This is a genomic window from Rhodocyclus tenuis (assembly GCF_014197755.1).
Lineage (GTDB): Bacteria > Pseudomonadota > Gammaproteobacteria > Burkholderiales > Rhodocyclaceae > Rhodocyclus > Rhodocyclus tenuis.
This window is the reverse complement of the sequence record NZ_JACIGE010000005.1, coordinates 54,563-279,408: the sequence shown is the minus strand read 5'-3', so window position 1 is coordinate 279,408 and position 224,846 is coordinate 54,563. Positions and strand designations below refer to the sequence as shown.

Genomic DNA, 224,846 nt, shown 5'->3' with positions numbered 1-224,846 from the left:
GTCCCCTCGAAATGATCAAGATGGTGCAGGATCTCCGGCGCCACACTGTTGAGCAGGAAGGCAAGCAGAAACAGGCCGAGGATTTTGGCGTAATTGATCATATAACTTTTTGATTATATTTCGTTTTTCTGCACGACGGGCAGCCTTGCCGAAACAGTTGGGCAAAGCTAGGTCCGGCCAGCGGCAATGCTACCGCCAGGCACGGCCGACGAAGCGGACGACCAGTCAGACGACGCTGCGGATGGCGGGCGATTGTACGCACCCCGCTGGCGATCCGGAAGGTGGCCCGGTGCGACGGGCGCCGGTCGACCTCGCTATCCGGCAGCGAATAGCTGCGCTTGCCTTGCAGCCGTGACCCGAAGTTCTACAATGGAAAATATTCCCTTCAGCTTCGAGGTATTCGTCCCATGCGCCATTGATGCCGCCGTCAGCATGACGGCCAGTCTCCACCCCCCAAGAGTCGGGGGAGTTCCTGGCATCCCTGGAGTAAGGCATGACGAATCCGCTTCTCGCGCTGGCTGGCGTGTCCTTTGTTCTGCCCTCCGGCAGAACGCTTTTCTCGAATCTCGACGTACAGTTCGACCAGCGGCACGCCGGTCTGGTCGGACGCAACGGCGTCGGCAAGAGCGTGCTCGCGGCGATTCTGGCCGGCAGCCTGCGCGCGTCGACCGGGCGCAGAGTGTGTTCCGGCAGCGTGCATTACCTGCCACAGCAGATCGCGCCTACGGCAGACGCCGGCGTCGCTGATCTGGCAAGTGTGAACGGCGCACTGGCGGCACTTGCACGCATCGAGGCGGGCAGTGCCGCGGCAGAAGACTTTGCTGCCGTTGGCGATCGCTGGGATATCCGCCAGCGTTTTGAATTGGCGCTTGCGCGTAACGGCCTCGCTCATCTTGCGGCAGCGACGCCCGCCGCTCGCTTGAGTGGCGGTGAAGCCAGGCGCGTTGCCCTGATCGGCGCCATGCTCGCGGACGCTGACTTCCTGATTCTCGACGAACCCAGCAACCACCTGGATCGGCCGAACCGGCTGGCGCTGATCGAACAACTGCAGCGCTGGCCGCGCGGACTGCTGGTGATCAGCCACGACCGGCAGCTGCTCGATGGCATGCAACGCATCCTGGAATTATCTTCCCGGGGACTGTTCAGTTATGGCGGCAACCATGCGTTCTATTCCCGCTGCAAAGCACAGGAGCAGCAGAACGCGCTCCAGACGCTCGAACAATGCCGCGACGAATACCGGCGCGAAGAAAAATCGATGCGCGAACAGCGCGAGCGCCAGGAGCAAAGACAGGCCAGAGGCAACAGGGTTGCTCATGTCGCCAATCAGGCCAGCATCCTGTTGGGCGGTCAGAAAGAGCGCAGCGAAAACTCGACCGGCAAGCTGCGCCAGCAGCATGACAGCAAGCGACAGCAACTCGCCCTGCGCGTGCACGAAGCCGCGCAAAGGGTGGACCGCGAAGCACCGATCAAGCTGCACGCGCCGCCGGTCAGCCCGGCAGCACAACGCCGTGTGGCGTACCTGGACGCAGTGGAGCTGCCCTTCGTTGCGGGCGCTACGCACGGCATCAGCCTGATTCTGACTGGTCAGCAGCGGCTCGGTGTGGTCGGCGCCAATGGCTGCGGCAAATCGACGCTGCTCAAATTGCTCGCCGGCCGGCTAGAGCCGCTGGCCGGAAGCCGCCACGTCACGGCCAGGAGCGTCTACCTCGACCAGCGGCTCGACAATCTGGACCTGCAGCGGCCGCTACTGGAACAGATGCTGGCAACCACGCGCGGCGCCAGCGAAGCTCAGTTGCGCATGCGCCTCGCACAACTCGGACTCGATGCGCAGAAGATCATGCTTCCCGCCGGCGTGCTCAGTGGCGGCGAACGCCTGATGGCGACGCTGGCCAGCGCGCTCTATATCGACCCGCCCGCAGAGCTGCTCTTGTTCGACGAGCCGGATAATCACCTCGATCTACCCTCGCTGCAGGCGCTGGCGAGCCAGTTGCGCGAGTACCACGGCGCCCTGGTCGTGGTGTCACACGACCAGGCTTTTCTCGACAGCCTTGGCCTGACGCATCGACTGCTGGCAAGCGGACAGGGCTGGCTGATCGAGTCGTGGTGAATGCAGACATGGCTGCCAAGCGCGGCGGGTGGACAACTGACGCTAGGGCCGCTCGAGAATGCGCGCGCCCGCCCCCTTCGTTCCGAGCACGTCGCCCGGATTGCGCAGCGGACACTCCTCCAGCGACAGGCAGCCGCAGCCGATGCACTGGTTCAGCTCATCGCGCAGCCGGGTCAGCTTGTTGATGCGCTCGTCGAGACCGTCGCGCCAGCCGGACGCCAGCGTTTTCCACTGGCTCGCGGAAAGCTTGCTGCCGGGTGGGAAACGACTCAGCGCGGCGCCGATGTCTTCGAGCGGGATGCCGGTGCGCTGCGCCACCTTGATCACGGCGATATAGCGCAGCACGACCGGCGCGTAGCGGCGCTGGTTGCCTTCGCTGCGCACGCTGCTGATCAGGCCTTTCGACTCGTAGAAGTGGATGGTCGACACCGGCACGCCACTGCGCCGGGCGATGACGCCGATCGGGAGAAGCGGCGTGGCGCCGGTCGAAATTGCTTTGCGCATGCCTATTGACCTCAAGTTAAGTTGAGGTTTTATAGTCTATCCCATCCGACCCGGCCTTAGAGAAGAGACCTTCAGTTTTGGTTCCGGCGAGGAAAACACATCAGGGTGTTTTCGGGAGCAAAGCATGAACGACCCTCTGCAGGAAAAATCGCCGGGAACGGCCGGCGCGTGGCGTCCGCTGCTCGTCGCTGCCGCGCTCCTCGCCCTCATCGCCGGCGCGCTGTGGGCGTGGCGCAGCGCGCACAACAGCGGAAATGGCTATCGCCCGCCCGGCGCCATCGACGTCGTCGTGGTGCCAATGGTCGCCGAATCGGCGCCGGACACGCTGGCTGCGCTGGGCGAGCTGCGCGCGCTGCGGCAGGTAAGCGTCGCCAACGAAATCCCCGGCCGCATCGCCCGCATCGCGTTCACGCCCGGCCAGAGCGTCAAGGCCGGCACCCTCCTCGTCCAGCTCGACGATTCGACCGAACAGGCCAATCTGCTGGCCGCGCAGGCCAGCACGCGCTTCGCGCAGCAGCAGTGGCAACGCGCCAGCGAACTGGCGGATTCGGGCGCCATCGCCCGGGAACTGCTCGAGCAACGCCGCGCCGAGCGCGACCAGAGCGCGGCGCAAGTGCTGCAACTGGAAACGCGCATCCGCAAGATGCACGTCAGGGCGCCTTTCGCCGGCGAACTCGGGCTGCGCCAAGTCGATATCGGTCAGTACCTCAACGCCGGCGACACGCTCGTCACGCTGACCGACCTCGACTCGCTGTACGTGAACTTCGACGTGCCGCAGCAGGCGCTCGACCGTCTGCGCGTCGGCCAGCACGTCGCGGTGCGCAGCGATACGCCGGGTGCCACGCCGCTACCGGCGCGCATCAGCGCGATCGAACCGCAGGTCGGCCGCGACACGCGCAACGCCACGGTGCAGGCAACGCTCGCCAATCCGCAGCGCGCGCTGCGCCCCGGCATGTACGTCACGGTCGCCGTCGAACTGCCGGCCGAGCCCGACGCGCTGCTGATCCCGGCAACGGCAGTGCTCACTTCGGCGATCGGCGACGCCGCCGTCGTCGTGCGCGATCTCGACGCGCAGGAAACCGGCAAGGCCGAAATCGTTCCGCTCACGCTCGGCCGGCGCATCGGCGACCGCGTGCTCGTCAAACAGGGGCTCAAGGCCGGCGATCTCGTCGTCAGCGAAGGCCAGTTGCGCATCCAGCCCGGCGCCGCCGTGCATCGGGTGCAAAAGCCGGCAGCCGATGCTGCTGTCCATGCGGGGAGCGGCCAATGAGCTTCACCGACCTGTTCATCCGCCGGCCGATCCTGTCGCTGACGCTGAGCCTGCTGATCCTGCTCACCGGCATCGCCGCGCTGTTCGCGCTGCCGATGCGCCAGTACCCGAAGATGGAAAGCGCCACCATCGTCGTCAACACGCGCTATCCCGGCGCGACACAGGAGGTGATGCAGGGCTTCGTGACGACGCCGATCGCGCAGGCGATCGCCACCGCCAACGGCATCGAGTACCTGAGTTCGACCTCGACCACCGGCAACAGCCAGATCAAGGCCAAGCTCGTTCTCAACGCCAACGCCGACCGCGCGATGACCGAGATCCTCGCCAAGGTGCAGCAGGTGAAATACCGGCTGCCGGATGGCGCCTACGACCCGGTGATCGAGAAGATCACCGATGGCGTTTCCGCCGTGCAGTATCTGGCCTTCGTCGGCGAGCAGCAGAGCATCGCGCAGATCACCGATTTCGTCTCCCGCGTCGCGCAGCCGCTGATCACCTCGGTGCCGGGAGTCGCTTCGACCGAACTGCACGGCGGCCAGACCTTCGCCATGCGCCTGTGGGTCGATCCGCTCAAGCTGGCGGCGCACGGCCTTGCCGCCAGCGACCTGCTCACCGCGCTGCGCAGCAACAACGTGCAGGCGGCGCCGGGCGCGCTGAAGGGCGCCGAGACGCTGATCCCGATCACCGCCGCCACCGATCTGCGCAGCGTGCAGGCCTTCCGCGACATGGTGATCAAGCGCGCCGACAACAGCGTCGTGCGCCTGTCGGATGTGGCGACGGTCGAACTCGGCGGCCAGAACTACGACAGCAGCTTCCTCAACGACGGCAAGCTTGCCGTCTCGCTGTCGGTAGCGCCAACGCCCGACGGCAATCCGCTGACCATCGTCGCCGGCGTCAACGCGCTGCTGCCCGAGCTGCAACGCGCCGCGCCGCCGGGGTTGCAGGTGGTCAATTCATTCGACACCGCGCGCTTCGTGCACGCGTCGATCGACGAAGTGATCCGCACGCTGCTCGAAGCGATCGTCATCGTCGTGCTGGCGATCTTCCTGTTTCTCGGTTCGCTGCGCGCGGTGCTGATCCCGATCGTCACCATTCCGCTGTCGCTGGTGGGCACGGCGGCACTGATGCTGGTCTGCGGCTTTTCGCTCAACCTGCTGACGCTGCTGGCGATGGTGCTGGCGATCGGGCTGGTCGTCGACGACGCCATCGTCGTCGTCGAGAACATCCATCGCCACATCGAGGACGGGCTGTCGCCGCCGCGCGCGGCGCTGGTCGGCGCGCGCGAGATCGTCACGCCGGTGATCGCCATGACGATCACGCTAGCCGCCGTCTATGCGCCGATCGGCCTGATGGGTGGGCTGACCGGCGCGCTCTTCCGCGAGTTCGCGTTCACGCTGGCCGGTTCGGTGATCGTCTCCGGTCTGATCGCGCTGACGCTCTCGCCGATGATGAGCAGCTACCTGCTCGGCGCACGCGTCGCCGAAGGGCGCTTCGCGCAGCGCGTCGAACAGGCGATGCACGGGCTGGCGCAGGGCTACGGTCGCCTGCTCGAACACACGCTGCACGCGCGCTCGGGCGTGCTGCTGGTCTGCGCCGCGGTGCTGGTCGGCATCGTCGTGCTCTTCCTCGGCGTCAAGCGCGAACTGGCGCCGCGCGAGGACCAGGGCTACGTCTTCATCCAGACCAAGGCGCCGCAGTACGCCAACCTCGCCTATACGGAACGTTTCGCGCAGGACGTGCAAGGCTTTTTCCGCGCGCTGCCCGACTACGCGACGAGCTTCATGGTCAACGGCGCCGGCAGCCAGAACATCGGCTTCGGCGGCGTCGTGCTCAGCCCATGGGCCGAGCGCCGGCAGAGCGCCGATCAGGTGCAGAACACGCTGAACGGCCGCGCGCCGGGAATCACCGGCGTGTCGCTGACGGCTTTCCAGCCGGCGCCCTTGCCGGCGGGCAGCGGCGGTCTGCCGGTGCAGATGGTGCTGCGCGCGCCCGACGATTTCCCAGCGCTCTACCGGACAATGGAAGAGATCAAGAGCGCGGCGAGGAAAAGCGGCCTCTTCGCCTTCGTCGAGAGCGACCTCGCCTTCGACAGCCCGCAGGCGCGGCTGTCGATCAACGCCGCCAAGGCCGGCGAGATGGGCGTGTCGATGAGCGCCATCGCTGACACGCTGGCGACGCTGGTCGGCGAGGCGACGATCAACCGCTTCAACTGGTTCGACCGTTCCTACGACGTCATCGCGCAGGTGCCGCAAGGCAAGCGCCGCGCGCCCGACGACCTGACCGGCTACTACGTGCGCGCGCAGTCGGGAGCACTGGTGCCGCTGGCGACGCTGGTAGACGTGCAGGTCAGGCCGGCGCCGAACCGCCTGCCGCAGTTCAACCAGATGAACGCAGCGACGCTGTCGGGCGTACTGCTGCCCGGTGTCACCATGGGCCAGGCCGTCGACTACCTCGAACAATTGCCGCTGCCGGCCGGCGCGCGCATCGACTGGCTGTCCGACAGCCGCCAGTACGTGCACGAAGGCAATCGTCTGACGCTCTCCTTCGCTTTCGCGCTGGTGGTGATCTTCCTCGTGCTGGCGGCACAGTTCGAGAGCCTGCGCGACCCGCTGGTGATCCTGGTGACGGTGCCGCTGGCAATCTGCGGCGCGCTGACGCCGCTCTGGCTCGGCTACACCACGCTCAACATCTACACGCAGATCGGCCTGGTGACGCTGATCGGGCTGATCTCCAAACACGGCATCCTGATGGTCTCGTTCGCCAACGACATCCAGAAAAACGAGGCACTGCCACCGCTCGAGGCGATCCGCAAGGCCGCCGTGATCCGCATGCGGCCGGTGCTGATGACGACGACGGCGATGATCGTCGGCCTGGTGCCACTGCTCTTCGCCAGTGGCGCCGGCGCCGGCAGCCGTTTCGCAATCGGCATCGTCGTCGTCAGCGGCATGATGATCGGCACCTTGTTCACGCTGTTCGTGCTGCCGACGATCTACAGCCTCTTGGCGCGCGATCACCACGCGCACGCCAACTCGATGCGCGCGCGCGAACTCACCGATATGCCAGCGACCAGCGGGGAACTGCGCCATGTGTAATCGCCGACTCGTTCCGCTGGCCGCATTCGTGCCAACGCTGCTGCTCGGCGCCTGCGCCGTCGGCCCGCACTATGTCGCGCCGCCGCTGCCGGAAACCGCCGCGCAGCCCTTCATCAGCGCCGGTGCTACGGCAAGCGCCGCCCCACTGCCCGCGCGCTGGTGGCGGCTGTACGAAGACCCCGTGCTCGACGCACTGGTGCAACGCGCCTTCGCCGCCAACACCGACCTGCGCGTCGCCACCGCCAACCTCGAACGCGAGCGCGCTGTGCTGTCCGCAGCCGAAGTCGCCCGCCTGCCGTCGACGCAGATCAGCGCCGCGCGCAGCGACGGCGACAACACGTCCTCAACCGGTAACGGCAGCCTGTTGCCGCAGCGGCAATGGACGACGAGCGGTGGCATCGCGGTGGCCTGGGAAGTCGACCTGCCGGGCCGCGTACGGCGTCTGGTCGAAGCGGCGAACGCCGATGTCGAGGCCGTCGCGGCGGCACGCGACGGCGTTCGCGTCGCCGTCGCCGCCGACACCACGCGCCAGTACGTTCTCGCCTGCACGCTCGCCGAATCGCTGGCGGCAGCGCAGGAGTCGATTGCCGTCGCCCGGCAGACGCTCGCGCTGAGCGAACAGCGCGAGCACGCCGGCGCGGCCGCGCGTCTCGAGGTCGAGCGCGCCGCCGTGACACGCGCCAATGCCGAGGCGGCGTTGCCGCCGCTTGAGGCGCGTCGGCGCAACGCGCTGCTGGCGCTGGCGGCGCTGCTCGGCGGCACGCCGGCCGACATTCCGCCGGCCGCGGCGGCCTGCGCCAGGGCGCCGACGCTGGCCGCGCCGATTCCGGCAGGCGACGGTGCCGCGCTGCTGCGTCGCCGACCAGACATCCGCCAGGCCGAACGCCGGCTGGCGGCGGACACGGCGCGCATCGGCGTCGCCACCGCCGACCTCTATCCGCGCATCTCGCTCGCCGGCGCCAGCAGCTATGCGCACACCGCTGGCCAGAGCAGCGACAGCTGGAGCTTCGCCGTCGGCCCACTGCTCGCGTGGAGCTTCCCCAACATCAGCGCCGCGCGGGCACGCATCGGGCAGTCCGAGGCGCAGAGTCGGGCGTCGCTGGCGGCCTTCGACGGCAGCGTGGTGAACGCGCTGCGCGAGGCCGAGCAGGCGCTTTCCAGCCTCGACGCCGAACAGCAACGCCAGACCCGGCTCGCCGAGGCCGAACGGCACGCGCGTAGCGCCTACGCTCTGGCCGAAGCGCGCTATCGCGCCGGCAGCGCCTCGCAGCTCGAACTGCTCGACGCCAGCCGCGAGGAGATCGCTGCCCGCTCGACGCGCCTGGAATCGGCGGTCGCGCTCAACGGCGCGCGCATCGACGTCTTCCGCGCGCTCGGCGGCGGCTGGGAAAGCGACAGCGCAGCCCCCTCAATTCATCCATCGACGCCCTGAAAGACCGCCATGCCGAACGCTGTTTCCCGTTTGCTCAATTTCCTCCGGACCACCCTGCTGCGCCCGTCGGTGCGCTATTCGCTGCTGGCACTGCTTGGCACCGGTTTCATCGCCGGCATCGCCTTCATCGGCGGCACGCATTACACCTTCGAGGCGACGAGTTCGCCGGGATTCTGCGCCGATGCCTGCCACGAAATGGCGACGGTAAGCACGGAGTACAAGCAGAGCGCGCACTACAACAACCGCAGCGGCGTCCGCGCCGACTGCGCCGACTGCCATATCCCCAAGCCGCTCGGACCGAAAGTGGAAAAGAAGCTCCTCTCGGCCAAGGAACTGTGGGGCAAGCTCAGCGGCAGCATCAGCACGCCCGAGAAATTCGCCGCCAAACGCCTCGAACTGGCGCAGCACGAATGGGCGCGCATGAAGGCGACCGACTCGCGCGAATGCCGCAGCTGCCATCAGGTGCAGGGCATGGCGGCCGACAAGCAGACGCCGCGCGCCAGTGCCATGCACGCGATGATCGGTCAGGACGGTCAGACCTGCATCGACTGCCACAAGGGAATCGCCCACCAGCTGCCCGAGAACATTCCCGACGGTGAATGACGCCCACGCCGCTCACCGCCACCCCTTGCCAATCTTGTGAAAGGAAGCCTCATGCAGCCATCGACCCGCCTCGCCCTCGTTCTCCCGCTCGCGCTCGCCTGCAGCGCCGCGTTTGCCGCGCCCGACTGGAGCAAGATTCCGGCGCGCGCGATCACGGTGTTCCACGCCGGTGCAACCTCGTTCGAGTGGATCGGCAGCGAGCACCCCGGCGCCAGCATCGTCAAGGCCGGGCAGCCGTGCATCATCTGTCACGAAACGAAGAAGGGCCTCGACTACACCGCCAAGAAACTGGTGCCGCGCGAACCCGACGCGCAGGCAATGCCGAAAACGGTGAGCTTCCCGGTGAGCGTGCAGGCCGCAGTGGAAAAGGGAACGCTCAACGTGCGCCTGTCGTTCAAACCGCCGGCCGACAGCAAGCCCGGCAGCGACGCCGACAACGAACTCAAGGCGGCGATCATGCTGCTCGACGACAAGGTGCCGCAGGCCAAGCTCGCCGGCTGCTGGACGAGCTGCCACAAGGACATGCGCGGGATGCCCGGCGGCGATGCGAAGAAGGGCAAGTACGTCAGCGCCGGCAGCTTCGAGCTGCTGCAATGGAAGAGCGGCAAGACGCCGGCGGCGCTGCCGGCCGGCGTCAAGGTCGAGAGCGGCAAGGACGGTGACAGGACTACCGTCACCTTCTCGCGCAAGCTCGGCGGCGCCGTCGTCGAGGGGCGCAGCGTTCCCTTCGGCATCGCCATCCACGCCAACCGTGCGGCCGGCCGCATGCACTACGTCTCGCTCGGCTACCGCCTCGGCATCGGCGGCGCGGCGGGTGAGGTGCAGGCGCTGGCTCGCTGAAACCGCAATGCGGGCGCAAGCGCTGTCTGAGCAAAAACCCGCACCGCGCGGTGTGGCGACGAAGCCGAAACGGCGTGGCAAAACTGTCTGCGTGCCCCGGAACCGGGCTCCGGCAGGCAGTTCACGAACAATTTGCCGACCCGCTCCCCGTCGCCACATCCATTGGCTCAGGGCTGCCCGATGGCTTTCAACTGGCTTGGCGGCATGCCGAACTGGCGGCGAAATGCGGCGGCGAAATGACTGGTGTTGGTATAGCCCAGGTCTGTCGCAATCACGCTGATTGGCGCCTGTTCAAGCTGCAGTCTGGTCCGCGCCGCGTGCATGCGTTCCCGCTGGAAGAGCGCGTAAGGACTTGACCCGAACAGACGCCGGAAGCCTCGCGTCAAAGTCGGCTCACTCATCCCCGCCAGTTCGGCCAGTTCGGCCAGGGTCGGCGCATGGCTGAGGTCTGACAGGAGCCGATCGCGTGCGCGCAGCAATCGGGCATCGCTTGAAGCTTGGTCGCGGTTGCCGAACTCCAGGGTCCGCGCCTCAAAAAACAGTCCGATCAGTGTGAGCGCCTGGCCTTGCAGCCAGAGGGAATGGTTGGAGTTCGCCTGCAGCCCGGCGACGAGCGCCCGGTTGAGCCATTTCGCGGTAACCAGCAGTTCAGCGCCGCGATAGCCGGTGGCGACACCGCCGCCGGCGATCAGTCGCTGCATCCCTGGATCAAGCCTCGGCTCCCAGGCAAGCAGGATGTCGGGCCGGACCATGACCGACAGGCTCTCCACGGTCCCCTGCTGGCGATAACGCCCGCAGCGCCCGGGTCCATAGCTGATGTTGCCTGCTCCGGCCTCAATCGCGTAGGCGCGCGGCTCGCCTGCCTCGAAGGCGCAGCTGGCGCCCCCCTGAAGACCGCAGATGAAACTGAAGCTGATGCGATCGCTGTCATCGCGCAAGCATATGTCCAGCGGCTCCTCGAAGTGACCGTGCCAGTGCAGCAGCTCCATGCCGTCTCTCAGCGGCAATTGAAGCACACGACAACACGCGCCCTGCCCCAGCTTCGTCACTGAGGCGTCAGCAACCAGTCGGGATACCGGAATACCGGATCTGATGCGCTGCGGATCACGGTCAGACATGAAGAGGAGGGCTTCCTTGACGTATTCGGGGTGAAACTTGAGCGGCTTCGGGCGGCGATTAATTTGCGAACGATTATCATCTAGAAACACTGTATTGGCAAACCCGGACGCCGACAGGCCCTCCGGGGAATGCCACCCCGATGCTTTCCACAATCAGGAGTCGCCATGCCCAACCGCCCCGATCCCGAAGCCGCCGACACGCAGCCATGTACCACGCGCGGCAATATCCGTCCGCTGGCCGTTTATTGCTTGCTGGCCATGCTCTCGCCTCTGTGCGCCGCGCAGGAGCACGCCCAAGACCACGCGCAAAAGGCTGGCGCAACGCGGCAAGATAGCAAGCTCGATACAGCTGCCGTTACGCCGCTATCGCCCGTCGTCATCACTGAGCGCAGGTCTGAGTTCGTTCCCGGTGAGCAGCCCTTCAGTGTCAGCACGATCGAAGCGGAAGAACTGACGACCCGCCGTCTGGAAAGCGTCGAGCAGGTGTTGCGGTCCACACCGGGCATCAACGTCAATTCCTCAGGCGGAATGCTGGACAACAATGTGTACATCCGTGGCGTCGGTTCGCTTTACCAGAGCAGCAGCGACGATCTCATCCACGGATTGAGCATTGACGGTGTGCAGGTACCGTCGCGCTATCTCTCGCTCGGCACCCTCGATGTCGAGCGCATCGACATCCTGAAGGGGCCGCAGGGAACGCAAACCTCGGCCAGCGGCGCAGCAGGTCTGATCGATGTCCACACCCGGCGCCCCGGTGCGCACACTGAAGCTTCCGTACGTGCCGAACTCGGGCAGCAGGGCAAGAACCTCGAAGAGGCGGCAATCGGCGGCGCGCTGACAGATCGCCTCAGCGGCCGGCTTGCGGTGCGCCACAGCGGCGAGGATATGTGGGTCACCAACAGACGGAACGGCGAGCCGGTGAGCCAGCCGGACGACCTTGCATTCCGCGGCAGTCTGCTGGGCGAGTTGTCGGCGCGGACTTCCTTCGAGTTGAGCGCTTCGCAGCAACGCGTCAAGGAATCGCCCAACCTGCTGGTGCTGCGGCCCTATGGCAGTTCCCCGTCGCAGAATCTTCCGGCGGATACCTATCGGCCGAACAAGCAGACGCTGGGACTCTATTCGCTGCGCTTCAACCACGACTTCGAAAGCAGCCGGTTCAGCGCGACGACGGGTTACACAACGCAGGACTTCACGCGCGTGCTGCCCTATGACCAGGATCTGTTCCAGGCCTTGTTCGGCGCGCCGATGTCTTACGCCCAGACCTACCACGGCCGCGAGCATGTGTTCAGCCAGGACCTGCGCTGGGCCTCGCTTCCGGACATGCCTATGGCGTGGAACTTCGGCCTGTTTTTTTCCGACGGAAAGCGCTCGAACAACACCCTCCATCAGGCGCCTGCCAGCGGCGACGTGTTCGCCCGCAACTATGAAACCCGCCGCTATGCGCTGTATGGCGATGTGAGCTATCCACTGTCGGACAGGCTCAAGCTCAACACCGGACTGCGCCATGAGTGGTCGCGACGTGACTATGACGCCAGCTACAGCAACTCCGGAACGCCGGTGACGGACAAGCGCCGCATGAACGATGCCTACAACACCGGGCGAATCGGCTTGAGCTACGCATGGACCCGGCAAACCACCTTGTACAGCTCGCTGGCGCGTGGCTACAACGCGGCGTCTTTCCAGGACTTTGCCGGACAAATCTCGGACAGTGCCCCGTACAAGGCGGCCAAGGTCAACTCGGCGGAGCTGGGCTTCAAGTCGCAGCTGCCGGATCAGCGTTTAGCGATCAACGGCGCGCTCTTCTACAACGACGTCAAGGACAACCAGACACTGGTCTATGACACGAACACCTTCGTCAGCAGCGTCGAAAACGTGGACACGCGCAGCAAGGGCCTCGAACTGGGAGGCACGTGGCGAGTAGACGACCGCCTGACCGTGAAAGGCGGAGTCACCTACATGGATGCGCGGATTCTCAGCAACCTCGCCACCTCGGTAGGCAGCATCTCCAGCGGCAATCGCATGCCCGATGTCGCCCGGTGGTCCGCTGCGCTGGGCATTCAATACCGTAAGCCGCTCCCCGAATTCTGGGGAATGTCCTCGCCGGTCCTGAATACGCAGGCCGACTACGTTTATGTTGGCAAGCGCTCGGTTGACCCGCAAAACCATTTCGACATGAACAGCTACGGCAAGCTCGATCTGCGCGTTGGCGTACAGCAGGGGGGCACCGAGTTCTATGTCTGGGCTGACAACCTGCTGGACAAGCAGTACGAGCTTTACGGGTACTGGGGCTCGCCGACGGTGACCTATGGTGCGCCCTCACGGGGCCGCCTGGTGGGCCTGGGCTTCCGCCACCAGCTTTAAGGAAGGACTGTCGCATGAGCACCGAGGCAGTGCGCCACAAGATCGCGCCAGCAGCGCCGCTGGAAAAGCGCGTCTGGTGGCTGCTGGGCAGCCTGTACACGACACAGTCGGTGGCGCTGATGTTCTTCATGGGGGCCTTCGTCGCCATCCTGCTTGAACAGGGCGCCGCGATGGAGCGGATCAGCATGATCTATCTGGTGGGTATGGTCTGGCCCCTGAAGTTCCTCTGGTCACCTCTGGTGGACCGCTTTCAGCTCAGCCGGCACGGCCACTACCGGGGCTGGCTGATCCTGATGCAGGCCGGCATGGTGCTGACGCTGCTCGTGCTCGCGACACTCGATGTGGCGCGAGACTTTGACACCATCTATGCGCTTTGCCTGCTGATCGCAGTGCTCTCGGCGACGCAGGACATCGCCGTCGACGGGCTGGCGTGCCGGGTGCTGCCCGAGGCCCAGCGTGGCGTCGGCAATGGGCTGCAGATCAGCGGCGGACTGTTGGGCAACCTGCTTGGCGCAGGCGCCGTACTGATCGTCTATCGCCATGTCGGCTGGGCTGGCAGCATGGGCATCCTGGCTGCCGTGACCAGCGTCTCGCTGCTGCAATTGCTTGCCTACCGGGAACCACGCTGGCCGGTTTCGGAAAGCTCGACGCTGGCCTTCGTGGCGCGGCTATGGACATTCTGGCGACAGCCCGGAGCAAGGCGCTGGCTGGCGCTGGTCCTGCTCTATACCGTGAGCAGCAGCCTCGCCTACGCACTGATCACGCCGATGCTGCTGGCGCAGGGCTCCTCACTGGCGCGTATCGGCTGGGTCGTCAACGTGTTCGGTTCGATCGTCGGCGGCGTGGCGGCGATGCTCAGCGGCTGGTTTATCTACCGCCTGGGTCGGCGGCGGGCCTTGATCTGGGCCGCGATGATCCAGGTTCTGGGCATCGGCGCCATCGCGCTACCGCTGCTGGCAAGCGCAAGCGAAAGCACCCCGGTCGTCGCCGTCGGCCTGTACTTCTTTTGCTACAACCCGGCTGCAGTCGTACTCGCCACGCTGATGATGGACCATGTTTCACCTGACAGTCCGGCCACCGACTATAGCGTCCAGTTCAGCCTCAACCAGTTCTTCGCGCTCGGCATGATCGCCGCCGGCGCGGCACTGCTCGTGCCTTTGGGCCACGCCGGCGTGCTCGTACTCGCCGCCTTGCTGGCGCTGCTTGCCGTCGGGCTGGCCGTGAGCTACCGCGAACCGGCAAAACACCCTGGCAGTGCCGCGCTCAAGCCGACACTGGCGCGAGGTGCTGCATGAAGACAGCAGCGAAGCAAAGCCGGCAGCAGACACCGCTGACGCGGCCGCAGACCTTCCTCGCCCTCGCCTTGCGCGGTGCCCGCCCGCTCGGCTGGGCCTGCGTCGCCGCGGTCGGCTCAGCCGCATTGAGCATTGCGCCATTCTGGTGCCTGTACCTCATCGCACTTGAGCTGTTCGCCGCCAGTCCTGATCTGTCCGAAGTCAGGTATCTGGCGTTCTGGGCGCTGGGACTGCTGGCAATGCGCTGGGCGCTGATGGCGATCAGCCACGTGCTGGCGCACACCGGCGCCTTTGCCGTGCAACACCGGCTGCGGCTCGGCATGGCACAGCGAATGGGAGAGGTAGCACTGTCCTTCTTTGCCGGGCGCGGCTCAGGCAGCCTGCGGCGGACGATGACCGACGACGTGATCAATCTGGAGGGCTTTCTTGCCCACTTGCTGCCCGACGCGGTTGCCTCCGCCACCGTACCGCTGGTCACTCTGGTCCTGCTGTTCGCGCTTGACTGGCGGCTGGCGCTGGCCGCGCTGGTACCGCTGCCGCTGGCATTCGTCGCGCAAACGGTGCTGATGCGCCGCGCCGCTAGGCGCATGCGCGAATGGAGCGAGCTGCAAAAGCGCATCGCCGACCAGATCGGCGAATACGTACGCGGGATCACGGTCATCAAGTCCTTCGGCAGCGATGCACAGTCCTTTGGCGAGCTGTCACTGGCGATACACAAGGCGGTGGCCTGGGTCGAGGACTACGCGCGCGGCAGTTCAGCGGGCTGGGTACTGTTCACCGGCCTGCTCTCGGCCAATCTGGTCATTGTCGCACCGCTCGGTGCCTGGCTGCATGCGGGCGGCACGCTGGACCTGCCGACCTACATCCTGTTCCTGCTGCTTGCGCCGGTGGTGCTGCTGCCGCTGCTGCGACTGACGTTTGCGCTCGGCGAGCAGTTGCAGCGTGTCGAGGCGCTGACACGGATCAACGCGGTGCTCGCCGCCCCGAAGCTTGCGCAGACGGGACACGCCGCTCCTCCGCAAGGACCGCTGGCCATCGAATTCGAGAACGTACGGCATAGTTACGGCGACAAGACATCGCTGCGCGGGGTGAGCTTCAAGGCCGACGCCTGCCGCCTGACCGCGCTGGTCGGCGCCAGCGGCTCGGGAAAAAGCACGCTGATCAAGCTGGTGCCGAGACTGTACGAATACGACGCCGGCAGTGTCCGCGTCGGCGGTCTCGACGTGCGGCAATGGCCGCTGGATGCGCTCCTTGAGCGCATCGGCATCGTCTTCCAGGACGTATTCCTCTTTCATGGATCGGTAGCAGACAACCTGCGTCTGGCACAACCCGACGCCAGCGACGCGCAGCTGGAGGCGGCGGCACGCGCAGCGCGCGCGCACGAGTTCATCATGGCCTTGCCGCAGGGCTATGCCACCCCGCTCGGCGAACGCGGCGCCCGCCTCTCCGGCGGAGAGCGTCAACGCCTGTCGATCGCCCGGGCTCTGCTCAAGGACGCCCCGATCCTGCTGCTCGACGAAGCCACGGCCAGTGTCGATGCCGAGAACGAGGCTCTGATCCAGCAGGCACTCGACGTGCTGTGCCGCGACCGCAGCGTGCTGATGATCGCCCACCGCCTGCACACGGTGATGCACGCCGACCGCATCGTCGTGATGGAAGGTGGACGAATCGTCGGCCAGGGCCGGCACGCGGCACTACTGCGCGACTGCCCCGCTTACCAGCGACTCTGGCACGACCACGAGGCCGCGCGTCACTGGTCACTGGACGTCAGCGAGGCCGTTGCTCTCACGGAAGACCACTCATGATCGGCAATCTCATCTCCGTCGGCCAACGCCTCTCCGGCCGCAACGATCCGCGGCTGGCTTACGGAATCGCGTGCTCAGCGGCCGAAGGCCTGTTCGCCGCCGCACTGTATCCGCTCATCTATCTGCTGTTGCGCGAGGTCGAGGCCGGCGCGGTGACAACGCACAGTGCCGGCCTCTATGCACTGGCGATGTTCGCGTGCGTGATGTTGCGCATTGCTGCCGGCCGTATTGCCATGCCGATGCTGTTTTCCGCCGCCTATGCGTTGATGGGTGAAGCCCGCCTGCGTGTTGCCAATCACCTGCGGCGCCTGCCGATGGGCTGGTTCGCCCGCCAGCGCGGTGGCGATCTGAGCGCGCGCCTGACTTCCGATCTGGAGCTGGTCGAACACCTGTGGTCGCACTTTCTCGGCGTATTCGTCACCGGGCTGACGATGCCCATCTGCCTGATGGCCTTCCTGTTCTGGATTGACGTGCGCATGGCGCTGGCCGCACTGGCAGGCCTGCCCCCGGCGCTGCTGGCCCTGTGGTGGACGCAGCGCGTTGTCGGCCAGCCCGGCGAACGCCTGATCGCCGCCAGCGCATCGGTGCAGTCGGAACTGCTGGAGTACGTGCAAGGCATCGCCGTCATCCGCAGCTTCGGCCGCTTCGGCGACGCCTGGCAGCGGCTGTTGCGCAAGCTCGACGAACAGCATGCGGCACTGGTCGCCGTCGAGTCCAAGCCGACGCCGTGGCTGGTCTCTTACGGCTTCTTGCTCGAAGCCGGCTACGTCGGTCTGGTATTCGCCGGCGTCTGGTGGCTGTCGGCCGGGACTTTGTCGGCTCTGGTACTGGTCAGTTTCATGGTGCTGGTGTTGCCGGTGTATCGGCAACTGTTCGACGTCGGTCAGGCCATGCTGATGCTGCGCTTCTCCCGGCGCGCGATGTCCCGCATCGAGGAACTGCTGACTGAGCCCGTGCTACCGGAGCCGGCGAGTGCATTGCCGCCGCAAGGTCACGACATCGTCGTCGACGCGGTGCACTTCGCTTACGAAGGCGCTGCAGAGGTGGCGCTGCGTAGCGTCAGCTGCACTTTCCCGGCCCGGGGCCTGACGGCAATCGTCGGCCCGAGCGGCGCCGGCAAGACGACCCTGGTCCATCTGATTGCCCGCTTGTGGGACGTACAAGCGGGCGCCATCCGAATTGGCGGCGTAGACGTGCGCGACATCGGCAGCCATCTGCTGCACCGGCATGTGGCAATGGTCTTCCAGGACGTGGTGCTGTTCTCCGGCAGCGTCCGCGACAACCTGCGCATCGGTTGCCCTGACGCCAGCGACGACCAGATCGTCGCCGCCGCACGCCGGGCCTGCGCGCATGACTTCATCGAGGCCTTGCCGCAGGGCTACGACACCGTGCTCGACGAGGGCGGCGCTTCGCTCTCGGGCGGAGAACGTCAGCGCCTGTCGATCGCCCGGGCGCTGCTGCGCGATGCGCCGATACTTCTGCTCGACGAAGCGACGGCCAGCGTCGATCCGTCTGGCGAAGCCGAAATTCAACGCGCGCTGGCCGAACTGGCGCGGGGCCGGACGGTGATTGCCATCGCCCACCGGCTGCACAGCGTGCGCCACGCCGAGCAGATTCTGGTTCTCGATGGCGGGCGCCTCGTCGAACGGGGACGCCATGAAGAACTCGTGCAGCAGGCGGGAGTGTACGCCCGGCTGTGGGAACGGCAGATGCAGGCGCGCAGGTGGACGCTGGCGGCGTCAGGCGCACACTGAGACGCCCGCCAGTCGCAGCGTCAGCGCTGCACACCCAGCTTCTGCAGCAGCGACTCAGCCGGGCAGAAGCCGGTGAAGGCGCTCTGCAGCAGGTTGGCGCCGACGAAGGCAGTGAACCAGAGGAAATAGGCGGAAACGAAAAGCGGGCTCGCCGGTACGCCGAGCGCGAGCGAAATCAGCACGAAGCTGCCGGCCATCGCGCGGATGGCTTTGTCGATGGTCACGAGGTTCTCCTTGCCATGATTACTCCTTGATCAGTTGCCGGCGCAGCGCGGCGTAGTAGAGCACCGGGATGACGACCAGCGTCAGCAGCGTCGACACCAGGATGCCGAAGATCAGGCTGATCGCCAGCCCGTTGAAGATCGGGTCGTCGAGGATGAACAGCGCGCCGAGCATCGCCGCCAGCGCGGTCAGCGCAATCGGCTTGGCGCGCACCGCCGCCGCCTGGACGATCGCCTGCCGCGGCGCGACGCCCGCGTCGATCTGCTGGCGGATGAAGTCGACGAGCAGGATCGAGTTGCGCACGATGATGCCGGCGAGCGCGATCATGCCGATCATCGAGGTGGCGGTGAATTGCGCGCCGAGCAGCGCGTGGCCGGGCATGACGCCGATGATCGTCAGCGGGATCGGCGCCATGATGATCAGCGGCAGCAGGTAGCTGCGGAAGTGCGCGACAACGAGCAGATAGATCAGGATCAGGCCGACGCCGTAGGCCGCGCCCATGTCGCGGAAGGTTTCATAGGTGATCTGCCACTCGCCGTCCCATTTGAGCGTATAGCCGGCAAGCGTGTCCTCGGGCGGCGTGATGAATCGCTCGGCGAGGACGCCGCCGGCCTTTTCGATGCCGTCGAGCGGGTGGCCGACGAGATCGCCGCGCGTCGCGAACATGCCGTAGAGCGGCGAGTCGAGCTTGCCGGCCATGTCGGCGAAGACATAGACCACCGGCAGCAGGTCCTTGTGGAAGATCGCCTTCTCGCGCGGCAATTCGCGCACGTCCACCAGCTCGGACACCGGTACCAGCGCACCTTCGCGCGATCCGGGCAGCAGCGCACCATCTCCGCCGCGCACGCGCAGCTTGAACAGCGAATCGAGCGAACCGCGCTGCGTCGGCGGCAGCATCAGGCGTACCGGCACCTCGAACTTGGAATCGGCGTTATGTACCGGCGTCACGTCCTCGCCAGAGAGACCGATGCGCACGACGTCGACGACGTCGCTCTGCGCCACACCCAGCTGCGCCGCCTTGCCCTGGCGTACCTGCAGCACGGTCTTGTCGGTATCGGCCTGCACCGAATCGTCGATCGAGACGAGGTCGGGCGTCCTCGCAAAAACCTCATGCACGTAGCGCGCGACGGCGATCTGCCCCTGCTGGTCGGGACCGTAGATCTCGGCGACGATCGGCGAGATCACCGGCGGCCCCGGCGGCACTTCGACCACCTTGGCGACGCCGCCGGCGGCGGCGGCAATCGCCTCGATCTTGCTGCGCAGGCCGGCGGCGATCTCGTGGCTCTGCCGCGAGCGGTGTTTCTTGTCGACCAGATTGACCTGCAGGTCGCCGAGTTCGGGCGCGGCACGCAGGTAATACTGGCGCACCAGGCCATTGAAGTTGATCGGCCCGGCGGTGCCGGCGTAGGCCTGATAGTTGAGCACCTCGGGCGAAGCCGCCACCTCGCGGCCGATCTCGCCGAGCACGCGCGCCGTTTCCTCGAGCGGCGTGCCGACCGGCATGTCGACGACCACCTGGAACTCGCTCTTGTTGTCGAAGGGCAGCATCTTCAGCACGACCAGCTGGACGAGCGCCAGCGCCACCGAACCGGCGATCAGCAGGACGATGGCGAGTCCGAGCTTGCTGCGCGCGGCGCCGCCCTTCGCCTCGTCGAGGAAGGGTTCGAGCAGGCGGCGGAAAGTGCGGTCGAGGCGTGCGTCGAGCTTGCCCGGCGCATGTGCGCCGGCAGCGGCGTGTCCCTTGCCCTTGCCGCCGAGCAGGCGCGCCGACAGCCAGGGCGTGACGACGAAGGCCACCGCCAGCGAGATGGCCATGCCAAGCGAGGCGTTGATCGGGATCGGGCTCATGTACGGGCCCATCAGCCCGCCGACGAAGGCCATCGGCAGGAGCGCGGCGATCACCGTCAGCGTCGCCAGGATGGTGGGCCCGCCGACCTCGTCGACGGCACCCGGTATCAGCTCGGCGAGCGGCTTGTCCGGATGCAGTCCGCGCCAGCGGTGGATGTTCTCGATGACGACGATGGCGTCGTCGACGAGGATGCCGATCGAAAAGATCAGCGCGAACAGCGAGATGCGGTTGAGTGTGAAGCCCCAGGCCCACGAGGCGAACAGCGTTGCGGCCAGCGTCAGCGTGACGGCGACGCCGACGATCAGCGCCTCGCGTCGGCCGAGCGCGAAGATGACGAGCAGGACGACGAAAGCGGTGGCGAAGGCGAGCTTGCCGATCAGCTTCTGCGCCTTTTCGCTCGCCGTTTCGCCGTAGTTGCGCGTCACCGTCACTTCGACGCCGTCGGGAATCAGCGTTCCGCGCATGCCTTCGATGCGGCTGATCGCGGCGCGCGTGACGTCGGCGGCGTTGGTGCCGGGTTTCTTCGACAGCTGCAGCGTCACCGCCGGGTGTTCGCCGGGCGGAATGCCTGAAAATGCGCCGCCGGAATCATTGGCCGATTGGCCGCCCTCGCCAGCGGCCGTCGCCGCGCCGGCGCCGCTGCCGATCCAGACGCTGCGCTGCGGCTGATCGGCGCCATCATCGACGCGCGCGACGTCGGCGAGGAACACCGGCTTGCGCGCGCCGGCAGCGCCGCGCACGGCGACCACCAGACGGCGCACGTCGTCAGCCGACTGCAGCGTCGTTCCGGTCTGCACCAGCGTTTCGCGACCGCCGGCGACAAGGCTGCCCGAAGACTGCAAGGCGTTGCCGACTTTCAGCGCGGCGCTGATGTCCTGCGCGGTGACGGCGAAGGCGTTCATGCGCTCGACGTCCATCTCGACGCGAACGACGTGATCGGGTCCGCCGATCGTCGCCACGTCGCGCGCGCCGGGGATGCGCTTCAATTCGATCTCGGCGGCGCGCGCCACCTGTTGCAGATCGAAGGCCGAGCGCGCCGGATCGGCGGTCCACAGCGTCAGCGCCAGGATCGGCACGTCGTCGATTCCCTTCGGCTTGACCACCGGCTCGGCGACGCCGAGGTTAGGCGGCAGCCAGTCGCGGTTCGAATGCACCGTGTCGTAGAGGCGCACCACCGCTTCGCGGTAAGGAACGCCGACCTTGAACTGGACGGTGAGCACCGCGCCGCCCGGGCGCGACACCGAATAGACGTGCTCGACGCCGGACATGCGCGACAGCACCTGCTCGCCCGGTGTGGCGACGAGGTTCTCGACGTCCTTGGCCGACGCACCGGGGAAGGCGACGATGACGTCGGCCATGGTCACGTCGATCTGTGGCTCTTCTTCGCGCGGCGTCACCAGCGCCGCGAAGATGCCGAGCAGCAGCGCCACCAGCGCCAGCAGCGGCGTCATCGGCGAATTCTGGAAGGCGCGCGCGATGCGCCCGGAAATTCCCAGCGAGTGTTCCGGCACGTTTCCCTGCGCGTTTTCCTGCACTTCGTTCATCGCCTCAGCGCCCCGCCGGGGCGGAATTCTTCGCCGTCGCTTTCAGCGCGATCGCCGCCTTGACCGCATCGACGGCGACGACTTCGCCGTCGCGCAGGCCGGCGAGCACTTCGATGCTGCCGTCGGCAAGCGTTTCGCCGAGACGCAGCTGGCGCAGCGCCAGCCGGCTGTCGGCGCCTTCGCCACTCTGCACATAGACTGCCGCCACCTCGCCGCGGCGTACCAGCGCCGAGGCCGGTATGGTCAGCCGGCGTTCGTTGCCGAGAACGAAGCGCACGCGCGCCGCCATTCCCGGAATCACGTTGCGCAGATCGTCGGGCAGGTTGATGCGCACTTCGCTGACGTGCGTCGACGCATCGGCTGTCGGCAGGACGATGAACGAGGGCGCGTCGATGGTGCGCCCGAGCTCAGGGAATTCGATCTGCGCGCCGCGTGCCGCTTTCAGCTGCGGCAACAGGCGCTGCGGCACGCTCGCCGTCACGCGCAGGCCCTGCGGATCGTAGATGAGCAGCAGCGGCGTTCCCGGCGACGCCATTTCGCCGGCTTCGATCAGGCGGCGGGCGACGATGCCGCTGATCGGCGCCGTCACCGCGGCGTGGCCGACGACGACGCCGGCCTGCCCGGCCGCCGCCTCGGCGGCCGCCAGATCGGCACGGGCGCGGTCGAGCGCTGCCTGACTGACGAAGTTGCGCTGGCGCAGGTTCTCGCTGCGTGCGTAGCTGGCGCGCGCGTTGGCCAGTTGCGCCGAAGCGCTGCTCGCCGCCTGCGCCGCTTCGCGTGCGTCGATGCGCAGCAGCAGATCACCCTTCTTCACCACTTGGCCGGCGTCGACGCGCATGTCGACAACGCGGCCGCTGACCTGCGCCGCCAGCGTCGCCTGACGCACGGCCTCGACCGTCGCTTCGGCCGGCAGCGACACGCCGACCGCGTGCGTGGCGACGACCAGCGTCGCCAGCGGCGGCGGACTGCCCGCTTCCGCCGCCCGCGCTGCCGGCAGGCTGCCGCCAAAGATGGTGGCCAGCAGCATGCCCAGCAGCAAGCGGTGCAGGCGACGCGGCGAAGCGGCCTGCGCGCGCGAACTGCCAGCAGCCGGAGCGAACTGCAGCGAGCGAATGGAAGTCGGGGGGAAAGCGGCTGCATTCATAAATATAAGAATATACTTATATGAAAGACGGCACAAGAATCCGGAGCCAGTTTTTGCCACGTCGGCACGCGTGTGCCTGCGACGGGAAAGACCAGTGCGTGGATCAGCCGCGACCGTCGCGCAGCCGCCGCTGCGCTTGTTCGAGGTGCGCGGGCGAGCCGATCAGCACCAGCACGTCGCCGGCGAGCAGGCGCGTCGCCGGATCGGGTTCGTCACCACGCACACCGCCGCGGCGCAAGGCGTCGACGCTGACGCCATGCGCCGCGAGATCGAGTTCGGCGATGGTCTTGCCGACGGCCGGCGACTGCGCCTCGATCACGGTTGCCAGGCGTTCCGGCGTCTGCCGGCGCAGGTCGTCGCGGCCGCGGTCGTTCTCGCCGCGATAGAAGGCGCGCAGCGAGGCGTAGCGTTCGGCGCGCGTCGCGCGCACCTGCTCGATCGCCCGCCCGACCGGAACGCCGAGTTCGGCGAGCGTCTGCGCCGCCAGCATCAGGCTGCCTTCGAGCACTTCCGGCACCACCTCGCTGGCGCCGAGCGCTTTCAGGCGCTCGATCTGGCTGTCGTCCTGCGCGCGCACGATCACCGGCATTCCCGGACGCAGGGCGCGCAAGGTGGCGAGCACATGTTCGGTCGCCGGCGGATCGGCGTAGGTGATGACGACCGCACGGGCGCGCTCGATCCCCGCCGCCATCAGTACTTCGCGCCGGTCGGCGGCGCCGAAGACGACGTTTTCGCCGGCATCCTGCGCCTGGCGGATGCGCTGCGCGTCGATGTCGAGCGCGATGAAGGGAATGTGCTCGTTGTCGAGAAAGCGCGCCAGACTCTGCCCGGTGCGCCCGAAGCCGCAGACGATGACGTGATCGCGGATGTCCATCGTATGCACGGCGATGCTCTGGATCACCTCGGCGCGGTGCGCGAACTCGCTGCCGGACAGGCGCTGGCCGACTTTTGCCGCGCGCGCGATGAGGAAAGGCGCGATGAACATCGACAGCAGCATCGCCGCGATCGTCACCTGGAAAATGTCGTCGGGCAGCAGGCGGCGGTCGCTCGCCAGCTGCAGCAGCACCAGCCCGAACTCGCCGGCCTGCGCCAGTTGCGCCGCCGTGCGCAGGCCGATGTCGAGCGGATTGCGCAGCAGCAGCGTCAGCACCAGCATCAGCCCGCCCTTGGCGCCGATGAAGAGCAGCAGCGCCAGCGCCACCTGCGGCAGGTGCGCGAGCACGAAACCGATGTCGAGCATCATGCCGATGGTGACGAAGAACAGTCCGAGCAGCACGTCGCGGAACGGCCGGATGTCGGCCTCGACCTGATGCCGGTAAGGTGTCTCGGCGATGAGCATGCCGCCGATGAAAGCGCCGAGCGCCAGCGACAGGCCGGCGGCGGCGGTCGCGCACGACAACCCGACGACGATCAGCAGCACGTTGAGCATGAACAGCTCGGACGACTTGCGGCCGGCGACGATGTCGAACCAGCGGCGCATGAAACGGTCGCCGATAACGATCATCAGCACCAGCACCACTACGGTCTGCGCGAAAGCCAGCGTCAGCGTTCCGGCCAGGTCTTCGGGCGCGCGCGCCAGCGCGGCGAGCACGATCAGCAGCGGCGCCACCGCCAGATCCTGGAAGAGCAGCACGGCCATCGTCTGCCGCCCCGGCTGCGAATGCAGTTCGAGGCGCTCGGAGAGCAGCTTGGCAACGATCGCCGTCGACGACATCGCACACGCCGCGCCGATGGCGAAGCCGACGCGCCATTCCTGGCCGTAGAAAAAGACGGTCATCGCCATGGCGCCGACCAGCGTCACCAGCAGTTGCGCCGCACCCAGGCCGAAAACAAGTCGGCGCATCGATTTCAGCCGCGACAGGCTGAATTCGAGGCCGATCGAAAACATCAGGAAAACGACGCCGAACTCGGCGACCGCCGAAACCTGCTCGCTTTTGGCAAAGAAAGCCGCGCCATGTGGGCCGAGCGTAATGCCGACGGCAAGATAGGCGAGCATCGACGGCAGGCGCAGCACGCGCGCCAGCGCCACCGAACCGACTGCGGCGGCAAGAAGAACGAGCAAGGCGGTGAGCGCAGTCGGCATGGAGGGAACCCGGCGCAGCGCGACCGCGATCAGCGCGCTCGCACGCTTTCTGCCAACGGAGAATAAGGGGAACAGCGCAAGGCCGAGGGCACAAGCCATTCCGCAAGCGCCGCGCAGCCAGGCAACGATCGCTGCAGTGTGTCAGGGGAGATCACGCTCGGATGACGGCTCGGCGAAAACATCGGATTTCCCGCGGATTTTGGGCAAATCCTAGCATAGGCGGGGAAAGCCGGGGCCGGCAGAAAAGCCGCCGGCAGCGGCGCCGCAACTTGCCGCCGGCGCTCGCACCAACACCCGGACTGGAAGACGCGCCGCGGCGCGACGCAGACTCGCGCGGTGGACGCGGCACCGCCGCGTCTGCGCTCAGTCGCCGCTGACGATCAGCAGATGCACGCGATACGGCCCGTGCGCGCCGAGAACGATGGTCTGCTCGATGTCGCCGGTGCGCGACGGACCAGAAACGAAATTGACGGCGCGCGGCAGGCTGCCATGCTCGGCGCGCAGCAGCGCGAAAGCGGCTTCCATGTCGGCGACGACGCGCGCAGCGGGGACGACGGCGATATGCGTTTCCGGCAGCAGGCTGGTCGTCGCCGCCGTTTCCGGGCCGGAGAGCAGCATCAGCGTGCCGGTTTCGGCGATGGCGCAGAAGACGCCGGTAATGCCGACGAGATCCTGGCCGGTGGCCGCGCGCGCCGCCACTTCGAGCCCGGCGCCAGCCCAGTCGAGCGCAGCCAGCGACGGCCAGCAGACAGCAGTGCTGCCGAGAGCGCCGTCGGCGAGATAGCGGGCAACGGCCGCCGGCACCTCGTTCGTCGTCGCCAGCGTGTCGATGGTCGAAGACATGCTGCGCGAACGTTCGGCGAAACGTTGCACGAGATCGCCGACCGGTTGCGGACGCGGTCCGCAGTTCGGGCTGGCCAAGCTTGCCGTCAGCGCCTGCCGGCGTGCGGCAACGGTAGCCGGATCGCGGCCGAGCGCGCCGCGCACGCGGCCCAGGATGTCGTCTCTCGCTTCACTCATGGAAAGCTCCGCAAATCAGGTTCAATGATGCCGACCGGCAGTTCGCAGCGCCGGCGCTCAGGCCAGCAGGCTGCGCCCGTGGCGTGCCGCGATCGCGGCAACGCGCTCGCGGAAGCCGGCTTCGCCGACGCAGGCGATGGCGTCGATTCCCGCGGCGCTGCACAGGCCGGCCACCGCCGCCTCGTCGCCATGGACGACGTTGAAGACGCCGCCGGGCAGTCCGGCCTCGGCCAGCACCTCGGCCAGCGCGAACAGCGCCGACGGTTCGTGCGGACTCGGCCTGAACACCAGCGCCGAACCGGCCAGCAAGGCCGGCAGCGCGCGCGCCAGCGGCGCCGCCAGCGGCGACCCACGGCCGGCGACCAGTGCCAGCACGCCAGGTGCAGTCACGGCATCGGTAGCCGCGCTGGCGCCGTACAAAGCGGCAACAGCGGCGGCGATTTCGGCGCTCGCCGTCGCCGCGTCGAAACCACTCTCGGCGCCGATCAGCCCGGCGAAGTGTTCGGCGTAGCCGGCGAGAACCTCGGCAGCCGCGACGCAATGCGCCGCGCGTTCATTGGCCGCGAGCGCCGCCCACGCCGGTTTTGCCTGCAGCGCCGCGTCGGCGGCGGCCTGCGCCTCGCTGGCGCCGGCCAGCGGCGTGCGCCGCAGCACTTCGCCGCTGGCGGCGTCGCGCACCTCGCAAAATTCCTGCACCATCGTCAGATAGGCGTGGCCGCCGATCCAGAGCGGGATGACGAGGGCGTCGTGACTGCCTGACATGCCTTTCCTTTCTCTACTGTACTTGCCTGATGCCGCAGCCAGCGCGGCGACGTCCGAATGTGTGAGGAATGCGCGCGAATTGTATGCGCTCAGCGGCCGCGCTCGGCGGCCCAGCGTTCGCGGAAGGTCTTGCCCTGCGGCGCCGGCAGGTCGCGGCCGGCGGTCCATTGCGGCGCCAGCGCGAAGACGCGGATGCGGTCTTCACCACCGGCCAGCCAGCCGAGGTAGCGCGCGAAGTAACTCGCGGCACGCGCGTACAGCGCTGGCCGCTGCGCCAGCCAGGCCCAGACCTTCAGTCCGAAACGCTCGGAACGCGGCCGCAGCTGGCGCGTCACCTGCCGCTCGCGCAGCGTGCGCAGCAGTTGCGGCAAGGGAATCTTCACCGGACAGACCGAGCCGCACTGATTGCACAGCGTCGACGCCTGCGGCAGGTCGAGCGCGCGCTCGATGCCGGTGAACAGCGGCGTCAGCACCGAGCCCATCGGCCCCGGATAGACCCAGCCGTAGGCATGGCCGCCGATGGTCTGATAGACCGGACAGTGGTTCATGCAGGCGCCGCAGCGGATGCAGCGCAACATGGCGCGGAAGTCGTCTTCAAGCAGGCTGCTGCGGCCGTTGTCGACGAGGATGAAGTACAGATGCTCGGGACCGTCCGGGTCGGCTGCGCCCTTGGTGCCAGTCAGCAGCGAGACGTAGTTGGAGATGGTCTGCCCGGTGGCCGAGCGCGGCAACAAGCGCAGCAGCGTTGCCAGATCCTCGAGCGTCGGCAGGATCTTCTCGATGCCGGTGATGACCACGTGCACGTTCGGCAGCGTCGTCACCATGCGGCCGTTGCCTTCGTTGGTAACCAGCGCGACGCCGCCGGTTTCGGCAATCAGGAAATTGCCGCCGGAGATGCCCATGCCGGCCGAGAGGAAGTGCGCGCGCAGGGCCTCGCGCGCCTCGCGCGTCAGTGCCGGGATGTCGGTCTTGCGCGGCTTGCCGTGTTCGCGCGCGAACAGGTCGGCGACCTCGTCGAGCGTCTTGTGGATCACCGGCGCGATGATGTGCGAGGGCGGCTCGTTGCCGGCGATCTGCAGGATGTATTCGCCAAGATCGGTCTCGACCGGCTGCACGCCGGCAGCGCTGAGCGCGGCGTTGAGATCGGCCTCTTCCGAGAGCATCGACTTCGACTTGATCGCCTTGCTGATGCCGTGGCGGCGCGCGATCTCGATGGTATGCGCGCAGACTTCCTCGCCGTTGCGCGCCCACAGCACCGTCGCGCCACTGGCTTTCGCCTTGGCTTCGAAAATTTCCAGCCACAGGTCGAGGTCGTCGATCACCTTGCTGCGGATCGCCGCGCCGGCGTCGCGCAGCGCGGCGAAAGTCACCGCGTCGTCGCGTCCGGCCGCAGCGGCACAGGCCGCAGCGTCGGCGTCGAACTCGCGCACGGCGGCGGCGCGCATGTCGACGAACTTGCCCTTGGCCTTCTTCAGGTTGGCCTGCAGCTTGACATCGGCCAGACGGTCGCCGACGCGCGCAGCGAAATGCATGGACTGCTGGCGCATCAGTTCGCCCCTCCGGCATGCGGCGCTTCGCCGTCGCCATCGACGCCGGCGAGCACTTCGGCAACGTGCAGCACGCGTGTTTTCAGGTCGCCCTCGCGCCGTAGCCGCCCTTCGATGTTGAGCAGACAACCGAGATCGCCGCCAACCACCGCGTCGGCGCCGCTGGCGCGCAAGTTACCGCACTTGCGCGCGGCAATCGCCGCCGACAATTCGCCGAACTTGACCGAGAAAGCGCCGCCGAAACCGCAGCACTCCTCGGCGCCGGCCATCTCGCGCAGCTCAAGGCCGGGAACCTGCGCCAGCAAGGCACGCGGCTGTTCGCGAATACCGAGTCCGCGCAGGCCGCTACAGGAATCGTGATAGGTGACGCTGCCGGCGAAGCGTCCGGGAACCTTGTCCACGTGCAGCACGTTGACCAGGAAATCGGTCAGCTCGAAAGTGCGCGCCGCCAGCTCCTGCGCGCGCGGCAGCCAGTCGGCCTCGTCGGCAAGCAGCAGCGGATAGGCGTTGCGGATGTGCTCGGCGCACGAGCCCGAGGGCGCGACGACGTAGTCGAAACCGGCGAATTCGCCGATCACCTTCTTCGCCAGTTGCCGCGCCGCCGCACGGTTGCCGGACGAGTAAGCCGGCTGGCCGCAGCAGGTCTGCGTCTCCGGGACGACCAGCTCGCAGCCGGCCTCCTCGAGCAGACGCGCGGTGGCAAAACCGATGCTCGGACGCATCAGGTCGACAAGACAGGTGACGAACAGGGCAACGCGCATGGTGGTAAGCTAGTGCGCCGCACAAAAGCGGCGAAAATTGGAAGCAAAGTGGCGTTTGCGCGGAAACTTCGGGCAAACTGCTGCGAAACGGCCGGTCGGTCAGCGCAGCGGCGGTCGGCACGAACTTGGCGCGGCAGGCGGCACGGAGGCGCTATGGTAGTCCGCCGACCGCAAAAACAAAAGCCGGAACCGGGCGCCGGACAGAAGCCTGGCGCGGCCGCGGACACCGGCGGATCGCGCGCTACAAGAACACTCATTCACGATGCAAGCAGGGAAAGCAGGACAAATGGCAGAGCTGGCAGCGGAAAAATCTTCGATCCAGGTCATCGGACGCATGTCGGACTTACTCGACGCGCTGGCAGCGATGCCAACACCGGCCAGCCTGAAAGCGCTCGCCGCCCGGGCGAAACTGCATCCGTCGACCGCGCATCGCATTCTCGCCGCGCTGGCCAGCGCGCGTCTCGTCGAACGCCACGAGGGCGGCACCTATGCGCTCGGCATCCGTCTGCTCGAACTCGGCGCCGTCGTCAAGGCAAACCTGTCGATTCGCGACGTGGCGCGGCCGTTCATGGAGAAGCTGCATGGGCTCACCGGCGAGGCGATCAATCTCGGCCTGCGCGACGGCGACGAGATCATCTACATCGAGCGCACCTCGGGTGGCCGTTCGCTGGTCCGCGTCGTCTATCTGGTCGGAGGTCGCGCGCCGCTGCATCTGACTTCGCTCGGCAAGCTGTTCCTCGCCGCCGACAGCAGCGAGGAAGTTGCCGACTACGCGCGGCGCACCGGCCTGCCGGGAAAGACGCCGCACTCGCTGACCAGCCTCGCCGCGCTGGAACGCGAACTCGACTGGATCCGCCGGCACGAGGTCGCTTTCGACAACGAAGAAGCCGAAATCGGCCTGCGCTGCGTTGCCGCGGCGATCCGCGACGAAGAGGGGAAAGTGGTGGCCGGGCTGTCGGTATCGGCGCCCTGCGAACGCCACGACGCGCAGTGGGCGCCGCAGATCCGCAGTTGTGCCGCCGAGATTTCGCAGGCGCTCGGCTATCGCCCGGCGCTCAACCGGCGTTAATTCACGGCGAGCACTGGCCCAGCGTGCCTGCCGGGCAGAAGAAAATCAGGCGCGGGTCATCGGACGGCGCGTCGCCGTCGAGCTTTCCATCCAGCGCTTGATGCGGTTGGCGTCGCCGATGCGCGTCAGCTTGCCTGCCGAATCGAGCAGAACGATCACCACCGGCTTGTCGGCAACGCGCGCCTGCATCACCAGGCACTTGCCGGCCTCCTGGATGTAGCCGGTCTTCGACAGATGGATATCCCAGTTATTGCTCTTCACCAGCTGGTTGGTGTTGTTGAAATCGAGCTTGCGGCCGCTGACTTCGACGCTCGAACCCGCCGTCGTCGAAAACTCGCGAATCAGCGGGTAATGCGCAGCGGCTTCGACCATGCGCGACAGATCGCGCGCCGTCGACACGTTCTCGCTGGTCAGCCCGGTCGGATCGGAAAAGTGCGTGTGCGTCATGCCCAGCGCAGCGGCCTTGTGGTTCATCGCCGCGATGAAGGCATGGATTCCGCCCGGATAGTGCCGCGCCAGCGCGTGCGCCGCGCGGTTCTCCGACGACATCAGCGCCAGCAGCAGCGCCGTTTCGCGGTTGAGCGTCACTCCCGGCGCCAACCGCGAACGGCTGCCGCGCAGCGTGTCGACATCCTCGCTGCTGATGGTGATCGTTTCCTGCAGATCGGGAATGCTGTCGAGGACGACCATTGCCGTCATCAGCTTGGTGATCGAAGCGATCGGCGCGACGACGTCGGCGTTCTTCTGGTAAATCGCCGCCCCGTTCTGATCGATGACCAGTGCCGCGCCCGACTGGACGGCAAGCTGCGCAGGCGATTGCGGACGCAGCGTTTCGGCAGGTGCTGCCGAAACCTTGCGCAGGTGCTTGCCGCTTTTGCTCTCGGTCTTGACAGCGACTGGCCGCGGCTTCTTCTTTGTCGCCGCCTGCGCCGTATCGATTGCGACGAGATTGACGCCAAGCAGCGACGCCAGCAAGACGGCCGTCCCGAGCTTGTTCCGCATGCGATTCTCCTGCACTCATAAAACGATAGCGGATTTTACCCGAGTTTCCGAAGGAGAATGATAATTCATAAAAATCAGTCAATTACAAAGCCCACTTTAGATACAGCTTGAATTTCTCCGCGGCCAACGCAAAAGCGCGGACGAGCGCCAGCCTTCCCCCCGGAAAACCGCGCCCGACGATGCGCAAGGAGCAGCGGCAAGGACATGGCCATGCCGGCGATCCGGGGATGAATACCCGATAACTGGTAACGCCAGCGAGCATGTCAATTTGCTAGCATCGCCCAGGAAGCACTGAGCAAGGGGCGACCGAGGCAGCACACCATCGCCGCCACCCCGGAATCCGGTAATGGCAGCGGCCGATGCCGGCGACGAACGCGGCAGCAGATGCGCTTCCGCGCTGGCCGGGCGAGATTCATCACGCCGCCAGCGCAGCAGGGAACAGAAGAAAGCTCGTCGCGCCGCGGCGGCTGCATATCTGGCGAGGCCGAGCAGATCGCGCAGGAGACAAAGCAAGGATGAGCTCACCCGACCCACAGCTGCGAGGCGAAAACCAGCGACTGCGCGCCTGCATCGCCGGCCTTGAGGCCGAGAACGAGCGCCTGCGTCGCCTGTTCAGCAACGACCATGTGGTCATGCTGCAACTCGATCACGGACTGCGCGTCCGCGCGGTCTCGCCGGCAGCCAGCCAACTGTGCGAGCTGCTGCCCGCCGATTGCGCCCGGCCGATCGGCGATTTCTCCGAAGACAGGATCGGCCTCGCTGCCGCCGATGATGCGGCCGAAGTTCTCGCCACGGCGCGAGCGCGCATGCGCGAAATGCGTCTGGCCGACGGCCGCTGGTGGCTGCGCCAGATGTTCGCCTCGCGCGATGCCGCCGGCGCCATCGACGGCATCGTCATCAACTACCTCGACATCAACGACAGCAAGGAAAAGGTCGAGATTGCCGCGGCCGCGCAGCGACGCATGGCCGAGACGCTCGAGGAGCGGGTCGAGGCGCGCACCGCGCAACTGCGCGCGCTGTCGGCCGAGTTGTCGCTGGCCGAAGAGCGCGAGCGGCGCGTACTGGCGACGGATCTGCACGACGACCTGGGCCAGGTCCTCGCTATCGCCAAGATCAAGCTCAGCTCGATGGACGACCACGAAAGGCGCGGCGCCTTGAAGGCGGCGCTCAAGGAAGTCGAGTCGCTGGTCGACCACGCAAACCGCTCGGTGCGTTCGCTGATGATGCAACTCAGTCCGCCGCTGCTGCAGACACTCGGCCTGCCCGCCGCGCTCGAATGGCTGGCCGAGGAGATGGAACGCATCTACGGCATCAGCGTACGCATTGACGACGACGGCCAGCCAAAGCCGCTGGCCGAAGCAGCGCGCACCAGCATCTTCCGCGCCGTGCGCGAACTGCTGATCAACGTCGCCAAGCACTCCGGCGCGCGCCAGGCCGAAGTCAATTGTCTGCGCAGCAACGAGCGCATCACCGTTGCCGTCACCGACCACGGCAGCGGCTTCGACTATCTGGCCGAAATCGCCAAGCCTCTGGGTGAAGCGCGCTTCGGGCTGCTCAGTGTTCGCGAACGCATCGAGTTCCTCGGCGGCGAAATGAATGTCGACAGCACACTGAACGACGGTGCGACGATCACGCTCACCGTACCCGTCACCGATAACCGCGAGGAGTTTGCGCCATGAGCATCCGCGTCATGCTGGTCGACGACCACAAGATCCTGCGCGAAGCACTGCACAGCGTTCTCGAACGCGAAAAAGACATCCAGCTGCTCGAAGACGCCAACGACGGCAGCGAGGCGCAGCGGCTGGCGCGCGCGCTGAAACCCGACGTCGTCGTCATGGACATCGGCCTGCCCAGTGTCTCGGGTATCGAGGTGACGCGCCGGCTGTTGCGCGAGCAGCCGGAAATCCGCGTGCTCGCGCTGTCGACCTTTTCCGACCGGCGCATGGTGCTGCAGATGCTCGACGCCGGCGCCAGCGGCTACATCGTCAAGTCGGCCGGTCGCGACGAACTGCTGCGCGGCATCCGCGCGCTCGCGCAGGGCCGCACCTACCTCTGCCCGGAAGTCTCGGCGGTTGTCGTCGACAGCGTGCGCAGCAAGCGCTGCGACGACAAGCCAGAAGGCGAGCGCCTCGGCCGGCGCGAACGCGAGGTACTGCGCCTGCTCGCCGACGGCAGTACCTCACCCGAAATCGCCGGCACCCTGCACATCGCCACCAGCACGGTCGAGGTACACCGCCGCAACATCATGCGCAAACTCGATCTGCACAGCGTCGCCGAACTGACCAAGTACGCCATCCGCAACGGTCTGACCTCGGCATGAGCATGACCCGGCAGCCGCAGGCGGAATGCCCCGGCGCCGCGCATCCGGCCCCGTCGCCCAGGCCATCGAGGCCTTGCCGCTGCTGCAATGCAGCATCCGGCAGCCGCTCGGCGGCCGCTGCGGGGCCCCTTTTTTATGGGATAATTCTGCCTCTTTCAGTTTGCCGACCCGGTACCTCACGCGCAGAACACGCTTGCCGTCAACGCCGTGCAAATCCCTTCCGCTTCCGCCGGGCCGATTCCAACGCCCGCCGCGACCGACGCCTTTCTCCGACCGGAGCCCGCCGGAACTCTCCGACGCCCCCCGGCCGCGCCTTGCTGTGCGCCGCCCGCGACGATTCCCGCTTTCCGTTCTGTCATTGAGAGTGTATTGCCATGAGTACAGCCGTTCCGCTTAATACCCCGGACTACGTCAAACACGCCGGCCTGATCGCCTGGGTCGCTGAAATTGCCGCCCTGACCCAGCCCGCCCGCGTCGTCTGGGCCGACGGATCGCAGGAAGAATACGACCGCCTGTGCAACGAAATGGTCGAGGCCGGCATGTTCATCCGCCTCAACCCGGAAAAGCGCCCGAACTCCTTCCTCGCCTGGTCCGACCCATCCGATGTCGCCCGCGTTGAAGACCGCACCTTCATCTGCTCCGACAAGAAGGAAGACGCCGGCCCGACCAACAACTGGGAAGAACCGGCAAAGATGCGCGCGACGCTGAACGGCCTGTTCAGCGGCTCGATGCAGGGCCGCACGCTGTACGTGATCCCCTTCTCGATGGGTCCGCTCGGTTCGCCGATCGCGCACATCGGTGTTGAAATCACCGACAGCCCCTACGTCGTCACCAACATGCGCACGATGACCCGCATGGGCCGCGCAGTGTTCGACGTGCTCGGTGCCGACGGCGAGTTCGTTCCCTGCGTGCACTCGGTCGGCGCGCCGCTGGCCGAAGGCCAGAAGGACTCGCGCTGGCCGTGCAACCCGGAAACCAAGTACATCGTGCACTTCCCGAAGACGCGCGAAATCTGGTCCTACGGCTCAGGTTACGGCGGCAACGCGCTGCTCGGCAAGAAGTGCTTCGCGCTGCGCATCGCCTCGACGATGGCGCGCGACGAAGGCTGGCTGGCCGAACACATGCTGATCCTCGGCGTCGAATCGCCCACCGGCGAGAAGACCTACGTCGGCGCCGCCTTCCCGTCGGCCTGCGGCAAGACGAACTTCGCCATGCTGATCCCGCCGAAGACTTTTGAAGGCTGGAAGATCACGACGATCGGCGACGACATCGCCTGGATCAAACCGCAAACCGGCGCCGACGGCGTCACCCGCTTTCACGCGATCAACCCGGAAGCCGGCTTCTTCGGCGTCGCCCCGGGCACCTCCGAGAAGACCAACTTCAACGCCATGGCGACGCTGAAGAAGGACATCATCTTCACCAACGTTGCGCTGACCGACGATGGCGACGTGTGGTGGGAAGGCATGACCAAGGAAGCGCCGGCGCACCTGATCGACTGGCAGGGCAAGGACTGGACGCCGGCGATCGGCAAGGAAACCGGGCGCAAGGCAGCGCACGCCAACTCGCGCTTCACGGCGCCGGCGGCGCAGTGCCCGTCGATCGACCCCGCCTGGGAAAGCCCGCAAGGCGTGCCGATTTCGGCGTTCATGTTCGGCGGCCGGCGCGCGACCACGGCGCCGCTGGTGCAGCAATCGTTCAACTGGGACTTCGGCGTCTATATGGCCGCCACGCTCGGTTCGGAAACGACCGCCGCCGCTTTCGGCGCGCAGGGCGTCGTCCGTCGCGACCCCTTCGCCATGCTGCCCTTCTGTGGCTACAGCATGGGCGACTACTTCGCGCACTGGATCAAGATGGGCCGCGAGGTCGACGAAGCACCCGGCATCTTCGGCGTTAACTGGTTCCGTACCAACGACAAGGGCGAGTTCCTGTGGCCGGGCTTCGGCGACAACATGCGCGTCCTCAAGTGGATCGTCGACCGCGTGCGCGGCCGTGCTGGCGCCCACCAGGGACCGCTCGGCCTGCTGCCGCACTACGCCGACATCGACTGGACCGGTCTCGACATCAGCGAAGAACAGTTCGCCGCGCTGACGAAGATCGACCCGGCCGAATGGACGACCGAACTTGCCGGCCACGCCGAATGGTTCGCCAAGCTCGGTGAAAAGACGCCGCAACAGCTGCGTCTGATCCGCGAGTACTTCGCGCTGGCATTTCCCAAGGCTTAAGTCCGGCGTAACAACGCCCGACTGAAAAGCCGGATCGCGCCACGCCGTCATTGTGACGCCGTGGCGCGATTGCTTTGGGCCTCGCGGCCAGCCTCTGAACTCTTTCTGGCAAGGACAAGCATGCCCCGTTTTCCCGCTCCGCGCGTTGCCGACATCGCGCCTTTCCACGTCATGGAACTGCTGGCGCGCGCACAGGCTCTGGAAGCGTCCGGCCGCGACATCGTGCACCTCGAAGTCGGCGAACCGGATTTCCCGACGCCGGCGCCGATCGTCGCCGCCGCGCAGGCGAGCATCGCCGACGGCCGCGTCTTCTACACGCCGGCGCTCGGCCTGCCGGCGCTGCGCCAGGCGATCGCCGACTTCTACCGCACGCGCCACGGTGTCGAGGTAGGCGCTTCGCGCATCGTCGTCACCGCCGGCGCCTCGGGCGCGCTGCTGCTGGCGCTCGCCTGTCTGGCCAGCCCCGGCGGCGAGTGGCTGCTCACCGACCCCGGCTATCCGTGCAACCGCCATTTCGTGCGCAGCTTCGAGGGCGTGCCGGTGGGCATTCCGGTCGGCGCCGAAAACAGCTTCCAGCCGACGCTCGATGATCTCGCCGCGCACTGGAACGAGCGCAGTGTCGGCGCGCTGCTCGCCACACCGGCCAACCCGACCGGCACACTGATCGAGCCCGAACGGCTCGCCGCCATCGCCGACTTCATCCGTGCGCGGCAGGGCGCGCTGATCGTCGACGAGATCTACCTTGGCCTGACTTTCGACAGCGACGCGCAGACGGCGCTGGCGCTCGGCGACGACCTTTTTGTCGTCAACAGCTTCTCCAAGTATTTCGGCATGACCGGCTGGCGCCTCGGCTGGCTGGTCGTTCCCGAGGCTTTCGTGCGCGCCATCGAGAAGCTGGCGCAAAACCTGTTCATCGCGCCGTCGACGCCGGCGCAACACGCCGCGCTGGCGGCCTTCGCACCGGATACCATTGCACTGCTCGAAGAACGCCGCGCCGAATTCCGCCGCCGCCGCGACTTCATGGCGCCGGCACTGGAAAGCCTCGGTTTCCGCATCACCGCCCGTCCCGACGGCGCCTTCTACCTTTACGCCGACTGCAGCGCGCTGACCGCCGACAGCGAGCGTTTCGCGCACGAACTACTGGAAGAGGCCGGCGTCGCGCTGACGCCGGGGCTCGACTTCGGCAGCCACCGGCCGCAGCAGCACGTACGCATCGCGCTGACCACCTCGGTCGAACGCCTTGGCGAAGCGGTCGAGCGCATCCGCGCCTTCGTCGGCCGCCGCTGAGCGGACGCGGCGCGTCCCCGGCGGTCAGCGCAGCGGCGCGCCGGCAACAACGCCGCAGCCACCTCAGAAACGGCGCGGCGGCTGGCCGGCGACAGCCAGCTGACTCCAGTCGAAATGCGGCCCCGGATCGGTCTTGCGCCCCGGCGCAATGTCGGCGTGGCCGGCCACTGCCGTGATCGGGTAACGCGCGCAGAGCGCGGCGAGCACTCGCCGCAGCGTCGCGTATTGCGCCGCAGTGAAGGGATGCGCGTCGCCGCCTTCGAGCTCGATGCCGACCGAGAAATCGTTGCAGCGCTCGCGCCCGCACCAGCGCGACACACCGGCGTGCCAGGCGCGGCGGCCGGCGGCGACGAACTGGATCGCCTCGCCGTCGCGGCGGATCAGGAAGTGCGCCGAGACGCGCAGCGCGGCGATGCCGGCAAAATAGGGATGCGCGTCAGGATCGAGCGTGTTGGTGAACAGGCGCAGGATGTCGTCGCCGCCGAACTCGTCGGGCGGCAGGCTGATCGCGTGGATCACCGCCAGACACGGCGGCTCGCCCTCCGGCCGCGCGTCGGCGTTCGGTGATTCGACGCGCCGCAGGCCGGCGATCCAGCCTTCCGCGTCGATGCTGAACGTTACGTCGGCCGACACAGCCTCACTGCTCGCGGCTACCGGCCCTTCCACGGCAGCGTCCGCTGCCATGCCATTGGCGACCTTTCCCGCCACGCCCTACTCCTCGATACCCAGTCGCTCGATGCGGTAGCGCAGCGAACGGAAGGTCACACCGAGCAGGCGCGCCGCCGCGGTGCGGTTGAAACCGGTCTTGGCCAGTGCCTCGAGAATCGCCTGCCGCTCGACACGGTCCATGTGCTGATCGAGCGTCTCGCCGCGGCGCCCGCCCTCCACGGCTTCGTCGCAGTGGCCCGTCGGCGCCAGATGCAGATCTTCGGGGCGGATGAGCGCGTCGGCACACAGCGCCGATGCGCGTTCGAGGATGTTCTCGAGCTCGCGCACGTTACCGGGAAACGAGTAAGTCGACAGCGCGTGCAGCGCTTCCGGCGCGACGCGCGGCGGATTACCGTCGCCGATCCGCTCAACCAGCGCCGCGACCAGCAACGGAATGTCCTCGTGCCGTTCGCGCAAGGGCGGCATCTTCAGTTCGATGACGTTGAGACGCCAGTACAGATCCTCGCGAAAAGCGCCCTTATCGACGCAGTCCTTGAGGTTGCGGTGCGTCGCCGAGATGATGCGCACATCGATCGGCTCCTCGACGGTGGCGCCGACGCGGCGCACCTTCTTTTCCTGGATCACGCGCAACAATTTCACCTGCATCAGCAGCGGCAGGTCGGCCACCTCGTCGAGGAACAGGGTGCCGCCGTGCGCGGCGTGGAAGAAGCCTTCGCGGTCGCTGTCGGCGCCGGTGAAGGCACCCTTGCGATAGCCGAAGAACTCGCTCTCCATCAGGTTTTCGGGAATGGCGCCGCAATTGACCGGAACGAATGGCGCCGCGCTACGCGCGCTGTGGCGGTGAATCAGCCGCGCCGCGAGTTCCTTGCCGCTGCCCGATTCGCCCGACACATAAACCGGCGCCTGACTGCGTGCCAGGCGGCCAACCATGTCGCGTACCTGCGTGATCGCCGGCGATTCGCCGAGCAGGTTGCCGCTGCGTGCTGCGGCGTCGAGCGTTTGCCGCGACTGCGGCAGACTCAGCGCCGATTTGACCAGGCCGCGCAGCTGTTCGAGGGCGACCGGTTTGGCCAGGTAGTCGAATGCGCCGGCCTTGAGCGCCGCCACTGCGTTCTCGGTACTGCCGAAAGCGGTGATGACCGCCACCGGCGTTTCCGGGTAGCGCTCGCCGATCAGGCGAACGATCTCGATGCCCTCGCCGTCGGGCAGGCGCATGTCGGTCAGGCATAACTGATAGCGCTCAGCCGCGAGAAAACCCTTCGCCTCGGCGACGGTCCCCGCACAGTCGGCGGTCAGACCCATGCGCAGCAGGGTCAGATCGAGCAACTCACGAATATCGGCCTCGTCATCGACGACCAGCACGCGCGGCAGCTCGCCACGCGGACGGCGCTCGACCCGGTTCACGCTCATGTTTCCGGCCCTCCGCTCAGTCTGAAATGGGCACCCGGCTCAGCGGCAAGCAGCACCAGCCGCGCGCCGTTGGCTTCGGCCAGTTCGCGCGCGATATAGAGGCCGAGTCCGGTGCCGTGGTGATGGGTGGTGAAGAAAGGTTCGAAGATCTGTTCGCGCAGCTCGGCCGGCACGCCTTCGCCGTCGTCGCTGACCAGTATTTCGCCGCAACCTTCAGCAAGGCGGCCCTGCAGGCGCAGGCTGCCGGGCAGGCGCTGCGAGTGACGCAGGGCATTGGCGATCAGGTTCCAGAGTACCTGATGCAGATGCGAACGGTCGAAACTGATCAGCGCGTCGGCATCGACCTCGACCTGCAGAATCGCAGCGTCGATCTTCTCGCTGGCGATGAACTCCTCGGCAAAACGCGGCAGCTCGTCAGCCAGGCGGATCGACTCGCGCTGCGCACGGTCGCGCCGGCCGAGTTCGAGCACTTCCTTGACGATGCGGTCGAGGCGCAAGGTGTTGTCGCGCAGGATGCGCAAGAGCCGATCCTGCATCGCGCCGCGCCGTTCTTCGACGAGCAGTTCGCCGGCGTAGCTGATCGCCGACAACGGGTTGCGGATCTCGTGCGCGATGTTCGCCGTCAACCGCCCGAGCGCCGCGAGTTTGAGTTGCTGCGCCTGCGCCTGCAGTTTGCCCATGTCTTCGAGGAAGACGGCGACGTCGGCGTCCGAACTGCCGGTGGCGGCGAAACGCGCGCGCAACTCCTTGCCGCTGGCGCTCAGGCGCACAGTCAGTGCGTCGGCACTGGCGTCGAGCCGCCAGCGCGCAAAACCGTCGGCCAGCTCGGGCGAGTAATCCGACAGCAGGCTCTCCGGCGCGGCCGAAAGACCGAGCAGGCGCTCGGCGCCCGGGTTGTGCTGCTTGACCCAGCCGTTCTGGCTGACGACGAGGACGCCATCCTGCATTTCCTCGATCACGCGCTGGCTGATCAGCATCTGGTTCTCGAGATCGACGCCGCGCTGATGCGCCAGCTCCTCGTTGGCGCTGACACGTCGTGCCAGCAGCAGCGCCGACAGCGAGACACCGAAAAAGCCGGCGCTGAACAGGCCGGCTTCAAAGAAGGCCGAGGCGGTGAACTCGCTGCCAAGACCGCGCAGGAATTGCGCGAAGAACGCGGCCATGGTCGCCGTCGCCGCGTAGAACAGCACCAGCCGGCCCTGTCCGACCAGCCCGGCGGCGGCGAGGCTGACCAGCAGCAGCGCGGAGAGTCCGCTGCGCAGACCGCCACCGAGATGCATGAGCAGGGTCAGCACGAAGATGTCGGCGAGCACCTGCACGCTCAGTTGCAGGTTGAACTGCTCGCGATAGCGTTCCGCCGTCGCCAGCGAGACGATCGCCGTTAGCAGGTAGGCGCCGGTCAGCAACAGCGCCAGATGGCCGCGCTCGGGCAGCATGAACGAGAACAGGTCCGGCTGCAGCGCAGCCGATGCCAGCAGCAGACCGGCGACGATCAGCCGGTACAGGCAGAAATAGCGGAGCGTCTTCCAGTGCGTTTCGGAACTGCCGCCAGCAGCAAAATCGAGGCCGCTCAGCATACCGCGCTATCCCTGTTCGCGCTCGGCCTCGGCCGCGCGCTGATGCTCGGCGCAGCAGAAATGGCGGGAGCCGAGGCGCAGGCTTTCGCCTTCGGGAATATTCACCCCGCAACGGGCGCAGGCGACCATGCGCTCGGCCTGACGCTGCGCCGGAGCCGGTGGCGCCGGTGGCCGCGGCAAGCGCAGGCGACGCCAGAAATACCAGCCGAGGCAGGCGAGAAAGATCAGCAGAAGGAGTTTGGACATCGCCTGAACGGGGAAGAGCAGAGACGCAGGATAGCAGAACGCAACAGGTGACGGATTACCAGCAGCGGCAAGGGCATCGAGCGCTTGACGAAGGACGGTTGGATACGATTTACTTCGCCACTTTTTCCGCTCTGCCCGACGAGTCTTACACCACCCTTACAGAATTACGCTAAACGCAATCGGTTTCTTCGAATCCGTCATTCCGCCACCCTCTCGCAAGGAATTCCAGCAATGTCTCAAGCATCCCGTGTCCTGAATGCAACGCTGCGCAACAAGATCATGTCGGCCGACGAAGCGGCGGCGCTGATCCCGTCGGGGGTCAATGTCGGCATGAGCGGCTTCACCGGTTCGGGTTATCCGAAACTGGTGCCGGCAGCGCTGGCCCGCCACATCAACAAGCACAATCAGGCGGGCGAGAAGTTCAGGATCGGCGTATGGACCGGCGCCTCGACGGCGCCGGAACTCGACGGCGCGCTGGCCAGCGTCGACGGCGTCGAAATGCGCCTGCCCTACCAGTCCGACCCGACCTGCCGGCGGCGCATCAACGCCGGCGAGATGGAGTACATCGATATCCATCTGTCGCACGTCGCGCAGTTCGTCTGGTTCGGTTTCCTCGGCAAGCTCGACATCGCCGTCGTTGAAGTCGCCGGCATCCGCGAAGACGGCAGCCTGATTCCCTGTTCGTCAATCGGCAACAACAAGACCTGGCTCGACCAGGCCGACAAGATCATCCTCGAGGTCAACTCCTGGCAGAACCCGGAGCTCGAAGGCATGCACGACATCTACTACGGCACGCAACTGCCGCCGAACCGCATGCCGATTCCGATCGTCCGTCCGGGCGACCGCATCGGCGAGCAGTACTTCCGCTGCGATCCGGACAAGGTCATCGCCGTCGTCGAAACGCACTCGCCCGACCGCAACACGCCATTCACGCCGCCCGACAACGACTCGCGCCGCATCGCCGGCCACGTCATCGAATTCCTCGAGCACGAGGTGAAGAAGGGCCGCCTGCCGGCCAACCTGCTGCCGCTGCAGTCGGGCGTCGGCAACATCGCCAACGCGGTGATGGCCGGCCTCAACGACAGCAAGTTCGAACACCTGACCGCCTACACCGAGGTGTTGCAGGACGGCATGCTCGACCTGATCAAGTCGGGCAAGCTCGACTTCGCTTCGGCGACCGCCTTCTCGCTCAGCCCGGACGCGCTCGCCAACCTCAACGCCAACATGCGCCAGTACCGCGACAAGATCCTGCTGCGCCCGCAGGAAATCAGCAATCACCCGGAAGTGATCCGTCGCCTCGGCATCATCTCGATGAACGGCATGATCGAAGCCGACATCTACGGCAACGTCAATTCGACGCACATCATGGGCAGCGCGATCATGAACGGCATCGGCGGCTCGGGCGACTTCGCGCGCAACGCCTACCTTTCGATGTTCGTGACGCCGTCGCAGGCCAAGGGTGGCGCCATTTCGTGCATCGTGCCGATGGTTTCGCACGTCGATCACACCGAGCACGACGTGCAGGTACTGGTCACCGAACAGGGCCTCGCCGACCTGCGCGGACTGTCGCCGAAGCAGCGCGCCAAGGTGGTGATCGAGAACTGTGCGCACCCGGACTTCCGCCCGGCGCTGCGCGAGTACTACGAACGCGCGCTGCACAGCGGCAACGGCCGGCAGACGCCGCACATCCTCGACGAAGCACTGTCCTGGCACAGCCGCTACCAGAAGACCGGCAGCATGCGCTGAGCGCCTGCCGAACGAGAAGCGGCGGGCAAGACCGCCAGACGTTTGCCCGCCACTCTCCTCAGCAAGTCCCGAAAACCGCCCGATGGGCGGTTTTTTCCTGCCTGAACGCCCGGAAAGGCTCAGAGCTGGGACCTGAAGTAGTTGAACGAATGAACAAAGGCGTCGCGCACCTTTTCTACTTCGGCGACCATGCCGCCCCACGACTCCTCGCCACTGGCCTTGAGTTCGTCGAGCTTGGCGAGGGCCTGTCGGTATTGCAGGCGCAGATTGCTCACTTCGGCCTTGTACTTGTCGCGCGCCTCGGCCTTGGCACCGGCAACCTTGCTTTCGAGTTCGTCGATCTTGACGTTCAGATCGTCGAGCTGCAGCTTGATTTTCCTGGTGTATTCGTCGCGGGATTTTGTCATGATCATTGTTCCTTTCATTGAGTAAGCGGCTAGACCCGCTTCAGGTTCGCGCTCAGTGTGCGCTGCAGACACCGTTCCGACCCGACTCGAACAGAAACCAGGTGCGTCGTTCGCTTTCGTCGATCCAGCCTTCGATCAGACTGGCGCTGGCGATGTCGTGGTATTCGGCACACAGCTCGTGCACCTCGCGCAAACGCTCGGCCAGCACCTCGTTGTCGTCGCGCAGTTCGGCCAGCATGTCCTGCGGTTCGACGTAATCGGCATCGTTGTCGAGCACGCGCTGGTTGCGCGCGATATGCCCGATCGAGCGCAGCGTGGTGCCGCCGAGCTTGCGCACGCGCTCGGCAAGCGGATCGGTCATCGCAAAGAGCTGCAGCGCCTGCTCGTCGAACAGCAGGTGATAGTCGCGAAAATGCGGCCCGCTCATGTGCCAGTGGAAGTTCTTGGTTTTCAGATAGAGCGCAAATACATCCGCGAGGATGGCGTTCAGTGCTGCGCCAACATCGCGGGTGGCCCTGACTTTCAGGTCGCTCGGCGTCGCCAGTGGCGACTTGCGCAGCTGCTTCAGATCATGCGTCTTGTCTTCGGCTGATTTCTTCATGCTCTCCATCCTGGTGAGGGTGACGTGAGTCGGCGTAGCGGTCGCTGCGCAAGCTGTCGCGCACTGCTGATGCGGACGATGCGCCGGCCGCAGCGACTGCGTCTGTGCTCTGGCGCACGCAGCGCCCCTCGCCGGGAACAGCGAGGCCGGAATTGCCGGCCTTCTGTGCGCTGCCAGACAGACGTCTGTACGGGCAAACACCGACACTGCGGCGGGCATGAACGCATCGTCATGCCGCGCCCGGACCTGCGGGCTCCGAACCTGAACCCGAAAGGAAGTCAAATGAAAACTGTGCCCATGATTCCGCACCTGCCCCGCGGGCTGGTGCTGGCGTCGTCGCTGCTCGTCGTCCTGGCCGGATGCGCCAGCACGCCGGCGCCCACCCAGCAGATGGCGGTCGCCGAAGCCGCCGTGCAGCACGCCAGTACCAACAGCACCAACGAGAACGCCGCCGCTGAACTGCGCATTGCGGTCGACAAGCTGACCAGCGCCCGGCAGGCGGTACTCAACAACGAATACGAGCGTGCCCAGCAGCTGGCCGAACAGGCCGAAGTCGACGCACAGGTCGCCGAACTGCACGCGCAGTCCGAACGCTCACGCAAGGCGGCGCAGGAATCGCAGGAAGCCGCCCGTGCCCTGCGCGAAGAAATCAATCGCAAGACGCCCCGCTAAGCAGAACTGGAGACTTACATGAACATGCGCTTTTATCGTCCGGTCTATGGGCCGATCGGCCTCATCACTCTTGCTGCCGCCTTGTCGGCGTGCGGCACGGTACCCGACCGCAACTACGCGCTGGACCAGGCGCGTACCCGCTATGTCATGGCGCAGAACGACCCGCAAGTGCTCAAGCTGGCGCCCGGCGAACTGAAACGCGCTGAAGAAACGCTGCGCCTGGCCGAGCAATCGAGCGTCAATGGCGCGCCGCCGGCCACCGTCGACCACCTTGCCTACATGACCAAGCAGCGCGTCACCATCGCGCAGGAAACCGCCTCCAGCCGCTACGCGCAGTCGATCACCGCGGCAGCGGCCGGCGAACGTGATCGCACCCGTCTGGGCATGCGCACGCGTGAAGCCGATCAGGCCAATGCCGACGCCCGCCGCAGCGAAGCGCGCGTTGAACGCAGCGATGCCCGCGCCAACGATCTGGCAGCACAACTGCAGGAGCTGAAGGCCAAAAAGACCGATCGCGGTCTGGTCGTGACGCTTGGCGACGTACTGTTCGACAACGCCAGTTCCAGCCTGACCTCGGCCTCGTCGGGAGACATGGCCAAGCTGGCGGCAGTGTTCAGGCAGAACCCGCTGCTGAAGGCATCGATCGAGGGCTATACCGACAGCGTCGGTAGCGCCAATGCCAACTACGCGCTGTCGGAACGGCGCGCCAACGCGGTGCTGGTGGCGCTGGTCAAGCTTGGCGTCCCGGCCGACCGGCTGAGCACGCAAGCGCACGGCCAGGAAAGCCCGGTCGCCAATAACGCGACCGCGGCCGGACGGCAGTTGAACCGTCGTGTCGAGATCGTTTTTGCGCAGGACGCGCCTGCGCGCTGAGGAGGATCGGCAGACGCCGCGCGTCTGCCGGCCGGCAAGCGGACGAGTGATCGGCACGCCGCATCGCACGTCCGCCTGCCGGCGGCGTAATGCTCCGGGATGGCCCGGAAGCGCCGGCTGGCGCGACCGTCGCACGGCACGCTCCTTGCGCAGGACAGGCAGGAACCACTTTTCTGTCGGTCTTGCGACATGCATGCTCTCCCGCATCTTTCCGCCGCGCATCCCTCTGCCGCCACCCGGCTGCCCCCCGCCCTGCTTGAGCGCTTTGCCCGCCAACGACTGGCGCGCGGCCATCTGCTCAGCACCCCGGGCGCGGCGCACAACCGCATCCTTTATCTGCAGGAAGGGCGCATCCGCGTCTTTGTCGCCAGCGAAGACAAGGAACTGACGCTCGCCTACCTGAGTGCAGGCGAGCTGTTCAGCACGCACACGCGCGCCTACCTGCGCTGCGAAAGCGCGTGCACGCTGCTCTCCATGCCGACCGGCGAGTTCGCGCGCAGCATGGCCAACGAACCGGGAATGCTCGGGCTGGTGATGCCGGTGCTCGGGCGCATCCTCGACAACAGCATCGCGCTGATCGAAGACCTTGCCTTCCGCGACGTCGCCGGACGGCTTGCGCGCTTCATGCTGGTCAGCGCGCGGCAGCAGGGCGTGGCGCTGGCGCCGGGAATGCGCTTCACCCTCGACCTTGCCGCCAGCGAGATCGCGCTGCTGCTCGGCTGCACGCGGCAGACCGTCTCCAGTCTGTTCAAGCGCATGGAGCGCGAAGCGATCATCACGCGCTCGGCGCGGCGCCAGTTCGTCGTGCTGCAGCCTGATCTGCTGCTGCGCTGGCAAGAGGGCGGTGCGGCCGCAGACAGCGCAGAAACTGTCGGCTAGCCGACATCACGCCGCCGCCGGACTGGCTAGGATGGAGTTCTCTCAATCACTGCCATGACCGCCATGACCTGCCCTTGCCGCAACAAGCCCGCCGAAGAGGCGGTAACTGACGCCAAACGCGACCGCTACGTCAGCTTCATCGGCCTCGAGTGCGATGCCAAAGCCGCGACGCTGATGCAGCGCATCCGCGACTACATCGACGATCCGCAGCACAGCAACGTGTTCTGGGAGTACTTCAAGAAGAAGGCTGCCGGCGGCAGCGGCCCGCGTCCGGACCCGCTCTTCCTGATCCACAGCAATCTGAACCAGATCCGCGAGCTGTTCGAAGACAAGGGCGACGAGGACGCGCTGCGCCTGCTCGACAACATTGAAGAGGAATGCTGCTGAACCGGCTTTCGCTGGCGCCTTCTGCCGGCAGTGCGCTTGGCTGCGCCGTCGTCAGCCGCTTCCAGACAGCGATCTCAGCAGACATCGACCCATTCGCCGTCGGTCAGCTCCGCCAGCAGTGCCGGTGACAGGCGCACGGCGCTGTGCGTCGCGCCGGCCGCCGGCAGCACCTCGTCGTAGGCACGCAATGACTGATCGAGGTAGACCGGCAGCGGACTGGCCAGACCGAAGGGACAGACGCCACCCACCGGATGACCGGTCAGCTCGACCACTTCGTCCTGCGCCAGCATCTTGCCCTTGCCGAAGCGCGCCTTGAATTTCTGGTGACTGACGCGCGCATCGCCGCTGGCGACGAGCAGGATCACCCGCCCGTCGGACAGACGGAAAGCCAGCGTCTTGGCAATACGCCCGGGCTCGACGCCATGCGCCGCCGCGGCCAGCGCGACGGTCGCGGTGCTGACGTCGAGCTCGATGATCGGGATGTCGAGATTCCTCTCCCGGAAAAAAGCGCTGACAGATTCAAGACTCATCGATTTCCGCGCCGCAATGGTCAATAAATGGTCGGTTATTGACGTTCAACGCCCGAGTGCGCGCAGATCGAGGCGGCCGTCGAGCAGCGGCGGGCACCAGTAGTAGCCGCCGCTGATCGGACGACTGATGCGGAACATGCCGTCGACGATACCGTCGACGAGCCCGCTCATGCGTGTCAGTTGCGCCTCGAAGGCATCGAGGCTGTGGCCGAAGGCGAGAAAGGCGAGCCCGCAGCTGTCACCCTCGCTCCAAGGCATCGAGCGACGCAGAACGAAGGCTTCCGGTGTGAAGCTCTCCTGCGCCGTGCGCTTGACGTGCGCCGATTCGGGCGCGTCCGCAAGCTCCTCGTTGTCGCTGCGCCGGCGGCCGATGATGTGGTCGCGCTCGCCTTCCGGCAGCTTATCGAAAGCGGCGAGATCGTGTTGCCAGTTCTGCACGGCGGCGAAGCTGCTGCCGGCCAGTCCGGGCGCATCGCCGCTGACCAGTGCGGCAGCGTCGGCGTCTTCGCCGCTCGGGTTCTCGGTGCCATCCTCGTAGCCGGTGAGGTCGTGACCGGTCTGGTACACGAAGGCCTCATTGATCTGCAGCAGACGCAGCGCCGGGGCAAGCGCCGCAGCCAGCTCCCGCGTGCGGTGCAGCAGTTCGCCGCGATCGTCGCCGCGCAACCAGCACCACAGCGCGTACTGGGTCGACGGCACGTCAACGCCGGCACCGGCGAGCGCAGGAAAGATGCGCAATCCGTCGACCTTGCCGCCGAGCGCCTGTACCAGCGAAGCGCCGAAACCGACGACCAGCGCGTCGCCGTCAGCCAGACGCCGCAGCGCGGCCAGCGCGGCATCAAGCCCGGCGGCAGATTCGAGCGTGAAGTAAAGATGCCTCGCCTGACTTGGCAAGGGAGCGAGAATACCGTTCTGGTGCTGGGACATGCGAGGATCCGTCAGTCAAAAAAAGACGGATTCTACCCGGCGCATTGCCGCGTTGTACGCCGTGGCGGCAAGTCGACAACGGAAGCATCGACGGCGCTGGCACCGCACAAATGTGGCCGATGTCGGTGTTCTTCGCCACAAGGAGTGAAAGTAGCTGAAACAGCGAAGAAAACCGACGGCAGAAATGAAAAAACCGCCCGGAAGGCGGTTTGTTCATTGTGTCTTTTGGTCGGGGTGAGAGGATTCGAACCTCCGACTCCTGCGTCCCGAACGCAGTACTCTACCAGGCTGAGCTACACCCCGACGGTGCTTTTTGCGCTAAAAGTTACGCGCAACTGCAAAGGACGGCAATTCTAGCAGCGAATCCTTGTAATGGGAAGCGGGAAGCGAATCAAGTGCGCGAATTGCCAGTTCGGCTTCGGCGTGAGCGGCCTTTTCGGCGTATTCCAGCGCGCCCGTTGCACGAATCGCCGCCATCACTTGCGGGAACGCCTCGCGACCACCGTTTTCGATGGCAGCGCGCACACAGTCCGCCTGCTCGGATGTTCCGTGCTGCATGACGTAGATCAGCGGCAGCGTCGGCTTGCCCTCGGCCAGATCGTCGCCGAGGTGCTTGCCGGTTTCGGCTTCGCTGCCCGAGTAATCGAGAATGTCGTCGACCAGCTGGAAAGCCGTTCCCAGATGCATGCCAAACTTGCCGAGACCGTTTTCGATCTCGGGCGAGGCGCCGCCGATGATGCCGCCCAGGCGGGCGGCGGCGTCGAACAGCTTTGCCGTCTTCGAGCGGATCACGTGCAGGTAGCGTGCCTCGTCGACGTCGCTGTCGTGACAGTTCATCAACTGCATCACCTCGCCTTCGGAGATGATCGTCGTCGCTTCGCACATCACGCTCATCACGCGCATGTCGCCGATATCGACCATCATCTGGAAAGCGCGCGAGTAGAGGAAATCGCCAACGAGAATGCTCGCCGCGTTGCCGAAGGTCGAGTTGGCGGTTTCGCGGCCACGACGGAGTTCCGACTCGTCAACGACATCGTCGTGCAGCAAGGTCGCCGTATGGATGAACTCGATGACGGCCGCCAGCTGATGGTGGCGATCGCCCTGGTAGCCGAGCGCGCCGGCAGCGAGCAGAACGAGCGCCGGACGCATGCGCTTGCCACCGCTCTGGACGATGTACTCGGCGACCTGACGCACGAGGACTACGTCCGAATACAGCCGCGCACGGATGACCGCGTCGACGGCCTGCATGTCCGTCTTGATCAGACTGTATAACTGAGGTTCCAGCTTCACCGGGGGAACGCCTTGGCGAAAAAACGGCAAATCTTAGGCGCCACCGCCGATAGCGTCAAGCTGAAAGACACTCTGCCGGGCCTGCCACCCGGCCGGCTCATTGAGAACGGAGTGCAGGCACGGCCCGCAAATGCAAGGCATGCAGCGCGTCCGCCGGCGGCGGCTTGGCAAAGCGCGGGAAACCTTTGACGCACCGGGAGAAATCCGTATAATGCGCGGTTCGTTTCACTTCGTTTCCGTTCCTTGGAGTCCAACATGTACGCGGTCATAAAAACCGGTGGCAAGCAATATCGCGTTGTCGCTGGCGAAAAATTGAAAATAGAACAGATACCGGCAGAAGTTGGCGCAGAAATCACGATCGACCAGATCCTCATGGTAGGTGAAGGTGAATCGGTGAAGATCGGCGCTCCGCTCGTCGCTGGCGCCACCGTCAAGGCAACCGTCCTCGCGCAGGGCCGCCACGACAAGATCAAGATCTTCAAGATGCGTCGCCGCAAGCACTATCGGAAGAATCAGGGCCATCGCCAGAACTACACCGAGATCCGCATCGACGGCATCGCGGCGTAATCCTTGGCCTGTTAGAGAGGAATCTGAAAAATGGCACACAAAAAAGCAGGCGGCAGTTCGCGTAACGGCCGCGACTCAGAATCGAAGCGCCTTGGCGTAAAGCGCTACGGTGGCCAGCTGGTCGCTGCCGGCAACATCATCGTTCGCCAGCGCGGCACCGAGTTCCACCCGGGTGAAAACGTCGGCATCGGCAAGGACCATACGCTGTTCGCGCTGGTCGAAGGCCGCGTCGCTTTCACCATCAAGGGTGAACGCCGTCGTCGCACGGTCAGCATCGTCCCGGCAGCCTGATCGCCCCTGACGACACCTACCGTCGCCGAAAAGCCCTATCCTCGCGATAGGGCTTTTTAGTTTTCGGCGACGCAAAAACCACGGAGACCGACCCATGAAATTCATTGACGAAGCGAAAATTTTCGTCGCCGCCGGCGATGGCGGCAACGGCATCGCCTCGTTCCGGCGCGAGAAGTATGTGCCGATGGGCGGACCCGACGGTGGCGACGGTGGCCGCGGCGGCAGCGTGTACGCGGTCGCCGACCGCAACATCAACACCCTGGTCGAATATCGCTTCACGCGCAAGCTGCTCGCGCAGCGCGGCGAGAACGGCGGTTCGGCCGACTGTTACGGCAAGGGCGGCGACGATATCGTGCTGCACATGCCGGTCGGCTCGGTGATTACCGACCTGACCACCGGCGAAGTGATCGCCGACCTCGACGTCGACGGCAAGCGCGTCCTCATCGCCAAGGGCGGCAAGGGCGGTCTCGGCAACATCCACTTCAAGTCGAGCGTCAATCGCGCGCCGCGCCAATGCACCAAGGGCGAACCGGGCGAGGAGCGCGACCTGAAGATCGAACTGCGCGTTCTCGCCGACGTCGGTCTGCTCGGCCTGCCCAACGCCGGCAAGAGCACCTTCATCCGCGCCGTTTCGGCGGCCAAGCCGAAAGTCGCCGACTACCCGTTCACCACGCTGCATCCGAATCTCGGCGTCGTCCGCGTCGCTGAGAACAAGAGCTTCGTCATCGCCGACATTCCGGGCCTGATCGAAGGCGCGGCCGACGGTGCCGGCCTCGGCGTGCGCTTCCTCAAGCATCTGGCGCGCACGCGCGTGCTGCTGCACATCGTCGATCTGGCGCCGCCCGATCCCGAAGCTGACCCGGTGCACGACGCAAAGAGCATCGTCGCCGAACTCGAAAAATACAGCCCCGAGCTTGCGACGCGTCCGCGCTGGCTGATCCTCAACAAGATCGACCTGATCCCCGAAGATGAACGCGAAGACCGTATTCGCGCGTTCCGCGAGGCCTACGGCGACACCGAGGCACCGTGCTTCTGCATCAGCGCGATCAGTGGCGATGGTTGCCGGCCGTTGATTTTCGCGCTGCACGAAGCGCTGCAAAAACTCGCACCGCCGGCTGCGCCCGTCGTCGCCAGGACGGATGCCTTCGCCGATGACGACGAAACGGCCGACACTAATCCTCAGGCTGCCAGCGGAGGCGAGGGAGAAGCCGAGGCATGAGCGAGCAACTGACGGCAGCGCGCCGGCTGGTGGTCAAGGTCGGCTCGGCACTGGTCACCAACAACGGCGCCGGACTCGATCTCGGCGCGATCAACGAGTGGGCGCGACAGATCGCCGTATTGCGCGCCGCCGGCCGCGAAGTGGTGCTGGTGTCCTCGGGCGCCATCGCCTGCGGCATGCAGCGTCTGGGTTGGAGCCGCAGGCCGAGCGCCGTGCATGAGCTGCAGGCCGCCGCCGCCGTCGGTCAGATGGGACTGGCGCAGGTCTATGAAAGCGCCTTTGCCGCGCATCAGCTGCAGACGGCGCAGGTGCTGCTGACGCACGAGGATCTGGCCGACCGCAAGCGCTACCTGAACGCGCGCTCGACGCTGACCACGCTGCTCGGCCTCGGCGTGGTGCCGATCATCAACGAGAACGACACGGTGGTCACCGACGAAATCAAGTTCGGCGACAACGATACGCTCGGCGCGCTGGTCGCCAATCTGGTCGAAGCCGACTGCCTGATCATCCTCACCGACCAGCTCGGCCTGTTCACCGCCGACCCGCGCAAGGATGCGTCGGCGACGCTGATCGGCGAAGCCCGCGCCGGCGACGCTGCGCTGGAAACGATGGCCGGTGGCGCCGGTACACAATACGGCCGCGGCGGCATGATCACCAAGGTGCTTGCCGCCAAGCGCGCAGCACGCAGCGGCGCACACACGGTCATCGCCAGCGGCCGTGAAGCCGAAGTGCTGCCGCGTCTGGCGCGCGGCGAGTCGGTCGGCACGCTGCTCGTCGCCGACACGCAACCGCTGACGGCACGCAAGCAATGGCTTGCCGATCACCTGCAACTGGCGGGAAGCCTGACGCTCGACGCCGGCGCGGTCGACGCGCTGCGCGCCGGCAGCAGCCTGTTGCCAGTGGGTGTGAGCCGAGTGGACGGCGATTTCGAGCGCGGCGCCGCCGTCGCCTGCCTCACGCCGGAGGGTCGCGAAATCGCGCGCGGGCTCGCCAACTACAGCAGCAGCGACGCCCGCCGCATCGCCCGTCATGGCAGCCATGAGCTGGAAGCCATCCTTGGCTATGTTGACGAGCCTGAGCTGATCCACCGCGACAATCTGATCCTGCTCGACTGCTAGGCAGGCGGGAAGTCACGCGGGGTTCCGGCTCCCCCGCTGGCTGGTTGGTTGCCTTAGAGCAAGAGCGGATTCTGGGAGACCTACCGGTGGCACTTGCGGCCGGACGGGCGCCGGGCGCTCCTCATGGCTGCACAAATCGTCGCACCCGGCACCCGCCCGGCCGCTTGATGCAGCGTGGGTGCTGATGCTGAAAAGCGGCACCGTGACCCGGGAGTCCTGGTTTTCTCACCGCACACCACAAATTCCAGCCACAAGCTCGTCGGGGCTGGGGCAACGATTTGTGCAGCCATGAGGCGCCCCGGCCCCAACGACACTGTGCGCGCAAGAGCTTAGAGGCGACTCAGCGGCAGCTGAAGCTCGCGCAACCGACGCTAGAAGAAGAGTTCTGCCAGAGCCCGACCCGGCGACGGGTGGCGCATGAAGCCTTCGCCGACGAGGAAGGCATTGACCGCATGGCCGCGCATGCGCTCGAGGTCGGCCTTGCCGAGAATGCCGCTCTCGGTGACCACGATGCGCCCGGCCGGAATCTGCGGCAGCAGATCGATGGTCGTCTGCAGACTCACCTCGAAGGTACGCAGATTGCGGTTGTTGATGCCGAGCAACGGCGTCTTCAGCTGCAGCGCGAGCTCAAGCTCGGCGGCATCGTGCACCTCGACCAGCACGCCCATTCCCAGCTCGCCGGCGATCGCTTCGAAATCGCGCATCGTCGGCAGGTCGAGTTCGGCAGCGATGAGCAGGATCGCGTCGGCGCCCATCGCCCGCGCTTCATAGACCTGATACGCGTCCACAAGGAAATCCTTGCGTAGCGCCGGCAAGGCGCAGGCCGCGCGTGCCGCCTGCAGGTATTCCGGCGCGCCCTGGAAGAACTGGCGGTCGGTGAGCACCGACAGGCAGGCGGCGCCGTTGCGCTCGTAATCGGCGGCAATTTCGGCCGGGTGGAAGTCAGCGCGGATGACGCCCTTCGACGGACTCGCCTTCTTGATTTCGGCGATCACCGCTGGCTGACCGGCGCTGACGCGGCTGCGGATCGCGCCGACGAAATCGCGCGCCGGCGTCCTGCGGGCGGCGTCCTCCGCCGCGGCACGCACGACGCTCAATGGTCTGGCCGCGACCGCGGCGGCAACTTCTTCGCGCTTGACCGCGCAGATGCGTTTGAGGATGTCGCTCATGCCGCAAAACGCCGCGTGCAGGCGACGAAATCGTCGAGCTTCTGCCGCGCCGCGCCGCTGGCGATCAGCTCGAAGGCGCGCTCGACGCCATCGGCAACGCTCGCTGCGACGCCGGTCACGTACAGGCTGGCGCCGGCGTTGAGCGCAACGATGTCGCGTGCCGGCCCCGGCCGGTTTTCGAGTGCGGCCAGCAGCACCTGCTTCGATTCTTCGACGCTGCCGACGCGCAGCACGCGCGGGTCGTGCACGGCAAGATTGAAATGCTCCGGATGCACGGTGTATTCGCTGACGCGCCCGTCCTTCAGCTCGCCAACACAGGTTTCGCCCGAGATCGAAATCTCGTCGAGCCCGTCGCGGCCATGCACGACCAGCGCCCGCTCGCTGCCCAGGCGCTGCAGCACGCGCACGAGGATGCCGACCAGATCGACGTGAAAGACGCCAAGCAGCTGGTTCGGCGCCGTCGCCGGATTGGTCAGCGGGCCGAGGATGTTGAAGATGGTGCGGATGCCGAGTTCGCGGCGCACCGGACCGGCGTGTTTCATCGCGCTGTGGTGGCTCGGAGCGAACATGAAACCGACGCCGACCGCTTGCAGACAATCGCCGACCTGCTCGGGCGTCAGCATGATGTTGGCGCCGAGCGCCTCAAGCACGTCGGCGCTGCCCGACGACGACGACACCGAACGGCCGCCGTGCTTGGCGACGCGCGCACCGCCGGCAGCGGCGACGAACATCGCTGCCGTCGAGATGTTGAAGGTATGCGCACCGTCGCCACCGGTGCCGCAGGTATCGACCAGCCGCGTCGTGTCGGCCACCGGCACCTTGGTCGACAGCTCGCGCATCACCGACGCCGCGGCGGCGATCTCGCCGATGGTTTCCTTCTTCACGCGCAGGCCGATGATGATCGCGGCGATCAGCACCGGCGATACCTCGCCGCTCATGATCTGCCGCATCAGCGACACCATCTCGTCGTGGAAGATTTCGCGGTGTTCGACGACCCGCGTCAGCGCGTCCTGCGGCTTCATGCAGCGTGCTCCTCAAGGAAGTTCTTCAGCAGATCGTGACCGCGCTCGGAGAGGATCGACTCGGGGTGAAACTGCACGCCCTCGACCGCCAGCGTCTTGTGACGCAATCCCATGATCTCGCCGTCTTCGGTCCACGCCGTCACCTCAAGACAATCGGGCAGGCTGGCGCGCTCGACGGCGAGCGAGTGATAGCGTGTGCAGGAGAGCGGATTGGGCAGACCGCGGAAGACGCCGACATCCTTGTGCTGCACCGGCGACACCTTGCCGTGCATCAGCTTCTGCGCATGCACGACGCGGCCGCCGAAAGCCTCGCCGATCGCCTGATGACCGAGACAGACGCCGAGAATCGGGATCTTGCCGGCGAACTCGCGAATCGCCGCCAGCGACACCCCGGCCTGCGCCGGCGCACACGGCCCGGGCGAAATCACCAGATACTCCGGCGCCGCCGCGGCAATGCCGGCCAGGCTGATGGCGTCGTTGCGCACCACCTGCACCTCCTGCCCCAACTCGCCGAAATACTGGACGATGTTGTAGGTAAAGGAGTCATAGTTGTCGATCATCAGCAGCATAATCAGCCTATCATATTGATTATATTATATATTATCGACGCGCTTTGCTGGCTTGACGCGGTCGCTCATGCGCTTTTGCGTTTGCAGCCCATGCCGCCGACACACCGCGGCGGGAGTCCGGCATTATCCGGCCTCGTCATGCGTCGGGCAAGGAAACGGAACGTGATTCCTCAAGGGTTTCGCGCGGGTCAATGACGGCTCGGCTGCCAATGCCATCGCCACTACCGTAGCACCACACTGGTTGGACATGCGGCCGACGGCTCCTTATGCTGGCGCTCCGGAAACCTTAGTGGAGCAGATGCCGTGGAACCGCCAGAGGCGCTTGCAAGACTTCGCCAGCGCGAAAGCGCCGGCGATTGCATGCGCTTCATTTTCTTCTGGGGACATGAAGAGCCTGATGCCGCCTCCGGCGTGACGAGTGCCTGTCTGAGCCCCTGGTACCCGGCACCTTTTGTCATCGGATCGCAGCTCTACGCAACCGCCGAGCACTTCCTCATGGCGCAGAAGGCGCTCCTCTTCGGCGACACGCACTCGTCGCCTGCATCGTCGATGATCCGGACCCGGCAGTTGCGCAGATCCTCGGTCGCAGGGTCGCCAACTTCGAGCAAGCTGTCTGGAAGCGGCAGCGCTACGAAATCGCCGTTCGCGCGTCGGTCGCCAAGTTCCAGCAGAATCCGCTGCTGGCTCGCTATCTCGATGGCACCGCTGAGCACATCCTCGCCCAGGCAACTGCGCTCGAGGCCGCGTGGGGAATCGGCCTGTCGGCCGATCACCCCGATGCGGTCTGGCCATCGCGCTGGCGCGGGTCGAATCTCCTCGGCTTGGCACTGATGCAGGCACGTCAGCTGCTGCGCAGTCAGGCCTGAGTATTCGCCGGGAAACACCGGCAACGCCTTGATCCATCCCGGATATTGGTCGGGCAGGCGCCCGGGAAAACGATTGACAGCCAGAAAGGCATTCTTATAATGCGAACCGCTCGCAACAACAAGTCGTCGCACCGCCTCTTTTCATGGCCGCGACGGAAATCTTGTTGCGACAGTACCGACGCCCGACCCGGCGTCGCATGACAATCCGTTTTCGTACCACGCTTCGCCCGCCAGCCACCGAAGGAACTCCCGAGGAAGCCAGCTTCCGGCGCCACCAGGAGTTCCCATGCCCGTTTGCCACCGACTGCCGGCCGCGCTGCGCCGTCGCCCGCTCGCCCTTGCCCTCGCCGCGCTGTGCGCCACGCCCGTCTACGCGGCTGAGCCCACCACATCCAGCGAAGAAAAAGTCCTCGGCGCCGTCACCGTCAGCGAGGTCGCCGATGCCGGCGACAATACCGAACGCTCGGGCCTGTACACGGCACGCAAGAGCAGTTCCGCCACCGGCCTCAAACTGTCGCTGCGCGAAACGCCGCAGACGGTGTCGGTGATTTCGCGCAGCCAGCTCAGCGACTTCCGTCTAGACAGCGTCAACGACGCGCTCGCCGCCTCGTCGGGAATCAACGTCGAGCGCGTCGAAACCGACCGCACCTACTACACTGCGCGCGGCTTCGACATCACCAACTTCCAGGCCGACGGCATCGGCCAGCCCTTCGCCTACGGCAACGTCAACGGCGACATCGACACCGTGCTCTACGAGCGAATTGAAGCGGTCTATGGCGCCAACGGGCTGATGTCCGGCACCGGCAATCCCTCGGCGACGGTGAACTTCCTGCGCAAGCGGCCGACCAGCCAGTTCGCGGCTGCGGCCAGCGCCAGCATCGGCTCATGGGGCAAGCAGCGCGTCGAGGGCGACATTTCCGGCAGCCTCGTCGAATCCGGTCGTATACGCGGCCGGCTGATCGCTGCACACGAGGACACGGATTCATACCTCGACCGCTACTCCCGCGAAAAGACGGTCTTCGGCGCCATCGTCGACGTCGATCTCGACGATGTCAGCACGCTCAGCATCGGCCACAGCGAACAACGCAACAAGGCCAGGAGCCCGATGTGGGGCGCGCTGCCGATGCTCTACAGCAACGGCCAGCAGACCAATTACGATGTATCGACCAGCACCGCGAGCGACTGGTCGTACTGGAACTCCAGCGTGCGCAACACCTTTGTCGAACTCAACCGCGAACTCTCCGCAGACTGGCGCCTGCGCGCCGTGCTCACGCGCAACGATTACCGCAACGACGGCGCCCTCTTCTATGCCTACGGCACGCCGGACGCGACGACCGGGCTCGGGCTGCTGGCCTATCCCTCGCGCTACGCGATGAGCAACCGGCAGACGCAGGCCGACGTGTCGGCAAGCGGGCGCGTCAAGCTGTTCGGGCGCACGCATGAACTGGCCTTCGGTGCCAGTTCGGCCGAATCGGTGCTCGACGACATCTCACACTACGGCCAGGGCATCGGCACCGCGCTGCCGTCGCTCGACGACTGGAACGGCAGCTACCCGATGCCGAGCTTCGACGCATCGGTCAACGGCAGCCACTTCGTCTACAAGCAGAAGAGCGCGTACGCCGTCGCCCGGCTGAGCCTTGCCGATCCGCTGACGCTCATCGCCGGCGCCAAACTGACACGGGCGCAAAGCAACGGCACTTCCTACGGCGTTGCCCATGACAGCCAGGCCGATGACGTCACGCCCTACGCCGGCATCGTGTACGCGCTGACCTCACAGCTCAGCACCTACGCCAGCTATACCGACATCTTCACGCCGCAATACCAGACCGACCTCGCCGGTAACACGCTGGCGCCGGTCACCGGCAGCAATCGCGAAATCGGTCTCAAGGGCGAGTTTTTCGCGCGCAAGCTGAACGCTTCGCTGGCGCTGTTCCGCAGCGAGCAACGCAATCTCGCCGAGGCCGCCGGCTACGTCGGCGCGCGCCCCTACCACCGTGCCGTCGACGCGCAGTCGGAAGGCGTGCAGATCGACATCGCCGGTCAGGTCACACCACGCCTGCAACTGAGCATCGGCTATACGCAACTGGCGATCGACGACGACGCCGGCAACGCCGTACGCACCTACATGCCGCGCCGCCTGCTGCGCAGCGCGCTGACCTACCGCGTGCCCGGCATCGAGGGACTGAAGGTCGGCGGCAGCCTGCACTGGCAGGACGACATCTCGCGCACGACCAGCGGTGGCGAGATCAGGCAGAAAGCCTACGCCGTCACCAACCTGATGGCCCGCTACGACTTCGACCGGCAGTGGAGCGTCTCGGCCAACCTCAACAACGTCACCAACGAGAAGTACCTCACCAGCCTGTACTGGGATCAGTCCTACTACGCGGCGCCGCGCAACCTGAGCGTGTCGCTCAACTGGAAGTACTGAGCCGGCGATGCGCGCCTGGCTCGTCATCGCGCATCGCTGGTTCGGGCTGTCCTGCGCGCTGTTCCTGACGGTCGCCGGCCTGACCGGCGCCGTCATCGCCTGGGACCACGAACTCGATGCCTGGCTCAACCCGGCCTTCTACCGGACGGGCAGCACGGCGGCGCCGCTGCCGGCGGCTGAACTCGCCGCCCGGCTGGAGCGCGCCGAGCCGGCGCTGCAGATCCGCTACCTGCCGCTCGCCGTGGCGCCGGGCGAGACGCTCACCGTCTTCGTCGAGCCGCGTCCGGAACCGGCGACCGGCGTGCTCGCCGAACTCGGCTACTCGCAGGTAGCGATCGACCCAGCCAGCGGCGAGGTGCTGGCGCGCCGCGAGTGGGGCCGCGCTGCACTCGATCGCAAGCATCTGCTGCCCTTCCTCTACAAGCTGCACTACAGCCTGCACCTGCCCGACGCCTTCGGCCTGCCGCTCGGCACGCTGTTCATGGGCGGCATCGCCATCGTCTGGCTGATCGACACGCTGCTGGCGCTCGTTATCGCCTTTCCCAGCCGGGGCAGCTGGCGGCAGTCCTTCGCCTTCCGCTGGCGCGCTGGCGGCTATCGCCTCAACTTCGACCTGCACCGCTCGGGCGGCGTCTGGCTGTTCCCGCTGCTACTGACTCTGGCGCTCACCTCGGTGTCGATGAACCTGAAGAACGAGGTGATGCGGCCGCTGGTCGCTGCCGTCTCGCCACTGACGCCGTCTCCGGCGACGCTGCGGACCGAACCGCCGGCGCCCGGCGAACGCGTTCTCGCCTTTACCGACATCGTCGACATCGCCGAGCGCGAGGCGCTGGCGCACGGCATCACTGCGCCGCCCGGCGGCGTCTGGCGCGACAGCCTCCATGGCGTGTATGGCGTCGGCTTCTTCGCCGCCGGCGCCAGTCATGGCGACGGCGGGCTCGGCAATCCATGGCTGTACTTCGACGCCCGCGACGGGCGCGTACTCGGCGCCGACGTACCCGGCACTGGTACGGCCGGAGACATCTTCCTGCAGGCGATGTTTCCGCTGCACTCGGGACGCATCGCCGGGCTTGCCGGGCGCATCGTCGTTTCGGCCTGCGGACTGCTGATCGCCGCTCTGTGCGTCACCGGGCTGGTGATCTGGGCGCGCAAGCGGCGGGCCCGCCGACACGCCGAACGCGTGCGCGCGCCACTGACATCAGTGCGGGAATTCAGTACGTGAGCAAGGTGCTGCAACGAACACCCCACCGGCAAGGCCCGGCGCGCAGGCCAGCCTGCGCCGGGCGCCCGCTTTCAGCGCATGCCGGGCATCATGCCTTTCATGCTGCGCATCATCTTGCCGATGCCGCCGCGCGAGAACTGCTTCATCATCTTGCGCGTCTGCTCGAACTGGTTGAGCAGCCGGTTGACCTCCTGCACCTGCACGCCGGCGCCAGTGGCAATACGCCGTTTGCGCGAGGCCTTGATCAGGTCGGGATTGGCGCGCTCGTGCGGCGTCATCGAGTTGATGATGCCTTCGATGCGCAGTATCGACTTGTCGGCGGCACCCGCCGGCATCTGCCCCGCGGCCTTGGCAAACTGCGCCGGCAGCTTGTCGAGCATGCCGCCGACGCCGCCCATCTTGCGCATCTGCACGATCTGCTCGCGAAAGTCGGCAAGGTCGAAATCCTTGCCCGACTTGAGCTTCTTGGCCAGCGCGACGGCCTTTTCCTGGTCGACGCCCTTCTGTGCCTCCTCGATCAGCGACAGCACGTCGCCCATGCCGAGGATGCGCGAAGCCATGCGCTCAGGATGGAAAGGCTCGAGGCCGCCGAGCTTTTCGCCGATACCGGCAAACTTGATCGGCCGGCCGGTAACGTGGCGCACCGACAGTGCCGCGCCGCCGCGCGCGTCGCCGTCGAGCTTGGTCAGCACGACGCCGGTCAGCGGCAAGGCCTCGTTGAAGGCGCGCGCGGTATTGACCGCGTCCTGGCCGAGCATGGCGTCGACGACGAACAGCGTTTCGATCGGTTTCAGCGCCGCGTGCAGTTCGGCGATCTCGCGCATCATCGCTTCGTCGATCGCCAGCCGGCCGGCGGTATCGACGAGCAGCACCTCGTGGTGATGGCGCTTCGCCCAGTCGACCGCACCGCGCGCGATGTCGAGCGGCTTGTCGTCGACCGTCGACGGGAAGAAGTCGACGCCGGCCTGACCGGCAACGGTCTTCAGCTGCGCGATGGCCGCAGGACGATAGACGTCGCAGGAAACGACCAGTACCTTCTTCTTCTGCGTCTCGCGCAAAAGCTTGGCCAGCTTGCCAACGGTGGTCGTCTTGCCGGCGCCCTGCAGACCGGCCATCAGGATGATCGCCGGCGGCTGCGTCGCCAGATTCAGGCCGACGTGCGCTTCGCCCATCAGCCGCGTCAGTTCGCGATGGACGACACCGATCAGCGCCTGCCCCGGCGACAGCGAGCCGACCACTTCCTCGCCGATCGCCTTCTCGCGCACGGCGGCAATGAAGTCCTTGACGACCGGCAGGGCAACGTCCGCCTCAAGCAGCGCCATGCGCACTTCGCGCAGCGCGTCGGCGATATTGTCTTCAGTCAGTCGTGCCTCGCCTCGCAGCGTCTTGACGACACGACCGAGGCGCTGGGAAAGGTTCTCGAGCATTTGGCTTCCGGCTTGGTGTAAACTTGAGCAATGAGCGATATTCTACTGCAACTTCCCTACCCCATCGTCGCGGCACTCCTCTACGCCGCGCTTGGCTACCACTTCTGGAACACGCGCTGGCGCGAAACCGACAAGCCACACATCGCGCTACCGATGCAGACGTGGGAACGCGCGTCGATTTTCGCTGCGTTGCTGGTCCACGGCACCGGTCTTTACCTCGAACTTTTTGGCTATGGCGGCATGCGCTTCTCGTTCAGCCTGGCGCTTTCGTTGATGCTCTGGCTGGCGGTACTGATCCACCTGCTGGAAAGCTTTCATGCGCGCATGGACGGCCTGCAGCCGATGGTGATGCCGCTGGCCGCTATCTGCGCCTTCCTGCCGGCGGCATTCTCGGATGCGCATGAATTGATGCACGCCCGCGAACTCGGCTTCAAGCTGCACTTCCTCGCCGCCATGCTCGCTTACAGCCTGTTCACGCTGGCGGCGCTGCACGCCGTATTCATCGGCTTTGCCGAACGTCAGCTGCACCGGCGTGCGATGACGCGCGGCCTCGGCAGTCTGCCGCCGATCCTGACCATGGAAGCGATTCTCTTCCACATGATGGCGGTGGCTTTCGTGCTGCTCAGCTTCGCGCTGGGTAGCGGCCTGTTCTTCTCGGAAGAAATCTTCGGCAAGGCCTTTGCGTTCGACCACAAGACCGTATTTGCCTTCGCCTCCTGGGGCATTTTCGCGCTGCTGCTGATCGGCCGTCACTTCTATGGCTGGCGCGGACGTCTGACCTTGCGCTGGACGCTGATCGGCTTCGGCATGCTGCTGCTGACCTACGTCGGCAGCCAGTTCGTCGTCGACGTACTGATCGACCGCAGCTGACCCTCGGTGTAACGGAAGCGGCCCGCGCCGCTTCCGTTACACGCTTGACAGGCGCCGCTGCCTGTCGCGATACTCGGCGCGTCGATTTCGACAGCCAGTCAAGGACTTACCCGCTCCGTGGAAGACGACTTACCACTGCCGGCACTGTTCGCCGCGCTCGGCGTCCTGCTGGTCCTTTCCGGCTTCTTCTCGATGTCGGAAACGGCGATGATGGCGGCCAACCGCTATCGCTTGCGCCATCTGGCGCAAAAAGGCCATCGCGGCGCAATCCAGGCACTCGGCCTGCTGGAAAACCTCGATCGCCTGCTCGGCGTCATCCTGCTCGGCAACAATCTGATCAACGCGGCATCGGCAACGCTGGTCAGCGTCATCACGATCCAGTTGTTCGGCGATGAAAAATGGGTGCTCGGCGTCAGCACGCTGTTCGTCACCTTCGCCATCCTTGTCGTCTCCGAGATTTCGCCGAAAGTCATCGGCGCGCGCTATGCCGACCGGCTGGCGATCTTTGTCGGCTATGTGCTCAAGCCGCTGCTGCGCTATGCCTACCCGGTCGTCTGGTTCGTCAATCTGTTCGTCAAGGCGCTGTTGCGCCTGCTGCGCCTTCCCACCGGCCCGGACACCAACGCCGGCCGGCTGAGCACTGAGGAGCTGCGCACGCTGGTGCTCGAATCGGGCAATTTCATCCCGCCCAAGCACAAGAGCCTGCTCGTCAATCTGTTCGAGCTCGAAGAAATCACCGTCGAGGACGTGATGACACCACGCGCCTCGATCGAGGCGCTTGACCTTGATGCGCCCTGGGAAGAAGTTACCGCGCGCATGGCGACGAGCTATCACACGCGTCTGGCGGTCTATCGCGGCGATCCCGACAACATCGTCGGCGTTGTCCACCTGCGCCGGCTGCTTGGCCCGATCCAACGCGGCGAGCTGACGCAGGAAGCACTCGCCGGTTACGTGCAGGAGCCCTACTTCATCCCCGCCGGCACGCCGGTGGTCGCGCAGCTGCAATTCTTCCAGGACAACCGCCGGCGCACCGGCCTCGTCGTCGACGAATATGGTGACGTGCTCGGGCTGGTGACGATGGAAGACATCGTCGAGGAGATCATCGGCGAGTTCACTACCTCGCTGCCCGGCGGCTCCGGCTCGCTCAAATGGGGCGAAGACGGCAGTGTGCTCGTCGAGGGGCGGCGCCCCCTGCGCGAAATCAACCGCAAGCTCGGGCTGAAGCTGCCGCTCGACGGGCCGAAAACGCTGAACGGCCTGATTGTCGAGTACTTCCGTGACATCCCGGAAGCCGGCATCGGCATCAAGATCGCCGGCGTGCCGATCGAAATCGTGCAGACCGAGAACCGCAGCATCCGCGTCGCGCGCATCTTCCGGCCGAAGAAATGAGGGCTGCGGCGCGCTTTCCCGGCGCGCCGCCACGACTTTTCCCCGCCGCGGAAAATGCCGGCGGCAGCGAGTCCACGCGCTGGCGGCGTCTTTACAAACACCGGCGCGCAATGCATCATCAGCCGATTCATGCAGCATGGCCGGCGTCCCCGCGCCCTTTGCCCCCTCAAGGCTCCCCGACTAGCGAAAGATGGCCGCCAATCCGCAATCCGCGCCGCTCAGCGGCCTAGCCCGCGCGCTCGTACAGGCCGGCCGGCTCAAGGAGGCCGAGGCCGAGTCTTTGCTGACGCAGGCGGCGGCGAGCCGGACCAGCTTCATCGAGCAGATGATCGCGGCGAAGAAAGCGAGCGCCCTTGAAATCGCCCGCTTTGCCGCAGACACTTTCGGCTTCCCGCTGCTCGACCTCGCCGCGTTCGACGAAGCACATCTGCAACAGAATGCGATCGACCGCAAGCTGATCGCCACGCATCGGGTCATCCCGCTGTACAAGCGCGGCAACCGGCTGGCGGTCGCCACCGCCGACCCGACCAACCTGCGCGCACTCGACGAGATCCGCTTTCAGACCGGGATGGCCGTCGACCCGGTGGTGGTCGAGGAAAACAAGCTGGCGCCGGTCGTTGCCAAACTGTCGGAATCGACCGAAGACACGCTGAAAAGCCTCGCCAGCGACGACATCAACCTCGAATTCACCGACGATGACGCGCAGGCCAAGGCCGACGAAGCATCGACCGTCGAGGTCGACGATGCACCGGTCGTGCGCTTCATCCAGAAAATGCTGCTCGACGCGATCAACGACGGCGCTTCCGACATCCACTTCGAGCCCTACGAGAAGAGCTATCGCATCCGCTTCCGCGTCGATGGCGTGCTGCGTGAAATCGCCTCGCCGCCGCTGGTGATCAAGGAAAAGATCGCCTCGCGCATCAAGGTCATCTCGCGCCTGAACATCGCCGAGAAACGCGTGCCGCAGGATGGCCGCATGAAGCTGGTACTGTCGAAGAGCCGCACCATCGACTTCCGCGTCAGCACGCTACCGACGCTTTACGGCGAAAAGATCGTGCTGCGCATCCTTGACCCGAGCAGCGCGCAGCTCGGCATCGAGGCGCTCGGCTACGATCCGGACCAGAAAGCCCTGTTGCTCGACGCCATACAGCGCCCCTACGGCATGGTGCTGGTGACCGGACCGACCGGCTCGGGCAAGACGGTGTCGCTGTACACCTGCATCAACATCCTCAACGAGCCGGGGATCAACATTTCGACGGCCGAAGACCCGGCCGAAATTCCGCTGCCCGGCATCAACCAGGTAAACATCGACGACCGCAGCGGGCTGAGCTTCCCGGTGGCGCTGAAAGCCTTCCTGCGCCAGGACCCGGACATCATCATGGTCGGTGAAATCCGCGACCTCGAAACCGCCGAAATCTCGATCAAGGCGGCGCAGACAGGGCACATGGTACTGTCGACGCTGCACACCAACGACGCGCCGTCGACCTTGACACGCTTGATGAACATGGGCATCCCCACGTTCAACATTGCCTCGAGCATTCTGCTGATCACGGCGCAGCGCCTGGCGCGCCGCCTGTGCAACTGCAAGCAGCCGATCGACGTGCCGGTGGAAACCCTGCTCAATGCCGGCTTCAGCGAAGCCGACCTCGACGGTGGCTGGACGCTCTACGGACCGGGCGCCTGTGATCGTTGCAAGGGCAGCGGCTACAAGGGACGCGTCGGCATCTATCAGGTCATGCCGGTGACCGAGGATATCCAGCGCATCATCATGGCCAACGGATCAGAAATCGATATCGCTGAACAGGCCGCCAAAAACGGCGTACGCGACCTGCGCCAGTCCGGATTGATCAAAGTAAAACAAGGACTTACCTCTCTAGAGGAAGTTCTGGCAACGACCAACCTGTAGGCGGAGAGCACGGGGAAACCATGGCGACGGCAGCGAAAAGCGTAAAGAAGGCCGCTGGCCCGAAGGAATACGTCTTCGCCTGGGAAGGCAAGGGCAAGGAGGGCAAGATGGTGCGCGGCGAATTGCGCACCACCAGCGAAGCCGTCGCGCAGGCGACGCTGCGCCGCCAGGGCGTTGTCGTCACCAAGCTGAGCAAGCAGCGCTTCAAGCGCGGCAGCCAGATCACCGACAAGGACATTTCGCTGTTTACACGCCAGCTGGCGACGATGATGAAGGCCGGCGTGCCGCTGCTGCAATCCTTCGACATCGTCGGCCGCGGCCACAGCAACCCGGCGGTGAGCAAGCTGCTGCTCGACATCAAGTCCGACGTCGAAACCGGTAGTTCGCTGTCGCAGGCCTTCCGCAAGCATCCGCTCTACTTCGACCAGCTCTATTGCAACCTGATCGCCGCCGGCGAACAGGCCGGCATTCTGGAAACCCTGCTCGAACGGCTGGCGAGCTACAAGGAAAAGATCCTCGGCATCAAGTCGAAGATCAAAGCGGCGCTGTTCTACCCGATCACCATCCTCGTCGTCGCTTTCGTCATCACCGCGGTGATCATGATTTTCGTCATCCCGGCATTCAAGGAAGTATTCAAGAGCTTCGGTGCCGACCTGCCGGCACCAACGATGATCGTCATCGGCATTTCCGACTTCTTCATCGCCTGGTGGTGGGCGATCTTCGGCAGCATCGGCGGTGCGGTCTTCGGTTTCTTCTATGCCTGGAAGCGCTCGGAAAAGATGCAGATGGCGCTTGACCGCATCTTCCTGCGCCTGCCTATCTTCGGCGACATCATCCGCAAGGCGGTCATCGCGCGCTGGACGCGCACCCTGGCAACGATGTTCTCGGCCGGCGTGCCACTGGTCGAGTCGCTCGAGTCGGTCGGCGGCGCCGCCGGCAACTACGTCTACAAGACGGCGACGCGGCAGATCCAGAGCGAGGTGAGCACCGGCACCAGCCTCACCGCGGCGATGCAGAACTGCAACCTGTTCCCGAACATGGTCATCCAGATGGTCGCCATCGGCGAAGAATCGGGTGCGCTCGACGCCATGCTCTCCAAGGTCGCCGACTTTTTCGAGGCCGAGGTCGATGACTCGGTCGAGGCGCTGTCGAGCCTGATGGAACCGATCATCATGGTTGTCCTCGGCACGCTGATCGGCGGCATGGTCATCGCCATGTACCTGCCGATCTTCAAGCTCGGCGCCGTGGTCGGATGACGGCTGCACTCGCCGGCTTTTCCGACCCGGCTTTCTTCGCGTTCTGTTGCGGTATTCTCGGACTTCTCGTCGGCAGCTTCCTCAACGTCGTCATCCATCGTCTGCCACTGATGATGGAGCGCGACTGGCGCGCGCAGTGTGCCGAACTGCACGGCGAAGCAACGGCTGATGCAGGCGAAGAGCCGCCGCTCAGCCTGTCGCGACCGCGCTCGCGCTGTCCGCACTGCGGCCACGCGATCAGCGCACTGGAAAACATCCCGCTGCTGAGCTGGCTCGTTCTGCGCGGCCGCTGCTCCGCGTGCCGCGCACCGATCTCGATTCGCTACCCGCTGGTCGAGGTGGCCAGCGGCGCCCTCTCGCTGCTCGCAGCGCTGCACTTCGGTCCAGGCCTCGCTGCTTTCGCCGCAATTGGCCTGATCTGGTGCCTGCTGGCACTGGCGCTGATCGACCTCGACACACAACTATTGCCCGATTCGATCACGCTGCCGCTGCTCTGGGGCGGCCTGCTGTTCAACCTGATCGGCGGCTTCACCGACCTGCGCTCGGCGGTGATCGGCGCCATCGCCGGCTATCTTGCGTTGTGGTCGGTCTACTGGGCGTTCAAGCTCGCCACCGGCAAGGAAGGCATGGGCTACGGCGACTTCAAGCTGCTCGCCGCGCTCGGCGCCTGGTTCGGCTGGCTCTTGCTGCCACTGATCATCCTGCTGTCGTCGGCGGTCGGCGCCACAGTCGGCATCGCGCTGATCGTCTTCGCCCGCCACCGTCGTGAAACGCCAATCCCCTTCGGCCCTTATCTCGCCGCCGCCGGCCTGATCGCCTTGTTCTGGGGCAAGGAACTGACGCAGCTGTGGTTACGCCTGCTATGAACCGCTCCCCGACTTGAAAAATGACGCCACCGCCGCCATCTGCCAACAGCAGACGGCTCCCGGGCGGCCGACGCATCTATCCCTTCAGGTATAATTCGCCTCATTTGGAGGACTCCCATGCCGATTTACCCGTATCGCTGCGAATCCTGCGGGTTCGAGAAAGACCACCTGCAGAAGCTGAGCGATCCGCCGCTTGACAGCTGCCCGGAATGCGGCAGCCACGCGTACAGGAAGCAGCTGACTGCCGCCGGTTTCCAGCTCAAGGGCAACGGCTGGTACGCCACCGATTTCAAGGGCGGCTGCCAGCCTGCTGCAGCCGCTGCCGCCGCTGAAAAACCCTCGGAAAGCCTGCCACCTTGCGCTGGCGGCACCGCTCCTTGTCCGTGCGCAGCCAGTTGATCAAACGCTACTTCATCACCGGATTGCTGATCTGGGTACCCTTGGCAATCACGTTCTGGGTACTGTCGCTGATCATCAGCACCATGGATCAGTCGCTGCGGCTGTTGCCGGAGACGATCCATCCGCACGCGCTGTTCGGCTTTGACATCCCGGGCGCCGGTGCGCTGCTGACGCTGGCGGTGATTCTGCTCACTGGTCTGGTCACCGCCAATTTCGTCGGCCAGAAACTGGTGTCCTGGTGGGAGCTGCTGCTCGCGCGCATTCCGGTGGTGAATTCGGTTTACAACAGCGTCAAGCAGGTTTCCGACACGCTGTTCTCGTCGAACGGCCAGGCCTTCCGCAAGGCGCTGCTGGTGCAATACCCGCGCGAGGGTTCCTGGACCATTGCCTTCATGACCGGGCATCCGGGCGGCGACGTTGCCAATCACCTCTCCGGCGACTGGGTCAGCGTTTATGTGCCGACGACGCCAAATCCGACCTCCGGCTTCTTCCTGATGATCCGGCGCGACGAAACCGTAGAACTCGACATGAGCGTCGACGAAGCCCTGAAGTACATCATTTCAATGGGCGTTGTTGCGCCACCACTGCGACAACGCAACAAGGTCGCCGGCGTGCTCGGCGAGCCGACCGCCTGATCGTGCCGCCCGCCGCCCGGCAAAGCCGCCGGCAGCCAGACCCGGCGCACCAAGCAGCAAGTTAGTATTCTCGAACCCGACCATTTCCGCGCCACGACGGCGCCCAATGAAACCAGCACATCATGCGAACTCACTACTGCGGACAACTCGATTCCCGACTCATCGGCCAGGAGGTCACCCTATGCGGCTGGGTGCATCGCCGGCGCGACCACGGCGGCGTGATCTTTCTCGATCTGCGCGACCGCGATGGGCTGGCGCAGATCGTCTGCGACCCGGATCGTCCGGAGATGTTCGCCATCGCCGAATCGCTGCGCAACGAGTTCTGCCTGAAGATCACCGGCCGCGTGCGCGCCCGCCCGGCCGGCACACAGAACACCAATCTCGCCTCGGGCGAGATCGAAGTGCTCTGCCTGCAGATCGAAGTGCTCAACGCATCGGTGACGCCACCGTTCCAGCTCGACGAGGAAAACCTCTCGGAAAACGTTCGCCTGACGCACCGCGTCATCGACCTGCGCCGCCCGCAGATGCAGAAGAACCTGCAGCTGCGTTACAAGGTGGCGCGCGCCTTCCGCCGCTTCCTCGACGACGCCGGCTTCATCGATATCGAAACGCCGATGCTGACCAAGAGCACGCCCGAAGGCGCGCGCGACTATCTCGTTCCCTCGCGCGTGCATCCGGGGCAGTTCTTCGCCCTGCCGCAGTCGCCGCAGCTGTTCAAGCAGCTGTTGATGGTCGCCGGCTTCGACCGCTACTACCAGATCGTCAAGTGCTTCCGTGACGAAGATCTGCGCGCCGACCGCCAGCCCGAATTCACGCAGGTCGATATGGAAACCTCGTTCATGAGCGAGGACGAGATCACCGCGCTGATGGAAAAGCTGATCCGCACGGTATTCAAAGAAGCGATCAACGCCGACCTGCCCTCCCCCTTCCCGCGCCTCACCTACGCCGAAGCCATGCACCGCTACGGCTCGGACAAACCCGACCTGCGCGTCACGCTTGAACTCACCGAAGTCACCGATCTGGTGCGTGACGTGTCCTTCAAGGTCTTTGCCGGCGTCGCCAACAGCGACGGCGGGCGTGTCGCCGCGCTGCGCATTCCCGGCGGTGCCACGCTGACACGCGGCGAGATCGACGAATACACCAAGTTCGTCGCCATCTACGGCGCGCGCGGACTGGCCTACATCAAGGTCAACGACGCCAGCCAGCCGAACGAGGCCGGACTGCAGTCGCCGATCGTCAAGAACCTGCATGAGGCAGCGCTACGCGGCATCATCGAACGTACCGGCGCACAGTCGGGCGACCTGATCTTCTTCGGCGCCGACAAGGCAAAGGTGGTCAACGACGCGCTCGGCGCACTGCGTGTCAAACTCGGCCACGAGAAGGGCTTCGTCAACGGCAAAGCCTGGGAGCCGCTGTGGGTCGTTGACTTCCCGATGTTCGACTACGACGACGACGCCAAGCGCTGGGTCGCCTGCCACCACCCCTTCACCAGCCCGAAGGACGAGCATCTCGAGCTGCTCGCCAGCGATCCGGGCAAGTGCCTGGCCAAGGCCTACGACCTCGCCCTCAACGGCTGGGAACTCGGCGGCGGCTCGGTCCGTATCCACCGCGCCGACGTGCAGGAGAAGGTGTTTGCCGCGCTCGGCATCGGCGAAGAAGAAGCACAGGCCAAGTTCGGCTTCCTGCTCGACGCGCTCAAGTACGGCGCACCGCCGCACGGCGGCCTCGCTTTCGGCCTCGACCGCATCGTCACCATGATGACCGGCGCCGAATCGATCCGCGACGTGATTGCCTTCCCGAAGACGCAGCGTGCGCAATGCCTGCTCACCGACGCACCCTCGGGCGTCGACGAGAAGCAGTTGCGCGAACTGCACATCCGCCTGCGTCAGAAGCTCGAGACGCAGGTCGACGTCAGCGGCGCCTGAGGCTGAGGCAGCGGCACCGCCGCTGCCGCTTCGCTGATCCTGGCCATGCAGCTGCTGCGCGTGCCCCTGCTCTCGCGGATGCTGGCGGAGCACTCCCGCCCGGCCGGAAAGCGCCTCGGCGGATTCTTCGCCGCCTGGCTCGCCATTGTTTTTATTGCGATTCTTTCGCTCGCACCGGCACAGGCCCGCAACTGGTACGAAGCTGACGAAGGCGGCGCGCGCAAGGCCGTCAGCGGCGAGATTGCCAGCGTTGCGCTCGCCGATCTGCCGCGCCAGGCCGGCGAAACACTGGCGCTGATCAAGCAAGGCGGTCCCTTCCCCTATCCGCGCAAGGACGGCAGCGTTTTCGGCAACTTCGAGCGGGCGCTGCCGCAACAGCCGCGCGGCTACTATCGGGAATTCACCGTGCCGACGCCCGGCGCGCGCGACCGCGGCGCGCGGCGCATCATCGCCGGCAGCGGCCGCGGCAATGACGTCGCCCGCTCCGGCGAGTATTACTACACCGACGACCACTACCGCAGCTTCCGCCGGATACGCGAATGACGCCTGAGCCGAAACCTTGCGCACAGACCGCCGCCGCTGGCGATAGCGCCGTCAGCCCCGTCGTCGTGCCCACCGTCGCCCTCACCTCCATCCTCGAGCAATCAGGCAGCGGCGGCGTCCATCGCTTGCCGTTGGCCAGTCAGGCGGAATTGCGCACGGCAGCGTCCGGGCGCGCTCTGCTTTTCGGCGAAGTCGATCTGGGTACAAGCCGCAGCGCGGCCGAAGCGCTCGCTGCCATCGGTCGCACACTCGACTTTCCGGACTGGTACGGCGCCAACTTCGACGCGCTCGCCGATTGTCTCGACGACTATGGCGACGAACCCGCCAGCGGCGGCGTCGTTCTGCTGCGCGGCAGCGAGGCGCTGCGGGCCAGCGATCCGGCTACGCTCGAGACGCTCATCGCGGTCCTCGCCGAAGTCAGCGCCAAGCGCCGCGACAGCGCGGCGCCGCTGTGGATATTCCTTGCCGAAGCGCCAGCAAGCGGCGCGCCAAAGACGCAGCCGTGAGCGATCATCCCGGCGCTGACACGGCGCCACTTCAGTGGAAACGGCCGGTCTCGGTGCTGGTCGTCATCCACACCCGCGACCTGCAGGTTCTGCTAATTGAGCGCGCCTCGCACCCCGGCTACTGGCAATCCGTCACCGGCAGTTTGGAAGACGGCGAAGCACTGGCGCAGACGGCCTGCCGTGAAGTCGCCGAGGAAACGGGAATCGACTGCGCGCAGGGAATCCTGCGCGACTGGGGAATCACCAACCGCTTCGAGATCTTCGCCGAATGGCGGCATCGTTATGCGCCGGGAGTGACGCACAACGACGAACACGTCTTCTCGCTTGAACTGCCGGCGCCCTGCGCCGTCACCGTCGCGCCGGACGAACACCTCGCCAGCCGCTGGCTGCCCTGGCAGGAAGCGGCCGCGGAATGTTTTTCCTGGAGCAACCGCGACGCCATCCTGCTGCTGCCGCAGCGCCCGGGAATTCAGGTGGCGGCGGGCAGTCTCGCTTCGAGACACTGGGGACAGTAGCAGGCGGCGTCCGCGTCCTGCGGCATGGCGATTCGCGCCGGCTCGTCCATGCACCAGCAGGTCTTGCCGCCGGCTTCGAGGCCGCAGGAAAAAACGCGTCCGCAGCCCAGACAGCGGTGCTCGGTTGCGCCGGCACTGGCACTGGTTGATGTCTTCGCTTGCTCCATGATCTCTTCTCCTGTCGATTGCCGGCGCCGGAACTGGCGCCGGGGATACTTCACGGGCTCTTGAAGCGGCAGACCAGCCACCCCATATCGGTGGTGTGAGCAGAGCAAGGCCCACAACGTTCATTCTGCCCGATACAGGCACACTGACCAGGAGAAAATCATGAGCAATCTGAACCGCTTCGATCCTCTTGACGATATTTTCCGCGGCTTTTTCCTGCGCCCGGTCGACCTCAGTGCGAACAGCGCCAACACGCCGTCGATCCGCATGGATGTCAGCGAAAACTCCGACGCTTTTCTCGTGCACGCCGAACTGCCGGGAGTGAAGAAGGAAGACATCCACGTCAGCATCGACGGTGCGCAAGTGTCGATCAGCGCCGAGATGAAGGAAGAACGCAGCATCCGCGAAGGCAATGGCAAGGACGCCAGCGGCAAGGAAGGCAGTCGCCTCCTGCGCGCCGAGCGCTATTACGGCAAGGTGTCGCGCTCCTTCCAACTGGCGCAGGAAATCGACGACACGCAGGCTGTGGCCCGCTTCAACGACGGCGTTCTTGAGCTGACGCTGCCCAAGCGCGTTGCCGCCGCCAGCAAGCGACTGACGATCCAGTAAGCGCGCCGGCGGGCGGAGCCTGTGCTGCGCTGCGACCGCGTTGCGCAGCGTCTCCGGGCTCCGCTTTCGCCCCTCTCCTGCCGACGCTTTTTCATTCGCGGCCGGGGCGGTTAGAATCCCGCGTCCACTTCGGAATTTCCGCCATGACCGACCGTACTGCCGCCCCCGCCGACTCCTCCTACCCGCCGGCTGCCGAAGCAAGCATCCTCGCCGCCGCGCTGCCCTACATCAAGCGTTTCCACGGCAAGACGATCGTCGTCAAATACGGCGGCAACGCCATGACCGACGAGCGCCTGAAGCAGTTCTTCGCGCGTGACGTCGTGCTGCTGTCGCTGGTCGGCATGAATGTCGTCGTCGTGCACGGCGGCGGTCCGCAGATCGAACAATTGCTCAGCCGCGTCGGCAAGAAGGGCGAGTTCATCCAGGGAATGCGCGTCACCGACGCCGAGACAATGGAAGTCGTCGAGATGGTGCTCGGCGGCCAGGTGAACAAGGACGTGGTGAACCTGATCAACCAGGCCGGCGGCCACGCGGTCGGTCTGACCGGCAAGGACGGCGGACTGATCCGGGCGAAGAAGCTGCTGCTCGCCGACCGCCAGCACCCGGAGGAGTTGATCGACGTCGGCCAGGTCGGCGACATCACGCAGATCGCCCCCTCGCTGATCCGCCATCTGCAGGGCGGCGGCTTCATTCCGGTGATCGCGCCGATCGGTGTCGGCCCGGCCGGCGAGACCTACAACATCAACGCCGACGTCGTCGCCGGCAAGATCGCCGAAGTGCTCAAGGCCGAAAAGCTGGTGCTGCTGACCAACACGCCGGGCGTGCTCGACGAGAATGGCGAACTGATCACCGGCATCACGCCGCGCCAGATCGACGAGATGGTCGCCGACGGCACACTTTCCGGCGGCATGCTGCCGAAGATCGGCTCGGCGCTCGATGCGGCGAGGAACGGTGTGAAGAGCGTGCACATCATCGACGGCCGCGTCGAGCACGCGCTGCTGCTCGAAATCCTCACCGATCACGGCGTCGGCACGATGATCCGCTCGCATTGAGTCGCGCCACTCCCCTGCGCCTGCCACGGGCGACGCGCGCGCTGTTGCGTCGCCTGCGCCAGCGCGCGTCCGGCAAGGCGGCAGCGCCGGCACAGCCGCCGCGCACCTGGCTGTTCGATCTCGACGACACGCTGCACAACGCCAGCGCACACATCTTCCCGCACATCAACCGCGCGATGACGGCGTACATCCGCGAGCTGCTGTCGCTCGACGAGGCCGGCGCCGGCAAGCTGCGCCAGCACTACTGGCGACGCTACGGCGCGACCTTGCAGGGGCTGGTGCGCCATCACGGCGTCGAGCCGCAGCATTTTCTCGCGCGCACGCACGATTTTCCCGATCTGGCAGGCATGGTCGTCGCCGAGCCGGGGCTGCGCGCCATGCTGCACCGCCTCCCCGGGCGCAAGATCGTCTTTTCCAACGCGCCGCGCGCCTACGCCGAAGCGGTATTGCGCATCATCGGCGTACGCGACTGCTTTGACGCGCTCTACACAATCGAAAGTCTGCGCTACCGGCCGAAGCCGGCGCGTGCCGCTTTCCGCCGCCTGCTGCACGCCGAGAAGCTCGACCCGCGCCGCTGCATCATGGTCGAGGACAGCCCGGCCAACCTGCTCACCGCCAAACGGCTCGGCATGAAGACCGTGTTGGTAAGCGCCTGCCTGCGCCGAGCACCGCATGTAGACGTGCTTGTCGCGTCGGCGATGGATTTGCCGCTGCGTAGCGGCCGGCTATAATCGCGCATCAAAAAAGGGAGCGAGACGATGGCAAAACCGGGCGAACGCCGTCTGCAGATCCTGCAGACACTGGCCGAAATGCTGGAAACGCCGAAAGGCGAGAAGATCACCACGGCCGCCCTCGCCGCCCGCCTGGAGTGCTCCGAGGCCGCGCTCTACCGCCACTTTGCCAGCAAGGCGCAGATGTTCGAGGGGCTGATCGAGTTCATCGAGTCGAGCCTCTTCGGCGTCATCAACCAGATTGCCGGTGAAGAAACGCAGGGCATGCGCCAGGTCGAACATACCTTGTCGCTGCTGCTCGGCTTCGCGCAGCGCAACCGCGGCATGACGCGCGTGCTCATCGGTGACGCGCTGGTCAATGAGAACGAACGCCTGCAAGCGCGCATCAACCAGTTGCTCGATCGACTCGAAGCCGCGCTCAAGCAGTCGCTGCGCGTCGCCGCGACCCAGGAGCATCTGGCGGCAGACGCCGACTTCAGCGGACTCGCCAACGTTCTACTCTGCTATGTCATCGGCCGCTGGCACCTCTATGCGAAGAGCGGCTTCGTCCGCGAACCGCTCGCCGGCTGGCCGCAACAGTGGCCGATGCTCTACTTCGCCTGCCTCAGCCAGCGCCCGGAAGCGCTGCCCGCCAGCGGCAACTGAAGCGGCGCTGCCGGCACGCTCGCGCGCCGGCGAACTCCCGCAGGGCCGACCGGGGCTCCGCCCGATGTGCCGGCGCGTCCTGCGCGAACCCGGATATATCCCTGTCACCATCGCGGTGAGCGTACAATATCGCCCTTTCGCCGTCGGCGCGCCGCGCGCCCATCTCACTCCCGATGTCGAACTCGAATACCGCGGTCATAGCGGATCGCGCCGGAGCGCTCCCGGCCGCTGGCTTGCAGCAAGAGCAGGCGTCGTTTTCTGAAAATTCCGTTGCCATAGGCTTGCCCGCTACACCCTCGCGCACCAAGGCCGAAGCCGTGCCTTCGGCGGAACGTCCGGCGAAGCAGACCGAGCAGCGCCTGCCCTTCATCGACGCACTCAAGGCCATCGGTTCGCAGCTGATCGTGCTGCACCATCTGGCCTTCTACGGACCGATGTCCGATTACGCGCACGAGCTGGCTCCGACGCTGATCGACTGGCTGTATGACTACGCGCGCATCGCCGTGCAGATGTTCCTCGTCGTCGGCGGTTTCCTCGCCGCGCGCAGCCTGGCGCCGGAAGGCCGTCTGCGCACCAGTACGCCGCTGACGCTGATCAGCCGGCGCTATCTGAAACTGGTCATTCCCTACTTGGCGGCGATTGGTATCGCCATCGTCTGCGCAGCGATCGCGCGCACGCTGATGGACCACGACTCGATCCCCGATGCGCCGAGGCCGCTGCAGTTCGCCGCGCACGCGCTGCTGCTGCACGGCATTCTCGATATCGATTCGCTGTCGGCCGGCGTCTGGTACGTCGCCATCGACTTCCAGCTGTTTGCGCTGCTGCTCGGATTGCTCTGGCTGGCGCAGCATCTCGCCGGCGGGCGCCAGCAGGCACAGGAAAACAGCCGCAGCATGCTGATCGGCGCCTTGCTGGTCGTCGCACTGGCCAGCGCCTCGCTCTATTTTTTCAACCGCGACGCCGGCTGGGACGACTGGGGTCTGTACTTCTTCGGCGCCTACGGTCTCGGTGTGCTCACCTACTGGGCTTCCGGCCGGCCGCGCGCGCTGCGCTGGCTGGCGGCGCTGGCGGTACTGGTGGTGCTGGCACTCGCCGTTGATTTCCGCTCGCGCATCGCCGTCGCACTTGCCGTCGCGCTGGCGCTCGGTCTGGCGCGGCATACCGGAGGGCTCGAGAACTGGCCGCTACGTGGCCTTGGCGGCGCGCTCGCCGCCTATTTCGGCAAGATTTCTTACTCGGTCTTCCTGCTCAATTTCCCGGTCGCGCTGCTGGTGAACTCGCTGTTCTCGCACATGGGCGTCGAAGATCCGGCACTCAACGCCTGCGGCATGTTCCTGGCGTGGATCGCCTGCAATATCGCGGGCGCGGTCTTCTTCCATCTGGTCGAAAACCGCACCCGCGAGTGGCAGGATCGCCTGGCGCAGCCGTTTACCGCCGCAGCCCGTCTGCTCGGCCGCTGAACCAGCCACCGCGAACCGCGCAGATACAAAAAAGGCCCGGGAATCTTCTCCCGGGCCTTTTTCATTGCGCGGCGTGACAGATGCAACGACCAGCGCAGCGCCGATTGCTCAGCGATCCTTGAGCCAGGCCGCCGCGTCGAGCGCGAAGTAGGTCAGCACGCCGTCGGCGCCGGCACGCTTGAAGCCGAGCAGGGCCTCAAGAACCACGGCCTTCTCGTCGAGCCAGCCGTTCTGCGTGGCGGCCTTGAGCATGGCGTATTCGCCGCTCACCTGATAGGCGTAGGTCGGCACCTTGAACTCGTCCTTGACGCGACGGACGATGTCCAGATAAGGCATTCCCGGCTTGACCATAACCATGTCGGCGCCTTCGGCGAGGTCAAGCTCGACTTCACGCAGCGCCTCGTCACTGTTGCCCGGATCCATCTGGTAGGTATTCTTGTTGCCCTTGCCGAGATTGCCGGAAGAGCCGAGCGCATCGCGGAACGGGCCGTAGAAAGCCGACGCGTACTTCGCCGAGTAAGCGAGGATGCGCGTGTGGATGCGGTAGTCGCTGTCGAGCTCGGCGCGGATGCGGCCGATGCGGCCGTCCATCATGTCCGACGGCGCGACCACGTCGGCACCGGCCTGCGCGTGGCAGAGCGCCTGCTTGGCCAGCACTTCGAGCGTTTCGTCGTTGAGCACGTAGCGCTTCGGGTCGTCTTCATTGACCAGACCGTCCTGGCCGTGGCTGGTGTAGGGATCGAGCGCGACGTCGGTGATGACACCGAGTTCGGGAAACTCCTTCTTCAGCGCAGCAACGGCGCGCGGCACCAGACCGTCCGGGTTGTAGGCTTCTTCGGCGCCGAGCGACTTCAGCGACGTATCGATCACCGGAAACAGCGCCAGCGCCGGCACACCCAAGGTCTGCGCGCGCTCAGCGGTCTTCAGCAGGCGATCGATGCTCTGCCGCTCGACGCCGGGCATCGAGGACACCGTCTCGACACGGTCCTTGCCATCGAGGACGAAGACCGGATAAATGAAATCGTCGGGCGTAAGCACCGACTCGCGCATCAGGCGGCGCGAAAAATCGTCGCGGCGCATGCGGCGCATGCGGATCGCGGGAAAGCTGCCATTGGTAACGCTCTTGCTCATGGACTGATCTTCCAATCTGTTTGCCTAGGTTGAACACACCGGCAGCAACAAATTTTCCGTTTCTGCCGGAACTTTCTTGACGCCGGAAAACTCTCAGCAGGCAGATGGCTCGCGCCGTCTCCCGCTTCACCTCCCTGAGCGGGTGCCTTAACCCCATTAAGGCTGTTTCGCCCCCGGCCTCCCTTTTTGCCGGGGGCTTTTTATTGCTCGCGCGCAAGTCATCGTTGTTTGTTCGCCACGCGCCCATCCTCGCTGCATGCCGAAAATTCCCCTAAACCTGATCGGCGGCAGGTGCCTGAGGAACTTCCCCGCCAGCCTCTTCCTCAGTGCGCGCAATCGTGTCGCCCGCAAGCCGCTCCGCCGCGGTGCGCTTGGCGCGCACCACCGGCTGTGGAATGGCTGCGCTACGCGCACTCCAGCCCTGCGCCGCGCGCTTGCGCGGACGCGCTTTCTTTTCCGTACGCAAAGCCACCGGCGGCGCTTTCGCTGAGACCGGCTCGATCCCATACCAGCCGGCGAGCACCGCTTCCGCAGTCTCGACGCCGGTTTTCTTCAGGCTCGAGAACAACTGCACCGTACAACGCCCGGCAAATTCGCTGTCGCCGATGTGACGCAAGGATTCCTTCATGCCGGCCAGCGCCCGCGCCTGCTCCATGCGTGTGAGCTTGTCCACCTTGCTGAGCAGGATGTGCACCGGCTTGCCGGTCGGCGCGAACCAGGCGAGCATCTGTTCGTCGAGTTCGGTGAGCAGCTGCCGGCTATCGACGATCAATACCATGCCCAGCAGCGGCAGACGAAAGCGCAGGTAAGGCGCGAGCAGGCCATCCCACTGCGCGCGGATTTCTCCGGGCGCCTTGGCGAAGCCGTAACCTGGCAGATCAACCAGATAGCGGCCTTCGTCGAGCAGAAAGAAGTTGAGATGCTGCGTGCGCCCCGGCGTCTTCGAAACGAAGGCGAGGCGCGAATGATTGGCGAGCGTGTTGATCGCCGACGACTTGCCGGCATTGGAGCGACCGGCAAAAGCGACCTCACCTTGCGAATCGACAGGGAGGTCGCTGAGACGCGCGACGGTCGTATGAAAAACCGCCTTCTGGAACAGGGGCATGGTCTAAGGCGCAGTTCGCCCGGAAAGCAAAGTGTTATAGAATACCAGCTTTGTTGATTCCGTTCTCTGGCCTCTGTTCCGTCATTAGGAGTTTGGACATGATCCGTACCACGGCGCTCGCGGTTCTCCTCGCCGCCAGTTTTTCCGCCTTCGCAAACGAAACTGCCAAACCCGCGGTCGATCTGGCGAAAGCCAAGCAGATCGCCGGCAGCGTCTGTATCGCCTGCCATGGCGCCGACGGCAACAGCCCGACGCCGGCATATCCGATCCTCGCGGGTCAGGGCGCTGACTACATCACCAAGCAACTCGGCAACTTCAAGACCATGGTGCGCAACAACCCGATCATGTTCGGCATGTCCGCCACGCTCACCGATGAAGACATGAAGAGTCTGGGCGTCTATTTCAACCGCCAGGAACACAAGGCCAACGCCTCGACCGACCCGGCACTCGTCGCCGAAGGCCGCAAGCTGTGGCAGCGCGGCGATTTCGCCAAGGGTGTCCCGGCCTGCTCCGGCTGTCACGGCCCGGCAGGCGCCGGCCTGCCCGCCCAGTTCCCGCGCCTCGCCGGTCAGTACGCCGAGTACACGGAACTGCAACTGAAGACCTTCCGCAGCGGCGAACGCGCCAATGATCCGGAAAAGATGATGCGCACCATCGCCGCCAAGCTTTCCGACGACCAGATCAAGGCGGTCGCCGACTATGTCGCCGGCCTGCACTGAGCGCGACAGCAAGCGACAGCAAAGGGCGGCCACGGCCGCCCTTTTTCTATGGCGCCATGACAAACGGGAGCGGCGCAATTCCGGGCAGCACCATCCCGTACATGCACTGCGTCGCTGACCGGGCCGTCGTCTTGCGCCGTCTGCTCCCGCTACTGCTTCTCTGTCTGACGCCGGTATCAACGCCAGCGCTGGCGGAGCAGGCGGTACGCCTGCAACTGCACTGGCAGCACCAGTTCCAGTTCGCCGGCTACTACATGGCGCTGGCCAAGGGCTTCTATCGCGACGCCGGGCTGGACGTAACGATCGTCGAGGCGCAAGCGGCAACACCCGCGGAAGAGGAAGTGCTGGCGGGGCGCGCCGATTTCGGCATCGCCGGCAGCGGGCTCATCCTCGAACACCAGAAGGGGCGGCCGGTCGTTGCGCTGGCGGCGATCATGCAGACCTCGCCGCAGATGTGGCTGGTGCGCGCCGATTCAGGCATTTTCACGCCGCGCGACCTGGCCGGGCGCAGCGTCATGCTATCGACGTCGGCGGGTGCTGAACTGATGACCGTACTCCGCCAGGAAGGCGTCGAACTGGGCCGCATCAAGCTGCCGCCGCTGACGCGGAACGGCATCGACGACCTGATCGCGCGCCGCATCGACGCACTCGGTGCCTATGTCTCAAGCGAACCGTTCACGCTGCGCCAGCGCGGCGTCAACTACCGGATCATCAGCCCGCGCGATTACGGCGTGCACTTCTACAGCGACGTGCTGATGACGCGCGCCGACCTCGCCCGGCGCGACCCCGAGATGGTGCGCGCATTCACGGCGGCCAGCCTGCGTGGCTGGCAGGCGGCGCTCGCCGATCCCGAAACCGCGATCGCGCTGATCCGCGAACGCTACGCGCCGCAGCTTTCGGCCGAGCACCTGCGCTTCGAGGCCGAAACGCTGCACAAACTGATCATGCCGGAGCTGATGCCGATCGGCGAAATGAACCGCAGCCGCTGGGAGTTCATCGCCAACAGTTATATCAAACTCGGCATGACGCAAGGACCGGTCAAACTCGACGACTTCCTGCTGCCGGAGGACAACGGTGCCGCCGAACGCCAGCGCATCGTGCAGATTGCCGTCGGCGCGCTGCTGCTGATCCTGCTCGTCAGCGCTGCGGCGCTGCGCTACGCACGACTGTCACGCGCGCTGCGTCGTGAAATCGAGTTGCGCAGCGCGCGCGAACGCGAACTGCGCGCCGCCAATGCCGAACTCGAGCAGCTGGCGATGATCGACCAGCTGACCGGCTGCTGGAACCGGCACAAGATGGAAGAATTCGCCGCTGCCGAAATCGTCCGGGCCAGGCGCTATCAGCAGCCGCTGGCGCTGATCATCTTCGACGTGGACCACTTCAAGCGCATCAACGACCGGCACGGACACCCGCAAGGCGATGCGATCCTCGACGACATTGCGCGCCGGGTACAGGGGCGCCTGCGCGACGGCGATGGTTTCGCGCGCTGGGGCGGCGAGGAATTCCTGATCATGCTGCCATGCACCGGACTCGACGAAGCCTCCTTGCTCGCCGAGCAGTTGCGCCTGCTGATCGGCAGCGTGCGTTCACTGGAAGTGGGCGCCGTCAGCGCCAGCTTCGGTGTTGCCAGCCTGCATGCCGACGATACGCTGGAAAAACTCGTCAAACGCGCTGACGCCGCGCTCTACCGCGCCAAGGCATCGGGTCGCAACCAGGTCGAGCGCGAAGACGCGCGCTCTGCCGGCGGGCCACTGTTCCGGCTGTCCTGGAACGAAAATTTCGCCTTCGGCGTCAGCGAACTCGAGCATGAGCACCGGCAACTGTTCACCTTGTCGAATGCCGTCGTCGACGCCATCGAAGAAAATCGGCCGACAGAAGAAATACAGAACATCATCAATAACTTGCTGACCGAAACCGCCAGTCACTTCGCCACCGAAGAACGCGACATGGCGGCAGCCTGCTATCCGCGCCGCGAAGAACACGCGGCAACGCACCAGTTGCTGCTCGAAGAAGCACAACAGCGCTTCGCCGCCTGGCAGGCCGGCAGCCTCTCGGCGGAGGATCTGGCAAACTACCTGTTGCGCAGCCTGCTCGCCCGCCACATCGTCAGCGCCGACCGCCACTACGCGCAATACCGTCTGGGATTGCCGGAGAGCTGAAGCCGGCGAGCGTGCAGTGCCGCTCGTTTGCGTCAATCTGTTAGCCAGCCGTATCCGGCGCCAGCGCCGTCGCCGGGCAACCGACGCTCAGCCGGTCTTGCGTGAGAGCGGCATGCGCACGATCGCACTGCCGTCAGCGCTTCGCTTCGGCTCGGCGCGCCAGGCGTGACCGTAAATCACTTCGAGGCTGGCCGGCAGGCGTCCAGCCGATGCCTGCTGCTGATAAGCGGCAGCAAAGCGCTCGCCCTGCGCCCGGCCGAGCAGGCCGCGCCGCCGTCCGCGCAGCGCGCAACCGCCGCCGCCGCGCAGATCGCGCAGCAATTCGTCGAGCGACGGATAGGTCAGTGTCAGCATCTCCATGTCCATCACCGGATCGGCAAAACCGCCGGCGACGAGCATGTCGCCAAGATCGTGCATGTCGATGAAGCGATGCGTGTGCGGCTGCGTATCGCCGGGTAGCGCGGCAAACGCCGAACGCAGTTCCTTCAAGGTGTCCGGGCCGAAGGTCGCGAACATCAGCAGGCCGCCGTTCTCGAGCACGCGGTGCGCTTCGGCGAAGACTGGCCGCGGATCTTCCAGCCAGTGCAGCATCAGGTTTGACCAGACGAAACCGACCGAGGCAGCGGGCAAGGGCAGCGCACAAGCGTCGGCGGCGATCAGCGGCGCCCGCGCGCGGCGCAGGAAGGGCAGCAGCCAGCTGTGCCGCGTTTGCGCCCGCCGTCCGGCAGCGAGCATTGGCGGCGAAATGTCGGCGCCAATGAGCTCGGCGCGCGGATAGCGCTCGTGCAAGGCACTGAGGCAGGCGCCGTTGCCGCAACCAAGATCGAGGATGCGGCGCGGCTCGATCCGCACCGGGTCGAGCCGCTCGAACATGCGCCGCGCAATCTCGCGCTGCGCGACGTCGATCCCGTCATAGCTGGCGGCTACCCGTGCGAAATTCTGCCGCACGCGCTGGCGGTCGATCGCCGCAGCGCCGACGCGCGCTGACTGCGGCGAAGCAGGAGGCAACACAGGAGGCGGCACGGACGGCATGGTTTTCAGCGCCAGCGTCCGCGCCGGGACGACTCAGATGGCGCGCAGCTGCAGCTTGGCAAACAGCGCCTGATCGCGCTCGGCATCAGCGTTTTCGGTGGTGAGCAGATTCTCGCCGTAGAAAATCGAATTGGCACCGGCGAAGAAGCACATCGCCTGCAGCTCTTCCGACATGTTCTGACGACCGGCCGACAGGCGCACGAAGCTCTTCGGCATGGCGATACGCGCCGCGGCGATGGTGCGCACGAACTCGAAGGGGTCGAGCGGCGGCGCGTTTTCCAGCGGCGTACCGGGAATCGGCGTCAGGTGGTTGATCGGCACCGACTCGGGCGGCGGTTCCATTGCTGCCAACTGCGCGATCAGCGCGGCGCGGTCACGGCGCGATTCGCCCATGCCGACGATGCCGCCGGAACAGACCTTGAGGCCGGCTTCGCGAACGCGGCCGAGCGTCTCGACTCGATCGGTCTGCTTGTGCGTGGTGACGATGTTCGTATAGTGCTCGGCCGAGGTATCGAGGTTGTGGTTGTAGTAGTCGAGACCGGCTTCCTTCAGCGCCTCGGCCTGGCCGTCCTTGAGCATGCCGAGCGTGACGCAGGTTTCCAGACCGAGCGCCTTCACCGCGCTGACCATTTCGGCGACCTTGACCAGATCCGAGTCCTTCGGGCCACGCCAGGCGGCGCCCATGCAGAAGCGCGACGCGCCCTGCTCCTTGGCGGCGGTCGCGGCGGCGACGACCTGGTCGACCGAGAGCAGCGACTCGCGCGGCGTCTCGCCTTCGTGATGCGCCGACTGCGAACAGTAGCCGCAGTTCTCGCCGCAACCGCCGGTCTTCACCGAGAGCAGCGCCGAACGCTGCACTTCGTTGGCGTCGAAATTGGCGCGGTGCACGCTTGCGGCGCGATAGAGCAAGTCCATCAGCGGCAGTTCGTAGAGCGCCTCGATCTCGGCAGTGGTCAGCGGAGCCGATGCAGTCGCGGCAAGGGCGCTGGAGCCGGCCTCGGCAGCAAGCACGGCAGCGGGAGTGTGGTCATTCATGGCAGGAACCTGGACAGATAAGTGGCCGGCAAGCGGGGCTGCCACCGGCAGGCGGAAGGAGCGAAAACCGGGAGAGGGCGAATTATGAACCATTCGGCAGTGCCATGGCGACCACCATGCACCGCCAAGCGTGTCGGCCGTCAAGCCGAGGCCGGCTTGTCTTGATCGCGAAGCGCAGCAGCCGCCGCCAGGAAGACTGGCGCGCAAGACGAGGCAGGCGAAGAATCAGCTGCTGGCCAGCCCGTTCAACTGTGCGAGCAGACAGCGATCGCCCTGCAGCACCCGCTTGCGCTCGCGACAGTGCCGGTTCTTTTCCGCCACCGTCAGTTTGGCCGGCTTCGGCGCATCGCTTCCCGGCGCCAGCGCGTACACCGCCTGCATCGGCCCGTTGCGCGAACGCCGCCAGGCACTGATGAAGATCCGCTGCTGTGCGCGCAAGGCTTGCAGGTAGCCCGAGTTCTTCAAGGTATGCCGCGACAGGCCGCTGATCTTCGCCAGTTCGGGATACGTCGCCGGCCCGTAATGCAGCAAGGCCTCGACGATCCGGTCCATCCCCGGACAGTCGCGTTCCTGATCGCTGTACTCGGGCCGCGGCAGATCGGCCTGATTACCGAGACTGTACAGCGGCGTCGAGAAACCGCGGCGCGTCTTGCGCCAGCCGCTGATATGAATCAGCCCGGCCGCTTTCAGTTGCCGCAGATAGCCGCCGCAGGCCAGCGTCGTGACGCCGACGAAAGCCTCGGCCGAAATGTCGGCCACCGACATTTCCGATTTGCGCTGAATCACGGCGACGATGCGCTGCATGGCCGGGCTGTGCGCCAGGGCCGGCACGCGGCGTGAACGTTTCGCGGCTGCGGTATTTGCCGGCCCGGCGCTCGCCTCGCGCGAGTCGCCGCCGGCTAACTCACACGGCGGCGCAGAAATCTGGTCTTTGCTCATCCCCATTGTGCACCTCGTCGAAAAGATTGCATTCAGGAAACGCTCGCCCGCTGCAAAACGTAATCGGGTATATCTTCCGCCGGCAACGGACGGCTGAACAGATACCCCTGTGCCTGATTACATCCGAAGCTGCGCAGAAACGCCAGTTGCCGGTCGGTCTCGACTCCTTCGGCGATCACCGACAGCTGCAGGGTGTGGCCAAGCTGGATGATCGCCCTGACGATGGCCGAATCGTCGGCACTCTCTCCGAGATCGCGGACGAATGACTGATCGATCTTGAGCTTATCGACGGCCAGGCGTTTCAGGTAGGACAGGCTCGAATAACCGGTACCGAAATCGTCGATCGACAGTTTGACACCCATGAGCTTGAGTTCCCCGAGGGTCTGCATGACCAGTTCCGTATCCTGCAACAAAATCGATTCGGTCAGTTCAAGTTCGAGCAATCCAGCGGGAAAACCCGTACTCGTCAGAACTTCAGCCACCGTTTCGAGAATGCCGCCATGTTTGAACTGCTGCGCCGACATATTCACCGCCACCGAAAACTGTGGCAAACCGGCGTCCAGCCATTCCCGCCCTTGCCGACAGGCTTCGCCCAGAACCCACTTGCCCAGCGGCACGATCAAACCGCTTTCCTCTGCTGCTGCTATGAAACTTCCCGGTGGAACAAGTTCGCCATTTTCGTCAATCCAGCGCACCAACGCCTCAAAACCGACAACTTTATTGGCGATCACATCAATTTGCGGCTGAAAATGCAATATGAACTTTTCCTGCGCCAGCGCCTGGCGCAGGCGGCTCTGGATCTGCATCAGCGCCAGCGCATCACGGCTCATCCGCGATTCGAAAAAGCGACTGACGCCGGGCGCGCTGTCCTTGGCATGGCACAGCGCCGCGTCGGCCTTGCGCAGCAGCGTATCGAAATCGGTCCCGTCGTCCGGATAACGGCTGATTCCGGCACAACATGAGATGTGCAGTGTGTGTCCGGCAATCTCCAGCGGTGCAGCGACCGCATCGAGCAGCGTGTTCATCTGGCGGTCGATGATCGCCGGATCGCCAGCGTCGATGAGCACGCCGACAAAGGCATCGCTGTCGTAGCGCCCGACGAGATCGCCGTGGCGCAGACAACTCTGCAGGCGGGCGACCAGCGCGACCAGCAGGCGGTCGCCGACATCATGACCAAAACTGTCGTTGACCTGCTTGAAGCTGTCGAGATCGAGATAGAACAGCGCCATTCCCGAGCCCGCGATTTCCGCGGCAGCGAGCGACTCGGCAAAACGCTGGCGCAAGAGAACGCGATTGGGCAGCCCGGTCAGCGGATCGTGATGTGCCAGAAAAGCGAGCTGTCGCTCGGCAGCGTCGCGCCGTGCGCGACTGCGCAGGCTCTGGATGCCATACGCCAGATTGCTCGCCAGATCGTTGAGCAGCGCGACCTCGTCGCCGGCAAACGAGTCCGGATCGGAGGAATAGATGCCCAGAGAGCCGAATGCCCGCTGCTCGGCGAGCAAGGGAATGGCGACGGTTGCCACATAGTCGCGCTGCCTGGCGGCTTCCAGCCAGGGCGCGCAGGCCGGGTTCTGCGCGATCGAGCGGCACACCTGGGCGACCCCGGAACGGATCGCCGTACCGGTCGGACCACGCCCCAGTTCCGAGTCTTCCCAGAGAATGCGTACGCCGTCGAGGAATCCATCGTTGCTGCCGGCGAAGCTGACCGGGCAGACATTCCTGTTCTCGTCACTCTCGGCGTAGCCCACCCAGGCCATGCGATAGCCACCGGTGCTGACGATCAACTGGCACACCTCGTCGATCAGCGCCTGCTCGGTTTCCGCACGCAACAGCGCGGCATTGCACTCGCCAAGCAGGCGTAGCGCGCGCGTGAGTTTGTCGCGCAGTGCCTCGGCCTGCTTGCGCTCGGCGATGTTCAGACCAATGCCGACCTTCAAGCCGCCATCCGCTCCCGGTACGCAACGCACCGTAAACAGGTAGGGAATCCGCTCGCCCTGGCGCGTGAGGAACTGGGCTTCCGTACGCGCATCGCTGCTGCCCGCGGAGGCCGCGAGCGAGGCAGCCAGGAAGCCAAAGCCGTCGTCGGCGATGAACTCGCGCAAGGGCTTCAGCGCCAGTTCTTCCTCGGCGTACCCGGAAACCTCGCGAAAGGTACGGTTCCAGCCGCGCAGACGCCCCTGCTCGTCAAAGGAATAGACGATGCACGGCAGGCCGTCGATGATCTCTGCACCATGCCGGACATCGGCCTCGAGCGCCGCGATCCTAGTGCTTTCCCGCGCACGCACCAGCGCCTTTGGCGGTCTTGCCTGACCGCCCGCGAGCAGATCGCGAGCGGCCGCCCGCGCAGCGAGGCGCAGCAGTTCTGTGAGCTGGCGCGAATCGCAGCGCAGGCATCCGTTTTCGGCGAGAGTGCGGGCGATGTCGGCGGCAAAAGCCAGTATCGCCGGCAGGTCTTCGCCGCAAAGCAGCGGCAGCCGCTCGTCATCGTTGGCCGCCGGCGGCTGCGCCGCGAAGGCGTCCGCCGCCGCGCCAGCCCGGCGCGCGACCAGATCGGCGACGGGCGCGCCAGCCCGGCTCACCCGGGCGACAAGGCAGCCGGCGTTCGCCGCAGGCGCCGCTGAGCGGCACTCAGCGGGCGAACGCTCGCCGTCAAGCAGCTGCGCGCCGCTGGCAACGCGCTGCACCGCCGCCTCAACGATGTCGAGATCGATGCCGGTCAGACGCCCCAGCCGTTCCAGCCCCCAGAGAATGGTGAGCAGATCATCGGCCGCAAATGTCCTGCGCCTCATGTGGAATCTCGCCGATCGATCGTCAGCAACATGTGTGCGGCGTGCTCAGACAATGCGGAAATACTCGACCGCGTGACCAAGGTCCGCCGAGAGCCGGTCGAGCGCTTTCGCCGACGCCGCATTGTTCTGGATCGTCGCGTTGGTTTCCTCGGTCATCGAGGAAATGCTTTCGACGTTGCGCGCGATATCGGCGGCAACCGTCGCCTGCTCCTGGGTCGCCGACGCGACTTCGCGCGCCCGGTCGCGCGAATCGGTGGTCTGCGCCAGGATCGATTCGAGCAGTTCGCCGGCCTGGCGAGCCTTGTCGAGCCCGGTCTCGACCTGCGGTACCGACGCTTCCATCGCGCCGACGGCGCTGTGCGTTCCGGCCTGCACCGCAGCGATCATCACCGTGATTTCGCCGGTCGCCTTGCTCGTCCGCTCGGCCAGTTTGCGCACCTCATCGGCAACGACGGCGAAGCCGCGCCCTTGCTCTCCCGCGCGGGCGGCTTCGATCGCGGCGTTGAGCGCCAGCAGATTGGTCTGCTCGGCGATCTCGCGGATAACGCCGGCGATGCTGCCGATCTCCTGCGAACGCGCCTCAAGCTGGCGGATCTCTTCCGCAGAAGAAGCCACCGTTCCCAGCGCCTTGGCAATCTGCTCGGCAGAGGCATTGACCAGCATCTTTCCTTGTTCGGCAAGGTGTGCCGCCTTGCTTGAGTTCTCTTCGGTAACACGGGCGATCTGTGATACCTCGTGGATGCTCACTGTCATTTCCTCGATTGACGCCGCCGTCGCCGACGTTGAATTCGACTGAACCTCGGACGCCTGACGGATTTCTTCGGAAGCGACCGACAGCTGATTGGCGTCGACCGCAAGGCGCGCCGCCAGCGTGTTGATCTGCGCGAAGACGCCTTTCAGGCGCTCCTGCATGGTCGCCATCGAATGGATCAGGCTGTCATCCGGCGCCGACGCATCGCCGACCGGCGAAGCAAGATCACCGTCGGCGATGCGCGCGGCGACAGCCGACGCCAGCGACGGCTCGCCCCCCAGCTGGCGCATCAGCGACTTCCCCTCGAAGTAAGCAAAGGCACTCAGCAGGAACAAGGCGACGACGATCATCGCGCCGATCTTGCCGCCCTGCGACCAGAAAGCGGCATCGACGTCGTCGACGTAGATGCCGGTGCCGTAGATCCAGCCCCAGGGCTTGAACTCAACCGCCACCGAGGTTTTGGGAACCGCCGCCGAGTCGCCGGGGCGGGCAATGCGGTAATTGACAAAGCCCCCTTCCGGCCTGGCCAGCGCCGCGGCAACGAGGTCGCGGATCAGGACGTTGTCGGCACCCGACTTGCCTTCCATTTGCGCCTGGCCGGCGTTCATCAGGACGTTGTGATCGCGGTCGAAGATGAAGAAGTAGTCGCCGGCACCGAATTTCATCGCGCGCAGATTTTCGATCGCCTGCTTTTTGGCATCGGCTTCGCTCAGCACACCCGTGCGCGCCAGTTCATGAGCACGCTCGACGACGCCGCCGGCGGCGGCGCTCAGGGACTGGATCTGCACATTGCGATCCTCGAGCATGCTCGTGCGCAGATCGAAGAGCGAATAGACACCAACCGCCAGCAGGCCGACCAAGGCGACCGCGGTGATCAGGCCAAGGCGGGCCTTCACCCCCATAGTGCCAAATTGCATTTTCTTCCCCCGTGATTCGCAGCCATGAAACATTCGCCGGGCGATTCCCGTGCCTGACGCGAAATATGCACACGAATTATTGGGGGCCGACAAGAAGCGGAGCAATCAGGAAAACCCTGATTGTCCGGGAGAAATTACCGGCCTTCGTATCAGACCGACAGCACGCTCACAAAGGAACCATGCCTTGGCGAATCGCATAACGCACCAGACCGGCAAGGTCGTGAATGTCGAGCTTGTCCATGATTTGCGCGCGATGCGTTTCAACCGTCTTGACGCTCAGGTGGAGTTCGCTGCCGATGGCGCGCGTGCTTTTCCCCGACGCGATCAGTTTCAGCACCTGCTGCTGGCGGCTGGTAAGCGCCGGATTTCGTTCCAGGCTGCCTCCGGGCGCCAGCAGGCCGTTCACCACCAGCTTCGATATTGCGGCGGAAAGCCAGATGTCGCCGCGCATCACGGCAGTGACGGCAAGCAGCAGTTCCTCGGGCGCCGAATCCTTCAGCAGGTAGCCGGCGGCGCCCTGGAGAAAGGCGCGCAGCACGTATTCCTCGCTGGCGAACATCGACAGCAGGATGACGCGCAAGCCGGGCTGCTCGGGGTTGAGCAGCGCCAGCGCCTCGAGCCCGGACATGCCGGGCATGGCGATATCGAGCAGCAGCAGATCCGGCTTCAGCTCGCGCACCAGGCTGATGGCCTCTTCGGCATTGGCGGCCTCGCCGACAACGTCGACCTTGCCGCTTTCACGCAGCAGCGCGGCGACGCCGGCACGCACCAGTTGATGATCGTCTGCCAGAACGGCCCGGATGTTCATGAAGAGGCTCCAGCAATGGGCACGCCGGTGAAAAAGCGGATGGGAAAACGGGCCAGGATTTCGGTGCCCAGCCGCGGACAGGAATTGATCACCAGCTTGCCACCGACCGCCTTGACCCGCTCACGCATGCCGATCAGGCCGAGCGATCCGCTGTCTTTCTGCGCGGCAAGATCGAAACCGGCGCCGTCGTCGCGAATCGTCAAGCACAGGCGTTCTGACTCGAGCCGCAGCTCGACTTCGAAGCGCCGCGCTGCGGCATGACGCAAACAATTGGTCGCCGCCTCCTGCGTGACGCGGAAACAGCACAATTCGATATCGGGCGAAAAACGCGCGTCGCCGACGTCCGAGGTGAAGGAAATCTTGACATCGCCGGCCCTGAGCGTCTTTTCCAGGTAGGTCCGCAAGGTCGCGGTCAGGCCGAGTTGGTCGAGTTCCGGCGGGCGCAGGCGATGCGCGATTCCACGAATCTCGTTCATCAGACTACTGATGATCCATTGCGCGTGGTCGAGCGATTCCTGCGCAGAGGGTTCGCTGACCACTTTCCGCGCTCTGCCGAGGGTAATCTTCAGCGCCGTCAGCGACTGGCCGATTTCGTCGTGCAGTTCGTGCGCAATCCGCTTGCGTTCTGCTTCCTGGGCAGCGACCAGGCTGCGCGAAAAGGCCGCCGACTGGGCTTCCTTGAGCCCGGAAATATCCTCGATCTGGCCGATGAGCTTCACCGGGCGCGCCAGCGCGTTGCGCACTACCGACAGATTCTTGCGCACGACCAGCCGCAAACCGTCGCGACAGATCAGCGTTTTCTAGAAGCTGACGCTGCTCAGTTCACCGCGTAGAAGCTGGCCGTGCAAACTGAGTTCGCGGGCCAGGTCGGCGGGAGGCGTGCATTGCTCGGGAGAGAGGGTCCGCAATTCCGCCTCGCTGTAGCCCATCATCCGGCAAAGCCATGGATTGACGCTGAGCAAACGACCATCCGGCGAGTAAATGGCCATGCCCACCGGCGCATTATCGAAAGCCTGGCGGAAGCGCTGTTCGCTCTCGAGCAACGACTCGGTCGCCAGTTTCTGCTCCGTAATGTCGAGAAGCGTTGCCACGACGCCGGCCATCGTCGGCGAATCGTCAAGCGCCCACGGAGCGGTACTGACCGACAGCCAGGCGATGCCGCCGTCGCCACGCTGCAAGCCGATGACGACACCGGTCAGCACCTGCCCGGTCTGCAAGCTCACCCGGTCGGGCCGTTTGGCAGGTGGCAGCGGCGCGCCGTCTTCGCCGAGCAGGCGCCAACAACTGCCGTCGACGTGCCGGCCGAGCATCTGCTCCTCGGTCATGCCGAGCATTGCCTCGGCGCGCGCATTGCACGCCAGAACGTCACCACCGGCGTCAAAGACGACGACGCCCTCGGCCAGCGAATCGCCGATGGCGCGATAGCGCGCGGCCGCAATGGCCGGATCGACATTGACGAACATCAGCGGCTGTCGCTTATGTCATCAGCCGGCGATTCCGGTGGCTCGGGCAGCCGACAGAACGGTGCCCGCGAACGGGCGCCCACCACTGTCGCGGCGAGCCCGCCGGCTCCGGCAAGCCGGTGAGCGGAGGCGCCACATGGAGTCACGGAGAACTCCTTACGCATTGCGCGTTTTTGCCACAAGAAAGTTGAGCATCTGCGCTGCGCGCGGCCGAATACGCCAGCAACGCTACGCGGAAAGTAATATCGAACCGTGAATTTTAGCGAGCGGGACGCACGAAAGCCAACTTTCATTGCCGCAGGCAAGCAGCGAATGACGCTGTCTCGACGCCGAAAGCCCCCTCAGCATGTGCCCGAAGATCGGCCGGTACTGGCTTGCCGGCGATCAGCACTGCGCAGTGCCGCCGCGCCCACGCGGCGACTGCACCGGGTTATGCTTGGGCCTCAAACGAGCGGAGGCACAGGATGATGAAATGGACTTTGGGCTTCATTGCGGCCACAGTATTCGCGGCTTCGGCAGCGGCCGGGACGGCGGAAATTGTTTCGGGCAGCGCCGACCGCGAGAGCACCGCGATCACCGTCTACAACGACGATCTGGCGCTGATCAAGGAAAGACGCCGGATCACCCTGCCCGCCGGCCTGTCGCGTCTGAGCCTGCGCGAGGTATCGGCGCAGTTGCGGCCGGAAACGGCGATGCTGCGCGCCATTTACGGCCGTCCGCTGACGCTGCTCGAACAGAACTTCGATTTCGATCTGCTGACGCCCGAGAAACTGCTCGAGAAATACGTCGGCCGCGAAGTCAGCGTCCTGCGCGTGCATCCGACCACCGGCGAAGAGCGGCGCGAAAAAGCCACCGTCCTCGCCGCCAGCAACGGCACCGTGCTGCGCTTTGCCGACCGCATTGAAACCGGCGCTCCCGGGCGCATCGTCTTCGACAGTGTTCCGGCCACGCTGCGCGACCGGCCGACGCTCTCGCTCCTGCTCGAAGCTGCCGGCGGCAGCCAGTCGCTGGAACTCTCGTACCTGAGCGGCGGGCTGTCGTGGCAGGCCGATTATGTGGCGAACCTCGCAGCCGACGGCAAGTCGATGGACCTCTCCGCCTGGGTGACGCTGAACAATCACAGCGGCGCCAGCTACGAGGAAGCCAGCCTGCAACTGGTCGCCGGCAAGCTCAACCGGGCGGCGCCGGCGCGACCGCTGCTGGCCTACGCCGCATCGGCGCTGCGCGCCAAGGCGGCTGAGGTGGCCGAGGAATCGCTGCTCGACTACCACCTGTACAGCTTCGAGCGGCCGACGACCATCGCCGACAACCAGAGCAAGCAACTTGCGCTGCTTTCGGCCGCCGGCATTCCGGTGCGCCGCGACTACGTACTGGCCGGCGCCGATTATTACTACCGCGAGCGTTCCGGGCAAATCGCCGAGAAGATCAAGCCGGCGGTCTTCATCGAGTTCGCCAACAAAGGGGGCCAGCTCGGCAAGCCGCTGCCGGCCGGCGTCATCCGCGTTTATGCGCGCGACAGCAAGGGCGGCGCGCAATTCGTCGGCGAGGACCGCATCGGGCATACCGCGAAGAACGAGAACGTCCGCCTGAAACTCGGCGAAGCCTTCGACATCAGCGTCGAGCGCAAGCAGACGAGCTACCGCAAGCTCGGCGAAACATCGGCCGAAAGCGCCTTCCACCTCGAACTGCGCAATGCGCGCGACGAGGCGGTCAGCGTGCGCATCGAGGAAGCTCTGCCCGGCGACTGGGAAATCGTCCAGGAAACGCAGAAAAGCACGAAAGAAAGTGCACTCCTTGCCGTCTGGAACCTGAGCGTTCCGGCCAATGGCTCCGCCACGCTCGACTACACGGCACGGGTGCGCTGGTGATCAGCCACCCGGCGCAGACGATGCGGCGGCGGCGCAATCCGCTCGCCGGAAGTCGTCGGACGACTGAGCGCCGGCCACCAGACTGATGGACCAGCCGGCGCACAGTCACGGGGAAGGCAGCCCGAAAGGCACGGCCAGACGGCTGTTGCGCGAGTTGTCAGACCTGCTGCTGGCGCAGGACTGCCTGCTCTGCGGTGCCGGCAGCGGCAATTCGCTGCTCTGTCACGCCTGTGCCGCCGACCTGCCGCAGTTGTCGGAGCAGTGCTGTCCGCAATGCGCGCTGCCGACGCCCTTTGGCGAGCGCTGCGGGCGCTGCATCGCGCAGCCACCGCATTTCGACGCCACACTCGCGCTGCACCCCTACGCCTTTCCGGTCGACGTACTGATCCAGTCGTTCAAGTACGGCCACCGACTGGCGCCCGGCGCCTACTTCGGCGCGGCGCTGGCGCAGAAGGCGGCAGCGATCGAGGCCGATCTGGTCGTGCCGCTGCCGCTGCACGCCGCGCGACTGCGCGAACGCGGCTTCAATCAGGCACTCGAACTGGCCCGAACACTCGCATCGGCACGGGGCTGGCCGCTCGACACTCGCGTGTGCACGCGCCAGCACCCGACCTCGACACAGGCGAACCTGCCCTGGCGCGAACGCGCCGCCAACGTGCGCAACGCCTTTCACTGCACGCGCGACCTTGCCGGCCTGCGCATCGTGCTGGTCGACGACGTGATGACCACCGGCGCCTCGCTCAGCGAGTGCGCGCGCACGCTCAAGCTGCATGGCGCGGCGCAGGTCAGCGCGCTGGTCGTCGCCCGCGCGCTGCCGCCCGACGGCGCTGCCGATACCCGCGGAAACACTTGAAGGACGATACCGGCGCATGCCGCCGGTCGCCAAGGCCGGCGCTCGGTCCGCACATCCGCCGCGCCACGCCGATGCTTCGTCCGCGCCGCATCTGCACCGCCTCTGCGCCGCCTCCGCGCTCGGCTAAACTTGCAGCCTCGCCATCACCGCCAAGGAGCAAGGATTGCTCGCCGTCGTTCTCTACCAACCCGAAATCCCGCCGAATACCGGCAACGTCATCCGTCTGTGCGCCAACACCGGTGCCGAACTGCACCTCGTCGAGCCACTCGGTTTTCGCTGGGAAGACAAGGCGCTGAAGCGCGCCGGCCTCGACTACCACGAGTTCGCGCGCGTCTTCCGCCACGCCGACTGGGCAGCGGCGAAGGCAGCGCTCGCCGGACGCCGTCTCTTTGCGCTGAGCACCAAGGGCGGCGAACGTCCCGACCGGATTCCCCTGCTGCCCGACGACGTCTTTGTTTTCGGCTGTGAAACGAGCGGCCTGCCGGAAGCGGTGCTGGCCGAATTCGCCGCCGAACGGCGCCTGCGCCTGCCAATGCGCGAAGGACAGCGCAGCCTCAACCTCTCCAACGCCGTCGCCGTGACGGTGTTTGAAGCCTGGCGGCAACAGGGTTTTGCCGGCAGCGTCTAGCTGCCCGCGCCAGCTCAGGCGCTCTCGTCCTTCGGGTCGCGATGCAGCAGCTGCTCGACGGCCATCGCCGCCGGCACGCCCTGATGCAGGATCGCATCGACCGCCTGGGTGATCGGCATTTCGATGCCGAGGTCGATGGCGCGGCGGGCCACTTCGCGCGCCGTGCCGACGCCTTCGGCGACGTGGCCAAGGTCGGCGAGAATCTGCGACAGAGTCTTGCCCTCGGCCAGCGCCAGCCCGACGCGGCGATTGCGCGAGAGGTCGCCGGTACAGGTGAGGATCAGGTCGCCCATGCCGGCCAGCCCCATGAAGGTCTGTCGCGCACCTCCGACGACGAGGCCGAAGCGCGCCATCTCGGCCAGCCCGCGCGTGATCAGCGCGGCGCGCGCGTTGTGTCCAAGTCCCAGGCCGTCGCAGATGCCGGCGGCGATGGCCATGACGTTCTTGACGGCGCCGCCGATTTCAACGCCAACCAGATCGTCGCTGGCATAGACGCGCAGCCGCGGCGCGTGCAGCGCGTGCGCGATGCGGCGCGCGAACTCAAGCTCGGTCGCCGCCAGCGTCACCGCCGTCGGCAATCCCTGCGCCACTTCCTCGGCAAAGCTGGGGCCCGACAGCGCACCACAGACAAAATCCTCGCCGAGTTCCTCGGCAACGATGCGATGCGGCAGCTTGCCGCTGTCGCCTTCGAGGCCCTTGCACACCCACACCAGTGGCGCCACCGGGCCGAGCGCTTTCAGCGCGCGCAAGCTCGCGCGGAAACCGGCAAGCGGCGCGGCGACGACAAGCAGTTCGGCGCCGCCGACCGCCGCCGCGAGATCGCCACTGATCAGCAGAGAATCCGGCAGGCGATGCCCGGGCAGGAAGCGGCGGTTCTCGCGCAGTTCCTGCATGTCGCTGACGACTTCGGCCTCGCGCGCCCACAGGGTGACGCGATGGCGGGCGGCAAAAGCCACCGCCAGCGCGGTTCCCCAGGCGCCGGCAGATACAACGGTAATGTTCATGTGCAGCAAAAACCCCTGATTACAGGCCCCAGACCTGATTGGCGCGGACGAAACCGCTCTGGCCGTCGGCATGGCGGACTCTGGCCCAGCCGGCGGCGGCCGCTTCAACAAACTCGAGCGCGACGCCCTTCTCGGCCTCGAAAACGAGCGGCGCCGACTCGTCGGCGCTCTGCCGCACCGACGCGCGCGCGGCAGTGACGATCAGCGTGCGCCGCTCGACCAGATTCTTCTTCTCGATCCACGCCAGTCCGCCGTCGGCATCACGCACCTTGGCCCAGCCTTCGAGACTGACGACGAGCTCGACCGGCGTGCCGCGGCGGATGACGAACAGCCGCGTTCCCTTCTGCGACGGCGCGTCGTAGAGGATCGACGCCGTGTCGACACTGCGGAATTCGAGCGCCTGCGCCGGCACGGTGACTGCAACACCGAACACGGCGCCGGCAAGAAGGCTCAGCTGGCGCAGTCGCATGGTCGCGCTCCTTGCGGGTTTGCTACTGGAGGGTGGTTTCAGCCGTACCTGCCGCAGCGGCATTTTCCTGCTCGAGGCGCTGGAAGTAGAGCGTCTCGAAGTTGACCGGCTGCAGCAGCACCGGCGCGAAACCGGCGCGGATGACCGCGTCGGAAATTACTTCGCGCGCGTACGGGAAGAGGATGTTCGGGCAGCCGATCGACAGCAGCGGCGCCATGTCTTCCTGCGGCACGTTGCGCACGCGGAAGATACCGGCCTGGCCGGCTTCGACCAGGAAAGCGACCTTTTCGCCGATGCGCGCGGTGACGGTGACGGTCAGCAACACCTCGAACACTTCCTCGTTCAGCGGCTGCGCGCCACTCTGCATCTGGATGGTGATTTCCGGCGCGGACTGCTCAAGAAAGATCGCCGGCGCGTTCGGCACTTCGACCGAAAGATCCTTGACGTACAGCTTTTCGATCGAAAAAACCGGGGCTTCCTGTTCGCTCATGATGGGTCTCGTAATGAAAGGGGATGAAGAATTCGGAAAGATAAGGGAGAAATGCGAAAGCCTGATGACTCAGTCGCCGGCGAGCAGCGGCACAAGGCCACCGGCGCGGTCGAGCGCCACCAGCTCGTCGCAGCCGCCAACATGCGTGTCGCCGATGAAAATCTGCGGCACCGTACGCCGACCGCCACTGCGCTCGAGCATCTCGTCGCGGCGTTCAGGATCGAGATCGACACGCACCTTCTCGATCTCGGTGACACCACGCTGACGCAGCAAGGCTTCGGCGCGAATACAGTAGGGGCAGACGGCGGTGGCGTACATCAGTACCTTGGCCTGGACGCTCATTTCTTGCCGCCCTTCTTGATCGGCAGGCCGGCCTCGACCCACTTGGCAATGCCGCCTTCGAGATTGTGCACCTGGGTAAAGCCGGCCTTGCCCAGTTGCGCCGAAGCCGAGGCCGAACGGGCGCCGCTCTGGCAGACGACGATCAGCGCGCGCTCCTTGAACTTCTCCAGTTCGCCGATGCGCTCGGCAAGCTTTGCCGCCGGGATGTTGCGCGAATCGGGCAGATGGCCGGCGGCGTACTCGTTAGGCTCGCGCACGTCGATGGTCAGCGCATCTTCGCGGTTGATGAGCAGGGTCGCCTGCGTCGGCGTGACGCTCTTGCCACTGCCGGGACGGCGAATGAAGGAGGCGAGCAGCATGACGCCGCTGGTCACGGCAACAGCGACGAGAAGAATGTTTTGCTGAATGAATTCCAAGCGGAGCTCCAGAAACAACGGTCAATCGGGGGAAGAAAGCGAATACTCGGAAGGACTGATGATCATGCCCGTTCAGAGAAACAGTCTTGCGAAGGTGGCAGATCAGCCCGGCATCTGAGCATGCAAGGCTCACGCCCGCTGCGGAATGCCGCAGAACACCTCGCGCATCATGCCGATCAGCTGCAGGGTACGCGCGTCGCCGACACGATAATAGACGCGGTTGGCGTCCTTGCGCGTCAGCAGCACGCCCTTGTCGCGCAGGATGGCCAGATGCTGCGAGATGTTGCTCTGCGAGGTACCGACCGCATCGACGATTTCCTGCACGCAGGCCTCCTGATCGCCGACAACGCACAGAATTTTCAGGCGCAAGGGATGCGACATCGACTTGAGTGCCCGCGCCGCCTGCTCGATATGCTCTTGTTTTTCGATGAGGCTGATTTGCATGGCCACGGACGGAAGTCTCGTTAAAGGGGTTTGATCCATTATAAAATAATTCCTCTGCGCGAAGTGCGCGCTCCGGAATGGCGGTACCGACGCCCTGACATGCGCTTTCCGGTCCGTTTTTGCGGACTCGAGAGTGCCTGCGCCGCCGGCCAAGCAGCTTCGCCACTACGGGCAAGTGCGGTCGGCAAGCCTGCTGGCCGGCCCCGCGCACCCCGCCCTGAAACCGCCCGTGCCTGACAAGATTACCGCTCCAACCAGGCCCCCTCTTTCCGCACCTCTCTGCCGACCCGATCCCATGAACAAAATCGTATTGCTGCGCCACGGTGAATCCACCTGGAACAAGGAAAACCGCTTCACCGGCTGGACCGACGTCGACCTCACCGAGCGCGGCCTCGCCGAGGCCAAGGCCGCCGGCCAGTTGATGAAGGATGCCGGTTTCGCTTTCGATCTCGCCTTCAGCTCGGTCTTGAAGCGCGCCATGCGCACGCTGTGGATCGCGCTCGACGAGATGGACCGCCTGTGGATTCCGGTGCATCGCTCGTGGCGGCTGAACGAGCGCCATTACGGCGCGCTGCAGGGCCTGAACAAGGCCGAAACCGCGGCCAAGTACGGCGACGCGCAGGTGCTCGAATGGCGCCGCAGCTACGACGTGCCGCCGCCGGCACTCGCTTTCGACGACGTGCGCCACCCGCATTTCGACGAGCGTTACGCGCCCGCCTACAGCGGCCTCGCCGGTGAAGCGCTGCCGCCAACCGAATGCCTGAAGGACACCGTCGCACGCTTCGTCCCCTACTGGGAAGAAACGATCGCGCCGGCGGTCAAGGCCGGCCGTAGCGTGATCGTCGCCGCACACGGCAACAGCATCCGCGCGCTGGTCAAGTATCTCGACAACATCTCCGATGCCGATATCGTCAATCTGAACATTCCGACCGGTATCCCGCTGGTCTATGAACTCGACGACGATCTCAAGCCGATCCGCAGCTACTACCTCGGCGATCAGGAAGCGGCACAAGCTGCCGCAGCTGCCGTTGCCAATCAGGCGCGCCAGCAGTAATCGCGTCACCCGCCGCCGGCACCCGCCGGCGGCCGGGAACGACGGAGTTGCAAGCTGCGCCGCCAGCGGCCGCGCTGGCCGCCCGGGCGATCGTTTCGTGCGCCGCTGCTGCGCCGTCGCCGGCGTGCTGGCGACGCTGTGCGGCGTGCTGCTGTCGGGCGACGTACAGGCGGCGCGCAGCAAGGAGGCCGCACCGCCTGCCGCCGAGGTCGCCGACAAGCGCAATGACCTCAAGGATTTGCGCGGGCAGATCGAAGCCATGCGCAAGGACGTCGCCGCTGCCGAAGGCACGCGCGCCGACGCCGCCGACCAGTTGAAGGATGCCGAGCGCGAAATCTCGCTGCTGCAGCGCGAACTGCACGATCTGGCGACGCAGCGCGGCGAGCTGCAAGCAACGCTGGCGCGTCTGGCAACGCAATCGCGCGACATGGAAGCGCGCATTTCCGGCCAGCAGGGGCAGCTTGAGCAACTGATCCGCCGTCAATATCTGCAGGGAGAACCCGATCTGCTGCGTCTGCTGCTCAACGGCGACGACCCCAACCAGATCGCCCGCGACCTGCACTACCTGACCGCCATCGGCCGCGCCCGCGGCGAACTGCTGCAGGAAATCAGCAGCGCGCTTGAACAGAAAACAGCGCTGGCTGCCGACACGCGCGAACGCGCCGCCGAACTGGCCACCGTCGAGGAGCGACAGAAGGAACGGCGCGAAGCGCTGGTGCAGCGCCGCGAACAACGCAAGGCGGCGCTGGAAAAAATTTCGGCGCGCATCAGCGCACAGCGCAAGGAAATCGGCGCCAAGGAGCGCGACGAACGGCGCTTGAGCCAGCTGGTCGAGCGCCTGGCGAAGATCATCGCCGCGCGCCCGGCACCGAAGCGCGAGAGCGCGCCGGCAGAAAGCAAGCCGCAACGCCCCGGGCGTGAGGACAAGGCGCGCGGCAGCGAACGCCGCGAAGCGACGCGCACGCCGGAAATCGTCAACGAACACACACCGGATGCGCGCGCGGGCGGCAGTTTCGCGCGCCTCAAAGGCGAACTGCGCCTGCCGGTGAAAGGCGTCGTCAGCGGCCGCTTCGGCGCCAGCCGCCCCGAAGGCGGCACCTGGAAGGGGCTGTTCATCCGCGCCGCCGCCGGCACCGAGGTGCGCTCGATCGCCGCCGGCCGCGTCGTCTTTGCCGACTGGATGCGCGGTTTCGGCAATCTGCTGATCGTCGACCACAGCGACGGCTTCCTGTCGATCTACGGCAACAATGACGCACTGCTGAAACAGGTCGGCGATAACGTGCGCGGTGGCGACGCCATTGCCGCCGTCGGCGACAGCGGTGGCAATCCGGAATCGGGTTTATACTTCGAGCTCCGCCAGCAAGGGCAAGCGCTGGACCCGATGAAATGGGTCAGCGTCAGATAAGCATTGGAGAACATACGGATGGGCAACTGGAAAAAGGCGGGATTGATTTGTGCCGGTTTTGTCGGCGGCGCGGCGATCAGCCTGACGCTGACGGTTTTCGCCGACAAGGACGTACGCACCGGTCTGCCGATCGAGGAACTGCGCACCTTTGCCGAAGTCTTCAATGCGATCAAACAGGGCTACGTCGAGCCGGTCGACGACAAGACGCTGATCAGCAACGCGATCAGCGGCATGGTTTCCAACCTCGACCCGCACTCGGCCTACCTCGACGTCGACGCCTACAAGGAACTGCAGGTCGGCACGCAGGGTGAATTCGGCGGACTCGGCATCGAAGTCGGCATGGAAGACGGTCTGGTCAAGGTTGTGTCGCCGATCGAGGACACGCCGGCCTACCGCGGCGGCATCAAGAGTGGCGACCTGATCTACAAGCTCGACGACACGCTGGTCAAGGGACTGACCTTGTCCGACGCGGTCAAGCGCATGCGCGGCAAGCCGAAAACGCCGATCAAGCTGGGCGTCCTGCGCAAGGGCGAGAGCAAGCCGCTGGAAATCACGCTGGTGCGTGAAGTGATCAAGGTGCAGAGCGTCAAGTCGAAGCTGGTCGAACCGGGCTTCGGCTACCTGCGCATCACCTCCTTCCAGGAAAACACCGTCGCCTCGCTGGCCAAGCACATCGGCGACCTGTACAAGGACGGTGCGCTCAAGGGCCTCGTGCTCGACCTGCGCAACGACCCGGGCGGTCTGCTCAACGGCGCCGTCGGCGTCTCCGCTGCTTTCCTGCCGCCAAAGACGCTGGTCACCTCGACTGACGGCCGCACCGAAGATGCCAAACGCCAGTTCTTCACCACCGCCGAAGACTACCTGCGCGGCAGCGGCGGCGCCGATCCCTTGCGCGACCTGCCGCCGGAAGTGCGCAAGACGCCGATGGTCGTGCTGGTCAACGGCGGCTCGGCTTCTGCCTCGGAAATCGTCGCCGGCGCACTGCAGGATCACAAGCGCGCCGTCGTCCTCGGCACGCAGACCTTCGGCAAGGGCTCGGTACAGACGGTCATGCCGCTGCCCGGCAACACCGCGATCAAGCTGACCACGGCGCGCTACTACACGCCGTCGGGACGCTCGATCCAGGCCAAGGGCATCGTTCCCGACATCGTCGTCGACGATCCGGCCAACGGCGACAGCTCGCAGCGTCTGCGCGAAGCCAACCTTGATCGCCACTTGATGAACGACAAGGAAAAGGACAGCGGCGCCACGGCCAAGGAAGCGCCGAAGCTGCAGGCACCGGGCCAGACACCGGGCAAATCGCCGGCCAAGCCGAAGGGCGGCAAGGAGGATGCCGACGAAGGCGAACTGCCGACGCGCGAACTGGCGTCGAAGAACGATTTCGTTCTCAACCAGGCGATCAACCTGCTCAAGGGCCTGCAGATCCTGCAGACCCGCCAGTAGGCTGACAGGACGGCATTCGCCCGCATGCGCCGGACGCAGCAGCCCAACACCCGCTCGCCGGCACCGATCCGCAAGGAGCGCAGCATCTCCTTCGCGCGCTTCCCGCCGGATCAGGTGGCGCAGGCCGGTGTCTGTCTGGCCGACCTGCCGCGACTCGACGTGGCGCCGCTCCCCGAGCGGCGCGCCGTCGATGTCGCCTACGATCTGCGCGAGTACACGCTGCGCAGCATTGAAGCATCGGTCGAAGACCACGGTTTCCATCTCGACAACACCCTGCTCAGCAAGATGAAGCGGGCCCTGATCCACTACGTCGAAGAAACCGAGTTACACAATCTCGGCGCGCCCGAACTGAAAACCAAGCGCTCGCAGAACGAGGTTTATACGCAGGCCTGGGATCGGCAGCCGCACGGCGACAGCGACGAAACACCGCCCGAGTGGCGCGACTACCGCTGAACGCCGCACTCGTCAGCGGCGCCGGATACCCTGCGCACCGCTGCCCCGCTGCGGCGCCAGCCTTCCTTTTCACGGCCCGGCGCCTTCTGGCCGACTGCCTTCTGACCGACTCTTTCCCGGCCCACTGCCTCCCGGCCCATTTTTTCGCAACGAATTTCCCGGATGTGCTCAGCAATGCGTGACGACGAACTGCTGCGTTACAGCCGGCATCTGCTGCTCGACGAGATCGGCGTCGAGGGCCAGCAGCGCATCCGCGCGGCGCGCGTCCTGATCGTCGGTGCCGGCGGACTGGGCTCGCCGGCAGCGCTCTATCTCGCCTCGGCCGGTGTCGGTCAGCTCACCCTCGCCGATGGCGACGAGGTCGATCTGTCCAATCTGCAGCGGCAGATACTGCATCGCGCCGGGAGCGTCGGCACGGCCAAAGCGCTTTCGGGCAAGGCCGAGCTGGCTACGCTAAACCCGGACGTCGTCGTTGCCGCGCTGACGCAACGCCTGCAGGGCGAGGCGCTCACCTCCGCCGTCGCCGCCGCTGACGTGATCCTCGACTGCTGCGACAACTTCGCCACACGTCAGGCGATCAACCGCGCCTGCGTGCAGCTGAAAAAACCGCTGGTTTCGGGCGCCGCGATCCGCTTTTCCGGGCAGCTCGCCGTTTTCGACCTGCGCCGCAATGACGTGCCGTGCTACGAATGCCTGTTCCCCGAGGGCGACGAGGTCAATCCGCCGCGCTGCGCGACGACCGGCGTCTTCGCGCCGCTCACCGGCGTCATCGGCGCGCTGCAGGCAGCCGAGGCGCTACGCCTGATCGTCGGCTGCGGCGCATCCGCAGAGCCCGGCTTCGGCCGCCTGCTGCGCTACGACGCACTCAATCTGGAATGGAAGAGCTCGCGCTTCGCGCGCGACCCGCACTGCCCGGTCTGCGGCGACTGAAGCCCGAGCAGACTAGCGCAATCGGCGCCCTTCCCGCGGCGCCGCAGCAGGCGTCGGCGAGCCAGTCCGGCAGTCCAAGCTCCGGCAGCACCCGCCAACCAGAGACTGCGCAGCTCCGGCTGCCAGGCTCAGCGTTCCGCCGCTAGGCGCAGCGGGCAATCACCCGCAGGTCGTCGCCGATGATCCGCCAGTCGCGAATCTTCAGCGCCTGCCGTTGCGCCAGCGATACGAGCGGCGGCAGCGCGAACATGCCCTGGGCGCTGTCACCGAGCAGGCAGGGGGCAAAGTACATCAGCAATTCATCGACGAGGCCGGCAGCGAGCAGCGACCCGATGAGCACGCGCCCGGCTTCGACGTGGACTTCGTTGACGCCGCGCCGCGCCAGTTCGCCAAGCAGCGCTGGCAGATCGACGCGGCCATCGCTGCCCGGCAGGTCGAGCACTTCCGCGCCACGCGCGGCGAGCGCCGCAGCGCGCGCCGGATCACCACCGGCGCCGACGATCAGGACCCGCCCCTGCTCGAACAACCGGGCGGCCGGCGGCGTGCGCAGGCGGCTATCGACGATCACCTTGAGCGGCTGGCGCTGGCCAGTCTGGCCGGCATCGCCCAGACGCACGCTCAATTGCGGGTCGTCGCGCAGCACCGTGCCGCTGGCGCTGAGGATCGCGCAGGCACGCGCCCGCCAGTGCTGGCCGTCAGCGCGCGCCGCGGCGCCGGTAATCCACTGGCTGGCACCATCGGCCAGCGCCGTACGGCCGTCGAGGCTGGCGGCGAGCTTGGCGCGCAGCCAGGGCCGGCCGCAGGTCAGGCGCGAGACGAAACCGATATTGAGTTCGCGTGCTGCATCGGCGAGCAGTCCGCACTCGGTACGGATGCCGGCGGCAGCGAGGCGTTCGAGGCCACGACCGGCGACACGCGGATCGGGGTCCTGCATCGCGGCGACGACGCGCGCGACGCCGGCGGCGACCAGCGCATCGGCGCAGGGTGGCGTCCGCCCGTAATGCGCGCAGGGTTCCAGCGTCACATAGACGTCGGCGCCACGCGCCGCTTCCGGGTCGCCAGCTGCTGCTGCAGCGAGCGCATGCACCTCGGCGTGCGGTTCGCCGGCACGCTCGTGCCAGCCTTCGCCGACGACGCGGCCGTTGCGGGCGATGACGCAACCGACGCGCGGATTCGGGCTGGTGCTGTTCAACCCGCGCTCGGCCAGTTGCAGCGCACGCGCCATGAAGGCGTGGTCGGCGGCGGAAAAACCCGGGACTGAAGTCATCGCGGCACTCTCGGCGGGTGCATTTGGCTGCTGGCGAAGAGCGGGAGAACCGTCAGCAAGGGGCAGTCCGCGTGCCTAGGCGCGCGGCCCCGAGACTTCGCGAATGAGTTCGGAAAACTCGTCGACATCCTCGAAGTTGCGATAGACCGAGGCGAAGCGCACGTAAGCGACCTTGTCGAGCTTCTTCAGCTCGCGCATCACCATTTCGCCGATCTTTTCCGAGGGCAGTTCGCGCTCGCCGAGCGCCAGCAGCTTTTCCTCGATGCGCGCGATCGCCGCGTCGACCGCCTCGGTTGTCACCGGCCGCTTGCGCAGCGACAGCCAGAGGCTGGCGGCGAGCTTGTCGCGGCTGTAATCGACGCGCGAGCCGTTCTTCTTGACCACCTGCGGCAGGCGGATTTCGGCGCGCTCGTAAGTGGTGAAGCGCTTGTCGCAGGCAAGACAGCGACGGCGGCGACGGACGATATCGCCGTCCTCGTTGATACGCGTATCGAGGACGGTCGTTTCGCTGGCGCTGCAAAAGGGGCACTTCATCGCTGCTCAGCAGCCATGGGCAGCGGCGCCGCAAGCGACGCCGGACTGCGCCGTGCCCCGACAGCCGCCTCAGGCCCCATAGACCGGGAACTTGCGGCAGAGCACCGACACTTCTTCACGCACACGCGCCAGCACGGCTTCGTCGGCCGGCGCTTCGAGCACGTCGGCAATCAGGTGCGCGACGCGCTCGGCCTCGATCTCGGTGAAGCCGCGCGTGGTCATCGCCGGCGAACCGATGCGGATTCCCGAAGTAACGAAGGGTTTCTGCGGATCGTTCGGGATGCTGTTCTTGTTGACCGTGATGTGCGCCTTGCCGAGCGCCGCTTCGGCTTCCTTGCCGGTGATGTTCTTGGCGCGCAGATCGACCAGGAAGACGTGCGACTCGGTACGTCCGGAGACGATGCGCAAGCCGCGCTCTTCGGCGAGCACGCGCGACAGCACGCGCGCGTTGGCAACCACCTGTTCCTGGTAGTGACGGAACTGCGGCGTCGCCGCTTCCTTGAAGGCGACCGCCTTGGCGGCGATGACGTGTTCCAGCGGACCGCCCTGCAGGCCAGGGAAGATCGCCGAGTTGAGCGCCTTCTCGTGCTCGGCCTTCATCAGGATGACGCCACCGCGCGGACCGCGCAGCGTCTTGTGCGTGGTCGAGGTGACGACGTCGGCGTGCGGCACCGGACTCGGGTAGCAGCCAGCGGCAATCAGGCCGGCGTAGTGCGCCATGTCGACCCAGAAGATGGCGCCGACTTCCTTCGCGACCTTGGCGAAGCGTTCGAAGTCGATGCGCAGCGAGTAGGCCGAGGCGCCGGCGATGATGATCTTCGGCTTGTGTTCGCGCGCCAGCGCTTCCATGCGCGCGTAATCGATCGCTTCATCAGCATCGAGGCCGTAGGAAACGACGTTGAACCACTTGCCGGACATGTTCAGCGGCATGCCGTGCGTCAGGTGGCCGCCTTCGGCAAGGCTCATGCCCATGATCGTGTCGCCGGGCTTGGCAAAAGCCATCAGCACGGCCTGGTTGGCCTGCGAACCCGAGTTCGGCTGCACGTTGGCGGCTTCGGCGCCAAACAGCTTCTTCAGGCGATCGATCGCCAGCTGCTCGACCACATCGACGTACTCACAGCCACCGTAGTAGCGCTTGCCCGGATAGCCTTCGGCGTACTTGTTGGTCAGCTGCGAGCCCTGCGCCTGCATGACCGCGGCGCTGACATAGTTCTCGGAGGCGATCAGCTCGATGTGGTCTTCCTGACGCTTGTTCTCGTTCTCGATCTCGCGCCACAGTTCGGGATCAACTTTTGCCAGCGTGTCTTTTGCGGAAAACATCGTTTGCCTCTCAAGCCCTTGAAAAAGGGCGCAATTGTATCATGCGGCCGCAGCCGCGAGCACGCGCGAACGCGCGGGTAAGGGTGATCGACAGGGGAAGGCCGGCGACACCGCCATCAGCGCAACTCGTCGCGGCCGACCGCAGCGAGATGGCAGGAGTCCGCCCAGCACTCGATGCTCCAGCCAGCAGGCGCACAGACGATGCGATTGATGCCGGCATTGGGAATGGTGAAATCGCGCGCAGCCTGCACGGGCCAGCCGCGCACCAAACGGTTGACCAGATCGAGCACCCCGCCGTGGGTGACGATCAGCACGGAGCTCCCGAGGTGCGCTGCGGCAACGCGCTGCAAAGCTGCGGTCACGCGCGATGAGTGTTGCGCCAGACTCTCGCCTTTTCCGGGAGGAACGCAGTCGGCATCACGGCGAACGATTGCCGCGTACTCCTGCGGGTACTGCTGACTTGCCTCGGTGCGTGTTAGACCTTCGAACACCCCGTAACGGCGTTCGCGGAATTCGGGATCGAGGATCGGGGCAAGGCCGATCGCAGTGGCGATGGCGTCGGCAGTCTGCCGCGCGCGCGTCAGGTCGCTGGTGTAGAACGCGTCGAAATGCTCGCCAGCCAGACGTGCGCCGGTCGCCCTCGCCTGCGCTAGGCCGACATCGTTGAGCGGGATGTCCATGCTGCCCTGGATGCGATCGCCGGCGTTCCAGTCGGTCTCGCCATGGCGAATGAGGCAGATGCGGGTCACTGCAAGCGCGGGAGAAACCTCGCCAAGCGCAGCGCCGGGAAAAGAATCAGCAGACAGCGGGAACCTCATGAGTCGGGACGTGACGAAAACGAAGCACTGCAGAAAGCGTGGTGTCAGCTAAGCCAGGAACAATGAAGCTCGCCGAAGAAAAGACGAAACGAAACAAGCGGCTTTTTTGCAATAATCGCAAGCTGGCGGCAAGCAGCAGCCGGCGCGAAAAGACCGGCATGTTACAGGAAAAACGGAGACATCTTCAGTGAATGCCCTGCTCAAGCTCTCGCGTCTGATTGACGCGCTCACCGAGCGAATTGGCCGACTGACCACCTGGGTCGTGCTGATCGTTGCCCTTATCAGTGCCGGTAACGCGACCATGCGTTACACGATCAACTGGAGTTCGAACGGACTACTCGAAATCCAGTGGTATCTGTTCTCGGCGCTGTTCCTGCTCTGTGCCGGTTACACCTTGCTGAAGAACGAGCACGTGCGCATCGACATCATCAACGGCCGCTTTTCCGCACGCACCCGGGCCTGGATCGACGTCTTCGGCTTCATCTTCTTTTTCTTCCCGATGGTGTATCTGTTCGTCAGCCTCGGCTGGCCGTTCTTCATGATGTCGTTTTCGGGCGATGAAATGTCGTCCAACGCCGGCGGCCTGATCCGCTGGCCGGTCAAGCTCCTGCTGCCGGTCGGCTTTGCCCTGCTGGCGCTGCAGGGACTATCGGAACTGATCAAGCGTTTCGCCTTCCTCAGCGGACTGATCGGCGACCCGACCGAAAAGGGCGGCATCAGCGCCGAAGAGGAACTTGCCGCGGCCATTGCCGCCAACGCGACCGCCGCGCGGGGGGCCGACAAGTGAACGAGTTCCTCATCGCCAACATGGCGCCGATCATGTTCGGCGCCCTTGTCGTCTTCATGCTGGTCGGCTTCCCGGTCGCCTTCGCGCTCGCCGCCAACGGCATCTTCTTCGGCCTGCTCGGCATCCATCTCGGCCTGCTCAACGAATCGCTGTTCATGGCGCTGCCCGAGCGCGTGTTCGGCATCATGAACAACGACACGCTGCTCGCCGTTCCCTTCTTCACCTTCATGGGCCTCGTTCTCGAACGCTCGGGACTGGCCGAGGAACTGCTCGACACCATCGGCCAGCTGTTCGGTCCGATCCGCGGCGGGCTCGCTTACGCGGTGATCTTCGTCGGCGCGCTGCTGGCAGCGACCACCGGCGTCGTTGCCGCGTCGGTGATCTCGATGGGCCTCATCTCGCTACCGATCATGATGCGCTACGGCTACGACCGGAAGATCGCCTCTGGCGTCATCGCCGCCTCGGGCACACTGGCGCAGATCATCCCGCCGTCGCTGGTGCTGATCATCATGGCCGACCAGCTTGGCCGTTCGGTCGGCGACATGTACGAGGGCGCGCTACTGCCCGGTCTGGTACTCACCAGCCTCTACGTCGGCTTCATCTTTCTGGTCAGCATCATCCGCCCGGCGGCGATGCCGGCGCTGCCGCTCGAAGCGCGTTCGCTGCGCGGCATGAAACTGCTGACGCGCACGCTGACCTCGTTGCTGCCGCCGCTGCTGCTCATCTTCCTGGTTCTTGGCACCATCTTCATCGGCGTCGCAACACCGACCGAAGGCGGCGCCATGGGCGCTACCGGTGCGCTGGCACTGGCGCTGGCCAAGAAGCGGCTGTCGTGGAAGCTGCTCAAACAGGCGATGGACTCGACCGCCAAGCTGACCACCTTCGTCGTCTTCATCCTCATCGGCGCGCGCGTCTTCTCGCTGACTTTTTACGGAGTCGACGGCCACGTCTGGGTTGAACATCTGCTCACCGCCCTGCCCGGCGGCGAGGTCGGCTTCCTGATCGTCGTCAACATCCTGATTTTCTTCCTCGCCTTCTTCCTCGACTTCTTCGAACTGGCGTTCATCATTGTGCCGCTGCTGGCGCCGGTGGCGGACAAGCTCGGCATCGATCTCGTCTGGTTCGGCGTGCTGCTGGCGGTGAACATGCAGACCTCGTTCATGCACCCGCCTTTCGGCTTTGCGCTCTTCTACCTGCGCTCGGTGGCGCCGAAGGAAGTGAAGACTTCGGAAATCTACTGGGGCGCGATTCCCTTTGTGATCATCCAGCTGATCATGGTGTCGTTGATCATCGCCTTCCCCAATATCGTCAGCTATGGCGATAGCGGCCACGGCGATACGCAGAAACCCGAGATCGAGCTCAACCTCGACCAGATTCGCGAGGGCGGAGCATCGGGACCCGCTGCAAGCGACGCCGCAGGTGGAGAAGACGACCTCGCCCGCTCGCTGCGCGGCGACAAGTAAGGCGCACTCAGCCCGACAGACTGGTCAGCAACTGCTCAAGGGCTACCGGTTTGAAGAGAACCGGCAGTCCTGAGCGGTGCGCGGCCTCGATGAACCCGGTCGAGGTATCGCCGGTGACCAGCACACAGGGCGCCGCGCGCCGCATGCGGATATCGTTCAGGAAGTCGATGCCGGAAACCGAACCGGGCAGGCGGAAATCGGAAACGTAGTAGTCGCCTTCGTAAACCCGGTCCCGGTCGGCCAGCGCGATCTCTGCAGAAGGATAGGCAATAACCTCGGCGCCGATCGCCTGCAGGGAACACAACAATCCGTTCGCCGCCAGCAGATCGTCTTCGACCACGACAAAAGTCTTACCGGCAAAAGACGCCAGATCGATCTTTGCCGGCGGCGTGCAGCCCGGCGCCGGCAGTTCAGAAGAATTGCCAACCGGGGCCACGATTTCGAACAGCGTGCCGCGTCCGAGGCGCGAGCGACAGACAATCGGCAGTTTGAGCAAGGCGAGGATGCGCTTGACGATCGACAAGCCGAGGCCGAGACCCTTGGCGCGATCGCGCTGCGGATTGGCAACCTGGTAGAACTCCTCGAAAATCCTGCCGCGCTCGCTGTCGCTGATACCGATTCCGGTATCCCACACCTGGATGCAGACCTTGCCCTGGCGCAGACGCGCGGCAAACAGCAAACCGCCGCGCTCGGTGTAATTGATGGCGTTGGCGATCAGGTTGCGCAACACCATCTTGAGCAGTTGCGGATCGCTGTTCAGCATGATTTCGCGCTGCGGGCAGAACAGCTTGAAGCGCAAGCCCTTGTCGAGTGCCAGCGGACTCAGATCAAGCGTGATCTCTTCCATCAGGCGATGCAGCGAGAACGACGCACAGAGCGGAGTGATCACCCCGGCATCGAGCTTGGAGACATCGAGCAGCGCATCAAGCAAGCCGCGCAGTGCCTCGACCGCCGCTTCCAGACGCCCGACCAGACTCGACTGCCCTTCCTGCAGGCCGCCATGACGCAAAGCGCCGATGAACAGCGTGATCGCCTGGATCGGCTGGCGCAAGTCATGGCTGGCCGAGGCCAGGAAGCGCGTCTTGGCGCGCTCCTTGTCGACCAGTTGCCGGGTGCGCTCTTCAACCAGCGCCTCGAGATGCGCCTGGTCGGCGGTCAGTTGGCGCACCCGCCAGCGGTAGAGGAAGACAACGAGCAACAGCGCAAGGAGCAGCAGCGCCACCCGGAACAGATTGGTACTCCAAAACGGCGGCGTGATGGTGATCGGCAAGCGGATCTCGTTCTCGCTCCAGATCCCGTTACTGTTGGCGGCCTTGACGCGAAAGACGTACTCGCCCGGATCGAGGTTGGTGTAGGAGGCAACCCGGTTGTCGGCGCTCGTCTCCTGCCAGTCCTTGTCGAACCCGTCGAGGCGATAGACAAAACGGTTGCGCGCCGGATCGGCGAAGTGCAAGGCCGAAAACTCCAGCGAAAAGACCGACGACTTCCACGACAACTGCAGGTGCTGCGGCTCGGTGACCGAGCCGGCGAGTTTGATGTCTTCGCTTTCTGGCCACTCCAGCAAGGACTTGTTGAAGACGCTGATGTTGGTGATGGCGATCTGCGGCGGAATGGTGTTCTGCCTCACCTCGTCCGGGCGCACGACAGTGACTCCGTGCAGGCTGCCGAAATACAGTGTCCCGTCCTTGCCGCGGAAATTAGCCCCCTCATCGCGCAAGCCCTCCGACATCCCTCTGAATATCGTGAAACTCGCCGTTTCTCCACGGACCGGATCCAGTCTGGACAAACCCTTGGCGTTGCGCGTCCAGATGTTGTTGGCGAGGTCGGTCAGTACGGACACCACCCGGGCGTGTGGCTCAAAGCGCTCGAAACGGACAGTTCCGTCCGGCGCCCAGTTTGCCCGGCTCAGACCGGCTGATGTACCAAGCCAGATATCACCATGCACGTCTTCGCGGATACTGCTGACAATGTCACTACGCAAGCTGGAACTGTCGCCGGAATTGTGGCGCAAGTGCACGAAATCGCGGCTTCCCGCACGCAGAAGGTACAGTCCGCGCGCACCGGCTTGATATCCGCCGCCCACCCAGAGATTGCCGGCACGATCTTCCAGCACGCATGAATTTGCCCCTGGCCCCAGACTGCCGGGATGCATAGGGTCGTGACTGAAATACTGCGTTGCGCCGCTACTGATTGAATAGCGGATCAGGCCACCCGCGGTAGCGAGCCAGAGCACACCGTCGCGCCCCGGAGCGATGGCATTGATCGAATTATTGCCCGACCCGGCGAAATATCGGGTTTGCAGACGACCTGAAACAGGATCAAGCCGCCCCAATCCATTGCCGGTAGCGATCCAGAGCGGTCCGCCAGGCTGCTGATAGAGATGCTGAATCTTGTTGCTGCCGAGGCCCGTATCCAGGCCTGGTCTGTTCTGGATGCTGCGCAACAGCTTGCGTTCCGCCAGATTGACCAGCGCCAGTCCGCCTGAACCACCGAGCCAGATATTGCCTTGGCCGTCTTCGGCAAAACTCGAGACAAAGTTCCACGCCTTGAAGTTTTCCGGAGCGATGATCTCCGGTTTGATCTGCTCGATTCCGTGGTCGGCGAGATCGCTGCGGCTGACGCCGGCACCGTTGGTGCCAACCCACAGTGTCCGACTGCGATCAACCAGAACGGTCGAGACGATGTTAGCCGGCAGACTGTGCGCATCACCGACTTGATGCGAGTAAGCCAGAAGTTTCTGGCGCGTCTCATCCCAACGCAGTAAGCCGACATCGCTGCAAACCCATACTTGCCCGAACGGGTCCTCGTAGATGTTGTAAACACGAACTTCTGCACGCTCAGACGGTAAAGAAACGCGCCTGCGCTCTGCCCAGGGCGTCCCGTCATGCCAGAGGAAGACGCTGGTGTCGGTTCCGACCCACAGTCGCTGCCGGCTATCGAAAAGCAGGGCGCGCGGATTGCTCGGGTTCCGTTTTGCGTCGGTATCGGAATCAAGCTGATAGTGCCGAAAAGTCTTGCTGCCATTGGCCAGGTAAGACAGTCCCGTGGGCCAGTTACCCACCCACAAGCCTCCTCGCGAGTCTCGCGCCAACACGGAAACATTATCGCTACCGAGGCTATCCGGCCTGCTCTCGTCGTGCCGGTAAGCGCGGAACTCGCTGGTTTCAAGGTCGAAGTGCCACAAACCGCCACGCGTCGCGAGCCAAAGGCCACCGCCGCCATCACCAACGATGGCTTTGGTAAGCAGGTTTTGCCTGCTTCCGTCGGCATCCGGCGGCGGCGCAAGACGGCTGAAACGCCCGGTCTGCTTGTCAAAACGGGCGATACCGTTATGCGTTGCGGCCCAAACGTGGCCATCCCTATCCTCGAACAGTGCCGTAACCCAGTCATCAGGAAGGCTGCCCGGTACCGATGCATCGTTTTGGTAGAGGACTGAACGATAACCATCGTGACGGAAAACACCGGTGCTTCCCGCCAACCAGATGAAACCCTGTCGGTCCTGCAAAAATGCCAGGGGAGCCTCACCACTCAGGCTGGCAACGGCATCGAAATACAAGCGAGGAGGCTGCTCTGCCGACACCGTAGCGGAGTGAAAGAGCGTGCCGAAACCGAGCAAGACACAGGCAAGAAGACACTGGCACATGCTGTGCCCGCGGTGCATTGCTGCCGGCACGACGCGCGCGGGGATCGAGGGCCACCGTGGCGGCTTTGCGAAGCGTTGGCCATGCAGCCTGGCAGTGCCGGACTCCCGCATGCGTTCAGAAATCCGAGGCAATCGTGAGGCCGAGCGTTCGCGGCGCGCCAACGTAATAGACGGGAGACTGACCGCCCGCGCCCTCGGCGCGTGTGGTGAAAGTCGAGCCGCTGCTCGCGTTCAGATACAGCGCATCGGTATTGAACAGGTTGTAGATGTTCAGGCGCAGCGACGGCTTGCGGAAGAAGGCGGTCGGCGGCAGACGGTAGCTGGCATCGACGTTGACCAGCGTAAAGCCGCCGATCGACTGGTCATTGACCAGCGTGGCGTAGCGGGCGCCGGTGTACTTGGCCGAGATGCCGGCGGTCCACGGCCCTTGCTGGTATCGCAGCGAGATGCCGGCCAGCCAGTTGGGTGTATCCGGAAACTCCTTGCCGGCAGTCGCTTCCCAGGTACTGGCTGCCGTGCGCAGGTCGTCGTTCATGCGGCTGCGCGTATAGCTCAGCGAACCGTAGAGGCTCCAGCTCGGCATAACGCGCCAGGCTGACTCCACTTCAACGCCGCGCGTCGTCGAATCGCCGACGTTGTACTCGGTCCCGGGAAGTCCGGCGACCGGATCATAGGAAGAAGCGATGCGGTTGCGGTAATCGATGAAAAACAGCGATCCCGAAGCGCTGAATTTCTCGCCGGCGTAGCGATAGCCGAGATCCCAGTTGGTCGAACTCTCGGCCGTGACGTTCACCGGCTTGAGTCCGCTGCCATTGAACAAATCACTGTAGATACGGTAGCTCGGCGCGCTGAAATTCCCGGCAACGTTGAAGAAGAGCTGTTGCGCCTGATCCAGCTTGTACAGGACCGACAAGCTGGGCAGCGTCTTCGCAAAGGAGCCGCCGGTATCGTAATCGACAGCGCCGCTCGACGAGGCGTTGGCATAGTTGTGAAAATCGCGCCGGATGCTCAGCCGGCGGATTCCCAGCTGCACATTCAGCCGGTCGTCGAGCAGGGCGATGTTGTCCTGCAGGAAGACCGACTGGCTGGTGCTCACCGTCAGCCAGTCGCGCCCCTGATAAGTGCTCCCGTCCTGGTTTTTCAGGAAGTCCGAGGAATCCTTCAGCCACGGGTCGGCAACATTGCCGGCGCTGTCGAAAGCCATTGCCGGGCGCGTCCTGCGTTCGCGTGCACGGTCATACCAGTAACCGCTCATCAGTCGGTGATTGTTTAACTGCGCGCTGAGACGCAGCGTCACTCCCGGTCGCTTGGTCTCGATCACATCGCTGCTGAAAACCAGCAGCTTGTCGTTTCGATCTCCGTCACCGTTGATGTCAGCAACGCCGCCATGCAAGGCATTCCCGCTCAGGCCTTCGCTCAGTGTCCGCAGCTGGTTGCCACCATAACCGCGCCCGTACCAGAAATAAGGCTCGACATCGAGACGCAGTGCCGGCGCCAGCTGGAACGAGCCCTTCAGCGAGGCGAGGCTGTTTTCGAAGCGGTTCTTGTTGAAACCGTAATAGCCATCGCTCGGAGCGCTTTCCTCTTGGGGGGGGAGGCCATTGACCGGCGGCAGATGCTGCGGCAGCGTCGTGCCGAAATCGGCATTGCGGCCGAGGCTGTCGATCTGCGCCAGCGTCAGGCTGCGCAGATTATGGTTGTCGATCCTGTTCCACAGAAAGCCGGCGGTGACGCTGTTGCCCGGCGCGAGATTGAGAACGCCCTTGAAGTCGACGTGTTCGCGCCTTGCCTGGCCGTCACCCTTCCACTTGTCGGCTTCGGCCAACGAATACGAGATGAAAGCCTTGGCGCGGCCGTCGGCGAACAAGCCGGTATCGGCGCGGACGAAGGTCTTGTGCGCGTTGTACGAGCCGAACGTCTGCTGCACACGCAAGCGCGACTGATCGGCCGGCGGCGCCGTGATCATGCCGACGCTGCCGCCGAGCGCATTGACGATCGGCGAGTCGGTGGCCGACGAGCCCTGGTTGATGAAAATTTCCTGCAGGTTTTCCGGGTCGGTCATCTCATGCGGATAAACCGCGAAGTTGCCCGGATCATTCATCGGCACACCGTCGAGGGTGACGCCCAACTGCTCGCCACTGAAGCCGCGCACGCGCAAATTACTGCCGAAGAGGCCGCCGGCGTCCGGGCTGAAGGTGTTGACGCCAGGCAACAGATCGAGCAACTGGAAGGGATTGCTGAGCGAGCTGCGCTGCTCGATCGCCGCCCGGCCGATCGAACTATGCGCCACCGGGCTGTCGTCGGGATGGAAAAGCCCCTCGCCGTCAGCACTTGCGCGCACCTCGATGACATCGGACGGAGACGCATCCTGCGCGCTGGCGAGCGCAGCAAAACCGCCCGCCAGCACGCCGTAGACGAGCGCAGGCAGAACACGTACCCGAAACACGGCGTGCGCCGACCGCAGGTGCCGACGGCACCGAGCCCCGCCGGGAAGGTTGCTTTGTAAATCCACGTCTTGCAAACCATTACCTCCCAGAGCGCCTCTTGCCGGGCGCCCAATTTTATTCTTGTCCGGCAGGCACGCTGACGCGCTGCATGCAACAGCCAAAGCAATGAGTTTTTACATTTTTTGGCTTGCTACTGCCGACAGCGAGCATTGTGAATGCGCGGAGCGGTCGCCGTCCAGCAAGAAAAAAGGCCACGGATTGCTCCGTGGCCTATTACCTTTCGCCTATCGAGGTTTCATCAGTCGCGGCGCGTGTGCGCAGCGACCGACGATGCTTCGGTCCGGCTATTTTGCTGCGTGCAGATACTGCGCCATCGACGCCTCGGCGACGCTGAACCAGGCGTTCTGCACCTTGGCGTACTTGAAGTAGTCCTCCGATATCTTCTTGAACGCCGGGCTCTTCGCCGACTCCTCGGCATAGACCTCGAACGCCGCCTTGCGCGCCGCGTCGAGGATTTCCGGACTGAACTTGCGCACCTTGACGTCGTTGCCGAGCAGGCGCGACAGTGCGGCCGGGTTCTTGTGGTCGTACTCGGCCATCATGTTCACGTTGGCCTCGGCCGCCGCCGCCTCGAACGCTGCCTTGTACTCGGGGGGCAACTTGTCCCATTCCTTCTTGGCGACGAAGAAGTGGATCACCGGACCCGGCTCCCACCAGCCCGGGTAGTAGTAGTTTTTGGCCACCTTGTAGAAGCCGAGCTTTTCGTCGTCGTAGGGGCCGACCCATTCGGCGGCGTCAATCGTGCCTTTTTCCAGAGACGGATAGATGTCGCCGCCGGGGATCTGCTGCGGCACCGCACCGAGCTTCGCCCACACCTTGCCGGCCAGACCGGCAACGCGGAACTTGAGTCCGTTGATATCGGCCAGTGTTTTGATTTCCTTGCGATACCAGCCACCCATCTGGACGCCGGTATTGCCACCGGGGAAGGACTGAACGCCGTAATTGGCATAGAACTCGTCGAGCAGCTTCTGGCCGTTGCCGTAATAGAGCCAGGCGTTGGTCTGCCGGAAGTCCATGCCGAACGGCAGCGCCGTGCCGATGGCGAAAGTCGGCTCCTTGCCGAACGAGTAATAGGAACAGGTGTGGCAGCACTCGACGGTGCCGGCCTGCACCGCGTCGAAAGCGGCGCCGCCACCGGGGACGAGTTCGCCCGCGGCAAAAACCTGGATCTGGAACTTGCCGCCGGTGAGCTCCTTGACCCTCTTGGCCAGCACTTCGGCGCCGCCGTAAATGGTGTCGAGGCTCTTCGGGAAGCCTGAGGTCAAACGCCATTTGATGCTCGGCGCGGTTTGCGCAATCGCCGGCATTGCCATCGCGCCGGCCGCCAGCCCGACACCGGTCTTTTTCAGAAAGGAACGTCTTTCCATGCTTTGTCTCCTCGTGGGTTGATCAAACAGACAGCTGGATGATTATACGAAGGAAAACATGCAGAAAGCGTCACTGACAGCAGCGCGCAAGTGCCTTTTTTCATGCCGGGAACGCAAGCCTAAACCAAGGTGTCGAAGGCCCCTGTTTTGGCCGGTGGAAGCTCACCACCGGCGACGCGGAAATGCCGCACGGCGCAGCGCATGCGGCGATGCCCCTCCCGTCGCGAATGACGGGAGCCGAGCGCCAGCTCAGTCGCCGGCGATCTTCATTTCCTCGATCAGCAGCGAGCCGACCTGCTTCGATCCGCGCACGACGACGTCGTTACCGACGGCGGCGATGTTGCGGAAGATGTCGCGCAGATTGCCGGCGATGGTGATCTCGTCGACGGCGTGCACGATCTCGCCGTTTTCGACCCAGTAACCGGCGGCGCCGCGCGAGTAGTCGCCGGTGACGTAGTTGATCCCCTGGCCGAGCAGTTCGGTGACGAGCAGGCCGCGATCCATCTTGCGCAGCAGTCCCTTGAAGTCGCGCTTGCCGGGAACGACGATCAGATTGTGGCTGCCGCCAGCGTTGCCGGTGGTGACGAGGCCAAGCTTGCGCGCCGAGTAGGTGCTGAGGAACCAGCCCTGCAGCACGCCATCGACCACCAGATCGCGCGCGCGCGTCGCCACGCCCTCGTTGTCGAACGGCGAACTCGCCAGCGCGCCGCGCAGATGCGGCTGCTCGCTGATGTTCACCTTCTTAGAGAAAACGCGCTTGCCGAGGCGGTCGAGCAGGAAGGTCGAGCGGCGATAGAGGCTGCTGCCGCTTGCCGCATGGACAAAACTGTTGAGCAACGAAGCGGCGACCGGCGCCTCGAACAGCACCGGCGCCGAACACGTGGCGATGCGCCGCGAGCCGAGCCGCGACAGCGCGCGTCGCGCAGCGGTGGCACCGATATCTTCGGGCGAAGCCAGCGCGCTCGCATCGCGCGCCGTCGAATACCAGTCGTCGCGCTGCATCGCGCTGCCCTTGCCGGCGATCACCGAACACGACAGCGAATGCCGCGAAGTCGGGTAACCGCCCATGAAACCGAGGCTGTTGGCGTGAACGAACTGCGCTTCCTGCGTCGCCACGCTGGCGCCCTCCGAGTTGCTGATCTTCTTGCTGACGGCGAAGGCGGCGTCCTCGCAGCGCCGCGCCTGCGCGATGGCGTCTTCGATCGGCAGCGCCCAGGGATGATGCAGGTCAAGGTCGAAGCCGGCGCCGGCGCGCGCCAGCAGTTCGGCGTCGGGCAGCCCGGAAAACTCGTCCTCGGCGGTGAAGCGGGCGATGTCGAGTGCCGCCTCGACGGTCTGGCGCAGTGCTTCCGGCGAGAAGTCCGAAGTGCTCGCCGAGCCGCGCCGCTTGCCGACGTAGACGGTGACGCCGATGCCCTTGTCGCGGTTGTATTCGATCGTCTCGACCTCGCCGCGACGCACCGTTGCCGACTGGCCGAAACCTTCCGAGACCTCGACTTCGCAGGCGCTACTGCCCTTTGCCTTGGCGTGCGCCAGTGCATCGGCGGCAAGCTGCTGCAGCGTCGCGAAGCTTTGCGCAAAGCGCGCGGGTGCGGCGGGGCTCGGAGACTGGGCAAGGGCGGACGGGGGAGCGGAACGGGGCATGGTAGGGAGCGGCCGGCGGGGAAAGTCGCTATCATAGCAGCAGCCCCGGCCAGCTCCCTTCGCCACCCCGGCAGCGCAGTCTGCCTTCCTCCGCGGCGCGGTGCGCGCCTTCTCTCCGCCAACTGCCGGCGCCCCGCTCCGCCATCGTGCCGCCCTTACGCGAAACGGCACTCCACACAGAAACCGCTCCACGCTCATGACCACTGCCGACAACGACACCGATCTGCCCCTCTCGAAAACGCGCCGCAAGCAGGCGATGGCCGAGTTGCAGTCGCTTGGCGAAGAACTCGCCGGCCTGTCTGCCGACCGGCTGAAGAAGATCGACCTGCCGGAAAGCCTGGCTGACGCGTTGCGCCAGGTTCAGCGCATGACGCGCACCGACGAGGCGCGGCGCCGGCAGATGCAGTACATCGGTCGGCTGATGCGCGACATCGATCCGGCGCCGATCCGCGAAGTGCTCGCTGCCGCGCGCGGCGATTCGGCGGTGGAAACGGCGCGCATGCACCGGCTGGAACGACTGCGCGAAGCCATCCTTGCCGACGAACGTGCGCTCGGCGAGATCGCCAGCGAATTCCCCGGCGCCGACCTGCAGCATCTGCGTGCGCTGCGTCGCGCGGCGCTGAAGGAACAGGCCACCGGCAAGCCGCCGCGCAGCTATCGCGCACTGTTCCGCGCGCTACGCGAACTGGCAGGCGAAAATGCTTCAGAAACCGCAGATACGGACAGCGACGCGCCGGACGACGACGCTGACGAACACTCCGCCTGAACGCTTGCGCAGCTTGGCGATGGCGAGGCCGATCACCAACCGGGTCACCCGCTGAAGCCTGGCCGTTTCGTGCACACCGGCAGCGCCCGCTGGATCTGCGTTCAGGCACGCACCGGCAGTTCAGGCGTCGTAGCGCAGGCGGTAACGCGCCAGCTCGAAATCCTCGCCGCTTTCCTCGAGCTCGACCGGACTGAGCAACCAGCGCCCGCCGTTGCTGAAGAATTCGAGCGTTTCGCGCAGATTGAAAGTCGCCGGCGGTAACAGGAAGCGCGCCTCGTCCTCGTTGCCGCCTTCACGCAGCCAGATTCCGGGAATGCCGTTGATCGCCGCCAGCCCGCTGGCGCGCGGCCGCAACTGCACGCTGAGCGGATAGCGCGCCAGGGTACGGATGCCGACCAGTGGCCGCTCGCTCGCATCGCGCGCGCAACGACCGACGACACCAAGCAGCCAGTTGTCGCCGCCGGCCGGCTGCAGCGCGAGCAGCGCCCCGACTTTCAACCATTCACCGCGGGCTGCGTCGACCACGGCGCCGAAACCGCCGAGGCTGACATTTTCGATCACCCAGCTCTCGGCTTCGTTCTCGCGCCCCAGACGCGCCAGTTCGCCGGCAAAGATCGAAAAGCCATTGTCGAATCCGTTGAGCACGGCCACGCGCGTACGCACCGCATGCCGCGGATGCTCGCGCATCGGCGGCTTCGGCGCCCAGTACAAGGCCAGATGCTGCAGCACCGGCAAGAGCACGCGCGGCGGAAACTGCGCACCGAGCTTGAGGTCGGCCGGCAAATCGCCGCGCTCGACCTGGCTGATCAAGGCTTCGATCGTTGGCGCCGAAGCGCCACCGGAAAAGAAACGCAGTGTCGGCATGAGCGCCTGCGGGTCGCGCGCCAGACGCATCGGCGCTCCGCCATTGCCGGCGTCGACCCAGTAAACGCTATCGGCGCGGGGCGTCGGCGAGAAGTCGAAACCGGCCAGGAAACGTCCGAGCAAGCGATCGGCCAGTTCGATCTCGAGCGGCGACAGGCTATCGGCCGACGAGGAATACAGCGCCAGCGACTGCAGATAGAGCGCGCTGACCGTCGTCGTCGCCGGTTCCTGCGGATAGAGCTGGACGGGTTTCTGCGCGACGCCCGCCGCTTCCGCGGCGAGATACGTGCCGCCCAACTCGCGCCACACTGCGGCCGGAACTGCCGCGTAGCGGAACTGGAACCATTTGGCCTGCATGCCACGCGCGGCGACCAGCCGCGCCGACGCCAGCGTCGCCGAATTGCGGAAGGCCTCGGCGCCGCTCGAGCGCGCGTCGGCGGCGGCAATGCGCAGGCAGCGCGCGTAGAGCGAGCCGGCTGCCTCCCAGTAAGCGTGGTTGGCCGACCACAGGCGACGCTCGTCGTTCTTCGAAAGCCGGGACGACTGCAGGTAATCGCGGGCGAGCCGGCGCAGATGCGGCTGCGCTGCGTCGTCAAGCGCACGAACCGCCTCGAAACGCCGGTCGACACGCACGTCGTCGGCCTGCTGCAAGGACTCCAGCCAGCCGAAAACCTCATCGACCGCCTTGAACGGATTGTCGGGCGGCAGTGCCGCGATGACACGCCGGAGTTCGGCGGGGTCGTCGAGCGGATGGGCAGAGCGCGAGGCGAAAAAGTCGAGAATCATGGCCCTGGACATACTGAAACGATCGGCACGGGATCGCTGCTTGCTGAGCGCATGAGTATAAACGCTGGTCCCCGCCTCGCAATACGCATTACCGGGGATACGCGGCTGCCTCGCTCATCCGGCCGGCGGGCATGCAACAGCGCGCTGCGGCCGGGCAGACAAGCGGCCCGGCGTGTTCTTGAGCGTGCATGCGCTGGCGCCGGTGAATCCGATTTACAATCGACCGCCTTATCCCGACGAATCTACTTCCCCGCATGCAGCAGTATCTCGACCTGATGCGCCACGTCATCGACCACGGCGCGACCAAGGGCGACCGCACCGGCACCGGTACGCGCTCGGTTTTCGGCTGGCAAATGCGTTTCGACCTCGCCGCCGGCTTCCCCGTACTGACGACCAAGAAGTTGCACCTGCGCTCGATCATCCACGAACTGCTGTGGTTCCTGCGCGGCGAAACCAATATCGCCTACCTGCGCGAGAACGGCGTGCGCATCTGGGACGAATGGGCCGACGCCGACGGCGAGCTCGGTCCGGTGTACGGCCACCAGTGGCGCCACTGGCAGACGCCCGACGGGCGCGAAATCGACCAGATCGCGCAACTCGTCGCCAGCCTGAAAAACAACCCGGACTCGCGCCGGCACATCGTCAGCGCCTGGAACCCGGCCGACGTCGAACGCATGGCGCTGCCGCCCTGCCACGCGCTGGTGCAGTTCTACGTCGCCGACGGCCGCCTGTCGTGCCAGCTCTACCAGCGCAGCGCCGACATCTTCCTCGGCGTTCCCTTCAACATCGCCTCGTACGCGCTGCTGACGCTGATGCTGGCGCAGGTCTGCGGCTACCGGCCGGGCGATTTCGTGCACACCTTCGGCGACGCGCACCTCTACAGCAACCACCTCGAACAGGCGCAACTGCAGCTGTCGCGCACGCCGCGCGCGCTGCCATTGATGCGCCTGAACCCGGCGGTGACTGACTTGTTCGCCTTCCGCTTCGAGGATTTCACGCTCGAAGCCTACGATCCGCATCCCCACATCCCGGCGCCGGTCGCCGTCTAAACCATGAACCCACCCCTCGCTGCCGCCTGGCAGGCACTCGACGCCCACGCGCAAGCGCTGCGTGGACAAAGCCTGCGCGACCTGTTCGCCGCCGATGCAACGCGTTTTTCGCGCCATTCGCTGCACGTCGGCGAGTTGCTTTTCGATTACTCGAAACAGTGGGTCACCGACGAAACGCTGGTACTGCTCGACAATCTGGCGCAGGCCGCCGACGTTGCCGGCTGGCGCGAGCGCATGTTCGCTGGCGAGAAGATCAATGAAAGCGAAGGCCGCGCCGTGCTGCACGTCGCGCTACGCCAGCGTGGCGACGCGCCGGTGCTGGTCGACGGCGTCGACGTCATCCCGGAAGTGCGCGCGACGCGCGCGCGCATGCGCAAGTTCTGCGAAGCGGTACGCAGCGGCCAGTGGCGCGGCTACAGCGGCGAGCCGATCCGCACCGTCGTCAATCTCGGCATCGGCGGCTCCGACCTCGGCCCGCGCATGGTCACTGCCGCGCTCAACGCCATCGGCCACCCGACGCTCGCCATCCACTACGTCGCCAACCTCGACGCCGCCGACATCGCACCGACGCTCGAAGCGCTCGATCCGCGCACGACGCTGTTCATCGTTGCCAGCAAGACCTTCACCACCATCGAGACGCTGACCAACGCCGCCACCGCGCGCGAATGGCTGCTGGCCAACGCCGACGCCACCGGCGACAACCCCAAGCTGCGCCAGCTGGCGCTGGCGCGGCAGTTTGTCGCGGTAAGCGCCAGCCCGCAGACGGCGATCGACTTCGGCGTCAATCCGGAGATGATCTTCGGTTTTGCCGACTGGGTCGGCGGCCGCTTCTCGCTGTGGTCGGCGGTCGGCCTGCCGCTGGCGCTGGCCATCGGCATGGACGCTTTCGAACGCCTGCTCGACGGCGCCGCCGCCATGGACGAACACTTCCGCAGCGCACCGACGCGGCAGAACCTGCCGCTCATGATGGCGCTGCTCGGCGTCTGGAACAGCAGCGTGCGCGGCGCCGGCGCCTACGCGCTGGTCCCCTACAGCCAGTCGCTGCGTCTGCTGCCGGACTACCTGCAGCAGCTGGAAATGGAGAGCAACGGCAAGAGCATCGGCCGCGACGGCGAGCCGCTGGCGCGCCCGGCCGCACCGGTACTATGGGGCAACGCCGGCACCAACGCACAACACGCGTGGTTCCAGCTGCTGCATCAGGGCGGTCGCCTGCTGCCGGTCGACTTCATCGCCATCGCCGAAAGCGACTACCCGCTGCCCGACCATCACGAACGCCTGCTCGCCAACTGCTTCGCGCAGTCGGAAGCGCTCGCCTTCGGCAACCCGGACGCCGAACCGGCCTACCGCCGCTGCCCGGGCAACCAGCCGTCGTCGACCTTCGTCCTGCCACGGCTCGACCCCTACCATCTCGGCCTGCTGCTCGCCGCCTACGAGCACAAGACGCTGGCGCAGGGCGTCATCTGGGGAATCAACCCTTTCGACCAGTGGGGTGTCGAACTCGGCAAGAAGCTCGCGCAGCGTCTGCTGCCGGCGATCGAAGGCGGCGCGCTGCCGGCCGGCAGCGACTCATCGACCGGCGGCCTGATCGCGCATTGCCGCGCCGTGCGCGCGCGGCATCTGTGAGCCAGAACGCGGCGGCAGGCGCCGCCGACAAGGTCTTGCCGCAGGTCACAGCGAAGCCACGAGCGGAGCCGCAAACCGGGGAGCAGGTGCTGACGCTGATCGCCGTCGTCGCGAAAAACGGCGCCATCGGCCGTGACAACGGCCTGCTCTGGCATCTGCCGGAAGATCTGCGCCACTTCCGCGCGACGACGCGCGGGCGCACTGTGATCATGGGCAGGCGTACCTGGGAATCGCTGCCGCCGGCTTTCCGCCCCTTGCCCGGCCGGCACAACGTCGTACTCACGCGCGACCAAGGCTTTGCCGCCGAAGGCGCCAGCGTCGTCCATTCGCTGCCCGACGCGCTGGCGATTGCCGGCGCTGGTGAGATATTTGTCATCGGCGGCGCCGAACTCTACCGGCAGGCGCTGCCGCTGGCACAGCGGCTGGTGCTCACCGAGGTGGCGGCCGACGCCGATGGCGATGCCTTCTTCCCGCCAGTCGCCGCCGACGAATGGCAGGAAATCGGACGAGAGGAAAGCAGCCGCGGCGAGCCGGCTTTCGACTTCGTCAGCTACCAGCGCATCGCCGAGGCACGCTGAGCCGCTGAGCGCGGCAAAGCGTTCCGCGCGGCTCGCGGCGCGACGAAGCCGCAGGGAAAACTGCGTTTTGCGGGTTGCCCTGCGGACTTAAGAAGCTGCGAGAAGGGTATCGCGGACACAGCGCATGACGGGGGTGGGGCCGGGGCGCCTCATGGCTGCACAAATCGTTGCCCCGGCCCCACCCCCGTCATGTCGAGCCAAGTCGGTGCATCCGGCAAAAGGCAGAAGACGGACGGCAGAAGAAGCGGTAACAGTACGCGGCCAAGTCCGGCAAGGCGGGCCGGGCGGCGGGTGCGACGATTTGTGCAGCCATGAGGAGCGCCCGGCGCCCGGCCCGCCGTACGCGGTACGCCACGCGCAGTACGCCGACCAGCACACGTCGCCCGCGACACATCACACCGCGAATGCGGGAGAAGGGCTCAGTACGCCGACCGCGCCCGCTCAGCCCGCTGCCGACAGCCTCAGCGTACGCAGTCCACGAAATACTGCGCCTTGCCGTCGACAACTTCCTTGACCAGACCGTGGATGTCGGTCTCGAAGCCGGGGAATTTCTCGTTGAACTCGCGCGCGAACTTGAGGTAGCGGACGATCGTGCCGTTGAAGCGCTCGCCCGGAATGAGCAGCGGGATTCCCGGCGGGTACGGCGTCAGCAGGATGCTGGTGATGCGCCCTTCGAGTTCGTCGATCGGCGTGCGGTCGACCTCGCGGTGCGCCATGCGCGCGAAGGCGTCGGCCGGCTTCATCGCCGGCTCCATGTTCGAGAGGTACATCTCGGTGGTCAGCCGGGCGATGTCGTTGGCGCGGTAGATGCCGTGGATCTGGTCGCACAGGTCGCGCAAGCCGATGCGCTCGTAGCGCGGGTGCTTGGCAACGAACTCGGGCAGCACCTTCCACAGCGGATGGTTGCGGTCGTAATCGTCCTTGAACTGCTGCAGTTCGGTGACCATCGTGTTCCAGCGGCCCTTGGTGATGCCGATGGTGAACATGATGAAGAACGAGTACAGGCCGGTCTTTTCGACGATGACGCCGTGCTCGGCGAGGTACTTGGTGACGATCGCCGCCGGAATGCCGAAATCGTCGGCAAAATCGCCGTCAACGTCGAGCCCCGGCGTGATGATCGTCGCCTTGATCGGGTCGAGCATGTTGAAGCCCGGCGCCAGATTGCCGAAACCGTGCCAGCGCTCGTTGGCCTTGAGCACCCAGTCCTCGCGGTCGCTGACGCCCTCTTCGGACAGGTCGTCCGGGCCCCACACCTTGAACCACCAGTCGGTGCCCCACTCCTCGTCGACCTTGCGCATGGCGCGACGGAAGTCGAGCGCCTCGCGGATCGATTCCTCGACCAGCGCCGGCCCGCCCGGCTCTTCCATCATCGCCGCGGCGACGTCGCACGAGGCAATGATCGCGTACTGCGGGCTGGTCGAGGTGTGCATCAGGAAGGATTCGTTGAAGCAGTCGCGGTCGAGCTGCCGTGTCTGCGACTCCTGCACGAGGATCTGCGACGCCTGCGAAAGGCCGGCGAGCAGCTTGTGCGTTGACTGCGTCGAGAACAGCATCGAATGACGGCAGGGCGCGCGGTCCTTGCCGATGGCGTGCATGCCGCGATAGAAATCGTGGAAGGTGGCGTGCGGCAGCCAGGCTTCGTCGAAGTGCAGCGAATCGATGCGCCCGTCGAGCAGCTCCTTGATTTCCTCGACGTTGTAGAGGATGCCGTCGTAGGTGCTCTGCGTGATGGTCAGCACGCGCGGCTTGGCCTTGACGTCGCGCGCGAAGGGGTTGGCGGCGATCTTCTTCTCGATGTTTTCCCAGCGGAACTCTTCCTTCGGGATCGGACCGATGATGCCGAAGTTGTTGCGCGTCGGCATCAGGAAGACCGGAATCGCGCCGGTCATGATGATCGCGTGCAGGATCGACTTGTGGCAGTTGCGGTCGACGACAACCACATCGCCCGGCGCGACGGTCGAGTGCCAGACGATCTTGTTCGAGGTCGAGGTGCCGTTGGTGACGAAGAACAGGTGATCGGCGTTGAAGATGCGCGCCGCATTGCGTTCGGAAGCGGCAACCGGCCCGGTGTGGTCGAGCAGCTGGCCGAGTTCGTCGACGGCGTTGCAGACGTCGGCGCGCAGCATGTTCTCGCCGAAGAACTGGTGGAACATCTGGCCAACCGGACTCTTCAGGAAAGCGACGCCGCCCGAGTGTCCGGGACAGTGCCACGAATACGAACCGTCGGCAGCGTAGTGCGTCAGCGCGCGGAAGAACGGCGGCGGCAGCGCTTCGAGGTAGGACTTCGCCTCGCGCACGACGTTGCGCGCGATGAACTCGGGCGTGTCCTCGAACATGTGGATGAAGCCGTGCAGCTCGCGCAGCACGTCGTTCGGGATATGGCGCGAAGTGCGCGTCTCGCCGTGCAGGAAAATCGGGATGTCGGCGTTGCGGAAGCGGATTTCCTTCACGAACGCGCGCAGTTCCTCGATCGTGTCGTCGGCGCGGTCGGAGATGAATTCCTCGTCGTCGATCGACAGGATGAACACCGAAGCGCGGCTCTGCTGCTGCGCGAAGGAGGTCAGGTCGCCGTAGCTGGTGACGCCGAGCACCTCCAGGCCTTCTTCCTCGATCGCCTTGGCCAGCGCGCGAATGCCGAGTCCGCTGGTGTTCTCCGAACGGAAGTCTTCATCGATGATGATGACGGGAAAGTGAAAGCGCATTGGTGTACCTACCCCCCTGCCCCCTTCCCGAGGAAGGGGGTGATGACTGTTCGTCCGCGAGTTGCGCGGACTCGATGTATTACGCTGCCCGCCTTGGGACGGCCCTGCGGAAAGCGGCGATGCGCGACGGCGTTCGTGTCCGTCAGATCTTCGGCAGGGTGACGCCGACCTGGCCCTGGTACTTGCCGCCGCGGTCCTTGTAAGAGGTTTCGCAGACCTCGTCGGACTCGAAGAACAGTACCTGTGCGCAGCCCTCGCCAGCGTAAATCTTCGCCGGCAGCGGCGTCGTATTGGAGAACTCGAGCGTCACGTAGCCTTCCCACTCGGGTTCGAAGGGCGTCACGTTCACGATGATGCCGCAGCGCGCATAGGTGCTCTTGCCGAGGCAGATGGTCAATACCTGACGCGGAATGCGGAAGTACTCGACGGTACGCGCCAGCGCGAACGAATTCGGCGGAATGACGCAGTAGCCCTTGCCCGAGACTTCGACGAAGGATTGCGGATCGAAGTGCTTCGGATCGACGATGGTCGAATTGATGTTGGTGAATACGCGGAATTCGTCGGCACAGCGGATATCGTAGCCGTAGCTCGAAGTGCCGTAGGAAACGATCTTCTCGCCATTCACCTCGCGCACCATGGTCGGCTCGAAAGGCTCGATCATGCCGTGCTGCTCGGCCATGCGGCGGATCCATCGGTCGTTCTTGATTGCCATCGCTCGTCACCCGTCGGCGGAAAAGGCGCACATTCTACGATGTCTGCGTGCCGATTGTGCGAGCTTGAAGACCGCACGCCGACGCGACCGGCAGGCGGGCGCCGCCGGGCGTGGCAGCCGTGCAACGGAGGTGCGCGCAAGCCAGGCGCGGCGGGGAAATTCCCGACCGCGCCCGGCGTCCTCAGGTGTTCTGCACGACGATGTTGGGGAAGCGCGAACTCATGTCCTTGGCGCGTTCGCCGACCTTCACCGCGACGCGGCGCGCGATCTCGCAGTAGATCGCCGCGGCCTTCGAATCCGGCGCACCAACCACCGTCGGCCGGCCGGCGTCGGCCAGTTCGCGGATCGAGCGGTCGAGCGGCAGCGAACCGAGCAGTTCGACGTCGAAATCGGCGGCCATGCGTCCGCCGCCGCCTTCGCCGAAGATGTGCTCGGCGTGACCGCAGTTGGAGCAGATATGGATGCTCATGTTTTCGACCAGACCGAGGATCGGGATGCCGACCTTCTCGAACATCTTCAGTCCCTTGCGCGCATCGAGCAGCGCGATATCCTGCGGCGTGGTGACGATCACTGCGCCGGTGACCGGGAATTTCTGCGCCAGCGTCAGCTGGATGTCGCCGGTGCCCGGCGGCATGTCGACCACCAGATAGTCGAGCTCGTGCCAGCGCGTCTGCCGCAGCAACTGGTCGAGCGCCTGCGTCACCATCGGCCCGCGCCAGACCATCGGCGCATCCGGCTCGATCAGGAAACCGATCGACATCACCTGCACGCCAAAGGCTTCCAGCGGTTCCATCGACTGGCCGTCGACACTCTCTGGCTGGCTGCCGGCGAGACCGAGCATCTGCGGCAGCGACGGGCCGTAGATGTCGGCGTCGAGCAGGCCGACACGCGCCCCCTCGCTGGCCAGTGCCAGCGCCAGATTGACGGCAGTGGCGCTCTTGCCGACGCCGCCCTTGCCCGAAGCGACGGCGACGATGTTCTTGACGCCCGGCAGCGGCTTCAGCCCATGCTGAACGGTATGGGCGATGATCTTCGTGCTGACGCCGATCTCGACATCGCTGACGCCGGCAATGGCGGCGATGCGCTCGCGTACTGCCGCGCGGATCGCGCCGTGACGCGACTGCGCCGGGAACGGCAACTCGATGTCGAGCGCGACGCTAGCGCCGTCGATGCGCAGGTTTTTCGCGGCCTTGGCGGCGACGTAGTCCTTCTGCAAATCGGGGTCGATCAGTCCGGCAAGCGCCGCGAGCACGACGTCTGCGGTAATGGCTGGATTGCCTGTCATGAATTGCCGCTCCTCTCGGGTTATTCGGAAGAATAATACCCGAGAATTTTACTCCAGTTCTTCCGGCGACGATTCCTGGCGAGCCCTGAAAAAGCTGACGAACTCCTCGGGCGGCAGCGGCCGGGCGAAGTAATAGCCTTGCGCCGCATCGCACTGGCAAGTGCACAGCAGGCTGGCCGTCACCGAATCCTCGACGCCCTCGGCCAGCGTGCGCAGGCCGAGGCTGCGTCCCATCTGCGCGATGGCGCGGACGATGGCGGCGTCTTCCGGGTCGCTGCGCAGGTCACGCACGAAGGAACGGTCGATCTTCAACTGGTCGACGGCAAAGCGTTTCAGGTAGGCGAGGCTCGAATAGCCGGTGCCGAAGTCGTCGATCGACAGCTTGACGCCAAGCTGCTTGAGCGCGCGCAGCACCGCGAGCACGTTTTCGTTGTCGGCGATCAGCAGCGACTCGGTCAGTTCGAGCTCAAGGCAACTGGCCGGCAAGCCCGATTCGGTCAGCGCGATGATCACCGTCTGCAGCAGATCGCCGCGGCGGAACTGCACCGCCGACAGGTTGACCGCCATCATCAGCGGCGGCAGTCCCGCCTGTTGCCAGAGCATTGCCTGCCGGCAGGCTTCGCGCAGCACCCAGTCGCCGATCGGCACGATCAGCCCGCTTTCCTCGGCAACCGGGATGAAGCGGGCCGGCGGAATCAGCGCGCCATCGTCGGCGCGCCAGCGCAGCAGCGCCTCGACGCCACTGACGGCGCCGCTCGTCAGATCGATCTGCGGCTGGTAGTGCAGCACGAAACCGCCGCGATCGAGCGCCCGACGCAGACCGTTGCGCAGTTGCAGATGATCGAGCGCGTCGGAGTTCATCGTCTCGTCGAAGAAACGGCAGGCACCACGTCCGCTTTCCTTGACGCGGCGCATCGCCGCCTCAGCCTTGGTCAGCAGCGTATGGAAGTTGCGGCCATCGTCGGGGTAGACGGCAACGCCGATCGAGAGCGAGGCCACCAGTTCGTTGCCGGCGATCAGCATCGGCTGCGCCGTGCGTTCGAGGATCTTTTCGGCGAAGCGCGAAATGGCGTCGTTGTCGCCGATGTCGGTGAGGATCGCCAGAAAGACGTCGCCGCCCTGACGGCAGACGGTATCCGTATCGCGCACGCAGTCGCACAGCGTGCGTGCAACACCGCGCAGGATCGCATCGGCGACCTCGTGGCCGAGCGAATCGTTGATCGTCTTGAAATGGTCGAGATCGAGCAGCAGCAAAGCCACCTTGCGCTGCGTACGCTCGGCGTGCGCCATCGCCTGGCGCAGGCGGTCGTCGGCGAGCAGGCGATTGGGCAGCTCGGTGAGTGTGTCGTAGTGCGAAAGGAATTCGATTTTCTGCTCGGCGGTCTTGCGTTCCGAGAGGTCGGTGAAGATGCCGACATAGTGCGTGACGACGCCATCGCCATCGCTGACCGCCGACACCGACAGCCACTCGGGATAGATTTCGCCGCTCTTGCGCCGATTCCACAGTTCGCCCTGCCAGCGCCCGCTTTCGAGCAGGCGCTGCCAGAAGTCGCGATAGAAAACATCGTCCTGCACGCCCGACTGCAGCATGCTGGGACGCTGACCGATGCACTCCTCGGGCGAGTAGCCGGTGAGCTCGCAAAACGCCCGGTTCACCGTCTGGATGCGGCCGGCGGCGTCGGTGACGACGATGCCCTCGACGCTGTTGTCGAACACCCGTGCCGCCAGCCGCAGCTGTTCGATGGCCTGACGGCGGTCGGTGATGTCGCGCGCGAAGCCGACCGAACCGATCACCTCTCCGTCGAGCGTCACCGGCGATTTGTAGGTCTCGATCCACTGCCGCCCGCCGTCGCGCTCGATCGGCTCCTCGATATTCTTGACGACACCTTTTGTCAGCACCGCCTCATCGTCGGCGCGGTAACGCTCGGCGAGTTCGCGCGGCCAGACGTCGAAATCGTTCTTGCCGACCATTTCCTCGGGAGAAAGCCCGGCAGCGCGGGCGAAAGGCACATTGACGGCAAGAAAGCGACCGTCACGATCCTTCAACCAGACGAGGAAAGGGAAATTGTCGAGCACGGCGGCGAGGTAGAGGCCACGCTGGCGCAACTCGTCCTCGAAACGCTGGCGCTCGCCGATCAGCGTATTGAAACTTGCCAGCAGCTGGCCGATCTCGTCCTTGCGTTCGATCGGCAAGGGCGCCAGCGGCATTTCGCCTTCGGTCATGCGGCGCATGGCCGTACGCGCCGCGAACAACGGAATGAGCTGCCGGCTGACAACGAGCCCGATGACGAGAATGATCAGGATCGTCATCAGGATGGTCGCCGGCCAGATGTACGCGATCTGGTTGCGGATCGGCGCGAAGGCCTCGTCGGTGGGCTGCCCGGCGACGACGAACCAGTCGACGTTCTTCAGGTTGCGGCTGGCGCTCAGACAATTCCCGCCGTGCGGCCCGGGCCCGACACCGGTCTCCTCGCGACGCTCGCGCAGGCGCCGGTCGAACAGTTCGTTGCTGCCGGCCTTCGGCAGCGGCTGCAGCAGATGTTCGCTGTCGGTCGCCGCAACGATCAGTTCGGCGTCGCGGGAAACGACGACGAAATGCCCGCCGCGGCCCGGACGCAGCGCGTCGAAACTGCCGAACATCGTATTCGCCGTGATCGGCAATATGCCGACCAGCGCGCCGGCCGGCCGGCCATCGGCACCGGGGAAAGGAACGGCAAAGGGCAGCACCGGCTGCTGCGTTACCGGATCGATCAGCGGCCGGCCAATCAGCGGTTCGCCGGCGGCCATGACGGCACGGAAGTAGTCGCGATCGGCGAGCGAGACGCCGACGCTGCCCGGCAGGTGCGGGAAAGCCGCGATCGAGATGCCGTCGTGATCGACGACGACGACGCTGGCCGGAAAGAGCTGCGGCAGCGCCGCCTGGAATTCAAGCTGACGCTGGACGGCAGCGGGGTTGCCGATGATCGCCGGCGGAATCGACGCCGCGACGCGCTTCAGCGTTTCCAGATGCAGAGCAAGATTGCTGTCGAGATCGGCGGCAGCGAAGGACGCACTGCCTTCGAGGCGCTCGGCCGCCAGCTTCTCGAAATCGCGCTGCAGCGGCGAGATCAGCAGCAGCGCCAGCACCTCCAGCCCGGCGATGACCACCGCCGCCGCTGCCAGCAGGATGCGGCTTTGCAGGGAGAGCGGTCGGCGAACTTTCACCCGGCCCCCCTCAGCCGCGCCAGCCGACGCGGCCACCGGCAGCGGCCGGAACAGAGGCAATTCGCCGTGCGCAGGAAATCAGCCGGCTGTGTGCACATCGAGACTGCTCCCTATTGCCGGACGATCCCGGCACAGAATCCGTGCACGTCGTATAACGAATGTAATAGTGCGAAATGAGTTCACCGGCGCGATCATAGGTAGCCGGTGGCACGCGGTCAACAAAAGCGAAGACGCTTGAAGAAAAGCCCGCAAGCCCATAGTGACAAAGAAGAAAACGCTCACATACGACGTGCATGAGCGGCGCATGCCCGGGCGATGGCGCGGCGGCGTCGCGCCCGCCAGTTTGTTAGAATGACCCCTTCGCGACGCTTGCGGCAGCGACGCCTCACCGCCCATCCTGCCGCAATTGTCATTGCACCTGCCAAGGCATCTGCCCACGCACCTGCCACGCATCTGTCAACACTCCAGCCCGGCCGCCCCATGACCCGCCAGATTCTCGTCACCTCCGCCCTGCCCTACGCCAACGGCGCCATCCACCTGGGCCACCTCGTCGAATACATCCAGACCGACGTCTGGGTACGCTTCCAGAAGATGCGCGGACACGAATGCTGGTACGTCTGTGCCGACGACACGCACGGCACGCCGGTGATGCTGCGCGCCGAGAAGGAAGGCATCGCGCCGGAAGCATTGGTCGAACGCGTACGCGGCGAGCATATGCGCGACTTCGCCGGCTTCCACGTCGGCTTCGACAATTACCACACGACGCACTCGGCCGAGACGCGCGCCTTCGCCGGCGAGATCTACGCGCGGCTGAAGGCCAACAGCCTGATCGCCGCGCGCACCATCGAGCAGTTCTTCGACCCGGTGAAGTCGATCTTCCTGCCCGACCGCTTCATCAAGGGCGAATGCCCGAAGTGCGACGCCAAGGACCAGTACGGCGACAACTGCGAAGCCTGCGGCGCCGCCTACACGCCGAACGAGCTGAAAAACCCGTACTCGGCGATCTCCGGCGCGACGCCCGAACTGCGCGAATCCGAACACTACTTCTTCCGCCTCTCCGACCCGCGCTGCCAGGACTTCCTGCGCCAGTGGACGCAGAACGAGGCGCGCCTGCAGCCGGAAGCCGCCAACAAGCTGCGCGAATGGCTCGGCGAACCCGGCGACAACCGCCTCACCGACTGGGACATCTCGCGCGACGCGCCGTACTTCGGCTTCGAGATTCCCGACGCGCCGGGCAAGTACTTCTACGTCTGGCTCGACGCGCCGATCGGCTACATGGGCTCGTTCAGGAACCTCTGCAACAAGCGCGGCATCGACTTCGACGCCTTCTGGAAGCCCGATTCAACCGCCGAGCTCTACCACTTCATCGGCAAGGACATCCTCTACTTCCACGCGCTGTTCTGGCCGGCGGAACTGAAGCACGCAGGTTTCCGCACGCCGACCTCGGTGTTCGCGCACGGCTTCCTCACCGTCGATGGGTCCAAGATGTCGAAGTCGCGCGGCACCTTCATCACCGCCGAAAGTTATATCGCGCAGAAGCTCGACCCGGAATGGCTGCGCTATTACTACGCCGCCAAGCTGTCGGCCTCGCTCGAAGACATCGACCTCAACCTCGACGACTTCGTCGCGCGCGTCAATTCCGATCTGGTCGGCAAGTTCGTGAACATCGCCAGCCGCTCGGCCGGCTTCATCGCCAAGCGCTTCGGCGGCCGCCTCGCGCCTTGTGACGAAACGCTCGCCGCGTGGCGCGCGCTCGCCGAACGCGCGCCGGCCATCGCCGAGCTTTACGAAGCCCGCGAATTCGGCAAGGCGCTGCGCGAGATCATGGCGCTCACCGACGCCGCCAACCAGTACGTCGACAGCGTCAAGCCCTGGGAACTCGCCAAACAGCCCGAGCGCGAAGGCGAGTTGCACGCCGCCTGCAGCAACGCGGTGAACCTCTTCCGCCAGCTCACCATCCTGTTGAAGCCCGTGCTGCCGGCACTCGCCGCCAAGGTCGAGGACTTCCTCAATGTCGCGCCCTTCGCCTGGAGCGACGTCGGCCAGCCGCTCGCCGCCGGCCATGAAATCAAGCCCTACCAGCACCTGATGACGCGCGTCGACAAGAAGCAGATCGACGCGCTCGTCGCCGCCAACCGCGAAACGCTGGCGCCCGCCAGCGACGCGCCTGCCGCCAAACCCGAAAAGAAAGCCACCGTGACCGCACCTGCATCTGCCACCACCGCCGCGCCTGCCACCACTCCCGCCAGCGAAGCCCCGGCCGCCACGCCGACCATCGCCATCGACGACTTCATGAAGGTCGACCTGCGCATCGCGCGCATCGCCGACGCCGGCCCGGTCGAAGGCGCCGACAAGCTGGTCCGTCTGTCGCTCGACCTCGGCCCGCTCGGCACGCGTCAGGTCTTCGCCGGCATCAAGTCGGCCTACGACCCGGCGCAACTGGTCGGCCGGCTGACGGTGATGGTCGCCAACCTGGCGCCGCGCAAGATGCGCTTCGGCCTCTCCGAAGGCATGGTGCTGGCCGCGTCCGACCCGGACGGCAACACGCCGGGCATCTTCCTGCTCGCGCCCGACGATGGTGCGCAGCCGGGCATGCGCGTCAAGTAAGCGACGGGGGATGACAATGAATCCCCCGCACCGCAGCTAGGCGAGCGGCGCCCGCCCGATGTCGCCGCTCGCGCTGATCCTGCTCTGCCTCGCCAGCTGGCTGGCGATCGGGCTGATCGGCGCCTTCTTCTCGCGGCAATTCGTCCTCGTCGCGCGCATCCTCTTCCCGCTCGGCGCGCTGGTCGGCATCAGCGTCGCGCTCGCCGCGCTGTCGGCCATCTTCACCGGCAACGAGACGGCCATGCTGCCGCTCGGCCTGCCCGGACTGCCTTTCCACCTGCGCCTAGACGCGCTCTCGGCTTTCTTCCTCTTCCTGCTCGGCGCCGTCGCCGCCGGCATCTCGATCTACGCCGCCGGCTACTTCCGCCGCGGCCAGGGCAGCACGCCGGGCCTGCAGTGCCTGCTCTACCACCTATTCCTCGCCAGCATGGGCGGCGTGCTGCTCGCCGACGACGCCTATTTCTTCATGGTGGCGTGGGAGTCGATGGCACTCTCCTCGTACTTCCTCGTCACCTCGGATCACCGCATCGCCGAGATCCGCCGCGCCGGCTTTCTCTACCTGATCGTCGCCCACGTCGGCGCCATCGGCATCCTGCTTTCCTTCGGTGCGATGACCGGCGGCACCGGCGATTACACCTTCGACGGCATCCGCACCAACGCGCCCGAGGGCTGGCTGGCGTCGGCGGCCCTCCTGCTCGCGCTCGGCGGTTTCGGCGCCAAGGCCGGCCTGCTGCCGCTGCACGTCTGGCTGCCCGAGGCGCACCCGGCGGCGCCATCGCCGGTGTCGGCGATGATGAGCGGCGTCATGCTCAAGACCGCGATCTACGGCCTGCTGCGCGTCACCTTCGACCTGCTGCCCGAACAGCAATGGTGGTGGGGCGCGCTGCTGCTCGGGCTGGGGCTGGCGACGGCGCTGTTCGGCGTCGTCTTCTCGACGGTGCAGAGCGACATGAAGCGCCTGCTCGCCTACTCGTCGATCGAGAACATCGGGCTGATCTTCGCCGGCATCGGCCTGTCGCTGGTGTTCGCGGCCAACTCGATGCCGCTGCTCGCCGCGCTGGCGCTCACTGCGGCGCTCTACCACTGCCTCAACCACGCCTTCTTCAAGAGCCTGCTCTTCCTCGCCACCGGCTCGGTGTTGCACGCCACCGGCCAGCGCAATCTCGGCCGGCTCGGCGGGCTGATCCACCGCATGCCATGGGTGGCGTGGCTGGCGCTGCTCGGCGTCGTCGCCTCGGCCGGGCTGCCGCCGCTCAACGGCTTCGTCTCCGAATGGCTGCTGCTGCAGAGCTTCCTGTTCACGCCGCAACTGCCGCACGGCTACCTGAACATGCTGCTGCCGGTCGCCGCCGGCGCCATCGCACTGATCGCCGCGCTGGCCGGCTTTGCCATGGTCAAGTTCTTCGGCGTCGTCTTTCTCGGCCAGCCGCGCGAAGAGCATCTGGCCAAGGCGCACGACGCCGGGCGCATGGAACGCCTCGGCCTGATCTGGCTGGCAACCGGCTGCGTGCTGCTCGGCGTGCTGCCCAACTTCGTCATCGCCGCGCTCGACCCGGTGACGCAGCTGCTCGTCGGCGCCGGTTTCGCGCAGGTGTCGGCGAGCGGCAACTGGCTGCTGCTGGCGCCGATCAGCGAGGAGCGCGCGAGCTACAGCGGCGCCATCTTCCTCGGCGGCCTGCTCGCCTTCACGCTGGCACTGTTCCTCGTCGTGCGCACCGTCTTCCACGGCCGGCTGCGCCGCGCCGACGCCTGGGATTGCGGCTTTCCGCTCCTGAGCGGACGCACGCAGGACACCGCCGAGGGTTTCGGCCAGCCGATCCGCCAGGTGTTCGCGCCCTTCTTCCGCATCACGCGCGAGCATCCGTCGCCGTTCGACAAGGAGCCGCATTACCGCATCGTCGTCGAAGACCCGCTGTGGCACTGGCTCTACCTGCCGCTCGCCTGGCTGGTCGATCTCGGCACGCGCGTCGTCGGCAAGCTGCAGCAGGGGCGCATCGCCATCTACCTGCTCTACAGCTTCGTCACCCTGCTCGCCCTGCTGGTGTTCACCACGCGATGACTATCTACGCCTTCGCCACCCAACTGCTGACGCAGCTGCTCGAGCTGGTGATCGCGCTGGCGCTGGCGCCGCTGCTCAGCGGCTGGGTCGCCGTCTGCCGCGCGCGCCTGCAGAAGCGCTGCCCGCCGCCGCCGCTGCTGCCCTACCACACGCTGCTCAAGCTCTTCCGCAAGGATGTGCTGCTGGCGCACAACGCCTCGTCGCTGTTCCGCGTGGCGCCGTACATCATCTTTTCGTGCATGGCGCTGGCCTCGGCGATCGTGCCGACGCTGTCGACCGAACTCCTGTTCGCGCCGGCCGCCGACGCGATCGCGCTGGTCGGCCTGTTTGCGCTGGCGCGCGTTTTCATCGCGCTCGCCGGCATGGACGTCGGCACCGCTTTCGGCTCGCTCGGCGCGCGCCGCGAAATGCTGATCGGCTTTCTTGCCGAACCGGCGCTGCTGATGGTCTTCTTCACCGCCTCGATCATCTCGGGTTCGACCTCGCTGGCAACGATCGTCGGCACGCTGGCGCACCACGAGTTCGTCATCTACCCGAGCCTGGCCTTCGCCGGCGTTGCCTTCACCATGGTCTCGCTGGCCGAAAACGGCCGCGTGCCGGTCGACAACCCGAGCACGCACCTCGAACTGACGATGATCCACGAGGCGATGATCCTCGAATACTCGGGCCGCCATCTGGCGCTGATCGAGTGGGCGGCGAGCCTCAAGCTCTTCGCCTACTCGTGCCTCGGCATCGCGCTGTTCTTCCCCTTCGGCGTCGCCGAATCGACCGGCCCGGGCGCGCTCGCCGTGGCCGGCGTTTTCCTCGTCGGCAAGCTCGCTTTCGGCGGCTTCGTGCTGGCGCTGATCGAAACGCTCAACGCCAAGATGCGCGTCTTCCGCACGCCGGAATTCCTCGGCACCGCCTTCCTGCTGGCGGTGCTGGCGATCCTCGTGCATCTGCTGCTGGAGGGCGGACGATGAACCTCCCCGCCTGGCTGCCGGCGCTGCACGACCTGCCGGGTTTGCCGCTCGCCGGCCAGCTGATCAACCTGTGCGCGGCGATCATGCTGCTGCTCGCCTTCGCCATGCTGGCGCAGCGGCGCATCGTCACGCTGATCAATCTCTTCGCGCTGCAGGGCGCGGTGCTGTGCCTGTCGACGGCGATCGTCGCCCTGTCCACCGGCCAGTCGCACCTGTGGGGATCGGCGCTGCTGACGCTGCTGTTGAAAGTGATCCTGCTGCCGTGGATCCTGCACCGGCTGGTGCACAAGCTATCGGTGAAGTGGGACGTCGAGACGCTGTTCAACATCCCGACGACGATGCTGGTCGGTATTGGCCTCGTGATCATCGCCTTCAACGTGGCGCAGCCGATCTCGGAGTTTGCCGGCACGATCACGCGCTCGACCATCGGCATCGCACTGGCCTGCGTGATGCTCGCCTTCTTGATGATGATCACGCGCAGCAAGGCGGTGCCGCAGGTGGTCGGCTTCATGTCGATGGAAAACGGCCTGTTCTTCGCCGCCACCAGCGCCACCTACGGCATGCCGATGGTGATCGAACTCGGCGTCGCGCTCGACGTGCTGGTCGGCATGGTCATCTTTGGCGTGTTCTTCTTCCAGATCCGCGAGAAATTCGACAGCCTCGACATCCGCCACCTCGAAGAAAAGACGAAGCAGGAATGAACGCGAGCCCCGACGCCATCGAAACGCTGGCCCGCCAGGTCGGCGCCGCGCCGCCACTGGATGCGCAGCTGGGGGCGCAGCTGAGTTCGCAGTTGGGTACATTCCCGGCGGCCGACCCGGCCGCGCTGTGGCTGCTCGCCGCCGTGCTGCTGCCGCCCTTCGTTGGCGGCGCGCTGCTCGGCCTGATCGGCCACCGCCGCTACGCCGCCGAAATCAACATCGCCGCCAGCCTGGCGACGCTGCTCGGCGCCGGCGCGCTGACGCTGCACGTGATCAACACCGGGCCGGCGAGCTTCTTCGGCGAGCAGTTCTTCGTCGATCCGCTCAACGTCTTCCTGATCGCCTTGACGGCCTTCGTGGGGTTCACCACCTCGCTCTTCTCGCGCCCCTACCTGCGCGCCGAAGTGGCGCGCGGCAAGCTCGACGGCGGCCGCATGCGGCTCTACCACAGCATGTTCCAGCTGTTCATGGGCGCCATGCTCACCGCGCTATCGACCAACAACCTCGGCATCCTGTGGGTGTCGATGGAGGCGGCGACGCTCGCCACCGTGCTGCTGGTGGCGCTGTACCGCACGCCGGCCAGCCTGGAAGCGGCGTGGAAGTACTTCATCCTCTGCGGCGTCGGCATCGCGCAGGCGCTGTTCGGCGTGATCCTGCTCTACTTTGCCGCCGAACGCGTGCTCGGTGCCGAAGGCGGCGCGCTGCTGTGGACGCACCTCAACGCGATCAAGAGCGATCTCGAACCGACCGTTCTTTCGCTCGCCTTCATCTTCCTGCTGGTTGGCTACGGCACCAAATGCGGCTTCGCACCGCTGCACAACTGGCTGCCCGACGCGCACGCCGAAGGGCCGACGCCGGTGTCGGCGGTGCTCTCCGGGCTGCTGCTCAACGTCGCGCTGTACGCCGTGCTGCGCTGCAAGACCTTGGTCGACGGCGCGCTGGAAACGCACTTCGCCGGCAACCTGATGATGGGCTTCGGCCTCTTCTCGGTGGTGGTCGGCGCTTTCAGTCTGGCGCGACAGAAGGACATCAAGCGCCTGTTCGGCTATTCGTCGATCGAGCACATGGGGCTGATCGGCTTCGCCTTCGGCATGGGCGGCCCGGCCGCGTCGTTTGCCGGGCTGCTGCACATGACCGTGCATTCGCTGACCAAGTCGGCGATCTTCTTTGCCGTCGGCCACGCCGTGCAGAAGGTCGGCTCGGCGGCCATCGACGACATCCGCGGCCTGCTGCGCGCCTCGCCGATGATCGGCTGGAGCCTTGCGCTCGGCGCGCTGGCCATCCTCGGCATGCCGCCCTTTGGCGTTTTTGCCAGCGAATTCCTCATTCTCACCACGGCCATCCAGGAGCATCAGTGGGCGGTGCCGATCCTGCTCGTCTCGCTCGGCGTGGCCTTCGCCGCTGGACTCGGCAAGGTGCAGGGAATGGTCTTCGGCGACGCGGTACCGGTGCTGCCCGGCGTGCGCCCGGCGACGCTGCCGGTGCTGCTGCATCTGGCGCTGGCGCTGCTGCTCGGCCTGTGGATACCGCCCGAACTCGCCGACTGGTATCGCGCCGCGGCGCATCTGCTTGGCTGACGGAGAGCAAGGATGACGACGCCGCCGACGAACCGACAACGCTTCCTCGACCAGCCCATCGACTTCGCGCCGCTGCCGGCGCAGGCTTTCCCGGTGTGGCACGCCGAACTCGCCGCCGGCGACGACGCCGCGCTGCTCGACTTCTGCCGCGCCGCACGCACCGCCGGCCGCTGGCTGGTGACGCTGTGGACGAGCGTCGACGGCGGCAGTCACCGCCCCGCCGCGGCGCCACTGCTGCCCGACCCGGCCGACGCCGCCAACACGGCCACGCCGCAAAGCGCCGCGCTGCACGTCGCGCTCGACCTCGCCGAAGGGCTGGTCTGGCTGATGCTGCCGCTGCCGGCGTTGAGCGGCGCCACCTTCCCCGATCTCGCCCCGATCTTCCCCTCGGCAGCGCGCCTGCAGCGCGCCGCGTTTGACCTCACCGGCGTCGGCCCGGCCAGCGGCGACAGCCGCCCCTGGTTGCGCCACGCCAACTGGCCGGCCGACTGGTTTCCGCTGGCACCCGACACGCTCGCCGCGCCGGCGCCGCGCTTTGCCACGCACACCGAGGACTACGCCTTCGTTCGCGTCGAGGGCGAAGGCGTGCATGAAATCCCGGTCGGGCCGATCCACGCCGGCGTGATCGAACCGGGACACTTCCGCTTTTCGGTGGTCGGCGAACTGGTGCTGCGCCTTGAAGAACGCCTCGGCTGGAAGCATCGCGGCATCGCGCAGCGCTTCGCCCGGCTGTCGCTGGCCGGCACCGGCGCCACGGCGGCGGCGAAGCTCGCCGGGCGTATCGCCGGCGACAGCACGGTGGCGTGGGCCTGGGCCTTCTGCCAGGCCGCCGAAGCCATCGCCGCGCAGGTGGCACCGGGCGGCTTTGCCGTGCCGCCGCGCGCGCTGCTGCTGCGCGCCTTGCTGCTCGAACGCGAGCGCGTTGCCGCGCACTTGGCCGACCTGGGCGCGCTCGGCAACGACGCGGCTTTCGGTTTTGGCCTGATGGAGTTCCTGCGCCTGCGCGAAAACTGGCTGCGCACGCAGGCCGACATTTTCGGCCACCGGCTGCTGATGGACGGCGTCGTTCCCGGCGGCGTGGCGCGCGACCTTACCGCCGACGACGCCGCCCGCCTGCGCGCCGAGTGCGCCACGCTGGCCGGCGAACTGCTCAAGCTGCACGCCATCTACGACGACCACGCCGGCCTGCAGGACCGCCTACTCACCACCGGCCGCGTCACGCCGGCGCTGGCCGCACAACTGGGGCTGATCGGCCTGCCCGGCCGCGCCAGCCTGCAGGCGCGCGACCTGCGCTGCCGCGGCGACCACGCGCCGTGGCCGGCGCTGGCGCCGCAGATGGTGGTGCATCCCAATGGCGACGTCGCCGCGCGCGTGCTGCAGCGCTTTGCCGAAATCGACGAATCGCTGCGCCTGATCGGGCGCATCCTCGACCAGCTGGCAAGCACGGAGGGCGACTGCCGCGCACTGTGGCCGGAACATCTGCCCACCGCCGCCAGCGGATTTGGCTGGGTGGAAGGCTGGCGCGGCGACGTGTTCGTGGCGCTCGCCACCGGCGCCGACGGCCACATTCGCCGCTGCCACACGCACGACCCCTCGTGGCACAATTGGCCGGTGCTGGAACACGCGGTGATCGGCAACATCGTTGCGGACTTTCCGCTGATCAACAAATCGTTCAACCTCTCCTACGCCGGAGTGGATTCATGAACCCTTTCTTGCGCGCGCTGCTGCGCCAGCACCCCGCCGCCGACCCGGCGCCGGCGCCCGACACCTCGCTCTGCCAACCGCAGGCGGCGGCAGCGGCCGGCGACAGCAAGGAGAGCAAAGAGCCCGCCGCCTGCACGCCGGCGCAACTCGCCAGCCTTGCCAAGGCGCTGGTCATCCGCCATGTGGATAGCGGCTCGTGCAACGGCTGCGAACTCGAAATCGGCGCGCTCAACGGCCCGCACTACCGGCTGGAAGCGCTCGGCGTGCGCTTTGCCGCCAGCCCGCGCCACGCCGACGCGCTGCTCGTCACCGGGCCGGTCAGCGGCAACATGGACGTCGCGCTGCGCCGCGCGTGGGCCGCCGTGCCGACGCCCAAGCGGCTGATCGCCGTGGGCGACTGCGCCTGCAACGGCGGCATCTTCGGCGAGAACTACGCCTGCCGCGGCGGCGTGAGCGGCGTGCTGCCGGTCGACGTCGCCATCCCCGGCTGCCCGCCGACGCCGGAACGCCTGCACGCGGGCATTCTTGCGGCCGTTGCCCCGGCAACAGGCGAAAAGCACGCAGCGGCCAGCGAAGCGCAGGCCGAGGAAAAACCGTGAGCGAAGACAGCAAGCCCGCCAAAACTGTACTCGAGCTGCGCATCCGCGGCCGCGTGCAGGGCGTCGGCTACCGCCGCTCGCTGCAAATCATGGCGCGCTCGCTCGATCTGGCCGGCTGGGTGCGCAACCGCGCCGACGGCAGCGTTGAGGCGCTGGTAGCGGGCGATGCGGCGGCAGTGGCGGAAATCTGCGAATGGGCGCGGATCGGGCAGCCGCTGACGCGGGTGGATGCGGTAGCGACGGCGCTGCCGGAGGGTGAGGAGGCGAGGGGATGGTCACCGTATCCTTTTGCAGTGTGGGCTACCGCATAACTTATCGAGGCTCCGCTCTCGCGTGAGAAATGCTTTACGTCTCCTTAAAAAAGCAACGCACTGTAATCCTCCTCGCCACGGGCTGCTAAGCGGCTTCCGGCGGTAGCCGCCACCTAAAATTCGAGCGCACGCAAATCAATGTCCATGACATAATCAGCCTCTGACTAAGTGCCATTGGAGGCAACAATGCTGGACGCAAAGATCAAATTTTTTGACATAAAACGGTGTGGCTACTACCGCCGAGGCGAAAGCACGGTATCGCTGAGCAACGTCAACGACACTCTCGAAAAGTTGAATGCATGGGCGACTGACGGGAGGGACTTTGCGAACACCACTTGTTATCAGCCAGACCCTGATAATGATCTTCTGAACACATACTTTTGTGGCTGGAGCCAGAACGCCACCACCAAAGACAGTCTTCTCGTCCTATGGAATCAGGTCCCAAATGACAACGGTGTGATATATGGAATGAATCCTTCTGTACCGCCAGGAGTGACTGCCATGCTTTCCACAGATTTTGGCAGCACTCCGGCCATCCCGGGAGCACCGAGTTACATATGGATAATTCCAAGTAAAAATGTTTTTGCCACTATAAGATTCACCCACTCAGTCCAAGGAAAAATCAATCTTGACCATTATATAAATGGGTTTCTACAAAACAAGTCGCCGTATCGCGTAAAGAATTCCGAAGGAAAAGTTATCGGATTCTCCCGAACGGGCCAACCAACACAAGAATCTGCAAAAATTCACCCAAAATTCGAAGCATACACAAGGAAGCAGGAAGAACTAGAGGCCGAACTAATAACAAATATTAATAAAATCTCGAAGATAATTAAGCGAGAGACACTTATTTACACAGCAGAAAGCGACAGGAAAATTTTTGAGCGTGTTTTTTCTAAACTACTCCCAAATGCGCCCGCTTTCAGCCAACCTCGAACGATAAGTCATGAATTACAGTTTTCGCCGACCGAGTCAGAGCTAAAATCAATCATAAAAAACTTTGGTGAATTAGGACAAGATACGTTCATAAACAACGCAGGATTCGTATACAAGAACGGAAAAACCATAATGCTTAGTGGTACTAACGTAGCCTTTTCACACAGCTTCTCAATTACGCGAGGCGAAAAAGAACTAATTTCGCCGCACATACTGCTTAACGCCGTTACGCAAGATCGTGCCGATCTGCTACGCCCACTGGACCAACCCGCTTTTGTAGTCGAGGAAGCTGCGTAGCATGATCAAGTACTTGGCACTCATGATAATTACGAGCATCGTCACCTACCTCCTTAGGGACAGCCTTTCTCTACTAAAGTACGAAGCCTATAAAGACACATTAGGCGCACTCCTTAATGTTTCATCAATCATATTCGCCATCATTGGAGCTTGGATAGCCATCATCTACCCAAGAGCTATCGGGAGAGCATTCGCAAGTTCAAACATTAAGGATAATGAGATTAAAGAAGCGGAAGGAGACGCCAACTATCTTAGCGAGCTTGTTGAAATTGTGATGGTTTCAGCCTTTGTCTTAATGACAGTCCTTACTATACAGTTCAGCGTTCCGATAACGAAAGGAATTTTAGGACCAACAGCACTCAAGCACGGGAAATATGCCATATTTTTTACTGTGGCAACTCTTACCTTTATTCAACTCCACGCCGTTTTCCGAGTAATATTAGCGAACTACTTCTTTCTAAATCAACTTCGAAACAAAAATGCCTCCGGGAAAATTGATGTTTTAAATAAATAACTCACAGAAAAAGTTCACTAAAACCCAGAATAACGACTACAAAAACCAAGCAAAAGCGATCGCACAGAACACTGCCGCCCATAAAAGAACTAACAGCCTCATTAACAAATCTTCATAAATACACAAAAATAAGACCGACATCGACTTTCGGAATAATCATGGACCGAGACTACGAACCACCTCCACAGCTCTCGCCGAAAGCTATCGCATACGACATTATAGCTTCGGTCACCCTGGTTCTTGGAATCGCACTAATCGAGCTATTAATAACAAATTCCGGAAACATTCCTGGCACCGTAATAACCACAATTTATATATCAGAACTGTCGCTTTCATTATTTTCACTAGGCTACTTACTTAAGGCACTAGCGTACGCTTGGGACCAACTCTCAACACTCATTGAAAAAATTGCCGATTCGAAAACTTTGCCGCGCGTGCAGAGAATTTTCATCCGCACAAACAAAATACTTAGCAATGTACTAAAAATAGCAATCAAGCTAGCCTTGCTGGGCGGCGCCATTGCAATTTTTTGGATGCTTTTAATCTACATTTTTCCCACGCTCCACCCCCGAATCCGGAGCTCTGTTTTTTCCGACCCATGGATCTACGACCCGCCCCAAAACCATATTTTTAGTTGGCGCTACATCCGGTTTTCCGCCATCTGCGCCGGCTTAACGATTTTTTCTTATTTTTCTACGCTATGGTTTTTGAGGCGCCATTCGGCCACAAAATAAAATAACCTCATTGTTTTTTCGAACGCATGTACCGCTAGAAAGCGAAAATACACTAACTAAAAAACGGCCCGCATTCCTGCGGGCCGTCCCTTGCTTCTCCTGGCGGCTAACTGCCGCCGCTAGTCAGACCTCACCCCAACTCCACCAGCAAGTCCTTCGCCTCGATGCGGCTGCCGGAGGCGACGTGAACGCGCACTACCGTTGCGTCGCGTTCGGCGGTGATCATCGTTTCCATCTTCATCGCTTCGATCGACAGTAGCGGGCTGCCCTTGCTCACGGTCTGGCCGGCCTTGACCAGCACGGTGCCGACCATTCCCGGCATCGGCGCGGCGACGTGGTTCGGGTTGCCGGGCTCGGCCTTCGGTGCGGTCTGCGACGAGACGACGGCGCCCTTCTTCGGCACGCGCACGGTGCGCGGCTGGCCGTTGAGCTCGAAGAACAGCTTGACCATGCCGTCCTCGTCGGGCTCGGTGCGGCCGATCAGGCGCACGATCAGCGCCTTGCCGGGGTCGATTTCGATGGTGACTTCCTCGCGCGCGCTCATGCCGTAGAAGAACAGCGGCGTCGGCACCAGCGAGACGTCGCCGAAATGGCGCTGGTGTTCGGCAAAGTCGGCAAAGACCTTGGGATACATCAGGTAGGAGGCGAGGTCGTTGTCGTTGATGTGCCGGTCGACGCGCTTTTCGGCCTGCGCGCGCGCGGCTTCGAGATCCACCGGCGGAATGTCGGCGCCGGCGCGGCCGGGCAGCGGCTTGCGGTCCTTGAGCACTTTCGCCTGCAGCGCCGGCGGGAAGCCGTCGGCGGGGTAGCCCATCTCGCCGCGGAAGAGCGAGATCACCGATTCGGGGAAGGCAATTTCCTTCGCCGGGTCGGCCACTTCGGCCGGCGTCAGCTCGTTGGCGACCATGAACAGCGCCATGTCGCCGACCACCTTGGACGACGGCGTCACCTTGACGATGTCGCCGAACAGCTGGTTCACGTCGGCGTAGCCCTGCGATACCTCATCCCAGCGGTGTTCGAGGCCCATCGCACGCGCCTGCTCGCGCAGGTTGGTGTATTGGCCGCCGGGCATTTCGTGGCGGTAGACGTCCGAGGTGCCCGAGCGGATGTCGGCCTCGAAAGGCGCGTAGTAGCGGCGCACGCCTTCCCAGTAGCGGGCGAAGGGTTGCAGCTTCTGCGCGGTGAAGCCGGGGCTGCGCGGATCGCCTTCGAGCGCCGCCACCAGCGCGCCGAGGCTCGGCTGCGAGGTCAGCCCGCTCATCGAATCCATGGCACCATCGACTGCGTCGACGCCGGCCTCGACCATCGCCAGCACGCTGGCGATCGAGCCGCCCGAGGTGTCGTGCGTGTGGAAGTGGATCGGCAGGCCGACCTCTTCCTTCAGCGCTTTCACCAGCGCGCGCGCCGCGCGCGGCCGGCAGACGCCGGCCATGTCCTTGATGCCGAGGATGTGCGCACCGGCCTTTTCCAGCTGCTTGGCCATGTCCACGTAGTATTTGAGGTTGTACTTCGGCCGGCTGCTGTCGAAGATGTCGCCGGTGTAGCAGATCGCCGCTTCGCACAGGGCGCCCGATTCCTGCACCGCGTCCATGGCGACGCGCATGTTGTCGACCCAGTTGAGCGAATCAAAGACGCGGAAGACATCGATGCCCTCCTTGGCCGCCTGCTGCACGAACTGGCGAACGACGTTGTCGGCGTAGTTGGTGTAGCCGACGGCGTTGGAGGCGCGCAGCAGCATCTGGAAGAGGATGTTCGGCGCCGCCTGGCGCAGCTTGTGCAGCCGCTCCCACGGGTCTTCCTTCAAGAAGCGCATGGCCACGTCAAAGGTGGCGCCGCCCCAGCATTCGAGCGAAAACAGTTCCGGCAACTGGCGCGCGTAGTGCGGCGCAATCGCCAGCATGTCGGCGGTGCGCATGCGCGTGGCGAACAGCGACTGGTGCGCGTCGCGCATGGTGGTGTCGGTGATGAGGATGCGTTCCTCGTTGCGCATCCACTCGGCGAAGCCGCGGGCGCCGAGTTCCTTGAGGCGGTCGCGGCTGCCGGGCGGCGGCGCGATGGCGAGGTCGGTGGCCGGCAGCAGCGGCGCCGACAGCGGCAGCTTCGGCAGCGTGCGGCCCTTCATTTCGTCGTTGCCGTTGACGATTACGTCGCCGACAAAGCGCAGCAGGCGCGTGGCGCGGTCGCGCCGCTTGGGGAAGTGGAACAGCTCGGGCGTGGTGTCGATGAAGCGCGTCGAACACTCGCCGGAGATGAAGGCCGGATGGTTGATCAGGTTTTCGAGGAAGTGCAGGTTGGTCGCCAGCCCGCGCACGCGGAACTCGCGCAGCGCGCGGTCCATGCGGTGAATGGCTTCGCCGCTGCTCGGCGCCCACGCCGTCACCTTGACCAGCAGCGAGTCGTAATAGGGCGTGATCACCGCGCCGGCGTAGGCGGTGCCGGCGTCGAGGCGGATGCCGAAGCCGGCAGCGCTGCGGTAGGTGGCGATCTTGCCGTAGTCCGGCGTGAAGTTGTTTTCCGGGTCTTCGGTGGTGACGCGGCATTGCAGCGCGTAACCGTTCAGATGAATGTCGGCCTGCGCCGGCACGCCGCTTTCGGGCGTGCCGATCCTGGCGCCTTCGGTGATGTGAATCTGCGCCTTGACGATGTCGATGCCGGTCACCTGCTCGGTAACGGTGTGCTCGACCTGGATGCGCGGGTTCACCTCGATGAAGTAGAACTTGCCGGTGTCGCCGTCCATGAGGAATTCGACGGTGCCGGCGTGCGTGTAATTGACGGCGCGCGCGAGCTTCAGCGCGGCGCTGCACAGCGCTTCGCGGCCGGCGGCGTCGAGGTAGGGCGCCGGCGCGCGTTCGACGACCTTCTGGTTGCGCCGCTGCACCGAACAGTCGCGCTCGAAGAGGTGCACGGCCTGATGGTGGCGGTCGCCAAGGATCTGCACTTCGACGTGGCGCGCGTTGCGCACCAGCTTTTCCAGATAGACCTCGTCGTTGCCGAAGGCGGCGCCGGCTTCGCGGCGGGCAACGTCGAGCAGCGCGGCGAGGTCGGCTTCGGATTCGATCACGCGCATGCCGCGGCCACCGCCGCCCCAGCTGGCCTTGAGCATCAGCGGGTAGCCGATCTCGGCGGCGAGTTTCGCGGCTTCGGCAAAGTCAGCCGGCAGCGGGCCGGTCGCCGGCATTACCGGCACGCCGGCGGCCACCGCCGCGTTGCGCGCCGCCACCTTGTTGCCGAGCGTGCGCATCACTTCCGGCGTCGGGCCAATGAAGGCGATGCCGTTCCTGGCGCAGGCTTCGGCGAAATCCGGGTTTTCCGACAGCAGACCGTAGCCGGGGTGGATGGCATCGACCTTCGCCTGTTTGGCGATGCGGATGATGTCGTCGATGTCGAGGTAGGCCGAAATCGGTTTCTTGCCGGCGCCGACCAGATAGCTTTCGTCCGCCTTGAAGCGGTGCAAGGCAAAGCGGTCTTCGTTCGAATAGATGCCGACGGTGCGGATGCCAAGCTCGGTGGCCGCGCGCATGACGCGGATGGCGATCTCCGAACGGTTGGCGATCAGGATCTTGCGGATTTTCATGACGGTGACTCCCCCCGGATTCAAGTGCGGCCTTCTGTGGGCCATTGCTGCACGGCGCCGCGCGGGCGGCGCCGTAAAAAACGCGATAGTGCCAGCAAACGAGGCGATCCGGTGCCGAAATCACGGCCAAACCGGCGCCAATTTGCGCACTGCGGCAATACTGTTGCGTATTGAATTTTAACCGGGGAAACGCCGTCTTGCCGAGCCTTGCGGCGCGGCTTTTCGCTTACGCGCTCAGCATGCCGCGTTCGAGCACGAAGTCGATCACCGACTGCAGTCCTTCACCGCTTTTCAGGTTGGTGAACACGAAGGGCCGCGTGCCGCGCTGCACCTTCGCGTCGTGCGCCATCACCTCGAGCGAGGCGCCGACCATCGGCGCGAGGTCGATCTTGTTGATCACCAGCAGATCGGATTTGGTGATGCCGGGCCCGCCCTTGCGCGGAATCTTCTCGCCGGCGGCAACGTCGATCACGTACAGCGTCAGGTCGGAAAGCTCGGGCGAGAAGGTTGCCGCGAGGTTGTCGCCGCCCGATTCGATCAGGATCAGCTCAACCGAAGGAAAAGCGCGCTGCAGGCGGTCGACGGCTTCGAGGTTGATCGACGCATCCTCGCGGATGGCGGTGTGCGGACAGCCGCCGGTTTCGACGCCGATGATGCGCTCGGGCGCCAGCGCCGAGTGATTGACGAGGAATTTGGCGTCCTCGGCGGTGTAGATGTCGTTGGTGACGACGGCCATGTCGATGCGGTCGCGCAGCGCGAGGCACAGCGCCAGCGTCAGCGCCGTCTTGCCGGAACCGACGGGGCCGCCGATACCGACGCGCAGGGGAGCTTTGTTTGAGGTCATGAGCGGAACAGTCGCGAGTATTGGGTTTCGTGGAGGGAACTGGCGATGGCAAAGGCCGGCGTGAAGTTGCACCACGCGTCTTCGGGCAGCGTCTGCGCCGCCTGCGCCACCGCCGGGATGCGTGCTGCCAGTTCGGCGAGCAGGCGCTGGCCGGCAGCCTGGCCGAGCGGCACGGCCTTGAGCGCCGCCATCACCTGATTTTCGGCCCAGGACCACAGGTAGGCGGCGGTCGCTGCTTCCGGCGCGATGCGCCAGGCGGCGGCAATGCCCGCCCAGGCGGTCGGGAAAGCCACTTCGGGCAGCGCGGCGAGCAGCGAGTGCACCGGCGCCAGATCGGCGTCGCGCAGGTCGGCGAGCAGGCGCTTCAACGAGAAGCCCATCTGCAGCGTTTCGGCACGCAGTTCGGCGCTCTCGCGGCTGGCGAGAAAGTCGGCATTGAGGCGGATGATTTCGCTGGCGGCCGGGCTCGCCGTGGCGCTGATGTCAGTGCCCACTTGCGCCGACCACAAGACCAGCAGACGCGCCAGCAGCGGCGCCTCGTAGCGGCCGATCGAATGCGTGAGCAGGTCGCCGACCCAGCGGCCGGCGGCGGCCTCGTTGCCGACGACGCCCGTTTCGACCGCCCACTCCAGCCCCTGCGAGTAGGTGTAGGCGCCTACCGGCAGCGCCGGGCTGGCGAGTTGCAACAGGCGGACGAGAGCCAGCGAAGTCACGCGGCGTACGCCTCAGCCCGACTTGAACTGGTGGATTTTCGGCAGCGAGCGATGCGGGCCGTGGCCGGGGTTGTGCAGGTCCGGCGCGTGCGTGTCTTGGGCGTGCTTATCGTGGCTGTGCTCGTCGGCGTGGCCGTGCTCATGCGCGTGTCCGTGAGCATGGCCGTGTGCATGTGTGTCGCCACCATCGTCGTCGTGGCCGTGGTGATGGTGGCCGCCGTGTGCGCCGTAAGCGCCCGCTTCGGGCTGGAACGGCGCCTCTGCTTCACCGACGACGCAGCCGAGCCCGCGCAGCATGTCGGCGAGCACATGGTCGGTCTGGAACAAGAGGCGGCCGCCCCGCCCTTCGGCGACGATCTGCAGCGGAATGTGGCGGTTGCCGAGATGGTAGGCGGCGCGCGCGAAGAGCAAGGGATCGTCGGCAAAGGCTTCGATCAGCAGTTCGGGCGCGGCGACGACTTCGACGACGACGCGGCCGTCTTCGGACAGCAGGCGGTCGCCGCCGTGCAGGTGGTCGCCGCGTTCGAGAAAGATGCCGGCGTCGACGCCCGAGGCGAGCGTGACTTTCAGGCGGCTGCGCTTGCGTTCGTCGTAGGCGAGCGCGACCGAATCGGTCGGCGTTTGCGCGGTCTTGCGGGTGAGGGTGAGCATGGTGGGTCGTCGTTTGGGAACGGGAACAGAAGCGGGATCAGAACAGGAAGTAGCGTTGCGCCAGCGGCAGCTCGCTCGCCGGCTCGCAGACGAGATGCACGCCATCGGCCTTGACCACGTAGGTTTCGGGATCAACGCTGATTTCCGGCGTGGCGCCGTTGTGCACCATGTCCGACTTTTTGAGAGTGCGCGTGCCGGACACGGCGACCAGCGGCTTGGCCAGCCTAAGCGCGGCAACCGCCGGGTTGTCGAGCGCCGCTTGCGAGACGAAGGTGACCGAGGTTTTCAGGGCCTTGCCGAAGCTGCCGAACATTGGCCGGTAATGCACCGGCTGCGGCGTCGGGATCGAGGCGTTGGGGTCGCCCATGGCAGCGGCGGCGATCATCCCGCCCTTCAAGATCAGGCTCGGCTTGACGCCGAAGAAGGCCGGCTTCCACAGCACCAGATCGGCGAGTTTGCCGACTTCGAGCGAGCCGACGGTGTGCGCGATGCCGTGCGTCAGCGCCGGGTTGATCGTGTACTTGGCGATGTAGCGCTTCACCCGGAAGTTGTCGTTGCGCGCGCCGCCGTCACTTCCCATATCTTCGGGCAGCGTGCCGCGCTGCGCCTTCATCTTGTGCGCCGTCTGCCAGGTGCGGATGATCACTTCGCCGACGCGGCCCATCGCCTGCGAGTCGGAACTCATCATCGAGAAGGCGCCGAGGTCGTGCAGGATGTCTTCAGCGGCGATCGTCTCGCGGCGGATGCGCGATTCGGCGAAGGCGATGTCCTCGGCGATGCTCGGGTCGAGGTGGTGGCAAACCATCAGCATGTCGAGATGCTCGTCGATGGTGTTCACCGTGTACGGCATGGTCGGGTTGGTCGAACTCGGCAGCACGTTGGGCAGGCCGGCGGCCTTGATGATGTCCGGCGCGTGGCCGCCGCCGGCACCTTCGGTGTGGAAGGTGTGGATGGTGCGGCCCTTGAAGGCGGCGAGCGTCTCCTCGACGAAGCCCGATTCGTTGAGCGTGTCGGAGTGGATCGCCACCTGCACGTCCATCTCGTCGGCAACCGAGAGGCAGCAGTCGATGGCGGCCGGTGTGGTGCCCCAGTCCTCGTGCAGCTTCAAGCCCATGGCGCCGGCGGCGACCTGTTCGCGCAGCGCGTCGGGCAGGCTGGCGTTGCCCTTGCCGAGGAAGCCGAGGTTCATCGGGAAGGCGTCGGCGGCTTCGAGCATGCGGTGGATGTGCCACGGCCCCGGCGTGCAGGTGGTGGCGAAGGTGCCGGTGGCCGGGCCGGTGCCGCCGCCGATCATGGTGGTGACGCCCGACATCAGCGCTTCCTCGATCTGCTGCGGACAGATGAAGTGGATGTGGCTGTCGATGCCGCCAGCGGTGACGATCATGCCTTCGCCAGCGATGACCTCGGTGCCGGGACCGACGACGATGCTCACGCCTGGCTGGATGTCGGGGTTGCCGGCCTTGCCGATGGCGGCGATGCGGCCGTCCTTGATGCCGATGTCGGCTTTGACGATGCCGGTGACGGCGTCGACGATCAGCGCGTTGGTAATCACCGTATCGACGGTTTCGGCGGAAACGTGCTGGCCCTGCCCCATGCCGTCGCGGATGACCTTGCCGCCGCCGAACTTCACTTCTTCGCCGAAGATCGTGTAGTCCTTTTCAACCTCGATGATCAGGCCGGTATCGGCCAGACGCAGGCGGTCGCCGCGACCGTCGGCAAAGGTCGGGCCGAACATTTCGGCATACGCCTGCCGCGAAATGCTGTTCGCCATCACAGCTCTCCCTGAACGAGGCCACGGAAGCCATAGACCTGACGCAGCCCGGCCAGCGCAACGAGCTGCACGGTGCGTGTCTGCCCCGGCTCGAAACGCACGGCGGTGCCGGCGGCGATGTCGAGCCGGTAGCCGCGCGCGGCGTCACGGTCGAAAGCGAGCGCCGCGTTGGTCTCGAAGAAGTGGTAGTGCGAGCCGACCTGGATCGGCCGGTCGCCGGTGTTGGCCACCGTCAGCACGAGCGTCGGACGGCCGGCGTTGAGTTCGATGTCGCCTGCCTCGGCGAGGAGTTCTCCGGGAATCATCGTGTTTTCCTCAGACGATCGGGTGATGCACGGTCACCAGCTTGGTGCCGTCGGGGAAGGTCGCTTCGACCTGGATTTCGGGAATCAGCTCGGCGATGCCGTCCATCACGTCGGCGCGCGTCAGCACTTTCGTTCCCTCGTGCATCAGCTCGGCGACGCTGCGCCCGTCGCGCGCGCCTTCGAGGATGGCACAGGTGATCAGCGCGACGGCTTCCGGGTAGTTGAGCTTGAGACCGCGCGCGCGGCGCCGTTCGGCGAGCAGGCCGGCGGTGAAGATCAAGAGCTTGTCTTTCTCGCGGGGGGTAAGTTCCATGATGAAGTCCTCAGGTGTTCCAGATTCGGGGTGGCACGGCCGGGCGGCCACAGTACGCCGGGCGCAGGATCGTCCACAGCGCGGCGAACCAGTGGCGCGCGGCTTCGCTGCTGTCGCCGAGGTAGCGCGCGATGAGCAGGCCCGGCGGCGCCGTCAGTGCGTGCGCGGCGCCATCGACCGGCGCGCTCTGGCGGCAGGCGGCGAGCAGTTCGGCGGCTTGTTGCGGCAGGCCGGGGAAAGCCAGCAGCAGCGCGCCGCTGACCGAACGCCCCGCCCAGCCGGCGGCGCTGGCGAGCATGGCGTCGTCGCCGGCAAAGCTGCCGCGCTCGAGCCACAGCGGCGCGCCGTCGCGCTCGATGCGATAGCGCAGATCGAAATGGCCGCTCACAAAGCGCTCGCCGGCGGCGGCACGGCCAAGACAGAGGATGTCCCAGCCGATGAAGGCGGCGTCGGCGGCGAGCGACACCTGCGTCTGCATGCGTGCGCGTGCGCCGTCGAAAACGATGGTTTCCTGCGGCAGCCATTCGAGCACGGCGCCGGCGCCGAGCGCGAAGTCGATGCCCTGCGAAGCGACGGCGCCACCCGAGCGATACCACTTGCCAGCCCCCGGCGTGGTCAGCTGCGCGTGCGCGCCGGCCTCCAGCGTTGCGGCAATGCGCAGATCGTCGCCACCGGCGATGCCGGAAGGCGGATGCAGCAGGATCGCCTGACACACCGCTTCGCCCTCGGGGTAGAGCGGCTTCTGCACGCGCAGCGGGCCGCGATGACGGTTCTCGCACAGCAGCGTCTGCCCGCCGCGGCGCGCGAAGCCGAGCTGCAGTTCGGCTTGCCAGCAAGCGTTGAGCGTTGCGGGCATCGGTTGCGGCGGTGGGACGGACACATTCATCCCTCAATTATCCGTGGAAGGCGTGCGTGATTGAAATACGCAAGAGTACGCAGATCGCGGATACGCATCGCTGCTCAGCGAGCGCAGAACGATGCAACGCGCGGCGCCATTGCCGGTCGAAACACACACTGATGCTGCCCACCGCACTGTCCCCGCTATTGCCTGCCAGTTGGCTGGCTGTTGCCGGCCCGCTGAGCGCCAGTTGTCTGCGTGCAGCGACCTCACCCGCGAAGGAATTCCCCATGAAGTTAGTGCTTGCCATCGCCGCGACGCTTGGCCTTGCGATCGCCGCCACCACGCCCGCGCCCGCCGCCGAAGAGCCACCTGAAAAGACCTACACCGTCGTCCGCCAGTACGAGAGCTTCGAGGTGCGCGATTACGCGCCGTATCTGGTTGCCGAAGTCACGCTTCCGGGCAACGCCGACGAGGCCGGCAACCAGGGCTTTCGCATCCTCGCCGGCTACATCTTCGGCAAGAACAAGGGCGAGCGGCAGATCGCCATGACCACGCCGGTGACGCAGAGCGCCGAGCCGAAAACCATTGCCATGACGACGCCGGTAACGCAGGCCGCAAGCGAAGGTGGCTTCGTCATCCAGTTCAAGATGCCGGCGGAGTTCACGCTCGACACCCTGCCCGAGCCGCTCGACGCACGCATCAAGTTCAGGGGAACGCCGGCCCAGCGCTTTGCCGTGATCCGCTACTCGGGGCGCTGGAGCGACAGCAACTACAACGAACACCTCGACCTCCTGCGCAAGGGGATCGAAGCCGCCGGCCTGCGCAGCAGCGGCAGCCCGATCTACGCGCGCTACAACGCACCCTTCGTTCCGTGGTTCATGCGCCGCAACGAAATCTGGCTGAAAATCGACTGAAGAGAAAAATCTTAGAAATATTCCAGAACCTGCCTGACAAAAATATGTCGTAGCACCGCTGCGGCGCCAAGGCGTTCGCGCAGCGAACAATGCGGGACATTGAACCGGGATTTTCGGCATGGGAACAGCGCTGATGGCGACAGCAAAACTACGGACTCAGCTCAGGAAAGCCTCGCCCTGGTGCCTGCTCTTCGTCTGGCTGAGCCTGTCGGCAGCGCAACTGTGGTCAATGGAAGTTCAGGCGATACGCGACGGGCTGGGCATGTGCTCCAGCCCGCCTGCCACCACCACAGAGAAAGGTCCGCAATGGCTTCTGGCGCTACTCCCCTGAGCAACGGCTTGACGGCATTCCGGGCCAGCGCCGACCGGCTCCTCGTCGGTGCGCTGGCTTTTCATCTGCTCGTCTGCCTGATTGCTGCGGGATTTACCGATACCTGGCTGGCGGCAATCTCGATCGGCCTGCCTGCCTTCCTCGTGCCGCTGCTGCTCAGCCGAACGGCCAGCGGCGCGCTGGTGACGCGCATCGCGGTCGGCTGTGCGTTCATGATTTTCTCGGCCCTGCTCATCCAGCAGACGCACGGCGCGATCGAAGCACACTTTGGCATCTTCGTGCTGCTCGCCTTCCTGCTGCTCTACTGCGATTGGCGCCCGCTGGTGGCCTCTGCCGCGCTGATCGCCGTGCATCACGTCGCTTTCGCCTGGCTGCAATACGGCGGCGCAGCCGTTTATCTGTTTCCGGAAGTCGACGGCATCTATCGCGTGCTGGTGCATGCGCTTTACGTCGTCGTCGAGACCGCGCTGCTTTGCTACATGGCCCTGCTGCTAAAAGGACTGGTGGAAGACGGCGTCACCGTCGCCGCTTTCGCGGCGCACGTTTCCGGCGGCCACCTCGACTTTCCCTTCGCTGACGAACAACTGAAGAAACGCCCGCTGCTGGTCGCGGTGGCGGGAATGCAGAACGATCTGCGCCATACCCTCGGACTCGCGCGCAAGACCGGCGACAGCCTGCGCGAACTGGCGGGCCGTTTGAGCACTTCGGCCAGCTCGATGGCGCACGACGCCGGCAAGCAGAGCGAATCGACCAGCAGCATGGCCGCCGCCGCCGAAGAAATGACCGTCGCCATCAGCGAAATCACGCACAACGCGCAGGACGCGCGCGCGCTCTCCGACGATTCCTGCGCAGCGGCAGAAGATGGCAGCCGTCTGGTGAAAACGGTCGAACAGGAAATGAGCGGCATCGCCGTCGTCATCGAGCAGGCGTCGTCGCTGGTCGAATCGCTCGGCCGCAAGGCCGAGGAAGCCGGTCAGGTGGTGCAGATCATCAAGGGCATCGCCGACCAGACCAACCTGCTGGCGCTCAACGCGGCGATCGAAGCCGCCCGCGCCGGCGAACTCGGCCGCGGCTTTGCGGTGGTCGCCGACGAGGTACGCAAACTCGCCGAACATACGACGACGGCCACCGACCAGATCGCACAGATGATGGGCGAGATGCACGGCGCCAAGGAGTCGGTGCTGGTGTCGATTGGCGACGCGGTGCAGCGCGTTCAATCCGGCGTTTCGCTCGCCGCCAATGCCGGCGGCAGCATCGACGAGATCGCCGGCAAATCGGTCAAGGTCGGCGAAGTCATCGGCGACATTTCGTCCTCACTGCACGAGCAAAGCGCGGCGACGCATGAAATCGCGCAAACGGTCGAGAGCATCGCGCAGATGGCCAGCAACGCGAGTGCGGCGATTGCCGACATTGCCGAAGAAGCGCGCCGCCTCGAGGAAGAAGCACGAACGCTGGACCGTTCGCTGGCGCGCTTCAATATCTGAACGCGCGCGGCGGGCGCCGCCGCCCTCAGCGCATGGCGAACAGCTCCTGATGAAAGCGCCCGGCCGGCAAGCCATGCGCCAGCAGATCGCGGCACATGGCGTCGCCAAAGGGCGCCGGTCCGCAGAACCAGACATCGGCCGCCTGCCAGTCGGGGACTTCCGCGCGCAGGCGCTCGCCACTGAGACGACCGTCGCGCGCATCGATCAGCACGTGCAGGCGCACACCGGCAGCCGCCGCGTCGGCTGCCAGCCGCTGCAGCGCCAGTTCATCAACTTCGCTGGTGCAGTGGAAGAGATCGACGTCACGGCCATCGGGCTCCTTGGCCAGCGCCTGCATGCGCGCGACGAAGGGCGCGATGCCGATGCCGCCGCCGATCCAGATCTGCCGCTGCGCCGTGCCGGCGAAATTGAAACGTCCGTAAGGCCCTTCGACGCTGACCGCGTCGCCCGGCTGCAGGCGCGCCGCCAGCGTGCGCGTGTAGTCGCCGAGCGCCTTGACGAGAAAGCGCAGCCGGCCGTCGCCCTGCCAGGCCGAGGCGATGGTGAAGGGATGCGCGCCCTCGTCAGCGTGCATGCTGAGAAAAGCAAACTGCCCGGCCTGGTGCCCCGCCCACGGCTCGTCGAGCTTGATGTCGATGGCCGTGACGCCAACGCCGGCAAGCTGCTCGACCTTGTCGACCGTTCCCGCCACCTTGCGTCCGGTGCCGATCTGCCGCGACAGGCTGAACACCGCACCGACGCAGCCGGCGCCGAGCATCAGCCCGCTGACGATGCCAAGCGGCGACGCCCAGTAGGCAAAGTTCAGCAGCATCAGCGCATGCGCCGCCAGCAGCAGATAGATCGCCGCCAGCCAGCGGTGCGTCTGGAAAAACCCGCGATAGGGAAAGCGCTTGATCAGCGCGATGGCGATGAGCACAACCGCCACGTAGAACGCCCATTCGCCGATCTGTTCGGCCAGCCCGCGCTGGCTCTGGAAGAAGCGGAAGAGTTCGACGCTCTGTTCGGGCGGCCGGCCGCGCACCGGGCGCTCGAGCCAGCCCCAGCCAACCAGCCACTTCGGTCCTTTGGCCGATAGCCAGTGGCAGACGGCCAGCGTCAGGCCGGCGATGCCCAGCCACTTGTGCAGCCGGTACATCTTGTCGAGACCGCCGAGATGGCTTTCGACCCACGCCGGGCGGATGGCAAGGATCATCGCCACGCTCATCATGCCCATGCCGAGCACGCCCGAGTATTGAACGAGAAGGTTGCGCCAGGCGAAGAAGTTGGCCGCGCGCGCCAGATCGCCCGCCGCAGCGATGGCCCACAGCGCGCTCAGGCCCAGCAGCAGGCCGAGGAAGTTGCGTTGAATCGTGTTCATGATCGTTCGGTCGATTTGCAATGCAGGCGGAGTTTTGTTCGCCCCTGCAGCGTGGGCACTGATCGGCATCCGCTGTTTCCTGAACAGCAATGTCATTTTCCGCGCGCGCCCATTGCAAAAGATTTCGTCACTTACCGGAGAAATGACGAAATATTTCGACCGAACGATGGCCGGAAGCGGCCGAAAGCGGCTGACTCGCGGCTGGCGAATCTGCCAGCAAGGCGGCTGGAACGGCGGCCCGGCCGCAGCGACGCTTACACCGCCAGCGCCGCCTTGACGCCATCCTGCGGCATGTTTGCGCCCTTGCCGCGCATGATGAATTCGCCGCGCTCCATGAGCAGGTACTGGTCGGCGAGCGATTCGGCGAAGTCGTAGTACTGCTCGACGAGCAGGATCGCCATTTCGCCGGTCTGCGCCAGCATGCGGATGGCGCGTTCGATGTCCTTGATGATCGACGGCTGGATGCCTTCGGTCGGCTCGTCGAGGATCAGCAGTTTCGGCCCCATCGCCAGCGCGCGGCCGATGGCGAGCTGTTGCTGCTGGCCGCCGGAAAGGTCGCCGCCGCGCCGGTGCAGCATCTGCTTCAGCACCGGGAACATCTCGAAGATGCGCGGCGGAATCGGCGTCTTGCCCGGCTTGGTCGCCAGCCCCATGAGCAGGTTTTCCTCGACGGTCAGGCGTGGAAAGATTTCGCGCCCTTGCGGCACGTAGCCGATGCCGGCGGCGACGCGCAGGTGCGGCGGCGCGTGCGTGATGTCCTGGCCATTGAGCGTGATGCTGCCCGATTTCGTCTTGACCAGCCCCATCAGCGATTTGAGCAGCGTCGTCTTGCCGACGCCGTTGCGCCCGAGCAGCGTGGTGACCTTGCCAGTTTCGACTTCGAAGGAGAGGCCGCGCAGGATGTGGCTGCCGCCATAGGCCTGATGGAGGTTATCGACGCTGAGCATGCTGTTTTCCTGGATGTCGGCTGGGTTTCTGCGGGGCCTGCGCTGTCAGCGGCCGAGATAGACTTCGATGACGCGCGGGTCGTTCTGCACCGTGGCGAGGTCGCCTTCGGCGAGCACCGATCCTTCGTGCAGCACGGTGACCTTGCCGCCGAGGCGTTCGACGAAAGCCATGTCGTGCTCGACGACGACCAGCGAGTGCTTGCCGGCGAGCGAGACAAACAGTTCAGCGGTGCGCATCGTCTCGTCGTCGGTCATGCCGGCGACGGGCTCGTCGAGCAGCAGCAGCTTCGGTTCCTGCATCAGCAGCATGCCGATCTCCAGCCACTGCTTCTGCCCGTGCGAGAGCAGCCCGGCCGGGCGGTCGGCCTCGCCGTTCAGCCGGATCAGCTTCAGCGTGTCGGCGATGCGGTCGCGCTGCTCGCCGGAAAGCCAGGCGAGCAGGCTTTTCCAGACGCGCTTGTCGGTCTTCATCGCCAGTTCGAGGTTCTCGAAAACACTGTGCTGCTCGAAGATCGTCGGCTTCTGGAACTTGCGGCCGATGCCGGCGTGGGCGATCTCGGGTTCGGACAAACGCGTGAGGTCGATGCTCTGGCCGAAGAAAGCCTTGCCCGAATCGGGGCGCGTCTTGCCGGTGATGACGTCCATCATCGTCGTCTTGCCGGCGCCGTTGGGGCCGATGATGCAGCGCAGTTCGCCGGCGTCGATCGCCAGATTGAGATTGTTCAGCGCCTTGAAACCGTCGAAGCTGACGGTGATGTCCTCGAGGTAGAGCGCGACGCCGTGCGACAGATCGAGTTCGCCGGTGACGACGTGGCCGAGCTGATCGATGCCGTCGCTGCCTTCGGGGCGGCCGTCGAGCAGATCCTTGCTGGCGGAAAGCGGACTCATGCGGCGACTCCTTTGCGTGCGGCAAATTTCTTCCACAGTCCGACCAGCCCCTGCGGCAGGAACAGCGTGACGATGATGAACAGCAAGCCCAAGAAGAACAGCCAGTATTCGGGGAAGCTGACGGTAAACCAGCTCTTCGCCAGATTGACGACGAAGGCACCAATCACCGGGCCGATCAGCGTGCCGCGGCCGCCGACCGCGACCCAGATGGCGATCTCGATCGAGTTGGCCGTCGACATTTCGCCCGGGTTGATGATGCCGACCTGCGGCACGTAGAGCGCGCCGGCGATGCCGCAGAGCACGGCCGAGATCACCCAGATGGTCAGCTTGTACCAGAGCGGGTTGTAGCCGATGAACATGACGCGCGATTCGGCGTCGCGGATCGCCGTCAGCACGCGGCCGAACTTCGACTTGACCAGCCAGGCGGCGAACACCAGCGTCGCCGCCAGCGCCAGCGCAGTGAGGCCGAAGAGCACCAGCCGCGTTTCCGGCGCGGTGATCGAATAGCCGAGGATGCGCTTGAAGTCGGTGAAGCCGTTGTTGCCGCCAAAGCCCGTTTCGTTGCGGAAGAAGAGCAGCATCGCCGCGTAAGTGAGCGCCTGCGTGATGATCGAGAAATAGACGCCCTTGATGCGCGAGCGGAAGGCGAAGTAGCCGAAGACGAAAGCCACCAGCGCCGGCACCAGCACAACCAGCAGCATGGCCCAGCCGAAGCTGTCGCTGCCGAACCAGAACCAGGGCAGCTCCTTCCAGTCGAGGAAGATCATGAAGTCGGGCAGATCGGCGCCGTAGCTGCCATCGCGGCCGATCTGGCGCATCAGGTACATGCCGAAGGCGTAGCCGCCGAGCGCGAAGAACAGCCCGTGGCCGAGCGAGAGGATGCCGCCGAAGCCCCAGATCAGATCCATCGCCACCGCCACCAGCGCGTAGCACATGATCTTGCCGATCAGCGTGATGAAGTAGGCCGAGACGTGGAAGGCCGAGTCTTCGGGAACGGCGAGGTTGAGCAGCGGCACGACGAGCAGCGTGAGCGTCAGGAAGACGCCGAGCACCAGCCAGCCTTTGGTGTCGAGCGCCGAGAGGAAGCGGACGGAAAGCGGGGTACGCATGGCTGTTCTCAGTTATCGACGAAGCGGCCCTTGAGGGCGAAGATGCCCTGCGGACGCTTCTGGATGAAGACGATGATGAAGACGAGAACGGCGATCTTGGCGATCACCGCGCCGACCCAGCCTTCGAGCAGCTTGGAAACGATGCCCAAGCCCAGCGCCGCCCACACCGTGCCGGCGAGCTGACCGACGCCGCCGAGGACGACGACCATGAACGAATCGACGATGTAGCCCTGCCCCATGTCCGGGCCGACGTTGGAAATCTGCGACAGCGCGACGCCGCCCAGGCCGGCGATGCCGGCGCCGAGCGCGAAGGCAAGCGTGTCGATGCGCGCCGTCGGCACGCCGACACAGCCGGCCATGGCACGGTTCTGTGTCACGGCGCGCACGAACATGCCGAGCCGCGTCTTGTTCATCAGCCCCCACACCAAGAGCAGCACGAACAGCGCGAAGCCGACGATGACGATGCGGTTCCACGGCAGCATCAGGTTGGGCAGCAGTTCGATGCCGCCCGACATCCAGCTCGGGTTGGCAACCTCGACGTTCTGCGCGCCGAAGAGCACGCGCGCCGCCTGGATCAGCACCAGCGAGATGCCCCAGGTGGCGAGCAGCGTTTCCAGCGTGCGTCCGTACAGCCAGCGGATGACCGTGCGCTCCATCAGCACGCCGACGGCGGCGGCGACGAAGAAAGCGACCGGGATCGCCGCCGGCAGATACCAGTCGATGGCCTCTGGAAAGTAGTTGCGGAACAGCGTCTGCACAGCGTAGGTCGAGTAGGCGCCGATCATCAGCAATTCGCCGTGCGCCATGTTGATCACGCCCATGACGCCGTAGGTGATCGCCAGCCCGAGCGCAGCGAGCAGCAGGATGCTGCCGAGCGACAGGCCGGAAAAGATGCGGCCGGCGTTTTCGGCGAGCGCCAGCCGTCCGTCGATCGACTTCACCGCGGCGATCGCTTCGTAGCGCACGCGGTCGTCGGGTTCGCCGGCCTTTTCGGTGAGCGGCAGCAGCACCGCCTTGATCGCCGGCGAGGTGGTTTCGGCCAGAGCGCGCACGGCGCCGAGGCGCACCGCCGGGTCGGCGTTGCCAAGGCTGGCCTGCGCGTGCGCCAGGGTGAGCAGCGCGCGGATTTCGCCGTCGCTCTCCTTTTCCAAGGCGCGCGCCAGCAGCGGCGCCATGTCGGCCGAGACCTTGCTTTGCAGCTTCTGCGCCGAGGCGAAGCGCACGTCGCGCTCGGCGTCGAAGAGTTTCAGCGCCGCCAGCGCGCCGGCGAGTTCGCCGCGGATGCGGTTATTCACCGTCACCGATTCTGGCGACGCCGGCATCTTGATCGCCTCGCCGCTGGCTGCGTCGAAGGCGCGCTCGCCGTCGATGATCACCGCGCGCTCGCCGGCGAGGTAGAGATTGTCTTCCGACATCGCCTTGAGTACGCGCAGGGCATCAGGGTCGGCGGTCTGCGTCAGCTGGCGGATGGCGACGACCTTGTCGCTCGAATCCTCGGCCGCAAGCGCGCGAACCTGCGTCGCGTCGAGCGCCGCCTGCGCCGGCAGCGAGGCGGTAAGTGCGAGAACGGCTAGCAGGAAAAGCGTGGTTGATCTGGTCATGAAAAGTCCGTCCGCAATAGGTGCAGCGCGGATGCCAGAGTACGGACGGGGGCGAAACCGGGGAATACGGCGAATTGCGTAGGGGCGGCGGAGCTTCAGACAGCGCTGCGGGCGTGGGCGAGCTTAACAATTCTTCAGAACGTAAACTCCGTACCGTAAAATCGGAAACACTTGCAGCACAGGTGGAGGAAGAGCAGGACATCTCTGGCGTTGGATAGGCATGAAAGGAAATTCAGATGCTTGGTTCGCTGAAAGTCAGAATGATCGCGTTTGTCCTCATCGTGATCGCTCTCGTGTCGTCACTGCTCTGTGGGGTCGCCTACTGGAAGCTGAAGGAGGCATTGAGCGAGTCGATCAATGACCAGATCAATCTGGCGGCGGCTGCGAAGGTGAGTTTCGTTACGGAATGGGTGTCGTCCCGTCAGGCGATCGTCGGATCGACGCTCGAGCGTTTCGGGAAAAGCGAGCTCAAACCCGTTCTCGACCAGGCAAAGGATGCTGGTGGCTTCGACGACATGTACATCGGCCAGCCTGACAAGACGATGACCCAGTTTTCGCAAGCCACGCCTGTCCCGCCCGGCTACGACCCGACAGTACGACCGTGGTATGTCGCGGCAGCGGCAGCGGCGGACGCCATCGCTTCGCCGCCTTACATCGACGCGGCAACAAAGCAGCCAGTCATCACTTTTGCCAAGGCACTACGCGACCAGGGCAATGTGCTGGCAATCGCCGGCGGCGATGTGACGCTGAAGCGGGTGGTCGACGAGATCGTCGCCTCCAAGCTTCCCGGCGATGGCTACGCATTCCTGATCACCCAGGACGGCCAGGTCATCGCCCACCCGGAGAAGGATTCGGGACTGAAAAAAATCGCCGACGTATTGCCCGGCTTTGATCTGGCGAGCGCCGCCAAGGACGGCAGCATCAGCCGCGCTGCGCTCGCGGGAGAAACGGCCTTGACCGCGCTTTTCCCCGTTGGCAAGACCGGCTGGCTGCTTGGCGTCGTTGTTCCGGAAGCAAAGGCTACCGCCGCGATCAGTCGCCTGTTGTACGGCATGCTCACACTCATGGCGATCGGCCTCGTCCTGGGCTTCTTCGTCACTTCGTTCGGTGTCTCGCGAATGCTGAGCGGGATGACGCTGCTGCGCGATGCCATGCACAACATGTCAAAGGGAAGCGGCGACCTGACCGCCAGCCTCATCGTCGACAGCAAGGACGAAGTCGGCCAGACCAAGGATTCTTTCAACCGCTTTCTGGCAACCTTGCGCGGCATGGTTGCCGACGTCAAAGGCAATTCGGTACAACTGCTCGACGGGATTGATCTGCTCGGCAAGGAAACCGAGCAGATCAGCACGGGTTCCAAACAACAGGCGAGCTTTGCCAGCGCCACTGCGGCAGCGGTTGAGGAAATGACGGCAAGCGTCAGTCAAATCGCCGAGTCGGCGCGTAACGCCGAAAAACTGACCCAAGAATCCAGCCGCATTTCGCAACGACTCGTCGTCGACGTGCGCGAAAGCTCCGCGGAAATTGCGCTGATCGCGCAGACCGTCGAGCAACTGGGGACCGTGCTCAAGGGAATGGACAGTCGGTCGCTGGAAATCAACAACATCGTCGGCGTGATCAAGGAAATTGCCGATCAGACCAACCTGCTGGCACTGAATGCGGCGATCGAGGCGGCACGGGCGGGCGAACAGGGCAGGGGCTTTGCTGTCGTCGCCGACGAAGTCAGGAAACTCGCCGAACGTACCGCCACCTCGACGATTGAGATCGGCAGCATGATCCAGCTGATTCAGGAAGCAACCCAGGCCGCCGTCAGCAGCATGGAAACCGCCGTGCAGCAGGTTAACCGCGGCGTCGAGAAATCGAGAGCCGTTTCCGGATCAATCGAGCACATCGAGCAGAGCGGCCTGGCGGTCGAAAACGCACTGACTTCGATCGCCTCGGCAACCGCCGAGCAGTCGACGAGCAGTCACGAAATCGCCCGCAATATCGAACGCATTCATGAGATGACCGAGAGTTCGGATGCGTCAATCCAGGAAACGCGGGCCGAAACGGAGAAACTGCGCGGCCTCGCCCAGAATCTGCAGGTGCTGATGGACAAATTCCGCGTCTGACGGCAGCGCGCAAAGTTCTGGCAAGGCCGCAGAGCGCGAGAGAACAACGGGGGCTACCGCCCCCGTTTAACGTTTACCGCTGGCTTCGCCTCCATCCGGCTTCAGCGCGCCGCGGCGAGCAGATCGCCCGGCGTGTAGCCGAAGGACTGGCGGAAGGCGCGCGTGAAATGCGCCTGATCGGCAAAGCCGCAGACCGCCGCGATGGTCGCCAGCGAATCGCCGGCGAACAGCATCTCGCGCGCCTTGTGCACGCGCAGCGCGCGCAGGTAGGCGCTCGGACTCATGCCGGTCCAGCGGCGGATGACGCGATGCAGGCGCTCGCGGCTGATGGCGCAGTGTGCGGCGAGTTCGCCGATCGACAGCGGGCCGGCGTCGACGGCCGACTGCAGCGCAGCGAGTATCTGTCGCGCCGCCGGCGTCGGTGCGCGCGTCGGCGCCGCGGCGGGCGAGTGCTCGGCGATCGCCGGCAAGGCGCGGCACAACCAGAGTTCCACCTCGGCCAGCGACGACAGATTGGCCGCGGCCGCGGCCAAAGCCGGCAGATGCCGGAAGCCGCTCGCAAGGGGCGGCAACAGATCGTTCGCGGCGAACCACGCGTCGGCGACATAGAGCATGACGACGAAGACCTCGCCGACACCACCGGCTGGCGTCAGCGCGCCGGTATGCACGGTCTGCGGTGCGATGGCGAGAACATCGCCGGCGACGGCGCGGATCGGCGCCCCGGCGATGCTGCACAGGCACTCGCCGTGCACGATCGCGCCGATCGACCATTCGCCGTGCCAGTGCGGAATCCACTCCTGCCCCGGACGGCGGTGATGCACCTGTTCGAGCGCCGGCAGCGACCAGCGCCGGACCTGCGAGCGCAATGGCGAACGCGGCAAGGCGCCAGCTTCGAGGCTTGTCGATGGCTGCTGCATGGTGTCGCCCTGGATGGTGTCGCCGCGAATTCCCTCTCGCCTGCCGTCGCTGCCGGCCAATGCGTGCAGCGGGTGTTTATCCGTCAGCGTCCCGCGCGCCGGCGACGGTGATCCCCACCCAGCCGGCCGAGGCCTCGCCCGCCTCGATGTCGCCGAGGCAGCCGATATCTTCGCCCGGATGCGGATGGAGCTGCAGCGTCGCCGTCGCCGCGTGCCAGTCGCTGTGCACTCGGTCGCGGATGTCGGGCCGCACGAGCAGCGGCTCGGGCATCTGCTGCGGCCGGCGCAGGTCGGCCCAGCCGACGGCACCGAGCGTCGGCAGCGACAGGAAGCCGAGCGGCTTGCCATTCTCTCCCGAGAGCGTCGCCTGCGCGTCGATCAGTCGCCGTTCTTTCACCGCAAGGCTGGCGCCGAGCCGCGTTCCGACGCGCAGCGGCGCTGCCGCCGGATGCGCCAGCGGCAGGCTGCGCGTGAGATATGTGCTGCCGATCTTCTTCGGCCAGCCCTGCAGCAGGCCGCGCAGCAAGGAGATGTCCTGATCGACCCAGATCGCCGGGCAATACATGCAATGGCTGCCGTCCGGGCGCTCGATCTCGAGCACGACGATCGTCTCGCGGTATTGCGCAAGAACCGGATCGAGCAGTTCGTGGCCGTCGGTACATGCCTGCCAGTCGGCGAAGTGTACGCAGCCGCGGCCGACTACCCGGCCGAGCGCAGGCGGCAGCAGCGGCCAGGCGCACTCAGGCGCAAACGAGAAAGCGACGTTGAGCAGCCAGCCGGCGTAGTGCCACGGCGGCGGCGGCACCAGCGCGCTGATTCCGGTGGCGGTGAAAGGTGCGGTGAAACCGCGGTTGATCCAGGTCGATGTCGTCATGACCCGGATTATCGGGAGGCGTTGGCGGCGGCGATAGAACGCTGGTGAACGGGGCGCGGAGGCGTGTCATCACTCGCCGGGAGAGATCGAACCGGCGGCTTGCCGCGGTCCTCTACGGGGATTGCACACACCGGGTCTGCCAGCCGCAGCATGCACCGTCATGGCATCTGTTGTCGCCTCCACTCCCCAGATTGGGGCATTGCCGACATCGCGACAGTTCCCAACGAGACAGACAAAAGTCTATAAAAGTCATATCGTTAGACAGCAACCCACACCAAAAACAACCCTGGCACGAAAACCGCTAAACAGTCCTCATCTGGTCTGACCGGTCTGAACTGTTAAATACCATGCCCAGCGTTTCCAACATCGCCGCCCAAACCCTGCAACGTCGCATTCTCGAGGGTCACTATGCCACCGGCACGGCGCTTCCCGGCCAGCGCGAGCTGGCTGAAAGCCTCGGCATCAGCCGAGCCTCGCTGCGCGAAGCGATCTCCACGCTCGAAGCGCTCGGCCTGTTGCGTTCGGCGCCCGGCAAGGGGGTGTTCGTCACTGCCGGCAGCCAGGTCAAGGTGGCCGACCTGCCGGCCGGCCCGAGCGCGATGCCACCGGACGCCATTTTCCAGATGCGCTTCGTCATCGAACCGGCCAATACCGCGCTGGCCGCGCGCCAGCGCAATGCCGAAGGCCTCGATGCCCTGCGCGAGTGCATGGCCGAGATGCAACGTGCGCTCAGGGCCAGCGACCTCGTCACCGCCGCCGAGTGCGACCTGCGCTTCCACTTGGCGCTGGCCGAGTTTTCCGGCAACCCGGCGCTGGCGGCAATGACCCGGCACTTCCAGGCCCAGCTGGCCTACAGCCTGCGCCTGCCTTTCGCCGATCGCAGCCATATCTGGCAACCGGCCGACGAACACAACGTGATTCTCGCCGCCGTCGCCGCCGGCAACGCCGCCGCCGCGCGCAAGGCCATGCAGCAGCACCTGCTCTCGGCCGCCGGCCGGGTCGGCATCCGCTTCCTTCAACCGTAATTGCCCGTCCAGGAGTCGCACCATGCAAAAACGTCAATTCCTCAAAACGCTTCTCGCCGCCACCGTTCTGGCTTCCGGCCTCGGCCTGGCTCACGCCGACACGCTGAGCAACGTCGAAAAGAGCGGCGTCGTGCGCATCGCCATTCCCCAGGATTTCCCGCCATTCGGCTCGCTCGGCGGCGACCTCAAGTTGCAGGGCTACGATATCGACATGGCCAACCTGATTGCCCACGAACTCAAGGTCAAGGTCGAACTGATTCCGGTCACCAGCACCAACCGCATTCCCTACCTGACCACCGGCAAGGCCGATCTGGTCATCTCCAGCCTGGGCAAGAATGCCGAACGCGAGAAGGTGATCGACTTCTCCGCGCCCTACGTGCCCTTCGTGAAGAGCGTCTTCGGTCCGGAAGACGCCAGGATCGCCCAGCCGGCCGACCTCGCTGGCAAGGTGGTCGGCGTCACCCGCGGCTCGACCGAGGATCTGGCGCTGACCAAACTGGCGCCGGCCAGCACCGTGATCAAGCGCTTCGAGGACAACAACGCGACGATCTCTTCCTACCTCACCGGTCAGGTGCAGTTGGTGACGCTCGGCAACATCGTTGCCAACTCGGTCAACGCGATGACCAAGCTGCGCCGCCTGTCGGCCAAGTTCCCCGTCGAGGACACCCCCTGTTACGTCGGCGTCGCCAAGGGCGAGGCGGCGATGCAGGCGAAGGTTAACGAAATCATCGCCAAGGCCAAGAAGGACGGCCGCCTGAGCCAGATGTCGCTGCGCTGGTTGCAGGTTCCGCTGCCCGCCAACCTTTAATCGACACGCGCCGGGATTCCGATGAGTTACCAATTCGACTTTGTCGCTGTCTTCGATTACAGCAGCGTACTGCTGGCGGGGACAGCCCACACCCTGCTGCTGACTACCGTCGGTGCGGTCGCCGGCCTGGGCATCGGTATCCTCGGCGCGGTCAGCCGCGCCTGGCAGATCAAACCCTTCGACCGCATCTTTGCCGTCTATGTCGAACTGATCCGCAATACGCCCTTCCTGATCCAGCTGTTCTTCATCTATTTCGGGCTTCCCTCGCTCGGCTTCAGGCTCGATGAGTGGCAGGCGGCAATCCTCGCCGTCATCATCAACCTCGGCGCTTACACCACCGAGATCGTCCGCGCCGGCATCGAGGCGACGCCGCGCGGCCAGATCGAGGCGGCGGAATCGCTGGCGATGACGCGGCCACAGATATTCCGCCATGTCGTCCTGCCGCCGGCGCTGGCCAAGGTCTGGCCGGCGATCTGCAGCCAGATGGTGATCGTCATGCTCGGCACCTCGGTCTGCTCGCAGATCGCCGCCGAGGAACTGACCTTCGCCGCCAATTTCATCCAGTCGCGCAACTTCCGCGCCTTCGAAACCTACTTCATCGTCACCGTGATCTATTTCGTGCTTGCCGTCGCCGTCCGCCAGTTGCTGACACAGGCCGGCCTGCGCCTGCTCGGCAGGAGGGCAAGATGAACGAAATCGCTCTCTCGGCGATCATCCGCAACCTGCTCGAAGGCGCCGCGTGGACGCTGGGGCTGTCGCTGACGGCTTTCGTGCTTGGTGGTATCGCCGGGCTGATCCTGCTCTTCGCGCGCATCGCCAAGAACCCGCTGCCGCGCCGGCTGGCGCAGGCCTACATCGAGGTGTTTCAGGGAACGCCGCTGCTCATGCAGCTGTTCATCATCTTCTTCGGCGGCAGCCTGATCGGCCTGGAAGTCTCGCCGTGGATCGCCGCCGCGCTCGGGCTGACGCTGTTCACCAGCGCCTACCTTGGTGAAATCTGGCGCGGCTGCGTCGAATCGGTGCCGAAAGGCCAGTGGGAGGCGTCGGCCAGCCTGGCGCTGACGCACGTCGAGCAGATGCGCCACGTCATCCTGCCGCAGGCGCTGCGCATCGCCATCGCGCCGACGGTCGGCTTCTCGGTGCAGGTGGTCAAGGGCACGGCGGTGACCTCGATCATCGGCTTTGTCGAACTGACCAAGACCGGGTCGATGCTGGCCAACGCGACCTTCCAGCCCTTCCTCGTCTTCGGCCTCGTGGCGCTCGGCTATTTCGCCCTGTGCTACCCGCTTTCCGCGTATTCCCGAGTTCTCGAAAGGAAAATCCATGGCTCTCGTGCACATTGACGCCCTGCACAAGCATTTCGGCAGCAATCACGTCCTGAAAGGCATCGACCTCGACATCGAGGAAGGCCAGGTGATCGCGCTGATCGGTCGCAGCGGTTCGGGCAAGAGCACGCTGCTGCGCACGATCAACGGTCTGGAGAGCTTCGACGAGGGGCGCATCGAGGTCGACGGCGAACGCATCCATCCGCACGAAACCGATCTGCGCGCGCTGCGCCAGAAGGTGGGCATGGTCTTCCAGCAATTCAACCTGTTTCCGCACCTGAGCGCCGGCCAGAACGTCATGCTCGCCACCCGCATCGTCAAGAAGATGCCCGAGCAGGACGCGGTCGATCTGGCCAAGGCGATGCTGCTCAAGGTCGGCCTGCAGGACAAGTTCGATGCCTACCCGGACCAGCTTTCCGGCGGCCAGCAGCAGCGCGTCGCCATCGCCCGCGCGCTTGCCATGCAGCCGCGCGTGCTGCTCTGCGACGAGATCACCTCGGCGCTCGACCCGGAACTGGTCAATGAGGTGCTGGCGGTGGTCAGGAATCTCGCCGCCGAAGGCATCACGCTGATCATGGTGACGCACGAGATGCGCTTCGCGCGCGAGGTTGGCGACAAGCTGGTGTTCATGTACCAGGGCCGCATCCACGAGTCCGGCGATCCGCAGACGCTGTTCGCCAACCCGCAGACCCCAGAACTCGCCAGCTTCATCGGCTCGATCAACTGAGTGCACCATGGATCAATCCGCGATTCTTACGGCGCCTGCTGCCGAACTGCCGGCCTGGGCCGCGCAACAGATCAACCTCGCCGACCCGCGTCTGGGCGCCGAAACCGTCGCCTGTTCCGATGATTTCTTCGCACCGATGGCACGCCTGCTGCAGCCGCAGCCGGCGATCTTCGTTCCCGGCAAGTACGACGCCAACGGCAAGTGGATGGACGGCTGGGAATCGCGGCGCAAGCGCGGTCCCGGGCACGACTGGTGCGTCGTCCGGCTGGCGCGGCCCGCTTGCCTTGCCGGCGTCGATATCGACACCAGCTTCTTCACCGGCAATTACCCGCCGGCCGCCGCGCTCGATGGCTGCCCCGAAGGCCGCGACCCGGCGCTGGCCGAGAGCTGGCTGCCGCTGCTGCCGCCGACGCCGCTCGGCGGCAACCAGCACCACCTGATCGCGCTCGCCAGCCCGCTCTGTATCAGCCACGTCCGCCTAAACATCCTCCCCGACGGCGGCGTTGCACGGCTACGCGTCTATGGCCGTCCGGCCGGCGCGCCGACGCTGGCCGGCGACGGTCTGGTCGATCTTGCTGCCGCCCTGAACGGTGGCTATCCGGTCGCCTGGAACGACGCGCATTTCGGCGCTGCCAGCAACCTGCTGCTGCCCGGCCGCGGCGCCGACATAGGCGAGGGCTGGGAAACCCGGCGCCGTCGCGAACCCGGCTTCGACTGGTGCATCATCGCGCTCGGCCAGCCCGGAACGATCCGCCGTATCGAGATCGACACCGCGCACTTCAAGGGCAATTTCCCCGACCGCTGCTCGTTGCAGGCCGGCCACGCGCCCGGCCAGAGCGAGCAGGCGCTGGTCGCGCAGGCGCAGTTCTGGCCAACGCTGCTGCCGGAAATGAAATTGCAGGCCGACCATATTCATGTTTTCCGCGATGACGTGGCCGCGCTGGGCCACGTCACCCATGTCCGGCTCAACCTGCATCCCGATGGCGGCGTCTCACGGCTACGTCTTTGGGGCGAGGTCGCGCGAAGATGAGCAGCGACAAACTACAGTTGCTGCCGGCGCTGCCTCTGTGTGCCAAAGCCTTCGCACCATTCGGCCAGGTGATCGAATGCAGCGGCCACGCAAGCTACGCAATCAACGCGGGCAGCAGCCAGCGCTTTAGCGACCTTGCACAACTTGAAGCCGACACGGACGGACGGCTGGCGCTGAGTATCTTTCGCGCCAACGCGCAGCGGACGCCATTGACGCTGAGCTGTCTGGAGCGCCACCCGCGCGGCTCGCAGGCTTTCATGCCATTGAACGGACAGGCTTTCGTCGTCGTCGTCGCCGAACAGGCACCGGGATCAGCCCGTCAGGCCGCGGAGAGCTTGCGGGTCTTCGTCAGCAATGGCTGCCAGGGAATCAATTTCCGCAGCGGCGTCTGGCACCATCCGCTGCTCTCCCTTGGCGCCGGCGATTTTCTTGTTGCCGACCGGCTTGGCCCGGGCCCTAACTGCGAGGAAATCGACCTGTCGTCCTGGGGGCTTGGCATCGCCCTCTGAGCACAACCACTCCCGGCGCGCCGGCGTTGCAACTGCTGAGCGATGCCGGCCAGCCGCCAGAGGTCCCGCAGTCAGTGCGCATGCGCACTGACCGGACATCCTGCCGATGCCACGATCGCCCGATAGTGGCGACCTATAGACAGCATTCAGTCAATCAATTTGCGTGCGCGACTGCTCTCGCCAATACTGGGTTTGCCGTTTCCATCGACGTCCCACCCCACGGAGAGCAGAACCATGGACAACCCAAACGCAAGTACAGCCGGCAAGTGTCCGGTCATGCACGGTGCCGCCACCTCGGCCGCTTCGGCCACCATGCCATGGTGGCCGAAGGCCCTGAATCTCGACATCCTGCACCAGCACGACCGGAAGACCAGTCCGCTGGGCGCTGAATTCAACTACCGCCAGGAGTTGAAAAAACTCGACGTCGACGCGTTGAAGAAAGACCTGCGCGCCCTGATGACCGACAGCCAGGACTGGTGGCCGGCCGACTGGGGGCACTACGGCGGGCTGATGATCCGCATGGCCTGGCATTCGGCGGGCACCTACCGCATCGCCGACGGCCGGGGCGGCGGCGGCCGCGGCAACCAGCGTTTCGCGCCGCTCAACTCCTGGCCCGACAACGTGAACCTCGACAAGGCGCGGCGCCTGCTCTGGCCGATCAAGAAAAAGTATGGCAACCAGCTGAGCTGGGCCGACCTGATCATCCTCGCCGGCACCATGGCCTACGAGTCGATGGGGCTGAAGACCTTCGGCTTCGCTTTTGGTCGTGAAGACATCTGGCACCCGGAAAAGGACATTTACTGGGGTTCCGAGAAGGAATGGCTGGCCCCGAGCGGCAGTGAGAACAGCCGCTACTCCGGCGAGCGCGATCTGGAAAACCCGCTCGCCGCGGTGATGATGGGGCTGATCTACGTGAACCCCGAGGGCGTCGACGGCCAGCCCAACCCGCTGCGGACCGCTCGCGACGTGCGCGAGACCTTCGCGCGCATGGCGATGAACGACGAGGAAACCGTCGCGTTGACGGCTGGCGGTCACACCGTCGGCAAGTGCCACGGCAATGGCGACGCCGCCAATCTGGGCCCGGCGCCCGAAGCCGCCGACGTGCACGAACAGGGGCTGGGCTGGAACAACCACAGCGGCCGCGGTATCGGCCGAAACACTGTCACCAGCGGCATCGAAGGCGCGTGGACGACGCATCCGACGCAGTGGGACGGCGGCTACTTCGACATGCTGCTCAAGCACGACTGGGAACTGCGCAAGAGCCCGGCCGGCGCCTGGCAGTGGGAACCGGTGAGCATCGCCGAAGAGGACAAGCCGGTCGATGTCGAAGACCCGTCGATCCGCTACAACCCGATCATGACCGACGCCGACATGGCGATGAAGATGGACCCGGCGTACCGGGCGATCTCCGAGCGCTTCCACCAGGACCCGGCGTACTTCTCGGAAGTCTTCGCCCGCGCCTGGTTCAAGCTGACGCACCGCGACATGGGGCCAAAGGCGCGCTACCTCGGCCCGGACGTGCCGCAGGAAGAACTGATCTGGCAGGACCCGGTACCGGCCGGCCGCAAGGACTACGACATCGCGGCGCTCAAGGCACAGATCGCCGCCAGCGGCCTGGCCATCGGCGATCTGGTGGCGACGGCCTGGGACAGCGCGCGCACCTTCCGTGGATCGGACAGGCGCGGCGGCGCCAACGGCGCGCGCATCCGCCTAGCGCCCCAGAAGGACTGGGAAGGCAATGAACCGGCGCGTCTGGCGCGCGTGCTCGGCGTTCTCGAAGGCATTGCCGCGGGCAGCGGCGCCAGCGTCGCCGACGTGATCGTTCTCGCCGGCAATGTCGGCATCGAGCAGGCAGCCAGTGCGGCGGGATTCGCCGTCAGCGTGCCGTTCGCGCCGGGCCGTGGCGACGCCACGCCAGAGATGACCGACGTCGCGTCATTCGCCGTGCTCGAACCCGTTGCCGATGGCTTCCGCAACTGGCTCAGCAAGGACTACGCCGTCAGCGCCGAGGAACTGCTGCTCGACCGCGCGCAGCTGCTCGGACTGAGCGCGCCGGAAATGACCGTGCTCATCGGCGGCCTGCGCATGCTCGGCACCAACCACGCCGGCACCACGCATGGCGTGTTCACCGATCGCACCGGCGTGCTCAGCAACGACTTCTTCGTCGGGCTGACCGACATGGCGTACATCTGGACGCCGGTGGGCAAAAATCTCTACGAAATCCGCGAGCGCAAGAGCGGCGCACGCAAATGGACGGCAACCCGCGTCGATCTGGTATTCGGCTCGAACTCGGTGCTGCGCGCCTACGCCGAGTTCTACGCGCAGGACGACAGCAAGGAGAAGTTCGTCCACGACTTCGTCGCCGCATGGACGAAGGTGATGAACGCGGATCGGTTCGATCTGGACTGAAGCTGTCGGCGAATCAACTCACTGCGAATCAGCGCAAACCCACTGGCGAAGGCCCGATCGGCCTTCGCCAGAGAGACTGCCGCAGGCACCGTCTGCGAACGATGCGATGCCTCTGCCGTCAGATGAATCGCGTTGATCGGAACGGATGCTTTCCGCCAGGAGCGGCTTGCTGACGTCGACGCCATGGCATAGTCACCTCTACGTTCGGCGTCATAGGGTTCACCTTGCGAGCGGTTAGCGCGCTTGCTAACATCCGGCATGACATACCAGATCGACTACTTCCACGAACGGGTGCGCGCCGAGATCCTGGAGTGGCCCGTGGATGTGCTCGCTGACTACGCCCGTCTGGTTGAACTTCTGGCCGAATACGGGCCAAGCCTTCGATTGCCACACTCGCGCGCCTTCGGCGATGGCCTGTTCGAGCTTCGGCCACGTGGTCGCACCGGCATTGGTCGAGCGTTCTACTGCTATCTGGTTGGAAAGCGAGTGCTTGTCTTGCACGCATTCATCAAGAAGACGCAGCAAACCCCTGACAGCGACTTGAAGCTCGCTCGCAGACGCCTTAAGGAGGTGCAGCATGGCTGACCTGAAATACAAACCCGTTCCTCATAACCACGCCGAGTTCCTTGCATCCGCAAGCAAGCGCCCGGACTTCGCCGAGGAATACGACAGTCTTCAGCTTGAGTACGCGTTGGCTGGGCAAATGCTCGAGGCTCGCGCCAAAGCGGGCATGACCCAAGACGCCGTGGCCGAACGCATGGGCACCACCAAGAGCGCGATTTCACGTCTCGAGGCGGCGGGCCGCCACGCGCCGTCATTGGCAACGCTGAAGAAATACGCAGCCGCTGTCGGCTGCGATCTCCAGGTCAAGCTTGTTCCTCATAAGGCCACATGACGCCGAAGCCCTCGGTCGAACCGACAAAGTGCGGCAAGCTGCACTTTGCGGCTCGCCTCGAACATTGAGCGACCGTTTTCCAAAGGCACCAAGGTCCGGATTGGCTCGCTCGCCATCAGTCATTACAGCTGCAAACCAGCAAACAACAACGTCCTGGTGAAGAATAAAAACGGGGGCCACAGCCCCCGTCCTGTTTAACGCAGCGACGAGCGCCGCTTACTTCACTTCCGGCTCGTCCTTCTTCTTGTCGTTGCCGGCGATGTACGGGCTCCACGGTGCCGCCTTGACCGGGCCGGGCGTCTTCCAGACGACGTTGAACTGGCCGTCGGCGCGCACTTCGCCGATGAACACCGGCTTGTGCAGGTGGTGGTTCTTCTCGTCCATCTTGATGGTGAAGCCCGACGGTGCCTTGAAGGTCTGGCCGCCCATCGCGGCGATGACCTTGTCGGTGTCGGTCGACTTGGCCTTCTCGACTGCCTGCTTCCACATGTGGATGCCGATGTAGGTCGCTTCCATCGGGTCGTTGGTGACGACCTTGTCGGCGTTCGGCAGCTTCTGCTTCTTCGCCCAGTCCTGGTAGAGCTTGACGAACTTGGCGTTCTCCGGGTTCTTCAGCGTCATGAAGTAGTTCCACGAGGCCAGGTGGCCAACCAGCGGCTTGGTGTCGACGCCGCGCAGTTCTTCCTCGCCGACCGAGAAGGCGACGACCGGCACATCGGTGGCCTTCAGGCCGGCGTTGCCGAGTTCCTTGTAGAAGGGCACGTTCGAGTCGCCGTTGATGGTCGAGATGACCGCCGTCTTCTTGCCTTCGCCGGCGAACTTCTTGATCTTGGCGATGATCGTCTGATAGTCGCTATGACCGAAAGGCGTGTAGTCCTCCATGATGTCGGCGTCGGCGACGCCCTTCGACTTCAAGAAGGCGCGCAGGATCTTGTTGGTGGTGCGCGGGTAGACGTAGTCGGTGCCGAGCAGGACGAAGCGCTTGGCCTCGCCGCCGTCCTTGCTCATCAGGTATTCAACCGCCGGGATCGCCTGCTGGTTGGGCGCGGCGCCGGTGTAGAAGACGTTCTTTTCGAGCTCTTCACCTTCGTACTGTACCGGGTAGAAGAGCAGGCCGTTCAGTTCCTTGTAGACTGGCAGCACCGACTTGCGTGATACCGAAGTCCAGCAGCCGAAGGTGACGGCGACCTTGTCCTTCGACAGCAGCTGACGCGCCTTTTCGGCGAACAGCGGCCAGTTCGACGCCGGGTCGACGACGACGGGTTCGAGCTTTTTGCCGAGAACGCCACCGGACTTGTTGATCTCGTCGATGGTCATCAGTACCGTTTCCTTGAGCGCGGTCTCGGAAATGGCCATGGTGCCGGAAAGCGAGTGCAGCACGCCGACCTTGATCGTGTCTTCGGCAGCGTGGGCGGTAAAGCTGGCAAGGCCGGCGCCGGCCAGCGCGATGGTGAGGGCGGTTGCCTTGATGAAGTTGCGACGATTGCGCATGGAAGCTCCTTGGGCGGTGGGTGATCGGGCGGTGGCGGACGGCTTTCGTGTCCGGTGCAGCGCCAGATTACGGAGCGAGCCGTGCGGCGAAAATACGTCAGATTGCGTAGGCCAGCGGCAGTCGCCGCCAGCCGGCCTGTCTGGAAAGGGCATTGAAATGGAATCACTTTTTTGCAGCGAAGTACGCGCCACCCTGCTGCCGCTGGCCGATCCGGCGCGCGCACTGGCGATGCAGGCGTACATGCGCAATCGCTTCGTTTTCTTCGGCATCCAGACGCCGGCGCGCCGCCAGGCGTTGGCGCCGCTGCTGCGCGTGCCGCAAAGCGCCGGGGAGCTGCTCGCCGCCGCCAGCGAACTATGGGACCACGCCGAGCGCGAATGCCAGTACACCGCCGTCGACCTGCTCGCGCGCCAGCAGGCGCAGCTCGGGCTCGCCGATGTCGACGCGCTGCTCGCGCTGGTGCAGCAGAAATCGTGGTGGGACAGCGTCGACGGGTTGGCCAGCATCGTCGGCAAGATCGTCCGCCGCGCGCGCCGTGACGAACTGACGACGCAGGCGGCCCAGGCGGCGATGGACGCCGCGCTGCGCCACGACAACCTGTGGGTGCGCCGCGTCGCGCTGCTGCACCAACTCGGCTGGCGCGACGAGACCGACCGTGAACGCCTGTTCGGCTACGCGCTGGCGCAGGCCGGCGCGGCTGATTTCTTCATCCGCAAGGCGATCGGCTGGGCGCTGCGCGACTTCGCGCGGCACGACCCCGCAGCAGTCGGTGATTTTCTCGCCGGCGCCGGCAGCGTGCTCTCTCCGCTCAGCCGGCGCGAGGCGGCCAAGCATCTGGCGAAGCCGCTGGCGACGTAGCCGCCGCTCGGCGGGCGCCGGAGGCGCAATCAGGCCGAGACAAAGCCTCGCGAGCGTGCCTGCGCGCGCAGGCGCAAACCATCGCGCAGGCTCCTGCCGATCAGCCACAGGTTGAGCGCACCGGCCAGCAGTTCGACGCCCTGCACCACGTAGAAAGCGGTGTCGAACTCACCGGCGACCGCCTTCGCCTGCAGATAGAGCGCGGCGGGAACGAGCACCAGCAGACCGTTGGCACCGATCAGCGGCATGCGCCGGCGCTTGCCGGCAAGCAGCGGTTCGCTGCGTCCGGCGGCCAGCGCGAAGCCGCTGCCGGCAGTGGCGATCATCAGTGGCACGAAAGCCAGCAGCGACCAGGCGATGCTGGTCTTCACCGTCACCACCGCCGCCGGTGAAAGGAACAGTTCGGCAATCAGTGTCGAACTCCAGAAGCCGGCAATGCACAGCCAGGCTGCGCTGCCGATCAGTCCGTGCAATTTAGCGCGCATCGTTTTCTCCTTTCGCGTCTTCAGGGGGATGCAGGCTGGCGAGCTTGTCGAGCAGGCGCTGCACGCTTTCCAGTTCGCCCGGCGCAAAGCTGGCGGCAACTTTCAGCGCATGTTGGCGCCAGCGGCTGTCGACCTCGTTGAAGCATTGCTGCCCGGCGGCGCTCAGCCAGTAGAGCGGCGAGCGCTGATGCGCCGGGTTCGGCGTGCGCGTGAGCAGGCCGTCGGCGAACAGCAGGTTGAGCTGCTTCTGCGCGCCCTGCCGGCTGACGCCCATGCTGTCGGCGATCTGCGGCGCCGTCAGCGGCTCGCCGGCGAGCGCCAGCGCGCCGAGCATCTGCCAGCGCGCACTGGTCAGCGCCTGCGCTGCGGCAAAATGGTCGCCCCAGGCGATCAGGCGGCCGTTGGCGCGGAAGATCGCGAGCACGGTATCGCTCAACAGTTTCGCTTGTTCCATGAACACACTCCTTTGATCCCGACTGATTGGAAACCAGTTTCCGTTATTGACAACAAGTTGTCAACCGTTCGGATGATTCCATTCGAAAATCGCCGGCGAGATAATGAGCAATCAGTCCGCACACCCGTTGCGGCACGCACCTGAACCCATTTCAGCGGAAGGGAAACGCCATGCTCGATCTGTACATCGGCAACAAGAACTACTCGTCGTGGTCGCTGCGACCGTGGCTGCTGTTGAAGCACTTCGGCATTCCCTTCACCGAGCACATGGTTTCGGTGGCTGGGCGCGAGTACAACGCGGCGCTGAAACCGCTCGCCGGCAACGCGCGCGTTCCCAGCCTGCACGTCGACGGCTTCCAGATATGGGAGAGCATCGCCATCGCCGAGTACCTTGCCGAGATCGAGCCGCGCACGTGGCCGGCCGACGCCAGGGCGCGCGCCCGCGCGCGCAGCATTTCCGCCGAGACGCACGCCGGATTCGTGCGCCTGCGCACGGCGATGCCGATGAACCTGAAGCTCAAACTCAAGGGCAAACCGGCAACGCCGGAAGTGCAGCGCGACATCGACCGCATCGTCGAGATCTGGAGCGAGGCGAGAACGAGCTTCGTCAGCGGCGACGGGCCGTATCTGTTCGGCGAGCTGTCGGTGGCCGACGCGATGTTCGCGCCTATCGTTTGGCGCCTGCACATCTACAACGTGCCGCTGCCGCCGATCGCCGCCGCCTATCGCGACACCATGCTCGCGCACCCGGCGATGCAGGAATGGTACGTCGCGGCACTGGCCGAAACCGAGGCGCACGAACACTACGACCGCATCGCCAGCGAGTACGGCGGCGCGCGCGACTAGGCGCCAGACAAAGACGGATCGCCAGCGCCCGGGCCGCCGGGCGGCCGGCCTTTTCAGCGCCGGCGCTGGCCGTCAAAGCAGACCGTCCGTCGCCGGGCGCGTTGGCGAACCAGCCGGCGCGCCCGCGCCCCTGCTCTGTCACCTGCTCCTTCCCGACCTTGCCGATTTTCGCGATTACTTAGAAGAAAGCCGCGAATTTCGATAGAAGAACAAGTGTTTTGAGGCTTCGATCAAGAAGCTTAATTTGTCGCTGCCAGTTACACACACGTGACAGATCGCATAGCCCCCGCCACAGGAAACTACGCGAAAGATCGCGCGTGAGGCTTCACGGCCTCCCACCGTGAATTTGAGGGGATGTCCTTGCCGCGCGGGAATTGCGCGATTTCAGCCGAAAGGCTTATCAGGAGGTATTTTTCATGGCAGATGCTAATAAAGTCTGGCCGACAGGCCTGACCGTTGCCGAAGCTGAAGAGCTTCACACCTACGTCATCAACGGCTTCCGCATTTTCGTCGGCATTGCGCTGGTCGCACACGTGCTGGTTTACGCGGCACATCCGTGGGGCAAGGGCGGCGCGCTGCTTGCCCAGTCCGTTCTTCCTTATCTGGGCTAGGAGGTATCGACATGGCTACAAACGGCAAAATCTGGTTGGTCGTCAAACCCACCGTCGGTCTCCCCATCGGTCTGCTCTTCGCGGCGCTGCTCGCCGTGCTGATTCACACGCTGCTGTACGCAGACGGTCGTCTGAAAGCGTGGTGGAGCGAGTTCCCGCTCGCCAAGCCGGCGGTCGTCCAGCAGGCTGCACCAGCAATCGCCCCGGCAGCGGCTCCGGAAGCGAAGTAAGCACGCTCTCCGGGCACCCGGTCCGGCAAACGGCAACACACGCCTGGTGTGTTGCCGTTTTTTTGCCTTGCGCGGCGCCGCTCAGGCGCCGCGCATGCGGCTCTGCGCGAGATTGGCGGCAGCGGTGCGCGTCTCGACGCCGAGCTTCTCGAACACCCGCTCGAGGTGCTTGTTCACCGTGCGCGGACTGTTGCCGAGGATTTCGCCGATGTCGTTCGAGGTTTTTCCCTGCACCACCCAGTAGAGCACTTCAGCCTCGCGCTGCGTCAGGCGGAAAGCGGCGATCAGCGAGCCGATCGCCGAGGCGTCGTTCTCCTCGCGCAGCACAACCAGCGATTCATCGTCGCCGGTCTGGTCGTGGAACGACGCGAGCAGGCGGCGTTGCCCCTGCGCGACAAGCAGCGAATTCGGCTCGCGACCATCGCGCCGGGCAACATTGGCGGCGGCGATCCAGGCAAGCAGTTCCTCGGGCGCCACGTCGTCGGGCTGGGCGAAGAAGTCGCGCAGCAGGCGGCGCGCCAGCGGCGTCTGCCAGACAAGGCGACCGTCGGCGACGCGCACCGCCAGCGTCGCCTGACCGAAGGCATCGAGCGCGGTGCGCGCCTGCTTCATCTGCCGCGCGTTCTGCATGTGCGCGGCGATGCGCGCCAACACCTCGGGCGGGCGGATCGGCTTGGTGACGTAGTCGGCGCCGCCAGCGGCAAAAGCCGCGACGACGTGCTCGGTTTCGGTCAGTCCGGTCATGAAAACAATCGGGATGTGTTTGGTGGCGAAGTCGGCCTTCAGCCGGCGCGCGACCTCGAAGCCGTCGATGCCGGGCATCAGCGCGTCGAGCAGGATCACGTCGGGCAGACTGTTGCGCGCGCGGTGCAGCGCATCGTCGCCGTTGGTCGCCACCAGCACCATGTAGCCGCTCTCGTCGAGCGCGTCGTGCAGCAGCGCGAGGTTGGCCGGCACGTCGTCGACGATGAGGACGATGCCGGGCGTCTTGTGCTCACTGTTCATCAGCAGGCCTCTTGCGCAGGAAGTCTTTCATGGCGTCGAAGCGGAACTCGCGCGCCATCTCGCGCAGCACGCCGACGAAGCCGGCATGTTGCGCACCGAGCCGCTCGATTTCGCCGAGCTTGTCGAGAATACCGCGCAGATAGCCGAGGTCGATCAGCTCGGCCAGCGCGGCGAGGTGTTCGTCGGCCGGCGGGATCATCGGCGTCGGCACGGCGGCTGGCAAGGGCGCCACTGCCACCGCCGGCGCGGCCCGCTCGGCGCTCACCCACTGCAGTTCAAGCTTTCTGCCGATCCAGTCGAGCAGAGCGTTCACGCGCAGCGGCTTGACGATGAAGTCCTCGGGCGCGATGCCGACATCGTTCTCCAGCCCCTTGTCGAAGGCGTTGGCCGAAAGGATGGCGATGTGCGCTTCGGTGAGCTGCTGCTGACGGATGCGGCGGATCGTCTCCCAGCCGTCGATGCCGGGCATGCCGAGGTCCATGAAGATCAGGTGCGGCGCAAAGAGCGGAATCAGGCGCAGGCATTCGTAGCCGTTTTCGGCCTGCTCGACCTGGAAGCCGAGTGGATCGAGCACGTTGTGCAGCATCTCCCGGTCGGTCTTTTCGTTGTCGACGACGAGAATCCGCCGGCGCACACCGACGTAGCCGACGCGGTTGGCCGGCAGCAGCTCGCTCGCCGCCTGCGCCGAATGCAGCTGCGGCAGGAAGAGGCGGATGCGGAAAGTCGTTCCCTCGCCCGGCGTGCTCGCCAGCTGCATCTCGCCGCCCATCAGGTTGGTCAGCATGCGCGCGATGGTCAGGCCGACGCCCGAGCCGCCGGCCTGCACGCTGCGCCCGCGCACGAAGGGCTCGAACACCTGCTCCAGTTCGCCCGCAGGAATGCCGGGGCCGGTGTCGATGATCTCGAAAGTCGCCATCTCGCGCCGGTAGGTGATGCGGAAAGTGACGCCGCCGCGCACGGTGAATTTCACCGCGTTGCCGAGCACGTTGATCAGTATCTGCCGCAGCCGCCGCTCGTCGACGCGCACCACCGGCGGCAGCTTGCCCGCCCCGTCGCCGTGCACCTCGTAGTTGAAATAGAGGCCCTTGTCGTGCGCCTGCAGTTCGAACATGCCGACGATCTGCTGCATGAAGTCGGGAAAATCGAGCGCGCGCACCTCGAGGGCCATCTTGCCGCCCTCGATCCTGGCGATGTCGAGCGTGCCCTCGATCACCGACAGCAGGTGGTCGCCGCTCTTGCGGATGACGCCGACGGCGCGCCGGCAGTGCTCGGGAACCGCAGCGTCGCCGTCGAGAATCTGCGCGTAGCCGAGGATGCTGTTGAGCGGTGTGCGCAGTTCGTGGCTGATCGCCGTGATGTAGCGGCTCTTCGCCTGATTGGCCTGCTCGGCGACCTGCCGCGCCTTCTGCAAGGCCTCGTCGGTACGCTGGTGCGATTCGATTTCCTGGATCAGCAGTTGCGTCTGCCGGTTCGATTCTTCCTGCGCCACCTTGCGGCTCTGTTGCGTCAGCACCATCCACCACGCGGCGACGCCGGAGAGCAGCAGCAGCGCGGCGAATGCCTTGACGAAGCTGTCGCGCAACGCGTCGACCAGCACCGCCTGCTTCGCGTCGATCGACAGCAGTTCGTGCATGTAGAGAACGCCGAGCACCATCGCCAGCAGCGGCAAGATGCCGCTCATCAGCAGCAGGTACTGGCCGAGGCCGGTTTCAACGTGCGGTTGCGCCGCCGCCGGCAGCAGCCGGCGCAACAGCGCCTGCCACTGCGCGTGCAGGCTGGCCTCGGGCTTGCACAGGTCGTGACAGCGCGCGTCGAGCGAACAGCACAGCGAGCAGATCGGTCCGGCGTAGGCCGGGCAATGCGCCATGTCCTCGCCCTCGTAGTCGCGGTCGCAGATGACGCAGCGCTGTCCGCTCGCCGCGCCGCTGCCCGGCCGCGGCGCGAGGTAGTAGCGGCCCTGCGTCGCCCAGGCGATCAGCGGCGCCGCGACGAAGGCGGCGATGAGCGCGACGAAGGGCGCGTACGGCTGCAGCGTCGCGCCGAGCAGGCCGACGAAGGCGGCGACCGAGAGAAGCGAGGCGATACTCATCGCGCCGACACCGACCGGGTTGATGTCGTAGAGGTGGCTGCGCTTGAATTCGAGCCCCGGCGGCGACAGGCCGAGCGGCTTGTTGATGACGAGGTCGGCAACCACCGCCGCCATCCACGAAATGGCGACGTTCGAATACAGGCCGAGCACCTGACCGAGCGCCTGGAAGACGTTGAGCTCCATCAGCAGCAGCGCGATCGCGGTGTTGAACACCACCCAGACGACGCGTCCGGGGTGGCTGTGGGTCAGCCGCGCGAAGAAGTTCGACCACGCCAGCGAGCCGGCGTAGGCGTTGGTGACGTTGATCTTCAGCTGCGAGACGACGACGAACAGCGCCGTTGCGGCAACGGCCAGCGTCGTGTTGTCGAAGACATGCGAAAAGCCGATCAGGTACATCTGGTTCGGATCGACGGCCTTCTCGGTCGGCACCAGATTGCGTAGCGCGAGGTAGGCGAGCAGCGCACCGCCGAGCATCTTGAGGATTCCCGGGACGACCCAGCCCGGTCCGCCGACGACGACGGCGAACCACCAGCGCTTGCGGTTGGCATCCGTGCGCTCGGGCATGAAACGCAGGTAATCGACCTGCTCGCCCATCTGCGTGACCATGGCGATGCCGACGGTGAGCGCGGCACCGAACAGCTGCGGGTCGAAGCCGCCGGCACCGCCCTTGCTGCCGCCGTGCTCGCCAGCGTAGTTCCACAGTCCTGCCAGCGCCTGCGGCTCTTCGAGGAAGACAAAGGCGTAGGGCAGCACCAGCAGGCAGATCCACAAGGGCTGCGTCCACGCCTGTAGCTTGCTGATCGCGGTGACGCCGTGCGTCACCAGCGGAATCACCGCCAGCGCGCAAAGCAGATAGCCCCACGCCGGCGGAATGCCGAAGGCGAGCTCGAGCGCGTAGGCCATGATCGCCGCTTCGAGCGCGAAGAAGATGAAGGTGAACGAGGCGTAGATCAGCGAGGTGATCGTCGAGCCGATGTAGCCAAAGCCGGCGCCGCGCGTCAGCAGGTCCATGTCGAGCCCGTGCCGCGCCGCGGTGACGCTGATCGGCAGGCCGATCAGGAAGATGATCAGGCCGGTGGCGAGGATCGCCCAGAAGGCGTTGATGAAGCCGGCGTTGACCAGCATCGTTGCGCCGACGGCTTCGAGAACGAGAAAGGACGCGGCACCGAAAGCGGTGTTGGCGACGCGCATTTCCGACCACTTGCGGAAACTGCGCGGCGTGAAGCGCAGCGCGTAGTCCTCGAGCGTCTCATTGGCGACCCAGGTGTTGTAGTCGCGGCGCACCTTGACCACGCGCTGCGCGGCGACCGCGGCCGGCGCTGGCGAAGGCGGCAACGCTTGCGGGGAGGTCATGCGGGGATTCGTGCGCGATTCATCGGCAGCAGTTTAACGCGGCGCGCCGGCGCGATGCCGTGGCGGAAATCGCCGCGCTGCTGCGCGCCGGCAGAGCGCGCTGCCGGCGAGCGGCACGGCGCAAGGATAAAGCCGCGGTCCCGGCCGTTGCGGGAACTCGCCGTCGATGCCACCTGACTAAGCACGGTCAGTCCGGGCGGCGCCGAGCGCACGCCAGCACCGCCAGGACGTCGTCCGCTATCCCCCAAACCCCGCGCAAGGAGATTCCCATGGCCGTTCTCGTCGGCAAGCAGGCCCCCGATTTCACCGCCACCGCCGTCACCGCTGACAACCAGATCCGCGACTTCAAGCTCTCCGAAGAAATCCGCGGCCACTACGCGGTGCTCTTCTTCTACCCGCTCGACTTCACCTTCGTCTGCCCGTCCGAACTGATCGCCTTCGACCACCGTCTTGCCGACTTCAAGGAACGCGGCGTCGAAGTGATCGGCGTTTCGATCGACTCGCAATTCACGCATCTCGCGTGGAAGAACACGCCGGTGGACAAGGGCGGCATCGGTCAGGTCGGCTATCCGCTGGTCGCCGACGTCAAGCATGAGATCTGCCGCGCCTACGACGTCGAGTTCGGCCCGGCCGGCGTTGCCTTCCGCGGCTCCTTCCTGATCGACAAGAACGGCATCGTCCGCCATCAGGTAGTCAATGACCTGCCGCTCGGCCGCGACGTCGACGAAATGCTGCGCGTGATCGACGCGCTGCAATTCACCGAGGAACACGGCGAGGTCTGCCCGGCTGGCTGGAAAAAGGGCAAGGCCGGCATGAAGGCCTCGAGCGAAGGCGTTGCCGCGTACCTGGCAACGCACGCCAGCGAACTGTAAGTCGCGGCGGCAGACCGGCAGGCCAGCAACTCGCCGGTCGCCGCAGAAAAAAGGCGCCCGTGGGCGCCTTTTGCATTGCTGCGCAAGCCGCAGCTTAGGCGCTACGCGTTGCGCCGAGTGCGGCGCTGCGAGCGCTGAGGAATTGCGCAAAATCGTCCGCCGGCAAGGGCCGCGAGAAGTAATAGCCCTGCACTTCGTCGCAGCGGAAGACGCTCAGGCGCTGCGCGATTTCGGCGCTTTCGACGCCTTCGGCGACGGTGCGCAAGCCGAGGCTGCGCGCCATCTGGATGATCGTGCGCACGATCACCGCATCGTCCGGATCGCTCTGCAAGTCGCGGATGAACGACTGGTCGATCTTCAGCTTGTCGACGGCGAAACGCTTGAGATACGAGAAGCTCGAATAACCGGTGCCGAAATCGTCGATCGCCAGCTTCAGGCCAAGCAGTTTCAGGCGACGCACGGTATCGAGAACGCGCTCCGTGTCGCCGATGAGGATAGATTCGGTCAGTTCCAGCTCGAGCAGCGCCGGATCGTGTCCGGAATCGGCCAGCGCGCGTATCACCGTCTGCTCGATGTCGTCACGGCGGAACTGCGTTGCCGACATATTGACGGCGATGACCAGTTCGGGCAGCCCGGCATCGCGCCAAGCAACGCCTTGCCGGCAGGCTTCGCGCAGCACCCATTCGCCGATCGGCACGATCAGCCCGCTTTCCTCGACCACCGGAATGAAACGCCCCGGCGGCACCAGGCCGAGCTCAGGGTGCTGCCAGCGGATCAGCGCTTCGGCGCCGATGACGCGACCGCTGTCGAGATCGATCTGCGGCTGGTAATGCAGGACGAACTCCTTGCGTTCAAGCGCGCGGCGCAGCCCCTGGCGCAGACGATGCCCCTCGCCGGCTTCGACGTTCATGCGCGCATCGAAGAAGCGGCAGGTATTGTGTCCGTCTGCCTTGGCGCCATGCAGCGCGCGGTCGGCCTTTTTCAGCAGGGTCTCGAACTCGCGCCCGTCCTCGGGAAAGACGGCGACGCCGATCGACACCGAACAGACGACTTCTTCGCCGCCGATCAGGAATGGCGTCTGGAAGCGCTCAAGCAGCTTTTCGGCGAAGGGCATGGCGGCGTCGGCATCGGCAATGCCGGTCAAGACGATGAGGAACTCGTCGCCGCCCTGACGGCTGACGGTATCGGTCTCGCGCACACATTCGCGCAGGCGTCTGGCCACCGCCACGAGCAGTTCGTCGCCGCCGGAATGGCCAATCAACTCATTGATTTCCTTGAACTTGTCAAGATCAAGCAGGAGTAGCGCCACGTGCATGCCGACGCGATCGGCAAACGCCGCTGCCTGCGCCAGGCGATCCTGGACGAGCGGGCGGTTGGGCAGCCCGGTCAGCGGATCGTGGTTGACCAGCGACTGCAAGCGGTTCTGCGTGTCGCGCAGATCGCTGATGTCGCTGAGCAGCGCGACGTAGTGCTGCACCTTGCCACTCGCTCGGCGCACCGCGCTGATGGTGAGGATGCCGGGAAACAGTTCGCCATTCTTGCGCCGGTTCCAGATCTCGCCGCGCCATTGCCCGTGCTCGCCAAGGCTCTGCCAGAGGCCCTGATAGAAGGCCGCATCCTGCAGGCCGGACTTGAGCATGCGCGGATTGCGCCCGAGCGATTCGTCGAGCGAATAGCCGGTGATGCGGCTGAACGCTTCGTTGACGCTGAGGATGGCGCCGCTCGCGTCGGTGATGGCGATCGCCTCGTGCGTGTTGTCGAAAACGCTGGCGTGCAGTTGCAGCAAGTCGCTGGCGCGCTTGTGCTCGGTGGTGTCGCGCACCGTCTCGACCACCGCCAGCAGACGGCCGTCGGCGTCGTGCACCGGGCCGGCGTCGATTTCGAGGTAACGCTTCTCGCCGAGCAGCGGCATCACGCACCAGTTTTCGGCATGGGCCCCATGTGCGGCCAGCGAATCGTCGTGTGCCGCGTAGAGCGCGTCGATCTCGTGCGTCAGGCTGTCGATCAGCAGGTCGGCAAGACAGGGGCGCGGTGCCGCATAAAAGGCGCGCCAATGATCGCTGGTGCCAACGACCTCGCCGGCCGGCATGCCGGTCAGCCGTTCGCAGGCCTTGTTCCAGACGGTGACACGATGTTCGGCGTCAACGACGAAAGCAGGTATGACCAGATGGTGCAGCAGTTCGGCAACCAGCGCCTGGCCGGTGCCGCGCTGGGCGCCGGCAACCGCGGCGGCCACCTCGGCGACCGAGCCCAATACCAGTGAGTGAGTCTCGGCTGCCGGCATGGTGGTCTAGCGCGTCGCGAACAGCGCTGACAAGGACGCGTGATAGGCCACCGCGCCGGCATCGTTTTCGCCCGGCGCCCAGGGCGCGCGCTCGGCCTCGCTGAGCGGCGCCCACGGGCCGGCCTTGGCTTCGAAAAAAACCGTCCCCGGCGTACAGGCAAGTACCGAGTGGAAAACGCCGTGCGGGATGTTCACACCGCAGCACTCGCCACCGGCTTCGAGCAGCGCCTGAGCGCTCACCTGCCCGTCTTCGGCGAAGAAGACGACGCCGAGGCGGCCGCGCAGGAGCAGCATGGTTTCGTCCTTGGCCGGGTCAAGGTGACGGTGCGGCGGCACATACGAGCCGGGCTCGATGGCGTTGAGCAGGCGATGCGCGGCGTCGCTGTCGCTGCTGTGGAAATTGTGGTTGCGCCGGCGGCGCGGGCTGGCCACCGCCGCAGCGATGACCTGGTCAAGCAGGAAACGATCGATCAGCGTCGGCGTCGCCATGGCCCTACTTGAGCTTGTTGGCCGAGAGCAGCAACACCTTGCCGCCGACGAAGCTGGCGCTGATGCCATGCTGCTCGTCGCCCCAGACACAGTTGCGCACGCCGATCGCCTCGTCGCAACGCGCCGGATCGCCGATGATCTGCTTGACCTCGTCGTAGGACTGGCCGACCTGCAGCTTGTTGTAATTGTCGAGACTGAGACGGTCAGCACACGCCGCCAGCAACAGGGCCGGCAGCACTGCCGCGAGAATCAGCGACAAGTGCGCCCGGCGCGACGGCGCCGGATCGGCGCGGAAAACAAAACCTGATACGGCCATCAACGACTCCTGCGGAAGGATTGCAGCAATATGACTGCGAGTGGACTGCGGCGCCTAAAGTGCAAGTGTCGGGCAGGCGCCCGAGGAGCCTCCTGCGGCGAGGCTCAAGGATAATCGATACGCACGTTTTCGGCACCGATGCTGTTGCCGAGCGCCTTGATCAGATCGTCGTCGAGACTGACGCGCCAGGCATCGCCGAGCAGCAGTTCGCAGCTGGCGATGCTGTTGCGGTAGTGCAGACGCACCTGGCAGGAGCCCGGTGTGTGCGGCGCCAGCATCGCCTGCAGGTTTTGCAGGACCGCCTGCGGCTTGCCGGTATGCGCACTGCCGTCGAACTTGAGCAGCAGCTGCCGGGCGAAGCGGCTGCGCGCCTCGCCGAGCGTGAGCAGACGTTCGGCGACGACGCGCACCTTGCCTTCGCCAGCGAAGTCGTCGCGACTGACCTTGCCTTCGATGACGAGCACCTCGTCCTCACGGATCTTGCCCCGCTCAGCCTCAAACACCTCATTGAAAACAGAAACCTCCAGCGATGAAGTACCGTCGTGGAGCTGCACGAAGGCCATCTTGCCGCGCGAGGTGAGCTTGCTGCGCACGCCGACGACCAGACCGGCGACCATCTGCGGCTCGCGCTGCGCCTCGAGCCGACCAAGCGGCCGCCGCGCAAAGCGCGACACCTCGCTGCGCACGGCGTCGAAGGGATGGCCGGAGAAGAAGAAACCGAGCGCGATCTTCTCCTCCGACAGCCGCTGCTTTTCGTTCCAGCGCGGCACCTCGATGTATTGCGGCGCGTGTTCCTCGCCGCCGTCGCCGCTGCCGAGCAGGTCGAACAGGCTGGTCTGCAGCGCGTTGCGCTCGGCCTGTTCGGCGGCTTCCATGGCGATGCCGACCGAAGCGATCAGCCGCGCGCGATGGTCGTCGAGCGCGTCGAAAGCGCCGGCGCGGATCAGCGCCTCGATGGCGCGGCGGTTGACCAGGCGCTTGTCGGCGCGCCGGCAGAAATCGAACAGGTCCTTGAACGGGCCACCGTTCTGGCGCGCCTCGATGATCTGCACCACCGCCTGCTCGCCGACGCCCTTGACCGCGCCGAGGCCGTAGCGGATGGTCTTGCGGTCGACCGGCGTGAAGCGGTAGGCGGAGGCATTGACGTCGGGACCGAGGACGACGAGCTTGTTGACCAGCGCGTCGTCGTAGAAGATCTTCACCGAGTCGGTGTTGTCCATGTCCGACGACAGCGTCGCGGCGATGAAGGCCGAGGTGTGGTGCGCTTTCAGCCACGCCGTCTGGTAGGTGACGACGGCGTAGGCGGCGGTGTGCGACTTGTTGAAGCCGTACTCGGCGAACTTCTCCATCAGGTCGAAGAGCTGCATCGCCAGCGCTTCGTCGTAGCCCTTCTTCTTCGCCCCCTCGCGCATGATGTCGCGGTGCAGGGCCATTTCCTCGGCCTTCTTCTTGCCCATCGCTCGACGCAGCAGGTCGGCGCCACCGAGCGTGTAGCCGCCGATGATCTGCGCGATCTGCATCACCTGTTCCTGATAGACGATGACGCCGTAGGTCGGCTCGAGGCAGCCTTTCAGGTCCGGGTGGAAATAGTCGATCTTCTGCTGGCCCTTCTTGCGCAGGATGAAGTCGTCGACCATGCCCGAGCCGAGCGGGCCAGGACGGTAGAGCGCGAGCACGGCGATGATGTCTTCGAAGCGGTCGGGCGCGAGCTTCTTCAGCAGCTTCTTCATGCCCTCCGATTCGACCTGGAACACGGCGGTGGTGTTGGCGTCGCGCAGTATCTGGTAGGTCGCCGTGTCGTTGAAGGCCATCGTGTCGAGCTCGGGGCGGCTGCCGGTGAGCGCCTCGACGTAGTCGACCGCGAGCTGGATGATGGTGAGGTTGCGCAGACCGAGGAAGTCGAACTTGACGAGGCCGACCTTCTCGACGTCGTCCTTGTCGAACTGCGACACCGACGAGCCACCGTCGGCCGAGTACAGCGGGCAGAAGTCGGTGAGCTTGCCCGGCGCGATGAGCACGCCGCCGGCGTGCATGCCGACGTTGCGCGCCAGGTCTTCGAGGCGCTGCGCCAGATCGAAGAGCTCGCGCACCTCTTCCTCATCGTCGAGGCGCGCTTTCAGCTGCGGCTCGGCTTCAAGTGCCTTGGCCAGCGACAGCGGCTTGTTCGCTTCCAGCGGGATCAGCTTGGAGAGCGTGTCGCACATGCTGTAGGGCAGGTCGAGCACGCGGCCGACGTCGCGGATGACCGCTTTCGACGACATCGTGCCGAAGGTGGCGATCTGCGACACGGCGCCGGCACCGTACTTCTCGCGCACGTACTCGATCACGCGCCAGCGGTTGTCCTGGCAGAAGTCGACGTCGAAGTCGGGCATCGATACCCGCTCGGGGTTGAGGAAGCGCTCGAACAGCAGCGCATACCTGAGCGGATCGAGGTCGGTGATGCCGAGCGCGTAGGCGACCACCGAGCCGGCGCCCGAACCCCGCCCCGGGCCGACCGGGCAGCCGTTCTTCTTGGCCCAGTTGATGAAGTCGGCAACGATCAGGAAGTAGCCGGGGAATCCCATCTGCACGATGGTGTCGGTTTCGATGCGCAGGCGGTCGAAATACTCGGGCCGCCGCTGCTCGCGCTCGGCGGCATCGGGATAGAGCTGTTCGAGCCGGCGTTCCAGCCCGGCCGCCGCCTCGCTGCACAGGAAGTCGTCAAGCGTGACGCCCGCAGGCGTCGGAAAGTCGGGCAGGTAGTTCTTGCCGAGAGTGATTTCGAGGTTGCAGCGGCGCGCGATCTCGACCGAGTTGGCCAGTGCCTCGGGCAGGTCGGCAAAGCGCTCGAGCATCTCGTCGGCGGAGCAGAAATACTGTTCGGCAGTGAAGGTCTTCGGGCGGCGGGCATCGCCGAGCACGTAGCCTTCGGCAATGCACACGCGCGCTTCGTGTGCCTTGAAATCATCGGCATCGAGGAACTGGATCGGATGCGTCGCCACCAGCGGCAGTTCGAGCTCGTCGGCCAGCGCCACCGTCGCCGCCAGCAGCGCCTCTTCCTGCCCGCCGCCATTGCCGGCGCCCGGCGCATGCACGCGCTGCACTTCGAGGTAGAAAGCGCCGGGGAACAGCGTGTTCCAGGCGCGCGCGCGCGCCAAGGCCTGCTTGCGCGAACCCTGCGCCAGCGCCTCGCCGATGTCGCCATGCGCCGCGCCGGAGAGCGCGATCAGCCCGTCGACGCCGACCTCGCGCAACATTTTGCGCGTGATCTCGGCCCGCCCGCGCACGCGCGGCGCCAGATAGGCGCGCGTCAGCAGTTCGCACAACTGCAGGTAGCCGCGATGGTTGCGGCAGAGCAGCAGCAGGCGATACGGCCGGTCGGCATCGGCCTCGTTGGCGATGAAGACATCGCAGCCCTGCACCGGCTTGATGCCGGCCTTGCGCGCGGCCGAGTAGAACTTGACGAAGCCGAAGAGGTTGGAAAGATCGGTCAGTGCCAGCGCCGGCATGCCGAGGCTGGCAGCGCGCGCCACGGCGTCGTCGATGCGGACGATGCCGTCGGTGATCGAGTACTCACTGTGCAGGCGAAGGTGGACGAAGCGGGGATCGGACATGCCGATATTTTACCCCGCCGCGAAAGGGGGCCGGCGCTTACCGACGGCGACTGATGTCGCTGCGGCAGGCCGGCCGCTTCACCTCAAACGAGAGCCCGCTTGCCGCTGCGACGACGGACGAAGGGCAGTCCGGCCAGGCCCAGAGCCAGCAGCGCCAGCGATCCGGGTTCCGGAACATTGGCAGGAGGATCACCGGCAATCATGTCCTGCGCGCCCTTGGCACTCAACACCATGACGTAGCGCGAATCGAGGCTGGGAGCACTGCCGCTGGCGGCGAAGAACTTGTTGAGCCAATCGCGGGTGTCCTTCTCCAGCCCGCTCACCGAAAACTTGCCTTTGCCGATATCGAAGTCGCCCTTGGCGTTCTCGTACAGGCTCTCCCAGATGCCGATCTGGATGGCGGCGCCCTGCAGCACACTGGTCGGATGCAGCCAGGCGAAAGTGTCGCCGCCGAGCACAGAATTGACGCCGCCGAGGAAATCAAGAGTGCGCGCAACGACCTGATCGAACGAGACGTTGTAGGTGACGCTCTGGCCAGGCCGGATTGATTCAAGGATGTCGTAGCAGTACATGCGGACGTCCTTCACCGAATCGACAAAGATGCTCTTGTCGACGCCCTTTAATTCCGAAGCATCGCCGGTGAGCAGGCCGGCATAGACGTTCGCCGTCTTCGTGCCGTCGTTGTTCAGCGTCACCACTTCGCTGGAGCTGTTGAACAGCGGATTATCGAAGGTGATCCTGACCGAGGCAGCGCTGGCGCCATCAGCGGCGACAAGAGCGGAAGCAAAGACCAGAGAAAGGATCGAAGTCTTGAAGGTTTTCATCATCGGCTCGTTCGGTGGCAGGGGAAAAGCCCGTCGATCAGGCTGGCTACGAGACCATTTTCCCGAACGGAGTCTTCCCACGCGAGGAACTAAGTCACGCGGCGAACGCAGGTTCTGGCCGGGACAAGACGCCATATCCCGAGACTTTGCGCGACGGCTGCAGCAAGGTTCGCGGCAAAGGCAATTCCCGGCGGCGCTGAGCGTCGGGAGAGTTCAGGAGGAGCCCGCCCCATCCACCCACGCGAGGATCGGCTGCCACTCGGCCAGATCGCGTGCCGCACGCGACGGCGGCAGATCGAACAGCGTCATGCCGTTGGCGACCGCCTGCGGGTAAAGCTGCGTGTCGCGCAGGTAGGCGAGTACCGGCAGTTCGTAGGAGGCGAGAAAGCGCTCCAGCTCAGTCGCGGCGCGCGTGCGCGCGTCGACGCGCATGCCGACGACAGCGACGAAGGTGCGTTCCTTGCGCACCGCCTTTTCGGCGAGCAGCGCTTCGAAGAAGTGCCGCGTCGCCAGCATGTCGAACAGCGAGGGCTGCACCGGCACCAGCACGCGCTGCACGCGTTTCAGGCAGCGCTCGAGCGCCTTGCCGTGCACGCCGGCCTGGGTATCGAGCACCACGCAGGTGCTGCCGGCCGGCGGCCGCGCTGTTCCCTTGCCGTCGATTTCCCAGCTGCCGATCGGCGGCAGTTGCGGCGAACGCAGGCGCAGCCAGTCGCGCGAGGACTGCTGGCGGTCGGTGTCGCCGAGCATGACGCGCTCGCCCTGGCGCGCGAAATGGCCGGCCAGATTGGTCGCCAGCGTCGACTTGCCGGAACCACCCTTGGGGTTGGCGACGAGAAAGGACTTCATGCGCCGACCTCGCTGGCAGGGCTTGCTGCCTCCGGCGCGCCCTCGGCGTGTTGCCGCAGCTTGCGCCGGACCAGGTTGATGTGTTCGCGCAAGGTGTACAGCTCGTTGGCGAAAGCCAGCGGCACGCTGCGCCGCCGCGCTTCATCCTCGATGGTGTCGAGGCGGGCGAAAATTTCCTGCCGGCGCGCGGCTTCGGATGGCTGATCGAGCTCGTTTTCGAGGAACTTCAGTTCGCCGTAACAACGGAACAGCTTGGAGCGCACGCGCCAGGCGTAGAGCGAGGGCGCAAAGCGCATCAGCGGCAGCAACAGGCCGAGCAGCGGCAGCAGCAGGACGACCAGCCGCTCGACCAGCACCGCCAGCCAGAACGGCAAGAAGCGCTGCAGGAAAGGCGGTCCCGATTCGTAGAAGCGGCGCGCGTCGGGCAGCAGCGGGAAGGTCTGGTCACGCCAGGCCGGAAAATCGCCGGCGCGCTGGAAGAAGCCGTTGCCGCCATGCACCTCGCGCATCGCCTGCAGGAGCAGGCTGGCGAGCGCCGGATGCAGCGATTCGCCGGCAACGATATTGGCCGTCGTCGCCAGCAGCACGGTATCGCGCGGCGGGTTTTCGCGTACCAGATCGACGGTGCCCTGCGGCAGCACGACGCGCGCGAGGAAGGGGAAACGCCGCGTGTAGGCGTCAGCCTGGGTGAAGTTCATCACGCGCACACCCGGCGAGCGCAGCAGCACCTGCACCACCGCCGCTTCGGGCGCGGCGATGACGAAGGCGGCGTCGATCCTGCCCTGCTGCAAGGCCGCGGCGGCATCGAGCCCGGCCAGTGGCAGCAGGTATTTCGGGTCGATCGGCACTTCGTTGGCTTCGAGCAGCTGCAGCGCCAGTCCGCGAATGCCGCTGCCCTCGGCGCCGACGGCAATACGCCGGCCGGCAAGCTGGTACAGGCGTTCGAGCGGCTCTCTTGCAAAAGCCGGTGGCACCGTCGCCTCGCCAACGCTGGCACCGCGATAAAAGACCCACACCGGCTCGAGGTAGGCACTGCCGAGCGACTGCAGGCTGGTATCGGCCTCTTCGTCGTCGGCGATGACCGGCGGCGGCAGGCTGCCGCCCTGGACGAAGGCAACGTCGGCGCGGCCGTCACGCAGGCGCTCGATGTTCTCGACCGAACCGGCCGAAGTCTGCACGTCGACGGTGATGCCGTTGCGCGCGAGGATGGTCGCGTAGCGTTTGGCGAAAGCATAGTAAGCGCCGCTGTCGCCGCCGGTGGCGATGGAGAGATGGCTCGGCGGTGCCGGCTGCACGAACTGGTAGGCGACGATGAAGCCAGCGGTGGTGATGACGATGATCGGCCACGCCGTCGCCAGCAGGGCGCGCAGCGTCACCAGTCGTTCGCGCAGGGGAATGGACATGAATCTCGGCTCGTTCTCTGGAGAGGGTTGAGGTGATGCGGAACTCAGCGCCGATCGCCGGCCAGTCACGGCACCAGGATCGTCGAACCGGTGGTACGCCGCGCTTCGAGGTCGCGGTGCGCGCAGGCGGCGTCGGCGAGCGCGTAACGCTGATGCACCTCGACCTTCACCCGGCCGTCGGCGACGACGTCGAACAGTTCATTGCCGAGCGCTTCGAGATCGGCGCGCCGCGCCGTGTAGTGCGCCAGCGTCGGCCGCGTCAGGAACAGCGAACCCTTCTGCGACAAGAGCAGCAGATCGACCGGCGGCACCGGGCCGGAGGCGTTGCCGAAGCTGACCATCATGCCGAGCGGACGCAGGCTGTCGAGCGAGGCCATGAAAGTGTCGCGGCCGACGCCGTCGTACACCACGGCAACGCCCTCGCCGCCAGTGATCTCGCGCACGCGGACGGCGACATCCTCGCGGTCGTAACGGATGACGTGTGCGCAGCCATGCGCGTGCGCCAGCGCGGCCTTTTCCTCGTTCGACACCGTGCCGATGACGGTGGCGCCAAGCGCCGCTGCCCACTGGCAGGCGATCAGGCCGACGCCGCCGGCGGCGGCGTGGATGAGCACCGCGTCGCCGGGCTGCAAGCGACAGGTGCGGCGCAGCAGGTAGGCGCTGGTCAGCCCCTGCAGCATCATCGCCGCCGCCGTATCGAAACCGATGCTGTCGGGCAGTCTGAGCAGGCGATCGGCGGACAGGCAGCGTTCCTGGCTGTAGGCGCCGACCGGCCCGCCGGCGTAGGCGACGCGATCACCGACCCGGACATGCGTGACACCTTCGCCGACCGCCTCGACCACACCGGCGCCTTCGAGCCCCAGCCCGGCAGGCAGCGGCAGCGGATAGAGGCCGCTGCGGTGATAGGTGTCGATGAAGTTGAGGCCGACCGCGGCGTGGCGCACGCGCGCCTGCCCCGGCGCCGGATCGCCAACAACGACCGCTTCCCAGTGCAGCACCTCGGGACCGCCGGTTTTGTGGATGCGGATGGCGAAGGACATGGTCGACTCCTCGGCAAAAGACGGCGCGTGGCAGTTGCCGCGCGATGGCAGCGGGATGGCGCCGGGCAAAGTCCGGCGAGTCGTCAGCCTAGCCGCTGCCTGTTTTTCGGGCAAGCGGGAAAAGCCCTTTGCCGCTATCGACTTGCCCCGGCTGTCCCGGCCCCGCCCACAGACTTATCCACAGATTCTGGGGAAAACCCGAAAACACCTCAGAGCGGCGTCAGCTTGGCGTAGTCGAGCGCCAGCCACTTCATGCCGGCGGCGCCGAAATTGACTTGCACGCGCGCATCGGCACCGCCCTCGGCAGCGACGATGACGCCGACGCCGAAGCGCGCGTGCTCGACGCTCTGGCCGATGCGCAGACCGCGCACCTCGGTCGTCGATCCGGCAGCGGCGCGGCTGCCGCTCGCCTTGCCGCCACCGCCACCGTTGCCGCCGGCGCGGCCGGCTGCGTAGCCACCCGAATAGCCGCTGGTAAACGCAGGCGCACTGGCAAATGCCGGCGCCGGTGCCAGACGGCGCAGCAAGGCCGGCGGAATCTCGTCGAGAAAGATCGACGGCGCGCAGTAGCGCGTCTGCCCGTGCAGCATTCGCGTCTGCGCCCAGCTCAGGTACAGCCGCTTGCGCGCGCGCGTGATCGCCACGTACATCAGCCGGCGCTCCTCTTCCAGCCCCTCGCGCTCCTGCGCGGCGTTCTCGTGCGGGAACAGGCCCTGTTCGAGGCCGCTGATGAAAACGACGTCGAACTCGAGCCCCTTGGCCGCGTGCACGGTCATCAGCTGCACCGCCGTCTCGCCTTCGCCGGCCTGGTGTTCGCCGGCTTCGAGCGAGGCGTGCGCGAGAAACGCGGCAAGCACCGCACCGGCGTCACCGGCGGCCTCGGCCAGCGCGTCGCTGTCTTCACGCAGGAAGCTCTCGGCGGCGTTGATCAGTTCGTCGAGGTTCTCCAGCCGCTCGGCGCCTTCCTTCTCGCCAAGGTAGTGCCGGCGCAGGCCGCTTTCGTCGATGACGTGCGCGACCATTTCGGAGAGCTTGAGCGCGGCGGTGTCGCGGCGCAGTGCCTCGATCAGGCGAACGAAGGCGCCGACCGAGGCGCCGGCCTTGCCAGCGAGGCCGGCGGCGGCGTTGTAGAGGCTGGAGTTGGCGCGATGCGCCGCGTCCTGCAGCGCTTCGAGGCTGCGCGCGCCGATGCCGCGCGTCGGGAAATTGACGACGCGGGAGAAAGCCGTGTCGTCGTCAGCGTTGGCGATCAGGCGCAGGTAGGCGAGCGCGTGCTTGATTTCCTGTCGCTCGAAGAAGCGCAGACCGCCATGCACGCGGTAGGGAACGCCGGCCGAGAAGAGCTGGTGTTCGAGCACGCGCGACTGCGCGTTGGAGCGGTAGAGCAGCGCGATCTGGTCGCGCTCGACGCCGTCGCGCACCAGTTCGCGCGCTTCATCGACGATGAAACGCGCTTCGTCGATGTCGGAAAAAGCCTCGAAAACGCGGATCGGCTCGCCGGCGCCGGCGGCGGTCCACAGATTCTTGCCGAGCCGGCCGTTGTTGTTGCTGATCAGCGCGTTGGCGGCGTCGAGGATGTTGCCGTGCGAGCGGTAGTTTTGTTCAAGGCGGATGACGCTCTTCACCGCGAATTCGCGCTCGAAGTCGCGCATGTTGCCGACATCGGCGCCGCGGAAGGCGTAGATCGACTGGTCGTCGTCGCCGACGGCGAAGATCGCCGCGGGCGCTCCGGCCGCCGCACTGCCGGCGCCGGCTTCAGCCGCCGCGATCTGCCCGGCGGCGCGCCCGTACTCGCCATAGCCGGCAAGCAGTTTCAGCCAGGCGTACTGCAGGCGGTTGGTATCCTGGAACTCATCGACGAGGATGTGCGTGAAGCGCGTCTGGTAATGCCGGCGCAAGGGTTCGTTGCGCGACAGCAGCTCGTAGGCACGCAGCAGCAACTCGGCGAAGTCGACGACGCCCTCGCGCTGGCACTGCGCTTCGTACTCGGCGTAAAGCTCGACGCGCCGGCGCGTGTATTCGTCCCAGGCTTCCGCCTGCGCGGCGCGAATCCCCTGCTCCTTGTGCGCGTTGATGAAGCTCGCCAGTTCGCGCGGCGGAAACTTCTCGTCGTCGACGTTCAGCGCCTTGAGCAGGCGTTTGATCGCCGCCAGCTGGTCGGCTGAATCGAGGATCTGGAACAGCGCCGGCAAGCCGGCCTCGCGGTAGTGCGCACGCAACAGACGGTTGCACAGGCCGTGGAAGGTGCCGACCCACATGCCGCGCGTGTTCAGCGGCAGCATCGCCGACAGGCGCGTCAGCATTTCCTTCGCTGCCTTGTTGGTGAAGGTGACGGCAAGCAGGCCGTGCGGGCCGACCTGGCCGGTCGAAATCAGCCAGGCAATGCGGGTGGTGAGGACACGCGTCTTGCCGCTGCCGGCACCGGCGAGAATCAGCGCGTGCTGCGAAGGCAGGGTGACAGCGGCCAGCTGGTCGGGGTTGAGACCGGCGAGAAGTTCGGACATGAGACGGGCTTTGCGATGAATTTCAGGGAGCTGCCGACGGGCGTGCAGCGCGAGCGCGTCAAAGGCTTTCGGCAGCGAACGGGGGATTATCCGCGATCCACCCGCGAAACGGGGAGCGTACAGCTAGGCGGCGCACAGGCCCGCCGGAGCGATCGCTGCCCGGCCAGGAGCGGTAGCCAAGCGTCGCGCCGAGAGGACAGCGTCAAAAAAATAGGGGGAATTAGGTAATACTCCCTAACGAAAGTCATGGAAGCCCCCTATAATCGTGGTGCACTGCAACAAAACGCCAGCCCACGAAGCCGGCGTGCAAGGTCCGGAATCGCCGGAAACCCGAGGAGCAAGCCCATGAAATCCCCCAAGATTCTTCCCTGGATCGCCCGCCGCGCCGGCATCAGCGACGCGCTCGCGCTCAAGCTGTGGCGTCGTGCCGCAGGCGAGGCTGAAGAAATCACCGGTTGTTGCGACAGCTCCGAGTACTTCGGGCTGGCGATCGAGCGCTTCATTCACCTCGTCGAAGACGAATCGGGCGTTCTCGTCGAACGCGAAACCCTGCTCTCGCCCGACGTCGCCTGGCTGTGGCGGCATCAGGGGCGCATGTCGCAGCTGAGCCTGCTCGCCGCGCAGAGCACCTATCGCCTCTGGCGCAGCCAGTGGGCAAACTTCTTTGCCGGGCAGAAGCACGCCGCCTGAAGCCATCCTGACCCGGCGCCAGCGCCGCGTGCTCAACACTGCGCGACCGTTCGGCACCACCGCCTGGCAGGGCAGACCCGCAAGCCCCTCCCGCCAGCGCGTGCACCACGACGTGCAGCACCGGGGCGGGAACAAATCACCGACGCAGTACGCGCGGCGCCTCAAGTGCGAGAGCGCCAGCCATTTTCGCCGCCAGCGCACTGGCCTCGGCGCGCGTCGGCAGCTGCGTCGCGCGCAGCGCGTAACGCCAGGCAGCGGCCTCGCCGGCACGCGGCCGGATGCGCACGGCGAAGCCGGCGGCGCGGGCGCGGTCGTAGAGTTCGAGCGCCGACGCCTCGTCACCGAGCGTCGCCAGTTCGACCTGCCAGCGCCCGCCCTGACGCTGCACGCCTGACCCTTCCAGCAATTCGGTCTGTACCAGCCAGCCGGCGAGTTCGTCACTGCTGGCGAACGCCACATCGAGTGGCGCTTCGCCACTGGGCGCGCGATAGACGCTCAGCGGCTCGGCAAAATCGCGCGGCGAATCGAGTTCATGCACCGCGCTGATACTGCCGGCGAGCAGGCAGAGCAGATCGCGTTGCCCGTCGGCACTGCCCCAGACCTCGGCCTGACGCAACGCCGCCGTGATCGAGGCAATGCGCACATTCACCCGGCGCTGCGCGGTGCCCGCGTGCGCAAGCGGCGGCGTGAAGCGGAAGACGCCGTGTTCGACGACGAAAGCTGCCGTTGATGTTCTCGCATCGCGACGAGCGAGCGCATTGATCGCCAGTTGCGTGTTGTCGCCAAGCTTGAGCACGCTGCCCTCGGCCAGGCGCAGTTCGACGCGCGCAGCGGAACCGGTGATGAGCAGATCGCGATTGTGCAGGCGCATTCCCGGCGCCAGCGGCGTGCGCTGTCCATTGCGTTCCAGCCAGGCCGGCGCCTGCACGGCATCGACGCGTACCGCGTCGGTCGAGCGCGCCGCTTTTTCGACATCGCTGGCCTGCGCCGCAGTCGCCAACAGAGCGCTCAGCAGAGCTAAAGCAAGCAGCAGTCGCCGACCGCCGGTAGTCATCGACACCTTCATCATCCTCTCCAGCCGCATGGCAAGCCGGCGATTCTAGCAGGAAGCGACGGCCCGCCTCGGCAGCTGCCGAGGCCGCGCCACAGACGCGGCAAGGCCCGGCGGCAGGGGCGAACGCGTATAATCAGCGCCTTGCCTGCAGCCCGGAGCTGCGCAAACTTCGCGACACGTTGTTCGCCAATGCGCCGCGAGCGCCTGAACGTTCCGGACAGCGCCCCGGCACAGTCCGCACTCGGGCACTTTGCGCCCACGCGAGTCACTGCCGGCCCCGCCACCCAACTCTTAAGTCGCCACCCTCCATGCTGGAAAAATACCAACCCGCCGACATCGAACTCGCCGCGCAGCAACGCTGGCAGCAGACCGCAGCCGCACGCGCCGTCGAAGATACGAGCCGCCCGAAGTACTACTGCCTGTCGATGTTCCCCTACCCGTCGGGCAAGCTGCACATGGGCCACGTGCGCAACTACACGATCGGCGACGTACTCGCGCGCTTCCACACGCTGCAGGGCTACAACGTGCTGCAGCCGATGGGCTGGGACGCCTTCGGCATGCCGGCGGAAAACGCGGCGATCCAGAACAAGGTGCCGCCGGCGCAGTGGACCTACGCCAACATCGAGTACATGAAGGGCCAGCTGCAACGCCTCGGCTTCGCCATCGACTGGGAACGCGAAGTCGCCACCTGCAAGCCCGACTACTACCGCTGGGAGCAGTGGCTGTTCACGCGGCTCTTTGAGAAGGGGCTGATCTACAAGCGCCTCGGCACGGTGAATTGGGACCCGATTGATCAGACCGTTCTCGCCAACGAACAGGTGATCGACGGCCGCGGCTGGCGCTCGGGCGCGCTGATCGAGAAGCGCGAAATCCCGATGTACTACATGAAGATTACCGCCTACGCCGACGAACTGCTCGCCGCGCTCGACGACCTGCCCGGCTGGCCCGAGCAGGTGCGGCTGATGCAGAAGAACTGGATCGGCAAGAGCACCGGCGTGCGCTTCGCCTTCCCCTACGAGCTAGACGGCAAAGCCGACAAGCTGTGGGTGTTCACCACGCGTGCCGACACGATCATGGGCGTCACCTTCGTCGCCGTCGCCGCCGAGCATCCGCTGGCCACCTACGCCGCGGCGAAGAATCCCGAAATCGCCGCGTTTGTCGAGGAATGCAAGAAGGGCGGCGTCGCCGAAGCCGACATCGCCACCATGGAAAAGAAGGGCGTGCCGACCGGCATCTTCGTCACGCACCCGCTCACCGGCGAGCAGGTCGAGGTGTGGATCGGCAACTACGTGCTGATGGGCTACGGCGACGGCGCGGTGATGGCGGTGCCGGCGCACGACGAGCGCGACTTTGCTTTCGCGAAGAAATACGATCTCGCGATCAAGCCGGTGGTCGCCGTTGCCGGTCATGAATTCTCGACCGACGCCTGGCAGGAGTCGTATGCCGACAAAGCCAACGGCGTCTGCGTCAATTCCGGCAAGTACGACGGACTCGACTACGCGGCAGCGGTTGACGCCATTGCCGCCGACCTCGCCGCCAAGGGGCTCGGTGAGAAGAAGGTGCAGTTCCGCCTGCGCGACTGGGGAATTTCGCGCCAGCGCTACTGGGGCTGCCCGATCCCGATCATCCACTGCGATTGCTGCGGCGACGTGCCGGTGCCCGACGCGCAGCTGCCGGTGGTGCTGCCCGAAAACGTCGTCGTCGACGGCGCCGGCAGCCCGCTGGCGCGCATGCCCGAGTTCTACGAGACGACCTGCCCCAAATGCGGCAAGCCGGCGAAGCGCGAAACCGACACGATGGACACCTTCGTCGAGTCCTCGTGGTACTTCCTGCGCTACTGCTGCGCCGACAACGATCAGGCGATGGTCGACGCACGCGTCGCCTACTGGTGCCAGGGCGGCATCGACCAGTACATCGGCGGCATCGAGCACGCCATCCTGCATCTGCTGTACTCGCGCTTCTGGACCAAGCTGATGCGCGACGTCGGCCTGTTTGACGACTTCCCTGCCGGCGCGCGCCTCGACGAGCCATTTGCCAACCTGCTGACGCAGGGCATGGTCGTCGCTCCGACCTATTACCGCGAGGAGGCCGACGGCAAGAAGCAGTGGATCAACCCGGCCGACGTCGATCTCGAATGCGACGCGCGCGGCCGCCCGGTGGCGGCAACACTGCGCGCCGACGGCCAGCCGGTGGTCATCGGTGGCACGGAGAAGATGTCGAAGTCGAAGAACAATGGCGTCGACCCGCAAGCGCTGATCGACCAGTACGGCGCCGACACGGCACGCCTGTTCATCATGTTTGCCAGCCCGCCCGACCAGTCGCTCGAATGGTCCGACGCCGGCGTCGAGGGCGCCTTCCGCTTCCTCAAGCGCCTGTGGAAGATCGTCTTCGACCACAGCAGCGAAGGCAGCGTCGCCGCCTACGTCCCCGGCCAGCCCGGCGAGCTGTCGCCGGCATTGAAAGCTTTCCGCCGCCAGCTGCATCTGGCGATCGGCAAGATCGCCGACGACTATGGCCGGCGCAAGCAGTTCAACACCGCCATCGCCGCGGTGATGGAGCTGCTCAACGCCTACGGCAAGCTCAATGACAACGACCCGCTGGCGCGCGCCGTCCGTCAGGAAGCGCTCGAAGCGGTGGCAGTGCTGCTGTGGCCGATCGTGCCGCACATCGGCGAGGAACTCTACGCCACGCTCAAGCCGGGCTGCGCGATCAGCGACGCCGGCTGGCCGAAGGTCGACGAAGCGGCATTGGCGCAGGACGAGATCGAGCTGATGCTGCAGGTGAACGGCAAGCTGCGCGGCAGCCTGCGCGTACCGGCCGGCGCCGACCGCGCCGCCATCGAGGCGGCGACGCTGGCCAGCGACACGGTGCAGAAGCATCTGGCCGGACAAGCGCCGAAGAAGCTGATCGTCGTCCCCGGCCGTCTCGTCAATATCGTCGTCTGACCCGAAAGAGGCTCCCGATGCGCGTCCGCTCACTTGCCGCAGCCGCCGCTTTCGTCACCCTCGCCGCCGCGACGCTGGTCGCCGGCTGCGGCTTCCAGCTGCGCGGCGCCTACACGCTGCCCTACGAAAGCATCTATCTGGCGCTGCCCGACTATTCGGAAGTCGGCGCCGGCCTCAAGCGCAACATCCACGCCTCGGGCGGCACGCGCCTTACCGAGCGGCCGGAAGACGCCGAAGCGATCTTCCAGCCAACCGGCGAAGCGCGTGAAAGACTGATCCTGTCGCTCTCCGGCACCGGCCGCGTGCGCGAACTGCGCCTGCGCTACCGTTTCGGCTACCGTGTCGTCGATGCCAAGGGGCGTAACCTGATCCCGCCTGGCGAAGTGGAAATGACGCGCGACATGACCTACGACGACTCGAACATCCTCTCCAAGCAACAGGAAGAGGTGCTGCTCTGGCGCGACATGCAGAGCGACATGGTGCAGCAACTGCTGCGCCGTCTGGCCGCTGTCAAGCCGGTAGCGGCGACGGAAACCGACTAGGCGCGTGCCGACAATGCAGATTCCCGGTGAGCGGCTGGCAACACACCTCGAAGGCGAACTGCGCCCACTCTACGTCGTCCATGGCGACGATCCGCTGCTGGTCATCGAAGCCGCCGACGCCATCCGCGCCGCCGCACGCCGCCGCGGTTTCGACGAGCGCAACGTGCTCACCGCGCTCACCGGTTTCAACTGGAACCAGCTGTCGCAGGCGGCCGGTTCGCGCTCGCTGTTCGGCGGGCGCACGCTGATCGACCTGCGCATTCCCAACGGCAAGCCGGGGCGCGAAGGCGGCGCCGCGCTGCAGGACTACGCCGCGCATCCCTCGCCCGACGCCTTGCTGCTGGTAACGCTGCCCGAGCTCGACTGGAAGGACGAAAAAGCCGCCTGGCTCAACGCGCTCGGTAACGCCGGTGCGATCGTCAAGCTGGTGGCACCGAAGCTCGCCGAACTGCCGGCATGGATTGCCACGCGCCTGCGCCGGCAGGGGCAGAGCGCCGACGCAGCGGGTCTGGCCTTCATCGCCGAACGCGTCGAAGGCAACCTGCTCGCCGCGCATCAGGAAATCCAGAAACTCGCGCTGCTGCACCCGCCCGGACCGCTCAGCGTCGAAGCCATCCGCGACGCCGTGCTCGACGTCGCCCGCTACGACCTCGACGCTCTGCGCGAGGCGATGCTCGCCGGCGACGCGGCACGCTACACGCGCACGCTCGACGGTCTGCGTCAGGAGGGAGAAGCGCCGCCGCTGCTGCTATGGGCGCTGGCCGAGGAAGTACGCGCGCTGGCGCAGATCCATTGCGGACTGGCGCAAGGCAAGCCGCTCGACGGCTTGCTGCGCGACGCGCGCGTCTGGGGGCCGCGGCAGGGACTGATCAAACGCGCGCTGAAGCGGATCGATCGCAGCAAAGCCGAGGCGGCATTGGCGCAAGCGGCACGCATCGACCGCATGATCAAGGGCGCCGGCAGTGGCAACGTCTGGGATGAATTCCTGCGCCTCGGGCTGGCACTCGACGCCAGCTGAGCGAAACGTGCTCGGAACCGGGCGGATGGCGCGCCCGGGTAGACAGAAAAACGTCCCCGGCCGGGGACGATGCACTTCAGGAAATCAGGAAGGGGCTCGCTGGCCGATCAAGCCTGCGAAGCAGCGCCAGCGCTGGTCGTATCCGCCGCCAGATCAGCGGCTGCTGCTTCGGCGACGGGGTCAATGCTGGCATCAAGCACGTCGGGACCCAAGCTCTCCCAGGCGCATTCGCCGTTGATGCCGCGCACATCCTGCATGCTCGGACAATCGATCTCGCGCACCAGGCATTCGCCGGCAACGCTTTCGTCAACCACCACCACTTGCAGTTCTGCGTCGATCTTGCGTTCGCCGTCCCAGAAACTGCATGTAGCGCACACCTTTACTTCAGCGGGGAGAATTAGTTTGCGGTCCATGGTCGGTAGCAGTATTGCGTCAGGGGTCGGAGTGTAAACTTTCTGGATGGTTCCGTACTTGATTTTTGCAGTATGTGAGACCTTGAATGGCCGGCGGTTCACAGCGCTGCAACAAGCGTCGATAATCAGAAACTTGAAGAACAGACTGCGTTACGCCCGGCTTGTTCCCTTTTCGCGCAACTTCACAGATTTTTGCAGGCTTTCATCTCTTTTCGCTGACTCAGGAAACTCATGGATATCGAGCTCTACATGCAGACCGTCGGCCAGCGCGCGCGCGCGGCTTCACGCGCCATGGCGCGTGCCGATACCGGCGCCAAGAATACGGCGCTGCGCGCGATTGCCGCAGCGATCCGCCGCGAAGCGGACACACTGCTCGCCGCCAACGCCGAGGACGTCGCCGCGGCGCGCGCTGCCGGTCTTGAACCGGCGATGCTCGACCGGCTGACGCTGACCGCCAAAGGCGTCGCGGCGATGGCCGAAGGCGTCGAGCAGGTGGCAGCGCTCGCCGACCCGATCGGCGAGGTGAACGACCTCAAGTTCCGCCCGAGCGGCATCCAGGTCGGTCGCATGCGCGTGCCGCTCGGCGTCATCGGCATCATTTACGAGGCGCGGCCGAACGTCACCGCCGACGCGGCGGCACTGTGTCTGAAGTCGGGCAACGCCGCCATCCTGCGCGGCGGATCGGAAGCGATCCGCTGCAACCGCGCCATCGCCGCGCTGGTGCACGAAGGACTCGCCGCCGCCGGCTTGCCGGCCGACGCCGTGCAGGTGATCGACACCACCAACCGCGCCGCCGTCGGCCACCTGATCACCATGCGCGAGTACGTTGATGTGATCGTTCCGCGCGGCGGCAAGGGGCTGATTTCGCGCCTCTTGGCCGAAGCGCGCGTGCCGATGATCCAGCACCTCGACGGCAACTGCCACGTTTACCTCGAAGAGGAAGCCGACCCGAACAAGGCGCTGAAGATCGTCGAGAACGCCAAGACGCAGCGCTACGGCACCTGCAACACGACCGAATCGCTGCTCGTCGACCGCGCCGTCGCCGCCATGCTGCTGCCGTCGGTCGCGCACATGCTGACGCACAAGGGCGTCGAGATCCGCGGCTGCGCCGAAACCTGCGCGCTCGTCGCCAACGCCGTACCGGCGAGCGAAGACGACTACTACGCCGAGTTCCTGGCGCCGGTCATCTCGGTCAAGGTCGTCGCCGGCATCGACGAGGCGATCGCGCACATCAACCAGTATTCGTCGCACCACACCGACGCCATCGTCACCGACAATCATCCGAAGGCGATGCGTTTCCTGCGCGAAGTCGACTCGGCGTCGGTGATGATCAACGCCTCGACGCGCTTCGCCGACGGTTTCGAATATGGTCTCGGCGCCGAAATCGGCATCTCGACCGACAAGATTCACGCACGCGGCCCGGTCGGCCTGAACGGGCTGACCAGCGAGAAATGGATCGTCCTCGGCGACGGCCACGTGCGCGGGTAGATGCAAATAACACAATATAAACAAATACATACGGAGACAAGCCCATGAAGAAGCTGCTCGCCACCGCAACCCTCTCGCTTGCCCTGCTCGCCTTCGGCAACGTCCACGCCGTCGAAGCCGGCGGCGTCAATTTCGCCGACCAGACAAAAGTCGGTGGCAGCGATCTCGTCGCCAACGGCGCCGGCCTGCGCAAGAAACTGTTCATCAAGGTCTATGCGATGGCGCTCTACCTGCCGACGAAGCAGGGAGACGCCGACGCAGCGATCGGCGCGCGTGGTGCCAAGCGCATCAACATCCAGCTGCTGCGCGACCTGTCGGCGCAGCAGTTCGTCGACGCGCTCAACGAAGGCGTCGCCGAGAACCACTCCGCAACCGAACTGGCCGCGCTGAAAGAGCGCCTGAAGCAGTTCTCCGACGCCATGCTCAGCGTCGGCGAAGCGAAGAGCGGCAGCGTCGTGCAACTCGACTGGCTGCCCGAAACGGGTACGCGCCTGACGGTGAACGGCCAGCAGCGCGGCCGCGACATCGCTGGCGAGGACTTCTACGGCGCACTGCTGAAAATCTGGCTCGGCCGCAAGCCGGTGCAGGACGACCTGAAGAGCGCGCTGCTCGGCCGCGGCTGAGCGATGTGCGCAAGCTGGCGCCGCCCGCCGGCAGCGCCAGCAATTTCCTGACAGCAGAGGAGCCAGCAATGCAGACAGCGCTTGACGAACAGGCCAGAAGCTTTGATGCGGTCGTTGCCTCGCCGAGCTTCTGGCTCGGTGTGGACTGCACGGCCGATGCCGTCACCGGCGTGCGTTTCCTGGCGGCACCGGCGCCGACCAGAGCGGCCTCCGGCGCGGTAGCGGCGCTCGCCGCTGAAGCCACGCGCCAGCTCGCGGCCTGGCTGGCCGACCCGGCGGCGCGCTTCGACCTGCCGCTCGCGGCGGGCGGCACCGACTTTCAACGCCGGGTGTGGGCGGCGATTGCCGCCATCCCCTGCGGCGAAACGCAAAGCTACGGCACCGTCGCCGCCGCGCTCGGCAGTGCGCCGCGCGCGGTTGGCGGTGCCTGTGGCGCCAATCCGCTGCCGGTGATCGTCCCCTGCCACCGCGTCATTGCCACCAACGGCGCGCTCGGCGGTTTTGCGCGCAGCGGCGGTGACTTCCTGCTCGGCGTCAAACGCTGGCTGCTGCAGCATGAACGTCGTGCCTGAAGCCGGGGCTCCGGTCGGCCAAGCCGGCGCAAGCAAGGGCCGTAAAGCGGCCGGCGGCCAAACCCAGGTTCCTATCGCTGAATCCGCCACTGCCGACGTCACGCCGACCGCTGCCGACCTCGCCGAAATCGACGCCTTCTGCGACACGCTGTGGCTCGAAGACGGACTGGCGCGCGCTTCGCTGGCGAGCTATCGCAGCGATCTGCTGCAACTGGCGGGCTGGCTCGCACGCCAGGGCGCCGGCCGGCTGCAGGACGCCGACGCGGTGCTGCTGACGCGCTTCGTCGCCGGCCTGTCGCGCCGCCTCTCCGCCGCCTCGCAGGCGCGCTACCTGTCGACGCTGCGCCGCTATTACCGGCACCTGCTGGCGCGCGGGCGCATCAGCGCCGACCCGACGCTGCAGATCGCGCCGCCGGTCAAACCGGGCCGTCTGCCGAAAGCCATCGCCGAGGAGCAGGTCGACGCACTGCTCGCCGCGCCGGCGGTAACGACACCGCTCGGCCTGCGCGACCGCGCCATGATCGAGACGATCTACGCCAGCGGCCTGCGCGTATCGGAGCTGATCGGCCTGAAACTGCACGAAGTGAGTTTCGAGATGGGCGTGCTGCGCGTTTTCGGCAAGGGCAGCAAGGAGCGTCTGGTGCCGCTTGGCGAACAGGCCGTCGACTGGCTCAAGCGCTACCTCGCCGAAGCGCGTCCGGCATTGCTCGGCAAACGCCACAGCGACGCGATTTTCGTCACCGCACGCGCGGCGCCGATGACGCGACAGCAGTTCTGGAACCTGATCAAGCGCTACGCGCGCATCGCCGGCATCGACGAAAGCCGCCTGTCGCCGCACGTGCTGCGCCACGCTTTCGCCACGCACCTCCTGAACCACGGCGCCGACCTGCGCGTCGTGCAACTGCTGCTCGGACATTCCGACATTTCAACGACGCAGATCTACACGCACATCGCCAGCGAGCGCCTGAAAACGCTGCATGCCGTGCACCATCCACGCGGCTGACGCACCCCGGCCGAACGCCGTGCCCTGGCACAAGGGCCGGCACGCATGCCGGCGACGCGAAACGCGGCGACCCGCGGAACTCGACCCGCACCACCTGCCACCACGCACACCACGATGAAGAAAGAACACTCACCCGAAACCCCGGCGACGCAGTTCCTGCGCCGTCACCAGGCCGAATTCACCGGCCATCCCTACGCCTACGAGGCACACGGCGGCACGCGCGTTTCGGCGCGCGAACTCGGCGTCGACGAGCACGCGGTAGTGAAGACGCTGGTCATGGAGGACGAGCACGCGCGGCCGCTGATCGTGCTCATGCACGGCGACTGCAAGGTGTCGACCAAGGAACTCGCACGCCAGGCCGGGCACAAGAAGATCGAACCGTGTGCGCCGGAAGTGGCGCAACGGCACAGCGGCTATCTGGTCGGCGGCACCAGTCCGTTCGCCACGCGCAAGGCGCTGCCGGTGTTCGTCGAGCGCGGCATCCTCGCCTTGCCGCGCATCTACATCAACGGCGGCAAACGCGGCTTTCTCGTCGGCATTGATCCGGCACTGCTGACAAGCTTGCTGGCGGCAACGCCGGTCGAGGTGGCGCTGACTGACTGAGCGGCCGACCAACAGGCACTCGAAAGCCGCCGACAGTCGACGCTCACTGACGCGGCGGCCCGCGCAACGCTTCGGGCAAGCAACGCCTTCGACAAGGAGCGCCGCCGGCGAGGACTCAGTCGCGGCTGCCGCGCTCGATGACGACGCCGACGCGGCGCACGCCGCGCATGACGCCCTGCTTGGCGATCGAGACACGCACCCAGGCCGCGCCGAAATCGTCGCGCAACAGGCTGGCGATATATTCGGCGAGCTTTTCCAGCAGGTTGAAGCGGCGTTCGGCGAGTTCGCGGCGCAGGCGCTCGACGACCTGCGCGTAGTCGATGGTGTCGCCGATATCATCGCTGGCGCCGGCGCTGGCGGTCGAGGCGCCGATCTGCAAGGACAGCTCGATCGTCTGCGCCATCGCCTTTTCGCGCGGGTAGATGCCGATGTGGGCGGAAAGGCGAAGATCTTCGATGAAGATGATGTCCATGCGGCGGGCCGGCGGAGAGGTTAGAATCGCGGGCCGGCCAGTGCAAATGCAGCCAATGTTTATCGCCGGCCGGCGAACAGGAGCGACATTTTACCCTTGAACCGGTCGTCGCCCGCAGCGCATGCGGCCCACCGACGACGCTGCCAACCCCGCACCAGCGCGGCGCAGACAAACGCCCCGTCACGAAACATCACGGCCGCCACCCGATCACCGCTGACCACACCTGCCCATCTCCAGACTCTCGCCGCATGCCCGCCGACCTGACTGTCCCGCTCGCCATCCTCGCCGCCTACCTGCTCGGGTCGGTGCCGTTTGCAGTCATCTCCAGCCGACTGTTCGGCCTCGCCGACCCGCGCAGCTACGGCTCGGGCAATCCCGGCGCGACCAACGTGCTGCGCAGCGGCAACAAGGCGGCGGCGATCTTCACGCTGATCGGCGACGCCGCCAAGGGCTGGCTCGCGGTCTTTCTCGCCAAGGCCGCAGCCTTCGAGCCGACGGCGCTCGGGCTGGTCATGCTCGCCGTCTTCTTCGGCCATCTTTTCCCGGTTTTCCTGAAATTCCGCGGTGGCAAAGGCGTCGCCACCGCCGCCGGCGTGCTGCTCGCGCTTGATCCGTTGATCGGCTTGTGCACACTCGGCGTCTGGCTGTGCATCGCTCTCGGCCTGCGCTATTCGTCGCTGGCAGCGCTCTGCGCCGCCGTCGCCGCACCGCTGCTGAGCGTCTGGTTGCGCGGCCCCGACGCGGTGAGCATCGCCGTCGGCATCATGGCCGCGGCGCTGATCGGCAAGCACTGGCACAACCTGCAACGCCTGCTCGCCGGCAGCGAGCCGAGAATCGGCGCAAAGAAGAAGTAAGCCCTACAGGCAGTAACCCGCAGCCTGCGCTACGCGCCGACGCCAGCAACCGAGGACGCGACCGGTCGCGCGGCTGGCGACCTGCTGCGCCAGGCAGCTAAGCCGGTCGCTCGCTGAGCAGCAGGTCGGCCAGCGGCCAGCGCGGACGCACCGCAAACGAACCTGCCACTTTCGCTTCGCTTCCCGCCTGCAGGCGCAAGGCGCCGGCCAGCGCGATCATGGCGCCGTTGTCGGTACAGAACTCGAATTCGGGATAGAACACGGCAAAGCGGCCGCGCGCCGCACGCTCGTCGAGCTGGCGACGCAATTCACGATTGGCGCCGACACCGCCGGCGACGACCAGCTGGCGCAGCCCGGCAGCACGCAGCGCGGCGGCCGATTTCTTCACCAGCACTTCGACGATCGCCGCCTGGAAGGCATGCGCCAGATCGGCGCGCTGCTGCTCACTCAGCGCCACGGCGCCGCCGAGTTCGCGCACGCGCGTCAGCACGGCGGTTTTCAGGCCGCTGAAGCTGAAGTCGAAATCGCCCGAATGCAGCATCGGCCGCGGCAGTTTGAAGACATCGGCGCGCCCCTCCACCGCCAGCGCTGCCAGCGCCGGCCCGCCCGGATAGCCAAGGCCGAGCAGCTTGGCGGTCTTGTCGAAAGCCTCGCCAGCGGCGTCGTCGAGCGTTTCGCCGAGCAGCGAATAGCGGCCGACGCCGTCGACGCGCATCAACTGCGTGTGCCCGCCGGAAACGAGCAGCGCGACGAAAGGAAAACGCGGCGGCGTACGCGACAACAAGGGCGAGAGCAGATGCCCTTCGAGGTGATGCAGCGGCACCGTCGGCACGCCGAGCGCAGCGGCCAGCGCTTCGGCAAAGGCGGCGCCGACCAGCAGCGCGCCAGCGAGCCCCGGCCCCTGCGTGTAGGCGACGGCGCCGATCTCGGCCAGCGCGCAGCCACTGTCGTCGAGCGCCTTGCGCAGCAGTGGCGAGATGCGCCGGATATGGTCGCGCGAAGCAAGCTCCGGGACGACGCCGCCGTAGGCTTCGTGCATCGCCACCTGCGAGTGCAAGGCATGCGCCAAGAGCGTTCCGCCGCCGTCAGCGCAGCTGCGATAGAGGGCGACACCGGTTTCGTCGCAGGAGGATTCGATTCCGAGGACCAGCATGGCGCGCATTCTACCGCAGCGACGTCGCCGACAAGACACGCGACGCCAGGTGCAAGTGAAAAAGCGCTGGAGTTGGCGAACGCCTTTGTCTATAATGCGCGGCTCGATTGAAGCCGATGTTCCGCCTGCCCGTCAGGGACAGGACTGTCCGGGCCTTCCACCGAATTCACCGAACCCGCCGAGCTGGCGGCATCCTTCGATGCCGCCGGATTTAGAACTTAGGATAGAGTCAATGCCCGCCATTCGCGTCAAGGAAAATGAGCCGTTCGAAGTAGCGATTCGCCGTTTCAAGCGCACCGTAGAAAAAACCGGTCTGCTGACCGAGCTGCGTGCTCGCGAGTTCTACGAGAAGCCCACTGCCGAGCGCAAGCGCAAACTGGCCGCCGCCGTCAAGCGCCATCACAAGCGCATGCGCAGCCAGACTCTGCCGCCGAAGCTCTACTAAGCGCGGTTTGCACCTCGCCGACGAGCCGCCTGTCTGACGATGGGCGGCTTTTGGCGTTTATGGGCACCAACCCCGGCAGCCGCCGGCAGCATGCGGCGAAGCACCGCCGCCTCCGGTCATTGCCAGTGCAGAGCCGCCCGTCGTCGCCGGTTTTCCCGTAGCTGTCTTTCCCGTACGGAGGATGTCGCATGACCCTGAAGGAACGCATCAACGAGGACATGAAGGCGGCAATGCGCGCCCGCGAAACGGCGCGGCTCGGCACCATCCGTCTGCTGCTGGCAGCGATCAAGCAGAAGGAAGTCGATGAGCGGATCACGCTCGACGACGCCACCGTCGTCGCCGTCATCGACCGCATGCTCAAGCAGCGGCGCGACTCTATCTCCCAGTTCCGCGCTGCCGCGCGCCACGATCTTGCCGATGCCGAACAGGCCGAAGCCGACCTGCTCGGCAGCTATCTGCCGGCCGGGCTGTCCGACGCCGAAATCGACGCAGCGATCGCCAGCACCATCGCCGAAGCAAGCTCCGGCGGCGCCGCCGGCCCGGCGCTGATGGGCAAGGTAATGAGCGCGCTGAAAGCGAAGCTCGCCGGCCGCTGCGACATGAGCGAAGTCTCGCGTCGCGTCAAAAACCAGCTTGCCGGCGCCTGAGTGCCCGCCGCTGCGCATGCGGACCGGCACCTCGACGCCGCCGCGCGGCATGAGCGCGGGCTGAGCGCGTGATCCCGGAATCCTTCATCCAGGAACTGCTGCATCGGGTCGACATCGTCGACCTGATCGACAGCCACGTGCCGCTGAAGAAAGCGGGCGCCAACTATGCCGCCTGCTGCCCCTTCCACAACGAGAAGTCGCCGTCCTTCACCGTCAGCCCGAGCAAGCAGTTCTATCACTGCTTCGGCTGCGGTGCGCACGGCACGGCAATCGGCTTCATGATGGAATACGCCGGCCTCGGCTTCATCGACGCCGTGCGCGAACTCGCCAACCGCGTCGGCATGGTCGTCCCCGAGGACGAGCGGCGCCGCCCCGCCGACGCGCCGCAGACGGTGGCGCTGGCCGAAGCGATGGGCCGCGCCGCGCGCTTCTACTACGAGTCGCTGAAGACCTCGCCGAAAGCGATCGCTTACCTCAAGTCGCGCGGCGTCAGCGGCGAAGTGGCGCGCCGCTTCGGCATCGGTTACGCCGGCGACGGCTGGCAGAACCTCGAGCAGGCCTTCGAACGCTACGACGACCCCGCCCTGCAGAGCGCCGGCCTGGTCATCCGCAACGAGCAGGGCCGGCTTTACGACCGCTTCCGCGACCGGGTGATGTTCCCGATCATCAACGCCAAGGGCGAGGTGATCGCCTTCGGCGGACGCGTCCTCGGCGAAGGCGAGCCGAAATACCTCAACTCGCCGGAAACGCCGCTGTTCGAAAAAGGCCGCGAAGTCTTCGGCCTGCCGCAGGCGCGCGCGGCGCTGCGCGAGACCAACACGGCGATCGTCGTCGAGGGCTACATGGACGTCGTCGCGCTCGCCCAGCACGGCGTCGGCAACGCACTGGCGACACTGGGAACGGCAACGACGCCGACGCACGTGCAGAAGCTGCTGCGCCAGGTCGACCGCATCGCCTACTGCTTCGACGGCGACTCCGCCGGACGCAAGGCCGCCTGGCGGGCGCTTGAAAACAGCCTCGAAGCGCTGCCGGAACAGAAAAGCATCGGTTTCGTCTTCCTGCCGCCCGAGGACGACCCCGACAGCTACGTGCGCGCGCACGGCGCCGACGAATTCAAGCGGCTGGTCGCGCAGGCGACGCCGCTCTCGGATTTCATGCTCGGCGAGCTGTCAGCGCACTGCGACCTCGCCAGCGCCGAGGGGCGCGCGCAACTGGTCGCCGCCGCCAAGCCACTGCTCGGCCGCCTGCAGACGCCGCTGCTGCGCCTGCAGATCGTCAAGCAGCTCGCCGAAAAGACCGGCTTCTCGCAGGCCGAAGTCGAGCGCCTGTGCGACCTGCGCCCGATCACACGGCCAGCACCAGCGCGGGCGCCGCGACGCCCGCCTTCGCTGGCGCGCGCGCTGCTCGCGCTGCTGCTGCAGAAACCCGAACTGGCGCGTCAGGTACCGCTCGCCGCGCTCACCGACAGCTCCGGCGAAGCGCGCGCCGTCCGCCAACTGTGCGCCGCTGTTGCCGACGCCGGGCCGGTAACACCGGGCCTGGCCGCATTGATCGAACGGCTGCGCGGCAGCGACGAGGAAAGCGTATTGCGCGAAGCGGCGGCGGAACTAATGCAGCATCCGTTCGCCGAAGAGGACATCGACAGCGAGTTCGCCGGCGCCATCGAGCAATTGCAGGCGGGCGAGCAGCGCCGCGCTTTTGAAGAATTGCAGACGAAAGTGCAGCGCCTCGGCGTCAGCGGCCTCAACGACAACGAAAAGCGGCAGTATCTGGCGGCATTGAGTGGGCGCAACCCGCCCGCCGCCGTGCGCGAGGGCAACTAGTAAGCGGCTGGCCGATCCGGGAATCACTCCGGAAAACAGGCTAAGCTGTGATAAAATTAGCGGTTTTTCCAACCTAACGCTAACCGGGAAAATGGTCATGGCAAGGGAAAAGACAGTGGCGACAGCAAAAGACGTGAAGACCAAGACGGCCAAGGCAAAAACAGCGGCAGACCTGCTCGCGCAGGCAAGCGCGGCACCCTCGCCCGTCGACGCCGAAACGCGCAAGACGCGACTGAAAAGCCTCATCAAGCAGGGCAAGGAACGCGGCTTCCTGACCTATGCCGAGATCAACGACCACCTCCCCGACGACGTGGTCGATGCCGAGCAGATCGAAGGCATCATCAGCACCTTCAACGACATGGGCATCCAGGTCTATGACGAGGCGCCCGATGCCGAAACGCTGCTCATGTCCGACGCGACGCCGGCTGCCGGCGCCGACGACGCCGACGTTGAAGAGCAGGCCGAACAGGCGCTGTCGACGGTCGATTCCGAATTCGGCCGCACCACCGACCCGGTGCGCATGTACATGCGCGAAATGGGCTCGGTCGAGCTGCTGACGCGCGAAGGCGAAATCGAGATCGCCAAGCGCATCGAAGACGGCTTGAAGCACATGATCCAGGCGATCTCCGCCTGCCCGACGACCATCGCCGAAATCATCGACGCCGCCGACAAGATCGAGCGCGACGAAATGCGCATCGACGAACTGATCGACGGCCTGATCGACATGAATGCCGCCGCCGAACCGGCCGCGCTGGTCGAAGAGAGCGAAGTCGACGAGGAAGACGAGGACGAAGCGGGCGAAGACGAAGAAGGCGGCGAAGCCGCTGCCGCCTCGGCCTCGCTGCTGCAACTGAAGACCGAAGCACTGGAACGCTTCGCCAACATCAAGGCGATGTACACCAAGGCGCACAGCGCACTGGCAAAGAAGGGCTCGCAGGACAAGACCTATCTCAAGCTGCAGCAGCAGATCTCCGACGAGATGATGAACATCCGCTTCACGTCGAAGACCATCGAGCGCCTGTGCGACTCGGTACGCGCCATGGTTGAGGAATCGCGCGCCTGCGAGCGCAAGATTCAGCAGATCTGCGTCGACAAGGTGCGCATGCCGCGCCCGCACTTCATCAAGTCCTTCCCCGGCAACGAACTCAACCTCGAGTGGGCCGACAACGAAATCGCCTGTGCCGCCAAGAGCTACGGCGCGATCCTGACGCGCAACGCGCCGAACATCGTCGAAGAGCAGAAGAAACTGATCGCCTTGCAGGACCGCATCGGCATCCCGCTGAAGGAACTGAAGGAGATCAACAAGCAGATGTCCACCGGCGAAGCCAAGGCACGTCGCGCCAAGCGCGAAATGACCGAAGCCAACCTGCGTCTGGTCATCTCGATCGCCAAGAAGTACACCAACCGCGGCCTGCAGTTCCTCGACCTCATCCAGGAAGGCAACATCGGCCTGATGAAGGCCGTCGACAAGTTCGAATACCGCCGCGGCTACAAATTCTCGACCTACGCCACGTGGTGGATCCGTCAGGCGATCACGCGCTCGATCGCCGACCAGGCACGCACCATCCGCATCCCGGTGCACATGATCGAGACGATCAACAAGATGAACCGCATCTCGCGGCAGATCCTGCAGGAAACGGGCGCCGAGCCCGATCCGGCAACGCTCGCCAAGAAGATGGAAATGCCGGAAGAGAAGATCCGCAAGATCCTCAAGATCAGCAAGGAACCGATCTCGATGGAAACGCCGATCGGCGACGACGACGACTCGCACCTCGGCGACTTCATGGAAGACCAGGCGACGCTGGCACCGGCCGACGCCGCGCTCTACTCCAGCCTGCGCTTCATCACCAAGGACGTGCTCGACACGCTGACGCCGCGCGAAGCCAAGGTGCTGCGCATGCGCTTCGGCATCGAGATGAACACCGACCACACGCTGGAAGAAGTCGGCAAGCAGTTCGACGTCACGCGCGAGCGCATCCGCCAGATCGAAGCCAAGGCACTGCGCAAGCTGCGTCACCCGTCGCGCTCGGACAAACTGCGCAGCTTCCTCGACAGCGGCAACTAGGCAGCACGGGCCTGTAGCTCAGTTGGTTAGAGCAGAGGACTCATAATCCTTTGGTCCACGGTTCAAGTCCGTGCGGGCCCACCAATGAAAACAAGGGGTCAGGCTGTAAGCCTGACCCCTTTTTCTTTGCCGGGTAACATCACAGTGACACTTGTGAGGGAGCGGGAGATATGGCACAGCTGAAGCAGTGGGAAAAAAAGCCGGGATATTCAGGGACGGCGCGGGATTCAGCGGTATCGGAGCCCTTAACGCGCGGCCGTCGTTTTGCACGCTTGGAAGCGCCTGGCCGATGAATTTTGCGACTCATTTGGCACGATGGGTTAGCGCTTTGGTCGTTGATTGCGGCCTGGTCATGGTGCCAAAGGATACCGACGCGCGCGAACGTCTCCCGCATTGTTAAAAATGCTGGAAGGTCGTTCAGCGGAAATTTTGCCCAAGCTTTCGCCGCGAAGGCCAGCCACGTGTAGGCGGCGTGATCGCTCCCCATGTCGGGGATTATGCGTAAACAGTATGTCGCTGGCGTTACCGCACTAGGCTGCGGCCTTGCCATCACCACACCCGATGCCATCGGGTGTAATCAAGCCTCTATCGATGTTCATCTGATAGAACTCAAGCGCAGCCGCAGCAAGGCTTTCTTGCGGCAGACCGGCGGCGATCAGTCCCTGCAGAATCGCCGACAACGCCGGCACGTTCACCTTGGCCGGACCTGGCCGCAAATCCTTTATCAGCATCGGGCCGTCACCCGTCAGCAGCCAATTAGCGTTCGCTCCAGCCTTGACGTAGGCGGCCAGCGTCGTCGCCTTGGCCTCGTTGACGCCCCCTTCGTTGTTTTCGAGTGTCCTTACGGACAAACCACCGTTTTCAGTGGCGAGCGCGGGGCGGCTGAGCCCGAGCGATACGCGGACAGCCTCCATCCGCCGCCCGATTTCGGCGAATTCCGACGTTGACGCTTTCGGAGCCGAAGCGTCAACCAGAGGTGTCAACTGGTACCTGCCGTTGACACTTTCGCTAACCTTTGAATTGTCGGGTTTTTTTCTTCCTGCCACACCGCACCGATCAATTGAAAGTGTCAACCACCGAAAAGGTGCGTCAACACCGTTGACAACCACCGTTTCCGGTGGCGTAATGCCATCCATCGCACCGCAGCTTAGAGGCGCAAAAGATGGCAACGAAGCCCGCAAAAAAAGCCAGTCAAGAAGACTGGCATCCAGCCAAGGTCAAGATGGAACTGCACGTGCGCGGAATCACGCTTTCCGCGCTCGCCGAGCAGCATGGTCTGACCAGTAGCTCCACGCTCTCAGCGGCCCTGACCCGCAGCTATCCGGCCAACGAGAAACGGATCGCCGACGCCATCGGAGTACATCCGATGGAGATCTGGCCGAGCCGTTACAACGCCGATGGCAGCCGCAAGCCGCAGGGGTTCCGCGCCCTTCAGTTTAACGCGGCCACGTTGGCACGCAATGGCAACTTGCGGGCGGTGGCGTAGCCATCATGCGCCGTAAACCGGACCTTCTCACCCCGGACCTCTTTGAGGTTCCGGTACCAGCCTCGGCGCTTCCGGGAGAGCTTGATTACTCCCTCGCGATCCGTCGCCTGCTCGTCGATGCAATCAAGGAATCGGGAATCTCGTCGGCAATCATCGCCGCACGCATGGGCGAGCTGACCGGCGCGACGATCAGCGAGCACCAACTGCACAGCTGGACCGCCCCCTCGCGAGACGGCTGGCGCTTCCCGCTGGAATACCTACCGGCCTTCGAAGTCGCCTGCGACACCCACGCCGTATCGTCCTGGCTGTGCAAGGTGCGGGGCGGTCGCATGCTGATCGGACGCGACGCCTTCAATGCCGAAATCGGGCGACTGGAGCGCATGCGCGACGAAGCCGGCAAGCGCATCAAGGCGCTGAAAGCCGCGGCGGGAGAAATCAAATGAACGCGCCGCTGCCCTCCGCCATCACCTGCGCCACGCTGGCCGATATCGCCGCCGCGCTGCAGATCAGCAAACAGGGCGTGGCCGCCCGCGCCAACCGCGAATCGTGGGCTTTCGACGAACAGTCCGTCCGTGGCGGAAAGCAACGCCGCTACCCCCTCGCAACCCTGCCCAAAGACGTGCGCGACGCTGTTCAGTTGCAGGCGCTTCACGCTATGTCGGCGGCGCAGCAGCCGATCGCTTCGGCAGACGCCATCGAGCCGCTTGCTTACGCCTCTGCTCAATTCCACGCCGTTGCCAGAAAACTGGCGATCGCTCCCGCGTCGAACCAGACAGCCATCCAGTTGCGCGGGCCTGAAGACGAAGAACTCGACCGCGACCAGCGCGCCTGCGAACTGGCCCGCGATCGCATCCTCAACTTCGTCGCCGGGTTTCCCGGATCGACCGCCCGAGCGATCGATCACCTTAACGCCGAGCGCCATGCACAACGACTTCCAGCACCGCTGTCGTGGGCATTCGACCATGCGTGGGACAAACCTCGCGCCGATAACCGCCTTACACTCAAAACCTACTACAACTGGGCGAAGGTCAAGAAAACCCGAGGCCGCGCCGCCCCCGTTCGCCGTACCGCAGACCTGTCAGTCAAGCCTTGGCATGCGCTCGCAGTCACCTTGCGGCAACGCCCTCAAGGATCTTGCCTTAACTGGATCACCGATCAGGTCGCCGAGCAATGGCAGGCGGCGTGGGGTGAAAAGCCCGTCAGTTATCACGTCATCCGGCGCTTCTTCACCGAAAAGTTCTCGCAGATCGACCAGCTGAAAGGGCGGCACACCGGCTCGGCGCTGCGCGCTCACAAGCACTGGAAGCCGCGCACCTCTGCCGGGTTGCTGCCCTGGCAAGAAGTTCACGCCGACGGCTGGAATACCCACTTCACCGCGCCACACCCGATCACCGGCGAATACGTCACCTACGAAGTCTGGCACTTCCACGACGTGGCCACGCGCTACGTCCCGCCACCCGGCATTGGGCTAACCGAAACCTTTGAAGTCATCACCGCAGGACTTGAGCGCTGCGTGCGGGCCGGCGGCCTGCTCGCCGTCCTGCAAACAGACAGTACCAAGGTGGTCAAGCGCAGCCCGCGCTTCACGCAGGACGAGTTCATCGCGCTGTCCGAGCGCGCCGGAATGCTCGTCGTGCACCCGAAGGAAGTCGGCAACTCGCAAGCCAACGGCATCTGCGAGAACTTCAACACCTGGCTGGACAAAAAATCCCGCGCGCTTGCCACCTACCAGGGCAAGGGCATGGACAGCCTGACCCTGCGCCGCGTTAAGAAACTCACCGAAAAGATGGTCAAGGCCGCCAACGTCGGCGACCTTGCCGAGCGCGACCGTTACAAGGCCGAAGCCGAGCGCACCGGCAAGGGCATCGTTTTCACCTCGCGGCTTGAGGCCGAAAAATGGATCAACGACACCTGCGACGAGTGGAACGACAAGCCGCACCGCTCGTTGCCGAAAATCTGCGACCCGGCCACCGGAAAGAAACGCCACCAGACGCCGCGCGAGGCGCTCCAGCAGCACATTGACGCCGGCTGGAAGCCCGTCGCCATCGAAGAACACCACATCGTCGACCTGTTCCGGCCGCGTGTGCGCTGCAAGGTCGTGCGCGAAGCCGTCAGCCCGATCGGTAAAGGCCAGCGCTACCACTTCCCCGGCCTCGGCGCCTGGAACGGCGAAGAAGTCTCCGTTGCCATCGACCCGCAGGACTGGCGCGCCGTGTGGATCGAAACGCTACGCGGCGAATTCATCGGCGTCGCCGACCTGGTCGAAGCCAGCGGCTACCGCGCGCAAACACAGTACGAAATCGCCGAGGAAAAGCGCGCCGCGGCCCAGATGCGCCTGCTCAACAAGAAGATCGAGCGCGTGCAAGCCCGCACCGGCCTCACGCTCGCCGTGCCGGCCAGCACCGAAGTGGTCATCGGCGGCCGAATCATCGACCACGCCGAGCTGCAGGCGCTCCCGGCCGCAGCGCCCGCCGCCCCCACGCGCGAGCAGAAGCTCCATGCCCGCGCCACGGCGATCGCCCCCGCCGCGCCGACGCCGCGATCCGAGCGCCCCGCGTCCGAAAACTACGCCGAATGGTGCGCCCTCGACGCCCGCCTGCAGGCCGGCGACACCATCAGCGATGCCGATGCCCGCTGGCATCGCACCTACCCGCAGTCGGCTCAATACCGCGCCGAGTGCAAAAAGAAAGCCGCCGCGTGACGGCAATCACGCAGCGGCCTGATCAGCAACAACACTACTTAGGAGCCTCGAAGATGTCACAAATCGCCCGCATCCACAACCTCAGCCTGGTGCAGATCGCCACCGAGCGACTGCTCGGCCGCACCAGCGGCCTGCCCGGGATCGGCGCCCTCTACGGCCCCGCCGGCTACGGCAAAACCACCGCCGCGAACGCGATCGCCAACGAAAACCGCAGCTACTTCGTCCAGATGCGGTCGGCGTGGTCGCGGAAGACCCTGCTCGAAAAGATCCTGCTCGAAATGAGCATCCGGCCCGTCGGCACCATCTCGCAGATGCTCGACACCGTCTGCGCGCAGCTCGCCACCAGCAACCGCATGCTGATGATCGACGAGTTCGACCACTGCCTGCGCAGCGACAGCCTCGTCGAGCTGGTGCGCGACATCTACGAAGGATCGCAGGCCACCCTGCTGCTGCTCGGCGAAGAACTGCTGCCGCAGAAGCTCAAGAAGTGGGAGCGGTTCCACAGCCGCATCCTCAGCTGGATTCCCGCCCAACCGATCAGCCTCCGTGACGCGGAAGCACTGGCGCCGATCTACTGCCCCGGCGTGCATGTCGGCACCGATCTGCTCGAGCAGCTGGTGCGCGTCTCCGGCGGCAGCGTGCGCCGCGTGTCGGTGAACCTCGCCGACATCTACGACGCTGCCAGCGTCGAAGGCTGGGAATCGGTTACCCGCGCCCAGTGGAGCGACCGCCAGATATACACCGGCGAAGCACCGCGGAGGGCTGCGTGATGAACGAACAGAAGTGGGTAATGGTTCCCTCCGAGCCGACGCCGGAAATCATCGCTGGCGCCGCCATCGCCGCTTGGCCGAAAGCAAGCGCGGCCGATATTGCGATTGCGAAAAATGCGGCAAAAATCGTGTTGATGTCGATGGCGTCGCCAGTAGGCGTCACGCTGGATATGTTGGCAGCTACTCTGGCGACGATGGCGCCCGCCTACCGCGCCATGATCGCCGCCGCGCCGAAGCAGCCGGCGCAGAAGCCACCGAACGGCTTCGACGAATGGTTCAATTCCGTTGAGGCCGGAGACGGCGACATCCCGCTGCCGACACCTTCGGAGGGTAAGCGCTGGGATGAATACGTCGGGCGGCGGCAGACGGCGCTTGCCGCTTGGATTGCGGCAACGAGAGCAGAACAGGTTTCCCGTGCTGTCGATAAAGCATGGGACAGGTTTCAGTCGGCGGTAAAGCCGGTGGCGCAGGAGCCGTCCGCCCTCGCCGCAGTGGAGGCCCCCCATGCCCCTTAAGCCCGTCACCGAATACGTCGGCGGCGTCGGGCCGCGGCAGCGCGTCTGGGACGCCATCCGCCTGCTGGCGGCAACCGAGGGCGTCGTCTTCACCGAGCGCGACATCCTCTCCGCCGTGCCGCGCAAAGCCCTTGCCGACGTCGATCTGTCGGCCATCCGCGATTACCGGCGCGGGCTCGTCGCTGCCGGCATCCTCGTCGTGGCCGTCGAAGGCACCGCGCGCAACGCCGCCGCCTATCGGCTGGCAGTGGATAGCGGCATCGAGGCGCCGCGCGTCCGGCGTGACGGCACGCGAGTGACCACCGGGCTCGCGCAGGAGCAAATGTGGCGCACCCTGCGCATGCTGCCGACCGAGTTTAACGCCCGCGAACTCGCCTCCTACGCCAGCACGCCCGAGAACCCGGTCAGCGAGGTCGCCGCCGCCGACTACCTCGGCAACCTCAACCGCGCCGGCTACCTCATCGTCGTCAGCGTCGGCAAGGGCAACGCCTACAGCAGCCAGCGCGCACGCTACCGCCTCGATCCCCGGCGTAACAGCGGCCCCAAGCCGCCGATGGTCTGCCGCACGCACGTCGTCTATGACCCCAACCTCGGCCGCGTCGTCTGGCAGCCGCCGGTGAGCGAGGAGACCGCGATCTATGGCTAAGTCGCCCACCGTCGATCGCGCGCTCGCCGAGCGCCTGCTGATCGCCGCCGTCGCCGATGCCGGCCGCGCCGGCAAAGCCGCGGTGGCCGCACGCCTCGGCTACGGCCGCGCGCTGATCTCCCGCACGCTCAGCCCGAGCGACCCGCTCGGCATGAGCGACGCACTCGCCGAGCGCGTGATCGCTACCTACCACCGCATCGAGCACTGCCCCGGCACCGGCGACGAGCAACCCCGCGCCGAGTGCCTGCGCATCGCCGGCCTTGAGCGCGCGCCGATGCACAACCCGGCCGCCATGCGCGTCTGGAAAGCCTGCCAAACCTGCCCCAACAAGCCCGCACCTGCGGGCGGAAAGGAGTCGCAATGAACGTCATCGCCCTGCGCCGCACCCCTGTCGGCGTTAATCCTGTCCTCGCCCGGCAGCAGGCCAGCGAGCAGACCATCACCCTGCGCAACCTCGCGCGGCTGCAGACGCTCGTCGATGCCAGCGCCAGCCTGCTGCGCGATGGCTTTGAAGTACTCGACTTGATACCCGCCGCCCAAACCGCCCGGCCGACGCTGCTCATCCGCCCCAGCGCCCGGCTGGCGGCTATGGTCGAGCGCAACGAGGCCACCTACTACTCGGTCGGCAACCTGCCCGAACACGGCGGCGCGTACCGCGTCGGCCAGTTCGAGCGCTGCGGCGCGCGGGTGCTCTGGATTGAGCAGGGGGTGCAGTCATGAAACTGATCGGCGAAATCATCTCCTGGCGGAGCGTCGAAGACGCGCTGCCGGACGCTGACGAAAGCGTACTGATCGCCGGCGACTACGACGCCCCGGTGTGGATCGGATTCCTCGGCTATGAAATGGTCTGGTTTGACGCATCCACCGGCGAGGAAATCGACTCGCCACATCACTGGGCGCCGCTGCCCGATGGGCCGGGAGCGCCGCAATGAAGCCGTTCGCCGCCATCGCCCGCCTGCGTCTCGCCCTGCTCCTCTGGTATGCCCTGCCGGGCCACTACCCAACCATTCGCCGCGCCTGGGCCAGCGCGCGCCGGGAGGGCTGACCATGTCCAGTCTGCTCTCCCTGCAGCTCCAGTCTCTGCTCACCACCAAGACGCTCGACGAGCAAATCATCGACATCCTGCGCGACGCGAGCGAGCCGTACAGCGTGCGCGATATCGCTGTGCGGCTGACGCACGAAGTGCCGAACCTCTGCGACGAGATCCGGCGCTTGCTGCACGAGCGTCGCATTGAGCGGGCCGACGACAAGGATGCCCCGGCAGACATGCCGCGCAAGACCGTCGCCA

The 224,846-nt window shown here is 65.6% G+C and carries 203 protein-coding genes and 2 tRNA genes (1 of these 205 cut by a window edge); 116 read left to right on the top strand and 89 right to left on the bottom strand.

Annotation, left to right across the window (positions count from 1 at the left end):
- Nucleotides 1–493 precede the first annotated feature (493 nt).
- A complete protein-coding gene (locus GGD90_RS09195; protein ID WP_153118104.1) occupies nucleotides 494–2,107 on the top strand; it encodes an ATP-binding cassette domain-containing protein in 1,614 nt (537 codons plus the stop codon).
- A 42-nt stretch (nucleotides 2,108–2,149) separates the two neighbouring features.
- Here the strand turns inward: GGD90_RS09195 and soxR are convergent, their stop codons facing one another.
- The gene (soxR, locus tag GGD90_RS09190) at nucleotides 2,150–2,611 is read right to left on the bottom strand and encodes a redox-sensitive transcriptional activator SoxR (protein ID WP_153118106.1); all 462 of its coding nucleotides are present in this window, start codon (nucleotides 2,609–2,611) and stop codon (nucleotides 2,150–2,152) included.
- A gap of 124 nt (nucleotides 2,612–2,735) precedes the next feature.
- Between soxR and GGD90_RS09185 the strand changes: the two genes are divergently transcribed.
- The 5 genes from GGD90_RS09185 to GGD90_RS09165 are packed head-to-tail and all read left to right on the top strand — an operon-like array spanning nucleotide 2,736 to nucleotide 9,845.
- The gene (locus GGD90_RS09185; protein ID WP_153118108.1) at nucleotides 2,736–3,881 is read left to right on the top strand and encodes an efflux RND transporter periplasmic adaptor subunit; all 1,146 of its coding nucleotides are present in this window, start codon (nucleotides 2,736–2,738) and stop codon (nucleotides 3,879–3,881) included.
- A complete protein-coding gene (locus tag GGD90_RS09180) occupies nucleotides 3,878–6,970 on the top strand; it encodes an efflux RND transporter permease subunit (protein WP_153118110.1) in 3,093 nt (1,030 codons plus the stop codon). The genes GGD90_RS09185 and GGD90_RS09180 overlap by 4 nt, the downstream gene beginning before the upstream one ends.
- Entirely contained in the window at nucleotides 6,963–8,402 is a 1,440-nt protein-coding gene (locus tag GGD90_RS09175) for an efflux transporter outer membrane subunit (RefSeq protein ID WP_153118112.1), read from the top strand. The genes GGD90_RS09180 and GGD90_RS09175 overlap by 8 nt, the downstream gene beginning before the upstream one ends.
- 9 nt (nucleotides 8,403–8,411) lie before the next feature.
- Nucleotides 8,412–9,005 (top strand): NapC/NirT family cytochrome c, encoded by a 594-nt coding sequence (locus tag GGD90_RS09170; protein WP_153118114.1) that lies wholly within the window; start codon nucleotides 8,412–8,414, stop codon nucleotides 9,003–9,005.
- Nucleotides 9,006–9,056: 51 nt separating this feature from the next.
- Nucleotides 9,057–9,845 carry an ethylbenzene dehydrogenase-related protein gene (locus GGD90_RS09165; RefSeq protein ID WP_184415056.1) on the top strand — a complete coding sequence of 263 codons (789 nt, stop codon included), beginning with the start codon at nucleotides 9,057–9,059 and terminating at the stop codon, nucleotides 9,843–9,845.
- A 167-nt stretch (nucleotides 9,846–10,012) separates the two neighbouring features.
- Here GGD90_RS09165 and GGD90_RS09160 read toward each other — a convergent pair whose 3' ends face one another.
- Complete coding sequence (locus GGD90_RS09160; RefSeq protein ID WP_153116228.1) at nucleotides 10,013–11,116, bottom strand: helix-turn-helix transcriptional regulator; 1,104 nt, start codon at nucleotides 11,114–11,116, stop codon at nucleotides 10,013–10,015.
- A 12-nt stretch (nucleotides 11,117–11,128) separates the two neighbouring features.
- Between GGD90_RS09160 and GGD90_RS09155 the strand changes: the two genes are divergently transcribed.
- From GGD90_RS09155 to GGD90_RS09140, 4 genes are read left to right on the top strand one after another with little or no spacing between them, the layout of a single operon-like run.
- The gene (locus tag GGD90_RS09155) at nucleotides 11,129–13,324 is read left to right on the top strand and encodes a TonB-dependent receptor (protein ID WP_184415054.1); all 2,196 of its coding nucleotides are present in this window, start codon (nucleotides 11,129–11,131) and stop codon (nucleotides 13,322–13,324) included.
- Between the two features lie 14 nt (nucleotides 13,325–13,338).
- Complete coding sequence (locus tag GGD90_RS09150; RefSeq protein ID WP_153116226.1) at nucleotides 13,339–14,619, top strand: MFS transporter; 1,281 nt, start codon at nucleotides 13,339–13,341, stop codon at nucleotides 14,617–14,619.
- A complete protein-coding gene (locus tag GGD90_RS09145) occupies nucleotides 14,616–16,424 on the top strand; it encodes an ABC transporter ATP-binding protein (RefSeq protein ID WP_153116225.1) in 1,809 nt (602 codons plus the stop codon). Before GGD90_RS09150 ends, GGD90_RS09145 begins: the two co-directional genes overlap by 4 nt.
- Nucleotides 16,421–18,178 (top strand): ABC transporter ATP-binding protein, encoded by a 1,758-nt coding sequence (locus tag GGD90_RS09140; RefSeq protein WP_153116224.1) that lies wholly within the window; start codon nucleotides 16,421–16,423, stop codon nucleotides 18,176–18,178. Before GGD90_RS09145 ends, GGD90_RS09140 begins: the two co-directional genes overlap by 4 nt.
- A 20-nt stretch (nucleotides 18,179–18,198) precedes the next feature.
- On the opposite strand, the gene GGD90_RS09135 is transcribed toward GGD90_RS09140, so the two are convergent.
- The 8 genes from GGD90_RS09135 to GGD90_RS09100 form a co-directional block, all read right to left on the bottom strand.
- Complete coding sequence (locus tag GGD90_RS09135) at nucleotides 18,199–18,402, bottom strand: YgaP family membrane protein (protein ID WP_153116223.1); 204 nt, start codon at nucleotides 18,400–18,402, stop codon at nucleotides 18,199–18,201.
- 19 nt (nucleotides 18,403–18,421) lie between these two features.
- The gene (locus GGD90_RS09130) at nucleotides 18,422–21,793 is read right to left on the bottom strand and encodes an efflux RND transporter permease subunit (protein WP_153116222.1); all 3,372 of its coding nucleotides are present in this window, start codon (nucleotides 21,791–21,793) and stop codon (nucleotides 18,422–18,424) included.
- A gap of 4 nt (nucleotides 21,794–21,797) precedes the next feature.
- On the bottom strand, nucleotides 21,798–22,937 hold the full coding sequence (locus GGD90_RS09125) for an efflux RND transporter periplasmic adaptor subunit (RefSeq protein ID WP_221227712.1): 1,140 nt from the start codon (nucleotides 22,935–22,937) through the stop codon (nucleotides 21,798–21,800).
- 103 nt (nucleotides 22,938–23,040) lie between these two features.
- Nucleotides 23,041–25,020 carry a monovalent cation:proton antiporter family protein gene (locus GGD90_RS09120; RefSeq protein ID WP_153116221.1) on the bottom strand — a complete coding sequence of 660 codons (1,980 nt, stop codon included), beginning with the start codon at nucleotides 25,018–25,020 and terminating at the stop codon, nucleotides 23,041–23,043.
- Between the two features lie 363 nt (nucleotides 25,021–25,383).
- Nucleotides 25,384–26,040: a LutC/YkgG family protein gene (locus GGD90_RS09115; RefSeq protein WP_153116220.1), complete on the bottom strand. Its 657-nt coding sequence runs from the start codon at nucleotides 26,038–26,040 to the stop codon at nucleotides 25,384–25,386.
- Nucleotides 26,041–26,097: 57 nt separating this feature from the next.
- Nucleotides 26,098–26,802, bottom strand: a complete 705-nt coding sequence (locus GGD90_RS09110) for an aldehyde dehydrogenase family protein (RefSeq protein ID WP_184415052.1) — start codon at nucleotides 26,800–26,802, stop codon at nucleotides 26,098–26,100.
- 89 nt (nucleotides 26,803–26,891) lie between these two features.
- Nucleotides 26,892–28,349, bottom strand: coding sequence for a lactate utilization protein B (locus tag GGD90_RS09105; protein ID WP_153116218.1), 1,458 nt, complete (start codon nucleotides 28,347–28,349; stop codon nucleotides 26,892–26,894).
- Nucleotides 28,349–29,110 carry a (Fe-S)-binding protein gene (locus tag GGD90_RS09100; protein WP_153116217.1) on the bottom strand — a complete coding sequence of 254 codons (762 nt, stop codon included), beginning with the start codon at nucleotides 29,108–29,110 and terminating at the stop codon, nucleotides 28,349–28,351. The genes GGD90_RS09105 and GGD90_RS09100 overlap by 1 nt, the downstream gene beginning before the upstream one ends.
- Before the next feature lie 286 nt (nucleotides 29,111–29,396).
- Here GGD90_RS09100 and GGD90_RS09095 point away from each other — a divergent pair, with 286 nt between their 5' ends.
- Entirely contained in the window at nucleotides 29,397–30,179 is a 783-nt protein-coding gene (locus GGD90_RS09095; protein WP_153116216.1) for an IclR family transcriptional regulator, read from the top strand.
- 45 nt (nucleotides 30,180–30,224) lie between these two features.
- Here GGD90_RS09095 and pbpG read toward each other — a convergent pair whose 3' ends face one another.
- On the bottom strand, nucleotides 30,225–31,181 hold the full coding sequence (gene pbpG, locus GGD90_RS09090; RefSeq protein ID WP_153116215.1) for a D-alanyl-D-alanine endopeptidase: 957 nt from the start codon (nucleotides 31,179–31,181) through the stop codon (nucleotides 30,225–30,227).
- Between the two features lie 515 nt (nucleotides 31,182–31,696).
- Between pbpG and GGD90_RS09085 the strand changes: the two genes are divergently transcribed.
- The 4 genes from GGD90_RS09085 to GGD90_RS09070 all read left to right on the top strand — a co-directional run bounded on the left by GGD90_RS09085 (nucleotide 31,697) and on the right by GGD90_RS09070 (nucleotide 37,010).
- On the top strand, nucleotides 31,697–32,860 hold the full coding sequence (locus GGD90_RS09085; RefSeq protein ID WP_184415048.1) for a PAS domain-containing protein: 1,164 nt from the start codon (nucleotides 31,697–31,699) through the stop codon (nucleotides 32,858–32,860).
- Complete coding sequence (locus GGD90_RS09080) at nucleotides 32,857–33,501, top strand: response regulator (RefSeq protein ID WP_153116213.1); 645 nt, start codon at nucleotides 32,857–32,859, stop codon at nucleotides 33,499–33,501. Before GGD90_RS09085 ends, GGD90_RS09080 begins: the two co-directional genes overlap by 4 nt.
- 374 nt (nucleotides 33,502–33,875) lie before the next feature.
- Nucleotides 33,876–35,723: a phosphoenolpyruvate carboxykinase (GTP) gene (locus GGD90_RS09075; protein ID WP_153116212.1), complete on the top strand. Its 1,848-nt coding sequence runs from the start codon at nucleotides 33,876–33,878 to the stop codon at nucleotides 35,721–35,723.
- Between the two features lie 120 nt (nucleotides 35,724–35,843).
- A complete protein-coding gene (locus GGD90_RS09070) occupies nucleotides 35,844–37,010 on the top strand; it encodes a pyridoxal phosphate-dependent aminotransferase (protein WP_153116211.1) in 1,167 nt (388 codons plus the stop codon).
- A gap of 63 nt (nucleotides 37,011–37,073) precedes the next feature.
- Here GGD90_RS09070 and ampD read toward each other — a convergent pair whose 3' ends face one another.
- Genes ampD through GGD90_RS09050 form a run of 4 tightly spaced genes read right to left on the bottom strand, consistent with a single transcriptional unit; the run spans nucleotide 37,074 to nucleotide 40,912 of the window.
- Complete coding sequence (gene ampD, locus GGD90_RS09065) at nucleotides 37,074–37,718, bottom strand: 1,6-anhydro-N-acetylmuramyl-L-alanine amidase AmpD (RefSeq protein WP_228273691.1); 645 nt, start codon at nucleotides 37,716–37,718, stop codon at nucleotides 37,074–37,076.
- 3 nt (nucleotides 37,719–37,721) lie between these two features.
- Entirely contained in the window at nucleotides 37,722–39,089 is a 1,368-nt protein-coding gene (locus tag GGD90_RS09060; RefSeq protein ID WP_153116210.1) for a sigma-54-dependent transcriptional regulator, read from the bottom strand.
- Nucleotides 39,086–40,666 (bottom strand): sensor histidine kinase, encoded by a 1,581-nt coding sequence (locus tag GGD90_RS09055; RefSeq protein WP_153116209.1) that lies wholly within the window; start codon nucleotides 40,664–40,666, stop codon nucleotides 39,086–39,088. Before GGD90_RS09055 ends, GGD90_RS09060 begins: the two co-directional genes overlap by 4 nt.
- Nucleotides 40,667–40,672: 6 nt before the next feature.
- Nucleotides 40,673–40,912 (bottom strand): PP0621 family protein, encoded by a 240-nt coding sequence (locus tag GGD90_RS09050; RefSeq protein ID WP_153116208.1) that lies wholly within the window; start codon nucleotides 40,910–40,912, stop codon nucleotides 40,673–40,675.
- A gap of 231 nt (nucleotides 40,913–41,143) precedes the next feature.
- On the opposite strand from GGD90_RS09050, the gene GGD90_RS09045 reads away from it, so the two are divergent.
- Complete coding sequence (locus GGD90_RS09045) at nucleotides 41,144–42,658, top strand: acetyl-CoA hydrolase/transferase family protein (protein WP_153116207.1); 1,515 nt, start codon at nucleotides 41,144–41,146, stop codon at nucleotides 42,656–42,658.
- 119 nt (nucleotides 42,659–42,777) lie between these two features.
- Here GGD90_RS09045 and GGD90_RS09040 read toward each other — a convergent pair whose 3' ends face one another.
- Complete coding sequence (locus GGD90_RS09040; protein WP_153116206.1) at nucleotides 42,778–43,065, bottom strand: sll1863 family stress response protein; 288 nt, start codon at nucleotides 43,063–43,065, stop codon at nucleotides 42,778–42,780.
- 52 nt (nucleotides 43,066–43,117) lie between these two features.
- The gene (locus tag GGD90_RS09035; RefSeq protein WP_153116205.1) at nucleotides 43,118–43,666 is read right to left on the bottom strand and encodes a Dps family protein; all 549 of its coding nucleotides are present in this window, start codon (nucleotides 43,664–43,666) and stop codon (nucleotides 43,118–43,120) included.
- Nucleotides 43,667–43,948: 282 nt separating this feature from the next.
- Between GGD90_RS09035 and GGD90_RS09030 the strand changes: the two genes are divergently transcribed.
- The 4 genes from GGD90_RS09030 (at nucleotide 43,949) to cowN (ending at nucleotide 46,477) form a co-directional block, all read left to right on the top strand.
- Complete coding sequence (locus GGD90_RS09030) at nucleotides 43,949–44,338, top strand: DUF4398 domain-containing protein (RefSeq protein ID WP_184415046.1); 390 nt, start codon at nucleotides 43,949–43,951, stop codon at nucleotides 44,336–44,338.
- Between the two features lie 18 nt (nucleotides 44,339–44,356).
- Nucleotides 44,357–45,211, top strand: coding sequence for an OmpA family protein (locus tag GGD90_RS09025; protein ID WP_153116203.1), 855 nt, complete (start codon nucleotides 44,357–44,359; stop codon nucleotides 45,209–45,211).
- Between the two features lie 189 nt (nucleotides 45,212–45,400).
- Nucleotides 45,401–46,090, top strand: a complete 690-nt coding sequence (locus GGD90_RS09020; protein WP_184415044.1) for a Crp/Fnr family transcriptional regulator — start codon at nucleotides 45,401–45,403, stop codon at nucleotides 46,088–46,090.
- A gap of 54 nt (nucleotides 46,091–46,144) precedes the next feature.
- A complete protein-coding gene (cowN, locus tag GGD90_RS09015; protein ID WP_228273690.1) occupies nucleotides 46,145–46,477 on the top strand; it encodes a N(2)-fixation sustaining protein CowN in 333 nt (110 codons plus the stop codon).
- 74 nt (nucleotides 46,478–46,551) lie between these two features.
- Here the strand turns inward: cowN and GGD90_RS09010 are convergent, their stop codons facing one another.
- The 4 genes from GGD90_RS09010 to GGD90_RS08995 form a co-directional block, all read right to left on the bottom strand.
- On the bottom strand, nucleotides 46,552–47,007 hold the full coding sequence (locus tag GGD90_RS09010) for a YbaK/EbsC family protein (protein ID WP_153116201.1): 456 nt from the start codon (nucleotides 47,005–47,007) through the stop codon (nucleotides 46,552–46,554).
- A 45-nt stretch (nucleotides 47,008–47,052) separates the two neighbouring features.
- On the bottom strand, nucleotides 47,053–47,934 hold the full coding sequence (locus GGD90_RS09005) for a Dyp-type peroxidase (protein WP_153116200.1): 882 nt from the start codon (nucleotides 47,932–47,934) through the stop codon (nucleotides 47,053–47,055).
- Between the two features lie 226 nt (nucleotides 47,935–48,160).
- Nucleotides 48,161–48,237, bottom strand: a tRNA-Pro gene (locus tag GGD90_RS09000).
- Between the two features lie 15 nt (nucleotides 48,238–48,252).
- Complete coding sequence (locus tag GGD90_RS08995) at nucleotides 48,253–49,182, bottom strand: polyprenyl synthetase family protein (protein WP_153116246.1); 930 nt, start codon at nucleotides 49,180–49,182, stop codon at nucleotides 48,253–48,255.
- Nucleotides 49,183–49,479: 297 nt separating this feature from the next.
- Here GGD90_RS08995 and rplU point away from each other — a divergent pair, with 297 nt between their 5' ends.
- The 4 genes from rplU (at nucleotide 49,480) to proB (ending at nucleotide 52,419) form a co-directional block, all read left to right on the top strand.
- Nucleotides 49,480–49,791 (top strand): 50S ribosomal protein L21, encoded by a 312-nt coding sequence (rplU, locus tag GGD90_RS08990; protein WP_153116245.1) that lies wholly within the window; start codon nucleotides 49,480–49,482, stop codon nucleotides 49,789–49,791.
- A gap of 30 nt (nucleotides 49,792–49,821) precedes the next feature.
- Complete coding sequence (rpmA, locus tag GGD90_RS08985) at nucleotides 49,822–50,082, top strand: 50S ribosomal protein L27 (protein WP_153116199.1); 261 nt, start codon at nucleotides 49,822–49,824, stop codon at nucleotides 50,080–50,082.
- A gap of 94 nt (nucleotides 50,083–50,176) precedes the next feature.
- On the top strand, nucleotides 50,177–51,301 hold the full coding sequence (gene cgtA, locus GGD90_RS08980; protein ID WP_153116198.1) for an Obg family GTPase CgtA: 1,125 nt from the start codon (nucleotides 50,177–50,179) through the stop codon (nucleotides 51,299–51,301).
- Complete coding sequence (proB, locus tag GGD90_RS08975; RefSeq protein WP_153116197.1) at nucleotides 51,298–52,419, top strand: glutamate 5-kinase; 1,122 nt, start codon at nucleotides 51,298–51,300, stop codon at nucleotides 52,417–52,419. The genes cgtA and proB overlap by 4 nt, the downstream gene beginning before the upstream one ends.
- A 371-nt stretch (nucleotides 52,420–52,790) precedes the next feature.
- On the opposite strand, the gene trpC is transcribed toward proB, so the two are convergent.
- From trpC to GGD90_RS08960, 3 genes are read right to left on the bottom strand one after another with little or no spacing between them, the layout of a single operon-like run.
- On the bottom strand, nucleotides 52,791–53,588 hold the full coding sequence (gene trpC / locus GGD90_RS08970) for an indole-3-glycerol phosphate synthase TrpC (protein ID WP_153116196.1): 798 nt from the start codon (nucleotides 53,586–53,588) through the stop codon (nucleotides 52,791–52,793).
- Nucleotides 53,585–54,610, bottom strand: coding sequence for an anthranilate phosphoribosyltransferase (trpD, locus tag GGD90_RS08965; protein WP_153116195.1), 1,026 nt, complete (start codon nucleotides 54,608–54,610; stop codon nucleotides 53,585–53,587). Before trpD ends, trpC begins: the two co-directional genes overlap by 4 nt.
- Nucleotides 54,607–55,179: an aminodeoxychorismate/anthranilate synthase component II gene (locus GGD90_RS08960; RefSeq protein WP_153116194.1), complete on the bottom strand. Its 573-nt coding sequence runs from the start codon at nucleotides 55,177–55,179 to the stop codon at nucleotides 54,607–54,609. The genes trpD and GGD90_RS08960 overlap by 4 nt, the downstream gene beginning before the upstream one ends.
- 422 nt (nucleotides 55,180–55,601) lie before the next feature.
- Here GGD90_RS08960 and GGD90_RS18400 point away from each other — a divergent pair, with 422 nt between their 5' ends.
- The 3 genes from GGD90_RS18400 (at nucleotide 55,602) to GGD90_RS08945 (ending at nucleotide 59,695) form a co-directional block, all read left to right on the top strand.
- Nucleotides 55,602–56,045, top strand: a complete 444-nt coding sequence (locus GGD90_RS18400) for an NADAR domain-containing protein (RefSeq protein ID WP_153116244.1) — start codon at nucleotides 55,602–55,604, stop codon at nucleotides 56,043–56,045.
- 286 nt (nucleotides 56,046–56,331) lie between these two features.
- Entirely contained in the window at nucleotides 56,332–58,473 is a 2,142-nt protein-coding gene (locus tag GGD90_RS08950) for a TonB-dependent siderophore receptor (RefSeq protein ID WP_153116193.1), read from the top strand.
- A gap of 7 nt (nucleotides 58,474–58,480) precedes the next feature.
- On the top strand, nucleotides 58,481–59,695 hold the full coding sequence (locus tag GGD90_RS08945) for a PepSY-associated TM helix domain-containing protein (RefSeq protein WP_153116192.1): 1,215 nt from the start codon (nucleotides 58,481–58,483) through the stop codon (nucleotides 59,693–59,695).
- 71 nt (nucleotides 59,696–59,766) lie between these two features.
- On the opposite strand, the gene ffh is transcribed toward GGD90_RS08945, so the two are convergent.
- Nucleotides 59,767–61,122, bottom strand: a complete 1,356-nt coding sequence (gene ffh, locus GGD90_RS08940) for a signal recognition particle protein (protein ID WP_153116191.1) — start codon at nucleotides 61,120–61,122, stop codon at nucleotides 59,767–59,769.
- Nucleotides 61,123–61,152: 30 nt separating this feature from the next.
- On the opposite strand from ffh, the gene GGD90_RS08935 reads away from it, so the two are divergent.
- The 11 genes from GGD90_RS08935 (at nucleotide 61,153) to nudB (ending at nucleotide 71,932) form a co-directional block, all read left to right on the top strand.
- Entirely contained in the window at nucleotides 61,153–61,992 is an 840-nt protein-coding gene (locus GGD90_RS08935; protein WP_153116190.1) for a cytochrome C assembly family protein, read from the top strand.
- A gap of 117 nt (nucleotides 61,993–62,109) precedes the next feature.
- Nucleotides 62,110–63,381, top strand: a complete 1,272-nt coding sequence (locus GGD90_RS08930) for an HlyC/CorC family transporter (RefSeq protein ID WP_228273688.1) — start codon at nucleotides 62,110–62,112, stop codon at nucleotides 63,379–63,381.
- A gap of 190 nt (nucleotides 63,382–63,571) precedes the next feature.
- Nucleotides 63,572–65,287 carry a type IV-A pilus assembly ATPase PilB gene (gene pilB, locus GGD90_RS08925; protein ID WP_153116189.1) on the top strand — a complete coding sequence of 572 codons (1,716 nt, stop codon included), beginning with the start codon at nucleotides 63,572–63,574 and terminating at the stop codon, nucleotides 65,285–65,287.
- A gap of 20 nt (nucleotides 65,288–65,307) precedes the next feature.
- Nucleotides 65,308–66,543, top strand: coding sequence for a type II secretion system F family protein (locus GGD90_RS08920; protein WP_153116188.1), 1,236 nt, complete (start codon nucleotides 65,308–65,310; stop codon nucleotides 66,541–66,543).
- Nucleotides 66,540–67,409, top strand: a complete 870-nt coding sequence (locus tag GGD90_RS08915; protein ID WP_153116187.1) for a prepilin peptidase — start codon at nucleotides 66,540–66,542, stop codon at nucleotides 67,407–67,409. The genes GGD90_RS08920 and GGD90_RS08915 overlap by 4 nt, the downstream gene beginning before the upstream one ends.
- A 117-nt stretch (nucleotides 67,410–67,526) precedes the next feature.
- Nucleotides 67,527–67,808 carry an FmdB family zinc ribbon protein gene (locus GGD90_RS08910; RefSeq protein ID WP_153116186.1) on the top strand — a complete coding sequence of 94 codons (282 nt, stop codon included), beginning with the start codon at nucleotides 67,527–67,529 and terminating at the stop codon, nucleotides 67,806–67,808.
- Nucleotides 67,808–68,443, top strand: coding sequence for a DUF502 domain-containing protein (locus tag GGD90_RS08905; RefSeq protein ID WP_153116242.1), 636 nt, complete (start codon nucleotides 67,808–67,810; stop codon nucleotides 68,441–68,443). Before GGD90_RS08910 ends, GGD90_RS08905 begins: the two co-directional genes overlap by 1 nt.
- A gap of 122 nt (nucleotides 68,444–68,565) precedes the next feature.
- On the top strand, nucleotides 68,566–70,368 hold the full coding sequence (gene aspS, locus GGD90_RS08900) for an aspartate--tRNA ligase (protein ID WP_153116185.1): 1,803 nt from the start codon (nucleotides 68,566–68,568) through the stop codon (nucleotides 70,366–70,368).
- A gap of 45 nt (nucleotides 70,369–70,413) precedes the next feature.
- Nucleotides 70,414–70,911, top strand: a complete 498-nt coding sequence (locus GGD90_RS08895; protein WP_228273687.1) for a guanyl-specific ribonuclease — start codon at nucleotides 70,414–70,416, stop codon at nucleotides 70,909–70,911.
- On the top strand, nucleotides 70,908–71,417 hold the full coding sequence (locus GGD90_RS08890) for a barstar family protein (RefSeq protein WP_153116184.1): 510 nt from the start codon (nucleotides 70,908–70,910) through the stop codon (nucleotides 71,415–71,417). Before GGD90_RS08895 ends, GGD90_RS08890 begins: the two co-directional genes overlap by 4 nt.
- The gene (gene nudB, locus GGD90_RS08885; protein WP_153116183.1) at nucleotides 71,414–71,932 is read left to right on the top strand and encodes a dihydroneopterin triphosphate diphosphatase; all 519 of its coding nucleotides are present in this window, start codon (nucleotides 71,414–71,416) and stop codon (nucleotides 71,930–71,932) included. The genes GGD90_RS08890 and nudB overlap by 4 nt, the downstream gene beginning before the upstream one ends.
- Here nudB and GGD90_RS08880 read toward each other — a convergent pair.
- The gene (locus tag GGD90_RS08880; RefSeq protein ID WP_153116182.1) at nucleotides 71,887–72,099 is read right to left on the bottom strand and encodes a cysteine-rich CWC family protein; all 213 of its coding nucleotides are present in this window, start codon (nucleotides 72,097–72,099) and stop codon (nucleotides 71,887–71,889) included. The genes nudB and GGD90_RS08880 overlap by 46 nt on opposite strands.
- Before the next feature lie 160 nt (nucleotides 72,100–72,259).
- Here GGD90_RS08880 and GGD90_RS08875 point away from each other — a divergent pair, with 160 nt between their 5' ends.
- The 5 genes from GGD90_RS08875 to GGD90_RS08855 all read left to right on the top strand — a co-directional run bounded on the left by GGD90_RS08875 (nucleotide 72,260) and on the right by GGD90_RS08855 (nucleotide 76,594).
- Entirely contained in the window at nucleotides 72,260–72,706 is a 447-nt protein-coding gene (locus GGD90_RS08875; RefSeq protein WP_153116181.1) for an Hsp20/alpha crystallin family protein, read from the top strand.
- Between the two features lie 143 nt (nucleotides 72,707–72,849).
- Nucleotides 72,850–73,758 (top strand): acetylglutamate kinase, encoded by a 909-nt coding sequence (gene argB / locus GGD90_RS08870; RefSeq protein ID WP_153116180.1) that lies wholly within the window; start codon nucleotides 72,850–72,852, stop codon nucleotides 73,756–73,758.
- Nucleotides 73,755–74,489: a pyrimidine 5'-nucleotidase gene (locus GGD90_RS08865; protein ID WP_407690634.1), complete on the top strand. Its 735-nt coding sequence runs from the start codon at nucleotides 73,755–73,757 to the stop codon at nucleotides 74,487–74,489. Before argB ends, GGD90_RS08865 begins: the two co-directional genes overlap by 4 nt.
- 27 nt (nucleotides 74,490–74,516) lie before the next feature.
- Nucleotides 74,517–75,134 (top strand): nucleoid occlusion factor SlmA, encoded by a 618-nt coding sequence (gene slmA / locus GGD90_RS08860; protein WP_153116179.1) that lies wholly within the window; start codon nucleotides 74,517–74,519, stop codon nucleotides 75,132–75,134.
- A gap of 281 nt (nucleotides 75,135–75,415) precedes the next feature.
- On the top strand, nucleotides 75,416–76,594 hold the full coding sequence (locus GGD90_RS08855) for an acyltransferase family protein (protein WP_228273686.1): 1,179 nt from the start codon (nucleotides 75,416–75,418) through the stop codon (nucleotides 76,592–76,594).
- 108 nt (nucleotides 76,595–76,702) lie between these two features.
- On the opposite strand, the gene hemB is transcribed toward GGD90_RS08855, so the two are convergent.
- Complete coding sequence (gene hemB / locus GGD90_RS08850; protein ID WP_153116177.1) at nucleotides 76,703–77,725, bottom strand: porphobilinogen synthase; 1,023 nt, start codon at nucleotides 77,723–77,725, stop codon at nucleotides 76,703–76,705.
- 271 nt (nucleotides 77,726–77,996) lie between these two features.
- Nucleotides 77,997–78,830, bottom strand: a complete 834-nt coding sequence (gene yihA / locus GGD90_RS08845) for a ribosome biogenesis GTP-binding protein YihA/YsxC (protein WP_153116176.1) — start codon at nucleotides 78,828–78,830, stop codon at nucleotides 77,997–77,999.
- 98 nt (nucleotides 78,831–78,928) lie between these two features.
- On the opposite strand from yihA, the gene GGD90_RS08840 reads away from it, so the two are divergent.
- Together GGD90_RS08840 and GGD90_RS08835 are read left to right on the top strand one after the other, a co-directional pair.
- Nucleotides 78,929–79,549, top strand: a complete 621-nt coding sequence (locus GGD90_RS08840; protein ID WP_153116175.1) for a c-type cytochrome — start codon at nucleotides 78,929–78,931, stop codon at nucleotides 79,547–79,549.
- Nucleotides 79,550–79,605: 56 nt separating this feature from the next.
- Nucleotides 79,606–81,708, top strand: a complete 2,103-nt coding sequence (locus tag GGD90_RS08835; protein ID WP_153116174.1) for an ABC transporter substrate-binding protein — start codon at nucleotides 79,606–79,608, stop codon at nucleotides 81,706–81,708.
- Nucleotides 81,709–81,795: 87 nt separating this feature from the next.
- Here GGD90_RS08835 and bioC read toward each other — a convergent pair whose 3' ends face one another.
- The 8 genes from bioC to GGD90_RS08795 form a co-directional block, all read right to left on the bottom strand.
- Nucleotides 81,796–82,740, bottom strand: a complete 945-nt coding sequence (gene bioC / locus GGD90_RS08830) for a malonyl-ACP O-methyltransferase BioC (protein ID WP_153116173.1) — start codon at nucleotides 82,738–82,740, stop codon at nucleotides 81,796–81,798.
- Between the two features lie 33 nt (nucleotides 82,741–82,773).
- Nucleotides 82,774–83,775, bottom strand: a complete 1,002-nt coding sequence (gene bioB / locus GGD90_RS08825) for a biotin synthase BioB (RefSeq protein ID WP_153116172.1) — start codon at nucleotides 83,773–83,775, stop codon at nucleotides 82,774–82,776.
- A 225-nt stretch (nucleotides 83,776–84,000) separates the two neighbouring features.
- Nucleotides 84,001–84,714: a DNA glycosylase AlkZ-like family protein gene (locus GGD90_RS08820; protein WP_407690633.1), complete on the bottom strand. Its 714-nt coding sequence runs from the start codon at nucleotides 84,712–84,714 to the stop codon at nucleotides 84,001–84,003.
- A gap of 32 nt (nucleotides 84,715–84,746) precedes the next feature.
- Entirely contained in the window at nucleotides 84,747–87,503 is a 2,757-nt protein-coding gene (locus GGD90_RS08815; protein ID WP_153116170.1) for a sensor domain-containing protein, read from the bottom strand.
- A 45-nt stretch (nucleotides 87,504–87,548) separates the two neighbouring features.
- Nucleotides 87,549–89,171: a methyl-accepting chemotaxis protein gene (locus GGD90_RS08810; protein WP_221227710.1), complete on the bottom strand. Its 1,623-nt coding sequence runs from the start codon at nucleotides 89,169–89,171 to the stop codon at nucleotides 87,549–87,551.
- Nucleotides 89,172–89,337: 166 nt separating this feature from the next.
- Nucleotides 89,338–89,979, bottom strand: coding sequence for a response regulator (locus GGD90_RS08805; protein ID WP_153116168.1), 642 nt, complete (start codon nucleotides 89,977–89,979; stop codon nucleotides 89,338–89,340).
- Nucleotides 89,976–90,743, bottom strand: a complete 768-nt coding sequence (locus GGD90_RS08800; RefSeq protein ID WP_153116167.1) for a sensor histidine kinase — start codon at nucleotides 90,741–90,743, stop codon at nucleotides 89,976–89,978. Before GGD90_RS08800 ends, GGD90_RS08805 begins: the two co-directional genes overlap by 4 nt.
- A gap of 36 nt (nucleotides 90,744–90,779) precedes the next feature.
- Complete coding sequence (locus GGD90_RS08795; protein ID WP_153116166.1) at nucleotides 90,780–91,442, bottom strand: PAS domain-containing protein; 663 nt, start codon at nucleotides 91,440–91,442, stop codon at nucleotides 90,780–90,782.
- 464 nt (nucleotides 91,443–91,906) lie between these two features.
- On the opposite strand from GGD90_RS08795, the gene GGD90_RS08790 reads away from it, so the two are divergent.
- The 3 genes from GGD90_RS08790 to GGD90_RS08780 all read left to right on the top strand — a co-directional run bounded on the left by GGD90_RS08790 (nucleotide 91,907) and on the right by GGD90_RS08780 (nucleotide 94,791).
- A complete protein-coding gene (locus GGD90_RS08790; protein ID WP_153116165.1) occupies nucleotides 91,907–93,310 on the top strand; it encodes a DUF4139 domain-containing protein in 1,404 nt (467 codons plus the stop codon).
- A gap of 85 nt (nucleotides 93,311–93,395) precedes the next feature.
- Nucleotides 93,396–94,163, top strand: a complete 768-nt coding sequence (locus GGD90_RS08785; RefSeq protein WP_153116164.1) for a ComF family protein — start codon at nucleotides 93,396–93,398, stop codon at nucleotides 94,161–94,163.
- 163 nt (nucleotides 94,164–94,326) lie between these two features.
- Nucleotides 94,327–94,791, top strand: a complete 465-nt coding sequence (locus GGD90_RS08780; protein WP_153116163.1) for a tRNA (cytidine(34)-2'-O)-methyltransferase — start codon at nucleotides 94,327–94,329, stop codon at nucleotides 94,789–94,791.
- A 14-nt stretch (nucleotides 94,792–94,805) separates the two neighbouring features.
- On the opposite strand, the gene GGD90_RS08775 is transcribed toward GGD90_RS08780, so the two are convergent.
- From GGD90_RS08775 to GGD90_RS08750, 6 genes are all read right to left on the bottom strand, one after another.
- Nucleotides 94,806–95,795, bottom strand: coding sequence for an NAD(P)H-dependent glycerol-3-phosphate dehydrogenase (locus GGD90_RS08775; protein ID WP_153116162.1), 990 nt, complete (start codon nucleotides 95,793–95,795; stop codon nucleotides 94,806–94,808).
- 19 nt (nucleotides 95,796–95,814) lie between these two features.
- Nucleotides 95,815–96,264, bottom strand: a complete 450-nt coding sequence (locus tag GGD90_RS08770; RefSeq protein WP_184415042.1) for an SH3 domain-containing protein — start codon at nucleotides 96,262–96,264, stop codon at nucleotides 95,815–95,817.
- Nucleotides 96,265–96,286: 22 nt separating this feature from the next.
- Entirely contained in the window at nucleotides 96,287–96,754 is a 468-nt protein-coding gene (gene secB, locus GGD90_RS08765) for a protein-export chaperone SecB (RefSeq protein WP_153116160.1), read from the bottom strand.
- Between the two features lie 69 nt (nucleotides 96,755–96,823).
- The gene (grxC, locus tag GGD90_RS08760) at nucleotides 96,824–97,096 is read right to left on the bottom strand and encodes a glutaredoxin 3 (protein WP_153116159.1); all 273 of its coding nucleotides are present in this window, start codon (nucleotides 97,094–97,096) and stop codon (nucleotides 96,824–96,826) included.
- Nucleotides 97,093–97,512, bottom strand: a complete 420-nt coding sequence (locus GGD90_RS08755) for a rhodanese-like domain-containing protein (protein ID WP_153116158.1) — start codon at nucleotides 97,510–97,512, stop codon at nucleotides 97,093–97,095. The genes grxC and GGD90_RS08755 overlap by 4 nt, the downstream gene beginning before the upstream one ends.
- Before the next feature lie 129 nt (nucleotides 97,513–97,641).
- A complete protein-coding gene (locus tag GGD90_RS08750; RefSeq protein ID WP_153116239.1) occupies nucleotides 97,642–97,956 on the bottom strand; it encodes an ArsR/SmtB family transcription factor in 315 nt (104 codons plus the stop codon).
- Between the two features lie 295 nt (nucleotides 97,957–98,251).
- Between GGD90_RS08750 and gpmA the strand changes: the two genes are divergently transcribed.
- The 5 genes from gpmA to GGD90_RS08725 all read left to right on the top strand — a co-directional run bounded on the left by gpmA (nucleotide 98,252) and on the right by GGD90_RS08725 (nucleotide 103,241).
- The gene (gene gpmA, locus GGD90_RS08745) at nucleotides 98,252–99,010 is read left to right on the top strand and encodes a 2,3-diphosphoglycerate-dependent phosphoglycerate mutase (RefSeq protein ID WP_153116157.1); all 759 of its coding nucleotides are present in this window, start codon (nucleotides 98,252–98,254) and stop codon (nucleotides 99,008–99,010) included.
- Nucleotides 99,011–99,107: 97 nt separating this feature from the next.
- On the top strand, nucleotides 99,108–100,415 hold the full coding sequence (locus GGD90_RS08740; RefSeq protein WP_153116156.1) for a murein hydrolase activator EnvC family protein: 1,308 nt from the start codon (nucleotides 99,108–99,110) through the stop codon (nucleotides 100,413–100,415).
- Between the two features lie 18 nt (nucleotides 100,416–100,433).
- A complete protein-coding gene (locus GGD90_RS08735) occupies nucleotides 100,434–101,858 on the top strand; it encodes a S41 family peptidase (protein WP_153116155.1) in 1,425 nt (474 codons plus the stop codon).
- Nucleotides 101,859–101,882: 24 nt separating this feature from the next.
- Complete coding sequence (locus GGD90_RS08730) at nucleotides 101,883–102,311, top strand: hypothetical protein (RefSeq protein WP_153116154.1); 429 nt, start codon at nucleotides 101,883–101,885, stop codon at nucleotides 102,309–102,311.
- A 174-nt stretch (nucleotides 102,312–102,485) separates the two neighbouring features.
- Nucleotides 102,486–103,241 carry a HesA/MoeB/ThiF family protein gene (locus tag GGD90_RS08725; RefSeq protein ID WP_153116153.1) on the top strand — a complete coding sequence of 252 codons (756 nt, stop codon included), beginning with the start codon at nucleotides 102,486–102,488 and terminating at the stop codon, nucleotides 103,239–103,241.
- A gap of 142 nt (nucleotides 103,242–103,383) precedes the next feature.
- On the opposite strand, the gene ribD is transcribed toward GGD90_RS08725, so the two are convergent.
- The 4 genes from ribD to GGD90_RS08705 form a co-directional block, all read right to left on the bottom strand.
- Nucleotides 103,384–104,508 (bottom strand): bifunctional diaminohydroxyphosphoribosylaminopyrimidine deaminase/5-amino-6-(5-phosphoribosylamino)uracil reductase RibD, encoded by a 1,125-nt coding sequence (gene ribD, locus GGD90_RS08720; protein ID WP_153116152.1) that lies wholly within the window; start codon nucleotides 104,506–104,508, stop codon nucleotides 103,384–103,386.
- Between the two features lie 75 nt (nucleotides 104,509–104,583).
- The gene (gene nrdR / locus GGD90_RS08715) at nucleotides 104,584–105,042 is read right to left on the bottom strand and encodes a transcriptional regulator NrdR (protein WP_153116151.1); all 459 of its coding nucleotides are present in this window, start codon (nucleotides 105,040–105,042) and stop codon (nucleotides 104,584–104,586) included.
- Nucleotides 105,043–105,111: 69 nt separating this feature from the next.
- On the bottom strand, nucleotides 105,112–106,362 hold the full coding sequence (glyA, locus tag GGD90_RS08710) for a serine hydroxymethyltransferase (protein WP_153116150.1): 1,251 nt from the start codon (nucleotides 106,360–106,362) through the stop codon (nucleotides 105,112–105,114).
- Nucleotides 106,363–106,478: 116 nt separating this feature from the next.
- Nucleotides 106,479–107,111 carry a histidine phosphatase family protein gene (locus GGD90_RS08705; RefSeq protein ID WP_228273685.1) on the bottom strand — a complete coding sequence of 211 codons (633 nt, stop codon included), beginning with the start codon at nucleotides 107,109–107,111 and terminating at the stop codon, nucleotides 106,479–106,481.
- A 131-nt stretch (nucleotides 107,112–107,242) separates the two neighbouring features.
- Between GGD90_RS08705 and GGD90_RS18220 the strand changes: the two genes are divergently transcribed.
- The 3 genes from GGD90_RS18220 to GGD90_RS08695 are packed head-to-tail and all read left to right on the top strand — an operon-like array spanning nucleotide 107,243 to nucleotide 109,430.
- Nucleotides 107,243–107,371, top strand: a complete 129-nt coding sequence (locus GGD90_RS18220) for a hypothetical protein (RefSeq protein WP_265589152.1) — start codon at nucleotides 107,243–107,245, stop codon at nucleotides 107,369–107,371.
- Nucleotides 107,368–107,967 (top strand): TRAP transporter small permease subunit, encoded by a 600-nt coding sequence (locus GGD90_RS08700; RefSeq protein WP_153116148.1) that lies wholly within the window; start codon nucleotides 107,368–107,370, stop codon nucleotides 107,965–107,967. Before GGD90_RS18220 ends, GGD90_RS08700 begins: the two co-directional genes overlap by 4 nt.
- Nucleotides 107,964–109,430 carry a TRAP transporter large permease gene (locus GGD90_RS08695; RefSeq protein WP_153116147.1) on the top strand — a complete coding sequence of 489 codons (1,467 nt, stop codon included), beginning with the start codon at nucleotides 107,964–107,966 and terminating at the stop codon, nucleotides 109,428–109,430. The genes GGD90_RS08700 and GGD90_RS08695 overlap by 4 nt, the downstream gene beginning before the upstream one ends.
- 7 nt (nucleotides 109,431–109,437) lie before the next feature.
- Here GGD90_RS08695 and GGD90_RS08690 read toward each other — a convergent pair whose 3' ends face one another.
- From GGD90_RS08690 to pmbA, 4 genes are all read right to left on the bottom strand, one after another.
- Entirely contained in the window at nucleotides 109,438–112,986 is a 3,549-nt protein-coding gene (locus GGD90_RS08690; RefSeq protein WP_184415040.1) for a hybrid sensor histidine kinase/response regulator, read from the bottom strand.
- Nucleotides 112,987–113,188: 202 nt separating this feature from the next.
- Nucleotides 113,189–115,519 (bottom strand): TonB-dependent receptor, encoded by a 2,331-nt coding sequence (locus GGD90_RS08685; protein WP_153116145.1) that lies wholly within the window; start codon nucleotides 115,517–115,519, stop codon nucleotides 113,189–113,191.
- Between the two features lie 345 nt (nucleotides 115,520–115,864).
- Complete coding sequence (locus GGD90_RS08680) at nucleotides 115,865–116,947, bottom strand: TRAP transporter substrate-binding protein (RefSeq protein WP_153116144.1); 1,083 nt, start codon at nucleotides 116,945–116,947, stop codon at nucleotides 115,865–115,867.
- 249 nt (nucleotides 116,948–117,196) lie between these two features.
- The gene (gene pmbA / locus GGD90_RS08675; protein ID WP_153116143.1) at nucleotides 117,197–118,591 is read right to left on the bottom strand and encodes a metalloprotease PmbA; all 1,395 of its coding nucleotides are present in this window, start codon (nucleotides 118,589–118,591) and stop codon (nucleotides 117,197–117,199) included.
- 196 nt (nucleotides 118,592–118,787) lie between these two features.
- Here pmbA and yjgA point away from each other — a divergent pair, with 196 nt between their 5' ends.
- Nucleotides 118,788–119,357 carry a ribosome biogenesis factor YjgA gene (gene yjgA, locus GGD90_RS08670; RefSeq protein ID WP_153116142.1) on the top strand — a complete coding sequence of 190 codons (570 nt, stop codon included), beginning with the start codon at nucleotides 118,788–118,790 and terminating at the stop codon, nucleotides 119,355–119,357.
- A gap of 120 nt (nucleotides 119,358–119,477) precedes the next feature.
- On the opposite strand, the gene GGD90_RS08665 is transcribed toward yjgA, so the two are convergent.
- Nucleotides 119,478–121,019 (bottom strand): hypothetical protein, encoded by a 1,542-nt coding sequence (locus GGD90_RS08665; protein ID WP_233448541.1) that lies wholly within the window; start codon nucleotides 121,017–121,019, stop codon nucleotides 119,478–119,480.
- Nucleotides 121,020–121,261: 242 nt separating this feature from the next.
- Here GGD90_RS08665 and GGD90_RS08660 point away from each other — a divergent pair, with 242 nt between their 5' ends.
- From GGD90_RS08660 to GGD90_RS08650, 3 genes are read left to right on the top strand one after another with little or no spacing between them, the layout of a single operon-like run.
- Nucleotides 121,262–122,056, top strand: coding sequence for a thymidylate synthase (locus tag GGD90_RS08660; protein WP_153116140.1), 795 nt, complete (start codon nucleotides 121,262–121,264; stop codon nucleotides 122,054–122,056).
- 3 nt (nucleotides 122,057–122,059) lie between these two features.
- The gene (pgi, locus tag GGD90_RS08655) at nucleotides 122,060–123,679 is read left to right on the top strand and encodes a glucose-6-phosphate isomerase (RefSeq protein WP_153116139.1); all 1,620 of its coding nucleotides are present in this window, start codon (nucleotides 122,060–122,062) and stop codon (nucleotides 123,677–123,679) included.
- Nucleotides 123,676–124,257 (top strand): dihydrofolate reductase, encoded by a 582-nt coding sequence (locus GGD90_RS08650; RefSeq protein WP_322741710.1) that lies wholly within the window; start codon nucleotides 123,676–123,678, stop codon nucleotides 124,255–124,257. The genes pgi and GGD90_RS08650 overlap by 4 nt, the downstream gene beginning before the upstream one ends.
- A gap of 461 nt (nucleotides 124,258–124,718) precedes the next feature.
- Here the strand turns inward: GGD90_RS08650 and GGD90_RS08645 are convergent, their stop codons facing one another.
- The 4 genes from GGD90_RS08645 to GGD90_RS08630 all read right to left on the bottom strand — a co-directional run bounded on the left by GGD90_RS08645 (nucleotide 124,719) and on the right by GGD90_RS08630 (nucleotide 132,160).
- Complete coding sequence (locus GGD90_RS08645) at nucleotides 124,719–126,959, bottom strand: arginine/lysine/ornithine decarboxylase (protein WP_153116138.1); 2,241 nt, start codon at nucleotides 126,957–126,959, stop codon at nucleotides 124,719–124,721.
- 142 nt (nucleotides 126,960–127,101) lie between these two features.
- Nucleotides 127,102–127,671, bottom strand: coding sequence for a dCTP deaminase (dcd, locus tag GGD90_RS08640; RefSeq protein ID WP_153116137.1), 570 nt, complete (start codon nucleotides 127,669–127,671; stop codon nucleotides 127,102–127,104).
- A gap of 181 nt (nucleotides 127,672–127,852) precedes the next feature.
- Entirely contained in the window at nucleotides 127,853–128,956 is a 1,104-nt protein-coding gene (apbC, locus tag GGD90_RS08635) for an iron-sulfur cluster carrier protein ApbC (RefSeq protein ID WP_153116136.1), read from the bottom strand.
- Nucleotides 128,957–129,004: 48 nt separating this feature from the next.
- A complete protein-coding gene (locus GGD90_RS08630; RefSeq protein WP_153116135.1) occupies nucleotides 129,005–132,160 on the bottom strand; it encodes an EAL domain-containing protein in 3,156 nt (1,051 codons plus the stop codon).
- A 480-nt stretch (nucleotides 132,161–132,640) separates the two neighbouring features.
- Between GGD90_RS08630 and metG the strand changes: the two genes are divergently transcribed.
- From metG to GGD90_RS08575, 11 genes are all read left to right on the top strand, one after another.
- On the top strand, nucleotides 132,641–134,767 hold the full coding sequence (gene metG, locus GGD90_RS08625; RefSeq protein WP_153116134.1) for a methionine--tRNA ligase: 2,127 nt from the start codon (nucleotides 132,641–132,643) through the stop codon (nucleotides 134,765–134,767).
- A 58-nt stretch (nucleotides 134,768–134,825) separates the two neighbouring features.
- The gene (gene hyfB, locus GGD90_RS08620) at nucleotides 134,826–136,826 is read left to right on the top strand and encodes a hydrogenase 4 subunit B (protein ID WP_153116133.1); all 2,001 of its coding nucleotides are present in this window, start codon (nucleotides 134,826–134,828) and stop codon (nucleotides 136,824–136,826) included.
- Nucleotides 136,823–137,788, top strand: coding sequence for a respiratory chain complex I subunit 1 family protein (locus GGD90_RS08615; protein ID WP_153116132.1), 966 nt, complete (start codon nucleotides 136,823–136,825; stop codon nucleotides 137,786–137,788). The genes hyfB and GGD90_RS08615 overlap by 4 nt, the downstream gene beginning before the upstream one ends.
- Nucleotides 137,785–138,489: a formate hydrogenlyase gene (locus GGD90_RS08610; RefSeq protein WP_153116131.1), complete on the top strand. Its 705-nt coding sequence runs from the start codon at nucleotides 137,785–137,787 to the stop codon at nucleotides 138,487–138,489. Before GGD90_RS08615 ends, GGD90_RS08610 begins: the two co-directional genes overlap by 4 nt.
- Nucleotides 138,486–140,066 carry a hydrogenase 4 subunit F gene (locus tag GGD90_RS08605; protein ID WP_153116130.1) on the top strand — a complete coding sequence of 527 codons (1,581 nt, stop codon included), beginning with the start codon at nucleotides 138,486–138,488 and terminating at the stop codon, nucleotides 140,064–140,066. The genes GGD90_RS08610 and GGD90_RS08605 overlap by 4 nt, the downstream gene beginning before the upstream one ends.
- A gap of 12 nt (nucleotides 140,067–140,078) precedes the next feature.
- Nucleotides 140,079–141,770 (top strand): hydrogenase large subunit, encoded by a 1,692-nt coding sequence (locus GGD90_RS08600; protein WP_153116129.1) that lies wholly within the window; start codon nucleotides 140,079–140,081, stop codon nucleotides 141,768–141,770.
- Entirely contained in the window at nucleotides 141,767–142,369 is a 603-nt protein-coding gene (locus GGD90_RS08595; protein ID WP_153116128.1) for an NADH-quinone oxidoreductase subunit B family protein, read from the top strand. The genes GGD90_RS08600 and GGD90_RS08595 overlap by 4 nt, the downstream gene beginning before the upstream one ends.
- The gene (locus GGD90_RS08590; RefSeq protein WP_184415038.1) at nucleotides 142,366–142,680 is read left to right on the top strand and encodes an acylphosphatase; all 315 of its coding nucleotides are present in this window, start codon (nucleotides 142,366–142,368) and stop codon (nucleotides 142,678–142,680) included. The genes GGD90_RS08595 and GGD90_RS08590 overlap by 4 nt, the downstream gene beginning before the upstream one ends.
- Before the next feature lie 186 nt (nucleotides 142,681–142,866).
- A complete protein-coding gene (locus GGD90_RS08585; RefSeq protein WP_153116127.1) occupies nucleotides 142,867–143,913 on the top strand; it encodes a hypothetical protein in 1,047 nt (348 codons plus the stop codon).
- Nucleotide 143,914: 1 nt separating this feature from the next.
- Nucleotides 143,915–144,427, top strand: a complete 513-nt coding sequence (locus GGD90_RS08580; protein ID WP_153116126.1) for a hypothetical protein — start codon at nucleotides 143,915–143,917, stop codon at nucleotides 144,425–144,427.
- Between the two features lie 158 nt (nucleotides 144,428–144,585).
- Entirely contained in the window at nucleotides 144,586–145,161 is a 576-nt protein-coding gene (locus GGD90_RS08575; RefSeq protein WP_153116125.1) for a hypothetical protein, read from the top strand.
- Between the two features lie 130 nt (nucleotides 145,162–145,291).
- On the opposite strand, the gene GGD90_RS08570 is transcribed toward GGD90_RS08575, so the two are convergent.
- The 8 genes from GGD90_RS08570 to GGD90_RS08535 all read right to left on the bottom strand — a co-directional run bounded on the left by GGD90_RS08570 (nucleotide 145,292) and on the right by GGD90_RS08535 (nucleotide 154,218).
- A complete protein-coding gene (locus GGD90_RS08570; protein ID WP_184415036.1) occupies nucleotides 145,292–148,735 on the bottom strand; it encodes a pyruvate carboxylase in 3,444 nt (1,147 codons plus the stop codon).
- 226 nt (nucleotides 148,736–148,961) lie between these two features.
- Nucleotides 148,962–149,579 carry an urease accessory protein UreG gene (gene ureG / locus GGD90_RS08565; RefSeq protein WP_153116123.1) on the bottom strand — a complete coding sequence of 206 codons (618 nt, stop codon included), beginning with the start codon at nucleotides 149,577–149,579 and terminating at the stop codon, nucleotides 148,962–148,964.
- Entirely contained in the window at nucleotides 149,576–150,292 is a 717-nt protein-coding gene (locus tag GGD90_RS08560; RefSeq protein WP_228273684.1) for an urease accessory protein UreF, read from the bottom strand. Before GGD90_RS08560 ends, ureG begins: the two co-directional genes overlap by 4 nt.
- 12 nt (nucleotides 150,293–150,304) lie before the next feature.
- The gene (gene ureE, locus GGD90_RS08555; protein WP_153116122.1) at nucleotides 150,305–150,943 is read right to left on the bottom strand and encodes an urease accessory protein UreE; all 639 of its coding nucleotides are present in this window, start codon (nucleotides 150,941–150,943) and stop codon (nucleotides 150,305–150,307) included.
- Nucleotides 150,944–150,980: 37 nt separating this feature from the next.
- Complete coding sequence (gene ureC / locus GGD90_RS08550; protein ID WP_153116121.1) at nucleotides 150,981–152,714, bottom strand: urease subunit alpha; 1,734 nt, start codon at nucleotides 152,712–152,714, stop codon at nucleotides 150,981–150,983.
- A complete protein-coding gene (locus GGD90_RS08545; protein WP_153116120.1) occupies nucleotides 152,714–153,019 on the bottom strand; it encodes an urease subunit beta in 306 nt (101 codons plus the stop codon). The genes ureC and GGD90_RS08545 overlap by 1 nt, the downstream gene beginning before the upstream one ends.
- A gap of 10 nt (nucleotides 153,020–153,029) precedes the next feature.
- The gene (locus GGD90_RS08540) at nucleotides 153,030–153,332 is read right to left on the bottom strand and encodes an urease subunit gamma (RefSeq protein WP_153116119.1); all 303 of its coding nucleotides are present in this window, start codon (nucleotides 153,330–153,332) and stop codon (nucleotides 153,030–153,032) included.
- 10 nt (nucleotides 153,333–153,342) lie between these two features.
- Nucleotides 153,343–154,218 carry an urease accessory protein UreD gene (locus tag GGD90_RS08535; RefSeq protein ID WP_153116118.1) on the bottom strand — a complete coding sequence of 292 codons (876 nt, stop codon included), beginning with the start codon at nucleotides 154,216–154,218 and terminating at the stop codon, nucleotides 153,343–153,345.
- Nucleotides 154,219–154,460: 242 nt separating this feature from the next.
- On the opposite strand from GGD90_RS08535, the gene GGD90_RS08530 reads away from it, so the two are divergent.
- The 3 genes from GGD90_RS08530 to GGD90_RS08520 all read left to right on the top strand — a co-directional run bounded on the left by GGD90_RS08530 (nucleotide 154,461) and on the right by GGD90_RS08520 (nucleotide 156,902).
- Nucleotides 154,461–155,087, top strand: coding sequence for an SOUL family heme-binding protein (locus tag GGD90_RS08530; RefSeq protein WP_153116117.1), 627 nt, complete (start codon nucleotides 154,461–154,463; stop codon nucleotides 155,085–155,087).
- A gap of 118 nt (nucleotides 155,088–155,205) precedes the next feature.
- Nucleotides 155,206–155,418, top strand: a complete 213-nt coding sequence (locus GGD90_RS08525) for a hypothetical protein (protein WP_184415034.1) — start codon at nucleotides 155,206–155,208, stop codon at nucleotides 155,416–155,418.
- A gap of 8 nt (nucleotides 155,419–155,426) precedes the next feature.
- Nucleotides 155,427–156,902, top strand: a complete 1,476-nt coding sequence (locus tag GGD90_RS08520; protein ID WP_184415032.1) for a methyl-accepting chemotaxis protein — start codon at nucleotides 155,427–155,429, stop codon at nucleotides 156,900–156,902.
- 25 nt (nucleotides 156,903–156,927) lie between these two features.
- On the opposite strand, the gene GGD90_RS08515 is transcribed toward GGD90_RS08520, so the two are convergent.
- Complete coding sequence (locus tag GGD90_RS08515; protein WP_153116115.1) at nucleotides 156,928–158,259, bottom strand: ferredoxin reductase family protein; 1,332 nt, start codon at nucleotides 158,257–158,259, stop codon at nucleotides 156,928–156,930.
- On the opposite strand from GGD90_RS08515, the gene GGD90_RS08510 reads away from it, so the two are divergent.
- Nucleotides 158,252–158,536 (top strand): hypothetical protein, encoded by a 285-nt coding sequence (locus GGD90_RS08510; RefSeq protein WP_153116114.1) that lies wholly within the window; start codon nucleotides 158,252–158,254, stop codon nucleotides 158,534–158,536. The genes GGD90_RS08515 and GGD90_RS08510 overlap by 8 nt on opposite strands.
- Here the strand turns inward: GGD90_RS08510 and urtE are convergent.
- The 4 genes from urtE to urtB are packed head-to-tail and all read right to left on the bottom strand — an operon-like array spanning nucleotide 158,514 to nucleotide 162,804.
- Nucleotides 158,514–159,206 carry an urea ABC transporter ATP-binding subunit UrtE gene (gene urtE, locus GGD90_RS08505; RefSeq protein WP_153116113.1) on the bottom strand — a complete coding sequence of 231 codons (693 nt, stop codon included), beginning with the start codon at nucleotides 159,204–159,206 and terminating at the stop codon, nucleotides 158,514–158,516. The genes GGD90_RS08510 and urtE overlap by 23 nt on opposite strands.
- A 45-nt stretch (nucleotides 159,207–159,251) precedes the next feature.
- Entirely contained in the window at nucleotides 159,252–160,094 is an 843-nt protein-coding gene (gene urtD, locus GGD90_RS08500; protein ID WP_153116112.1) for an urea ABC transporter ATP-binding protein UrtD, read from the bottom strand.
- Nucleotides 160,091–161,203 carry an urea ABC transporter permease subunit UrtC gene (gene urtC, locus GGD90_RS08495; RefSeq protein ID WP_153116111.1) on the bottom strand — a complete coding sequence of 371 codons (1,113 nt, stop codon included), beginning with the start codon at nucleotides 161,201–161,203 and terminating at the stop codon, nucleotides 160,091–160,093. Before urtC ends, urtD begins: the two co-directional genes overlap by 4 nt.
- 8 nt (nucleotides 161,204–161,211) lie before the next feature.
- Nucleotides 161,212–162,804 (bottom strand): urea ABC transporter permease subunit UrtB, encoded by a 1,593-nt coding sequence (urtB, locus tag GGD90_RS08490; protein WP_153116110.1) that lies wholly within the window; start codon nucleotides 162,802–162,804, stop codon nucleotides 161,212–161,214.
- A 260-nt stretch (nucleotides 162,805–163,064) separates the two neighbouring features.
- On the opposite strand from urtB, the gene GGD90_RS08485 reads away from it, so the two are divergent.
- Nucleotides 163,065–164,915 (top strand): methyl-accepting chemotaxis protein, encoded by a 1,851-nt coding sequence (locus tag GGD90_RS08485; RefSeq protein ID WP_221227709.1) that lies wholly within the window; start codon nucleotides 163,065–163,067, stop codon nucleotides 164,913–164,915.
- 101 nt (nucleotides 164,916–165,016) lie between these two features.
- On the opposite strand, the gene GGD90_RS08480 is transcribed toward GGD90_RS08485, so the two are convergent.
- Together GGD90_RS08480 and GGD90_RS08475 are read right to left on the bottom strand one after the other, a co-directional pair.
- On the bottom strand, nucleotides 165,017–165,892 hold the full coding sequence (locus GGD90_RS08480) for a helix-turn-helix transcriptional regulator (protein ID WP_153116108.1): 876 nt from the start codon (nucleotides 165,890–165,892) through the stop codon (nucleotides 165,017–165,019).
- A 16-nt stretch (nucleotides 165,893–165,908) separates the two neighbouring features.
- Nucleotides 165,909–166,706 (bottom strand): acetoacetate decarboxylase family protein, encoded by a 798-nt coding sequence (locus GGD90_RS08475; RefSeq protein WP_153116107.1) that lies wholly within the window; start codon nucleotides 166,704–166,706, stop codon nucleotides 165,909–165,911.
- Between the two features lie 347 nt (nucleotides 166,707–167,053).
- Here GGD90_RS08475 and GGD90_RS08470 point away from each other — a divergent pair, with 347 nt between their 5' ends.
- The 10 genes from GGD90_RS08470 to GGD90_RS08425 all read left to right on the top strand — a co-directional run bounded on the left by GGD90_RS08470 (nucleotide 167,054) and on the right by GGD90_RS08425 (nucleotide 175,434).
- Nucleotides 167,054–167,731, top strand: coding sequence for a FadR/GntR family transcriptional regulator (locus GGD90_RS08470; RefSeq protein WP_153116106.1), 678 nt, complete (start codon nucleotides 167,054–167,056; stop codon nucleotides 167,729–167,731).
- Between the two features lie 22 nt (nucleotides 167,732–167,753).
- Nucleotides 167,754–168,539: a transporter substrate-binding domain-containing protein gene (locus tag GGD90_RS08465; protein WP_153116105.1), complete on the top strand. Its 786-nt coding sequence runs from the start codon at nucleotides 167,754–167,756 to the stop codon at nucleotides 168,537–168,539.
- A gap of 21 nt (nucleotides 168,540–168,560) precedes the next feature.
- Nucleotides 168,561–169,229, top strand: coding sequence for an amino acid ABC transporter permease (locus GGD90_RS08460; RefSeq protein WP_153116104.1), 669 nt, complete (start codon nucleotides 168,561–168,563; stop codon nucleotides 169,227–169,229).
- Nucleotides 169,226–169,882 (top strand): amino acid ABC transporter permease, encoded by a 657-nt coding sequence (locus GGD90_RS08455; RefSeq protein ID WP_153116103.1) that lies wholly within the window; start codon nucleotides 169,226–169,228, stop codon nucleotides 169,880–169,882. The genes GGD90_RS08460 and GGD90_RS08455 overlap by 4 nt, the downstream gene beginning before the upstream one ends.
- Nucleotides 169,863–170,591, top strand: coding sequence for an amino acid ABC transporter ATP-binding protein (locus GGD90_RS08450; RefSeq protein ID WP_153116102.1), 729 nt, complete (start codon nucleotides 169,863–169,865; stop codon nucleotides 170,589–170,591). The genes GGD90_RS08455 and GGD90_RS08450 overlap by 20 nt, the downstream gene beginning before the upstream one ends.
- A gap of 7 nt (nucleotides 170,592–170,598) precedes the next feature.
- Nucleotides 170,599–171,621, top strand: coding sequence for an allantoicase (gene alc / locus GGD90_RS08445; RefSeq protein ID WP_153116101.1), 1,023 nt, complete (start codon nucleotides 170,599–170,601; stop codon nucleotides 171,619–171,621).
- A complete protein-coding gene (locus tag GGD90_RS08440) occupies nucleotides 171,618–172,130 on the top strand; it encodes an ureidoglycolate lyase (protein ID WP_153116100.1) in 513 nt (170 codons plus the stop codon). The genes alc and GGD90_RS08440 overlap by 4 nt, the downstream gene beginning before the upstream one ends.
- 234 nt (nucleotides 172,131–172,364) lie before the next feature.
- On the top strand, nucleotides 172,365–174,539 hold the full coding sequence (katG, locus tag GGD90_RS08435; protein ID WP_153116099.1) for a catalase/peroxidase HPI: 2,175 nt from the start codon (nucleotides 172,365–172,367) through the stop codon (nucleotides 174,537–174,539).
- A gap of 258 nt (nucleotides 174,540–174,797) precedes the next feature.
- A complete protein-coding gene (locus tag GGD90_RS08430) occupies nucleotides 174,798–175,124 on the top strand; it encodes a type II toxin-antitoxin system RelE/ParE family toxin (RefSeq protein ID WP_153116098.1) in 327 nt (108 codons plus the stop codon).
- Nucleotides 175,117–175,434, top strand: a complete 318-nt coding sequence (locus GGD90_RS08425) for a helix-turn-helix transcriptional regulator (protein ID WP_153116097.1) — start codon at nucleotides 175,117–175,119, stop codon at nucleotides 175,432–175,434. Before GGD90_RS08430 ends, GGD90_RS08425 begins: the two co-directional genes overlap by 8 nt.
- 216 nt (nucleotides 175,435–175,650) lie before the next feature.
- Here the strand turns inward: GGD90_RS08425 and urtA are convergent, their stop codons facing one another.
- Nucleotides 175,651–176,925: an urea ABC transporter substrate-binding protein gene (gene urtA / locus GGD90_RS08420; RefSeq protein WP_153116096.1), complete on the bottom strand. Its 1,275-nt coding sequence runs from the start codon at nucleotides 176,923–176,925 to the stop codon at nucleotides 175,651–175,653.
- Between the two features lie 157 nt (nucleotides 176,926–177,082).
- On the opposite strand from urtA, the gene GGD90_RS08415 reads away from it, so the two are divergent.
- Nucleotides 177,083–177,784 (top strand): DNA alkylation repair protein, encoded by a 702-nt coding sequence (locus GGD90_RS08415; RefSeq protein ID WP_153116095.1) that lies wholly within the window; start codon nucleotides 177,083–177,085, stop codon nucleotides 177,782–177,784.
- 29 nt (nucleotides 177,785–177,813) lie between these two features.
- Here GGD90_RS08415 and GGD90_RS08410 read toward each other — a convergent pair whose 3' ends face one another.
- Both GGD90_RS08410 and GGD90_RS08405 read right to left on the bottom strand, forming a co-directional pair.
- Nucleotides 177,814–178,269 (bottom strand): hypothetical protein, encoded by a 456-nt coding sequence (locus GGD90_RS08410; protein WP_153116094.1) that lies wholly within the window; start codon nucleotides 178,267–178,269, stop codon nucleotides 177,814–177,816.
- Nucleotides 178,259–178,723: a MarR family winged helix-turn-helix transcriptional regulator gene (locus tag GGD90_RS08405; RefSeq protein WP_153116093.1), complete on the bottom strand. Its 465-nt coding sequence runs from the start codon at nucleotides 178,721–178,723 to the stop codon at nucleotides 178,259–178,261. The genes GGD90_RS08410 and GGD90_RS08405 overlap by 11 nt, the downstream gene beginning before the upstream one ends.
- A gap of 170 nt (nucleotides 178,724–178,893) precedes the next feature.
- Between GGD90_RS08405 and GGD90_RS08400 the strand changes: the two genes are divergently transcribed.
- The 3 genes from GGD90_RS08400 to GGD90_RS08390 all read left to right on the top strand — a co-directional run bounded on the left by GGD90_RS08400 (nucleotide 178,894) and on the right by GGD90_RS08390 (nucleotide 180,409).
- Nucleotides 178,894–179,568 (top strand): glutathione S-transferase, encoded by a 675-nt coding sequence (locus tag GGD90_RS08400; protein WP_153116092.1) that lies wholly within the window; start codon nucleotides 178,894–178,896, stop codon nucleotides 179,566–179,568.
- A gap of 416 nt (nucleotides 179,569–179,984) precedes the next feature.
- Nucleotides 179,985–180,179 carry a light-harvesting antenna LH1, beta subunit gene (gene pufB, locus GGD90_RS08395; protein ID WP_153116091.1) on the top strand — a complete coding sequence of 65 codons (195 nt, stop codon included), beginning with the start codon at nucleotides 179,985–179,987 and terminating at the stop codon, nucleotides 180,177–180,179.
- Nucleotides 180,180–180,190: 11 nt separating this feature from the next.
- Nucleotides 180,191–180,409: a light-harvesting protein gene (locus tag GGD90_RS08390; protein ID WP_153116090.1), complete on the top strand. Its 219-nt coding sequence runs from the start codon at nucleotides 180,191–180,193 to the stop codon at nucleotides 180,407–180,409.
- Nucleotides 180,410–180,490: 81 nt separating this feature from the next.
- Here GGD90_RS08390 and GGD90_RS08385 read toward each other — a convergent pair whose 3' ends face one another.
- Together GGD90_RS08385 and GGD90_RS08380 are read right to left on the bottom strand one after the other, a co-directional pair.
- Nucleotides 180,491–181,414, bottom strand: a complete 924-nt coding sequence (locus tag GGD90_RS08385) for a response regulator transcription factor (RefSeq protein WP_153116089.1) — start codon at nucleotides 181,412–181,414, stop codon at nucleotides 180,491–180,493.
- Nucleotides 181,404–184,856 (bottom strand): hybrid sensor histidine kinase/response regulator, encoded by a 3,453-nt coding sequence (locus GGD90_RS08380; RefSeq protein ID WP_153116088.1) that lies wholly within the window; start codon nucleotides 184,854–184,856, stop codon nucleotides 181,404–181,406. The genes GGD90_RS08385 and GGD90_RS08380 overlap by 11 nt, the downstream gene beginning before the upstream one ends.
- A 269-nt stretch (nucleotides 184,857–185,125) precedes the next feature.
- On the opposite strand from GGD90_RS08380, the gene GGD90_RS08375 reads away from it, so the two are divergent.
- The gene (locus GGD90_RS08375) at nucleotides 185,126–185,728 is read left to right on the top strand and encodes a peroxiredoxin (RefSeq protein WP_153116087.1); all 603 of its coding nucleotides are present in this window, start codon (nucleotides 185,126–185,128) and stop codon (nucleotides 185,726–185,728) included.
- A 94-nt stretch (nucleotides 185,729–185,822) separates the two neighbouring features.
- Here the strand turns inward: GGD90_RS08375 and GGD90_RS08370 are convergent, their stop codons facing one another.
- From GGD90_RS08370 to GGD90_RS08330, 9 genes are all read right to left on the bottom strand, one after another.
- Complete coding sequence (locus GGD90_RS08370) at nucleotides 185,823–188,012, bottom strand: sensor domain-containing protein (RefSeq protein WP_153116086.1); 2,190 nt, start codon at nucleotides 188,010–188,012, stop codon at nucleotides 185,823–185,825.
- A 6-nt stretch (nucleotides 188,013–188,018) separates the two neighbouring features.
- Nucleotides 188,019–188,501, bottom strand: a complete 483-nt coding sequence (locus GGD90_RS08365) for a WbuC family cupin fold metalloprotein (protein WP_153116085.1) — start codon at nucleotides 188,499–188,501, stop codon at nucleotides 188,019–188,021.
- A gap of 4 nt (nucleotides 188,502–188,505) precedes the next feature.
- Nucleotides 188,506–188,817 (bottom strand): hypothetical protein, encoded by a 312-nt coding sequence (locus GGD90_RS08360; RefSeq protein WP_228273683.1) that lies wholly within the window; start codon nucleotides 188,815–188,817, stop codon nucleotides 188,506–188,508.
- Nucleotides 188,818–188,921: 104 nt separating this feature from the next.
- Nucleotides 188,922–192,410, bottom strand: coding sequence for a DNA polymerase III subunit alpha (gene dnaE / locus GGD90_RS08355; RefSeq protein WP_153116084.1), 3,489 nt, complete (start codon nucleotides 192,408–192,410; stop codon nucleotides 188,922–188,924).
- 83 nt (nucleotides 192,411–192,493) lie between these two features.
- Nucleotides 192,494–193,237 carry a PEP-CTERM sorting domain-containing protein gene (locus GGD90_RS18015; protein ID WP_228273682.1) on the bottom strand — a complete coding sequence of 248 codons (744 nt, stop codon included), beginning with the start codon at nucleotides 193,235–193,237 and terminating at the stop codon, nucleotides 192,494–192,496.
- A gap of 210 nt (nucleotides 193,238–193,447) precedes the next feature.
- Nucleotides 193,448–194,083, bottom strand: a complete 636-nt coding sequence (locus GGD90_RS08345; protein WP_153116083.1) for a ParA family protein — start codon at nucleotides 194,081–194,083, stop codon at nucleotides 193,448–193,450.
- Nucleotides 194,080–195,486, bottom strand: a complete 1,407-nt coding sequence (locus GGD90_RS08340; RefSeq protein ID WP_153116082.1) for a TAXI family TRAP transporter solute-binding subunit — start codon at nucleotides 195,484–195,486, stop codon at nucleotides 194,080–194,082. Before GGD90_RS08340 ends, GGD90_RS08345 begins: the two co-directional genes overlap by 4 nt.
- A gap of 65 nt (nucleotides 195,487–195,551) precedes the next feature.
- On the bottom strand, nucleotides 195,552–196,526 hold the full coding sequence (locus tag GGD90_RS08335) for a quinone oxidoreductase family protein (protein ID WP_153116081.1): 975 nt from the start codon (nucleotides 196,524–196,526) through the stop codon (nucleotides 195,552–195,554).
- Between the two features lie 209 nt (nucleotides 196,527–196,735).
- Entirely contained in the window at nucleotides 196,736–199,030 is a 2,295-nt protein-coding gene (locus GGD90_RS08330; protein ID WP_153116080.1) for a 3'-5' exonuclease, read from the bottom strand.
- 345 nt (nucleotides 199,031–199,375) lie between these two features.
- Between GGD90_RS08330 and GGD90_RS08325 the strand changes: the two genes are divergently transcribed.
- Nucleotides 199,376–199,720, top strand: coding sequence for a hypothetical protein (locus GGD90_RS08325; protein ID WP_153116079.1), 345 nt, complete (start codon nucleotides 199,376–199,378; stop codon nucleotides 199,718–199,720).
- A 136-nt stretch (nucleotides 199,721–199,856) separates the two neighbouring features.
- On the opposite strand, the gene GGD90_RS08320 is transcribed toward GGD90_RS08325, so the two are convergent.
- Nucleotides 199,857–200,774 (bottom strand): FecR domain-containing protein, encoded by a 918-nt coding sequence (locus GGD90_RS08320; protein WP_228273694.1) that lies wholly within the window; start codon nucleotides 200,772–200,774, stop codon nucleotides 199,857–199,859.
- A 308-nt stretch (nucleotides 200,775–201,082) separates the two neighbouring features.
- Here GGD90_RS08320 and leuS point away from each other — a divergent pair, with 308 nt between their 5' ends.
- Genes leuS through holA form a run of 3 tightly spaced genes read left to right on the top strand, consistent with a single transcriptional unit; the run spans nucleotide 201,083 to nucleotide 205,279 of the window.
- A complete protein-coding gene (gene leuS, locus GGD90_RS08315) occupies nucleotides 201,083–203,719 on the top strand; it encodes a leucine--tRNA ligase (RefSeq protein WP_153116077.1) in 2,637 nt (878 codons plus the stop codon).
- A 17-nt stretch (nucleotides 203,720–203,736) separates the two neighbouring features.
- Entirely contained in the window at nucleotides 203,737–204,261 is a 525-nt protein-coding gene (locus GGD90_RS08310) for an LPS-assembly lipoprotein LptE (RefSeq protein WP_153116076.1), read from the top strand.
- Nucleotides 204,262–204,274: 13 nt separating this feature from the next.
- The gene (gene holA / locus GGD90_RS08305; protein ID WP_153116234.1) at nucleotides 204,275–205,279 is read left to right on the top strand and encodes a DNA polymerase III subunit delta; all 1,005 of its coding nucleotides are present in this window, start codon (nucleotides 204,275–204,277) and stop codon (nucleotides 205,277–205,279) included.
- A 107-nt stretch (nucleotides 205,280–205,386) separates the two neighbouring features.
- On the opposite strand, the gene GGD90_RS08300 is transcribed toward holA, so the two are convergent.
- Nucleotides 205,387–205,692, bottom strand: a complete 306-nt coding sequence (locus tag GGD90_RS08300; protein ID WP_153116075.1) for a hypothetical protein — start codon at nucleotides 205,690–205,692, stop codon at nucleotides 205,387–205,389.
- A gap of 231 nt (nucleotides 205,693–205,923) precedes the next feature.
- Between GGD90_RS08300 and GGD90_RS08295 the strand changes: the two genes are divergently transcribed.
- The 5 genes from GGD90_RS08295 to GGD90_RS08275 all read left to right on the top strand — a co-directional run bounded on the left by GGD90_RS08295 (nucleotide 205,924) and on the right by GGD90_RS08275 (nucleotide 209,981).
- Nucleotides 205,924–207,180, top strand: coding sequence for a glutamate-5-semialdehyde dehydrogenase (locus GGD90_RS08295; RefSeq protein ID WP_153116074.1), 1,257 nt, complete (start codon nucleotides 205,924–205,926; stop codon nucleotides 207,178–207,180).
- A gap of 44 nt (nucleotides 207,181–207,224) precedes the next feature.
- Nucleotides 207,225–207,803, top strand: a complete 579-nt coding sequence (locus GGD90_RS08290) for a chalcone isomerase family protein (RefSeq protein ID WP_153116073.1) — start codon at nucleotides 207,225–207,227, stop codon at nucleotides 207,801–207,803.
- A 68-nt stretch (nucleotides 207,804–207,871) separates the two neighbouring features.
- Nucleotides 207,872–208,375, top strand: a complete 504-nt coding sequence (locus tag GGD90_RS08285; RefSeq protein ID WP_153116072.1) for a methylated-DNA--[protein]-cysteine S-methyltransferase — start codon at nucleotides 207,872–207,874, stop codon at nucleotides 208,373–208,375.
- A complete protein-coding gene (gene xerD / locus GGD90_RS08280) occupies nucleotides 208,359–209,378 on the top strand; it encodes a site-specific tyrosine recombinase XerD (RefSeq protein WP_153116071.1) in 1,020 nt (339 codons plus the stop codon). Before GGD90_RS08285 ends, xerD begins: the two co-directional genes overlap by 17 nt.
- A gap of 114 nt (nucleotides 209,379–209,492) precedes the next feature.
- The gene (locus GGD90_RS08275) at nucleotides 209,493–209,981 is read left to right on the top strand and encodes an aminoacyl-tRNA deacylase (RefSeq protein ID WP_153116070.1); all 489 of its coding nucleotides are present in this window, start codon (nucleotides 209,493–209,495) and stop codon (nucleotides 209,979–209,981) included.
- A 115-nt stretch (nucleotides 209,982–210,096) separates the two neighbouring features.
- On the opposite strand, the gene folB is transcribed toward GGD90_RS08275, so the two are convergent.
- Nucleotides 210,097–210,453, bottom strand: coding sequence for a dihydroneopterin aldolase (gene folB / locus GGD90_RS08270; RefSeq protein WP_153116069.1), 357 nt, complete (start codon nucleotides 210,451–210,453; stop codon nucleotides 210,097–210,099).
- Nucleotides 210,454–210,701: 248 nt separating this feature from the next.
- On the opposite strand from folB, the gene plsY reads away from it, so the two are divergent.
- Entirely contained in the window at nucleotides 210,702–211,307 is a 606-nt protein-coding gene (gene plsY / locus GGD90_RS08265; RefSeq protein WP_153116068.1) for a glycerol-3-phosphate 1-O-acyltransferase PlsY, read from the top strand.
- Nucleotides 211,308–211,404: 97 nt separating this feature from the next.
- Here plsY and tsaD read toward each other — a convergent pair whose 3' ends face one another.
- Nucleotides 211,405–212,460, bottom strand: coding sequence for a tRNA (adenosine(37)-N6)-threonylcarbamoyltransferase complex transferase subunit TsaD (gene tsaD / locus GGD90_RS08260; RefSeq protein ID WP_153116067.1), 1,056 nt, complete (start codon nucleotides 212,458–212,460; stop codon nucleotides 211,405–211,407).
- 232 nt (nucleotides 212,461–212,692) lie between these two features.
- On the opposite strand from tsaD, the gene rpsU reads away from it, so the two are divergent.
- From rpsU to GGD90_RS08235, 5 genes are all read left to right on the top strand, one after another.
- Nucleotides 212,693–212,905: a 30S ribosomal protein S21 gene (gene rpsU / locus GGD90_RS08255; RefSeq protein WP_012807257.1), complete on the top strand. Its 213-nt coding sequence runs from the start codon at nucleotides 212,693–212,695 to the stop codon at nucleotides 212,903–212,905.
- Nucleotides 212,906–213,093: 188 nt separating this feature from the next.
- Entirely contained in the window at nucleotides 213,094–213,552 is a 459-nt protein-coding gene (locus GGD90_RS08250) for a GatB/YqeY domain-containing protein (protein ID WP_153116066.1), read from the top strand.
- A 68-nt stretch (nucleotides 213,553–213,620) separates the two neighbouring features.
- Entirely contained in the window at nucleotides 213,621–215,375 is a 1,755-nt protein-coding gene (dnaG, locus tag GGD90_RS08245) for a DNA primase (RefSeq protein ID WP_153116065.1), read from the top strand.
- Between the two features lie 97 nt (nucleotides 215,376–215,472).
- Nucleotides 215,473–217,440 (top strand): RNA polymerase sigma factor RpoD, encoded by a 1,968-nt coding sequence (rpoD, locus tag GGD90_RS08240; RefSeq protein WP_153116064.1) that lies wholly within the window; start codon nucleotides 215,473–215,475, stop codon nucleotides 217,438–217,440.
- A 7-nt stretch (nucleotides 217,441–217,447) separates the two neighbouring features.
- Nucleotides 217,448–217,524 (top strand) — tRNA-Ile (locus tag GGD90_RS08235).
- Between the two features lie 446 nt (nucleotides 217,525–217,970).
- On the opposite strand, the gene GGD90_RS08230 is transcribed toward GGD90_RS08235, so the two are convergent.
- Nucleotides 217,971–218,576, bottom strand: coding sequence for a hypothetical protein (locus tag GGD90_RS08230; RefSeq protein WP_153116063.1), 606 nt, complete (start codon nucleotides 218,574–218,576; stop codon nucleotides 217,971–217,973).
- A 26-nt stretch (nucleotides 218,577–218,602) separates the two neighbouring features.
- Here GGD90_RS08230 and GGD90_RS08225 point away from each other — a divergent pair, with 26 nt between their 5' ends.
- The 10 genes from GGD90_RS08225 to GGD90_RS08185 form a co-directional block, all read left to right on the top strand.
- A complete protein-coding gene (locus tag GGD90_RS08225) occupies nucleotides 218,603–218,926 on the top strand; it encodes a helix-turn-helix domain-containing protein (protein ID WP_153116062.1) in 324 nt (107 codons plus the stop codon).
- A 5-nt stretch (nucleotides 218,927–218,931) separates the two neighbouring features.
- Nucleotides 218,932–219,369, top strand: coding sequence for a hypothetical protein (locus tag GGD90_RS08220; RefSeq protein WP_153116061.1), 438 nt, complete (start codon nucleotides 218,932–218,934; stop codon nucleotides 219,367–219,369).
- On the top strand, nucleotides 219,366–221,627 hold the full coding sequence (locus tag GGD90_RS18320; protein ID WP_322741711.1) for a Mu transposase C-terminal domain-containing protein: 2,262 nt from the start codon (nucleotides 219,366–219,368) through the stop codon (nucleotides 221,625–221,627). Before GGD90_RS08220 ends, GGD90_RS18320 begins: the two co-directional genes overlap by 4 nt.
- Nucleotides 221,628–221,680: 53 nt before the next feature.
- The gene (locus GGD90_RS08215) at nucleotides 221,681–222,397 is read left to right on the top strand and encodes an AAA family ATPase (protein ID WP_153116059.1); all 717 of its coding nucleotides are present in this window, start codon (nucleotides 221,681–221,683) and stop codon (nucleotides 222,395–222,397) included.
- Nucleotides 222,397–222,912: a hypothetical protein gene (locus GGD90_RS08210; protein WP_153116058.1), complete on the top strand. Its 516-nt coding sequence runs from the start codon at nucleotides 222,397–222,399 to the stop codon at nucleotides 222,910–222,912. The genes GGD90_RS08215 and GGD90_RS08210 overlap by 1 nt, the downstream gene beginning before the upstream one ends.
- Nucleotides 222,902–223,558 (top strand): hypothetical protein, encoded by a 657-nt coding sequence (locus GGD90_RS08205; RefSeq protein ID WP_153116057.1) that lies wholly within the window; start codon nucleotides 222,902–222,904, stop codon nucleotides 223,556–223,558. Before GGD90_RS08210 ends, GGD90_RS08205 begins: the two co-directional genes overlap by 11 nt.
- On the top strand, nucleotides 223,551–223,922 hold the full coding sequence (locus GGD90_RS08200) for an XRE family transcriptional regulator (RefSeq protein WP_153116056.1): 372 nt from the start codon (nucleotides 223,551–223,553) through the stop codon (nucleotides 223,920–223,922). Before GGD90_RS08205 ends, GGD90_RS08200 begins: the two co-directional genes overlap by 8 nt.
- Nucleotides 223,919–224,278: a hypothetical protein gene (locus GGD90_RS08195; RefSeq protein WP_153116055.1), complete on the top strand. Its 360-nt coding sequence runs from the start codon at nucleotides 223,919–223,921 to the stop codon at nucleotides 224,276–224,278. Before GGD90_RS08200 ends, GGD90_RS08195 begins: the two co-directional genes overlap by 4 nt.
- On the top strand, nucleotides 224,275–224,490 hold the full coding sequence (locus GGD90_RS08190; RefSeq protein ID WP_153116054.1) for a DUF551 domain-containing protein: 216 nt from the start codon (nucleotides 224,275–224,277) through the stop codon (nucleotides 224,488–224,490). Before GGD90_RS08195 ends, GGD90_RS08190 begins: the two co-directional genes overlap by 4 nt.
- Nucleotides 224,491–224,605: 115 nt before the next feature.
- Nucleotides 224,606–224,846, top strand: partial view of a hypothetical protein gene (locus GGD90_RS08185; protein WP_153116053.1) — the beginning only. Its footprint extends 506 nt past the window's final position; the window shows 241 of its 747 coding nt (coding positions 1–241); the start codon lies at nucleotides 224,606–224,608; its stop codon lies beyond the right edge, outside the window.

Coding starts and splice junctions, on each gene's coding strand:
- GGD90_RS09195 (WP_153118104.1), top strand. CDS start 494: ATGACGAATCCGCTTCTCGCGCTGGCTGGCGTGTCCTTTGTTCTGCCC.
- soxR (WP_153118106.1), bottom strand. CDS start 2,611: ATGCGCAAAGCAATTTCGACCGGCGCCACGCCGCTTCTCCCGATCGGC.
- GGD90_RS09185 (WP_153118108.1), top strand. CDS start 2,736: ATGAACGACCCTCTGCAGGAAAAATCGCCGGGAACGGCCGGCGCGTGG.
- GGD90_RS09180 (WP_153118110.1), top strand. CDS start 3,878: ATGAGCTTCACCGACCTGTTCATCCGCCGGCCGATCCTGTCGCTGACG.
- GGD90_RS09175 (WP_153118112.1), top strand. CDS start 6,963: ATGTGTAATCGCCGACTCGTTCCGCTGGCCGCATTCGTGCCAACGCTG.
- GGD90_RS09170 (WP_153118114.1), top strand. CDS start 8,412: ATGCCGAACGCTGTTTCCCGTTTGCTCAATTTCCTCCGGACCACCCTG.
- GGD90_RS09165 (WP_184415056.1), top strand. CDS start 9,057: ATGCAGCCATCGACCCGCCTCGCCCTCGTTCTCCCGCTCGCGCTCGCC.
- GGD90_RS09155 (WP_184415054.1), top strand. CDS start 11,129: ATGCCCAACCGCCCCGATCCCGAAGCCGCCGACACGCAGCCATGTACC.
- GGD90_RS09150 (WP_153116226.1), top strand. CDS start 13,339: ATGAGCACCGAGGCAGTGCGCCACAAGATCGCGCCAGCAGCGCCGCTG.
- GGD90_RS09145 (WP_153116225.1), top strand. CDS start 14,616: ATGAAGACAGCAGCGAAGCAAAGCCGGCAGCAGACACCGCTGACGCGG.
- GGD90_RS09140 (WP_153116224.1), top strand. CDS start 16,421: ATGATCGGCAATCTCATCTCCGTCGGCCAACGCCTCTCCGGCCGCAAC.
- GGD90_RS09130 (WP_153116222.1), bottom strand. CDS start 21,793: ATGAACGAAGTGCAGGAAAACGCGCAGGGAAACGTGCCGGAACACTCG.
- GGD90_RS09125 (WP_221227712.1), bottom strand. CDS start 22,937: ATGAATGCAGCCGCTTTCCCCCCGACTTCCATTCGCTCGCTGCAGTTC.
- GGD90_RS09120 (WP_153116221.1), bottom strand. CDS start 25,020: ATGCCGACTGCGCTCACCGCCTTGCTCGTTCTTCTTGCCGCCGCAGTC.
- GGD90_RS09115 (WP_153116220.1), bottom strand. CDS start 26,040: ATGAGTGAAGCGAGAGACGACATCCTGGGCCGCGTGCGCGGCGCGCTC.
- GGD90_RS09110 (WP_184415052.1), bottom strand. CDS start 26,802: ATGTCAGGCAGTCACGACGCCCTCGTCATCCCGCTCTGGATCGGCGGC.
- GGD90_RS09105 (WP_153116218.1), bottom strand. CDS start 28,349: ATGCGCCAGCAGTCCATGCATTTCGCTGCGCGCGTCGGCGACCGTCTG.
- GGD90_RS09100 (WP_153116217.1), bottom strand. CDS start 29,110: ATGCGCGTTGCCCTGTTCGTCACCTGTCTTGTCGACCTGATGCGTCCG.
- GGD90_RS09095 (WP_153116216.1), top strand. CDS start 29,397: ATGGCAGAGCTGGCAGCGGAAAAATCTTCGATCCAGGTCATCGGACGC.
- pbpG (WP_153116215.1), bottom strand. CDS start 31,181: ATGCGGAACAAGCTCGGGACGGCCGTCTTGCTGGCGTCGCTGCTTGGC.
- GGD90_RS09085 (WP_184415048.1), top strand. CDS start 31,697: ATGAGCTCACCCGACCCACAGCTGCGAGGCGAAAACCAGCGACTGCGC.
- GGD90_RS09080 (WP_153116213.1), top strand. CDS start 32,857: ATGAGCATCCGCGTCATGCTGGTCGACGACCACAAGATCCTGCGCGAA.
- GGD90_RS09075 (WP_153116212.1), top strand. CDS start 33,876: ATGAGTACAGCCGTTCCGCTTAATACCCCGGACTACGTCAAACACGCC.
- GGD90_RS09070 (WP_153116211.1), top strand. CDS start 35,844: ATGCCCCGTTTTCCCGCTCCGCGCGTTGCCGACATCGCGCCTTTCCAC.
- GGD90_RS09060 (WP_153116210.1), bottom strand. CDS start 39,089: ATGAGCGTGAACCGGGTCGAGCGCCGTCCGCGTGGCGAGCTGCCGCGC.
- GGD90_RS09055 (WP_153116209.1), bottom strand. CDS start 40,666: ATGCTGAGCGGCCTCGATTTTGCTGCTGGCGGCAGTTCCGAAACGCAC.
- GGD90_RS09050 (WP_153116208.1), bottom strand. CDS start 40,912: ATGTCCAAACTCCTTCTGCTGATCTTTCTCGCCTGCCTCGGCTGGTAT.
- GGD90_RS09045 (WP_153116207.1), top strand. CDS start 41,144: ATGTCTCAAGCATCCCGTGTCCTGAATGCAACGCTGCGCAACAAGATC.
- GGD90_RS09040 (WP_153116206.1), bottom strand. CDS start 43,065: ATGACAAAATCCCGCGACGAATACACCAGGAAAATCAAGCTGCAGCTC.
- GGD90_RS09035 (WP_153116205.1), bottom strand. CDS start 43,666: ATGAAGAAATCAGCCGAAGACAAGACGCATGATCTGAAGCAGCTGCGC.
- GGD90_RS09030 (WP_184415046.1), top strand. CDS start 43,949: ATGAAAACTGTGCCCATGATTCCGCACCTGCCCCGCGGGCTGGTGCTG.
- GGD90_RS09025 (WP_153116203.1), top strand. CDS start 44,357: ATGAACATGCGCTTTTATCGTCCGGTCTATGGGCCGATCGGCCTCATC.
- GGD90_RS09020 (WP_184415044.1), top strand. CDS start 45,401: ATGCATGCTCTCCCGCATCTTTCCGCCGCGCATCCCTCTGCCGCCACC.
- cowN (WP_228273690.1), top strand. CDS start 46,145: ATGACCGCCATGACCTGCCCTTGCCGCAACAAGCCCGCCGAAGAGGCG.
- GGD90_RS09010 (WP_153116201.1), bottom strand. CDS start 47,007: ATGAGTCTTGAATCTGTCAGCGCTTTTTTCCGGGAGAGGAATCTCGAC.
- GGD90_RS09005 (WP_153116200.1), bottom strand. CDS start 47,934: ATGTCCCAGCACCAGAACGGTATTCTCGCTCCCTTGCCAAGTCAGGCG.
- GGD90_RS08995 (WP_153116246.1), bottom strand. CDS start 49,182: ATGCAGGCCGTCGACGCGGTCATCCGTGCGCGGCTGTATTCGGACGTA.
- rplU (WP_153116245.1), top strand. CDS start 49,480: ATGTACGCGGTCATAAAAACCGGTGGCAAGCAATATCGCGTTGTCGCT.
- rpmA (WP_153116199.1), top strand. CDS start 49,822: ATGGCACACAAAAAAGCAGGCGGCAGTTCGCGTAACGGCCGCGACTCA.
- cgtA (WP_153116198.1), top strand. CDS start 50,177: ATGAAATTCATTGACGAAGCGAAAATTTTCGTCGCCGCCGGCGATGGC.
- proB (WP_153116197.1), top strand. CDS start 51,298: ATGAGCGAGCAACTGACGGCAGCGCGCCGGCTGGTGGTCAAGGTCGGC.
- trpC (WP_153116196.1), bottom strand. CDS start 53,588: ATGAGCGACATCCTCAAACGCATCTGCGCGGTCAAGCGCGAAGAAGTT.
- trpD (WP_153116195.1), bottom strand. CDS start 54,610: ATGAAGCCGCAGGACGCGCTGACGCGGGTCGTCGAACACCGCGAAATC.
- GGD90_RS08960 (WP_153116194.1), bottom strand. CDS start 55,179: ATGCTGCTGATGATCGACAACTATGACTCCTTTACCTACAACATCGTC.
- GGD90_RS08950 (WP_153116193.1), top strand. CDS start 56,332: ATGCCCGTTTGCCACCGACTGCCGGCCGCGCTGCGCCGTCGCCCGCTC.
- GGD90_RS08945 (WP_153116192.1), top strand. CDS start 58,481: ATGCGCGCCTGGCTCGTCATCGCGCATCGCTGGTTCGGGCTGTCCTGC.
- ffh (WP_153116191.1), bottom strand. CDS start 61,122: ATGCTCGAGAACCTTTCCCAGCGCCTCGGTCGTGTCGTCAAGACGCTG.
- GGD90_RS08935 (WP_153116190.1), top strand. CDS start 61,153: ATGAGCGATATTCTACTGCAACTTCCCTACCCCATCGTCGCGGCACTC.
- pilB (WP_153116189.1), top strand. CDS start 63,572: ATGGCCGCCAATCCGCAATCCGCGCCGCTCAGCGGCCTAGCCCGCGCG.
- GGD90_RS08920 (WP_153116188.1), top strand. CDS start 65,308: ATGGCGACGGCAGCGAAAAGCGTAAAGAAGGCCGCTGGCCCGAAGGAA.
- GGD90_RS08915 (WP_153116187.1), top strand. CDS start 66,540: ATGACGGCTGCACTCGCCGGCTTTTCCGACCCGGCTTTCTTCGCGTTC.
- GGD90_RS08910 (WP_153116186.1), top strand. CDS start 67,527: ATGCCGATTTACCCGTATCGCTGCGAATCCTGCGGGTTCGAGAAAGAC.
- aspS (WP_153116185.1), top strand. CDS start 68,566: ATGCGAACTCACTACTGCGGACAACTCGATTCCCGACTCATCGGCCAG.
- GGD90_RS08895 (WP_228273687.1), top strand. CDS start 70,414: ATGCAGCTGCTGCGCGTGCCCCTGCTCTCGCGGATGCTGGCGGAGCAC.
- GGD90_RS08890 (WP_153116184.1), top strand. CDS start 70,908: ATGACGCCTGAGCCGAAACCTTGCGCACAGACCGCCGCCGCTGGCGAT.
- GGD90_RS08880 (WP_153116182.1), bottom strand. CDS start 72,099: ATGGAGCAAGCGAAGACATCAACCAGTGCCAGTGCCGGCGCAACCGAG.
- GGD90_RS08875 (WP_153116181.1), top strand. CDS start 72,260: ATGAGCAATCTGAACCGCTTCGATCCTCTTGACGATATTTTCCGCGGC.
- argB (WP_153116180.1), top strand. CDS start 72,850: ATGACCGACCGTACTGCCGCCCCCGCCGACTCCTCCTACCCGCCGGCT.
- slmA (WP_153116179.1), top strand. CDS start 74,517: ATGGCAAAACCGGGCGAACGCCGTCTGCAGATCCTGCAGACACTGGCC.
- hemB (WP_153116177.1), bottom strand. CDS start 77,725: ATGAGCAAGAGCGTTACCAATGGCAGCTTTCCCGCGATCCGCATGCGC.
- yihA (WP_153116176.1), bottom strand. CDS start 78,830: ATGCCCCTGTTCCAGAAGGCGGTTTTTCATACGACCGTCGCGCGTCTC.
- GGD90_RS08840 (WP_153116175.1), top strand. CDS start 78,929: ATGATCCGTACCACGGCGCTCGCGGTTCTCCTCGCCGCCAGTTTTTCC.
- GGD90_RS08835 (WP_153116174.1), top strand. CDS start 79,606: ATGACAAACGGGAGCGGCGCAATTCCGGGCAGCACCATCCCGTACATG.
- bioC (WP_153116173.1), bottom strand. CDS start 82,740: ATGCCGTCCGTGCCGCCTCCTGTGTTGCCTCCTGCTTCGCCGCAGTCA.
- bioB (WP_153116172.1), bottom strand. CDS start 83,775: ATGAATGACCACACTCCCGCTGCCGTGCTTGCTGCCGAGGCCGGCTCC.
- GGD90_RS08820 (WP_407690633.1), bottom strand. CDS start 84,714: ATGAGCAAAGACCAGATTTCTGCGCCGCCGTGTGAGTTAGCCGGCGGC.
- GGD90_RS08815 (WP_153116170.1), bottom strand. CDS start 87,503: ATGAGGCGCAGGACATTTGCGGCCGATGATCTGCTCACCATTCTCTGG.
- GGD90_RS08810 (WP_221227710.1), bottom strand. CDS start 89,171: ATGCAATTTGGCACTATGGGGGTGAAGGCCCGCCTTGGCCTGATCACC.
- GGD90_RS08805 (WP_153116168.1), bottom strand. CDS start 89,979: ATGAACATCCGGGCCGTTCTGGCAGACGATCATCAACTGGTGCGTGCC.
- GGD90_RS08795 (WP_153116166.1), bottom strand. CDS start 91,442: ATGTTCGTCAATGTCGATCCGGCCATTGCGGCCGCGCGCTATCGCGCC.
- GGD90_RS08790 (WP_153116165.1), top strand. CDS start 91,907: ATGATGAAATGGACTTTGGGCTTCATTGCGGCCACAGTATTCGCGGCT.
- GGD90_RS08785 (WP_153116164.1), top strand. CDS start 93,396: ATGGACCAGCCGGCGCACAGTCACGGGGAAGGCAGCCCGAAAGGCACG.
- GGD90_RS08775 (WP_153116162.1), bottom strand. CDS start 95,795: ATGAACATTACCGTTGTATCTGCCGGCGCCTGGGGAACCGCGCTGGCG.
- GGD90_RS08770 (WP_184415042.1), bottom strand. CDS start 96,264: ATGCGACTGCGCCAGCTGAGCCTTCTTGCCGGCGCCGTGTTCGGTGTT.
- secB (WP_153116160.1), bottom strand. CDS start 96,754: ATGAGCGAACAGGAAGCCCCGGTTTTTTCGATCGAAAAGCTGTACGTC.
- grxC (WP_153116159.1), bottom strand. CDS start 97,096: ATGAGCGTCCAGGCCAAGGTACTGATGTACGCCACCGCCGTCTGCCCC.
- GGD90_RS08750 (WP_153116239.1), bottom strand. CDS start 97,956: ATGCAAATCAGCCTCATCGAAAAACAAGAGCATATCGAGCAGGCGGCG.
- gpmA (WP_153116157.1), top strand. CDS start 98,252: ATGAACAAAATCGTATTGCTGCGCCACGGTGAATCCACCTGGAACAAG.
- GGD90_RS08735 (WP_153116155.1), top strand. CDS start 100,434: ATGGGCAACTGGAAAAAGGCGGGATTGATTTGTGCCGGTTTTGTCGGC.
- GGD90_RS08730 (WP_153116154.1), top strand. CDS start 101,883: ATGCGCCGGACGCAGCAGCCCAACACCCGCTCGCCGGCACCGATCCGC.
- GGD90_RS08725 (WP_153116153.1), top strand. CDS start 102,486: ATGCGTGACGACGAACTGCTGCGTTACAGCCGGCATCTGCTGCTCGAC.
- ribD (WP_153116152.1), bottom strand. CDS start 104,508: ATGACTTCAGTCCCGGGTTTTTCCGCCGCCGACCACGCCTTCATGGCG.
- nrdR (WP_153116151.1), bottom strand. CDS start 105,042: ATGAAGTGCCCCTTTTGCAGCGCCAGCGAAACGACCGTCCTCGATACG.
- glyA (WP_153116150.1), bottom strand. CDS start 106,362: ATGTTTTCCGCAAAAGACACGCTGGCAAAAGTTGATCCCGAACTGTGG.
- GGD90_RS18220 (WP_265589152.1), top strand. CDS start 107,243: ATGAAGCTCGCCGAAGAAAAGACGAAACGAAACAAGCGGCTTTTTTGC.
- GGD90_RS08680 (WP_153116144.1), bottom strand. CDS start 116,947: ATGGAAAGACGTTCCTTTCTGAAAAAGACCGGTGTCGGGCTGGCGGCC.
- pmbA (WP_153116143.1), bottom strand. CDS start 118,591: ATGCCCCGTTCCGCTCCCCCGTCCGCCCTTGCCCAGTCTCCGAGCCCC.
- yjgA (WP_153116142.1), top strand. CDS start 118,788: ATGACCACTGCCGACAACGACACCGATCTGCCCCTCTCGAAAACGCGC.
- GGD90_RS08665 (WP_233448541.1), bottom strand. CDS start 121,019: ATGTCCAGGGCCATGATTCTCGACTTTTTCGCCTCGCGCTCTGCCCAT.
- GGD90_RS08660 (WP_153116140.1), top strand. CDS start 121,262: ATGCAGCAGTATCTCGACCTGATGCGCCACGTCATCGACCACGGCGCG.
- pgi (WP_153116139.1), top strand. CDS start 122,060: ATGAACCCACCCCTCGCTGCCGCCTGGCAGGCACTCGACGCCCACGCG.
- GGD90_RS08645 (WP_153116138.1), bottom strand. CDS start 126,959: ATGCGCTTTCACTTTCCCGTCATCATCATCGATGAAGACTTCCGTTCG.
- dcd (WP_153116137.1), bottom strand. CDS start 127,671: ATGGCAATCAAGAACGACCGATGGATCCGCCGCATGGCCGAGCAGCAC.
- apbC (WP_153116136.1), bottom strand. CDS start 128,956: ATGACAGGCAATCCAGCCATTACCGCAGACGTCGTGCTCGCGGCGCTT.
- metG (WP_153116134.1), top strand. CDS start 132,641: ATGACCCGCCAGATTCTCGTCACCTCCGCCCTGCCCTACGCCAACGGC.
- hyfB (WP_153116133.1), top strand. CDS start 134,826: ATGTCGCCGCTCGCGCTGATCCTGCTCTGCCTCGCCAGCTGGCTGGCG.
- GGD90_RS08615 (WP_153116132.1), top strand. CDS start 136,823: ATGACTATCTACGCCTTCGCCACCCAACTGCTGACGCAGCTGCTCGAG.
- GGD90_RS08610 (WP_153116131.1), top strand. CDS start 137,785: ATGAACCTCCCCGCCTGGCTGCCGGCGCTGCACGACCTGCCGGGTTTG.
- GGD90_RS08605 (WP_153116130.1), top strand. CDS start 138,486: ATGAACGCGAGCCCCGACGCCATCGAAACGCTGGCCCGCCAGGTCGGC.
- GGD90_RS08600 (WP_153116129.1), top strand. CDS start 140,079: ATGACGACGCCGCCGACGAACCGACAACGCTTCCTCGACCAGCCCATC.
- GGD90_RS08595 (WP_153116128.1), top strand. CDS start 141,767: ATGAACCCTTTCTTGCGCGCGCTGCTGCGCCAGCACCCCGCCGCCGAC.
- GGD90_RS08585 (WP_153116127.1), top strand. CDS start 142,867: ATGCTGGACGCAAAGATCAAATTTTTTGACATAAAACGGTGTGGCTAC.
- GGD90_RS08580 (WP_153116126.1), top strand. CDS start 143,915: ATGATCAAGTACTTGGCACTCATGATAATTACGAGCATCGTCACCTAC.
- GGD90_RS08575 (WP_153116125.1), top strand. CDS start 144,586: ATGGACCGAGACTACGAACCACCTCCACAGCTCTCGCCGAAAGCTATC.
- GGD90_RS08570 (WP_184415036.1), bottom strand. CDS start 148,735: ATGAAAATCCGCAAGATCCTGATCGCCAACCGTTCGGAGATCGCCATC.
- ureG (WP_153116123.1), bottom strand. CDS start 149,579: ATGACCTCAAACAAAGCTCCCCTGCGCGTCGGTATCGGCGGCCCCGTC.
- ureE (WP_153116122.1), bottom strand. CDS start 150,943: ATGCTCACCCTCACCCGCAAGACCGCGCAAACGCCGACCGATTCGGTC.
- ureC (WP_153116121.1), bottom strand. CDS start 152,714: ATGGCGAACAGCATTTCGCGGCAGGCGTATGCCGAAATGTTCGGCCCG.
- GGD90_RS08545 (WP_153116120.1), bottom strand. CDS start 153,019: ATGATTCCCGGAGAACTCCTCGCCGAGGCAGGCGACATCGAACTCAAC.
- GGD90_RS08540 (WP_153116119.1), bottom strand. CDS start 153,332: ATGGAACTTACCCCCCGCGAGAAAGACAAGCTCTTGATCTTCACCGCC.
- GGD90_RS08535 (WP_153116118.1), bottom strand. CDS start 154,218: ATGAATGTGTCCGTCCCACCGCCGCAACCGATGCCCGCAACGCTCAAC.
- GGD90_RS08530 (WP_153116117.1), top strand. CDS start 154,461: ATGAAGTTAGTGCTTGCCATCGCCGCGACGCTTGGCCTTGCGATCGCC.
- GGD90_RS08525 (WP_184415034.1), top strand. CDS start 155,206: ATGGGAACAGCGCTGATGGCGACAGCAAAACTACGGACTCAGCTCAGG.
- GGD90_RS08515 (WP_153116115.1), bottom strand. CDS start 158,259: ATGAACACGATTCAACGCAACTTCCTCGGCCTGCTGCTGGGCCTGAGC.
- urtE (WP_153116113.1), bottom strand. CDS start 159,206: ATGCTCAGCGTCGATAACCTCCATCAGGCCTATGGCGGCAGCCACATC.
- urtD (WP_153116112.1), bottom strand. CDS start 160,094: ATGAGTCCGCTTTCCGCCAGCAAGGATCTGCTCGACGGCCGCCCCGAA.
- urtC (WP_153116111.1), bottom strand. CDS start 161,203: ATGCGTACCCCGCTTTCCGTCCGCTTCCTCTCGGCGCTCGACACCAAA.
- urtB (WP_153116110.1), bottom strand. CDS start 162,804: ATGACCAGATCAACCACGCTTTTCCTGCTAGCCGTTCTCGCACTTACC.
- GGD90_RS08485 (WP_221227709.1), top strand. CDS start 163,065: ATGATCGCGTTTGTCCTCATCGTGATCGCTCTCGTGTCGTCACTGCTC.
- GGD90_RS08475 (WP_153116107.1), bottom strand. CDS start 166,706: ATGACGACATCGACCTGGATCAACCGCGGTTTCACCGCACCTTTCACC.
- GGD90_RS08470 (WP_153116106.1), top strand. CDS start 167,054: ATGCCCAGCGTTTCCAACATCGCCGCCCAAACCCTGCAACGTCGCATT.
- GGD90_RS08465 (WP_153116105.1), top strand. CDS start 167,754: ATGCAAAAACGTCAATTCCTCAAAACGCTTCTCGCCGCCACCGTTCTG.
- GGD90_RS08460 (WP_153116104.1), top strand. CDS start 168,561: ATGAGTTACCAATTCGACTTTGTCGCTGTCTTCGATTACAGCAGCGTA.
- GGD90_RS08455 (WP_153116103.1), top strand. CDS start 169,226: ATGAACGAAATCGCTCTCTCGGCGATCATCCGCAACCTGCTCGAAGGC.
- GGD90_RS08450 (WP_153116102.1), top strand. CDS start 169,863: ATGGCTCTCGTGCACATTGACGCCCTGCACAAGCATTTCGGCAGCAAT.
- alc (WP_153116101.1), top strand. CDS start 170,599: ATGGATCAATCCGCGATTCTTACGGCGCCTGCTGCCGAACTGCCGGCC.
- GGD90_RS08440 (WP_153116100.1), top strand. CDS start 171,618: ATGAGCAGCGACAAACTACAGTTGCTGCCGGCGCTGCCTCTGTGTGCC.
- katG (WP_153116099.1), top strand. CDS start 172,365: ATGGACAACCCAAACGCAAGTACAGCCGGCAAGTGTCCGGTCATGCAC.
- GGD90_RS08430 (WP_153116098.1), top strand. CDS start 174,798: ATGACATACCAGATCGACTACTTCCACGAACGGGTGCGCGCCGAGATC.
- GGD90_RS08425 (WP_153116097.1), top strand. CDS start 175,117: ATGGCTGACCTGAAATACAAACCCGTTCCTCATAACCACGCCGAGTTC.
- urtA (WP_153116096.1), bottom strand. CDS start 176,925: ATGCGCAATCGTCGCAACTTCATCAAGGCAACCGCCCTCACCATCGCG.
- GGD90_RS08415 (WP_153116095.1), top strand. CDS start 177,083: ATGGAATCACTTTTTTGCAGCGAAGTACGCGCCACCCTGCTGCCGCTG.
- GGD90_RS08410 (WP_153116094.1), bottom strand. CDS start 178,269: ATGCGCGCTAAATTGCACGGACTGATCGGCAGCGCAGCCTGGCTGTGC.
- GGD90_RS08405 (WP_153116093.1), bottom strand. CDS start 178,723: ATGGAACAAGCGAAACTGTTGAGCGATACCGTGCTCGCGATCTTCCGC.
- GGD90_RS08400 (WP_153116092.1), top strand. CDS start 178,894: ATGCTCGATCTGTACATCGGCAACAAGAACTACTCGTCGTGGTCGCTG.
- pufB (WP_153116091.1), top strand. CDS start 179,985: ATGGCAGATGCTAATAAAGTCTGGCCGACAGGCCTGACCGTTGCCGAA.
- GGD90_RS08390 (WP_153116090.1), top strand. CDS start 180,191: ATGGCTACAAACGGCAAAATCTGGTTGGTCGTCAAACCCACCGTCGGT.
- GGD90_RS08385 (WP_153116089.1), bottom strand. CDS start 181,414: ATGAACAGTGAGCACAAGACGCCCGGCATCGTCCTCATCGTCGACGAC.
- GGD90_RS08380 (WP_153116088.1), bottom strand. CDS start 184,856: ATGACCTCCCCGCAAGCGTTGCCGCCTTCGCCAGCGCCGGCCGCGGTC.
- GGD90_RS08375 (WP_153116087.1), top strand. CDS start 185,126: ATGGCCGTTCTCGTCGGCAAGCAGGCCCCCGATTTCACCGCCACCGCC.
- GGD90_RS08370 (WP_153116086.1), bottom strand. CDS start 188,012: ATGCCGGCAGCCGAGACTCACTCACTGGTATTGGGCTCGGTCGCCGAG.
- GGD90_RS08365 (WP_153116085.1), bottom strand. CDS start 188,501: ATGGCGACGCCGACGCTGATCGATCGTTTCCTGCTTGACCAGGTCATC.
- GGD90_RS08360 (WP_228273683.1), bottom strand. CDS start 188,817: ATGGCCGTATCAGGTTTTGTTTTCCGCGCCGATCCGGCGCCGTCGCGC.
- dnaE (WP_153116084.1), bottom strand. CDS start 192,410: ATGTCCGATCCCCGCTTCGTCCACCTTCGCCTGCACAGTGAGTACTCG.
- GGD90_RS18015 (WP_228273682.1), bottom strand. CDS start 193,237: ATGATGAAAACCTTCAAGACTTCGATCCTTTCTCTGGTCTTTGCTTCC.
- GGD90_RS08345 (WP_153116083.1), bottom strand. CDS start 194,083: ATGAAGTCCTTTCTCGTCGCCAACCCCAAGGGTGGTTCCGGCAAGTCG.
- GGD90_RS08340 (WP_153116082.1), bottom strand. CDS start 195,486: ATGTCCATTCCCCTGCGCGAACGACTGGTGACGCTGCGCGCCCTGCTG.
- GGD90_RS08335 (WP_153116081.1), bottom strand. CDS start 196,526: ATGTCCTTCGCCATCCGCATCCACAAAACCGGCGGTCCCGAGGTGCTG.
- GGD90_RS08330 (WP_153116080.1), bottom strand. CDS start 199,030: ATGTCCGAACTTCTCGCCGGTCTCAACCCCGACCAGCTGGCCGCTGTC.
- GGD90_RS08325 (WP_153116079.1), top strand. CDS start 199,376: ATGAAATCCCCCAAGATTCTTCCCTGGATCGCCCGCCGCGCCGGCATC.
- GGD90_RS08320 (WP_228273694.1), bottom strand. CDS start 200,774: ATGACTACCGGCGGTCGGCGACTGCTGCTTGCTTTAGCTCTGCTGAGC.
- leuS (WP_153116077.1), top strand. CDS start 201,083: ATGCTGGAAAAATACCAACCCGCCGACATCGAACTCGCCGCGCAGCAA.
- GGD90_RS08310 (WP_153116076.1), top strand. CDS start 203,737: ATGCGCGTCCGCTCACTTGCCGCAGCCGCCGCTTTCGTCACCCTCGCC.
- holA (WP_153116234.1), top strand. CDS start 204,275: ATGCAGATTCCCGGTGAGCGGCTGGCAACACACCTCGAAGGCGAACTG.
- GGD90_RS08300 (WP_153116075.1), bottom strand. CDS start 205,692: ATGGACCGCAAACTAATTCTCCCCGCTGAAGTAAAGGTGTGCGCTACA.
- GGD90_RS08295 (WP_153116074.1), top strand. CDS start 205,924: ATGGATATCGAGCTCTACATGCAGACCGTCGGCCAGCGCGCGCGCGCG.
- GGD90_RS08290 (WP_153116073.1), top strand. CDS start 207,225: ATGAAGAAGCTGCTCGCCACCGCAACCCTCTCGCTTGCCCTGCTCGCC.
- GGD90_RS08285 (WP_153116072.1), top strand. CDS start 207,872: ATGCAGACAGCGCTTGACGAACAGGCCAGAAGCTTTGATGCGGTCGTT.
- xerD (WP_153116071.1), top strand. CDS start 208,359: ATGAACGTCGTGCCTGAAGCCGGGGCTCCGGTCGGCCAAGCCGGCGCA.
- GGD90_RS08275 (WP_153116070.1), top strand. CDS start 209,493: ATGAAGAAAGAACACTCACCCGAAACCCCGGCGACGCAGTTCCTGCGC.
- folB (WP_153116069.1), bottom strand. CDS start 210,453: ATGGACATCATCTTCATCGAAGATCTTCGCCTTTCCGCCCACATCGGC.
- plsY (WP_153116068.1), top strand. CDS start 210,702: ATGCCCGCCGACCTGACTGTCCCGCTCGCCATCCTCGCCGCCTACCTG.
- tsaD (WP_153116067.1), bottom strand. CDS start 212,460: ATGCTGGTCCTCGGAATCGAATCCTCCTGCGACGAAACCGGTGTCGCC.
- rpsU (WP_012807257.1), top strand. CDS start 212,693: ATGCCCGCCATTCGCGTCAAGGAAAATGAGCCGTTCGAAGTAGCGATT.
- GGD90_RS08250 (WP_153116066.1), top strand. CDS start 213,094: ATGACCCTGAAGGAACGCATCAACGAGGACATGAAGGCGGCAATGCGC.
- rpoD (WP_153116064.1), top strand. CDS start 215,473: ATGGCAAGGGAAAAGACAGTGGCGACAGCAAAAGACGTGAAGACCAAG.
- GGD90_RS08230 (WP_153116063.1), bottom strand. CDS start 218,576: ATGGATGGCATTACGCCACCGGAAACGGTGGTTGTCAACGGTGTTGAC.
- GGD90_RS08225 (WP_153116062.1), top strand. CDS start 218,603: ATGGCAACGAAGCCCGCAAAAAAAGCCAGTCAAGAAGACTGGCATCCA.
- GGD90_RS08220 (WP_153116061.1), top strand. CDS start 218,932: ATGCGCCGTAAACCGGACCTTCTCACCCCGGACCTCTTTGAGGTTCCG.
- GGD90_RS18320 (WP_322741711.1), top strand. CDS start 219,366: ATGAACGCGCCGCTGCCCTCCGCCATCACCTGCGCCACGCTGGCCGAT.
- GGD90_RS08215 (WP_153116059.1), top strand. CDS start 221,681: ATGTCACAAATCGCCCGCATCCACAACCTCAGCCTGGTGCAGATCGCC.
- GGD90_RS08210 (WP_153116058.1), top strand. CDS start 222,397: ATGAACGAACAGAAGTGGGTAATGGTTCCCTCCGAGCCGACGCCGGAA.
- GGD90_RS08205 (WP_153116057.1), top strand. CDS start 222,902: ATGCCCCTTAAGCCCGTCACCGAATACGTCGGCGGCGTCGGGCCGCGG.
- GGD90_RS08200 (WP_153116056.1), top strand. CDS start 223,551: ATGGCTAAGTCGCCCACCGTCGATCGCGCGCTCGCCGAGCGCCTGCTG.
- GGD90_RS08195 (WP_153116055.1), top strand. CDS start 223,919: ATGAACGTCATCGCCCTGCGCCGCACCCCTGTCGGCGTTAATCCTGTC.
- GGD90_RS08190 (WP_153116054.1), top strand. CDS start 224,275: ATGAAACTGATCGGCGAAATCATCTCCTGGCGGAGCGTCGAAGACGCG.